Origin of the sequence: Amycolatopsis sp. NPDC049159, from assembly GCF_040648295.1 — a bacterium.
GTDB classification, from domain to species: domain Bacteria; phylum Actinomycetota; class Actinomycetes; order Mycobacteriales; family Pseudonocardiaceae; genus Amycolatopsis; species Amycolatopsis pretoriensis_A.
Genome location: NZ_JBEZDL010000011.1, coordinates 1 through 227303 on the forward strand (window position 1 = coordinate 1; position 227303 = coordinate 227303).

At 71.6% G+C, this 227303-nt stretch carries 208 protein-coding genes, 2 tRNA genes, 2 pseudogenes and 1 riboswitch (1 of these 213 running past the window's edge); of the genes and pseudogenes, 86 read left to right on the forward strand and 126 right to left on the reverse strand.

Annotated elements, in window-relative coordinates; translation table 11 throughout:
* From AB0B33_RS20890 to AB0B33_RS20915, 6 genes and pseudogenes are all read right to left on the reverse strand, one after another.
* Positions 1-140 (reverse strand): annotated as a pseudogene (locus AB0B33_RS20890) (lipoyl synthase); the annotation flags it as partial.
* A complete protein-coding gene (gene glyA / locus AB0B33_RS20895; protein WP_360774169.1) occupies positions 137-1411 on the reverse strand; it encodes a serine hydroxymethyltransferase in 1275 nt (424 codons plus the stop codon). The gene glyA and the pseudogene AB0B33_RS20890, both read right to left, overlap by 4 nt.
* A complete protein-coding gene (gene gcvH / locus AB0B33_RS20900) occupies positions 1411-1788 on the reverse strand; it encodes a glycine cleavage system protein GcvH (protein WP_247013255.1) in 378 nt (125 codons plus the stop codon). The genes glyA and gcvH overlap by 1 nt, the downstream gene beginning before the upstream one ends.
* 13 nt (positions 1789-1801) lie before the next feature.
* Positions 1802-2893 (reverse strand): glycine cleavage system aminomethyltransferase GcvT, encoded by a 1092-nt coding sequence (gene gcvT / locus AB0B33_RS20905; RefSeq protein ID WP_360774174.1) that lies wholly within the window; start codon positions 2891-2893, stop codon positions 1802-1804.
* A gap of 3 nt (positions 2894-2896) precedes the next feature.
* Complete coding sequence (gene gcvP, locus AB0B33_RS20910; protein WP_360774815.1) at positions 2897-5728, reverse strand: aminomethyl-transferring glycine dehydrogenase; 2832 nt, start codon at positions 5726-5728, stop codon at positions 2897-2899.
* A gap of 39 nt (positions 5729-5767) precedes the next feature.
* Positions 5768-5866: riboswitch (glycine riboswitch) on the reverse strand.
* Between the two features lie 198 nt (positions 5867-6064).
* A complete protein-coding gene (locus AB0B33_RS20915; protein ID WP_360774177.1) occupies positions 6065-7357 on the reverse strand; it encodes a helix-turn-helix transcriptional regulator in 1293 nt (430 codons plus the stop codon).
* A 72-nt stretch (positions 7358-7429) separates the two neighbouring features.
* Between AB0B33_RS20915 and AB0B33_RS20920 the strand changes: the two genes are divergently transcribed.
* A complete protein-coding gene (locus AB0B33_RS20920; RefSeq protein WP_360774179.1) occupies positions 7430-7636 on the forward strand; it encodes a hypothetical protein in 207 nt (68 codons plus the stop codon).
* Here the strand turns inward: AB0B33_RS20920 and AB0B33_RS20925 are convergent.
* The 4 genes from AB0B33_RS20925 to AB0B33_RS20940 are packed head-to-tail and all read right to left on the reverse strand — an operon-like array spanning position 7633 to position 11798.
* Positions 7633-8400 carry a 3-oxoacyl-ACP reductase gene (locus AB0B33_RS20925; protein ID WP_247013263.1) on the reverse strand — a complete coding sequence of 256 codons (768 nt, stop codon included), beginning with the start codon at positions 8398-8400 and terminating at the stop codon, positions 7633-7635. The genes AB0B33_RS20920 and AB0B33_RS20925 overlap by 4 nt on opposite strands.
* Positions 8400-9764: an aldehyde dehydrogenase family protein gene (locus tag AB0B33_RS20930; protein WP_360774182.1), complete on the reverse strand. Its 1365-nt coding sequence runs from the start codon at positions 9762-9764 to the stop codon at positions 8400-8402. Before AB0B33_RS20930 ends, AB0B33_RS20925 begins: the two co-directional genes overlap by 1 nt.
* Positions 9761-10471, reverse strand: a complete 711-nt coding sequence (locus AB0B33_RS20935; RefSeq protein WP_360774185.1) for a gamma-glutamyl-gamma-aminobutyrate hydrolase family protein — start codon at positions 10469-10471, stop codon at positions 9761-9763. The genes AB0B33_RS20930 and AB0B33_RS20935 overlap by 4 nt, the downstream gene beginning before the upstream one ends.
* Entirely contained in the window at positions 10452-11798 is a 1347-nt protein-coding gene (locus AB0B33_RS20940) for a glutamine synthetase family protein (protein WP_360774818.1), read from the reverse strand. The genes AB0B33_RS20935 and AB0B33_RS20940 overlap by 20 nt, the downstream gene beginning before the upstream one ends.
* 252 nt (positions 11799-12050) lie before the next feature.
* Here AB0B33_RS20940 and AB0B33_RS20945 point away from each other — a divergent pair, with 252 nt between their 5' ends.
* Positions 12051-12575: a general stress protein gene (locus AB0B33_RS20945; RefSeq protein WP_247013271.1), complete on the forward strand. Its 525-nt coding sequence runs from the start codon at positions 12051-12053 to the stop codon at positions 12573-12575.
* A gap of 240 nt (positions 12576-12815) precedes the next feature.
* Here AB0B33_RS20945 and AB0B33_RS20950 read toward each other — a convergent pair whose 3' ends face one another.
* The 3 genes from AB0B33_RS20950 to AB0B33_RS20960 all read right to left on the reverse strand — a co-directional run bounded on the left by AB0B33_RS20950 (position 12816) and on the right by AB0B33_RS20960 (position 15421).
* Positions 12816-13763, reverse strand: a complete 948-nt coding sequence (locus AB0B33_RS20950) for an alpha/beta hydrolase (RefSeq protein ID WP_360774188.1) — start codon at positions 13761-13763, stop codon at positions 12816-12818.
* A 105-nt stretch (positions 13764-13868) separates the two neighbouring features.
* Positions 13869-15101, reverse strand: a complete 1233-nt coding sequence (locus tag AB0B33_RS20955) for a hypothetical protein (protein WP_360774191.1) — start codon at positions 15099-15101, stop codon at positions 13869-13871.
* Complete coding sequence (locus AB0B33_RS20960) at positions 15098-15421, reverse strand: PadR family transcriptional regulator (protein WP_160697098.1); 324 nt, start codon at positions 15419-15421, stop codon at positions 15098-15100. Before AB0B33_RS20960 ends, AB0B33_RS20955 begins: the two co-directional genes overlap by 4 nt.
* A 177-nt stretch (positions 15422-15598) precedes the next feature.
* Here AB0B33_RS20960 and AB0B33_RS20965 point away from each other — a divergent pair, with 177 nt between their 5' ends.
* Positions 15599-16501 carry an SMP-30/gluconolactonase/LRE family protein gene (locus AB0B33_RS20965; RefSeq protein ID WP_360774194.1) on the forward strand — a complete coding sequence of 301 codons (903 nt, stop codon included), beginning with the start codon at positions 15599-15601 and terminating at the stop codon, positions 16499-16501.
* Positions 16502-16519: 18 nt separating this feature from the next.
* Here the strand turns inward: AB0B33_RS20965 and AB0B33_RS20970 are convergent, their stop codons facing one another.
* From AB0B33_RS20970 to rsmD, 12 genes are all read right to left on the reverse strand, one after another.
* On the reverse strand, positions 16520-17698 hold the full coding sequence (locus AB0B33_RS20970; protein WP_360774197.1) for an MAB_1171c family putative transporter: 1179 nt from the start codon (positions 17696-17698) through the stop codon (positions 16520-16522).
* Complete coding sequence (locus AB0B33_RS20975; protein WP_360774200.1) at positions 17695-18261, reverse strand: hypothetical protein; 567 nt, start codon at positions 18259-18261, stop codon at positions 17695-17697. Before AB0B33_RS20975 ends, AB0B33_RS20970 begins: the two co-directional genes overlap by 4 nt.
* Before the next feature lie 610 nt (positions 18262-18871).
* A complete protein-coding gene (locus AB0B33_RS20980) occupies positions 18872-19306 on the reverse strand; it encodes a helix-turn-helix domain-containing protein (protein WP_247013283.1) in 435 nt (144 codons plus the stop codon).
* A gap of 59 nt (positions 19307-19365) precedes the next feature.
* Complete coding sequence (gene mutM, locus AB0B33_RS20985; RefSeq protein ID WP_360774204.1) at positions 19366-20223, reverse strand: bifunctional DNA-formamidopyrimidine glycosylase/DNA-(apurinic or apyrimidinic site) lyase; 858 nt, start codon at positions 20221-20223, stop codon at positions 19366-19368.
* A 30-nt stretch (positions 20224-20253) separates the two neighbouring features.
* Positions 20254-21609 carry a polysaccharide lyase 6 family protein gene (locus AB0B33_RS20990; protein ID WP_360774206.1) on the reverse strand — a complete coding sequence of 452 codons (1356 nt, stop codon included), beginning with the start codon at positions 21607-21609 and terminating at the stop codon, positions 20254-20256.
* 89 nt (positions 21610-21698) lie between these two features.
* Complete coding sequence (rnc, locus tag AB0B33_RS20995; RefSeq protein WP_247013289.1) at positions 21699-22448, reverse strand: ribonuclease III; 750 nt, start codon at positions 22446-22448, stop codon at positions 21699-21701.
* Between the two features lie 13 nt (positions 22449-22461).
* Positions 22462-22644 carry a 50S ribosomal protein L32 gene (gene rpmF, locus AB0B33_RS21000; protein WP_013223689.1) on the reverse strand — a complete coding sequence of 61 codons (183 nt, stop codon included), beginning with the start codon at positions 22642-22644 and terminating at the stop codon, positions 22462-22464.
* An 89-nt stretch (positions 22645-22733) separates the two neighbouring features.
* A complete protein-coding gene (locus AB0B33_RS21005; protein ID WP_247013291.1) occupies positions 22734-23321 on the reverse strand; it encodes a YceD family protein in 588 nt (195 codons plus the stop codon).
* Positions 23322-23426: 105 nt separating this feature from the next.
* Entirely contained in the window at positions 23427-24155 is a 729-nt protein-coding gene (locus AB0B33_RS21010) for a DivIVA domain-containing protein (RefSeq protein ID WP_247013293.1), read from the reverse strand.
* Between the two features lie 107 nt (positions 24156-24262).
* On the reverse strand, positions 24263-24961 hold the full coding sequence (locus AB0B33_RS21015; RefSeq protein ID WP_247013295.1) for a ribonuclease domain-containing protein: 699 nt from the start codon (positions 24959-24961) through the stop codon (positions 24263-24265).
* A gap of 142 nt (positions 24962-25103) precedes the next feature.
* Positions 25104-25589, reverse strand: coding sequence for a pantetheine-phosphate adenylyltransferase (gene coaD / locus AB0B33_RS21020; RefSeq protein WP_247013297.1), 486 nt, complete (start codon positions 25587-25589; stop codon positions 25104-25106).
* Positions 25590-25632: 43 nt separating this feature from the next.
* A complete protein-coding gene (gene rsmD / locus AB0B33_RS21025) occupies positions 25633-26193 on the reverse strand; it encodes a 16S rRNA (guanine(966)-N(2))-methyltransferase RsmD (RefSeq protein WP_247013299.1) in 561 nt (186 codons plus the stop codon).
* 192 nt (positions 26194-26385) lie between these two features.
* On the opposite strand from rsmD, the gene AB0B33_RS21030 reads away from it, so the two are divergent.
* Positions 26386-28503 carry an ATP-binding domain-containing protein gene (locus tag AB0B33_RS21030; protein WP_360774213.1) on the forward strand — a complete coding sequence of 706 codons (2118 nt, stop codon included), beginning with the start codon at positions 26386-26388 and terminating at the stop codon, positions 28501-28503.
* A 187-nt stretch (positions 28504-28690) separates the two neighbouring features.
* On the opposite strand, the gene AB0B33_RS21035 is transcribed toward AB0B33_RS21030, so the two are convergent.
* Positions 28691-32455 (reverse strand): hypothetical protein, encoded by a 3765-nt coding sequence (locus AB0B33_RS21035; protein ID WP_360774216.1) that lies wholly within the window; start codon positions 32453-32455, stop codon positions 28691-28693.
* Positions 32456-32616: 161 nt separating this feature from the next.
* Here AB0B33_RS21035 and AB0B33_RS21040 point away from each other — a divergent pair, with 161 nt between their 5' ends.
* The 12 genes from AB0B33_RS21040 (at position 32617) to AB0B33_RS21095 (ending at position 44905) form a co-directional block, all read left to right on the forward strand.
* Positions 32617-33612: an LLM class flavin-dependent oxidoreductase gene (locus AB0B33_RS21040; RefSeq protein WP_360774219.1), complete on the forward strand. Its 996-nt coding sequence runs from the start codon at positions 32617-32619 to the stop codon at positions 33610-33612.
* A gap of 811 nt (positions 33613-34423) precedes the next feature.
* A complete protein-coding gene (locus AB0B33_RS21045; RefSeq protein ID WP_360774222.1) occupies positions 34424-35218 on the forward strand; it encodes an ABC transporter permease in 795 nt (264 codons plus the stop codon).
* A 3-nt stretch (positions 35219-35221) separates the two neighbouring features.
* Positions 35222-36067, forward strand: a complete 846-nt coding sequence (locus AB0B33_RS21050; RefSeq protein WP_247013306.1) for an ABC transporter permease — start codon at positions 35222-35224, stop codon at positions 36065-36067.
* Complete coding sequence (locus tag AB0B33_RS21055; RefSeq protein ID WP_360774226.1) at positions 36064-37338, forward strand: MCE family protein; 1275 nt, start codon at positions 36064-36066, stop codon at positions 37336-37338. Before AB0B33_RS21050 ends, AB0B33_RS21055 begins: the two co-directional genes overlap by 4 nt.
* Entirely contained in the window at positions 37335-38339 is a 1005-nt protein-coding gene (locus AB0B33_RS21060; protein ID WP_360774229.1) for an MCE family protein, read from the forward strand. Before AB0B33_RS21055 ends, AB0B33_RS21060 begins: the two co-directional genes overlap by 4 nt.
* Positions 38336-39328, forward strand: coding sequence for an MCE family protein (locus AB0B33_RS21065; protein ID WP_360774232.1), 993 nt, complete (start codon positions 38336-38338; stop codon positions 39326-39328). Before AB0B33_RS21060 ends, AB0B33_RS21065 begins: the two co-directional genes overlap by 4 nt.
* On the forward strand, positions 39325-40359 hold the full coding sequence (locus tag AB0B33_RS21070) for an MCE family protein (RefSeq protein ID WP_360774235.1): 1035 nt from the start codon (positions 39325-39327) through the stop codon (positions 40357-40359). The genes AB0B33_RS21065 and AB0B33_RS21070 overlap by 4 nt, the downstream gene beginning before the upstream one ends.
* Positions 40360-40364: 5 nt before the next feature.
* Positions 40365-41417: an MCE family protein gene (locus AB0B33_RS21075; RefSeq protein WP_360774821.1), complete on the forward strand. Its 1053-nt coding sequence runs from the start codon at positions 40365-40367 to the stop codon at positions 41415-41417.
* A complete protein-coding gene (locus tag AB0B33_RS21080) occupies positions 41417-42613 on the forward strand; it encodes an MlaD family protein (RefSeq protein ID WP_247013316.1) in 1197 nt (398 codons plus the stop codon). Before AB0B33_RS21075 ends, AB0B33_RS21080 begins: the two co-directional genes overlap by 1 nt.
* Positions 42601-43104, forward strand: a complete 504-nt coding sequence (locus tag AB0B33_RS21085; RefSeq protein ID WP_360774238.1) for a hypothetical protein — start codon at positions 42601-42603, stop codon at positions 43102-43104. The genes AB0B33_RS21080 and AB0B33_RS21085 overlap by 13 nt, the downstream gene beginning before the upstream one ends.
* Positions 43101-44171 (forward strand): hypothetical protein, encoded by a 1071-nt coding sequence (locus AB0B33_RS21090; protein ID WP_360774241.1) that lies wholly within the window; start codon positions 43101-43103, stop codon positions 44169-44171. Before AB0B33_RS21085 ends, AB0B33_RS21090 begins: the two co-directional genes overlap by 4 nt.
* An 89-nt stretch (positions 44172-44260) precedes the next feature.
* Complete coding sequence (locus AB0B33_RS21095) at positions 44261-44905, forward strand: hypothetical protein (protein ID WP_360774244.1); 645 nt, start codon at positions 44261-44263, stop codon at positions 44903-44905.
* Positions 44906-44949: 44 nt separating this feature from the next.
* On the opposite strand, the gene AB0B33_RS21100 is transcribed toward AB0B33_RS21095, so the two are convergent.
* A complete protein-coding gene (locus AB0B33_RS21100; RefSeq protein ID WP_360774247.1) occupies positions 44950-45861 on the reverse strand; it encodes a hypothetical protein in 912 nt (303 codons plus the stop codon).
* A gap of 404 nt (positions 45862-46265) precedes the next feature.
* Between AB0B33_RS21100 and AB0B33_RS21105 the strand changes: the two genes are divergently transcribed.
* From AB0B33_RS21105 to AB0B33_RS21120, 4 genes are all read left to right on the forward strand, one after another.
* Positions 46266-46904: a DUF6801 domain-containing protein gene (locus tag AB0B33_RS21105; protein ID WP_360774250.1), complete on the forward strand. Its 639-nt coding sequence runs from the start codon at positions 46266-46268 to the stop codon at positions 46902-46904.
* A gap of 73 nt (positions 46905-46977) precedes the next feature.
* A complete protein-coding gene (locus AB0B33_RS21110) occupies positions 46978-48381 on the forward strand; it encodes a DUF6801 domain-containing protein (RefSeq protein ID WP_360774253.1) in 1404 nt (467 codons plus the stop codon).
* A gap of 9 nt (positions 48382-48390) precedes the next feature.
* Positions 48391-48954 (forward strand): hypothetical protein, encoded by a 564-nt coding sequence (locus AB0B33_RS21115; protein ID WP_247013330.1) that lies wholly within the window; start codon positions 48391-48393, stop codon positions 48952-48954.
* Positions 48951-49526: a DUF6801 domain-containing protein gene (locus tag AB0B33_RS21120; RefSeq protein WP_360774257.1), complete on the forward strand. Its 576-nt coding sequence runs from the start codon at positions 48951-48953 to the stop codon at positions 49524-49526. The genes AB0B33_RS21115 and AB0B33_RS21120 overlap by 4 nt, the downstream gene beginning before the upstream one ends.
* A gap of 65 nt (positions 49527-49591) precedes the next feature.
* Here AB0B33_RS21120 and AB0B33_RS21125 read toward each other — a convergent pair whose 3' ends face one another.
* The gene (locus tag AB0B33_RS21125) at positions 49592-50869 is read right to left on the reverse strand and encodes a PucR family transcriptional regulator (protein WP_247013334.1); all 1278 of its coding nucleotides are present in this window, start codon (positions 50867-50869) and stop codon (positions 49592-49594) included.
* Positions 50870-51175: 306 nt separating this feature from the next.
* Here AB0B33_RS21125 and AB0B33_RS21130 point away from each other — a divergent pair, with 306 nt between their 5' ends.
* On the forward strand, positions 51176-51871 hold the full coding sequence (locus AB0B33_RS21130; RefSeq protein WP_360774260.1) for a hypothetical protein: 696 nt from the start codon (positions 51176-51178) through the stop codon (positions 51869-51871).
* The gene (locus AB0B33_RS21135; RefSeq protein ID WP_360774263.1) at positions 51868-52260 is read left to right on the forward strand and encodes a GntR family transcriptional regulator; all 393 of its coding nucleotides are present in this window, start codon (positions 51868-51870) and stop codon (positions 52258-52260) included. The genes AB0B33_RS21130 and AB0B33_RS21135 overlap by 4 nt, the downstream gene beginning before the upstream one ends.
* On the opposite strand, the gene AB0B33_RS21140 is transcribed toward AB0B33_RS21135, so the two are convergent.
* From AB0B33_RS21140 to AB0B33_RS21160, 5 genes are all read right to left on the reverse strand, one after another.
* Positions 52228-53013 (reverse strand): arginase family protein, encoded by a 786-nt coding sequence (locus AB0B33_RS21140; RefSeq protein ID WP_360774266.1) that lies wholly within the window; start codon positions 53011-53013, stop codon positions 52228-52230. The two genes, AB0B33_RS21135 and AB0B33_RS21140, sit on opposite strands and share 33 nt — an antisense overlap.
* Entirely contained in the window at positions 53010-56387 is a 3378-nt protein-coding gene (locus AB0B33_RS21145; RefSeq protein WP_360774269.1) for a pyruvate carboxylase, read from the reverse strand. The genes AB0B33_RS21140 and AB0B33_RS21145 overlap by 4 nt, the downstream gene beginning before the upstream one ends.
* 133 nt (positions 56388-56520) lie before the next feature.
* Positions 56521-57417, reverse strand: a complete 897-nt coding sequence (locus AB0B33_RS21150; protein WP_247025266.1) for a S8 family peptidase — start codon at positions 57415-57417, stop codon at positions 56521-56523.
* Between the two features lie 43 nt (positions 57418-57460).
* Positions 57461-60088, reverse strand: a complete 2628-nt coding sequence (locus tag AB0B33_RS21155; RefSeq protein ID WP_360774272.1) for a caspase family protein — start codon at positions 60086-60088, stop codon at positions 57461-57463.
* A 55-nt stretch (positions 60089-60143) separates the two neighbouring features.
* A complete protein-coding gene (locus AB0B33_RS21160) occupies positions 60144-61283 on the reverse strand; it encodes an erythromycin esterase family protein (protein WP_360774275.1) in 1140 nt (379 codons plus the stop codon).
* A 31-nt stretch (positions 61284-61314) separates the two neighbouring features.
* On the opposite strand from AB0B33_RS21160, the gene AB0B33_RS21165 reads away from it, so the two are divergent.
* Positions 61315-61926, forward strand: coding sequence for a TetR/AcrR family transcriptional regulator (locus tag AB0B33_RS21165; RefSeq protein WP_247013347.1), 612 nt, complete (start codon positions 61315-61317; stop codon positions 61924-61926).
* Between the two features lie 4 nt (positions 61927-61930).
* Here the strand turns inward: AB0B33_RS21165 and recG are convergent, their stop codons facing one another.
* Positions 61931-64084: an ATP-dependent DNA helicase RecG gene (gene recG, locus AB0B33_RS21170; protein ID WP_247013349.1), complete on the reverse strand. Its 2154-nt coding sequence runs from the start codon at positions 64082-64084 to the stop codon at positions 61931-61933.
* 4 nt (positions 64085-64088) lie between these two features.
* On the reverse strand, positions 64089-65666 hold the full coding sequence (locus AB0B33_RS21175) for a DAK2 domain-containing protein (RefSeq protein ID WP_360774279.1): 1578 nt from the start codon (positions 65664-65666) through the stop codon (positions 64089-64091).
* A gap of 134 nt (positions 65667-65800) precedes the next feature.
* Between AB0B33_RS21175 and rpmB the strand changes: the two genes are divergently transcribed.
* The gene (gene rpmB / locus AB0B33_RS21180) at positions 65801-65992 is read left to right on the forward strand and encodes a 50S ribosomal protein L28 (RefSeq protein WP_003091970.1); all 192 of its coding nucleotides are present in this window, start codon (positions 65801-65803) and stop codon (positions 65990-65992) included.
* A 50-nt stretch (positions 65993-66042) separates the two neighbouring features.
* Here rpmB and AB0B33_RS21185 read toward each other — a convergent pair whose 3' ends face one another.
* The 3 genes from AB0B33_RS21185 to AB0B33_RS21195 form a co-directional block, all read right to left on the reverse strand.
* On the reverse strand, positions 66043-66813 hold the full coding sequence (locus tag AB0B33_RS21185; RefSeq protein WP_360774282.1) for an alpha/beta hydrolase: 771 nt from the start codon (positions 66811-66813) through the stop codon (positions 66043-66045).
* Between the two features lie 61 nt (positions 66814-66874).
* Positions 66875-67552 (reverse strand): uracil-DNA glycosylase, encoded by a 678-nt coding sequence (locus AB0B33_RS21190; protein ID WP_360774284.1) that lies wholly within the window; start codon positions 67550-67552, stop codon positions 66875-66877.
* Between the two features lie 30 nt (positions 67553-67582).
* The gene (locus tag AB0B33_RS21195) at positions 67583-68113 is read right to left on the reverse strand and encodes a gamma carbonic anhydrase family protein (protein ID WP_360774287.1); all 531 of its coding nucleotides are present in this window, start codon (positions 68111-68113) and stop codon (positions 67583-67585) included.
* A 91-nt stretch (positions 68114-68204) separates the two neighbouring features.
* On the opposite strand from AB0B33_RS21195, the gene AB0B33_RS21200 reads away from it, so the two are divergent.
* Positions 68205-69359 carry a glycoside hydrolase family 27 protein gene (locus AB0B33_RS21200; RefSeq protein ID WP_360774289.1) on the forward strand — a complete coding sequence of 385 codons (1155 nt, stop codon included), beginning with the start codon at positions 68205-68207 and terminating at the stop codon, positions 69357-69359.
* Here AB0B33_RS21200 and AB0B33_RS21205 read toward each other — a convergent pair.
* On the reverse strand, positions 69346-69825 hold the full coding sequence (locus tag AB0B33_RS21205) for a GNAT family N-acetyltransferase (RefSeq protein ID WP_360774292.1): 480 nt from the start codon (positions 69823-69825) through the stop codon (positions 69346-69348). The genes AB0B33_RS21200 and AB0B33_RS21205 overlap by 14 nt on opposite strands.
* 16 nt (positions 69826-69841) lie before the next feature.
* Positions 69842-70798 carry a thiamine-phosphate kinase gene (locus AB0B33_RS21210; protein ID WP_360774295.1) on the reverse strand — a complete coding sequence of 319 codons (957 nt, stop codon included), beginning with the start codon at positions 70796-70798 and terminating at the stop codon, positions 69842-69844.
* 125 nt (positions 70799-70923) lie between these two features.
* Between AB0B33_RS21210 and AB0B33_RS21215 the strand changes: the two genes are divergently transcribed.
* Positions 70924-71157 carry an Lrp/AsnC ligand binding domain-containing protein gene (locus AB0B33_RS21215; protein ID WP_247013365.1) on the forward strand — a complete coding sequence of 78 codons (234 nt, stop codon included), beginning with the start codon at positions 70924-70926 and terminating at the stop codon, positions 71155-71157.
* 68 nt (positions 71158-71225) lie between these two features.
* Complete coding sequence (locus AB0B33_RS21220; protein ID WP_360774298.1) at positions 71226-71762, forward strand: DUF3515 domain-containing protein; 537 nt, start codon at positions 71226-71228, stop codon at positions 71760-71762.
* Here the strand turns inward: AB0B33_RS21220 and AB0B33_RS21225 are convergent.
* Positions 71759-72853 (reverse strand): D-alanine--D-alanine ligase family protein, encoded by a 1095-nt coding sequence (locus tag AB0B33_RS21225; RefSeq protein ID WP_247013369.1) that lies wholly within the window; start codon positions 72851-72853, stop codon positions 71759-71761. The two genes, AB0B33_RS21220 and AB0B33_RS21225, sit on opposite strands and share 4 nt — an antisense overlap.
* 202 nt (positions 72854-73055) lie before the next feature.
* Positions 73056-74426, reverse strand: a complete 1371-nt coding sequence (locus AB0B33_RS21230; protein ID WP_360774301.1) for a PLP-dependent aminotransferase family protein — start codon at positions 74424-74426, stop codon at positions 73056-73058.
* An 80-nt stretch (positions 74427-74506) separates the two neighbouring features.
* Between AB0B33_RS21230 and AB0B33_RS21235 the strand changes: the two genes are divergently transcribed.
* Positions 74507-75148, forward strand: a complete 642-nt coding sequence (locus AB0B33_RS21235; RefSeq protein WP_360774304.1) for a pyridoxamine 5'-phosphate oxidase family protein — start codon at positions 74507-74509, stop codon at positions 75146-75148.
* 71 nt (positions 75149-75219) lie between these two features.
* The gene (locus AB0B33_RS21240) at positions 75220-75813 is read left to right on the forward strand and encodes a dihydrofolate reductase family protein (protein WP_360774307.1); all 594 of its coding nucleotides are present in this window, start codon (positions 75220-75222) and stop codon (positions 75811-75813) included.
* 28 nt (positions 75814-75841) lie between these two features.
* Here AB0B33_RS21240 and AB0B33_RS21245 read toward each other — a convergent pair whose 3' ends face one another.
* Together AB0B33_RS21245 and AB0B33_RS21250 are read right to left on the reverse strand one after the other, a co-directional pair.
* On the reverse strand, positions 75842-77269 hold the full coding sequence (locus AB0B33_RS21245) for a HAMP domain-containing sensor histidine kinase (RefSeq protein ID WP_360774310.1): 1428 nt from the start codon (positions 77267-77269) through the stop codon (positions 75842-75844).
* The gene (locus AB0B33_RS21250; protein WP_360774313.1) at positions 77266-77976 is read right to left on the reverse strand and encodes a response regulator transcription factor; all 711 of its coding nucleotides are present in this window, start codon (positions 77974-77976) and stop codon (positions 77266-77268) included. The genes AB0B33_RS21245 and AB0B33_RS21250 overlap by 4 nt, the downstream gene beginning before the upstream one ends.
* Positions 77977-78123: 147 nt before the next feature.
* Between AB0B33_RS21250 and AB0B33_RS21255 the strand changes: the two genes are divergently transcribed.
* The 6 genes from AB0B33_RS21255 (at position 78124) to AB0B33_RS21280 (ending at position 82913) form a co-directional block, all read left to right on the forward strand.
* Positions 78124-79470, forward strand: a complete 1347-nt coding sequence (locus AB0B33_RS21255; protein ID WP_360774824.1) for a ferredoxin reductase family protein — start codon at positions 78124-78126, stop codon at positions 79468-79470.
* Positions 79471-79482: 12 nt separating this feature from the next.
* Positions 79483-79926 (forward strand): FMN-binding protein, encoded by a 444-nt coding sequence (locus AB0B33_RS21260; RefSeq protein WP_360774316.1) that lies wholly within the window; start codon positions 79483-79485, stop codon positions 79924-79926.
* Complete coding sequence (locus AB0B33_RS21265) at positions 79923-80663, forward strand: FAD:protein FMN transferase (protein ID WP_360774319.1); 741 nt, start codon at positions 79923-79925, stop codon at positions 80661-80663. The genes AB0B33_RS21260 and AB0B33_RS21265 overlap by 4 nt, the downstream gene beginning before the upstream one ends.
* 63 nt (positions 80664-80726) lie before the next feature.
* Positions 80727-81107: a VOC family protein gene (locus tag AB0B33_RS21270; protein WP_247013386.1), complete on the forward strand. Its 381-nt coding sequence runs from the start codon at positions 80727-80729 to the stop codon at positions 81105-81107.
* On the forward strand, positions 81104-81925 hold the full coding sequence (locus AB0B33_RS21275; RefSeq protein WP_360774323.1) for a class I SAM-dependent methyltransferase: 822 nt from the start codon (positions 81104-81106) through the stop codon (positions 81923-81925). Before AB0B33_RS21270 ends, AB0B33_RS21275 begins: the two co-directional genes overlap by 4 nt.
* A gap of 13 nt (positions 81926-81938) precedes the next feature.
* Complete coding sequence (locus tag AB0B33_RS21280; protein ID WP_360774326.1) at positions 81939-82913, forward strand: asparaginase; 975 nt, start codon at positions 81939-81941, stop codon at positions 82911-82913.
* Positions 82914-82918: 5 nt separating this feature from the next.
* Here the strand turns inward: AB0B33_RS21280 and AB0B33_RS21285 are convergent, their stop codons facing one another.
* The 3 genes from AB0B33_RS21285 to AB0B33_RS21295 form a co-directional block, all read right to left on the reverse strand.
* Positions 82919-83398: a cysteine dioxygenase family protein gene (locus AB0B33_RS21285; protein ID WP_360774329.1), complete on the reverse strand. Its 480-nt coding sequence runs from the start codon at positions 83396-83398 to the stop codon at positions 82919-82921.
* A gap of 178 nt (positions 83399-83576) precedes the next feature.
* On the reverse strand, positions 83577-84593 hold the full coding sequence (locus AB0B33_RS21290) for an NAD(P)H-dependent glycerol-3-phosphate dehydrogenase (protein WP_247013394.1): 1017 nt from the start codon (positions 84591-84593) through the stop codon (positions 83577-83579).
* The gene (locus AB0B33_RS21295) at positions 84593-85297 is read right to left on the reverse strand and encodes a lysophospholipid acyltransferase family protein (protein ID WP_360774332.1); all 705 of its coding nucleotides are present in this window, start codon (positions 85295-85297) and stop codon (positions 84593-84595) included. Before AB0B33_RS21295 ends, AB0B33_RS21290 begins: the two co-directional genes overlap by 1 nt.
* Before the next feature lie 498 nt (positions 85298-85795).
* Here AB0B33_RS21295 and cofC point away from each other — a divergent pair, with 498 nt between their 5' ends.
* Genes cofC through AB0B33_RS21310 form a run of 3 tightly spaced genes read left to right on the forward strand, consistent with a single transcriptional unit; the run spans position 85796 to position 89788 of the window.
* Complete coding sequence (gene cofC, locus AB0B33_RS21300) at positions 85796-86416, forward strand: 2-phospho-L-lactate guanylyltransferase (protein ID WP_360774334.1); 621 nt, start codon at positions 85796-85798, stop codon at positions 86414-86416.
* A 55-nt stretch (positions 86417-86471) separates the two neighbouring features.
* Entirely contained in the window at positions 86472-88838 is a 2367-nt protein-coding gene (locus AB0B33_RS21305) for an RNA degradosome polyphosphate kinase (RefSeq protein ID WP_247013402.1), read from the forward strand.
* Entirely contained in the window at positions 88835-89788 is a 954-nt protein-coding gene (locus tag AB0B33_RS21310; RefSeq protein ID WP_247013404.1) for an NUDIX hydrolase, read from the forward strand. Before AB0B33_RS21305 ends, AB0B33_RS21310 begins: the two co-directional genes overlap by 4 nt.
* Positions 89789-89865: 77 nt before the next feature.
* On the opposite strand, the gene AB0B33_RS21315 is transcribed toward AB0B33_RS21310, so the two are convergent.
* From AB0B33_RS21315 to leuC, 4 genes are all read right to left on the reverse strand, one after another.
* Positions 89866-92658 (reverse strand): BTAD domain-containing putative transcriptional regulator, encoded by a 2793-nt coding sequence (locus AB0B33_RS21315; RefSeq protein WP_360774338.1) that lies wholly within the window; start codon positions 92656-92658, stop codon positions 89866-89868.
* Positions 92659-93572: 914 nt separating this feature from the next.
* On the reverse strand, positions 93573-94265 hold the full coding sequence (locus AB0B33_RS21320; RefSeq protein ID WP_360774340.1) for an HU family DNA-binding protein: 693 nt from the start codon (positions 94263-94265) through the stop codon (positions 93573-93575).
* Positions 94266-94492: 227 nt separating this feature from the next.
* Positions 94493-95095 carry a 3-isopropylmalate dehydratase small subunit gene (leuD, locus tag AB0B33_RS21325; RefSeq protein WP_247013411.1) on the reverse strand — a complete coding sequence of 201 codons (603 nt, stop codon included), beginning with the start codon at positions 95093-95095 and terminating at the stop codon, positions 94493-94495.
* Between the two features lie 21 nt (positions 95096-95116).
* Positions 95117-96550 (reverse strand): 3-isopropylmalate dehydratase large subunit, encoded by a 1434-nt coding sequence (gene leuC / locus AB0B33_RS21330; RefSeq protein ID WP_360774344.1) that lies wholly within the window; start codon positions 96548-96550, stop codon positions 95117-95119.
* Between the two features lie 143 nt (positions 96551-96693).
* On the opposite strand from leuC, the gene AB0B33_RS21335 reads away from it, so the two are divergent.
* From AB0B33_RS21335 to AB0B33_RS21345, 3 genes are all read left to right on the forward strand, one after another.
* Complete coding sequence (locus AB0B33_RS21335) at positions 96694-97395, forward strand: IclR family transcriptional regulator (protein ID WP_163046815.1); 702 nt, start codon at positions 96694-96696, stop codon at positions 97393-97395.
* Between the two features lie 122 nt (positions 97396-97517).
* Entirely contained in the window at positions 97518-97769 is a 252-nt protein-coding gene (locus AB0B33_RS21340) for a hypothetical protein (RefSeq protein WP_360774347.1), read from the forward strand.
* Between the two features lie 57 nt (positions 97770-97826).
* Positions 97827-98402 (forward strand): hypothetical protein, encoded by a 576-nt coding sequence (locus AB0B33_RS21345; RefSeq protein WP_360774350.1) that lies wholly within the window; start codon positions 97827-97829, stop codon positions 98400-98402.
* Between the two features lie 23 nt (positions 98403-98425).
* Here the strand turns inward: AB0B33_RS21345 and AB0B33_RS21350 are convergent, their stop codons facing one another.
* Positions 98426-100480: a glycoside hydrolase family 3 C-terminal domain-containing protein gene (locus AB0B33_RS21350; RefSeq protein WP_360774353.1), complete on the reverse strand. Its 2055-nt coding sequence runs from the start codon at positions 100478-100480 to the stop codon at positions 98426-98428.
* A gap of 130 nt (positions 100481-100610) precedes the next feature.
* Between AB0B33_RS21350 and AB0B33_RS21355 the strand changes: the two genes are divergently transcribed.
* Complete coding sequence (locus tag AB0B33_RS21355) at positions 100611-101096, forward strand: hypothetical protein (RefSeq protein ID WP_360774356.1); 486 nt, start codon at positions 100611-100613, stop codon at positions 101094-101096.
* 64 nt (positions 101097-101160) lie between these two features.
* Here AB0B33_RS21355 and AB0B33_RS21360 read toward each other — a convergent pair whose 3' ends face one another.
* Genes AB0B33_RS21360 through AB0B33_RS21375 form a run of 4 tightly spaced genes read right to left on the reverse strand, consistent with a single transcriptional unit; the run spans position 101161 to position 108470 of the window.
* Positions 101161-102132 (reverse strand): hypothetical protein, encoded by a 972-nt coding sequence (locus AB0B33_RS21360; protein WP_247013428.1) that lies wholly within the window; start codon positions 102130-102132, stop codon positions 101161-101163.
* On the reverse strand, positions 102129-105530 hold the full coding sequence (locus AB0B33_RS21365; protein ID WP_360774360.1) for an SMC family ATPase: 3402 nt from the start codon (positions 105528-105530) through the stop codon (positions 102129-102131). Before AB0B33_RS21365 ends, AB0B33_RS21360 begins: the two co-directional genes overlap by 4 nt.
* 1 nt (position 105531) lies before the next feature.
* Positions 105532-106692 (reverse strand): exonuclease SbcCD subunit D, encoded by a 1161-nt coding sequence (locus AB0B33_RS21370; protein ID WP_360774363.1) that lies wholly within the window; start codon positions 106690-106692, stop codon positions 105532-105534.
* Positions 106693-106727: 35 nt separating this feature from the next.
* Entirely contained in the window at positions 106728-108470 is a 1743-nt protein-coding gene (locus AB0B33_RS21375) for an ATP-binding protein (RefSeq protein ID WP_360774366.1), read from the reverse strand.
* 638 nt (positions 108471-109108) lie between these two features.
* On the opposite strand from AB0B33_RS21375, the gene AB0B33_RS21380 reads away from it, so the two are divergent.
* From AB0B33_RS21380 to AB0B33_RS21390, 3 genes are all read left to right on the forward strand, one after another.
* Positions 109109-109774 (forward strand): HU family DNA-binding protein, encoded by a 666-nt coding sequence (locus tag AB0B33_RS21380; protein ID WP_360774369.1) that lies wholly within the window; start codon positions 109109-109111, stop codon positions 109772-109774.
* Between the two features lie 307 nt (positions 109775-110081).
* Entirely contained in the window at positions 110082-110249 is a 168-nt protein-coding gene (locus tag AB0B33_RS21385; RefSeq protein WP_360774372.1) for a hypothetical protein, read from the forward strand.
* 140 nt (positions 110250-110389) lie between these two features.
* Positions 110390-110803: an Lsr2 family protein gene (locus AB0B33_RS21390; protein WP_247013439.1), complete on the forward strand. Its 414-nt coding sequence runs from the start codon at positions 110390-110392 to the stop codon at positions 110801-110803.
* A 172-nt stretch (positions 110804-110975) separates the two neighbouring features.
* Here AB0B33_RS21390 and AB0B33_RS21395 read toward each other — a convergent pair whose 3' ends face one another.
* The 3 genes from AB0B33_RS21395 to AB0B33_RS21405 are packed head-to-tail and all read right to left on the reverse strand — an operon-like array spanning position 110976 to position 113339.
* Positions 110976-112106: an iron-containing alcohol dehydrogenase gene (locus AB0B33_RS21395; protein ID WP_360774376.1), complete on the reverse strand. Its 1131-nt coding sequence runs from the start codon at positions 112104-112106 to the stop codon at positions 110976-110978.
* A gap of 10 nt (positions 112107-112116) precedes the next feature.
* The gene (locus AB0B33_RS21400) at positions 112117-112242 is read right to left on the reverse strand and encodes a hypothetical protein (protein WP_360774379.1); all 126 of its coding nucleotides are present in this window, start codon (positions 112240-112242) and stop codon (positions 112117-112119) included.
* The gene (locus tag AB0B33_RS21405) at positions 112230-113339 is read right to left on the reverse strand and encodes a mandelate racemase/muconate lactonizing enzyme family protein (RefSeq protein ID WP_360774382.1); all 1110 of its coding nucleotides are present in this window, start codon (positions 113337-113339) and stop codon (positions 112230-112232) included. Before AB0B33_RS21405 ends, AB0B33_RS21400 begins: the two co-directional genes overlap by 13 nt.
* Before the next feature lie 162 nt (positions 113340-113501).
* On the opposite strand from AB0B33_RS21405, the gene AB0B33_RS21410 reads away from it, so the two are divergent.
* The gene (locus AB0B33_RS21410; protein WP_360774385.1) at positions 113502-114290 is read left to right on the forward strand and encodes an IclR family transcriptional regulator; all 789 of its coding nucleotides are present in this window, start codon (positions 113502-113504) and stop codon (positions 114288-114290) included.
* A 60-nt stretch (positions 114291-114350) separates the two neighbouring features.
* On the forward strand, positions 114351-118397 hold the full coding sequence (locus tag AB0B33_RS21415; protein WP_360774388.1) for an ATP-binding protein: 4047 nt from the start codon (positions 114351-114353) through the stop codon (positions 118395-118397).
* A gap of 499 nt (positions 118398-118896) precedes the next feature.
* Here AB0B33_RS21415 and AB0B33_RS21420 read toward each other — a convergent pair whose 3' ends face one another.
* The 4 genes from AB0B33_RS21420 to AB0B33_RS21435 all read right to left on the reverse strand — a co-directional run bounded on the left by AB0B33_RS21420 (position 118897) and on the right by AB0B33_RS21435 (position 120537).
* Complete coding sequence (locus AB0B33_RS21420) at positions 118897-119256, reverse strand: hypothetical protein (protein WP_360774391.1); 360 nt, start codon at positions 119254-119256, stop codon at positions 118897-118899.
* A 250-nt stretch (positions 119257-119506) separates the two neighbouring features.
* A tRNA-Glu gene (locus AB0B33_RS21425) sits at positions 119507-119582 on the reverse strand.
* A gap of 99 nt (positions 119583-119681) precedes the next feature.
* Positions 119682-119753 (reverse strand) — tRNA-Gln (locus tag AB0B33_RS21430).
* Between the two features lie 49 nt (positions 119754-119802).
* Entirely contained in the window at positions 119803-120537 is a 735-nt protein-coding gene (locus tag AB0B33_RS21435) for an HAD family hydrolase (protein WP_360774827.1), read from the reverse strand.
* Positions 120538-121029: 492 nt separating this feature from the next.
* Between AB0B33_RS21435 and AB0B33_RS21440 the strand changes: the two genes are divergently transcribed.
* Positions 121030-122268 (forward strand): FAD-dependent oxidoreductase, encoded by a 1239-nt coding sequence (locus tag AB0B33_RS21440; protein ID WP_360774395.1) that lies wholly within the window; start codon positions 121030-121032, stop codon positions 122266-122268.
* 15 nt (positions 122269-122283) lie between these two features.
* On the opposite strand, the gene AB0B33_RS21445 is transcribed toward AB0B33_RS21440, so the two are convergent.
* The 6 genes from AB0B33_RS21445 to AB0B33_RS21470 all read right to left on the reverse strand — a co-directional run bounded on the left by AB0B33_RS21445 (position 122284) and on the right by AB0B33_RS21470 (position 132672).
* The gene (locus AB0B33_RS21445) at positions 122284-123054 is read right to left on the reverse strand and encodes a fumarylacetoacetate hydrolase family protein (RefSeq protein WP_247013462.1); all 771 of its coding nucleotides are present in this window, start codon (positions 123052-123054) and stop codon (positions 122284-122286) included.
* 4 nt (positions 123055-123058) lie between these two features.
* Positions 123059-124753, reverse strand: coding sequence for a citramalate synthase (gene cimA, locus AB0B33_RS21450; protein WP_360774398.1), 1695 nt, complete (start codon positions 124751-124753; stop codon positions 123059-123061).
* Positions 124754-125522: 769 nt separating this feature from the next.
* The gene (locus AB0B33_RS21455; protein WP_247013466.1) at positions 125523-126563 is read right to left on the reverse strand and encodes a 3-isopropylmalate dehydrogenase; all 1041 of its coding nucleotides are present in this window, start codon (positions 126561-126563) and stop codon (positions 125523-125525) included.
* A 228-nt stretch (positions 126564-126791) separates the two neighbouring features.
* Positions 126792-130154 carry a S8 family serine peptidase gene (locus tag AB0B33_RS21460; RefSeq protein ID WP_360774402.1) on the reverse strand — a complete coding sequence of 1121 codons (3363 nt, stop codon included), beginning with the start codon at positions 130152-130154 and terminating at the stop codon, positions 126792-126794.
* Between the two features lie 230 nt (positions 130155-130384).
* On the reverse strand, positions 130385-131983 hold the full coding sequence (serA, locus tag AB0B33_RS21465; RefSeq protein WP_247013470.1) for a phosphoglycerate dehydrogenase: 1599 nt from the start codon (positions 131981-131983) through the stop codon (positions 130385-130387).
* Between the two features lie 125 nt (positions 131984-132108).
* Positions 132109-132672 (reverse strand): helix-turn-helix domain-containing protein, encoded by a 564-nt coding sequence (locus AB0B33_RS21470; RefSeq protein WP_360774405.1) that lies wholly within the window; start codon positions 132670-132672, stop codon positions 132109-132111.
* 90 nt (positions 132673-132762) lie between these two features.
* On the opposite strand from AB0B33_RS21470, the gene AB0B33_RS21475 reads away from it, so the two are divergent.
* From AB0B33_RS21475 to AB0B33_RS21490, 4 genes are all read left to right on the forward strand, one after another.
* Positions 132763-133662 (forward strand): TIGR03620 family F420-dependent LLM class oxidoreductase, encoded by a 900-nt coding sequence (locus AB0B33_RS21475; RefSeq protein ID WP_360774408.1) that lies wholly within the window; start codon positions 132763-132765, stop codon positions 133660-133662.
* Positions 133659-134471: a TIGR03620 family F420-dependent LLM class oxidoreductase gene (locus tag AB0B33_RS21480; protein ID WP_360774411.1), complete on the forward strand. Its 813-nt coding sequence runs from the start codon at positions 133659-133661 to the stop codon at positions 134469-134471. Before AB0B33_RS21475 ends, AB0B33_RS21480 begins: the two co-directional genes overlap by 4 nt.
* Positions 134472-134618: 147 nt before the next feature.
* Positions 134619-135935: an ankyrin repeat domain-containing protein gene (locus AB0B33_RS21485; RefSeq protein ID WP_360774413.1), complete on the forward strand. Its 1317-nt coding sequence runs from the start codon at positions 134619-134621 to the stop codon at positions 135933-135935.
* Between the two features lie 70 nt (positions 135936-136005).
* A complete protein-coding gene (locus AB0B33_RS21490; protein WP_360774415.1) occupies positions 136006-136875 on the forward strand; it encodes a nuclear transport factor 2 family protein in 870 nt (289 codons plus the stop codon).
* Here AB0B33_RS21490 and AB0B33_RS21495 read toward each other — a convergent pair.
* The 4 genes from AB0B33_RS21495 to AB0B33_RS21510 all read right to left on the reverse strand — a co-directional run bounded on the left by AB0B33_RS21495 (position 136872) and on the right by AB0B33_RS21510 (position 140653).
* Positions 136872-137129 carry a DUF397 domain-containing protein gene (locus AB0B33_RS21495; RefSeq protein ID WP_247013481.1) on the reverse strand — a complete coding sequence of 86 codons (258 nt, stop codon included), beginning with the start codon at positions 137127-137129 and terminating at the stop codon, positions 136872-136874. The genes AB0B33_RS21490 and AB0B33_RS21495 overlap by 4 nt on opposite strands.
* Before the next feature lie 73 nt (positions 137130-137202).
* The gene (gene ilvC, locus AB0B33_RS21500; protein ID WP_360774418.1) at positions 137203-138216 is read right to left on the reverse strand and encodes a ketol-acid reductoisomerase; all 1014 of its coding nucleotides are present in this window, start codon (positions 138214-138216) and stop codon (positions 137203-137205) included.
* Positions 138217-138251: 35 nt separating this feature from the next.
* Positions 138252-138758, reverse strand: coding sequence for an acetolactate synthase small subunit (ilvN, locus tag AB0B33_RS21505; RefSeq protein WP_003080760.1), 507 nt, complete (start codon positions 138756-138758; stop codon positions 138252-138254).
* A gap of 2 nt (positions 138759-138760) precedes the next feature.
* Complete coding sequence (locus tag AB0B33_RS21510) at positions 138761-140653, reverse strand: acetolactate synthase large subunit (RefSeq protein ID WP_360774420.1); 1893 nt, start codon at positions 140651-140653, stop codon at positions 138761-138763.
* 336 nt (positions 140654-140989) lie between these two features.
* Between AB0B33_RS21510 and AB0B33_RS21515 the strand changes: the two genes are divergently transcribed.
* Positions 140990-141421 (forward strand): PH domain-containing protein, encoded by a 432-nt coding sequence (locus tag AB0B33_RS21515; RefSeq protein WP_360774423.1) that lies wholly within the window; start codon positions 140990-140992, stop codon positions 141419-141421.
* 96 nt (positions 141422-141517) lie between these two features.
* Positions 141518-143362: a dihydroxy-acid dehydratase gene (gene ilvD, locus AB0B33_RS21520; RefSeq protein WP_360774426.1), complete on the forward strand. Its 1845-nt coding sequence runs from the start codon at positions 141518-141520 to the stop codon at positions 143360-143362.
* A gap of 386 nt (positions 143363-143748) precedes the next feature.
* On the opposite strand, the gene AB0B33_RS21525 is transcribed toward ilvD, so the two are convergent.
* Positions 143749-144324 (reverse strand): DoxX family membrane protein, encoded by a 576-nt coding sequence (locus AB0B33_RS21525; RefSeq protein ID WP_360774429.1) that lies wholly within the window; start codon positions 144322-144324, stop codon positions 143749-143751.
* Between the two features lie 45 nt (positions 144325-144369).
* Positions 144370-145278 carry a 2-hydroxyacid dehydrogenase gene (locus tag AB0B33_RS21530; RefSeq protein ID WP_360774432.1) on the reverse strand — a complete coding sequence of 303 codons (909 nt, stop codon included), beginning with the start codon at positions 145276-145278 and terminating at the stop codon, positions 144370-144372.
* Between the two features lie 64 nt (positions 145279-145342).
* Between AB0B33_RS21530 and AB0B33_RS21535 the strand changes: the two genes are divergently transcribed.
* Positions 145343-146551: a PQQ-dependent sugar dehydrogenase gene (locus AB0B33_RS21535; RefSeq protein WP_360774435.1), complete on the forward strand. Its 1209-nt coding sequence runs from the start codon at positions 145343-145345 to the stop codon at positions 146549-146551.
* Between the two features lie 294 nt (positions 146552-146845).
* Here AB0B33_RS21535 and AB0B33_RS21540 read toward each other — a convergent pair whose 3' ends face one another.
* The 8 genes from AB0B33_RS21540 to gatC all read right to left on the reverse strand — a co-directional run bounded on the left by AB0B33_RS21540 (position 146846) and on the right by gatC (position 154896).
* The gene (locus AB0B33_RS21540) at positions 146846-147988 is read right to left on the reverse strand and encodes a Gfo/Idh/MocA family oxidoreductase (RefSeq protein ID WP_360774438.1); all 1143 of its coding nucleotides are present in this window, start codon (positions 147986-147988) and stop codon (positions 146846-146848) included.
* Positions 147988-148701 (reverse strand): cupin domain-containing protein, encoded by a 714-nt coding sequence (locus AB0B33_RS21545; RefSeq protein ID WP_360774441.1) that lies wholly within the window; start codon positions 148699-148701, stop codon positions 147988-147990. The genes AB0B33_RS21540 and AB0B33_RS21545 overlap by 1 nt, the downstream gene beginning before the upstream one ends.
* A complete protein-coding gene (locus tag AB0B33_RS21550) occupies positions 148698-149618 on the reverse strand; it encodes a PmoA family protein (RefSeq protein WP_360774444.1) in 921 nt (306 codons plus the stop codon). Before AB0B33_RS21550 ends, AB0B33_RS21545 begins: the two co-directional genes overlap by 4 nt.
* Positions 149615-150694 (reverse strand): Gfo/Idh/MocA family oxidoreductase, encoded by a 1080-nt coding sequence (locus AB0B33_RS21555; RefSeq protein WP_360774447.1) that lies wholly within the window; start codon positions 150692-150694, stop codon positions 149615-149617. The genes AB0B33_RS21550 and AB0B33_RS21555 overlap by 4 nt, the downstream gene beginning before the upstream one ends.
* Before the next feature lie 341 nt (positions 150695-151035).
* Positions 151036-151572 carry a hypothetical protein gene (locus AB0B33_RS21560; RefSeq protein WP_360774450.1) on the reverse strand — a complete coding sequence of 179 codons (537 nt, stop codon included), beginning with the start codon at positions 151570-151572 and terminating at the stop codon, positions 151036-151038.
* An 8-nt stretch (positions 151573-151580) separates the two neighbouring features.
* A complete protein-coding gene (gene gatB, locus AB0B33_RS21565) occupies positions 151581-153086 on the reverse strand; it encodes an Asp-tRNA(Asn)/Glu-tRNA(Gln) amidotransferase subunit GatB (protein WP_360774453.1) in 1506 nt (501 codons plus the stop codon).
* On the reverse strand, positions 153083-154600 hold the full coding sequence (gatA, locus tag AB0B33_RS21570) for an Asp-tRNA(Asn)/Glu-tRNA(Gln) amidotransferase subunit GatA (RefSeq protein WP_360774456.1): 1518 nt from the start codon (positions 154598-154600) through the stop codon (positions 153083-153085). The genes gatB and gatA overlap by 4 nt, the downstream gene beginning before the upstream one ends.
* Entirely contained in the window at positions 154597-154896 is a 300-nt protein-coding gene (gene gatC, locus AB0B33_RS21575; RefSeq protein ID WP_247013514.1) for an Asp-tRNA(Asn)/Glu-tRNA(Gln) amidotransferase subunit GatC, read from the reverse strand. The genes gatA and gatC overlap by 4 nt, the downstream gene beginning before the upstream one ends.
* A 236-nt stretch (positions 154897-155132) precedes the next feature.
* On the opposite strand from gatC, the gene AB0B33_RS21580 reads away from it, so the two are divergent.
* Entirely contained in the window at positions 155133-155786 is a 654-nt protein-coding gene (locus tag AB0B33_RS21580; RefSeq protein WP_247013516.1) for an amino acid-binding protein, read from the forward strand.
* 66 nt (positions 155787-155852) lie between these two features.
* Here AB0B33_RS21580 and AB0B33_RS21585 read toward each other — a convergent pair whose 3' ends face one another.
* The 4 genes from AB0B33_RS21585 to AB0B33_RS21600 form a co-directional block, all read right to left on the reverse strand.
* Positions 155853-156347, reverse strand: coding sequence for a GNAT family N-acetyltransferase (locus AB0B33_RS21585; RefSeq protein WP_360774458.1), 495 nt, complete (start codon positions 156345-156347; stop codon positions 155853-155855).
* Entirely contained in the window at positions 156340-158523 is a 2184-nt protein-coding gene (ligA, locus tag AB0B33_RS21590; protein WP_360774461.1) for an NAD-dependent DNA ligase LigA, read from the reverse strand. The genes AB0B33_RS21585 and ligA overlap by 8 nt, the downstream gene beginning before the upstream one ends.
* Before the next feature lie 11 nt (positions 158524-158534).
* Entirely contained in the window at positions 158535-159239 is a 705-nt protein-coding gene (locus tag AB0B33_RS21595) for a hypothetical protein (RefSeq protein ID WP_360774463.1), read from the reverse strand.
* Between the two features lie 77 nt (positions 159240-159316).
* Positions 159317-160354 (reverse strand): methionine synthase, encoded by a 1038-nt coding sequence (locus AB0B33_RS21600; RefSeq protein WP_360774466.1) that lies wholly within the window; start codon positions 160352-160354, stop codon positions 159317-159319.
* A 134-nt stretch (positions 160355-160488) separates the two neighbouring features.
* On the opposite strand from AB0B33_RS21600, the gene AB0B33_RS21605 reads away from it, so the two are divergent.
* The 5 genes from AB0B33_RS21605 to AB0B33_RS21625 all read left to right on the forward strand — a co-directional run bounded on the left by AB0B33_RS21605 (position 160489) and on the right by AB0B33_RS21625 (position 164899).
* Positions 160489-161316: a phospholipid scramblase-related protein gene (locus AB0B33_RS21605; protein ID WP_360774469.1), complete on the forward strand. Its 828-nt coding sequence runs from the start codon at positions 160489-160491 to the stop codon at positions 161314-161316.
* 105 nt (positions 161317-161421) lie between these two features.
* Positions 161422-162465, forward strand: coding sequence for an MBL fold metallo-hydrolase (locus AB0B33_RS21610; protein ID WP_360774471.1), 1044 nt, complete (start codon positions 161422-161424; stop codon positions 162463-162465).
* A gap of 79 nt (positions 162466-162544) precedes the next feature.
* Positions 162545-162946, forward strand: a complete 402-nt coding sequence (locus AB0B33_RS21615; RefSeq protein WP_360774474.1) for a GNAT family N-acetyltransferase — start codon at positions 162545-162547, stop codon at positions 162944-162946.
* Positions 162947-162956: 10 nt separating this feature from the next.
* Positions 162957-163409, forward strand: a complete 453-nt coding sequence (locus AB0B33_RS21620; RefSeq protein WP_360774477.1) for a GNAT family N-acetyltransferase — start codon at positions 162957-162959, stop codon at positions 163407-163409.
* A gap of 332 nt (positions 163410-163741) precedes the next feature.
* On the forward strand, positions 163742-164899 hold the full coding sequence (locus tag AB0B33_RS21625) for a DUF222 domain-containing protein (protein WP_247013552.1): 1158 nt from the start codon (positions 163742-163744) through the stop codon (positions 164897-164899).
* A gap of 7 nt (positions 164900-164906) precedes the next feature.
* Here the strand turns inward: AB0B33_RS21625 and mnmA are convergent, their stop codons facing one another.
* The 4 genes and pseudogenes from mnmA to AB0B33_RS21645 form a co-directional block, all read right to left on the reverse strand.
* A complete protein-coding gene (mnmA, locus tag AB0B33_RS21630) occupies positions 164907-165998 on the reverse strand; it encodes a tRNA 2-thiouridine(34) synthase MnmA (protein WP_247013554.1) in 1092 nt (363 codons plus the stop codon).
* Positions 165999-166002: 4 nt separating this feature from the next.
* On the reverse strand, positions 166003-167199 hold the full coding sequence (locus AB0B33_RS21635; protein ID WP_360774482.1) for a cysteine desulfurase family protein: 1197 nt from the start codon (positions 167197-167199) through the stop codon (positions 166003-166005).
* Positions 167200-167263: 64 nt separating this feature from the next.
* Positions 167264-168627 (reverse strand): annotated as a pseudogene (locus AB0B33_RS21640) (MFS transporter).
* Positions 168628-168671: 44 nt separating this feature from the next.
* Complete coding sequence (locus AB0B33_RS21645) at positions 168672-169955, reverse strand: LuxR C-terminal-related transcriptional regulator (protein WP_360774485.1); 1284 nt, start codon at positions 169953-169955, stop codon at positions 168672-168674.
* A 150-nt stretch (positions 169956-170105) separates the two neighbouring features.
* Between AB0B33_RS21645 and AB0B33_RS21650 the strand changes: the two genes are divergently transcribed.
* Positions 170106-171008: an NADP-dependent oxidoreductase gene (locus AB0B33_RS21650; RefSeq protein ID WP_360774488.1), complete on the forward strand. Its 903-nt coding sequence runs from the start codon at positions 170106-170108 to the stop codon at positions 171006-171008.
* A gap of 51 nt (positions 171009-171059) precedes the next feature.
* Here the strand turns inward: AB0B33_RS21650 and AB0B33_RS21655 are convergent, their stop codons facing one another.
* The 4 genes from AB0B33_RS21655 to AB0B33_RS21670 all read right to left on the reverse strand — a co-directional run bounded on the left by AB0B33_RS21655 (position 171060) and on the right by AB0B33_RS21670 (position 174657).
* The gene (locus tag AB0B33_RS21655; RefSeq protein ID WP_360774491.1) at positions 171060-171944 is read right to left on the reverse strand and encodes a lysophospholipid acyltransferase family protein; all 885 of its coding nucleotides are present in this window, start codon (positions 171942-171944) and stop codon (positions 171060-171062) included.
* Positions 171941-172723: a GNAT family N-acyltransferase gene (locus tag AB0B33_RS21660; RefSeq protein ID WP_360774494.1), complete on the reverse strand. Its 783-nt coding sequence runs from the start codon at positions 172721-172723 to the stop codon at positions 171941-171943. The genes AB0B33_RS21655 and AB0B33_RS21660 overlap by 4 nt, the downstream gene beginning before the upstream one ends.
* 160 nt (positions 172724-172883) lie before the next feature.
* Positions 172884-173843: an electron transfer flavoprotein subunit alpha/FixB family protein gene (locus tag AB0B33_RS21665; RefSeq protein WP_247013570.1), complete on the reverse strand. Its 960-nt coding sequence runs from the start codon at positions 173841-173843 to the stop codon at positions 172884-172886.
* Positions 173844-173871: 28 nt separating this feature from the next.
* Complete coding sequence (locus AB0B33_RS21670; protein ID WP_247013572.1) at positions 173872-174657, reverse strand: electron transfer flavoprotein subunit beta/FixA family protein; 786 nt, start codon at positions 174655-174657, stop codon at positions 173872-173874.
* Positions 174658-174899: 242 nt separating this feature from the next.
* Between AB0B33_RS21670 and AB0B33_RS21675 the strand changes: the two genes are divergently transcribed.
* Positions 174900-175745, forward strand: coding sequence for a DegV family protein (locus AB0B33_RS21675; protein ID WP_360774497.1), 846 nt, complete (start codon positions 174900-174902; stop codon positions 175743-175745).
* Here AB0B33_RS21675 and AB0B33_RS21680 read toward each other — a convergent pair.
* Positions 175723-176148 carry a hypothetical protein gene (locus AB0B33_RS21680; protein ID WP_247013576.1) on the reverse strand — a complete coding sequence of 142 codons (426 nt, stop codon included), beginning with the start codon at positions 176146-176148 and terminating at the stop codon, positions 175723-175725. The genes AB0B33_RS21675 and AB0B33_RS21680 overlap by 23 nt on opposite strands.
* Positions 176149-176201: 53 nt before the next feature.
* Between AB0B33_RS21680 and AB0B33_RS21685 the strand changes: the two genes are divergently transcribed.
* The 3 genes from AB0B33_RS21685 to AB0B33_RS21695 are packed head-to-tail and all read left to right on the forward strand — an operon-like array spanning position 176202 to position 178975.
* Entirely contained in the window at positions 176202-176975 is a 774-nt protein-coding gene (locus AB0B33_RS21685) for a methyltransferase domain-containing protein (RefSeq protein ID WP_360774501.1), read from the forward strand.
* Positions 176972-178477 (forward strand): glycoside hydrolase family 57 protein, encoded by a 1506-nt coding sequence (locus AB0B33_RS21690; protein ID WP_360774504.1) that lies wholly within the window; start codon positions 176972-176974, stop codon positions 178475-178477. The genes AB0B33_RS21685 and AB0B33_RS21690 overlap by 4 nt, the downstream gene beginning before the upstream one ends.
* A gap of 9 nt (positions 178478-178486) precedes the next feature.
* On the forward strand, positions 178487-178975 hold the full coding sequence (locus tag AB0B33_RS21695) for a glutathione peroxidase (protein ID WP_247013582.1): 489 nt from the start codon (positions 178487-178489) through the stop codon (positions 178973-178975).
* A 190-nt stretch (positions 178976-179165) separates the two neighbouring features.
* On the opposite strand, the gene AB0B33_RS21700 is transcribed toward AB0B33_RS21695, so the two are convergent.
* Positions 179166-180395, reverse strand: coding sequence for a YbiU family protein (locus tag AB0B33_RS21700; RefSeq protein ID WP_360774507.1), 1230 nt, complete (start codon positions 180393-180395; stop codon positions 179166-179168).
* 86 nt (positions 180396-180481) lie between these two features.
* Here AB0B33_RS21700 and AB0B33_RS21705 point away from each other — a divergent pair, with 86 nt between their 5' ends.
* Positions 180482-181597 carry an ROK family transcriptional regulator gene (locus AB0B33_RS21705; protein WP_360774510.1) on the forward strand — a complete coding sequence of 372 codons (1116 nt, stop codon included), beginning with the start codon at positions 180482-180484 and terminating at the stop codon, positions 181595-181597.
* Positions 181598-181679: 82 nt separating this feature from the next.
* Here the strand turns inward: AB0B33_RS21705 and AB0B33_RS21710 are convergent, their stop codons facing one another.
* Entirely contained in the window at positions 181680-183443 is a 1764-nt protein-coding gene (locus AB0B33_RS21710; protein ID WP_360774513.1) for a sugar-binding domain-containing protein, read from the reverse strand.
* Between the two features lie 111 nt (positions 183444-183554).
* On the opposite strand from AB0B33_RS21710, the gene AB0B33_RS21715 reads away from it, so the two are divergent.
* Complete coding sequence (locus AB0B33_RS21715; protein WP_247013591.1) at positions 183555-184832, forward strand: glycosyltransferase family 4 protein; 1278 nt, start codon at positions 183555-183557, stop codon at positions 184830-184832.
* A 12-nt stretch (positions 184833-184844) separates the two neighbouring features.
* Here the strand turns inward: AB0B33_RS21715 and AB0B33_RS21720 are convergent, their stop codons facing one another.
* The 3 genes from AB0B33_RS21720 to AB0B33_RS21730 form a co-directional block, all read right to left on the reverse strand.
* A complete protein-coding gene (locus AB0B33_RS21720; protein ID WP_281506188.1) occupies positions 184845-184973 on the reverse strand; it encodes a hypothetical protein in 129 nt (42 codons plus the stop codon).
* Positions 184974-185065: 92 nt separating this feature from the next.
* Entirely contained in the window at positions 185066-185869 is an 804-nt protein-coding gene (locus AB0B33_RS21725; protein ID WP_360774516.1) for a class I SAM-dependent methyltransferase, read from the reverse strand.
* A gap of 56 nt (positions 185870-185925) precedes the next feature.
* Positions 185926-186384: a nuclear transport factor 2 family protein gene (locus AB0B33_RS21730; protein ID WP_360774519.1), complete on the reverse strand. Its 459-nt coding sequence runs from the start codon at positions 186382-186384 to the stop codon at positions 185926-185928.
* 90 nt (positions 186385-186474) lie between these two features.
* Here AB0B33_RS21730 and AB0B33_RS21735 point away from each other — a divergent pair, with 90 nt between their 5' ends.
* Complete coding sequence (locus AB0B33_RS21735) at positions 186475-187008, forward strand: helix-turn-helix domain-containing protein (RefSeq protein ID WP_360774522.1); 534 nt, start codon at positions 186475-186477, stop codon at positions 187006-187008.
* Here the strand turns inward: AB0B33_RS21735 and AB0B33_RS21740 are convergent.
* Positions 186999-187859 (reverse strand): hypothetical protein, encoded by an 861-nt coding sequence (locus tag AB0B33_RS21740; RefSeq protein ID WP_360774525.1) that lies wholly within the window; start codon positions 187857-187859, stop codon positions 186999-187001. The genes AB0B33_RS21735 and AB0B33_RS21740 overlap by 10 nt on opposite strands.
* 10 nt (positions 187860-187869) lie before the next feature.
* Entirely contained in the window at positions 187870-188361 is a 492-nt protein-coding gene (locus tag AB0B33_RS21745; protein WP_247013601.1) for a SigE family RNA polymerase sigma factor, read from the reverse strand.
* A 141-nt stretch (positions 188362-188502) separates the two neighbouring features.
* Between AB0B33_RS21745 and AB0B33_RS21750 the strand changes: the two genes are divergently transcribed.
* Both AB0B33_RS21750 and AB0B33_RS21755 read left to right on the forward strand, forming a co-directional pair.
* Positions 188503-190530, forward strand: a complete 2028-nt coding sequence (locus AB0B33_RS21750) for a S8 family serine peptidase (protein WP_360774528.1) — start codon at positions 188503-188505, stop codon at positions 190528-190530.
* Positions 190531-190553: 23 nt separating this feature from the next.
* Entirely contained in the window at positions 190554-192083 is a 1530-nt protein-coding gene (locus tag AB0B33_RS21755) for a histidine kinase (protein WP_360774530.1), read from the forward strand.
* A gap of 114 nt (positions 192084-192197) precedes the next feature.
* Here AB0B33_RS21755 and aceB read toward each other — a convergent pair whose 3' ends face one another.
* Positions 192198-193805, reverse strand: coding sequence for a malate synthase A (gene aceB, locus AB0B33_RS21760; protein WP_360774533.1), 1608 nt, complete (start codon positions 193803-193805; stop codon positions 192198-192200).
* Between the two features lie 93 nt (positions 193806-193898).
* The gene (aceA, locus tag AB0B33_RS21765; protein WP_360774535.1) at positions 193899-195179 is read right to left on the reverse strand and encodes an isocitrate lyase; all 1281 of its coding nucleotides are present in this window, start codon (positions 195177-195179) and stop codon (positions 193899-193901) included.
* A 228-nt stretch (positions 195180-195407) separates the two neighbouring features.
* Here aceA and AB0B33_RS21770 point away from each other — a divergent pair, with 228 nt between their 5' ends.
* The gene (locus AB0B33_RS21770; RefSeq protein ID WP_360774538.1) at positions 195408-196832 is read left to right on the forward strand and encodes a short-chain fatty acyl-CoA regulator family protein; all 1425 of its coding nucleotides are present in this window, start codon (positions 195408-195410) and stop codon (positions 196830-196832) included.
* A 6-nt stretch (positions 196833-196838) separates the two neighbouring features.
* Here the strand turns inward: AB0B33_RS21770 and AB0B33_RS21775 are convergent, their stop codons facing one another.
* The 3 genes from AB0B33_RS21775 to AB0B33_RS21785 are packed head-to-tail and all read right to left on the reverse strand — an operon-like array spanning position 196839 to position 200003.
* Positions 196839-198509, reverse strand: a complete 1671-nt coding sequence (locus AB0B33_RS21775) for a sodium:proton antiporter (protein ID WP_360774540.1) — start codon at positions 198507-198509, stop codon at positions 196839-196841.
* A gap of 49 nt (positions 198510-198558) precedes the next feature.
* Positions 198559-199539, reverse strand: a complete 981-nt coding sequence (locus tag AB0B33_RS21780) for a hypothetical protein (RefSeq protein ID WP_360774543.1) — start codon at positions 199537-199539, stop codon at positions 198559-198561.
* On the reverse strand, positions 199536-200003 hold the full coding sequence (locus tag AB0B33_RS21785) for a SigE family RNA polymerase sigma factor (RefSeq protein WP_360774546.1): 468 nt from the start codon (positions 200001-200003) through the stop codon (positions 199536-199538). The genes AB0B33_RS21780 and AB0B33_RS21785 overlap by 4 nt, the downstream gene beginning before the upstream one ends.
* A 109-nt stretch (positions 200004-200112) precedes the next feature.
* On the opposite strand from AB0B33_RS21785, the gene ilvA reads away from it, so the two are divergent.
* Together ilvA and AB0B33_RS21795 are read left to right on the forward strand one after the other, a co-directional pair.
* Positions 200113-201369: a threonine ammonia-lyase IlvA gene (ilvA, locus tag AB0B33_RS21790; protein WP_360774549.1), complete on the forward strand. Its 1257-nt coding sequence runs from the start codon at positions 200113-200115 to the stop codon at positions 201367-201369.
* 21 nt (positions 201370-201390) lie between these two features.
* A complete protein-coding gene (locus AB0B33_RS21795) occupies positions 201391-201960 on the forward strand; it encodes an NADAR family protein (RefSeq protein WP_360774552.1) in 570 nt (189 codons plus the stop codon).
* 1 nt (position 201961) lies between these two features.
* Here the strand turns inward: AB0B33_RS21795 and AB0B33_RS21800 are convergent, their stop codons facing one another.
* Together AB0B33_RS21800 and AB0B33_RS21805 are read right to left on the reverse strand one after the other, a co-directional pair.
* Entirely contained in the window at positions 201962-203392 is a 1431-nt protein-coding gene (locus AB0B33_RS21800) for an alpha/beta fold hydrolase (RefSeq protein WP_360774555.1), read from the reverse strand.
* A gap of 440 nt (positions 203393-203832) precedes the next feature.
* On the reverse strand, positions 203833-204537 hold the full coding sequence (locus AB0B33_RS21805) for an FCD domain-containing protein (RefSeq protein ID WP_360774558.1): 705 nt from the start codon (positions 204535-204537) through the stop codon (positions 203833-203835).
* Between the two features lie 75 nt (positions 204538-204612).
* Between AB0B33_RS21805 and AB0B33_RS21810 the strand changes: the two genes are divergently transcribed.
* Together AB0B33_RS21810 and AB0B33_RS21815 are read left to right on the forward strand one after the other, a co-directional pair.
* On the forward strand, positions 204613-205488 hold the full coding sequence (locus AB0B33_RS21810; protein ID WP_360774561.1) for a carbon-nitrogen hydrolase family protein: 876 nt from the start codon (positions 204613-204615) through the stop codon (positions 205486-205488).
* Entirely contained in the window at positions 205485-206810 is a 1326-nt protein-coding gene (locus AB0B33_RS21815; RefSeq protein WP_360774564.1) for an APC family permease, read from the forward strand. The genes AB0B33_RS21810 and AB0B33_RS21815 overlap by 4 nt, the downstream gene beginning before the upstream one ends.
* 1 nt (position 206811) lies before the next feature.
* Here AB0B33_RS21815 and AB0B33_RS21820 read toward each other — a convergent pair whose 3' ends face one another.
* Positions 206812-207189: a hypothetical protein gene (locus tag AB0B33_RS21820; RefSeq protein WP_360774567.1), complete on the reverse strand. Its 378-nt coding sequence runs from the start codon at positions 207187-207189 to the stop codon at positions 206812-206814.
* Between the two features lie 44 nt (positions 207190-207233).
* Positions 207234-207986 carry an acyltransferase gene (locus AB0B33_RS21825; RefSeq protein ID WP_360774569.1) on the reverse strand — a complete coding sequence of 251 codons (753 nt, stop codon included), beginning with the start codon at positions 207984-207986 and terminating at the stop codon, positions 207234-207236.
* A 53-nt stretch (positions 207987-208039) separates the two neighbouring features.
* Here AB0B33_RS21825 and AB0B33_RS21830 point away from each other — a divergent pair, with 53 nt between their 5' ends.
* Genes AB0B33_RS21830 through AB0B33_RS21840 form a run of 3 tightly spaced genes read left to right on the forward strand, consistent with a single transcriptional unit; the run spans position 208040 to position 210993 of the window.
* Complete coding sequence (locus tag AB0B33_RS21830; protein WP_360774572.1) at positions 208040-209002, forward strand: nucleoside hydrolase; 963 nt, start codon at positions 208040-208042, stop codon at positions 209000-209002.
* Between the two features lie 17 nt (positions 209003-209019).
* Positions 209020-210138 carry a C40 family peptidase gene (locus AB0B33_RS21835; RefSeq protein WP_247025272.1) on the forward strand — a complete coding sequence of 373 codons (1119 nt, stop codon included), beginning with the start codon at positions 209020-209022 and terminating at the stop codon, positions 210136-210138.
* Between the two features lie 12 nt (positions 210139-210150).
* On the forward strand, positions 210151-210993 hold the full coding sequence (locus tag AB0B33_RS21840; RefSeq protein ID WP_360774574.1) for an alpha/beta hydrolase: 843 nt from the start codon (positions 210151-210153) through the stop codon (positions 210991-210993).
* Positions 210994-211104: 111 nt separating this feature from the next.
* Here the strand turns inward: AB0B33_RS21840 and AB0B33_RS21845 are convergent, their stop codons facing one another.
* Positions 211105-211470, reverse strand: a complete 366-nt coding sequence (locus tag AB0B33_RS21845; RefSeq protein WP_360774577.1) for a VOC family protein — start codon at positions 211468-211470, stop codon at positions 211105-211107.
* A 59-nt stretch (positions 211471-211529) separates the two neighbouring features.
* Here AB0B33_RS21845 and AB0B33_RS21850 point away from each other — a divergent pair, with 59 nt between their 5' ends.
* Positions 211530-212159 (forward strand): winged helix-turn-helix transcriptional regulator, encoded by a 630-nt coding sequence (locus tag AB0B33_RS21850; RefSeq protein WP_360774579.1) that lies wholly within the window; start codon positions 211530-211532, stop codon positions 212157-212159.
* Here the strand turns inward: AB0B33_RS21850 and AB0B33_RS21855 are convergent.
* Entirely contained in the window at positions 212136-213293 is a 1158-nt protein-coding gene (locus AB0B33_RS21855; RefSeq protein ID WP_360774582.1) for an MFS transporter, read from the reverse strand. The two genes, AB0B33_RS21850 and AB0B33_RS21855, sit on opposite strands and share 24 nt — an antisense overlap.
* Before the next feature lie 40 nt (positions 213294-213333).
* Between AB0B33_RS21855 and AB0B33_RS21860 the strand changes: the two genes are divergently transcribed.
* From AB0B33_RS21860 to AB0B33_RS21870, 3 genes are read left to right on the forward strand one after another with little or no spacing between them, the layout of a single operon-like run.
* On the forward strand, positions 213334-213762 hold the full coding sequence (locus tag AB0B33_RS21860) for a MarR family transcriptional regulator (RefSeq protein WP_360774585.1): 429 nt from the start codon (positions 213334-213336) through the stop codon (positions 213760-213762).
* Between the two features lie 41 nt (positions 213763-213803).
* Positions 213804-214376: a PadR family transcriptional regulator gene (locus AB0B33_RS21865; protein ID WP_360774587.1), complete on the forward strand. Its 573-nt coding sequence runs from the start codon at positions 213804-213806 to the stop codon at positions 214374-214376.
* An 11-nt stretch (positions 214377-214387) separates the two neighbouring features.
* The gene (locus AB0B33_RS21870; RefSeq protein ID WP_360774589.1) at positions 214388-215812 is read left to right on the forward strand and encodes an FAD-dependent monooxygenase; all 1425 of its coding nucleotides are present in this window, start codon (positions 214388-214390) and stop codon (positions 215810-215812) included.
* 8 nt (positions 215813-215820) lie between these two features.
* Here the strand turns inward: AB0B33_RS21870 and AB0B33_RS21875 are convergent, their stop codons facing one another.
* Together AB0B33_RS21875 and AB0B33_RS21880 are read right to left on the reverse strand one after the other, a co-directional pair.
* The gene (locus AB0B33_RS21875; RefSeq protein WP_247013649.1) at positions 215821-216339 is read right to left on the reverse strand and encodes a GNAT family N-acetyltransferase; all 519 of its coding nucleotides are present in this window, start codon (positions 216337-216339) and stop codon (positions 215821-215823) included.
* A gap of 9 nt (positions 216340-216348) precedes the next feature.
* Positions 216349-217245, reverse strand: a complete 897-nt coding sequence (locus AB0B33_RS21880) for a TetR/AcrR family transcriptional regulator C-terminal domain-containing protein (RefSeq protein WP_360774593.1) — start codon at positions 217243-217245, stop codon at positions 216349-216351.
* Positions 217246-217388: 143 nt separating this feature from the next.
* Between AB0B33_RS21880 and AB0B33_RS21885 the strand changes: the two genes are divergently transcribed.
* Positions 217389-218099 (forward strand): DUF2306 domain-containing protein, encoded by a 711-nt coding sequence (locus tag AB0B33_RS21885; protein WP_360774595.1) that lies wholly within the window; start codon positions 217389-217391, stop codon positions 218097-218099.
* A gap of 281 nt (positions 218100-218380) precedes the next feature.
* Here the strand turns inward: AB0B33_RS21885 and AB0B33_RS21890 are convergent, their stop codons facing one another.
* The 7 genes from AB0B33_RS21890 to AB0B33_RS21920 form a co-directional block, all read right to left on the reverse strand.
* Entirely contained in the window at positions 218381-219223 is an 843-nt protein-coding gene (locus tag AB0B33_RS21890) for a LysR family transcriptional regulator (protein ID WP_360774830.1), read from the reverse strand.
* A gap of 1 nt (position 219224) precedes the next feature.
* Complete coding sequence (locus AB0B33_RS21895; RefSeq protein ID WP_247013653.1) at positions 219225-219605, reverse strand: DUF427 domain-containing protein; 381 nt, start codon at positions 219603-219605, stop codon at positions 219225-219227.
* Between the two features lie 62 nt (positions 219606-219667).
* Positions 219668-220432 (reverse strand): HAD family acid phosphatase, encoded by a 765-nt coding sequence (locus AB0B33_RS21900; RefSeq protein WP_360774598.1) that lies wholly within the window; start codon positions 220430-220432, stop codon positions 219668-219670.
* A gap of 37 nt (positions 220433-220469) precedes the next feature.
* Positions 220470-221636, reverse strand: coding sequence for a class I SAM-dependent methyltransferase (locus tag AB0B33_RS21905; RefSeq protein WP_360774601.1), 1167 nt, complete (start codon positions 221634-221636; stop codon positions 220470-220472).
* Between the two features lies 1 nt (position 221637).
* Positions 221638-222603 (reverse strand): class I SAM-dependent methyltransferase, encoded by a 966-nt coding sequence (locus tag AB0B33_RS21910; protein WP_360774604.1) that lies wholly within the window; start codon positions 222601-222603, stop codon positions 221638-221640.
* Between the two features lie 4 nt (positions 222604-222607).
* Positions 222608-223387: an enoyl-CoA hydratase-related protein gene (locus AB0B33_RS21915; RefSeq protein WP_360774605.1), complete on the reverse strand. Its 780-nt coding sequence runs from the start codon at positions 223385-223387 to the stop codon at positions 222608-222610.
* A 55-nt stretch (positions 223388-223442) separates the two neighbouring features.
* On the reverse strand, positions 223443-224264 hold the full coding sequence (locus AB0B33_RS21920) for an ABC transporter ATP-binding protein (protein ID WP_360774608.1): 822 nt from the start codon (positions 224262-224264) through the stop codon (positions 223443-223445).
* A gap of 341 nt (positions 224265-224605) precedes the next feature.
* On the opposite strand from AB0B33_RS21920, the gene AB0B33_RS21925 reads away from it, so the two are divergent.
* A complete protein-coding gene (locus AB0B33_RS21925; RefSeq protein WP_360774611.1) occupies positions 224606-225151 on the forward strand; it encodes a cysteine dioxygenase family protein in 546 nt (181 codons plus the stop codon).
* Entirely contained in the window at positions 225148-225543 is a 396-nt protein-coding gene (locus tag AB0B33_RS21930) for a rhodanese-like domain-containing protein (RefSeq protein WP_360774615.1), read from the forward strand. Before AB0B33_RS21925 ends, AB0B33_RS21930 begins: the two co-directional genes overlap by 4 nt.
* Here AB0B33_RS21930 and AB0B33_RS21935 read toward each other — a convergent pair.
* From AB0B33_RS21935 to AB0B33_RS21945, 3 genes are all read right to left on the reverse strand, one after another.
* Positions 225540-226526, reverse strand: coding sequence for an LLM class F420-dependent oxidoreductase (locus tag AB0B33_RS21935; RefSeq protein WP_360774618.1), 987 nt, complete (start codon positions 226524-226526; stop codon positions 225540-225542). The two genes, AB0B33_RS21930 and AB0B33_RS21935, sit on opposite strands and share 4 nt — an antisense overlap.
* A 63-nt stretch (positions 226527-226589) precedes the next feature.
* Positions 226590-227186 (reverse strand): putative T7SS-secreted protein, encoded by a 597-nt coding sequence (locus tag AB0B33_RS21940; protein WP_360774833.1) that lies wholly within the window; start codon positions 227184-227186, stop codon positions 226590-226592.
* 19 nt (positions 227187-227205) lie between these two features.
* Positions 227206-227303: the final stretch of a hypothetical protein gene (locus AB0B33_RS21945; protein WP_360774621.1), read on the reverse strand. It continues 208 nt past the right edge of the window; 98 of the gene's 306 nt are visible here — the last part of the coding sequence; its start codon lies beyond the right edge, outside the window; the stop codon is at positions 227206-227208.

Below are 227303 nucleotides of genomic sequence, written 5' to 3' on the forward strand. Positions count from 1 at the left end.
CGCACCAGGCCCTTGAGTTCGGTGAACTCCGGCCCCATCCGCACCCGCGTCTTGATCCACGGCGGCTTCTTCTCGATCGGCGTCTCACTGTTGCGGACTTCCAGCCGCAGCAGCTTCCGGCCTTCGGGCAGCGCGCTCACCGGGACAGGTCCGCGTACAACGGGTGCTTCGCGGCCAGCGCTTCGACGCGGTCGCGCAGCTTCGAGCGCAGGGCGTCGTCGAAGTCCGGCTTCAGCGCCTCGGCGATGACGTCGGCGACCTCGGTGAAGTCCTCGGCCCGGAACCCGCGGGTGGCGAGCGCCGGAGTGCCGATGCGCAGGCCGGAGGTGATCATCGGCGGGCGGGGGTCGAACGGGACGGCGTTGCGGTTGACCGTGATACCGACCTCGTGCAGCCGGTCCTCGGCCTGCTGACCGTCCAGAGTGGACTGGACGAGGTCGACCAGCACCAGGTGGACGTCGGTGCCGCCGGTCAGCACGCGCACCCCCGCGTCGGCGCAGTCCGCCTGCGACAGCCGCGATGCCAGGATCCGCGAGCCTTCCAGGGTGCGCTGCTGGCGCTCCTTGAACTCCTCGCTCGCGGCGATCTTCAGCGCGACGGCCTTGGCCGCGATCACGTGTTCGAGGGGCCCGCCCTGCTGGCCGGGGAACACCGCCGAGTTGATCTTCTTCGCCAGCTCCTGCCGCGACAGGATCAGGCCGCCGCGCGGGCCGCCCAGGGTCTTGTGCGTGGTCGTGGTGACGATGTCGGCGTGCGGCACCGGCGACGGGTGCAGCCCGGCCGCGACCAGCCCCGCGAAGTGCGCCATGTCGACCATCAGCTTGGCCTCGACCAGGTCCGCGATCCGGCGGAACTCGGCGAAGTCGAGCTGACGCGGGTAGGCGGACCAGCCGGCGATGATCAGCTTCGGCTTGTGCTCGACGGCCAGGCGCTCGATCTCGGCGAGGTCGACGATGCCGGTCTCTTTGTCGACGTGGTAGGCGACGACGTTGTAGAGCTTGCCCGAGAAGTTGATCTTCATCCCGTGCGTCAGGTGTCCGCCGTGCGCCAGGTCGAGGCCGAGGATCGTGTCGCCCGGCTTGAGCACGGCGAACATCGCGGCCGCGTTGGCCTGCGCGCCCGAGTGCGGCTGGACGTTGGCGTGCTCGGCGCCGAACAGGGCCTTCGCGCGGTCGATGGCGAGCTGCTCGACGACGTCGACGTGCTCGCAGCCGCCGTAGTAGCGGCGGCCGGGGTAGCCCTCGGCGTACTTGTTGGTCAGCACCGACCCCTGCGCCTCGAGCACGCCCACCGGGGCGAAGTTCTCCGACGCGATCATTTCCAGGGTGGACTGCTGGCGGGTCAGTTCGTCGGCGACGGCCGCGGCGACCTCGGGGTCGACTTCGGACAGGTGCTGGTCGAACGTCGTCATCAGTTCTCCTGGGTGAGCGCGGCGTACGCGGCGGCGTCGAGCAGGTCCGGCACGTCCCCGGTCAGACGCACCTTCAGCAGCCAGCCTTCCGTGTACGGGTCGGAGTTGATGACCTCGGGGGTGTCGGCTGTGGTGCCGTTCACCTCGACGACCTCGCCGGAGACGGGCGCGTACAGCTCGCTGACCGACTTGGTCGACTCGACCTCGCCGAACACCTCGCCGGCGGTGATCGCCGAGCCGGCGTCCGGCAGCTGGACGAACACGATGTCACCGAGCGACTCGGCGGCGAAGGCGGTGATGCCCACGGTGGCGACGCCGTCTTCGACGGACAGCCACTCGTGTTCCTTGGTGTACTTCAGGTTCTCGGGGATGCTCACAGCTGGGAGTCCTTTACGCGCGGGAGTAGAAGGGAAGGGCGACGACCTCGACGGGCTCGATCCTGCCCCGGATGTCGACGGAGAGCTCGGTGCCGGGCTCGGTGTACGCCCGATCGACGTACGCCATGGCGATGGGGTGACCCAGCGTCGGCGACAGCGCGCCGCTGGTGACCTCGCCGATCTCCTTGCCGTCGGCCAGGAGCTTGTAGCCGTGCCGCGGGGCGCGGCGGCCGGCGCCCTTGAGCCCGACGCGCACGCGCGGGACGTCCTGCTCGGACCGTTCCTCCAGCGCCGCGCGGCCGACGAAGTCGCCCGGCTTCTCGAACTTGACGACGCGGCCGAGCCCGGCTTCGAACGGGCTCTGGTCGAGGGTGAGCTCGTTGCCGTACAACGGCATCCCGGCTTCCAGCCGCAGCGTGTCGCGGCAGGCCAGGCCGGCCGGGACCAGGCCGTGGCCCTCGCCCGCCTCGGTCAGGATCCGCCAGACCGCCGGGGCCTCGTCGGCGTTCACGAACAGCTCGAAGCCGTCTTCGCCGGTGTAGCCGGTGCGGGCGAGCAGGACGTCGTGGCCCTTCACGACCGCCGGGACGCTGGCGTAGTACTTGAGCGCGGCCAGGTCGGCGTCGGTCACCGAGCCGAGGATCGCCGCGGCGTTCGGGCCCTGGACGGCGATCAGCGCGGTGGTCTCGCTCCGGTCGTCGACGACGGCGTCGAAGCCCGCGACCCGCTCGGCGAGGGCGTCCGCGACGACCTTCGCGTTGCCCGCGTTGGCGACGACCAGGTAGTGCTCGTCGGCGAGGCGGTAGACGACGAGGTCGTCGAGCACGCCGCCGTCGGCGTCGCAGATCATCGTGTACCGCGCGCGGCCGGGCTTGACGCCGGTCAGGTTGCCGACCAGCGCGAAGTCCAGGACGTCGGCGGCCTGCGCCCCGGTGACGTGGATTTCGGCCATGTGCGAGAGGTCGAACAGGCCGGCCGCCTCGCGGACGGCCTTGTGCTCGGCCAGCTCGCTGGCGTAGCGGACCGGCATGGACCAGCCGGCGAAGTCGGTGAACAGCGCACCGAGTCCCTTGTGGACTCCGTGCAGGGAAGTTTCGCGTGACACGGATCAGCCTTCGTAAGCGTTGAGGGGCGGGCAGGAGCACACGAGGTTACGGTCGCCGCGGGCGCCGTCGATGCGACGCACCGGGGGCCAGTACTTGTTCTTGCGCGACACCCCGGCCGGGTACACGGCCAGCTCGCGGTCGTACGCCTTGTCCCACTCCCCCACCAGCGTCTCGGCGGTGTGCGGGGCGCCCCGCAGCGGCGACTCCTCGGCGCTCCAGCGACCGGCGGCGACCTCGTCGATCTCCGCGCGGATGGCGATCATCGCGGCGATGAACCGGTCGATCTCGCCGAGGTCCTCGGACTCGGTCGGCTCGACCATCAGCGTGCCGGCGACCGGGAACGACATGGTCGGCGCGTGGAAGCCGTAGTCGATGAGCCGCTTCGCGACGTCGTCGACCGTCACGCCGGTCTCCTTGGTGAGCTGGCGCAGGTCGAGGATGCACTCGTGCGCGACCAGGCCGTCCTGGCCCGTGTAGAGCACCGGGTAGTGCGGGGCCAGGCGCGAAGCGACGTAGTTCGCGGCCAGCACGGCGACCTTCGTCGCGGCGGTCAGGCCGGGCGCACCCATCATCCGGACGTAGGCCCAGGAGATCGGCAGGATCGACGCCGAGCCGTAGGGCGCGCCGCTGATCGGGCCGACGCCGGTCTCGGGACCGGCCTGGTCCAGCAGCGGGTGGTTCGGCAGGTACGGCGCGAGGTGCGCGCGCACCGCGACCGGGCCGACGCCGGGGCCGCCACCGCCGTGCGGGATGCAGAAGGTCTTGTGCAGGTTCAGGTGCGAGACGTCGCCGCCGAACTCGCCCGGCTTGGCCAGGCCCAGCAGGGCGTTGAGGTTCGCGCCGTCCACGTACACCTGGCCGCCGCCGTCGTGGACGATCTTGGCCAGCTCGTCGATGTCGTGCTCGTAGACGCCGTGCGTGGACGGGTAGGTGACCATGATCGCGGCGAGCGTGTCCCGGTGCGCGTCCACCTTGGCCCGCAGGTCGGCCAGGTCGACGTTGCCCTCGTCGGTGCACTTCACGACGACCACGCGCATCCCGGCGAGCACCGCGGACGCGGCGTTGGTTCCGTGCGCGGACGACGGGATCAGGCAGACGTCACGGGCGTCGTCGCCGTTCGCGCGGTGGTACGCGCGGATCGCGAGGAGCCCGGCCAGCTCGCCCTGGCTGCCCGCGTTGGGCTGCAGGGACACCTTGTCGTAGCCGGTGACCTCAGCCAGCCACTCCGCGAACTGCCCCACGAGCGTGTGGTAGCCCTCGGCGTCTTCGGCCGGCGCGAACGGGTGGATGCCGGCGAACTCGCGCCAGCTGATCGGCTCCATCTCGGTGGTGGCGTTGAGCTTCATCGTGCAGGAGCCGAGCGGGATCATGCCGCGGTCGAGCGCGTAGTCCAGATCGGACAGCTTGCGCAGGTAGCGCAGCATCGCCGTCTCGGAGCGGTGGGTGCCGAAGACCTCGTGGCCCATGAAGCCGCTCTCGCGGGCCAGGCCGTTGGGCAGTGCGACGCCGTCTTCGAGGTCGGACTCGACGCCGAACGCCTTCAGGACCTGCGCGGCGATCGCGGGGGTGCTGACCTCGTCGAAGGCGACGCGGACGTGGTCGGCGTCGACGTGCCCGAGGTTGATGCCGGCTTCACGAGCGGCCGCGTGGACCTCGGCGGCCTGGCCGGGGACGTGCGCGACGACGGTGTCGAAGAAGGACTCGTGGACGACCTCGACGCCGGTCTTGCGGAGGGCTGCGGCGAAGCCCGCGGCGAGGCCGTGGACGCGCCGGGCGATCTTCTTCAGGCCGTCCGGGCCGTGGTAGACCGCGTACATCGCGGCCAGCACGGCCGGGAGGACCTGCGCGGTGCAGATGTTGGACGTCGCCTTCTCACGGCGGATGTGCTGCTCACGGGTCTGCAGCGCGAGGCGGTAGGCGGAGTTGCCGTCGGCGTCGACCGAGACGCCGACCAGCCGCCCGGGCAGCGAGCGCTCGAGGCCGGCGCGCACGGACATGTACCCGGCGTGCGGGCCGCCGTAGCCGAGCGGGACGCCGAAGCGCTGCGTCGAACCGGCGGCGACGTCGGCGCCGAACTCGCCGGGCGCGGTGACCAGCGTCAGGGCGAGGAGGTCGGCGGCGACGGTGAACAGCGCACCCGCGGCCTTCGCCGATTCGGAAATCGCGTGGTAGAAGCCGCGGCCGCGCAGCACGCCGGACGCGCCGGGGTACTGGGCGACGACGCCGAAGAAGTCGTCCGGCAGGCCGGTGAGCAGGTCGCGGACCTCGACCTCGATGCCCAGCGCCTCGACCCGGGTGCGCACGACGGCGATGGTCTGCGGCAGGCACTCGGCGTCGAGCACGACCCTGTTGGACTTCGACTTGGACGCGCGGCGCATCAGCGTGACGGCCTCGGCGACGGCGGTCGACTCGTCCAGCAGGGACGCGTTCGCGGTGGCCAGGCCGGTCAGGTCGGCGACCATGGTCTGGAAGTTGAGGAGGGCTTCGAGCCGGCCCTGCGAGATCTCCGGCTGGTAGGGCGTGTACGCGGTGTACCAGGCGGGGTTCTCGAGGACGTTGCGGCGGATGACGCCGGGGGTGACGGTGTCGGAGTAGCCGAGACCGATCATCTGCGTCATCGGCCGGTTGCGCGCGGCGAGCGCGCGCAGCTCCGCGGTGGCTTCCTCTTCGGACGCGGCGGGCGGGAGGCTGAGTTCCTTCGTCGCGCGGATCGCGCTCGGGACGGCGGCGCCGACGAGGGCGTCCAGGCTGCTGTAGCCGCATTCGGCCAGCATTTTCGCGCGCTCGGCCTCGGACGGGCCGATGTGGCGGGCGTCGAACTGCGTGGAGGTGATCGGGAGCTCCTCGGGCCGGGCACACAACGGTGCGCTGGGAACTCCCCCTCTGTCATGGCACCTGAGAGTTTCACCGCGTGTGAAGCGGCTTTCACCTTGGGTGAGGCGCGGGTGCGCCTGCTTTCCAGAGTGGCCTCGCGCGAAGCGGTAGCAGGTACCTGAGAGATTCCGGGGAGTTTGCTCCTTCGGTGCCCCACCGACTTCGTGAGGGCTCTCCCGCCTCGGCTCAACGGCCCGATCTGCAGTTGTGGCGGTTACGGTACCCGGCGGTTCCGGCGGGCGTCTACACAACCCGGCCAACGCCACAGTGATCCTCGACCCCACCCCGACCAGCGGTCAGGGCTCGCCGTCGACCCGGCGCACGACCCCGCCGGCGAGCGCGGGCGGGCGGCGGACCCGGCCCGAGGGCAGGACCAGCCGCTTGAGCGGCCCGCCGAGCGGGACCGGCGGGTGACCCGCACCCAGCAGGACCTGCTCCACGATCTGCTCGGCGTGCCAGGCCACCGCGTCGTTGAGCCGGTCCAGCGAGGGGCGGTCGCCGTCGAAGACGTCCTCGTCGGCCAGCGTCACCTCGTAGTACGGGCAGCCGGGCGGGACCGCGATCGCCTCCTCGATCGCGCGGGCGCCGTCGAGGGGGTCGTCGAACCCTGCTTCGAGCAGCGCCGACCGGTAGATCCGCGCCGCCCGCGCGCGCATGCGAGGCCCGTAGCGGACCACCACCGGGAGACGGCCGGTCAGGTCGGGCACGGCCAGGCCGTGCAGCAGCATGATCGGCGGCACCGAGTGCACCAGCCGCGGCGCGGGCCCGGCCAGCTCGCGGGCGGTGGTGCGGACGCGGTCGGCCATCGTGTCCGGGAGGCCGAAGTAGCGGAAGTCGACGTTGCCGAACCCGAGCCCGTCGGCGACCAGCGACGCCAGCAGCTCGCCGTACCCCCAGATCGGCGACAGCACCACGACCGGCGGCGCCGCGACGACCGGCGACGGCACGGGCGGGCGCGTCGCCTCCTGCTCCGGCACCTGGATGACCAGCCGCGGCGGCTCGTGCCAGTCGTGCACCTCGGCGACCCGCCAGTAGAGCCCGAGCGGCCGCCACAGCTCGCCGAGGACCTCGTGCTCGAGGATCCGGCGAGCCTCGGCGTCGTCGTGCGGGAAGTCCCGCGGCGGCACGACCCCGACGTAGTGGTGGTAGGTGACGCGGACCTCGTCGCCGCGGGTGGCCGAGCGGATCCGCATCTCCCAGTCGATCGGCGACGCGGCGATGAGGTTGGCCACCTGCGTGCCGGGCGAGGAGTAGACGAGCGCGGTGGCCTGCCGGAGGAACTGCCCGGCCTGGTCGATGCCTTCCCGCAACGCCTTCGCGGCTTGGGCGACGTGCACCGGCGAAGCGAGCGAGTCGGGCAGCACCCCGGCGACGCGCAGCAGCTCGGCCTCCCCGAGCCCGGTCACCTCGGCGAGCTGCGCCCAGTGGTCGAAGACGGTCACCTTCGGCGCGTGCCGGTGCTCGATCCAGCTGCGCAGGGTCGACGTCGGAACGCCGATGCGCCTGGCGGCCTCGTCCAGGGAGAGGCCCCGGGAGCGGATCCCGGCCCGGACCGCTTCCGCCCACTCGTCGGCGCGCCAGTGCGTCACCTCACAAAGCTAACGAAACCCGCTAGCTTTGCGCGGGGACGAATCGCCCACGCCGGCTCGACGCTGGTCACCATGACCACCACCGTGATCGCCCTCGTCCTGATCGTCGGCACGCTGACCTTCGCCGCCGGGGCGTTCCTCGCCGCCGAGATCGCCACCCGCATCCTGCGGCGGCGCGAACGCCAGATCTCCGAAGAGCGCAAGACCCTCAACGCGGCCTGGAAGTACCTGCGGGAGGTGCACGGCGTGCGGAAACCCGGGGCGAAGACGCGCCGTTAGAGCGGGGTGACGTACGCGCCGGAGATGCCGCCGTCGACCAGGAACTGCGACGCCGTGATGAAGCTGGCGTCGTCGCTGGCGAGGAACGCCACCGCCGCCGCGATCTCCTCCGGCTCGGCGAACCGGCCGACCGGGACGTGCACCAGCCGCCGTGCCGCGCGTTCCGGGTCCTTCGCGAACAGCTCCTTGAGCAGCGGGGTGTTCACCGGCCCCGGGCACAGCGCGTTGACACGGATGTTCTCGCGCGCGAACTGGATGCCCAGCTCACGGCTCATCGCGAGCACCCCGCCCTTGGACGCGGTGTAGGAGATCTGCGACGTCGCCGCGCCCATCACCGCGACGAACGACGCGGTGTTGACGATGGAACCGCGGCCCTGGCGCTGCATGTGCGGCAGGACGGCCTTGCAGCACAGGTACACCGACGTCAGGTTGACGCGCTGCACGCGTTCCCACGCCTCGATGCCGGTGGTCAGGATGGAGTCGTCCTCGGGCGGCGAAATCCCGGCGTTGTTGAACGCGACGTCGACCGAGCCGAACTGCTCGACCGTGCTGTGGAACAGGTTCTCGACCTGCTCGGCGTCGGTGACGTCGGCCTGGATGAACGCGCCGCCGATCTCGTCGGCGACCGCCTTGCCGACGGCCGGGGTCAGGTCCGCGATGACGACCTTCGCCCCTTCGCTCGCCAGGCGGCGGGCCGAAGCCAGCCCGATGCCGCTCGCGCCGCCGGTGATGACCGCCACGCGGCCTTCGAATCGCTGGACCATTACTCCTCCGTGCTGAGAAAGACGTTCTTGGTTTCGGTGAACGCCGCCGCGGCGTCGGGGCCCAGTTCACGGCCGAGGCCGGACTGCTTGAACCCGCCGAACGGCGTCCAGTAGCGCACCGAAGAGTGCGAGTTGACCGAGAGGTTGCCGGCTTCGACGCCGCGCGCCACCCGGAACGCGCGCCCGGCGTCCCGGGTCCAGATCGACCCCGAAAGGCCGTACTCGGTGGCGTTCGCCATGCGGATCGCGTCGGCCTCTTCGGCGAACGGCACGACGGCGACGACCGGGCCGAACACCTCCTCCGCCGCGGCCGGGTGCCGCAGGTCGGGCGGGGTGAGGACGGTCGGGGGGAACCAGAAGCCCGCCCCCGACGGCGCGGTGCCGCGGAAGGCGACCGGTGCGTCGCCGGGCACGTAGGAAGCGACCTTCTCCCGGTGCGCGGCCGAGATCAGCGGCCCCATCTCGGTCTTCTCGTCGCCGGGGTCGCCGACCACGACGCCGTGCACGGCGGGTTCCAGCAGCTCCATGAACCGGTCGTACGCGCTCGCCTGCACCAGGATCAGCGAGCGGGCGCAGCAGTCCTGGCCCGCGTTGTCGAAGACGCCGTAGGGCGCGGTCGCGGCGGCCTTCTCCAGGTCGGAGTCGGCGAAGACGATGTTCGCGTTCTTGCCGCCCAGCTCCAGCGTCACGCGCTTCACCCGGGCCGCGCAGCCGGCCATGATCTGCTTGCCGACCTCGGTGGAGCCGGTGAAGACGACCTTGCGCACGCCCGGGTGGTCGACGAACCGCTGCCCGACCACGGATCCCTTGCCGGGCAGCACCTGGAAGACGTCGTCGGGGATGCCCGCCTCGCGCGCCAGCTCGCCCAGCCGGATCGCCGTGAGCGGCGTCAGCTCGGCGGGCTTGAGGACGACGGTGTTGCCGGCGGCGAGCGCGGGCGCGAAACCCCAGCCCGCGATCGGCATCGGGAAGTTCCACGGCACGATCACGCCGACGACGCCCAGGGGTTCCTGGAAGGTGACGTTGATGCCGCCCGGCACCGGGATCTGCTTGCCGATCAGGCGTTCCGGGGCGGCGGAGTAGTAGTTGAGGACATCGCGGACGTTGCCCGCTTCCCAGCGCGCGTTGCCGATGGTGTGCCCGGAGTTCTCGACCTCGAGCCGCGCGAGGTTCTCGAGGTCGCCCTCGACGGCGTCGGCGAAGCGGCGCAGCAGCCGCGCGCGGTCGCCGGGGGTGACGTCGCGCCAGGCCGGGAACGCCGCCTGCGCGCGGGCGATCGCCGCGTCGGTCTCCTCCGCGCTGGTCAGCGGGATGGTCCGCACCACCTCCTCGGTGGCGGGGTTCAGGACGTCGAAGGTGCTCATCGGTTCTCCTCGGTCGCGTCGACGAGCGCGGCGAACAGCCGGACGTCGTCGCTGTCCTGCTCGGGGTGCCACTGCACGCCCAGCGCGAATTCGCCCGGGATCTCGGCGGCCTCGATCGTGCCGTCGGCGGCCCAGCCGACCGGTTCGAGGCCGGCGCCGAGCCGGTCGATCGCCTGGTGGTGGTAGCACAACGTCTTGGTCTCCGACCCCAGGATCGCCGCCGCCCGGCTCCCCTCGGCCAGGGTGACGGTGCCCCGGCCGAACGTCGCGGGCGCGGGCTGGTGCTCGGTGGTCCCCCGCGCGTCCGGCAGGTGCTGGACCAGCGATCCCCCGAGGGCGACGCTCATCACCTGCAGGCCGCGGCACACGCCGAGCACCGGCTTCCCGGCCTTCCGCGCGGCCGCGAACAGGCCGAACTCGAAGGCGTCCCGGTTCGGCCGGGTGTAGGTGGTGGGGTGCGGCTCCTGGCCGTAGCGTGCCGGCTCGACGTCGGCGCCGCCGGTCAGCACCAGCCCGTCCACAGTGGACACGAGCCGGTCGTGCGCGCCGGACACCGGCGGCAGCAGCACCGGGATGCCGCCGGCCGCGACGACGCAGTCGACGTAGACCCGGTGCAGCAGCGCGGCTTCGGTCTCCCAGACTCCGAACTTCGCGGGTTCCAGGTAGCTGGTGAGGCCGATGACCGGCCTAGAGTCGTTCGAAGCCACGGACGAGCTCCCAGTCGGTGACGGCGGCGTTGTAGGCGTCCACCTCGATCTTCGCCGCGTTCAGGTAGTGCTCGACGACGTCTTCGCCGAACGCGCTGCGGGCGATCTCGCTGCCGGCCAGGGCCGCGGCCGCCTCGGGCAGCGTGGTCGGCACCGTGTCCCGGCCGGAGTGGTAGGCGTTGCCGGTGAACGGTTCTTCCAGCTCGAGCTCGTTCTCGATGCCGTGCAGGCCCGCGGCGATCAGCGCGGCGACGGCCAGGTACGGGTTGACGTCCCCGCCCGGCACGCGGTTCTCGACGCGCAGCGATTCGCCGTGCCCGACCACGCGCAGCGCGCACGTCCGGTTGTCGGTGCCCCAGGCGATCGCGGTCGGCGCGAAGCTGCCGGGCACGAACCGCTTGTAGGAGTTGATGTTCGGCGCGAGGAAGTACGTCAGCTCGTGCAGCGCGGCGAGCTGGCCGGCGAGGAACTGCTCCATCAGCTTCGAGAAGCCGTGCTCGCTGTCGCCCGCGAGCACCGCCCGTCCCTCGGTCGAGCGCAGGCTGATGTGGATGTGGCAGGAGTTGCCCTCGCGCTCGTTGTACTTCGCCATGAACGTGAGGCTCTTGCCCTCCTGCGCGGCGATCTCCTTGGCGCCGTTCTTGTAGACGCTGTGGTTGTCGCAGGTGGCGAGCGCGTCGGTGAAGCGGAAGGCGATCTCCTGCTGGCCGGGGTTGCACTCGCCCTTGACGGACTCCGGGTAGAGCCCGGCGCCGGCCATGTCGTTGCGGATGCGGCGCAGCAGCGGCTCCAGGCGGGCGGTGCCGAGCATCGAGTAGTCGACGTTGTACTGGTTGGCGGGCTTGAGGCCGTGGTAGTGCTTGTCCCAGGCGGCTTCGTAGGTGTCGTCGAAGACGATGAACTCGAGTTCGGTCCCGACGAAGGCGGCGAGCCCCCGCTCGGCGAGCCGGTCGAGCTGACGGCGCAGGATCTGCCGCGGCGACACCCCGACCGGGCCGCCCTGCACGCGCTCGACGTCGGCGAGCACCAGCGCGGTGCCCTCGTGCCAGGGGATCTCGCGCAGGGTTTCGAGGTCGGGGCGCAGCACGAAGTCGCCGTAGCCGCTCTCCCACGACGAAAGCGCGTAGCCGTCGACGGTGTTCATGTCGACGTCGACGGCGAGCAGGTAGTTGCAGGCTTCGGTGGCGTGCCCGACGACCTCGTCGAGGAAGTACTCGGCCGAGCAGCGCTTGCCCTGCAGCCGCCCCTGCATGTCCGTGAGCGCGACGAGCACCGTGTCGATCGTGCCCGCGTCCACGCGTGCGCGGAGTTCGTCGAGCGTGAGCATGCCTCGTCTGCGTGCCATCGGTCGCCCCAAAGGTTTGATATGAATCCTTTGCCGGTTCTTCCTACCCGGTCAGCCTCGCCGGGTCAACCGGAACAAAGGTATTTTCCTGAACCATTGAGCGAGCCGTCGGCGGCGGCGCCGGGCGCGGGCCGGATTGCACGGTTTGCCCGGCTGAGAAGAGTCTGTGAATCTTGCGGCGTGGGAGGATTCCGGGGTACTCCCGCGTTGTACGGGGCAGGAGAGGTGAGATCGATGACCACAGCATTCACGCAGCAGAACACGATCGGACAGCAGCAGGCGCGACCCCAGCTGCCGACCCTGCCCACCGGCTGGCCGATCGGTTCCTACGAGTCCTACGAGCAGGCGCAGCGCGCGGTCGACCACCTCGCGGGCACGGACTTCCCGGTCACCGACGTCACGATCGTGGGCGTCGAGCCGATGCTCGTCGAGCGCATCGCGGGCAAGATGTCCTGGGGCAAGGTCCTGGGCAGCGCGGCGACGTCCGGCGCGATGTTCGGTCTGTTCCTCGGCCTGGTCCTCAGCCTGCTGAACCCGGGCGCGGGCCTGGTCCCGATCGTGATCGGCCTGGTGGCCGGCCTCGGGTTCAACCTGCTGTTCGGCGCGCTGGGGTACGCGGTGAACCGCAACAAGCGCGGGTTCGTCTCGCAGAGCCAGCTGGTGGCGCGCCGCTACGACGTGCTGTCCCAGCCCCGCAACGCCGAGAAGGGCCGCGCCCTGCTGGCGGACCTCGCGGCCCGCAGCGCTTTCGGCCACTGACCCACTGACCCACTGACGATCGAAGGCCGCCCCCGGTGCTCCGGAGGCGGCCTTCGTCGCGTCACGAGCGGACCCCGGCCCGGTGTTTCGCCGTGGTCCGGAGGTCATGAAAGAGTCGTTCACCGCGTCGGGCGAGGTGAACGACTCTTTCATGACGGTGCGGGCGCCGGACCGGCCACCCGGAACCGTCGATGCCCGGAACTGTCGGTGCCCGCCGGTAGCGTGGAAAACGGGGGCTGCTCAGGTCCCCGACGACACCGCCGGGTCCGGCACCACCGCGGGATCCGGTGTCCCGGCCGGCCGTCCCGCCCGCAGCAGGTCACCCCACCGGGCCCGGTCGTACCGGGCCGCCGGCGCCGAGTCCAAGAACTCCCGCAGGACCTCGGCGAACCGCGCGGGGTCCGACCGGTGCGGGAAGTGCCCCGCGCCCTCGAACAGCACCAGCCGGCTGCCCGGCATCGCCCGGTGCGCCCGCAGCGCGTGCCCGCTCGGCACGACGCGGTCCTCGGTTCCCCACACCAGCAGCGTCGGGATCCCCTCGGTCAGGTAGCAGCGGTCCAGCATGTTGACCACCTGCCCGCGCCAGTCGACGACCGAGCGCAACGTCCGCAGGAACGCCGAGCGCGTGTCCGGCTCGACCAGCCGGAGGTAGCGGGCGAGCACGTAGTCGAGGTCTTCGGAGAACCGCAGCAGCCCGGCGAGCCCGCGCAGCACCGGCAACGCCTGCCGCGCGCCCAGCAAGGGCAGCACCAGCCCCGCCCCCGGCGCCGCCGCCAGCCGCAGCAGCGGGTGGACGCCCGCCCCGACGCCGCCGGAGCCGACCAGCACCAGGCGTTCGCAGCGTTCCGGGAACTGGTAGGCGAACTGCATCGCGACCCCGCCGCCGAGTGAGTGCCCGACCACCGTCACCCGGTCGACGTCGAGCGTCGTCAGCAGGTCGCGCATGCCGCACGCGTACGCCGCGACCGAGTAGTCCGCGCGCGGTTTAGCGGAGAAGCCGTGGCCGAGCAGGTCGGGCGCGATGACCGTGAAGTCGTCCGCCAGCGACGTCAGCAGCTCGAGCCACGTCGAGGAGTCGTCGCCGATCCCGTGCAGGAAGAGCACCGCCGGGCCGCGCCCGGCCATCCGGTAGGCACGCTCGTGCCCGTGGACCACCCGGGTCCGCGGGGCGAAGCTGTCCGAGAGCACCCGCCCAGCTCAGCACGCGCGCGTTCGCGGGACGTTTCCGGCGCGTTCGCATCGGGTGAACGCCGGGAGCGGGCCCCGACCCGCACTCCCGGCGTTCGTCCCCCGTTACTTCGTCGGCGTCGGCGTGGCCGGCGCGGACGAAGAAGTAGCGGGTGCCGGTGTGCTCGTGCTCGACGGCGGGACCGTCACCTTCGGGATCGCGGCGCTGAACGGCACGCCCGCGTCCTCGCGGCAGGCGGCGCGGTTGCCGTAGTAGCCGTTGTAGTCGCCCCGGCTGTCGGTGACGCCCTGCTCGATCTTCGGGCGCGGGAACCGGTTGTCCTCGCCGATCTTCTCCTTGGTGCCGCTCGAGCGTTCGCAGCCGTAGCGGGTCAGCGCGAGCGGCCGGCCCCGCTCGTCGTAGAGGTAGACCTCCGTCAGCGGCTTGCCCTCGGCGTCGAACGCGTAGACGTTCTCGAGCTCCTCGCCGCCGTAGGTGAGCTGCTGGTTGCCGTACCGGTCGGACGACGAGGGGTAGTACGACGACTGCTGCGAGGGGTAGTACCGGTTCGAGATGAGGTCGACCGCGGCACCGAACCCGCCGAGCGCCCCGCCGACGACGAACGCCGAAACCGGCACGACCAGCCACAGCAGCCGCCGGTCGCCGCGCACCCGCGGGCCGGCCCACACGATCCCGGCCGCGGCCACGAGCAGGAACGGCAGCAGCAGCACGGCGCTGCGCTGGCGCATCATCAGCAGGACGCCGAAGCCGAGCAGCACCACGGCGCACAGCACCCACCACGCCGGCTTCATCGAGCCCAGCCAGCGCAGCACCCGCCCGGTGTCGTCCTGCTCGCGCCCCTTCGCCAGCGCGCCCCGCAGCCAGCTCACCTCCGGGAGCGCCAGCACCGGCCCGACCCCGCCGCGCAGCAGCAGCGCGAGGCTGATCAGGAACACCGGCAGGAACAGCAGCGTCCCCAGCAGCACGTCGGCGTGGATGCTGATCGCGGCGCCGAACGCCAGCAGCGCCAGCGCGACCGCGCAGAGCACCAGGCCCCACAGGGCGATCCGCGGCTTCGCCAGGCTGGGCGCGGCCGCCGTCGCGAGCACCTGCGTCGCGCCCTCCCCGGCCGGCGGGTACCCCCCGGACGCCCGCAGCTCGGCGGCGTAGCTCTCGGGCGTCCCGAGCCGTTCGATGAGCGCCTCGACGCGGGCGCCCTCCCCGAGTTCGGCTTCCAGCTCCGCCAGGTGCGGGCGGACGTCCTCGAGGATCTCTTCGATCTCGCTCGCGGGCAGGTCGGCGAGCGCGGTGCGGACCCGCGCCAGGTACACCCGCACGGCGGTCGGCTTGTCGCTCATGCTGCCTCTCCCAAAAGCACGTTCATCGTCAGTGCGAAGCTCTGCCAGGTCTTGCCCGACTCCGCGAGCCGCGCCCGGCCCGGCTCGTTCAGGCTGTAGTACTTGCGGTGCGGGCCCTCTTCACTGGGAACCACGTACGAAGTGAGCAGGCCGGCCTTGTACAGCCGGCGCAGCGTCCCGTACACGGAGGCATCCCCCACCTCGTCCAGTCCCGCGGTCCTGAGTCTTCGCAGGACGTCGTACCCGTAGCCGTCTTCGTCGCGGAGCACCGCGAGAACGGCGAGATCGAGCACCCCTTTGAGCAGCTGACTGATCTCCACTGCACCCTCCAGTCTTACGCATGGGAAGGTACCACGCATTGCACAGTAGTGTGCACGGCGGAGGGCCCGACGGCGTGTCGGGCCCGCTCGGGCCCGGGTGTCCACCGGGCGCGGCATACGCCTGCGTCGTGTGCGGCTGCGTGCCTATCGTGGGGATTCCATTCGAAGGGGTGACCGATGGATCTGATCAAGACCGAGTTCGAAGTGCTGGACGAGCGGTTCAAGCGCGTCAACGGCGACGAGTGGACGCAGCGCCTGCACACCGGCTGCCGGTGGACCGAGGGTCCGGCCTACTTCCCGGCCGGGCGCTACCTCGTGTTCAGCGACATCCCGAACGACCGCACCCTGCGCTGGGACGAGACGACGGGCCGGGTCGGCGTCTTCCGCCAGCCGTCGCACTACGCGAACGGGCACACCGTCGACCGCCACGGACGGTTGATCAGCTGCGAGCAGGGCCTCCGCCGCGTCACGCGCACCGAGCACGACGGCTCGATCACGGTGCTGGCGTCGGAGTTCGAGGGGAAGCAGCTGAACAGCCCGAACGACGTCGTCGAGCACTCGGACGGGTCAATCTGGTTCACCGACCCGAGTTACGGCATCGACAGCGACTACGAGGGGTACCAGGCGGAAAGCGAAATCGGCGGCTGCCACGTCTACCGCGTCGCCCCGTCGGGGGAGGTCCGGATCGTCGCGGACGACTTCTCGCGCCCGAACGGGCTGGCGTTTTCGGCGGACGAGTCGCTGCTGTACATCGCGGACACCCGCCAGGACCCCAGCCACATCAGGGTGTTCGGAGTCGGCGAGAACGGGAAGCTGACCGGCGGCGAGATCTTCGCGACGAGCGACAGCGGAGGGTTCGACGGGCTGCGCGTGGACAGCGACGCCCGCGTCTGGGCGGCGGCGCACGACGGCCTGCACTGCTTCGACCCGGACGGCACGCGGATCGGCAAGCTGCGCCTCCCGGAGATCTGCTCGAACTTCACGTTCGGCGGCGCACGCGGGAACGAACTGTTCATCACGGCTTCGAGTTCGGTGTACACGCTGAGGGTGACGGTGAACGGAGCCCGCTACCCCCGCTGACGGCCCCGCCCCGATCCGCTAGCCGAGTGCGGCCTCGCGGAGCCGGGCCACCACCGCGTCGCGTTGCCAGGCTCGGCTCACCTGGACCAGCCACGCCGCCTCGGCCGCGACGTCCGCCTCCGCGTCGGGCTGGTCGTCCGGTGCCGCCTTCGCCGGGTCGAAGCGGCGGCCGGCCCGGCCCGCTTCGATCGCCGCCGCGAGGGTGATCGCCTCGATCGTGGCGGGGAGGTCCGCTTCGCTCACGCCCTCGTCGCGGGCCGCCTTCTCGGCTCGGGCGGGGAGGTCCGGGTCGAAGTGGGCGCGCAGGGCGAGGTGGCCGTCGCGGATTTCGATGACGCGGCGGTACAGCGCGAACTCCGGGCCGCCCGCCAGTTCGCGGCCCGGGTCCAGGACGATGCCCGGGACCGCCGTGCGCATGGCCGTCCACAGTGGCTCGATGCGGCGGTACGCCCGGTAGGCCCGGACCCGGCCGATCACCGACGAGACCGCCGGCGACCACGCGCTGAGGGTCGCGCCCGCCGTCACGAAACCGACCGTCGCCGCCGCGAGGACCGAGGACGGCAGGTCCTCGCGGGCGCCGATGCGCGCTGTCCGGGCGAGCTGCCGGACGTCGTCGACGTCCCAGAACGTCCACGCGAACGCCGCGCCGACGCCGACGACCAGCAGCCACAGCCCGGCGCGCAGCGGTCCCGGCTCCGCGTGGCGCGCGCTGCGGACGAACACCGCGAACAGCAGCCCGAGGCTGATCAGGCTGTAGAGCAGGAACACCACCTTGTCGGCGAGCGCGAACGGCAGCGTCGCGGGCGAGAACACCGTGTCGTCGCCGACGCGTTGCGGCCGCGACAGCGTGAAGCACACCGCGAGCAGCGCCATCGTCGTGCCGGTGAACAGCGCGTGCGGCGCCAGGCGCGCGCCTTCGCCGCGCCACACGGACTGCGTGAAGGCGACGGCGAACCCGATCGCGCCCAGCTTCAGCTCGTCGCCGGCCAGGCTGAGGACCCACTCGCCGACCGGGCCCGGGCCGACGAGGGCCGCCATCGCCGGCGTCAGCACCATGATGCCGGTGGCGATGCAGATGCCGAACCCGGCGAGGAACCACATCGTCCGCACCGGCTGGCTGCGGCGCGCCTCGACGAGCTTGTAGCCGAAGCCCGCGAAGCCCACCACGCACAGCAGGTAGGCCAGGGTCTCGATCACGGCGAACGGCGGCGCGCACGGCCGAAGAGCGAGTCGAAGCGCTGCACGCCTTCGGGCACGTCGGCGGCCGGCTCACGCCGCTCCTCGGGCCGCACGACGCGCTGGGCGAGCAGGCTCGCGACCAGTTCGGCTTCGCGTTCCTCGACCTCGCTGTAGGTGGTCCGGCCGAGCACCCGCCGCACCAGCTCGGGCGAAAGGTGCGGCATCAGCTGCCGCCCGGCGGCGGCGTCGATGGCCACGCCGTCGGCACCGGCGTCGGAACCCGTGTGACCGCACAGCAGGTGCCCGACCTCGTGCAGCAGGATGTGCCGCCGGTGCAGCGCGGTCGTGTCGGTCGGGTAGAGGATGTAGTCGGCGCGTTCGGTGCTCATCAGCAGACCGCACGGCGCGCCTTCGGGAGCGCTGACCGGCATCAGCTCGATGGGCCGCCCCCGCTCGGCGGCCAGCCCGGCGACGAACGCCTCGGCATCGAACGGCTCCGGCAGGCTGACCCCGTCGGCGACCCGCCGCGCCCGCCGCCACAACGCGCGGGACGGCCGTCGCAAGGAAGGTCGCCGCACCATCAGGCCTCCTCCACCCCACCCACCCCGCCCGAACGGCCCCGGCCGGTTCAACGCGGCGAACCCCGCGGGGATACGCGGCCGGAGCACCTTCGGACGCTCAGGTCCCGGATGGAGTTCCGCGGAAGCGAATCGGACACCCGGACGGCCCAGCCACGCCAGGTCGACGCTATCCCACCACCGGATGCCGGCGATCGGGGGCCGGGTCGGCCTCGCGAGCGTAGGGGGCGGGGCGGCTTGGGAGGGCGCGCTTGCCGACTGGGGCTCGCGAGCGGGGCGGCGGCCTCGCCTCGCGAGGCACCGGTGGCGGCGGTGGTCTCGCGGGCCCGACCACGCGAGCGGTACCGCCGCCGCCGAGCCGAGCGACCGGCGACGAAGGTGGTCTCGCGGCCCGACCTCGCGAGCAGCACCGCCGCCGCCGCCGAGCCGAGCGACCGGCGACGAAGGTGGTCCCGCAGGCCTGACATCACGAGCGGAGGGGGCTCGGGGCGGCGACCCGCCCGCGCGAGCGGGGCGGCTCACGGCTGCGACCGGGGGCCGGCTCGATCTCCTGAGCGGAACAAAGCACGTCCGTGTGGAGGCGCAAGAAGCCGGCACCGCGAACAGCGGCACCTCAGTTCTCCCTCTTCGGAGCCCCGCGGCCCGCCTCCCTTCGGGCGATCGCGTCGATCATGTCGCTGATCGTGTCGAGGCCGTCCGCGGACAGGGTCACCGCTCGGAGGGCCAGGTCGCGGACGCCCGCGTCGCGCAGTGCGCCCAGCAGGGCCAGCTCCTCGGCGATCTTCTTGCTCTGCTCGTCGTCGAAGAAGTACGCCGGGGGGACGCCGAAGAAGCGGGCCAGTGCTTCCAGGTGGCGCTTGGTCGGGTTGTCGCGGCGGCCGGTGCGCAGCTGCCACAAGTACGTCGTCGAAAAGCTTTCGCCCGTGGCCTCGCGGCAGGCCTTCGCGACCTCTTCGTTGCTGTACGGCTCCCGATCGGGCCTGCGGACCACGTGGAACAGCCGGTCGATCTTGTCGGCCAGCGTCGACTTTCCGGGCTCCTTGACCACGATGCACTCCCTCAGCTGCCAGGCGTATTCATCCTAGCTGAAAGGCAAACACCATTTATCTACCCAAGTTTGGCCCGGGGCCGGGGCTGGCAGCGGGGGCAGGAGAACGACGAGCGGTTCATGAACGGCTCCCGCCGGATCGCCGTGCCGCAGCGGTGGCACGGCAGGCCTTCCTGGCCGTACGCGTCAAGGGACCGGTCGAAGTAGCCGGATTGCCCGTTCACGTTCACGTACAGCGCGTCGAACGACGTGCCGCCCGCGCCCAGTGCCGCGTTCATCACGTCCGACGCCGCCGACAGGAGCTCGCGGCCCTTCGCCATCGTCAGCTTCTCGGTCGGCCGCGCCCAGTGCAGCTTCGCGCGCCACAGGGCTTCGTCCGCGTAGATGTTGCCGATGCCCGAAACCAGCGTCTGGTCCAGCAGCGCGCGCTTGACCTCGGTGCGCCGCGAGCGCAGCGCGCGCACCGCCGCGTCGAGGTCGAACGCCGGGTCCATCGGGTCGCGGGCGATGTGCGCGATCGTGTCCGGGAGCAGCACGTCGTTGAGGTCGTCGAGGGCCAGGCCGCCGAACGTGCGCTGGTCGACGAAGCGCAGCTCAGGGCCGTCGTCGGCGAAGCGCAGGCGGACCCGCAGGTGCTTCTCGTCCGGCGCGCCCCCGGGCTGGACGAGCATCTGCCCGCTCATCCCGAGGTGCGCCAGCAGCGCCTCCTTGTCCGACAGCTCGAGCCACAGGTACTTGCCGCGGCGCCGCGCCGCCTCGACGCGGGTGCCGCTCAGCCGCTGCGTGAAGTCCTCCGCACCCAGCGCGTGCCGCCGGATGGCGCGCGGGTGCAGGACCTCCGCCTCGCGGATGGTCCGGCCCGCCACGTGCGCCTGCAGGCCCAGGCGGACGACTTCGACCTCGGGGAGTTCGGGCATGCCTTCATTGTGCCCGGCAGGTACGACAATTCACGGAGCGGCCGGTCCGACGTCGGCTTTCGTCAGGGGAACGCGGGTCGCACCGGACGCGAGGTACTCGTCGGCGCCGACGTCGTAAGCGCCGGCGCGGGCCTGCAGGTCGAAGTCTTTCGCCGCGAACGGGTACGAGCCCACCCCGGCGTCGATCGCCGGGCTCCCCGCGGCCAGCCGGTACAGCCCCGCCGCGTCCTTGACCAGCTTCGGGTCGACCGAGCGCGACGGGATGCCCGCGGTGCCGCCGAAGGTGATGTTGCCCTCGTACTTGACGGTCGACCCGCTCGGCAGCGTCACCAGCGTGCCGGACGTCCCCTTCACCACGTTGTCCGCGACCACGCAGTCCTTCGGCTTGAAGTCGCCGCCGTCGCCGTCGATGACGCTGTTCGACCCCAGCACCGTGTTGTACGCGACGGTCACCCGATCGGGTCGGTCGTGGAGCTTGCTCGTCGGCCCGCTGTCGGCCTCGTCGCCGGAGCCGAACACGATCGCGCGGTCACCGGAATCGGCCACGTAGTTGTTCACGATCTTGTGGTCGTTGCCGTGGAACCGGATGCCCGAGCCGAACAGCAGGTTGCCCTCGACGACGCTGCGGTTGCCGTGGCGCAGCACGATGTAGCCCTTGCTGTCGCGGATCGTGTTGTAGCGCACGACGTTGTCGGACGACTTGACCGAAATGGCTTCGCTGTCGCCGTCGGCCTTCTCGAAGAGGTTGTTCTCGATCAGCGCGTTCGCCGAGTACGACTGGCGGTCGCTGAGGCCGAGCCGGATCGACTCGCCGCCGTTCGTCCCGCCGAACTGGTGGTTGTAGAAGTAGTTGTGGTGCACGTGGACGTGCTTCGCCATGCCGCCGGACGGCCCGAGGACCTGCAGGAACACACCCTGGCTGGTGCGGTTCTGGAAGACGTTGCGGTCGAGCACGGTGTCGTCGCCGCTGACCGTCACCCAGTTGCCGCCGGTCGTGAGCTGGAAGTCGTTGCGGGTCAAACGGTTGTTCGACGCGCCGGCCGGCACCGTCAGCGAGGCGCCGTTGCGGAACTTGAACCCGCGCAGCACCACGTTCGAGACGCCGCTCGCGAAGGCGAACGTCTTCGAGCCGGTGATGGTGGCCTGGCCGGTGTGCTCGGCGGCGACGGTCACCGGCGCGGAACCCGTGCCGGACCGCTTGATCGACAGCGTCGAGCCCGCGGAATAGGAACCGTCGGCGAGCGCGATCGTGTCGCCGGGATTGGCCTTGTCGAGCGCGGACTGCAACGCCGACAGCGAAGTGACCCGGATCGTCGCGGCCGAAGCCGCCGGGCCGGGGACGACGACGAGCGCCGCCGCGATCAGGGGAACGAAGAAAAGACGCATCCGCCCTACCTCTCAGTGGTTTCCAGCGCGGCGGATGATCATCACGCTACTGAGGGGCGGGCGGAACCGTCAACGGAAGTTCCCGGTGATCAGGACTCCGGTTCGTCCTTCTTCTGGGCCTCGAGTTCGGCGGAGAGCGAACGCCAAGCCGTCTCGGCGGCCTTCTGCTCCGCTTCCTTCTTCGTCGACCCGGAACCGTCGCCGAGCGGACGCGAAGCGACCAGCACCGTGGCCGTGAACTCCTTGCGGTGGTCCGGCCCGGTGTCCTCGACCCGGTACTCGGGCACGCCGAGACCGGCCGACGCCGTCAGCTCCTGCAGGCTCGTCTTCCAGTCGAGCCCGGCCCCGCGCAACGGCGCTTCGGCGAGCAGACCGTCGAAGAGGTGGTGCACGAGCTTGCGGGCGATCTCGATGCCGTGCGCGAGGTACGTCGCACCGATCACCGCCTCCAGGCCGTCGGCGAGGATGCTCGCCTTGTCCCGGCCGCCGGTGAGCTCTTCGCCCTTGCCGAGCAGCAGGTGCGCCCCGAGCCCGCCCTCGCCGAGCCCGCGCGCGACCCGGGCCAGCGCGTGCATGTTGACGACGCTGGCGCGGAGCTTCGCGAGCTGGCCCTCGGGCAGGTCGGGATGCGTGGTGTACAGGTGATCGGTGACGACCAGGCCGAGCACGGCGTCACCGAGGAACTCCAGCCGCTCGTTCGGCGGCAGGCCCCCGTTCTCGTACGCGTACGAGCGGTGGGTCAGCGACAGCCCGAGCAGCTCGGGGTCGAGTGTGACCCCGAGCGCCTCGAGCAACGGCGCCGGATCGGCTGGTGGTCCCCCGGGCGTCTTGCCCCCCATGTCGGCTGTCCGATCAGGCGGGCTCGACGACCTGGCGGCCGTTGTGCTGGCCGCACGACGGGCACGCGATGTGCTGGAGCTTCGGCTGCTTGCAGGCGCGGTTGGAGCAGGGCACCAGCTGCACCGGAGCCGCCTTCCACTGGCTGCGGCGGGAGCGCGTGTTGGATCGCGACATCTTCCGCTTCGGGACGGCCACGAGTAGATCTCCTTAAGACGGTCTGCTCGCGGTCGTGCGAGCGAACTTTCTCACCGGATCGAGCTGGACGCTCGTCAGGTTCTGCTTTTTCAGTGGGGCCCGGGCATTTCGCCCGCGTTCTCGTCGAAGCGCTCGACGAGTGCGGCCCACCGAGGATCTATCTTCTCATGCCCGTGTCCGGGCTCGAGATCGGCCCACTTGACGCCGCAGTCGATGCAGAGCCCGGCGCAGTCTTCGGTGCACAGCGGGGCCAGCGGCAGGGCCAGCACGATCGCGTCGCGGACGGTGGGTTCGAGGTCGATCCGGTCGTCGACCAGCCGGGGGATCTCGTCCTCGTCGGTGGTCTCCTCGGTGGCCGAACCCGGGTAGGCGAACAGCTCCTGGACCTCGACCTCGACCTCTTCGGTCAGCGGGTCGAGGCAGCGGGCGCAGGCGCCCTTGGCGATCGCCGTGGCGGTGCCGCTGACCAGGACGCCTTCGACGACGGATTCGAGCATCAGGTCGAGCTCGAGCTCGGAACCCGCCTCGATGGTGATGACGTCGGGGACGCCGAGCGGCGTCTCCACCGGCACGCTGCGCTGGACGGCGCGGCTGAGGCCGGCGTGACGGCCGAGCTCACGGGTGTCGATCACCCAGGGGCTTCGGTCGTCGAGCTGGGGGGTCTTGTTCTCGGACATCCTGTCCAGGGTACGCAGTGGCCGCCAGTGGTTCGGGCCCGGGACGGTGCAGGCCGGGCCGGCAGGGGTGCGTGGAGGGTCGCGAGCGCGTGGCTGAGAAGCTCGTCACACCTGGTAGTCGTACAGCGTGGGCCGGCCGCCGCCGCTCGGGAGGTTGGCCGGGGAACGCAGGTGGTTGCGGCCCGAATCCACCGTTCGCAGCGTCGTCGCCAGCAGCTCCGAGAACTCCGCCAGCTTGCCGTCCACGTACGCGTCGCAGTCCTGGCGCTGGCGGTCGGCCTCCGCGTGGGCCTCGTCGACGATGCGGGCCGACTCGGCGTGGGCCGCCTGGACGACCTCCGTCTGGGCGACCAGCCTGGACTGCTCCGCGCGGCCGTCCTCGATGGCGCGGTCGTAGGCGTCGCGGCCGGCCTGGACCATGCGCTCGGACTCCGCGCGGGAGCGGTCGGTGAGGTTCTGGTACTCGGCCTGGCCCGCCGCGACCGTGCGGTCGGCCTGGTCGTGGGCGTCGGCGAGCATCGCTTCCGCGCGGGCGCGCGCGTCGGCCAGGATGCGCTCGGCCTCGTCGGTCGCCTCGGCGATCGTCCGCTCGGCCTCGGCGTTCGCGCCCGCCACCGCTTCGCCCGCTTCCTTGCGGGCGGCGTGGATCAGGTCGTCGCGCTTGTCGAGGACGTCCTGGGCGTCGTCGACCTCCGCCGGCAGTGCGTCGCGGACGTCGTCCAGGAGTTCCAGCACGTCGCCGCGCGGCACCACGCAGCTGGACGTCATCGGGACGCCGCGCGCCTCCTCGACGATGGTGACGAGCTCGTCGAGCGCCTCGAAAACCCGGTACACGGCAACTCCAATCCCCTGTCGCTGTGACCAGTCTGCCCGCTGCCCGCGCCGAACCGGTGAAGGCGCACGGCGCCGGGCGTGTCCTCCCCCGGCGCCGCGGCCGGAGATCAGGAGTTCAGGTCGACGCGCTTGAACGTGGCGTAGTGGTCGGGGGTGTAGGCCAGCTCGCCCGCCCCGCCCGAGATCACCCGGTCGTTCGTGCCCACCGCGAACAGCTTGTAGTAACCGGACGCGCAGGCCGGGAGCACGCCTTCGCGGTTCTCGTACGTCGTCCCCGCCGAGGTGCCGTTCCGGGCGCTGTCCACGACCGCGCGGGCCGCCGCCGAGAGCTGCGAGTAGCCGATCTTCGCCAGGCCGGACAGGTCGCCGCACGCGTGGGTGGTGCCGCCGCCGACATCGATCACCTGGAACGTCGCGTAGTGGTCGCCCGTGTAGAAGTACTCGCCGCCCGAGCCGGTCACGATGCGGCGCGTGCCGCGGGTGCTCGAACCCGGGGTCGGCACCGTGTACTCGTGGTAGTAGCCCGACGTGCAGGACGGGAGGATGCCTTCCCGGTTGTCGAAGACGACTCCGTCGTTCTTCGGGTACGGGAACGGGCCCCCCTTCTGGATCAGGTTGTACGTCGTCGTCGCCTCCGCCGGCAGCGACGAAAGCGCCTTGTGCGTGAAGCCCGACAGGTCCCCGCAGGAGTTCTGCTCCGCGACGGCGGGCGAACTCGTCACCGCTTCGGCGGCGGTGACCCCCGTGAACAACGTGGCCAGGAGCGCGAAGAGAACCGCGACCAGGCGTGATCGGTAGTTGGTCATTTTCGGACCGTAACCCGATCGAATGATCGTCAGAAGACGGGAACGTGAACTCCGCCACCCCGGGCGGCAAGTTCCGACGAACGTAGGGGGCCGAACGACGGGAACCGGGCGTCCCGGGTTGCGGGAAGTCCCTTGTGGAGGGTCAGGCCCCGAGCTTCGGGAACTTCTCCGTGAGGCGCTCGTAGACGATCGGCGGCACCAGGTGCTCGATGTCGCCGCCGAGCGCGGCGACCTCCTTGACCAGCGAGCTGGACACGAACCCGTACGCGGGGTTGTTCGCCATCAGCAGCGTCTCGACGCCGGTGAGCTCGCGGTTCATCTGCGCCATCTGCAGCTCGTAGTCGAAGTCGCTGACCGAGCGCAGGCCCTTGGCGATCGCCACGATGCCGTTGTCGCGGCAGTAGTCGACCAGCAGGCCTTCCCACGAGTCGATCCGCACGTTGCCGAGCTTCGCGGTGATCTCGCGGAGCATCTCGAGCCGCTCGGGGACCTCGAAGAGCCCCTTCTTCGACCGGTTCACCCCCACCGCGACGACGACCTCGTCGAACAGCTGGGCCGCCCGCTCGATGATGTCGAGGTGCCCGTTGGTGGCCGGATCGTAGGAACCGGGACAGACCGCACGCCGCATGGCGCGGACGCTACCGTGCCGCACCCCGTTTCCGCCGCGTGGCTCACGCCACAGGCGTGTACTCGGCCCAGAAGACCGCCGTGTCGCCGTACTTCTTCGCGCGCGAGGGCGCGAAGCCGGGCGGCCAGTCCGGCTCGCCGTCGCGGGCCGCGCGCTCGACCACCACCAGCGCCGCCCGGCCCAGCCAGCCGCCCGCGGCCAGCGCCGCCAGCACGGACCCGAGCGCCGCCGCGTCCACGGCGTAGGGCGGGTCGGCCAGCACCAGGTCGTAGGAAGCGGGCGCGGGCGCGGCGACGACGGCCTCGACCTGCCCGGCCCGGACGGTGCCGCCCAGGCCCAGCGCCGCGACGTTGCCGCGCAGCACCTCCACCGCGCGCCGGTCGGACTCCACGAACAGCGCGTCCGACGCGCCGCGCGAAAGCGCTTCGAGGCCGAGCGCTCCGGAGCCCGCGTAGAGGTCGAGAACGCGGGCGCCGTCCAGCTCCCCCGCCGTCTCCAGCGCGTTGAACAGGGCTTCCCGCACGCGTTCCGACGTCGGCCGGGTGCCCTTGGGCGGCACCTTGAGCCGCCGTCCGCCCGCCGTTCCGGCCACGATCCTGGTCACCCCCCGATTGTGCGGCAGCGCCTTGCGGGGCCGCGCCCCGCACCCCACGCCGGGGGCTCCGCCACCCGGACCCCCACCGGCATTCGATGACACGGGGCACTGATGGCCGGGACATCGGTGTGCGGGCGGAAGCCGACGCGTAGAGTCGTTCTTCGCCCTCGGAGGCGATCCAGAGCTGTCAAGGAGCCATGCGTGTCGGAACCTCGGGTCAGACGGGCCGAGATCGCCATCGAACAAGCCCACGTCGATCGCGTGTACACCCGTCTGGACGAACTGCGTGCCCAAGCCGAGGCGATGCGCACGAAGGGCTACGAGATCGGCCAGGGCGCGCAGCGCGAGGCGATCTTCGAACAGGCGTCGATGCTGTTCGAGCGGGACATGATGGTCTACCACGCCAATCAGACGCTCCAGACGCTCGACGCCGAGTACGAGGGGCTCGTCTTCGGCAGGCTCGACCACCTCGACGACGCCGAACGCACCTACGTCGGCAGGCTCGGCATCCGCGACGCCGAGTTCGACAACCTCGTCACGGACTGGCGCGCGCCGGCCGCGGCCGCGTTCTACCAGGCCACGGCCGAGGAGCCGATGGACGTCGTGCGGCGGCGCGTGATCCGCTGCTCCGGCCAGAACGTCCTCGACGTCGACGACGACGTGCTGATCGCCGACGCCGTGCCCGAGGACATGCAGATCGTCGGCGAAGGCGCGCTGATGGCCGCGCTGGGGCGTTCGCGCGGCGAACGCATGCGCGACATCGTCGCGACCATCCAGAAGGAGCAGGACGAGGTCATCCGGGCGCCGTGGCGCGGCGTCACCGAGATCACCGGCGGGCCGGGCACCGGCAAGACCGCCGTCGCGCTGCACCGCGCGGCCTACCTCCTCTACCGCTACCGCCGCCAGCTCGGCGGGGCCGGCGTGCTCGTGATCGGGCCGTCCGGCGTGTTCACCAGCTACATCTCGCGCGTCCTCCCCTCGATGGGGGAGACGAACGTCGAACTGCGCGCGCTCGGCGAGGTCCTCGACGGCCTGGAGGCGACGCGGCAGGACGCGGCGCCGCTCGCCGCGGTCAAGGGGTCGCTGCGGATGCGGAAGATCCTGCTGCGGGCGCTGCGGGACACCCCGCCGGAGGCACCCGACGAGATGCGGATCGTCTACCGCGGCGAAGTCCTGAAGCTGAACGCGCGCGACCTGGAGAAGGTGCGCCGCAAGGCCCACACGCAGGGCGCGCCGCCGAACCGGTCGCGGATCCGGGCCGCCGAGCTGCTGCTCGACGCGCTGGCGGCGAAGGCCGAGGAGTACGCGAAGGCCGACGGCAAGCCGTTCGAGCGGGCCGACCTGATCACCGAACTGGGCGAGCGGATCGACTTCCACCGGTTCCTGGTCGTGTGGTGGCCGGTGCTGTACCCGGCGCAGATCCTCAAGTGGCTGGGCGAGGAGAAGCGGCTCGCGGCGGCGTCGAAGGGCATCCTGAACCGCGGCGAGATCTCGATGCTGGCCGCGGACCTCGCGGACCGGTCGCGGGGCTGGTCGATCGCCGACGTGGCGCTGCTGGACGAGCTGCGCGTGCTGATCGGGCCGCCGCCGAAGCGCAAGCGCCGCCAGGTGATCGAGGTGGAGCCGCAGCGCTCCGGCGGGACACCGACGCGGCCCGAGCACTACGACGAGTACTCGCACGTGGTCGTGGACGAGTCGCAGGACCTCTCGCCGATGCAGTGGCGGATGGTCGGGCGGCGCGGCAAGTACGCGAGCTGGACCGTCGTCGGCGACCCGGTGCAGAGCTCCTGGCCGGACCCCGCGGAGGCGGCTCAGGCGCGCGACCAGGCGTTCGGCGTCAAGACCGCCCGCCGGCGGTTCACGCTGCGCACGAACTACCGGAACTCGGCGGAGATCTTCGACCTGGCGGCGAAGGTGGTGGCCGGGCACGCGGAGTCGGGCGAGCTGCCGGTGGCCGTGCGCAAGACGGGCGTGGAGCCGGAGGTCCGCCCGGTGGAGGCCACCGGCCTGGCGTCGGCGACGCAGGCGGCGGTGAAGGAGCTGCTGGGCGGGGTCGAGGGCACGGTCGGCGTCATCACGGCCATGGACCGGGTGCCGGAGGTCGCGGGCTGGCTGTCGGGGCAGGCGGACGAGCGGCTGAAGGTCGTCGGCAGCCTGGATTCGAAGGGCCTGGAGTACGACGCGGTGGTCCTCGTGGAGCCGAACGACCTGATCACCGAGTCGACGACCGGGCGGCGGGTGCTGTACGTGGCGCTGACCCGGGCGACGCAGCAGCTGATCGTGCTGGCCTCGAACCCGGACTGGCTGCCGCCGGCCTGACCTTCGCCCAGAGACGCTGAAGGGCCCCTTCGAGGGGCGGGAGGCGGGGTTCCCGTGCCCTTGAAGGGGCCCTTCAGACCCCCGGTGAAATGAACGTCTCGGGGACGTTTCCGTCCGAGGGCATGTCTAGCCGATCCGCGTTGTTCGGTGTCCGCGCGGCGCCACCGAACAACAACGCCGAACAACGTCAGGGGCAGGGCGGGGTGTAGTCGAGGCCCGGCAGGCTCGCCGTCCACTCGGCTTCGCTGATCCGGGGGGCCGCCACCGCGCAGATCCGCTCGGCCGCGCGGCCGGGATCGGTCTCCCACAGCCGCACCGTGCCGTCCGCGCCCGCTCCCGCCAGTGTGTGCCCGTCGGGCGCGTACTGCACGGCGTAGACGCGATCCCGTTCTTCGGGCAGCACCGCCGCCGGGGCCGCGGTGGCGACGTCCCACAGCCGGACCGACCGGTCGTAGCTGCCGGTGGCGAGCGTCCGGCCGTCGCCGCTGAAGGACACCGACATGACGATGTCGGTGTGCCCGGCCAGCACCGTGGCGACCGGCGCGGGGGTCGTGACGTCCCAGAGCCGGACCGTGCGGTCGGCGCTCGCGGTCGCGACGCGCTTGCCGTCGGGGCTGAAGGCGACCGAGAAGATCGTGTCGGTGTGGCCGTCGAGCTTCGCCAGCGTCCGCGGGGACCGCGGCGCGGAGACGTCCCAGAGCCGCGCGGTGTGGTCCCAGCCGGCGGTGGCGAGCGTGCGGCCGTCGGGGCTGAACGCGAGCGTGTGGACGTCGTCCTCGTGGCCCTCCAGCTCGGCGATCTCGACCGGGTGGAGGCGGTCGGCGAGGTCCCACAGCCGCGCGGTGTGGCCGTCGCCCGCCGTCGCGAGGAACCGGCCGTCCGGGCTGAAGGCGACCGCGTCGATGTCGTCGTGGTAGCGGTTGAACACCGTCGGCGGGCCCGGGTGCGCCGGGTCGGTGATGTCCCGCACCGCCATCGTGTGGTCCCAGCTGCCGGTGGCCAGCGTGCGGCCGTCCGGGCTGATCGCGACGCCGCAGACCGCGTTGCCGAACCCGCCGATCGTGGCGAGGAGCCGGGGCGCGGCCGGGTCCGCGCGGTCGTACAGCCGGACGGCTTCGTCGTAGCCGCTCGTGGCGAGCAGTCTGCCGTCGCGGCCGAAGGCGACGTGGCAGGCCTGGGCCGTGTGCGCCGGGATGCCGGGGCCGGGCAGGTCCCAGAGCCGGGCCGTCTGGTCGTCGCTGGCCGTGGCGAGGGTGCGGCCGTCGCGGGTGAACACCGCGGAGCCGACCACGCCGATGTGCCCGGGCAGGGCCAGCCGCTCGCGGGGCTGCTTCGGGTCGGTGACGTCCCACAACCGCGCAGTGCGGTCGAAGCCGGTGGTCGCGAGGGTGCGCCCGTCGGCGGTGAACGCGACCGAGCGCACGGTCGCCTTGTGCGCGGTGAGCGACGCCAGCTGCGCGGGCCGGGCCGGGTCGGTGACGTCCCACAGCCGCGCGGTCTGGTCCTGGCTCGCCGTGGCGAGGGTGTGCCCGCCGGGGCTGAACGCCACCGAGTGCACGACGTCGGTGTGCCCGGTGGCGACGCCGAGCTGCGTCCGCGAAGCGACGTCCCAGAGCCGCGCGGTCTTGTCGGCCGACGCGGAGGCGAGCAGCTTGCCGTCGGCGCTGAAGGCGAGGTTGTTGACGTAGGAGGTGTGCCCGGTCAGCTCGCCGAGCGGGCGCGGGCGGCCCGGGTCGGTGGTGTCGTAGAGCCGGAGCGTGCCGGTGACGTCGGCGGTCGCCAGCAGCGGCCCGGCCGGGCTGAAGGCGACGGCGTATGCCTTGCCTTCGTGCTTCTCGATCACGGTGCCGGGGCCGGGGCGCGCCGGGTCGGAGACGTCCCAGACGCGGACGGTGCCGTCGAAGCTCGCGGTGGCGGCGGTCCGGCCGTCGGCGGCGAAGGCGACGTTGTTGACGTTGGCGGTGTGCCCGCCGAGGGTGCCCAGCGGCACCGGGTGGTGCGGGTCGGCGATGTCCCACAGCCGCGCGGTGTTGTCCCAGCTCGCGGTGGCCATGACCCGGCCGTCCGGGCGGAGGGCGACGGTGTTGACGCGGCCGGTGTGCCCGGTGAGCCGGGTCGAATACGGCGTCGCGAACATGCCGAGGACGCTGCTGCGCTCGTCGGCGCCCGGGTCGAGGCGGTACGCGGCGAGCGCGAGCTGCGCGGCCAGCGCGGGGTTGGTCGCGCGCATGGCCAGCGCCTGGCTCGCGACCTTCTGCGCGAGCGCGTTGTTGCGCTGGTCGGTGGCCGTCGACTCGGCGCGCACGGCGTAGACGGTGGCGCCGACCGCGAAGACGAGCAGCACCGCGAGCAGCGCGACCAGCTGCCGCAGCCGCCGGGTGCGACGGCGGTCGCGCTCCCGCTCGGCGTGCTCGACGGCGAGGCTCGCGTCGAGGAACCGCCGTTCCCGCCGGGACAGCGCGGCGTCCTGGCGCGCGGCCCACTCCCGCGCGACGGCCAGCCGGGTGCCGCGGTAGAGCCAGCCGGGGTCTTCGTCGACGGACTCCCACGCGTCGGTCGCCTCGGTGAGCTGGCGGTGCACGCGCAGGCCTTCGCGGTCCTGCGTGAGCCACTCGCGCAGCCGTGGCCAGCCGCGGATGAGGGCTTCGTGGGCGATTTCGATGCCGGTGTCGTCGAGGGCGACCAGCCGGGCCGAAGCCAGCTCGCCGAGGACGACGGCGGTGTCTTCGTCGTCGGTGTCCAGCTCGGCGCGGCCGATCCGGCGCTTGGTGTCTTCGGTGCCTTCGCCGAGCGCGGTCATCCGGAGGAAGATCTGCCGGGCCAGCCGCTGCTGGCGGCCCGAGAGCTTCCCGAAGGTGCCTTCGGACGTCTGCGCGATGGCCCGCTCGATGCCGCCGGTCGACTCGTAGCCGGCCAGGGTGAGCGTGGTGCCGCGGCGCCGCCGCCACGTCTCCAGCAGCGCGTGCGAGAGCAGCGGCAGCACGCCGGGCTGGCCGGTGGCGTCCGCGACGAGCCGGGAGACCAGCGCGTTCTCGACGCGGTGTCCGGTGTCGACGGCGGGCCGCGAGATCGCCTGCCGGAGCTCCTCGGTGGTCATCGGGCCGACCAGGACCTGGGCGTCCTGCATCGCCTCGGCGAGCACCGCGTGCCGCGCGCAGTGGGTGTAGAAGTCGGTGCGGATGCCGAGCACCACGCGCGTCCGGCTGTCCGGGCCGGCGGTGGCGGCGACCAGCGCGTCGAGGAAGCGGGCCCGCTCCTGCTCGTCCTGGCAGAGCGTGAAGACCTCTTCGAACTGGTCGACGACGAGCACGACGTCCTCGGCGCCGTCGTCGGTCAGCTGGCGGGCGGCGAGGCCGAGGTTGCGCGGGTGCGCGGCGAAGTCGTCGAGCAGGGCGCCGGCCGGGACGCCGAGCGCGGCCGCGAACTTGACCGCGCACTCCTGCAGTGGCCGGGCGCCCGGGGTGAGCAGCACCACCGGGCCCTTGACGGCGGGCAGGAGGCCGGCGCGCAGCAGCGAGGACTTGCCCGAACCGGAGGCGCCGAGCACGGCGAGAAAACGTTGTCCCGCCAGTCGCGCGACGAGCTTTTCGATCAGCTTGTCCCGGCCGAAGAATCGCCGCGCATCAGCTGAGGTGAATGCGGACAGGCCGACGTAAGGCGGGATTTCCCCGGATTCGGGCTCGGGCGGTGAATCGGCACCGTCCCGGCGCGACTCTTCGGCGACGGCGTGCCACCGCTCTTCCCATTCCCCGGGGGCCCCGCCGCAGGCCCGGACGTAGGCCAGAGTGACGGCCAAGCTGGGGAGTTTCCGCCCACCGGCGGCTTCGGACAGCGTGCCGGCCGAGTAGTGCGCGCGCCGGCCGAGCTCGCGATAAGTGGGGTTCCCGGCGCTCTCGCGCAAACGCCGGAGATCGGCGGCGAATTCGGTCAGCAGATCGTCCCCGGGATCCAAGGGTCGCTCCGGACGCGGCACCCGTCCTCCTGTTTCTCTTTTTCCGGTTCGGCCACCGTATCCCCACTGCGGCCCGGCCCGTGGCCGTTCGGCGCGAACGGCGTGAAGATCGTCACCGGCGGCCGGGAAGCAATGCGGGCACCGGGGCGTTGGACCCGGTTGTGAGCTCACTGCCTGACGTGCCGCTGTCCGTGCTCGACCTGTCCCCCGTGTCGGAGGGGAACACCGTCGGCGAGACGCTGCGCAACACCCTGGACCTCGCCCGCGCCGCGGAACGGCTGGGCTTCAACCGCTACTGGCTGGCCGAGCACCACAACATGCCCGGCATCGCCAGCTCGGCGACGTCGGTGCTGATCGGCCACGTCGCCGACGCGACCGAGCGCATCCGCGTCGGCTCGGGCGGCGTGATGCTGCCCAACCACGCGCCCCTGGTGGTCGCCGAGCAGTTCGGCACGCTGGAGGCGTTCCACCCGGGCCGCATCGACCTCGGCATCGGCCGCGCCCCGGGCACCGACCAGCGCACGGCGCTCGCTCTGCGCGGCCCCGGCGGGCTGTCGGCGGACAACTTCCCCGAGCACCTGCAGGAGCTGATCGGCTACTTCACCCACTCGGAGGCCCGCGGCGTCAACGCGGTGGTCGCCGAGGGCAACCAGCCGCCGGTGTGGCTGCTGGGTTCGAGCGGCTTCAGCGCCCAGCTCGCCGGGCGTCTCGGGCTGCCGTTCTCGTTCGCGCACCACTTCGCGGCGGAGAACACGATCCCGGCTGTGCAGCTGTACCGGGAGAACTTCCAGCCTTCTCCGGTTCTTTCCGAGCCGTACGTGATGCTCGGCGTGTCCGTGGTCGCGGCGGAGACGGACGAGCGCGCGCAGTTCCTGGCGGGGCCGTCGGGGCTGACGTTCCTGAGCCTGCGCCGCGGGCGGCCGATCGCGCTACCGACGCCGGAGGAAGCCGCGGAGTACCCGTACACGGAGATGGACCGGGCGTTCCTGGCCGAGCGGTTCGGGTCGAGCATCGTCGGCTCGCCGGAGACGGTCCAGAAGGGGTTCGAGCAGCTGCTCGGCGACACGGGCGCGGACGAGCTGATGATCACGACGATGGTGCACGGGCACGCGGACCGGGTGCGGTCGTACGAACTGGTGGCCGGCCTCAAGTCCTGAGTGCCGGCTCGCGCGCCTTCCCGGCCTGACACGGCCCGGCGGCCGCTGGACGTGCGGCTACCGAGCCGGCGCGGGGAGGTCATGAACGACCCTTTCACCTCGCCAGACGCAGTGAAAGAGTCGTTCACGACCACCCGGCCCCACCCGGGAGCCCGATCCGAACGTCGCCAACGACCCATACGAGACCACCAACGTCCCTAATGAGTCGTTCGCGGCAGCCGGGGCCGAGGCGCAACTCCGGACGTACGCGGCTGCCGAGCCGCCCCGGGACGTCATGAACGACCCTTTCACCTCGCCAGACGCAGTGAAAGAGTCGTTCATGACCTCCCCACCCCCTGCAAGCCCAACCCGAACGTCGCGAATGACCCATTCGAGACCACCGACGCCCCCAGTGAGTCATTCGCGGCAGCGGGGCCGAGGCGCAACTCTGGACGTGCGGCACACGGGGACCTACCCTCCCCGCGTGGCCGTCCAGCCCGGTGTTCCGGTGAGCGGGAATGGTCACGACCGTGCAGGTCGCACCGCGGCACCAGACTCACAGAGCGATTTTCTTTCCCTTCGCTGACAACAAGATCCGATCCGTTTGTCAGTACTCGACAAGAAATGCGCGGTTACCAGCCCGTGACCGCGTGATCCTGCTCAAGTTCTTGTCTCCCAGCAGGGCCGTCGTTAGCGTACCGACCAGTAGGAAACGGCACGGCGTCCCCCGAGACCGTGAATGGCCGACAATTGTTACCCCGTTCGGACCATTTCCCTTTGCTCACCTCGGGTGTATTCGGCGTGCCGCCGAAACCGCTGGGGAGGCACACGAATGGCCGAACGGACGACGACGACGTCGTTCCCCGGGGCCGCCGCGCTGCGGCAGACCGGACGGCTCTACGGGCTGGGGCTCGACGTCGTCCGGCTGACGTTCCGCCGCCCGTTCCAGGTGCGTGAGCTGATCCAGCAGTTCTGGTTCATCGCGAGCGTCTCGATCCTGCCGACCGCGCTGGTCTCCATCCCGTTCGGCGCGGTGATCGCGCTGCACATCGGGTCGCTGACCACGCAGATCGGCGCGCAGTCGTTCACCGGCGCGGCGAGCGTGCTCGCGATCATCCAGCAGGCCAGCCCGATCGTCACCGCGCTGCTCATCGCCGGCGCCGGCGGCAGCGCGATGTGCGCCGACCTCGGTTCGCGGACCATCCGCGAAGAGATCGACGCCATGGAGGTCCTCGGGGTCTCGCCCGTGCAGCGGCTGATCGTGCCGCGGGTGCTGGCCGCGATGGGGGTCGCGATCTTCCTCAACGGCATGGTCAGCGTCGTCGGCGTGCTCGGCGGCTACTTCTTCAACGTGATCATGCAGCACGGGACGCCGGGCGCGTACCTGGCGAGCTTCTCCGCGCTGGCCCAGCTGCCCGACCTGTGGATCAGCGAGATCAAGGCGCTGATCTTCGGCTTCGTCGCCGGGGTCGTGGCCGCCTACCGCGGGCTGAACCCCAAGGGCGGGCCGAAGGGCGTCGGCGACGCGGTGAACCAGTCCGTGGTCATCACGTTCCTGCTGCTGTTCGTGCTGAACCTGGTGCTCACCACCGTGTACCTGCAGCTCGTGCCGCCGAAGGGGAGCTGACCGATGGTGACCACCACGCCGGCCGCCAGGGTCCGCGAAGCCGTCGACCGCCGGTTCGGCTTCCTCGACACCCTCGGCGACCAGATCCTCTTCTTCCTGCGCGCGATCGCCTGGATCCCGCGGGCGATCCGCCGGTACCTGCGCGAGATCGTGCGCCTGCTCGCCGAAGTCAGCTTCGGCAGCGGGGCGCTGGCCGTCATCGGCGGCACGATCGGCGTGATGATCGGGATGACCGTCGCCACCGGCACGGTCGTCGGCCTCCAGGGCTACTCCGCGCTCAACCAGGTCGGGACGTCGGCGTTCGCCGGGTTCGTCTCCGCCTACTTCAACACCCGCGAGATCGCGCCGCTGGTCTCCGGCCTCGCCCTGTCCGCCACCGTCGGCTGCGGCTTCACCGCGCAGCTCGGCGCGATGCGGATCTCCGAGGAGATCGACGCCCTCGAAGTCATGGGCATCCCCAGCGTCCCGTACCTGGTGACGACGCGGGTGATCGCCGGCTTCCTCGCCGTCATCCCGCTCTACGCCATCGGGCTGCTCTCGAGCTACCTCGCCTCGCGGCAGATCACGGTGTGGTTCTTCGGCCAGTCCGCGGGGACCTACGACCACTACTTCCTGCTGTTCCTGCCCCCCGGCGACGTCTTGTGGTCGTTCGGGAAGGTGCTGGTGTTCAGCGTCGTCGTGGTCCTGGCGCACTGCTACTACGGCTTCCGCGCGAGCGGCGGCCCGGCCGGTGTCGGTGTCGCGGTGGGCCGCGCGGTCCGCACCGCGATCGTCGCGATCAGCGTGCTCGACTTCTTCCTGTCACTGGCCATCTGGGGCGCGACGACGACCGTGCAGGTGGCCGGATGAGACGGGACACCCGCCGCAAGGCCGGGATCCGCACCGCGGGCGTGCTGTTCCTGGTGGTGATGGGCGTGCTCGTCACGCTCTCCATCAAGATCTACGACAAGGACTTCGTCAGCACGGTCCCGGTGACGCTCAAGACGAGCCGCATCGGCAACCAGCTGTCCGCGGGCGGGCAGGTCAAGGCCCGCGGCGTGCTCGTCGGGGAGATCCGCGACGTCCGGGCGACGCCGCAGGGCGCCGAGATAGCGCTTGCCCTGGAGCCGGGCAAGGTGGACATGCTGCCGCGCACCGTTTCCGCGTTGCTCGTGCCGAAGACGCTGTTCGGCGAGCGGTACGTCCAGCTGTCCATCCCGGACGGTGCCCGCGCCCCGCACCTGACCGCCGGCGACACGATCGAGCAGGACCGCTCGGCGAACGCGATCGAGCTGGAACGCGTCTTCGACAACCTGCTCCCGGTGCTGCAAGCCGTCCAGCCGCAGAAGCTCGCGACCACGCTGACCGCGGTTTCCACGGCGCTGCAGGGCCGCGGCGAGCAGCTCGGGCAGACGATCGGCACCGCGGACGCGTACCTGAAGAACTTCAACCCCGACCTTCCCCAGCTGACGTCGGACATCCGCGACCTCGCCACCGTCTCGAACCTCTACGGCGACATCGCCCCCGACCTCCTGGACGCGCTCACCTCCTCCGCCGTCACGCTGAACACCGTCAAGGAGAAGCAGAGCGAGCTGGCCGGGGTCTACCAGCAGGTGACGTCGTCCTCGCAGGAGGTCACGGCCTTCCTGGCGAACAACCGCGACAACCTCATCTCCCTGGCCGCCGACAGCCGCGCGCCGCTGGAGGTCGCCGCGAAGTACTCCCCCAGCTTCGTCTGCACCCTCGCTTCGCTGAACGCACTGAGGAAATCCATGGACCAGGTGCTCGGCGCCGGCACCGGCCAGCCGGGCCTGCACGCCGACGTCGCGATCACCGCCGACAGCGGCAAGTACCTCCCCGGCAAGGACGACCCGCGCTACACCGCGGGCGGCGAGCCGCGCTGCTACCCCTCCGGCGTGGCCCCGACGACCGGCACCGCCGCCGCGGCGCCGGGTTCCACCGGGCACCCGCTGCTGACCGGCGGGCAGGGCGACCTCGGCGTCGCCAACTCACCGCAGGAGGAACAGCTGCTGGCCACCCTGGTCGCGCCCTCGATCGGGGTGCCGTCCGCCGACGTCCCGGCGTGGAGCAGCGTGCTCGTCGGCCCGCTCTACCGCGGCACGGAGGTGAAGCTCAAGTGAGGAACATCGCCTCCCCGCTGATCAAGAGCCTGATCTTCATCGCCGTCACCGCGCTCGCGACGGCGCTGCTGGCCGTGTCCATCACGAACACCGGCGTCGGCGCCGGCGAGCGTTACACGGCGAAGTTCCTCGACGCGACCTCGCTCAACGTCGGCGACGACGTCCGCATCTCCGGCGTCCGCGTCGGCCAGGTCGAATCCCTCGACATCAGCGACCGCAACCGGGCGCTGATCGCCTTTTCCCTCGACCAGGGGCGCCGGCTGCCCGCCGACGTGAAGGCGGTCATCAAGTACCGCAACATGGTCGGCCAGCGCTACATCGCGCTGGAGCGCGGGAGCACCGGGACCCGGGAGCAGCTGCCCGAGGGCGGGGAGATCCCGCTGTCGCGCACCACCCCGGCACTCGACCTCACCGATCTCTTCAACGGGTTCAAGCCGCTGTTCCAGGCGCTCTCGCCGAACGACGTCAACGAGCTGTCCGGCGAGATCGTCCAGGTGCTGCAGGGCGAAGGCGGCACCGTCGAAAGCCTGCTGGCCCACACCGGCTCGCTGACCACCACCCTCGCCGGGCGCGACAAGGTGATCGGCGAGGTGATCGGGAACCTCAACTCGGTGCTGAAGACGGTCAACGGCAAGGGTGACGCGCTGGCGAACCTCGTGTCCACGCTGCGGCAGCTGGTGTCCGGGCTGGCCGGCGACCGCGCCGCGATCGGCGACGCGATCAGCGGCATCGGCGACCTCACGCAGTCCACCGCCGGGTTGTTCGAGCAGGCCCGGCCGCCGCTGAAGGACAGCATCGCCGGGCTGAAGGGCCTCGCCGGCAACCTGGTCCAGAACCAGTCCGATGTGGACAGCTTCCTGACCAACCTCCCGGTGAAGTTCACCGAAATCGGCCGGGTCGCCTCCTACGGCTCGTGGATGAACTTCTTCCTCTGCACCGGGGTCCTGGAAACCTCACCCCCGCGTGGCGTGATCGTCCCCACCGCGAGGTGCTCGTCGTGAAGTCCTTCAAGGAACGCAATCCCCTCGTCCTCGGCGTGCTGGGCAGCGTCGCGCTGGCCGCGCTGCTGACCGTCACGTTCAACTACGACAACCTGCCGATCGTCGGCGGCGGCACGACCTACGAGGCCGAGTTCTCCGAAGCCGCCGGGCTGCAAGCGGACGACGAGGTCCGGGTCGCCGGCATCAAGGTCGGCGAGGTCCGGGACGTCGAGCTGGCCGACGACCACGTCCTCGTCTCCTTCCGGGTCAAGAACGCCTGGATCGGCGACCGCACGTCGGCCGAGATCAAGATCAAGACGTTGCTGGGCCGCAAGTTCCTCGCGCTGAACCCGACCGGCGACGACGTCCAGGACCCGGACCGGCCGATCCCGCGGACCCGGACGGTCACGCCCTACGACGTCACCGACGCCTTCAACGGCCTCGCCGACACCGTCGGCGCGATCGACACCAAGCAGCTCGCGGACAGCTTCACCACGCTGTCGGACACCTTCCGCAACTCCCCCGAGCACGTCCGCAGCGCGCTCGACGGGCTTTCCCAGCTCTCGCAGACGGTGTCCAGCCGCGACGGCCAGATCGCCGAACTCCTCGCGAACGCGCGGCAGCTCACCACGACGCTGGCGAACTCGAACGACGACTTCGAGAAGCTCATCGACGACGGGAACCTCTTGCTCACCGAGCTCAACCGGCGCCGCGACGCGATCCACGACCTGCTCACCGGTTCGGCGCGCCTCGCCGAGCAGCTCAGCGGGCTGGTGAAGGACAACGCCGGTCAGCTCAAGCCCGCGCTGCAGGCGCTGAACCAGGTGACCGACCTGCTCAAGCGGCAGAACGACAACCTGACCCAGGGCCTGCAGCTGGCCGGGCCGTACTTCCGGGTGGTCACCAACACGACCGGCAACGGCCGCTGGATCGACGCCTACCTCTGCGGCCTGATCCCCGAGAACCACGACCCGTGCACCGTGCCGAAGAACCCGGGAGGCACGAAGTGAGCGCGCTGACCACCACCCGCGCCGGCGTCCTGACGAGCCGGTTCATCGCCGCCGCCCTGCTGCTCGCCCTCGTCGTGACCGCGGCGCTGTGGTGGGTGTTCGCCGGCAGCGGGCAGCACCACGTGACCGCCTTCTTCACCCGCGCGGTCGGCGTCTACCCCGGCTCCGACGTCCGGGTGCTCGGCGTCCGGATCGGCCAGGTCGACGCGGTCACCCCGCGCGGTGAGCAGGTGCAGGTGGACATGTCCGTCGACGGCTCGGTCGGGGTCGCCGAGGACACCACGGTCCTGGTGATCGCGCCCAGCGTCGTCGCCGACCGGTACGTCCAGTTCGCCAAGCCGGCCCGCGGCGGGCCGCGGCTGCCGAACGGCGCGTCGATCCCGGTGCAGCGCACCGCGACCCCGGTGGAACTGGACCAGCTCTACGCCAGCCTCGACTCGCTGTCGAAGGCGCTCGGCCCGAACGGCGCCAACTCCCAGGGCGCGCTGTCGGACCTGCTCAAGACCGGCGCGCAGAACCTGCAGGGCAACGGCCGCGCGTTCAACGACAGCGTGCGCAACTTCGCGCAGCTGGCGCGCACGCTGGCCGGGAACTCGGGCGACCTGTTCGGCACGGTCGACGAGCTCCAGCGGTTCACCACCATGCTGGCCACGAACGACCAGCAGGTCGGCAGCGTGAACCAGCAGCTCTCGCAGATCTCCGGCACGCTGGCCGCCAACAGCGGCGAGCTGGCGCGGGCCCTCGACGGCCTCGGCCGCGCGCTCGCCGACGTCCAGGGGTTCATCCGGGACAACCGCGGCGCACTCAAGTCCAATGTGGACAACCTGGTGACGACCACGCGGACGCTCGTCGAACAGCGCGCCTCGCTGGCCGGCACGATCGACGCCGTCCCGCTGGCCGTGACGAACGTGCTGAACGCGGTCGATCCGGCCACCGGGCGGCTGCGCGGCCGCGAGAACATCGACTACTACCTCGAGCCGCTGCCGCTGCCGGTCACCGGCGACGTCTACACCAACGGGGGTGGCCGGTGAAGCGGATGCTCGCCACCGCGGCCGTCGGGTGCCTGCTGCTCGCGGGCTGCTCGTCCGGTGAGTTCAAAGGCGTCTACGACCTGCCGCTGCCCGGCGGCGCCGACGTCGGCGACCACCCGTACTCCGTGACCGTGCAGTTCGCCGACGTGCTCGACCTGGTGCCGCAGGCCGCGGTGAAGGTCGGCGACGTCCCGGTCGGGCGGGTGCGGGAGGTCCGGCTCGGCGGCGACGGCTGGACGGCCGAAACCGTGCTGGAGGTCAACGGCGACGTCGTGCTGCCCGCCAACGCGATCGCGCGGCTGCGCCAGTCCAGCCTGCTCGGCGAGAAGTTCGTCGAGCTGGCCGCCCCGGACGGCGCGTCGTCCGGTCCCGGGGTCGCGCGGCTGGCGGACAAGGCCACGATCACCGTGGACCGCACCAACCGCAACCCCGAGTTCGAAGAGATCTTCGGCGCCCTTTCGCTGCTGCTCAACGGCGGCGGCATCGGGCAGCTGCAGACGATCAACCGCGAGCTGTCGAAGGTGATGGACGGCAACGAGGGGCAGATCCGCTCGTTCCTGTCCGGGGTGAACACCCTGATGACCGACCTCGACGCGCACCGCTCGGACATCACCGAGGCCCTCGACGGGATGAACCGGCTGTCGGCGACGCTCGCGAACCGCCACAGCCAGGTCTCCGGCGCGCTGACCGACCTGACGCCCGGACTGCGGTCGCTGACCGACCAGCGCACCCAGCTCGTCTCGATGCTGCAGGCGCTCGACCGGCTCTCGACCGTGGCCACCGACGTCGTCGACCGCAGCCGCGACGACATGGTCGCGGACCTGCGCGCGCTCGCGCCGATCCTGGGCCAGCTGGCCGCGGCCGGGGAGAACCTGCCGCAGTCGCTGCAGCTGCTCCCGACGTTCCCCTTCCCGGATTCGGTGCTGCCCGCGGTGAAGGGCGACTACATCAACGCGTTCGCCTCGATGATCCCGGCGCCCGGTGTGCCGCTGCCCGCGCCCGGCGAGGGCGTGCCGCCGGGCTTGCCGCCGCTCCCGCTCACCTCGGGAGGTCAGTGATGCTCACGCGCAGAGTGCGGGTCCAGGTCGTCCTGTTCGTCGTGATCGCGCTGGCCACGACGGCGTTCGTCGGCGCGAACTACGCCGGTCTCGGCCGGCTGTTCGGCTCCGGCAGCTACACGGTCAAGCTGGAGCTGGCCGAAGGCGGCGGGCTGTTCACCAACGGTGAGGTGACCTACCGCGGCGTCGCCGTCGGCCGGGTCGGCGAGCTGCGGCTCACCCTGACCGGGACCGAAGCCGACCTGCTCATCGACGACGGCGCCCCGCCCATCCCGGCGGACTCCCGCGCGGTGGTGGCGAACCGGTCGGCGGTCGGCGAGCAGTACGTCGACCTGCAGCCGCGCACCTCGGGCGGGCCCTTCCTGAGCGGGGACTCGGTCATCCGGCGCGAGTCGACCACGCTGCCGCTGCCGGTCAACAGCCTGCTGACCGACCTGGACTCGTTCACGGCGTCGGTGCCGACGCAGGACCTGCGCACGGTGGTGAACGAGCTCGACGACGCCCTGCGCGGCGCCGGCCCGGACCTGCAGACGCTGCTGGACTCGGCGACGGCGTTCACCCAGCAGGCGAGCGCGCACCTGCCGCAGACGTCGAAGCTGATCGGCGACGGCGCGACCGTGCTGCGCACCCAGGTCGGCTCCTCGGCGGAGTGGCGCTCGTTCAGCGGCAACGCCCGCGTGTTCGCCCAGCAGCTGGCCAGGTCCGACGGCGACCTGCGGCGCCTGATCGCGACCGCGCCCCCGGCGGCGACGGAGCTTTCGTCGCTGCTGAAGGAGAACGACCCGGGCCTGCCGATCGTGCTGGCCAACCTCCTGACGACGGCGCGGGTGTTCGGCACCCGCACGGCGGCGGAGGAGACGCTGCTGGCGAACGTCCCCCGCGCGGTGGCGGCGGTCGGCTCGGCCATCGACGAGCAGCACCACGAGCTGCGGATGGGGCTGGTGCTGAACTTCGACAACCCGCCTTCGTGCCTGGCGGGCTACGAGGACACCCCGCACCGGTCGAGCAGGGACCTTTCGCCGTTGCCGCTGAACACCGACGCGGCGTGCACGCTGCCGTACGGCAACGAGAGCTCGGTGCGCGGCACGCAGAACGCGCCGCACCCACCGGTCCCGGACGCGGTGCCGGTGGGCCCGCTGACGATCGGCACGCAGGCGACGAAGACGAGCCTCGAGGAGATGCTGTGGCTGCGCTGAAACGGGGAGCGGCAGCGATCACCCTGGCCGCGGCGGTCTTCGCGGGCTGGTCGGGCTGGTCCTGGTACGCGTCGGCCCACGAACCGGCGGTGACCTACGGTGCCGCGCGGGACGAGGCCCTGGCGAGCGGCCGGACACTGGTGGCGGAGCTGAACAGCCTGGACTACCACGACGTCGAGGGCGGCCTGGGACGCTGGCTGTCGGCGTCGACGGGCCCGCTGCACGACCAGCTGGCCCGGACGGACGCGCGGACGAAGCAGGCACTGGCGGCGAACTCGACGGTGTCGACGGGGCGGGTCCTGGACGCCGCGCTGAGCGAGCTGGACGAGCACGCGGGAACGGCGAAGATGCTGGCCTCGGTGGAGATCACGATGGCGAAGCAGGGAGTGGCCCCGGCGGTGAAGCGGAACCGTTTCGCCGCGGCGCTGAGCCGGACGCCGGACGGGTGGAAGCTGAGCGCGCTCGACCAGCTGGCGGTGGGGTCCCGATGAACCGGGCGAAGACGGTGGCCGAGGCGGGCCTCGAGACGGGTGCCGAGCTGAGTGGCCTGGACGAGGCCATCGCGACCGCCGACGCAGGTGGCCCCACCACCCCAGCCCCGATCACGCCCGCCACGTCGAGCGGCGAAGGCGAGGAGCAGGCCTCACCTACCACGACCGGCAGCGAAGCCGAGCCGAGCGACCTGGCCGCCGAGGGCGAGCCGAGCGCCGCATCGGGCCGCGAACGCGAGTCGGACGGCTCGGTGCCCGAGGGCGCCGAAGCCGAACCGGGCGCTGTGGCCGCGGAGGAGCCGGCCGCTCCCACCACCGCTACCGGCGGTGAGCTGGGTGACCCCGCGGCCGAGGGTGAGCCGAGCGACCCGGCCGCCGAAGGCGAGCCGAGCGCCGCATCGGGCCGCGAACGCGAGTCGGACGGCTCGGTGCCCGAGAGCGAACCGGGCGCTGTGGCTGCCGACGAGCCGGCCACTCCCACCACCGCTACCGGCGGTGACCTGGGCGACCCCGCGGCCGAGGGTGAGCCTGAAGCCGAGACCTCCCCCGCCAAGCCCCGACCGGCCTGGCTCCAGCTGCCCGCCCTCCTCCTCGCCGCCGCCCTCGTCCTCGCCGGGGCCGGGGCCTGGTTCACCGTCGAAGCCCGCTCCGCCGCCGGCACCTCCGCCGGCGCCAACCTCGCTCTCACCGATGTCGGGGCGACCGCCGAGGTCACCTCCGCGATCACCGTCGCCGTGAACCGGGTCTTCTCCTATTCCTACGATCGGACCGACGTCACCGAAAAGGCCGCCGCCGCGGTGCTCCGGGGCGCCGCCAAGGATTCGTACGACAAGCTCTTCGCCCAAGTGCGGGCGAAAGCACCCGAGCAGAAACTCGTCCTCACTTCGCGCGTTTCGGCGATAGCAGTACAAGAACTCCGCGACAATCACGCGCGGTTACTCGTCTTTCTCGATCAATCAGCCGTACGGGCCGACAACAATGCGACCGACAACGCCGCGGCGCAGCTTTCCGTAACCGCGGAACGCGCCGACGGCACCTGGGTCATCACCGCACTCGAACCGCGCTGAACCACCGCAGAACCACCGCTGAACCACCAGCACTTCACCGTTTCCGGGAGCACCCGGGACGGACGGGAAAACGCAAAGGGAGAAGAACTATGTCCGTGGCAACGCAGCTGAGGAGACTGGCCGTCCTCACGTCGACGGCGGCTCTCGTGCTCACCGGGGTCGCCGTGACCCCGGCGTCGGCCGACGTCATCCCGATCCCCGTGTCCTACAAGGTCACCGGCAGCACCACGGTGAAGAAGACCGGCAGCGCCCTGAAGCTCGGCCCCGGTTCGCTCAAGGGCAACCTGCTCATCGACGACCAGACCGGGTCGGTCGGGCTCAGCGCGGACCTCGCGCTGCCGCCGTCGCAGGCCGACATTTCCCTGCTGTCGGGCATCTTCCGGATCAAGGCCAAGGTCCGGGTGATCCCGCTCGGGCCGGCCACCGGCACGATCGCCGACGGCAACCTGGTCACGAAGGCCAAGGCCAACATGGAGATCTACGACATCTGGGCCGGCCCGATCGTGCCGGTCATCCCGCTGCCGACCGTGCCGGGCAGCTGCAAGACCAAGACCCCGCTCGACCTGACGCTGTCCGCGCAGGACATCGACATCACCGCCCCGGCCATCACGGTCAAGGGCACCTACACCATCCCCGAGTTCAGCAACTGCTTCATCGCCGACATCGCGCTCGGCGCCCTGATTTCGGGGCCGGGCAACACCATCACGCTCGACCTGGCCAGCGACGCCACCTGAGCACGACCCGGGTGGCGGGCCGCGAAGGCCCGCCGCCCGGGGGTTCAGCAAGCCGCGGCCGGGTCTTCCTTCAACGCGAAGCTGTCGTTGTCCCCGGCCGAAACGGCGAACACCGGCCCGCACGAGATCGGCGCCGACTCGCCGACGAAGTTCGAGCCCCAGACGACGATGTCGCCGTTGGTCTTGTAGGCCACGTTGTGGTTGAACCCGGCGTCGACACCGACCACGTCGGACAGTGCTTCCGGCGGCACCTCGATCTGGTGGAAGTTGTCGCGGCCCCACGCGTAAACCCGCCCGGCCTTCAGCGCCAGGCTGTGGTTGAACCCCGCGGAAACCGCCGTGACACCGGAAGAAAGCCCGGCCGGCACGGTCGTCTGGCCGTAGGTGTTGCTCCCCCAGGCCAGCACGCCGCCGTTCTTGAGCGCCAGATTGTGGTCCCCACCGGCGGAAATCGCGGTGACACCGGCGGTCGCCGCCGCCGGCACGTCGGTCCGCGTCCCCCAGCTCACCACCAGCCCGCCCTGCTTCAGCGCCAGGCTGTGCATGTTGGACGACGAAATCGCGAGCACGCCGCTGGACACGGACGACGGCAGGTTCGTCTGGCCGTACCAGTTGTTGCCCCAGGCGATGACCTTGCCGTTCTTCAGCGCCAGTTCGTGACCCCAGCCCGACGCGATCTGGCTGACGCCGGAGGTCGCCGCGGCGGGGATCTGGTTGGCACCCCAGTTGTTCGCGCCCCACGCGAGGACCGCGCCGCCCTTCAGCGCCAGCGCCGTCGTGCTGCCCGCCGACACGGCGGTGACGCCGGTCAGCGCGTCCGGCGGCGGGATCGTGACGTCGTAATCCGGTTTACCCCAGGCGATCACGCCGCCGACCGTGGCCGCGGACGCGGGCTGGGCGAGCGACGAGACGGCCAGCGCCGCCGTCAACGCGAATGCGGCCCGCTTGAATGACACCCGTCCACAACGTGAAGAACCCGGCACGATAGCCTCATTTCTCCGGTTACGTTATCCGTGCTTGCCCCCGCAAGATCACAAATGGTAGACCGTAGCTCCCAGCGGATCTCCACGGCGGGCGTTCTTTGTCACGATCCGCCAAATCCGGCGGTGCCCCTGCGCGGCTTCGCACAAGAATTCACCGGGCTGCTCCCACGGCTCACCCCTGCGGGGCCGGAACTCTTGTTCCGTAGTGAACTGGCGAGTAGCCTCGATTTCGGCAGATGGACCTCCACCTCGCACGCCGGTGAATCGCGTCCCGCCGCCCGGGGCAATCGGGGCGGGTGAAGCGATGGGGGATCAACGGCAGCGGGCAATCGATCAGCCAAAGCCGAGACTGAACTGAATCAAAGGAGATGACAGGTATGTCCCGACTCCGCAGACTGTCCGCCGGTATCGCCACGACCGCGACCGCCATCGGTGCCATCGCGGTCCTGACCGCGGGTACCGCGGCCGCCGCCACGATCACCTACGCCGCCGGCGGCTCCACCGGGATCACGTACAACTGCACCTTCCCCGGCATCTCGCCGCAGCCGGTCGCGATCACCGCGCACCTGGACGCGCCGAACTCCGTCGTCCACAGCACCTCCGTCACGCCGAGCAACGTCGGCGGGACCGCGACGATCAGCGCGACCGTGCACTCGCTGCTCACCGCGGTGGGCTACGACGGCATCCGCGGCACGGCGACGGTGCCGGTGACCGTGTCCTCCGGCACGCTGTCGTCGCCGTCGGCCAGCGGGCTGAACATCCCGCAGGTCATCTACCCGACCGGCGGGGCGATCACGGTGAACATCTCGCAGGTCGCGACGTCCAGCATCCCGACCTACACCGCCCCGGCCACCGCGGGCACCGCCACCCTGTCGCTGACGAGCGGTCTGTCGGCGAACCTGGAGTTCCACAAGAAGTCGACCGACACCTGGTCGCCGTGGACGATGAACTGCACCCTCAAGGTGACCAGCCCGGCGCAGAACACCGCGTTCGCCCCGAGCATCACCATTTCCTGACCGGGTTTCCCGGTGCGGGCACCCGCCCGCACCGGGAGCACCCCGCCGCTTCCGCACGCACCCAGGGAAACCGATGCCACGTCGAGTCCGGCCCCGCACCCTCACCCTCTCCGCGCTGGCAGGCGTCGGCCTGCTCTCCGCGGTGAACGGCGCGCTCACGGGAGTCGGCTCGGCCGCACCCGCGCCCGCGGTCCCGCCGGACACGAAGGCGGTGACGTCGGTTTCGGTGACGTGCCCGTTCGCGGACCCGCTCGGCGCCCGCGCGCTCACCGCCGAGACGTCGGCCACGCTGCCCGCCCAGGCGCGGACCGGGGCTTCGCTGAAGCTCGGCGGCTTTTCCACGAAGCTCACCCTCCCCCGCGACGTCGCGCTGTCCTACCTCCCGGCCGGCACCACCGCCGGTTCGCTGGCGGGTGAGGTGCGGTTCGACCTCGCCGTGCACAAGGACGACCGCGCGGACAAGGTCCCGGTCACCCTCGCCGTGCCGGTCACCCCGCTGCCGGAGACCGGCGACGTCACCCTGACGGCCACCGGCACGGTGCCCGAGATCGCGCTGAACACCGTCGGGGCCGTCACCTTCGACGTCACCGCGCCGTCGCTCGCGCTCGCCGCCGTCCCGCCGCCCGCGGATCCCGCCGCGAAGCCGGTCGCGTGCGCGCTGGACGCCGGGCAGCCGACGACGCTGGGCAAGGTGATGGTGCTGCCCAAGGTCACGCCGGGCACGAAGGCGCAGCAGCAGGCCGCGGCCGCCGACGCACCCGGGCCCGGCGATCCCCCGACCGAAGACGAGTTCGCCGTCCCGCTGAGCCTGGTGACGATCCAGACGAAGTCGACGGTCCGGAAGCTCGGCGCGACCGTCACCGCCGATCCCGCGTTCCTGTTCAACGGGTTGTTCATCCTCAACCTGGTCGACGGCAGCTCGCGGGTCACCGGCTCGACGACGTTCAACCCGGCGACGGCGACGTTCCTCGGCTTCGGGTTCGTGCCGGTGACCGCGACCGTCGAGTTCCTGCCGGTGGATTGGCGCAACAGCAAGCTCATCGAGTTCGCCGGCGCGATCACGACCGACCCGGACACCGGGGCCACCTACCTGAACACGACGCTGCAGGTGATGGCGAAGCTGAGCAACGCGAAGGTCAACGGGGTCCCGCTGGACCTCGGGCCGGGGTGCGTGTCCGGCAAGCCGGTGACGCTGACCCTGAACGGCCCGTACGAGGCGTTCGGCGTCGGCCACATCCGCACCGACCCGGAGAAGGGCTTCGACCTCCCGGCGTTCACCGGCTGCGGTGCCGCCGGCCAGGACCTGAACCCGCTGCTGACCGGGATGAGCTCGGGCGGCGGCAACCAGGCGTTCGTCGACACCTACAACCTGATCGTGTGCACCGATCCGGACCAGACCCAGTGCCCGGACGGCTCCACCGGGCCTCCGACGGGCTCCGCCGCGGCGAAGAAGGCGGCGGCCAAGAAACCGAACTGAGGGGATCACATGAGGATCGGACCGGCCACCGCGGCAGCGCTGCTCGTCACCGGCCTGACGGCGGGCACGGCGAACGCGACAGTCACGACGAACACGGGCGCGCTGACGTACACCTGCACGTTCCCGGGCGTCGCACCCCAGCCCACGACGCTCATGGCGCACCTGGACGTCACCGATCCCCACCCCGGCCAGCCGTTCACGGTCACGCCCTACGCCACGGTGGTGTACTCGGCCGCGGTGAAGTCGTTGCTGGGCGCGCTCGGCTACGACCAGGTGCGCGGCTCGATCAGCACGACGTTCAGCGTGAGCGACGCGACCCCGGCGGCTGGCGTGCTCTCGGGCGCGTTCCCCGCGAACCCGTTCACGAGCGGCTCGGTGATCGGTTCACCCCAGGTGTTCACCGCAGGCGCGGCGGGCTCCGTCGGCTTCGCGATGGGCACGGGCATCAGCGAATCCCTGGAGCTCCACAAGAAGTCGACCGGGACGTGGACGCCCTGGTCGTCGAGTTGCACCCTCAAGGTGACGAGCCCGGCGCAGAACACGGCGTTCAGCCCGAGCATCGCGATCTCGTGAGGACCGGGGCCGCCCTCGCGGCAGCACTCCTCGTCACCGGCCTGACCGCGGTTCCGGCCCACGCCGGGACGACGACCGCCCGGACCGGCACGCTCACCTACAGCTGCACGTACCCGGGCGTCGCTCCGCTGACGTCGACGTTCGCCGGCTCGCTCACGGCCCCCGACCCGGTTTCGTCCGGGTACCCCTTCACGGTCAGCGGGATCCAGCTGAGCCACGTGCTGAGCCCGGCGGTCCGCTCGCTCTTCGTCGCGGCCGGCTACGACCGGGTGCGAGGCTCCTTCGCGGCCACGATCACCGCGACGAACGCGAACCCGGCCGCGGCGCCGATCACCGGCAGCGTCCCCGAGCAGTCCATCACGAACAGCGGCTCGCTCACCTTCACCGAGCAGGCCCCCGACGTCACGTTCACCGCGGGCACCCCGGGCTCGATCGTGTTCGGGCTGGGCACGCCGATCACCGAATCCCTGCAGTTCCACAAGAAGACGGCCGACGCGTGGCTACCGATGCAGTCGGTCTGCACACCGCGGTCCCCGAGCACGGAGTTCCAGCCGGGGATCACCGTCCTCTGAGCGGAGGAGCCGCGGCCCGGCAGCTGTCCCAGGCGCCGCGGCTCGCCGTTCTCACCCGGTGAGGCTCAGTTGGGCGTCCACTGTGGACGCCCGGCCCCGGTGCGCGGCGACGGCAGCAGGTCGCTCACCGGGTACCGCAACGGCAGCGGGGCCGCGCCCGCGCGCAACGCCAGCTCCATCTCGAAGCGGGCCGCCGGGTCGCGGAGGCTGTCGCCGAACGTCGCCTGGAGCTGGCGCATGCGGTAGCGGACGGTCTGGGGGTGGACGCCGAGGCGTTCCGCGATCTCCACCACGTTGCCCTGGCTGTCCAGCCACGCCCGCAGCGTCTCCAGGAGGCGCTCCTGCTGCTTGCCCGTCATGTCCGCCAGCGGCGCGAACAACCGGTGCCGCAGCGTGCCGACCAGGCCGGCGTCGGAGTTGACCAGCAGCGTCGCCAGGTGCTCTTCCGCGCGCAGCACCGGCCGCGGGGCCAGCACGCCGCGTTCGGTCAGCTGGAGCGCGTTCCGGGCCCACCGCAGGGAGTCCGCCACCGACGTGAGCGGGACGCACGGGCCGATCGAGAGGCGGCAGTCCGGCAGGGCCACCTGCAGGGCCGCCAGGCGCGGGGCGCTCAGCTCGCCCGGCACCACCAGTTTCGGGTCCGCGGTGTCGAGTTCGGCGAGGACGTCCGCGTCCAGCCCGGCGTGGCGGCGGGCCGGGGCGACGCCGCCCGCGGGGCAGACCGCCACCGGCGTCGCGTCGGCGGGAACCGGCCAGCCGATCAGCTGGGCCAGCTCGGCGATCGCCTTGGGCGAGGCGGGCGGGGTCTCGAGGATCAGGTGGAGCAGCTTGCGGCGCCACGTTTCCAGCGCCCCCGCCGTGCGCGCCTTCGCCTCCAGGTAGCCGTCGAGCGCGACGGAGGCGAGTTCGTCCATGAACGCCAGCATCGCGTCGGCCAGCTGGGACATCACGGCCGACGAGAGCCCGCTTCGCCGTCCCACGCGCATGATCCGCCGCCACGACACGCGCGCGCCGACCCGGTACGCCGACTGCAGCGTGTCGAGGCTGCGGCCCTCGCGCATTTCGTTCTGCCCCAGCCGGTGGTGCACCTCGTGGGACTGCTCCTTCGACACCGTCGGGTCGGCGATCTGCGCGACGAACAACGTGATCGCGTACTCGACGCCGGCGCGGATCGACTTGCCGTAGGGCCCGTCGAGCGGGCGGGCGTAGGCGGGGATGGTCGCGCGGATCTCGTCGACGATCTCCGCGGCGAGGCTGCCCAGCTCGGGGCGCAGGATGTCCGCGAGCTTGCGGGGCAGTGCGGCCGGTGGCGCAGCGTGTTCGAATCCGCGCTCCACCGTCATCGCAGCTCCTTCGCTCCGCCCCCGGACTCCGGCGCGCGCACGCGCGACCGGGTACCCCGCACCTGAAGCGGGGTGACAACGGACACATCGAAAAACTAACGCCGAACGTGTCACTCGAATGAGAGGAAACCGATTTCTTGTCATTTTTGTGACAAGTTCACGAGACGTGCCTGCGAAACGCTGACAAGCACCCCGCCGACTGCACCTTCACGTGCATACGAACGGCCGTACCCGCGACGGGCGGCTCGCGCTGCGGTCACCCGGCGTGCTTGTATCGTGTGGTTGATACAAGCGAGGAGGTTCGGCATGCCGTGGGACAACGTGCTGGCGGTCGCGCTCTTGGGCGGGCTGATCGGGCTGGCGATCCTGATCGTGCTCTGGCCGGGCGAGAAGCACGGCAAGCGCTTGCTCGAACGCTGGGGCGTCCCCGGCCCGGACGCCGAGGAGGTCGCGCTGGCCGTCCGGTACCTGAAACGGCGCCGGCTCTGGTACCCGTGGCTCTTCCTGGCGCTGCCGCCGCTGTTCGGCGACACGACGACGGGCTCGCTCGTGGCCACGCTGCTGCTCGGCGGCCTGATCGCCGAGCTGCTGGCCCAGCGGCCCGCCCGCGGCCCGCGGCGGGAGGCCGACCTGGCCCCGCGCACGCTGACGGCGATCGCCCCGGTCTGGGTGCTCGTGCTCGGCGCGCTGGCGGCCGCCGGGTCGGTCGTGCACCTCGCCGTGACGGCCCAGTGGAAGTTCCTCGCGCTCGCGGTGGGCACGGTGGTGCTCTGCGCGGCGATCACGGCGCTGGCCGTCCGCCGTCCGTCGGCCGGCGCGGCCCGGGCCGACCTGGCGCTGCGCTGCCGCAGCGCGCGGGTGGCGATCGGACTGGGCATCGGCGGGGTGACGGCGCTCGGCTGGCCGGGCGGCAACCTGGCGTCGTTCCTGGTGGTCGTGGCGGGCCTGGCCGCGTTCCTGGCGGTGACGGCCCCGCTGAAACGGCTCCCGGCGGCGGCGTGAAGATCGTCGTCGACACCGAAAACGGGCTGGCTCCCTGGCGGCAGGTGCACGACCAGGTGGTCCACGCGGTGACGACGGGGGCGCTGGCGGAGGGCACGCGGCTGCCGCCGATCCGCCAGCTGGCGCGGGATCTCGGGCTGGCGTCGGGCACGGTGGCGCGCGCGTACCGCGAGCTGGAGGCGGCGGGCTGGGTGACGACGGCCCGCGCCCGCGGCACGGTGGTCACCGTCCCGCCCGGCCGCCCGGCCCCGGCGGAGCTGCTCCTCGCCGCGGCCACGGCGTACCTGACCCAAGCGCGCGACCTCGGCGCCGATCTGGAAACGGCCCTCAACGCCGTCCGCGCCGCCGACGCCGGCTCAGCGGCCGAGGAGCCGGCCGAGCGCGGCTAGGACGGGCGCCAGAACCTCGACCTCGCGCGCGGTGCCCACGCACTCCGTGATCCCGGCGCCGACGACCTCGTACCCGGCCAGCGCGTCCAGTTCGGCCACCAGGCGGGCGATCGTCCAGCCGTCCGGCTCCGGGTAGTTGAGGCCGGGGAACTCCGAAGGATCCAGGACGTCCAGGTCCACGTGGACGTACAGCTTCTCCACGGCCAGCGCGTCCACCGACGTGACGGCGAGCCCGCGGGCGACCGCCGCGCGCTCTTCCGGGTCGAACACCCGCGTCCCCAGCAAAGCGACGCTGCCCGGCGTCAAAGCCGGGTCGGCCGCGAACTCGGCGTCGCCCTCACCGAACAGCGAGCGCAGCACCATTCCGTGGAACGCGCCCGACGGGGACGTCGAAGCCGTGTTCAGGTCCGGGTGGGCGTCGAACCACGCGACGCCGAGGCCCGGCCCGTGCCGGAACCGCGCGACGCCGATCGGGACCAGCTCGGCTCCGCAGTCGCCGCCGATCGTCAGCACCGGGCCGCCCGGGGCTTCCAATGCGGCCAGCTGGGCCGCGCGGTTCGGGCCCGTCAGCTCCGCGCGGGACGCGATCCCCCGGTCCACTTCGGACACTTCACGCGTCTGCCGGACGTGGTGGACGGGCCGGCCGAGCACGTGCCCGGCCAGCTCCGCCAGTGCCAGGCAGCCGTCCGGCAGCTCCGCGGAACGCGGTCCCACCGCGCCTTGGCGCTGCGGGACCGCGTTGATCAGCGTCATTCCAGGACGAGCAGGAGATCGCCGCCCTCGACCTGCTGGACGGAGTTGATCGCCAGCCGGCCCACCTTGCCGCCCGCGGACGCGGTGATCGACGCCTCCATCTTCATGGCCTCGATCGTCGCGACCGTGGCGCCGGCCTCGACCGTGTCGCCCTCGGAAACCTGCAGCGTGACCACGCCGGCGAACGGCGCCGCGACCTGCTTCGGGTTGCCCTTCTCCGCCTTCTCGGTCGCCGGGATGTCCGAGGCGATCGAGCGGTCGCGGATCTGGATCGGCCGCAGCTGGCCGTTCAGCGTCGACATCACCGTGCGGACACCGCGCTCGTCGGCCTCGCCGATCGCTTCCAGCTCGATGAGCAGCCGGACGCCCGGCTCGAGGTCGACCGGGTACTCCTCGCCCGGGCGCAGGCCATAGAAGAAGTCCTTGCTGGGCAGGACCGAGGTGTCGCCGTAGGCCTCGCGGTGCGCCTCGAACTCCTTCGTCGGGCCGGGGAACAGCAGCCGGTTGAGCGTCCGGCGGGGCTGCTCGGCCAGCGCCGTGCGGTCCTCTTCGGACAGTTCGGCGACCGGCTTCGCCGCCGCGCGGCCTTCGAGGGCCTTGGTGCGGAACGGTTCCGGCCAGCCACCGGGCGGGTCGCCCAGCTCGCCGCGCAGGAAGCCGATCACCGAGTCGGGGATGTCGAACTTGTTCGGCTCCGCCTCGAAGTCGGCCGGCGAGACGCCCGCGCCGACCAGGTGCAGCGCGAGGTCGCCGACGACCTTGGACGACGGCGTCACCTTCACCAGGTGCCCGAGGATCTTGTCGGCGGCGGCGTACATCGCCTCGATGTCCTCGAACCGGTCGCCCAGGCCGAGCGCGATGGCCTGCGTGCGCAGGTTCGACAGCTGCCCGCCGGGGATCTCGTGGTCGTAGACGCGGCCGGTGGGCGCGGCCAGCCCGGCCTCGAACGGCGCGTAGATCTTGCGCACGCTCTCCCAGTACGGCTCCAGGTCCCCGATCGCCCGCAGGTCCAGCCCGGTGGTCCGCGCCGAGTGGTCGGTGGCCGCCACGATCGACGACAGCGACGGCTGCGACGTCGTGCCCGCCATGGACGACACCGCGCCGTCGACGGCGTCCGCGCCCGCGTTGATCGCCGCGAGGTAGGTGGCCAGCTGGCCGCCCGCGGTGTCGTGGGTGTGGATGTGCACCGGCAGGTCGAACTCCTTGCGCAGCGCGGTGACCAGCTTGGTCGCCGCGGGCGCGCGCAGCAGCCCGGCCATGTCCTTGATGGCCAGGACGTGCGCCCCGGCGCCGACGATCTGCTCGGCCAGCTTCAGGTAGTAGTCGAGCGTGTAGAGCTTCTCGCCCGGGTCCGACAGGTCCGAGGTGTAGCAGAGCGCGACCTCGGCGACGGCGGAGCCGGTCTCGCGCACGGCTTCGATCGCCGGGCGCATCTGCTCGACGTCGTTGAGCGCGTCGAAGATCCGGAAGATGTCGATGCCGGTCTTCGTCGCTTCCTGGACGAACGCGGTGGTCACCTCGGTCGGGTACGGCGTGTACCCGACGGTGTTGCGCCCGCGCAGCAGCATCTGGAGGCAGATGTTCGGCACGGCTTCGCGCAGCGCGGCGAGGCGCTCCCACGGGTCCTCGGCGAGGAACCGCAGCGCGACGTCGTAGGTCGCGCCGCCCCAGCACTCCAGCGAAAGCAGCTCCGGCAACGTGTTCGCGACGACCGGCGCCACGGCGAGGAGGTCCTTCGACCGGACGCGGGTGGCGAGCAGCGACTGGTGCGCGTCGCGGAACGTCGTGTCGGTGACGCCGATGTGCGGCGACTTCCGCAGCCACTCCGCGAACCCGCCCGGGCCCAGCTCGACGAGCTTCTGCTTCGACCCCGGGGCCGGCTCGGCGTCCTTCGGCAGCTTCGGCAGCTTGACCGTGGCGTCCGGCGTCTTCGGGCGCTCGCCGTGCGGCTTGTTGACCGTCTGGTCGGCCAGGTAGGTCAGCAGCCGCGTGCCGCGGTCGGCGGACTGGCGCGCGGTGAGCAGCTCCGGGCGCTCCTCGATGAACGACGTCGTGACGCGCCCGGCGCGGAAGTCGTCGTCGTCCAGGACCGCCTGCAGGAACGGGATGTTCGTGGCGACACCGCGGATCCGGAACTCGGCGACGGCACGGCGCGCGCGCCCGACGGCGGTCTTGAAGTCGCGGCCGCGGCAAGTGAGCTTCACCAGCAGCGAGTCGAAGTGCGCGCTGATCTCGGTGCCGGAGAAGGCGGTGCCGCCGTCGAGCCGGATGCCCGAGCCGCCCGGCGAGCGGTAGGCGGAGATCATCCCGGTGTCCGGGCGGAAGCCGTTGGCCGGGTCTTCGGTGGTGATGCGGCACTGGAGCGCGGCGCCGCGCAGGTAGATCTTGTCCTGGGAGAGGCCCAGGTCGTCCAGGGTCTCGCCGGAGGCGATCCGCAGCTGCGACTGCACGAGGTCGACGTCGGTGACCTCTTCGGTGACCGTGTGCTCGACCTGGATGCGCGGGTTCATCTCGATGAAGACGTGGTTGCCCTGCTTGTCGAGCAGGAACTCGACGGTGCCGGCGTTGCGGTAGCCGATCTGCTTCGCGAACTTCACCGCGTCGGCGCAGATCCGGTCACGCAGCTCCGGGTCGAGGTTCGGCGCCGGGGCCAGCTCGACGACCTTCTGGTGGCGCCGCTGCACGGAGCAGTCGCGCTCGTAGAGGTGGATGATGTTGCCCGCGCCGTCGGCGAGGATCTGCACCTCGATGTGCCGCGGCTCGACGACGGCCTTCTCCAGGAAGACGGTCGGGTCGCCGAAGGCGGACTCGGCCTCGCGCGCGGCGGCCTCGATGGACTCGCGCAGCACGGCGGGGTCCTCGACGCGGCGCATGCCGCGCCCGCCACCGCCGGCGACGGCCTTGACGAACACCGGGAAGCCCAGCTCCTCGGCCGCGGCGACCAGCGCGTCGACGTCGCTCGACGGCTCGGACGACCCCAGCACGGGCACGCCGGCCTCGCGCGCGGCCTTGACCGCGCGGGCCTTGTTCCCGGTCAGTTCGAGGATCTCGGCGCTCGGCCCGACGAAGGTGATGCCCGCTTCCTCGCACGCGCGCGCGAGGTCGGGGTTCTCCGAGAGGAAGCCGTAACCGGGGTAGACGGCGTCGGCGCCGGCCTTCTTGGCCGCGGCGACGATCTCGTCGACCGAGAGGTAGGCGCGCACGGGGTGCCCGGGTTCGCCGATCTCGTACGCCTCGTCGGCCTTCAGCCGGTGCAGCGAGTTGCGGTCTTCGTGCGGAAACACGGCGACCGTCCCCGCGCCCAGTTCGTAGCCGGCGCGGAACGCTCGGATCGCGATCTCCCCGCGGTTGGCCACCAGCACCTTGCGGAACATTGCCCGGTCCTTCCCGTATGGATCGGTAAGTCAACGCACGTTACCCGGTTCTTCCCGCTCTGCGGGAGTTCCATACCAGGTGATGGACATCATGCGCGTGGAAGATTCGCCGGGCCGCCGGTGGGGCAGCTTCTCAGGTTCCCGGCGGCGCGTAAAGGAGCCGGTTGGCGGTGCCGTCCGGGACGCCCTTGAGGACGTCCGTCGTCGCGGCCTGAACAAGCGCTTGGTCCACCTGCGCGGGGCCCGTTTCCGGGTGCTGGGCGCGGTAGAGCGCGGCCACGCCGGCGGCGAACGCGGCCGCCATCGACGTCCCCGATTCGGGTCCGGCGCCGGTGCCGCCGGCGATCGGGCCGGGAATGTCGACGCCCGGGGCGTACAGGTCGACGTCCTGGCCGAAGTTGGACGCCTTGTCGGGGTGGTCCTGGGCGTCGGTCGCCCCGACGGTGAGCGCCTCGGCGACCCGGCCCGGCGAGAACCCGCTCGCGTCGGCCGTCTCGCTGCCCGCCGGGACGGCGACCGGCACGACCGCGGCGAGCCGCTTCACCGCGGCGTCGAGCTGGTCGTTCGGCACCCCGCCGATCCCGAGGACGGCGACCGCGGGCTGCTGGGCGTTCTGCGCGACCCAGTCGAGGCCGGCGATGATGGCGTCGGTGGCGCCGCCGCCGTCCTTGTCGAGCACGCGCACGGGGACGATCTGCGCGCCCTTCGCGACGCCGTGGTCCTTGCCGGCGGCGATCCCGGCGAGGCGGGTGCCGTGGCCGTTGGTGTCGGTGGTGTCGCTGCCGCCGTTGAGGAAGTCCCGCCCGGGCGCGACGCGGCCCTGGAAGTCGGGGTGGTTCGCGTCGACGCCGCTGTCGATCACGTAGATCGTGACGCCCGAGGCGTCGGTCGCGTAGTGGTAGGCGTGGTCGAGGCCGGTGCGCTGGTCGATCCGGTCCAGCCCCCAGCCGGGCGGGTCGGGCTGCACCCCACCGGCCCCACCGGCCGCGGCCGGCCCGGCGAGCACGGTGGCCACGGCCGCGAGAAGCATCTTCATGATCGTCGTGGTACCCCGGGGGTGCCGGGGCGACAACTCAGGGCTGTCCCTCGATCGGCTGATTCCGCCGGGCCAGGACCACGGTGTCGACGACGAGCAGCAGGATCGCGCTCGAGGCGATCACCTGCCCGGCGACGGTCGAGTGGCCGGCGACGGCCACGAAGGTGGGCACCAGGACCCCCGCGAGCCCGGCGGTCCCGGTGGCGAGCACGGCCCACCCGCTCCGCAGGGAGATCGCGACGGCGGGGATCAGGACGGCGAGGATGGCGCCGACCAGGAAGTAGGCGGCGGCGCGCCCGGCCTCGCTGTCACTGTGCTGCGAGAGCTCCCCCAGCTGCGTGAGCCAGGCGGCGGCGAGGAGGACCCCGAGCCCGACCGCGGCCCAGTCCGGCCGGCCGCGTGCCCGCCCGGCGTCTTTCCGCAGGATCACCGCCGCGCAGACGGCGGCGATCGTCCAGGCGATGTGCGCGAGGAGCAGGAAGGTGTAGCCGGCCCCGAGTTCGGCGTCGCTGTCGGCGGTGTAGGTGATGGCGTCGCCGAGGAAGCGGAGGAGCCCGAAGAGGCCGGCGAGCCCGGTCCCGAGCAGGAGAGCGGGGCCGGTGCGGCTTCTGGTGCGCGGCGCGAGGGCCAGGATCCCGGCGAGAGTGGCGCAGGCGGCGACGATCCCGACGTAGGTCTCCATGCCGGGCCGGAAGTAGGTGAGGGGTTCGCCGTACCGGTAGTAGAGGCCGAGCCCGACAACGGCGAAGACGGCCCCGGTGATGGCGGCGACCCCGGCGAACCCCCCGACCGGATCGACGGCCCCGGCTGCGGCTGCCTGCCCGGGCGGGGTCGCGAGCTTCGCCGCTTCGGCTGCCGCCGGATCCAGCGGGGTGGCCGGCTTCGCCGCTTCGGTCTCGCGTCCGGGCCCGGCGCCGACCTCCGGCGTGGCTTCCGGCTCGGGAACGCGCCCCGATGCGGCGTTGGTTGCGTCCGACGCACCCAATGTGGCGTTCGGTGCGTCTGACGCACCGAACGCCACATCGGAGCGCTTGGTGGCCTCCGCCGCGGCCGTGGGTGCCGGTGCGGCTGGTGATGCGGACGGGAGGGCGGGCTCCGATGCGGCCTGCCGTGCGGCCGCGGGGCCGGGTGCGGAATCCGGTGCGGGGCCGGGCGCGAGATCAGCTGCGGAACCCGCTGCGGGGCCAGCCGCGAGATCGGCTGCGGAACCCGCTGCGGGGCCAGCCGCGAGGTCGGGTGCCGGGCCAGGCGCGGGGTTCGGAGCGGGCGTGGGTGCCGACGCAACCTGCGGCGTGGGCGCCGGTGTGGGGACGGGTTCGGAACCCCCTGCGGTGCCCGGCGCCGGGTCAGGCGCGGGGTTCGGAGCGCGCGTGGGCGCCGGTGCGGGAGCGGGGCCGGGTGCAGACGTCGGGTCGGGAGCAGGGGTGGGGTCGGGAGTGGGGATCGCGTTGATCTCCACCCCCACCACCACGTCGCCGGTCGGGCCGGTCACCACCAGCTTGCCCCGGCGCGTTCCCTTCTCCCCCGCCGTCGCCGTCAGGTTCGCGCCGCCGTCGACCTCCGTCACCGCTATCCACGGGTGGGACGGCTCGAACCGCACCTCCCGCGCCACCGGTGGGCCCAACGCCCGCACGGTCGCCGTACCCGGCTCTCCCGCCGGGGCCGAAAGCCGGATCGCCGGCGAGTCCACCCGCACCGCCACGTCACCCAATGCGTCCGAAGCCGCCGCTGCGATGTGCTCGATGTCCGTCGACGCCATCACCTTCAGCGCCTCGAACGCGCCCATCGCCACCGGCAGGTTGTCGCTCGACAGGCGGCGCCGCAACTCCGCCACCGCGCCCAGTCTGGTGAACGGGTTCTCCGCCGTGATCGCCGCCGACAGGTCCGCCGGGATGGGGGACGGCTTGATCCGGCGGCGTCGGCTCTTCGCCAGGTACAGCTCGCCCTGCATCTCGATGTCGCGGCTGGGCGTCTGCTTCGGGTTGCGCTCGCGGACGCGGTCGAACAGGTACTCGTACAGCTCGCCCAGCGCGATCCAGCCGTCCTCGTCGCGGTCGGCCTCGCCCGTGCGCAACCCCTCCACCAGCGCCGACGTGAAGACCGACGGTTGCGCGGGCCGGCCTTCCGCCAGGTGGGCGCCCTCGAAGGCGTACTCGATCGAGTTCGACGCCGTGATCACCGCGCGGCCGCGGCCGCCTCGGAAGCTGTCCAGCACGTTCGCGTCGCCCGACGAACGGACCGCCACGCCCCGGCCGAACGCGCCGCCGTAACAACAGTCCAGCAGCAGGACGATGCTGCGCGAGCGGCTCTGGCGGATGCACTGCTGGACGAACTGCGCGGGCACCGCCGTCGAACGCAGGCGGTCCGGGCGGGTGTTGCGGGCCGCGAAGTACAGGCCGCCCGAGTCGTCTTTCAAGCCGTGGCAGGAAAAGTGCAGCAGCAGGACGTCGTCCGGGCGGCCCTCCGCGCACAGGTCCTCGATCTCCGCCTGGACCACGTGCGCGGTTTCGTTGCGGACCACCTGGACGTCGAAGTCGCTGATGGCCCGGTCGGCCAGCACGCCGGCGAGGGCGTCGGCGTCCGCCGCGGGTGAGCCCAGCCGCTGCAAACCCGCGTTGTCGTATTCGCCGTTCGCGACGATGAGCGCGCGCCTCCGCCCGGCCATACCGAACAGGGAACGCCTGCCGCACCCGTTGCGGCAAGCAGCCGAACGGGCACACCTATTCGGCGCCGGACCGGAAAATCGTTTCCTGCCCTTTCAGGCAGACGACGGCGTCGAACGCGGCCGCCACGTCGACCGGCACGGAAGCGTGCGCGTGGCGGATGCCCGAACCCGCCGGCCGCGCGACCACGCACGGCGCCCGGTCCGCCAGCACCGCTTCGACGCTGCCTTCCGCGGGCTCGCCCATTTCCTGCTCGAACATCCGGAACCCGAGCGGCGCGGTTTCCTCGGGCGCCAACCCGGTCGTCGTTCCGGAAACGGCCGTGAGCGCCAGCGCGAAATAGCGGTCGCCCAGTTCCCCGGCCAGGTGGGTGCCCGCCGACGGCGCCGTCATGCCGGGCATCGGCGAGAACGGTACGCGCTGAAGGTGTCCGTTGTGGAGCATCAGGACGATCTTCTCGCCCGGGTGCAGCCGCCGCAGCAGCCGCACCGTGGCCGCCATGTAGGTGTCCCGCGACGAACTCTGCGGCTCGGGCGCCCGGCCCGCCATCAGCGCGTCCAGCTCACGCAGGTAGAGGTCCACGCGCAACGCGCCCTCGGCGTGGTGCACGGCGACTTCGTCGTAGCCGAGCGCCACCGTGTGTCCACAAAGGACGGCAAGGGCCGCGGTCGCCGCGTTCCGGGCCTCGACGCCCATCTCCTCGTACCGCGCGGGAGCGATCGCGCTGCTGACCGACGCGTACGGTTCGCACGCCGCCAGCGCCGTGTCCACCAGGGACACGTTGGCCGGGTCCACCCGCAGGACGTGCTCGCGGAGCGCGTTCAGCGCGGGCACCGGCGACCCCGCGGAACCCGGGACGTCCAGCCCGGCGAACCGCACCCCGCGGCCCCGCAGCCAGGTGAGCATCGCGTGCACTTCCGCCGAATCACCCAGGCCGAAGGTGAAGCCCGCACGCGCGACATCGGCGACGTCGCCGGGCCCGCCCCGCAGCCACGAGTCGACCAGGTGCCCTTCCGGAAAGCCGCCCTCGAACCCGAGCACGGTGAATCCGCGCTCCTCGACGAGGTGGCGCAGCAGGCGGTCGCGCAGCGCCCCGAACTCCCGGATGTGATGGTTGTTCTCACCGATCGCGACGACCTCGGCGTCGCCGATCAGGTCGGCGACGGACGCGACGGCGACGGACTCGGTTTCTGGCATACTGGGCACACTAACGCAACAGGAGTAGCAGTTGGCAACCGAGATTTCCGGCACGCGCCGGCCGGGCGGCCGCACCGAGCGGACCCGCCTCGCCGCGCTGAACGCCACCCTGGAACTGCTCGGCGAACGCGGGTACGCCGAGCTGACCGTCGAGGCGGTCGCCGAGCGCTCCGGCGTGCACAAGACGACGCTGTACCGCCGGTGGGAGTCCGCCGAAGGCCTGGTCGCGGCGGCCCTGCTGATGGGCACCGAGCAGCCGTGGACCGCGCCGGACACCGGTTCGCTCGAGGGCGACCTGCGCGAGGTCAACCTGGAGCTCGTCCACTACTTCACCTCGCCGGGCGAGCGCGAGCTCCCGACCGCGTCGATCTCGGCCGCGTTCCTCTCCCCGCGCGCCGCGGACGCCCTGCGCGAGTTCTACGTCGACCGCCACGCCCGCTCCGCCCCCATCGTCGAGCGCGCCGTCGAGCGCGGAGAGGTCCCGGCCGGGACCGACCCGGTCGAGGTCGTGCGCGTGGCCTGCGGGCCGGTCTTCTACCGCCTGTTCGTCTCCCGCGAAGGCGTGACACCGCGGGACGCCGGAGTGGCGGCCGCCGCAGCCGCCGCCGCCGCGAAAGCCGGGGTGTTCACGAAGACAGACTGACCCGTCAGCTCTTCTCCAGGTACTCCGCCCGGTCGACGTCGACGACGTCGTCGACCATCTGGGCCAGCCCGCGGTACTTCTTCAGCTCCGGGTCCTGCTCCACGATCTCCTGCGCGCTCTGCCGGGACGCCGCGATGACGTCCTCGTCGCGCAGCAGCGACAGCAGCTTGAGCGTGGACCGCTTCCCCGACTGCGCCGCGCCGAGGATGTCGCCTTCCCGCCGCAGTTCCAGGTCCAGCCGGGACAGCTCGAAGCCGTCGGTGGTGGACTCGACCGCCGCCAGCCGTTCGCGGGTCGCCGTGCCGTCGAGGGCCTCGGTGACCAGCAGGCACAGCCCCGGCACGCTGCCCCGGCCCACGCGGCCGCGCAGCTGGTGCAGCTGGCTGACGCCGAAGCGGTCGGCGTCCATGATCACCATCGCCGTGGCGTTCGGCACGTTCACGCCGACCTCGATGACGGTGGTGGCCACGAGGACGTCCAGCTTGGCCGCGGAGAACGCGCGCATCACCGCGTCCTTGTCGTCCGGGGGCATCCGGCCGTGCAGCACGCCGATCTTCAGGCCCTGCAGCGGACCGTGCTCCAGCTCGGGAGCGACTTCGAGGACCGCGAGCGGCGGCCGCTTGTCACTCTTGTCCGACGGCGGCTCGTCGCCGATCCGCGGGCAGACGACGTAGGCCTGGTGCCCCTTGCCGACCTCTTCGCGCACGCGCTGCCAGATCCGCTCGAACCAGGCGGGCTTCTCCGCGACCGGCACGACCGTGGTAGCGATCGGCGAACGCCCGACCGGCATCTCGCGCAGCGCGGAGACCTCCAGGTCGCCGTACACGGTCATCGCGACCGTGCGCGGGATCGGCGTCGCCGTCATGACGAGCACGTGCGGGCTGGTGTCGCCGGCGCCGCGGGTGCGCAGCGCGTCCCGCTGCTCGACGCCGAAGCGGTGCTGCTCGTCGACGACGGCGAGGCCGAGGTCGGCGAACTCGACGTGGTCCTGGATCAGCGCGTGCGTGCCGACGACGATCCCGGCTTCGCCGCTGACGATCTCCAGCAGCGACTTCTTGCGTTCCTTCGCCCCCATCGACCCGGTGAGCAGCGTCACGCGCGTGGCGTTCTCCGCCGCGCCCAGCTCGCCGGCCTGCCCGAGGTCGCCGAGCATCTCCCGCAGCGACCGCGCGTGCTGCGCGGCCAGGACCTCGGTCGGCGCCAGCATCGCGGTCTGCCGCCCGTTGTCGACGACCTGCAGCATCGCCCGCAGCGCGACGACCGTCTTGCCGGAGCCGACCTCGCCCTGCAGCAGCCGGTTCATCGGGTGCTCGGTCGCGAGGTCCGCGGCGATCTCGTCGCCGATCCCCCGCTGGCCCGCGGTCAGGTCGAAGGGCAGCCGCTTGTCGAAGGCGTCCATCAGGCCGCCGCTGACGTGCGGGTTCGCCTTCGCCGGGCGCGAGATCGCCGAGTGGCGCCGCTGCGCGAAGATCAGCTGGACGGCCATGGCCTCGTCCCACTTCAGCCGCTTCTTCGACGCCTCCAGGTGCGCCCAGTTCTCCGGGCGGTGGATGCCGCGCAGCGCGTTCTCGAGGTCGGCGAGGCGGTGCAGCCGCCGAAGGTCCGCGGGCATCGGGTCGTCGTCGACCTCGAGGACGTCGAGCACCTGCCGCACGCACTTGGCGATCGACCACGTCGGCATCCCTTGCGCCGCCGGGTAGACCGGGATGATCGCGGCGAGGAAGTTGTCCATCGCCTCGGCTTCGCGCTCGGCGTCGAACAGCTCGTACTCGGGGTTGGTCAGCTGCAGGGTGTCGCGGAAGGCGGACACCTTGCCGGCGAACAGGCCGGTCTTGCCGGGGACGAGGTCCTTCTCCCGCCAGGCCTGGTTGAAGAAGGCGCAGGTGAGCCGGCGTTTCCCGTCGGTGATCACCATGTCGAGGATGGTGCCGTTGCGCGCCTTCATCCGGCGCTTGCTCACCTTTTCGACGCGCGCCAGCACGGTGGCGTGCTCGCCGAGCTCCAGCCCGGCGATGTCGGTGAGCTCGCCGCGCTCGGCGTAGCGACGGGGGTAGTGGCGCAGCAGGTCGCTGACCGTCTCGATGTCCAACGACGTGGCGAGCGCCTTCGCCGTCTTGGCGCCCAGCAGCAACGGCAGCTTGTCGCGCAGTCCGGCCATCTCGCTATTCGACTCCCATCAGCAGCACGGTGCCCACCTGGCCGCTGGCGTAGCTGGTCAGCTCCACCTCGGGGTGCTCCACCCGCAGCTGCTCCGCGAGCTCCCCGGCCACCCCGGGCGGCGCGGCGGCCCCGCTCAGCACCGTCACCAGCTCGCCGCCGAGCGCCAGCATGCGGTTCAGCACGTTCATCGCGGCGGCGACCAGGTTCGTCTCCGACGCGGGCGCCGGCTCGATCAGGACCACCTCGTCGTCGACCAGGCCCACGACGTCACCGGACTGGGCCCGGCCCACCCAGGTTAGCGACTCCTCCTGGGCGATCCGCAGTTCGCCACGCCTGGTCGCGGCGGCGGCTTCGGCCATCGCGACGACGTCGTCGTTGGTGCGGCGGCCGGCGTCGTGCACGGCCAGGGCGGCCAGCACCTGCACCGGCGACACGCACGGGATGACCACGACGTCCCGGTCGGCGGCCATCGCGTGCCCGGCCGCGGTGTCGACCGCCGCGGTCAGGGCGACGCTGCCCGGCAGCACCGTCACGTGCCGTCCGGCGGCCTCGTTGAGCAGGCTGATCACGTCCTCGACGCTCGGCGTCCGCCCCTCGGGCACGGCGAGCACCGGAATGCTTTCGGCGCGCAGCAGCTCGGCCAGCTCCCCGCCGTGGACGACGGCGACGACCGTGCGGTCGATCCCGCCGCCGGGTTCGATCGGCGTCGGCGTGAGCAGCGGCTCGACCCGGATCCGGCGCGGGCGGCCGAGGGCCAGGCCGGCTTCGATGGCGCCCCCGATGTCGGCGCAGTGGACGTGCACGGCGTGGCTGCCCGAGCCGTCGCCGGCCACCGTGACGCTGTCGCCGAGGCCGCTGAGCTCCTTGCGCAGGGTCGGCAGGCTCGCCTCGTCGACGCCGTCGAGCAGGTACATGACCTCCCACGCGTAGACCTCGCTGTGCGGGGCGGCGTGGACTTCGAGGGCGTGCTCCTGCTCGACGGGCGCGCCGGTGAGCACCCCGACCAGGGCGTCGAGCACCGCGACGAGCCCGCGGGCGCCGGCGTCGACGACCCCGGCCCTGGCCAGCGCGGGCAGCTGCTCGGGTGTCTTCTCCAGGGCGTACGCGGCCTCTTTCGCGGCTTTCGCGGCGATTTCCGCCAGGGGGCTCGTGTCGCCGCGCACGGCGAGCGCGACGGCGTGCAGCACGGTGAGGATGGTCCCGGCGACCGGGCGGCTGACGGCGCCGGTGGCGACCTCGTCGGCGTGGCCCAGCGCCTCCGCCAGCCACGCGCCGTCCAGCTCCCCCTCGGCGCGGTCCGCGAGGCCGCGCACGACCTGGGACAGGATCACGCCGGAGTTGCCCTTGGCGGCGGCCACCGCGCCCCGCGCGAGGGTCTTCAGCGCTTCGGCGGCGTCCGCCGGCTGCGTGGCGGCCAGTTCTCCGGCCGCGCCGGTCATCGTGAAGAGCATGTTGGAGCCGGTGTCGGAGTCGGCGACGGGGTAGACGTTGATCCCGTCGATGGCCGGGCGCAGGGTCGCCAGGCTGTGCACACAACCCGCAGCCCAGGCCGACACCGCCGCCGTGTCCAGCACCCGCACCCCGTAACCTCCTGACCGGTCTCCGGGCAGCGTATCGACCCGGTGCCGGGGGCCGCGAAAGCAGTAGTTACTATGGTCGAGTTGCCCAGTGCATCTGGGCTCATCTCTATGACCCAGATCCAAAGGAGTTCGACGTGGCTGCCGTGTGCGACGTCTGTGGCAAGGGACCCGGCTTCGGCAAGTCGGTCTCGCACTCCCACCGCCGTACCAACCGCCGGTGGAACCCGAACATCCAGACCGTCCACGCCAAGGTGGGTGTGTCCCAGCGCAAGCGCTTGAACGTGTGCACCTCGTGCATCAAGGCGGGCAAGGTCGTTCGCGGCTGAGGCGAGAAGAGTTTGGGTGGCGGGTGCTCCTCGGAGCACCCGCCATTTTTTTATTTCAGGAAGTCCGTCAGCAGCGGCTTGAGCGTCTCCGGGTACTGGAGCACGCCGTGGTCCTGCCCCGCCAGGGTTTCGTGCCGCGCCCCCGGCACCGCTTCGGCGGCCACGCGCGCGCCCGCCTGGAGCCCCTCGGGGCTCGCGCCGCCGCCGATCACCAGCGCCGGGACCGCGATCTTCGCCAGGTGGTCCAGCCGCGGGCGGGCGCCCGGGCCGCAGATCGTCAGGTCGTACGGGAGCGTGTGCGCCAGGCCGGTGAACCAGCCCCACACCGGGGCCCGCTTCATCCCTTCGACCATCTCTTCCGGCGTGCCCGCGACCATCAGGAACGTCTTCACGGCGCCGTCGCGGTCACCCGCCGCGAGCTGGGCCCGCACCTGCCCGAGGACGTCGCCCCGGTCCTGGTCCGGGGTCGCGTACGGCGGTTCGTAGGCCACCAGCCTGTCGATGCCGATGCCCGCCGCGGCCGCCTCCAGGGCGAGGACCGCGCCCGACGAGTGGCCGAACACCGACGCCGTCCCGCCGGCGTGGGCGATCAGCGCCGCGATGTCCTCGATCTCCCGCTCGAGCGCGTAGTCCGGCGAGTCACCGGAGTCGCCGCGCCCGCGCCGGTCGTAGGCGATCGTCGTGAAGTCCGCGGCCAGGACTTCCGCCAGGCCCGCGACGGTCGTGCGGTCGTTGAACGCGCCGCCCACGAGGATCACGGGCGCGCCGGAACCGCGCTGCTCGAAGAAGATCGGCGTGCCGTCGGCCGAAGTGACGTTCATGGTGTCCTCCAAGGTCCGTTTCCCCTTGGTCGGAGCCGACACTCCGATCCGGACACCGAACCTACGGGAGTTTCCAGTCGACCGGGGCCGCGCCCTGCTTCTCCAGCATTTCGTTGGCGCGGCTGAACGGTCGCGACCCGAAGAAGCCGTTGTGCGCCGAGAGCGGGCTGGGGTGCGCCGACTCGATGCACGGGACCTCGCCCAGCAGCGGGCGCAGGTTGCGGGCGTTGCGGCCCCAGAGGATCGCCACCATCGGCTCCGGCCGGGCCGCGAGGGCCTTGATCGCCTGCTCGGTGACCGCTTCCCAGCCCTTGCCCTGGTGGGAGTTCGACTTCCCGGGCTGCACGGTCAGCGACCTGTTGAGCAGCAGGACGCCCTGCTCGGCCCACGGCGTCAGGTCGCCGTTGGCCGGCAGCGGGTGGCCGAGGTCGTCCGCGTACTCCTTGTAGATGTTGACCAGGCTCTTCGGGATCGGCCGGACGTCCGGCGCCACCGAGAAGCTCAGGCCGACGGCGTGCCCGGGCGTCGGGTACGGGTCCTGGCCCACGATGAGCACGCGCACGTCGTGGAACGGCTGCTTGAACGCGCGGAGGACGTGCTCACCCGCCGGCAGGTACGTCCGGCCCGCGGCGATCTCCGCGCGGAGGAACTCCCCCATCGCGGCGACCTGCGGCGCCACCGGTTCCAGGGCCTCGGCCCAGCCTGCCTCGACGATGTCCTGCAGCGGTCGTGCGGTCACGGCGCGCAAGCCTACCGGGCGTGGGCGAGGTCACCCGAGCGGGTCGAGCCGCCGCAGCTCGGTCCGGAACCGCTGCCCGCGCCCGACGTAGGAATCCACCACCATGGCGATGTTCTCCGGGCCGAACGACTTGTTCTCCCGCACCTTCGCGGGCACGCCGAGCGCGATCTCCCCGGTCTTGACGTACGAGCCGTAGGAGAGCACCGCGCCCGCGCCGACCATGCCGCCGTCCTCGATCACCGAGCCGTTGAGCACCACCGAACCGGACGCGATCAGGCAGCCGGTGCCGATCGTCGCGCCCTCGACGTGCACCGCGTGCCCGATCGCCGACGACGGCCCGAGGATCGTCGGGTGCCGCTCGGTGCAGTGCAGGACGCAGCCGTCCTGGACGTTCGAGCGGTCGCCGATCTCGATGTAGCCGTGGTCTCCGCGCAGCACGGTCTGCGGCCAGACGGACGCGAACGCGCCGATCCGGACGTCGCCGATCACCGTGGCGTCCGGGTGGACGTAGGCGTCGGGGTGGATCGTCGGCTCGAGCGAACCGAGTGCGTAGATCGGCATGCCGCCTCCGGTGACTGCGGTTTCACGTGCCGTGCGATTGGATCACGGCATCGCCTCGAACCGGAACGCCAGTACCGGGAGCACGGCCCTCGTGCTCCTCCTCATCGTGCTGACCTGGCTGCTCAGCCTGACCGCCCCGCCGCCGTCGCGGGCGAACGACCTGGCCGCCACGCCGCCGATGGGCTGGAACAGCTGGAACCAGGTCCGCTGCCACGACCTCACCGAGGACGTCGTCAAGCGGGCGGCCGACGCCCTCGCCGACACCGGCCTGCGTGACGCGGGTTACCAGTACGTCGTCGTCGACGACTGCTGGCAGGCCCCCGCCCGGGCCGCGGACGGCTCGCTGCAGGCGGATCCGAAGCGGTTCCCGCACGGCATCGCCGAGCTCGCCGACTACGTGCACTCGCGCGGGCTGTTCTTCGGCATCTACGCGGTGCCCGGCAGCCGGACGTGCGCGATGGCCAACGACGCCTACCCCGCGTCCGGCATCGGCTCGCTCGGCCACGAACGCCAGGACGCCGAGACGTTCGACCGCTGGGGCGTCGACTACCTCAAGTACGACTGGTGCAACGCCGACACCGTCGACGGCCTCGACCGGAAGGCCGCGTTCGCGAAGATGCGCGACGAGCTCGCCGCGCTGCCCCGCCCGATCGTCTACGCGATCTCCGAATACGGCGTCTCGAGCCCGTGGACCTGGGCGCGGCCGGTGGCGAACCTCTGGCGCACGACCGACGACCTCGTCCCGACCTGGGACTCGGTGCTCGCGACGATCGACCAGCAGGCCGGCGTCGCCGTCCACAGCGGCGCTCCCGGCGGCTGGAACGACCCGGACATGCTGCAGGTCGGCAACGGCACGCTGACCGCCGACGAGTCCCGCGCGCACTTCAGCGTCTGGGCCGTGCTGAACGCGCCGCTGTTCGCCGGCACCGACCCGGCGAAGCTGGGTGACGCGGATCTCACGACGCTCGCCAACCCCGAGGCGATCGCCGTCGACCAGGACTTCGCGGGCGGGCAGGGACGACGGCTCGACGCGGGCCCCGGCTACCAGGTGTGGGGAAAACCGTTGACCGGCGGCGGTTTCGCGGTGGTGCTGCTCAACACCGGCAGCACCACCGCGACCGTCTCCGCGTCGATCCCGGGCTCGTGGGCCGTCCGTGACCTGTGGGCGCACCAGGACGCGGGCACCGGGCTTTCCGCGACGCTGCGACCGCACGCGGCGGCCCTCCTCAAGCTCACACCGAGGTGAGGTCCTTGCCGAAGCAGCGGCTTTCGGGCTCGTTCTTGTAGACGCCGAAGTGCGGGATCTCGGCGTACCCGGACGACGTGTAGAGCGCGATGGCCTCGGGCTGCTTGGTGCCGGTCTCCAGGACCGCGCGCTTGCGGCCGCACAGCGCCGCCGTGCGTTCCAGCTCGGACAGGATCATCCGCGCGAACCCGCGGCCGCGGGCGGAATCGGCGACGTACATCCGCTTGAACTCGGCGTCGCCGTCCCGGAAGTCGGGCGCGGGGCCGTCGTGGGCGCGCCACGCACCGCACGCGACGGCTTCCCCGCCCTGGTAGCCGATGAGGAACAGGCCCTCCGGCGGGTCGAAGTCCGCCGGGCTCATCGGGGTGGCGTCCTCACTGCCGTAGCGCTCGACGTACACCTGCTGCACCGCGGCCATGAGCTTGGCCGCGTCGGGGTGGTCGTAGGGGACCGGAACGATTCTCACGCTTCCGGAGCCTAGATCAGCGCCAGTGCGTCCACCCGCCTTCTCGCGAAAACGGTTTCCCGTCCACGGTGATCCCGGAGTCCGCCATCGTCACGACGCCGATCGTGCGCCAGCCCTCGGGCAGCTCGGCGAAGGGCGGGAACGTGGCCACGAGGGCGTGGTCCTCCCCGCCGGTCAGCACCCAGTCCAGGGGGTCCGCGCCCAGCGCGGCGCCGACTTCGGTGAGCCGCGCGGGGACGTCGAGGTCGGCGGTGCGGACGTCGATGCCGACGCCGGAGGCCTCGCCGATGTGGGCCAGGTCGGCGAGGAGGCCGTCGGAGACGTCGATCATCGCGGTGGCCCCGGCGAGCGCCGCGCGCGGACCGGCCTCGTACGGCGGTTCCGGGCAGCGCTGGGCGTTGACGACGCCGACCGGGGAGCGGAACCCGCGCCCGAGCACGGCCAGCCCGGCGGCGGCCCAGCCGAGCCGCCCGCAGACCGCGAGGAGGTCGCCGGGCCGGGCGCCCGAGCGCGTCACCGGTTCGCGGTCGCCCAGGTCGCCGAGCGCGGTGACGCTGATCACGAGCTGGTCGGCGCGCACCATGTCGCCGCCGGAAACGCCGACGCCGGCGCGTTCGGCCTCGGCCCACATGCCGTCGGCGAGGCCGGTGACGACCTCGCGCGGGGTGTCGGGCGGGCAGGCGATCCCGACCAGGACGGTGGTCGGCGTGGCGCCCATGGCGGCGATGTCGGCCAGGTTGACCGCGACGGCCTTGCGCCCGACGTGCTCGGGCGGCGACCAGTCGAGCCGGAAGTGCACGCCCTGCACGAGCACGTCGGTGCTGGCGACCACGCGGCCGTCGGGCGCGGCGACGACGGCGGCGTCGTCGCCCGGGCCGAGCAGCGTGCCCGGCGGCTGGCGCCGTCCTTCGGTGACGGCGCGGATGAGCGCGAACTCCCCGGTCTCGGCGACCGTTCCGTCGTTCGGTGACACCGGTCACCTCTGCTTTCTCTACCGGGACAAAGAGTCGATCACCGATAGTCGGATGCCCTATGTTTTTCGATGAGCTGGCGATACGTTCCTACCTGAGCTGACCGATCCCGACGAAAGGGCGCGCCGTGGTCCACGCATACATCCTCATCCAGACCGAGGTCGGCAAGGCGGCCGCGGTGGCGGCCGAGATCTCGAGCATCCCGGGCGTGACCAGCTCGGAGGATGTCACCGGACCGTACGACGTCATCGTCCGGGCGACCGCCGACAGTGTCGACCAGCTGGGCCAGCTCGTGGTCGCGAAGGTGCAGAACGTGGAAGGCATCACGCGGACGCTGACCTGCCCGGTCGTGCACCTCTGAGCAGTGCGGCCCCTGGGGGGGACGACCCCCCAGACCCCCCGAAAAGACTTCGGTGGTGTAGTGGTCGGGTGCCTGATTCCGACACCGGAGCGCCACCCCGCGTGGTGCTCGTCACCGCGACCGCGCTCGCCGTGGCCCTGGCCGTCGCCGTCGCCGTCTTCGCGCTGACCCAGCGCTCCTCCTCGGACACCGCGGGACCGCTGCCCTTGGTCCCGGTGCCGGCGCCCTTCGCGGGTTCACCCGGCTGCACGACGCTGCTGGGCGCGGTGCCGACGGAACTGACGTCCAATGGAGCTTCTCTGAAGGTGCGCGCCTTGGCCGACCCGGCCCCGCCGGCGACGGTCGCGTGGGGCACGGACGACCCGCTGGTGCTGCGCTGCGGCCTGAACCGGCCCCCGGAGCTGACCCCGACGGCGGCGCTGCGGCTGGTGAACAAGGTGCAGTGGCTGCAGGTGCCGGGCGAAGGCGCGTCGACGTGGTACCTCGTGGACCGCGAGGTCTACGCGGCGCTCACGGTGCCGGACAGCGCCGGCACCGGGCCGTTGCAGCAGATCTCGGACACGGTGGCCGCGAAGCTCGCGCCGCAGCCGCTGCGGTTCTCCTAGCGCAGCCCCGTCCCGCGGGCGATCGCGGTGTCGACGAGGGTGCTCAGCAGCGTCGGGTAGTCCACGCCGGTGACCTCCCACATCTTCGGGTAGGCGGACTTCGTCGTGAAGCCGGGCATGGTGTTGACCTCGTTGATGGTCAGCTCGCCGTCTTCGCCGACGAAGAAGTCGACGCGGGCCAGGCCCTGGCAGTCGAGCGCCTTGAAGGCTTCCACGGCCATGGCGCGGAGCTTTTCGGTGAGGGCGTCGTCGAGCTTGGCCGGGATGTCCAGCTCGGCGTCGTCCCCGAGGTACTTGGTTTCGAAGTCGTACCAAGCGTTTTCGTCTTCGGACAGCACGCGGATCTCGGCGGGCAGCGACGCCTCGACGCGGCCGTCCGGGAATTCCAGCACGCCGCACTCGACCTCGCGGCCGACGACGGCGGCCTCCACGAGCACCTTGGGATCGGTGGCGCGGGCCAGCTCGATGGCGGCGTCGAGGTCGTCCCACGCGGTCACCCGGCTGATCCCGACCGACGACCCGGCGCGCGACGGCTTGACGAAGACGGGCAGGCCGAGCCTGCTCTTGGCCTGCTCGTCCAAAGTGGACTGGTCACGGCGGAGCGCGGTGTAGGTCCCGACCGGAAGCCCTTCGGCGGCAAGGAGTTTCTTCGCCGTCTCCTTGTCCATGGCGGCGGCGCTGGCGAGCACGCCGGGCCCGACGTACGGGATGCCGGCGAGTTCGAGGAGGCCCTGGATGGTGCCGTCCTCGCCGAAGGCGCCGTGCAGCACCGGGAAGACGACGTCCACTTGGGAAAGGAGCTCGCTTTCCCGCCCGGCCTCGACGGCGACGAGCCCCTGGCTGGAGGGGTCACCGGCGAGGACGAGGCCCTTGCCGTCGTCGACGGAGGGGAGTTCCCGGCCGCGGATGGCGAGCTGCGCGGAGTCGCCGGTGCCGAGCACCCACCGGCCTTCGCGGGTGATCCCGACCGGCACGGCCTCGAACCGCGCGGGGTCCAGGTGGCCCAGCACACTGCCCGCGGACAGGCAGGAAATGGTGTGCTCACTGCTGCGCCCACCGAACACGACGGCCACCCGGATCTTCTCGCTCATGGTGAGCCACCGTACCCGGTGACCTCGCGGAACAGCCCAGCCCCGTGCGACGGGCGGCGGCCGGTGAGCGGCGAACGCAACCGGCGAGGGGCGCGGCACGTCCGGTACGTCGAGGCACCGCTGGGCCCGCCGGCTCGCGGCTCCGGCTCGCGGCTCCGGCTCGCGGCTGCGCGCCGGCCACCAGTCGGTGCCGGCACGAGCCTCAGCGCAGCAAGGACACCAGCGTCGGCAGCGCGGCCGCCAGCGCGTCCCGCGAACACCCCGCGTACCCGATCGCCACGCCGTGCGCGGACGGCGTGCCCGCGAAGTGCCGCGCCAGCCCGTCCAGCCGGATCCCGCGCCGCTCGGCCGAAGCGATCACGCCGGCTTCCACCGCGGCCGAGGAGAACGGCACCACCAGGTGCGCGCCCGCGTCGTCGCCGCGGACCGGGATGTCCGCCGCCGCCAGCGCGCCCGCCAGCAACGTCCGCCGCTCGGCCATCTCCCGGCGCAGCTTCCGCAGGTGCCGCCCCAGATCACCGTTGCGGGCGAACTCGTACAGCACCCGCTGTCCCGCCGGCGACGGCCGCGTTCCGGTCAGGTCCCGGTACGCCAGCACCGCCGACGTGATCGCCTCCGGCGCCACCATCCACCCGGCGCCCAGCGTCGGCGTGAGGATCTTCGACGTCGTTCCCAGGTGCACCACGACGTCCGGGGCCAGCGCCGCCAGCATCGGCAGCGGGGCGACGTCGAAGCGCAGTTCGCCGTCGTAGTCGTCCTCGATGACCAGCATCCCGGCCGACCTGGCCAGCTCCACCAGCGACACCCGCCGCGCCGCGCTCAGCCGGCTGCCCATCGGGTACTGGTGCGCCGGCGAGCAGTACACCGCCCGCGCGCCCGGCGGGATCGCGTCCGGGCGCAGGCCCTCCTCGTCCACCGGCACTCCCACGACCCGCATGCCCGCGCGGCGGAACGCCTGCACCGCGCGCTGGTAGCCGGGTTCTTCGACGGCGACGACGTCCCCGCGTTCCAGCACCGCCGCGGCCAGCTCGACCACCGCCGCCGTCGTGCCGCCGGTCGCGAGCACCGAGCCCGCGGCGAGACCGCGGTGGCGCAGCAGGTGTTCCGACACCGCCGCGCGGTACTCGGGCAGGCCCGCGCGGTGGGCGCGGCTCAGCGGCTCGGGGTCGGCCGCGGCCCGCCAGGCGCGGCGCCAGGCCGCGCGGTCGAGGCCCTCCGCCCACGGCGTGCCGGGGCTCAGGTCGAGCAGCGAAGGCGTCACGGCCTCGGGCGCCGGGACGGCGGGCGCCGGCACCTGCGAAGCCGAAAACGACGGCGGCGTCGTCACGTACGTCCCGGACCCGTGCCGCCCGGCGATCCAGCCCTCGGCGTGCAGCTGCTCGTACGCCGCCGACGTCACGGTGCGGCTGACGCCGAGCCGTCCGGCCAGCGCCCGCGTCGACGGGAGCCGGTCGCCGCCGCGGAGGTGACCGGAAGCGGCGGCTTCGCGCAGCGCGTCGGCCAGCTGGACGGCCAGCGGCGTGACGGCGGCGCGGTCGAGGCTGACCGGGAGCGCGGTGTCGGCGTGGGACACGGGACCTCCTCGAGTGGACTTCCCAAGTGTACGAGAAGTGGACGTTTTCCGATGCCACTGCGCCGGGAGACGCTGATCGCATGCTTTCCCCCACCCCCCGCACCACGCTCGGCCGGAAGAAGCACCGCGCGGTGACCGACCGTTCGGCGCTGCACGCGGTCCTCGACGAAGGGCTCATCTGCCACCTCGGCGTCGTCCGCGACGGCGTCCCGCTGGTCCTCCCGACCGGCTACGGCCGCGACGGCGAAACGCTCTACCTGCACGGATCGACCGGCGCGGCCAGCCTCCGCACGGCGTCGCGGGACCTCGAGGTGTGCGTCACGGTGACGCTCCTGGACGGGATCGTGTACTCGCGCTCGGTGAACAACCACTCGATGAACTACCGCAGCGCGGTCATCCTCGGGCGGGCGAAGCCGGTCGAGGAGGCCGAGGCGAAGATGCACGGCCTGAAGGTGCTCACCGACCACCTGGCGCCGGGCTCGTGGGACCACGCGCGCGAGGTCAACGCGAAGGAGTTCGCCGCGGTGAGCGTGCTCGCGCTCGACCTCACCGAGGCGTCGGTGAAGATGCGCGCGGAGGGTCCGGGCGACGAGCCGGAGGACGTCGAGGCGGACGCGGCGTGGGCCGGGGTGCTGCCGGTGCGGACGGTGTTCGGGGCGCCGGAGCCGTCCGAGGACCTCTCCCCCGGCTGGGCGGTGCCGGAGCACGTCGCCGGCCGCTGAGCGGGTGTCGATCCGCGCGGGTGCCGTTCGTGTAGCGGGTGGCAGCTCCCCCGCAGCGGAAGGACACGGAAATGCGCGCGCTCGGCGTCACCATGAACGTCACCCTCGACGGCGTCGTCCAGGGCCCCGGAAGGCCCGGCGAGGACACCCGCGGCGGCTTCCGCCACGGCGGCTGGGGTACCCGCTACCAGGACCCGGTGCTGGCCGAAGAGATGGGCCGGGGCATGGACCGGGCCGGCGACCTGCTCTTCGGCCACCGCACCTGGGCGGACTTCACCGGGGTGTGGAGCGGGCGCGACGACGGCAATCCCTTCACCGCGCACCTGAACGCCGCCACCAAGTACGTCGCCTCGACCACCCTCGAGGACGCCGGGGCGTGGCGGAACTCGGTCCTGCTGCGCGGGGACGCCACGCGGACCGTCGCCGAGCTGAAGGCCGGGCCCGGCGCCGATCTCTCGGTCATCGGGAGCACGTCGCTGGTGCGCGCCCTGCACGCGGCCGGCCTGGTCGACCGCTACACGCTGCTGATCCACCCGCTCACGCTCGGCACCGGCGCGCACCTCTTCGACGCCGCCGCGCCGCTCACCGAGTTCACGCTCACCCGCAGCGTCACGACCACCAAGGGCGTGCTCATCGCCCACTACGAGCGCGCCCGGCGGTCGTGAGTGAGAAACAGTGTTCCCACCCGGTTCCTCACTCACGACCGGCGAGCGGCAGCCGGACCGTGAACACCGTCCGGCCCGGCTCAGAGGTGACCGCGACCGTGCCGCCGTGCGCCGTCACCAGGGACTGGACCACCGAAAGCCCCAGGCCGGTGCCGCCGTTGCCGCGGGTGCGGGAGTCGTCCACGCGGAAGAAGCGGTCGAAGATCCGCTCCTGGTCGGCCGGCGCGATCCCCGGCCCGGCGTCGGTGACCGCCACGACGGCCTCGCCGGGAGAAGAGCTCACCGAGACGTGCACCGGCGTCCCCGGCGGGGTGTGCACGGCGGCGTTGGCCAGCAGGTTGTCGAGCACCTGCCGCAGCCGCAGCGGGTCCGCGGAAACGAAAGCCGGTGCGAGCGAAGACGAAACCGGGTGGTCCGGCCGGCCGGCGGCGAACGCGTCCGCCGCGTCGCCGGCCAGCTCGGCCAGGTCGACGCGTTCGGGCCGCAACGGCGTCTCGGCCGCTCGCGCGTCGAGGCGGGCCAGCAGCAGGAGATCGTCGACGAGCACCGTCATCCGCGCGGTCTCCTCGCGGATCTTGGCCAGGTGCGCCTCCCGTTCCGCCGGCTCGTTCGCCGCCGCGTAGCGGAAGAGGTCGGCGTAACCGCGGATCGACGTCAGCGGCGTGCGCAGCTCGTGCGACGCGTCCGCGACGAACCGGCGCAGGCGCTCGTTCGCCTCGGTCTTCGCCGCCAGCGACGTGTCGATGTGCGCCAGCATCACGTTGAACGCCGTCCGCAGCTCGTCGACCTCCGCGCCGCCGCCGGTGCCCGACGCGCGCGCCGGCAGGGCCGGGCTCGCCGTGAGGTCGTGGGACGCGATGTCGTGCGCGGTCCCGGCCATGTCGGCCAGCGGGCGCAGGCCGCGGCGCAGCACCAGCCGTCCGACGACGACCAGGACGCCGAGGGCGAGCGAAAACGCGGCCACCTCGACCCAGATCAGCTGCTGCACGGTGCCGTCGAGGTCCTTCTGCGGGGCGGCCGAGAGCAGCACCGAGCCGTTGTCGACCGGGCAGGCGCGCACCCGGTACGGGCCGTCGTCGTACAGGAAGATGTTGCGCGTGACGTCGCCGTTCACCGCTTCGGCGGCGATCTTCGCCAGCTGCTTGGCGTTGCCCGGCAGCCGGCCGCCGGGCTCGGGGGTCGCGACGCCGTCGCGCACCTTGTACAGCGCCGAATACCAGGAGTACACCGACTGCGGCGAGCCGTGCGTCTCGCGCAGCAGCGGCAGCTGGGTGTTCTGGCTCTTCGACAGCTGCTCGTCGAGCCGCCGGTCGAGGTAGCCGTGCATGATCCCGACCATCGTGACGCCGACGGCCGCGAACACGACCAGCGCGAGCGCCCCGAGGCCGAGCGTGATCCGGGTGCCCAGCCGCGTGCGCTGCCAGGCCCCGTACCACTTCGCGAAGAACCGCTTCACCGGTTGGCCTGGCGCACGACGTACCCGACGCCGCGCACGGTGTGGATCAGCGGTTCGCCCCCGCCCGCGTCGACCTTGCGCCGCAGGTGCGAGATGACCAGTTCGACCACATTGGACCGGCCGCCGAAGTCGTACTCCCAGACATGGTCGAGGATCTGCGCCTTGGTGAGCACCGACGGCGACCGGCGCATGAGGTAGCGCAGCAGTTCGTACTCGGTCGGGGTCAGCTCGGCGGCGCGCTCGCCGCGGCGGACCTCGCGGCTGTCCTCGTCCAGCGTGAGGTCCCCGACCCGCAGCACCGCGCCGCGCGCGGCGGACTGCGCACCGCCGTGGCTGCGCCGCAGCACCGCCCGCAGCCGCGCCATCAGCTCCTCGACGGAAAACGGTTTCACGAGGTAGTCGTCACCCCCGCGGGTGAGCCCGGCGATCCGGTCGGCCGTCGCGTCCTTGGCCGTGAGGAACACCACGGGGACCGCGTTGCCGTTCTGGCGCAGGCGGTCGAGCACGGTGAAGCCGTCGAGGTCGGGCAGCATCAGGTCGAGCACGACGATGTCCGGGGCGAACGCCGCCGCCTCGGTCAGCGCGGCCTTGCCGGACCCCGCCGTGACCGCCTGCCAGCCCTCGTACCGGGCGACGGTGGCGACGAGGTCGGCGATGTGCGGCTCGTCGTCGACGACGAGCAGGCGCACGGTCTCGGAGGTCTGCACCTCCCCATCTTCTCCCGGCGCGCGCGGAGCGGGCGAGCCGTGGCGCGCGCCGACAGGAATCCGACAGGCCGCACCCAGCCTCGCCACAGGCTGCGTGGCGAGGCTGGCCCTCGTGAACCGAAACCGAAGGGGATCCGTGTGACCACCATGACGCAGACCGCCGAGGCCGCGCGCCCGGCGATCCGCCCCCGGATCGCCGCGAAATCCGGCCTCTTCACCTTCCTGGGCGCCAACGTGGCGGCCGTCACCGCGCTGTTCGCGCAGGCCGGCCTGTCGCAGAACGTGCTCATCAGCATCGGGCGGCTCGCCGGGATGTACGGCGCGCTGGCGATGGCCTTCCAGCTGCTGCTCGTGGCCCGGCTGCCCTGGCTGGACCGGCGGATCGGGATGGACCGGCTCACCACCTGGCACCGCTGGACCGGCTTCACGATCCTGTGGACCCTGCTCGCGCACCTGGTGTTCATCGCCTTCGGCTACGCGGAGGTGTCCGACAAGGGCGTCGTCGACGAGCTGGTCGAGATGGCGAACACCCTCGAAGGCATCCTGCGCGCGCTGGTCGCGTTCGCCGTGATCCTGATCGTGGGCGCGGCCTCGGCGAAGTTCGCGCGCAAGCGGCTGGCCTACGAGACGTGGCACTTCATCCACCTCTACACCTACGCCGCGGTGCTGCTGGCGTTCACCCACCAGATCGCGCTGGGCCAGTCGTTCGCCGGTTCCGAGCAGGCGAAGGCGTACTGGTGGACGCTCTGGCTGGGCGCGGGCGCCGCGGTGCTCGCCGGCCGCGTCGTGCTCCCGCTGTGGCGCAACGTGCGCCACCAGCTGCGGGTCACCGCGGTGGTTTCCGAGGCCCCGGACGTCGTTTCGGTGTACATGACCGGCAGGCACCTGGACAAGATGCCGGCGCGGGCGGGCCAGTTCTTCCTGTGGCGGTTCCTCACGAAGGACCGCTGGTGGCAGGCCAACCCCTTCTCGCTGTCCGCCGCGCCCGACGGCCGCACGCTGCGGCTGACCGCGAAGGCGCTCGGCGGTTCCAGTGCGTCGCTGCGGAACCTGCGCGTCGGGACGCGGGTGTTCGCCGAGGGCCCGTACGGCGCCTTCACGACCATCCACCAGCGGCGGCCCAACGCGCTGCTCGTCGCCGGCGGCGTCGGCATCACGCCGATCCGCGCGCTGCTGGAGGACATCGACGGGCACGTCGTCCTGCTGTACCGGGTCCGCAACCAGGCCGACGCGGTGCTGCTGCCGGAGCTGAACGGGCTGGCCAAGGCCCGGGGCGCCGACATCAGCGTCCTCACCGGACCGGACCAGGCGGTCGGCCCGCGCGGGGCGATGCTCGGGCCGGCGAACCTGCACATGATGGTGCCGGACGTGCACGACCGGGACGTGTTCGTCTGCGGCCCGCCGGGGATGACGGCGGCCGTGCTGCGCAGCCTGCGCGAGCTGAAGGTGCCGAAGACCCAGGTCCACGCCGAACGCTTCAGCCTCGCGGCCTAGGGGGATTTCTCCATGAAGAAGACCATTTTCGTCGTCGCGCTCTCGATCGCCGGGTTCATCTCGGTCTGGCGGTTCGAGCCGGGGCCGGTGCACAACACCGCCGCCGTCGCGCAGGCGCCGCCCAGCACGAGCGCCCCGGCCCCCTCGGCGGCGCCGTCGACCGCACCCTCCACTTCGGACAGTGCGAACGCGACGGTGACGACGCAGGGCTCGGCCGAGTCCAGCACCTACGGGACCGTGCAGGTGCAGGTGACGTTCACCGGTGCGCGGCTCACCGCGATCACGCTGCTGCAGGCGCCGAACGAAGGCCGCGCGCTCACCGCGTTGCCGCGGCTGCAGGACGAGGCGATGCAGGCGCAGAGCGCGCACATCGACACGATCACCGGGGCGACCGAGACGAGCGAGTCGTACAAGACGTCGCTGCAGGCCGCGATCGACGCGCGGGGGAACAGATGACCACCCGCGTCGAACAGGTGATGGGCCTGCCGATCTCGCTCGACCTGCGCGACGACGGGGATTTCGCCGAGGCCGTCGACGACGTCTTCGCCTGGTTCCACGACGTCGACGCCCGGTTCAGCCCGTTCAAGGCGGACAGCGAAGTCAGCCGGTACGACCGCGGCGAGCTCGCGGCCGCCGAGCTGAGCGACGACCTCCTGGAGGTCCTGGAACTCTGCGCGTACTACGAGCAGCTTTCCGGCGGTGCGTTCCGGGCGCGGCTGCCCGGGCGCGGCCTCGACCCGTGCGCGGTGGTGAAGGGCTGGGCGGTGCAGCGCGCCGCCGACATGCTGAAAGCCGAAGGCGCGACGACGTTCTGCCTCAACGCGGGCGGCGACGTCGTCACCGCGGGCGAGCCGGAGCCGGGCCGCCCGTGGCGCGTCGGCGTCCGCCACCCCGAGCAGCCGCTGGCGGTGTGCGCGGTGCTGGAATCGCGCAACGGCGCGATCGCGACGTCGGCGGCGTACGAACGCGGCTCCCACATCCTCGACGGCCGCTCGGGAACACCCGCGACGGGACTGATGAGCGTCACGGTCGTGGCGTCCGACCTGGTCACCGCGGACGCGCTGGCCACGGCGGCGTTCGCGATGGGCGAGGAGGGCATCACGTGGGCGGCCGACCGGCCGGACTGCGAGATCCTCATCGTCGACGACAGCCGCCGCGTCCACCGGACGGCGGGGCTCTCGCTGGCGTCGTAAATCGGTTCGCCCCGGCGCTCCGGCTGAGCCAGACTCGGCGGCACCCGTCTGCCGAGGAGTGCCATGCCTTCGTCCGTCCTGCACGTGTCAGTCGACTGCGCCGATCCGTACCGGCTCTGCCAGTTCTGGAGCGAGGTCACCGGGAAGCCGGTCCCCGAGGAGGACCAGCCCGGCGACGACGAGTGCGGCATCGCGCTCGAGGGCGGCATCGACCTGCTGTTCCTGCGGGTCCCCGAGCCGAAGACGGTGAAGAACCGGCTCCACGTCTGCCTGCAACCGGACGTCGCCCGCGACGACGAGGTCGAGCGCATCCTCGGCCTGGGCGCGACGCTGGTCGACGACCTCCGCAAGCCCGACGGCACCGGCTGGGCGGTGCTCGCCGACCCCGAAGGCAACGAGTTCTGCGTCCTGCGCAGCGCGGCCGAGCGCGCGGCGACGTCGTGACGGACTCGTTCGCCGTCAACAAGGCCAACTGGGACGAGCGCGCGCAGCTGCACGCGGCTTCGCCGGACTACAACTTCGCCGGCTTCGCCGCGGATCCCGCGCACCTGAGCGCCGTCGTGCGGTTCGACCGGCCGCGCCTCGGCGACATCGGCGGCCTGCGCACGGTGCACCTGCAGTGCCACATCGGCACGGACACGGTGTCGCTCGCACGGCTCGGCGCTTCCGTGACCGGCTTGGACTTCTCGGGCGCGGCGCTCGCGGAAGCACGGAAGCTGGCCGAGGCAGCGGGCGCGGCGATCGACTTCCACGAAGCCGACGTCCACGACGCCGTCGAAGTGCTGGGCGCCGGCGAGTTCGACCTGGTCTACACCGGGATCGGGGCGCTGTGCTGGCTGCCGTCGGCGGCACGCTGGGCGTCGGTGGTCGCCGGTCTGCTGCGCCCGGGCGGGCGGCTCTTCATCCGGGAGGGTCATCCGATGCTGGGGACGCTGGACGAGAACGACCCGGCGGCGCCGCGCTACCCGTACTTCGAGCACGCCGAGCCGCTGGTGTTCGACGAGCCCGGGACCTACGTCGCCACCGACCGGCCGCTCACCCACAGCGTCAGCCACTCGTGGAACCACTCGCTGGGCGAGATCATCACCGCGCTGCTGGACAACGGCCTGACGCTGACCGCGTTCACGGAGCACGACAGCGTCCCGTGGAACGCGATCCCCGGCCAGATGACGCACGACGAAGCCGCCGACGAGTGGCGGCTGAAGGACACGCCCTCGCGGCTCGCGGCGAGCTACACGCTCCAGGCGGTCAAGAACGGCTGAATAGGGTGACCGCATGACCTTGATCGCGGTCGCCACCCTCGGCGGAACCATCTCGATGGCCCCGGTCGCCGGCGCCGGTGCCGTTCCCCGGCTGGGCGCCGCCGAGCTGCTCGGCGGGCTCGGTGACCTGCCGGTGGACGTCCTCGCCGAAACCCTCGCGGGGATCGGCAGCGCGTCGATGGACTTCGCGACGCTGCTGCGCTGCCGCGACTGGGGCCTGCGGCAGGACGCCGACGGGTTCGTCGTCGTGCAGGGCACCGACACCCTCGAAGAGACCGCGTACTTCCTCGACCTGTGCTGGCCGTCGGAGATCCCCGTGGTCGTCACCGGCGCGATGCGCAACGCGGGCCTGCTCAGCCCGGACGGCCCGGCGAACCTGCGCAACGCGCTGACCGTGGCCGCCGATCCCCGCAGCCGCGGCCGGGGCGCGCTGGTGACGCTGAACGACGACGTCCACGCGGCGCGGTGGGTGCGGAAAGCGCATTCGAGCCGGCTCGACGCGTTCACGTCGGCGCCCGCGGGGCCGCTGGGGATGGTCGTGGAGCACGCGGTGCACTACTTCCACCCCTCGCCGCCGCGGCCCCCGGCGCTCACCGGCGAGGACTTCGGCGGGCTGGTCCCGGTGGTCGAAACGGGTCTCGACGACCCGGGCGAGGTCCTCGCGCACGCGGCCGCGCAGCCGGGCGTGCGCGGGATCGTGCTGGCGGCGACCGGCGCGGGCCACGTCTCGGCCGGCACGGCCGACGTCGTCGCGCGGCTGGTGGATTCCTTGCCCGTGGTGGTCGCTTCGCGGACCGGCGCGGGACCGACGTTGCGTTCGACGTACGGCTTCCACGGCTCGGAGTCGAGCCTGATCGCGATGGGCGCCACGATGGCGGGCTGGCTGGACGCGCGCAAGGCCCGGATCCTGCTGCGCACGCTGCTGGCGGCCGGCGCGGACCGGGACGCGATCGAGCGCGGGTTTCGCCTGCGCGGCGACCTGGACTGAGTGCTTCAGTCCAGGACCGGGCCGCCCAGCGGGTCGAGGTGGTAGGAGCGCATCTCGCGCTCGGCGTCGCGGTAGACGTGGACCGACACCGCCGGGTCCGGGCCGTCGTTGCGCACCTCGTGCACGTACCCCGGGCCGAACACCCGCGACTGCCCCACCGCGAGGGAGTGCAGTTCGGTGATCGCGCGGCCGCCCGGGGCACGGCGCGCCACGGCCTCCGTCAGGTGCCCGCTGACCACGGTGAACGCGCCGCTGGCGAACGCGTGGTCGTGCAGGTCGGTGTGCTGGCCGGGCAGCCAGCCCATCAGCCAGATCTCCTGCCGCTCGTCCTTCTCGACGAGCGCCGCGAAGCGCTGCTCGGGGTCGTAGCGCAGCAGGTGCTTCCAGCGGTCGCGGTCGGCCGCGACCTCGAGCGCGACGCGCACCGGGTGGCGCAGCGCGGGGTTTTCGGGACGCAGCAGGGTGTTGTCCGGAACGGCGAACATGGGGGTCCTCACGGGAGTGTCGGGCTGGGCCGGGGCTGGGTTCACCGACAACAGCGACACGCGCGCACGACGGCGCGGCGACCCGTGGGGCCCCGCAGCTCGGTCATCTCGTGCGCGAACATGCGACCAGAGTCGCAGCCGCTCCCCGCCCGGTCAAGACGTCCCACCTGCCGGGAGATCAGGACCACTCGTGCTTTTGCGACCGCCCGAGCAGCTCCGCGCCCGCCCGCCGCGGGTCGACGCCTTCGTGGCAGACGCGGTGCATCGCGTCGGTGATCGGCATGTCGACCCCGACGCTCCGCGCGAGCGCCCGGATCGACGAGCACGACATGACGCCCTCGGCGACCTGCCCGCCGCCCGCCGCCTGCGCCTGTTCGAGCGTCTCGCCGCGGCCGAGGCGCTCGCCGAACGTCCGGTTGCGCGAAAGCGGCGACGAGCAGGTCGCGACCAGGTCGCCGACCCCGGCGAGCCCGGCGAACGTCAGCGGGTCGGCGCCCAGCTTCGCGCCGAGCCGGGCCATCTCGGCCAGGCCGCGGGTGATGAGCGTCGCCATCGTGTTGGTGCCGAGCCCGAGGCCGGCGGCCATGCCGGTGCTGAGCGCGATGACGTTCTTGCAGGCGCCGCCGAGCTCGCAGCCGACGACGTCGGTGTTGGTGTAGGGCCGGAAGTAGGAGTTGGCGCAGGCGCGCTGGATCGCGACGGCGCGCTCGTGGTCGGCGCACGCCAGCACGGAGGCGGACGGCTGCCCGGCGGCGATCTCCTTGGCCAGGTTCGGCCCGGTGACGACGACGACGTCGCCGGCGTCGATCCCGACGATCTCGCCGATCACCTCGCTCATCCGCTTGAGCGTGCCGAGCTCGACGCCCTTGGCGAGGCTGACGAGGATCGCCTCCGGCGGCAGCAGACCGCGCCACGACGTCAGGTTGGCGCGCAAGCTCTGGCTGGGCACGGCGAGCACGACGGCTTCGGCGCCTTCGAGCGCCTTCGCCGCGTCGCTGGTCGCGGTGATGTTCTCCGGCAGGGCGACGCCGGGCAGGTACGCGCTGTTGGCGTGCCGCTCGCGGATGTCTTCGGCGACCTCGTCGCGGCGCGCCCAGAGCGTGACGTCGCGCCCGGCGTCCCCGAGGACCTTCGCGAACGCGGTGCCCCACGACCCGGCCCCGAGCACGGTGACCCGCTGCACGTCGGCGCGCATCAGGCCGGCTCCCCCGGCTTCTCCGACGGCGGTTCCTCGTCGCGGATCTCGCCGAGCAGCCGGGTCACCTCGTCCATCATGACCTTGGTGACCTCACGCAGCTTCGACGCGCTGCGGACGCTGCCTTCGCGGTAGGCCGACAGGTCGAGCGGCTCGCCGACGCGGTGGGTGATGGTCTTGCGCGGGAACGGCTTGAACTTCTTGGTGTAGCCGTTGAAGAGCTGGCTGGTGCCCCAGCGGGCGATGGGGATCACGGGAACGTCGTTCTGGATCGCGAGCCGCGCGGCGCCGGTGAAGGACTCCTTCGGCCAGCCGGCCGGATCCTTGGTGATGGTGCCCTCGGGGTAGATGACGACGATCTTGCCCGCCTGCAGCGCCTCGTGCGCGGCCTTGAGGCTGTCCCCGGCGGCGGCCGACCCGCGCGAGACGGGGATCTGGCCCGAGCCGACGAAGATCTTCCCGAAGATCGGCGTCCGGGTCAGGCTTTCCTTGCCGAGGAACCGCGGCACCCGCTTCGCCCGGTGCACGAAGACGGCGTCGACGACGGGGTCGAGGTGCGAGATGTGGTTCAGCACGAGCAGCGCGGGCCCCTGCCGCGGCACCTTCTCGTCCCCGACGTAGACCCGCCGCGCGATCCCGGTGACCGGGTAGAACAGTACGGCGGCGAGCCCCACCCAGAAGCCACCCTTTTCACGCCGGGCCACGATCTCCTCCTCAACCTACGAAGTCCGGGGTTGATCCTGCCGCGCCGGGGTCGGGGCAGTCCAGGGAGGGTGCGTTCGGGTGCCGCCGAGGTGTTCGGAGGCGGCCGGGCGCCCTGGTGGAGGCCCGGTTGCGCGGCCGGCGCCGGCCACGAACACCGGCCCGGCCCCGCCCCCGCACGGCATGAACGACCCGTTCACCTCGTCCGACGTCAGGGTCCCGGCAAAGTCGGATCGGTGCGGCCGGCCCGGCGGCCGCACCGTCAGGAAAGACCCTTTCACCTCGCCAGAGGCGGTGAAAGGGTCTTTCCTGACGTCCGGTCCCGGGAAACATGGTCGGGTGCCCGGCCCGTCCGGCGACTTTGCCGGAGCCCGGTCGTCCGACGCCATGAACGACCCGTTCACGACCTCCACCCCGAGGTTGTCCACAAGTGCTCTCACCTGTGGACAACCCAGCCCGCGGCCCGGCACGGGCCCGGCCTTTCCGGTAAAGATGGACACGTGGACGTTGACCTGGTCGTGCCGATGAAACACCCCCGCGACGGCAAGTCGCGGCTGCGTGGCGCGGTCGAACCGGACCACCACCCGGCACTGGTACTCGCGCTGGCCGCCGACACGCTCGCCGCCGTCGTCTCGGCCGGGCAGGTGCGGCGCGTCCTGCTCGTCGCGGCCGACCCGCGAGCCGTCGCCGAACTCGCCGAGCTCGGCGTCGAAATCATCCCCGAACCACCGCAAGGAGGTCTCAACGAAGCTTTCCGCCACGGCGAAGCACGGCTGCGCGCGGACGACCCGGCGGCCGTCGTCGGCGCCCTCCAAGCCGACCTCCCGGCCCTGCGGGCAGGCGACCTGACGGCGGCGATCGCGGAATCGGCGAACCGGCGCGCCTTCGTGGCCGATCGCCAGGGCACCGGCACCACGCTCCTGCTCTCCGCCCCCGGCGCACCCCTCGACCCGCGTTTCGGGGTGGGCTCGGCCGAAGCGCACCGCCGCTCCGGAGCCGTCGCGCTGCAGGCGGCGCTCGCCACCCTCCGCAGCGACGTCGACACCCCGGACGATCTCGCCCACGTACGCGCGCTGGGTGTCGGAAAACACACGGCGGAAGCCTGTGCGGTACCGCGCTGAGCTGTTCACCTGACCTTCACCGCGCCCTGCGCAATTCCGCGTGGCTTGGTGAAGAATGGGGTCCGTGAGCACAGACGACGGCGGCACGCCCGCACCGCGGAGGCGACGGAACCCGGCCAGCGGATCTTCGGAGACCGCGAAGAAGAGCACCACCGGCCGGGCGAGCACAGCCAAGAAGGTCCCGTCGAAAGCCACCGCACGCGACACCGCCGCCCGGGCCACCGCCGGGAAGCCCCGAGCGCGCAAGGCCACCCCGGCGACCACCCGCCGCCGCAGCTCCGCGCACGGCAACGGGCGCAACGCCGAGGAGTTCCGCGCGGTGCCGTCGGCGCCGCCCGCGGTCACCACCGCGCCCGCCGCCGTCGAGACGCTGCCGGACGACCGGTACTTCAACCGCGAGCTGTCGTGGCAGGACTTCAACGCGCGCGTGCTCGCGCTGGCCGAGGACGAGTCGCAGCCGCTGCTGGAGCGGACGAAGTTCCTCGCCATCTTCGCGTCCAATCTGGACGAGTTCTACATGGTCCGCGTCGCCGGCCTGAAGCGCCGCGACGAGACCGGCCTGCTGGTGCGCAGCGCGGACGGGCTCACCCCGCGCGAGCAGCTGGGCTACATCGCCAAGCGCAACCAGGACCTGGTCGAGCGCCAGACCGGCGCGTTCGAGAAGCACCTGCGCCCGCAGCTGGCCGAGCACGACATCCACATCGTCGGCTGGGCCGACCTGTCCGGCGCCGACCAGCTGCGGCTGTCGAGCTACTTCTCCGAGCAGATCTTCCCGGTGCTGACGCCGCTGGCCGTCGACCCCGCGCACCCGTTCCCGTACATCTCGGGCCTCTCGCTCAACCTCGCGGTGACGGTCCGCGACCCGGAGGGCGGCACCGAGCGGTTCGCCAGGGTGAAGGTGCCGAGCAACGTGCCGCGGCTGATGCGCGTCGAGACCGACCGCGCCAGCCGCACCGCGACCTTCCTGCCGCTCGAAGAGCTGATCGCCGCGCACCTCGGCGAGCTGTTCACCGGCATGGACGTCACCGAGCACCACGTCTTCCGCGTCACCCGCAACGCCGACTTCGAGGTCGACGAGGACCGCGACGAGGACCTCCTGCAGGCCCTCGAGCGCGAGCTGGCGCAGCGCCGGTTCGGCCCGCCGGTGCGCCTCGAGGTCGCGCAGGACATGAGCGAGCACATGCTCGAGCTGCTGCTGCGCGAGCTGGACGTCGACCCGGCCGACGTCGTCGAGGTGCCCGGCCTGCTGGACCTGACCTGCCTGCACCAGCTGTCCGGGGTGGACCGCAAGGAACTCAAGGACCGGCCGTTCGTCCCGGCGACGCACCCGGCGTTCGGCGAGCGCGAGACGCCGAAGAGCGTTTTCGCCACGCTGCGCGAGGGCGATGTGCTGGTGCACCACCCGTACGACTCGTTCTCCACCAGCGTCCAGCGGTTCATCGAGCAGGCGGCGGCCGACTCGAAGGTCCTCGCGATCAAGCAGACGCTGTACCGGACCTCGGGCGACTCCCCCATCGTCGACGCGCTGATCGACGCCGCGGAGGCGGGCAAGCAGGTCGTCGCGCTGGTCGAGATCAAGGCGCGGTTCGACGAGCAGGCCAACATCACCTGGGCGCGGACGCTGGAACGCGCGGGCGTGCACGTCGTCTACGGCCTGGTCGGGCTGAAGACGCACTGCAAGGTGTCGATGATCGTGCGCCAGGAGGGCTCGACCATCCGCCGCTACTGCCACATCGGCACCGGCAACTACAACCCGAAGACCGCGCGGCTCTACGAGGACATCGGCCTGTTCACCGCCGACCCGAGCATCGGCGCGGACGTCACCGACCTGTTCAACGTGCTCACCGGCTACTCCCGCCAGGACACCTACCGGACGATCCTCACGTCGCCGCACGGCATCCGGCGTGGCATCGTCCGCGCGATCGGCGAGGAGATCGAGCTGGCGCGGGCCGGGCAGCAGGCCGGGATCCGGATCAAGTGCAACTCGCTGGTCGACGAGCAGGTCATCGACGCGCTCTACCACGCGTCGCAGGCCGGGGTGCCGGTCGAGATCGTGGTGCGCGGCATCTGCACGCTGAAGCCGGGTGTCGAAGGGCTGTCGGAGAACATCCACGTCCGGTCGATCCTGGGCCGGTTCCTGGAGCACTCGCGGGTCTTCCACTTCCGCGCGGGCGGCACGCACTGGATCGGCAGCGCCGACATGATGCACCGGAACCTGGACCGGCGGATCGAAGCGCTGGTGCGGGTGAAGGACCCGAAGCTGACCCGGCAGCTCGACGACATCTTCGACTCGGCGCTCGACCCGGCGACGCGCTGCTGGGTGCTGACCGAAAGCGGCGAGTGGGCACCGTTCCCGGCCGACGGCTCGCGGGTGCGCGACCACCAGCTGGAGCTGGCGAAGCTGCACGGGGCCGCCGGATGACCCACGAGGTACGGGCGGCCGGCGCGGTGCTGTGGCGCGTCGCCGGCGGGGTGACCGAGGTCGCCCTGGTCCACCGCCCGCGGTACGACGACTGGTCGATGCCGAAGGGGAAGCTCGACGCGGGCGAGACGAGCGCCGAAGCCGCCGTCCGCGAAGTGCGTGAGGAGACCGGGTTCGCCGCGGTCCTGGGCCGCTACGTGGCGCAGACGACGTACGCGGTGCCGTCGCGCGGCGGCTCCGGAACGGTGCCGAAGACGGTCGACTACTTCGCCGCGGAAGCGGTTTCCGGCGAGTTCGCCGAAAACGACGAGGTCGACGAACTGCGCTGGCTGGCGCCGACGGCGGCGGAGAAGCTGCTGACGCGGCCGGGCGACGTGCGCGTGCTGCGGGCGTTCTGCGAGCTGCCCGTGGGCCTGTCGAAGGTGCTGCTGGTGCGGCACGCGAAGGCGGGCAAGCGCGATGAGTGGACCGGCGACGACGACCTGCGGCCGCTCTCGGAAGCGGGCCTGCGGCAGGCGGCCGCGGTGCGGCGCGTGGTCGCGCTGTTCGGGCCGGACCGGGTGCTGTCGGCGCCGCGGCTGCGGTGCGTGCAGACGGTGCACGGCATCGCGGACGACCTCGGCACCGAAGTCCGCCACGAACCGCTGTTCTCGGAAGAGGGCTACTGGCCGGACCCGGTCCTCGGCGTGGCGCGGCTGCTGGCCGTGGCCGGCGACGGCGGGACACCGGTGGTGTCCAGCCAGGGCGGCGTGATCCCGGACCTGGTGAGCGCACTGGCCGACCGCGACGGCGTCGAGCTTTCCGCCGCGCGCGGCGGGGTCGTGCCCAGCAAGAAGGGCTCGTTCTGGGTCCTGTCGTTCCGCCCGCCGACGGCCGAGGAAGGCCCGCTGCTGCTGGCGGCGGACTACTACCCGAGCGCCCTCCCGGCCCCCGCGCCCACCCGCTCCTGAGTACTCCCCGCCACGAGACAGCGTCCTGACAGTAGATCTTGGTGTACTGGTCCCGGGTCCCGCTGGGCTGCGCCGGGCTAGGGGTACGGCGCATCCCCGGGCGAGGGCCCTTCTGTCGGCACTGTCGCCAGCAGGGCTTGGATCTCCGTGACCCGGGGGTCGCCGAGGCGCTGGCTGACGGTCAGCGCCTCGGCCCAATGGCCGCTCGCTTCGCGGTCGCGGCCGGTGCGCTGCTTGAGACGGCCCAAGGTGATCTGGACGTCGATGGTCCCGTAGTCGGCGTTCAGCTCCTTGAGCTCGGCCAACGCGTCGAGACCCGCCTTCTCCGCTTCGTCGTGCCGTCCCGCTCCGGCGAGCGCCTCGGCGACGTTCCCCAGCGCCAGCGCCGCGTGGTAGCGGTCCCCCAGTTCGGCGAAGGCTTCGTGTGCGGCCTCGGCGGCTTCGGCCGCGTGGTCGTAGTCGTGCAGGCCGATGCGGCTGGCGCTGACGTTGAGCAGCGCGTGCGGGACGAACGTGCGCTGCCCGTGGTCGCGCGCGAGGTGGACGGCCTGGAGGGCGTAGCGCTCGGCTTCGGCGTACTCCGCGCGGACGTAGTAGGCGCCGGCGAGGTTCGACAGGATCGCCACGGCCAGCGCGGTCCCGCCGCCCGACTCCGTGGCGGCGCGGGCTTCCTCGAGCGCTTCCAGTGCTTTGTCGGGCTGCAGCGTGCGCAGGTAGGCCGAGCCGAGGTTGTTGGCGCTGTACTGGAGGCCGGTGTTGTCGCCGGCCTCGCGGGTCACGGCGACGGCCGCGCGCGCGGTGGTGATCCAGTCGTCGCGGTCGTGGCGTTCGGCGAAGAAGCCGCGCAGCAGCCACGCGAGTTTCCAGGCGTGCGCGGTCCAGCCGCGGCCGGCGGCGATGCCGACCAGTGCGGTGAGGGCCTGGCGTTCCGTGGCGTACCAGGCGATCGTCTGCTCGTGCTGGGTGAAGCGGACGGCGGGCAGCGGCGGTGGGCCGAGGGTGATGTCCTCGGTGAGCAGGTCGGGGCGAACCAGCTTGTTGGCCTCCGCGACCGTGACGAGGTACCAGTCGAGGAGCCGGCGCAACGCGGCCGCGCGGTCTTCCGCCGTCGTCTCGGTTTCGACGAGTTCGCCGGCGTAGACGCGCAGGAGGTCGTGGAACTGGTAGCGGTCGGTGCCGGGCTGGTTGAGCAGGTGCGCGGCGGCGAGCTGGTCGGCGAGTTCGCGGGCTTCGCGCAGGTCTGCGCCCGCGAGCGCGGCGGCCGAGGACAGGCTGAACCCGTGGCCGGGGTGCAGGCCGAGCAGCCGGAAGAACCGCGCGGCGGCCGGGCGGAGGGCCTTGTAGGACCAGGAGAACGCGGCGCGCAGGTCGGTGCCGGCGTCCTGCGGGTCGCGCAGGGTGTCCAGGCGCAGCCGCTGGTCGCGGAGTTCTTCGACGATGCCGGCGAGCGAAACGCCGGGGAAGCGGGAAGCGCGTTCTCCGGCCAGCGCCAGCGCGAGCGGCAGGCGCCCGCAGAGCTGGAGGAGTTCGGCGACGGCCCCGGGTTCGGCGGCCAGGCGCCGCGGGCCGACGCTGCCGGCGAGCAGCGCGGCGGCGTCGCCGTCGTCGAAGGACCGCAACGCGATGCGGCGGGCGCCGTCGCGCGCGACGAGGCCACGCAACTGGTTTCGGCTGGTCACGACGACGAGGTTGCCGGAACCGGGCAGCAGCGGGCGGACCTGGTCGGCGTCGCGGGCGTTGTCGAGCAGCATGAGCGTGCGGCTGCCGTCGAGCCGGCTGCGCAGCAGGGCCGAGCGTTCCTCCACTGTGGAAGGCACGGACTCGGGCGGGACGCCGAGCGCGCGGAGGAAGCCGGCGAGCGCGGCTTCCGGTGTCACGGGGGTGGCCGCGGAGTGGCCGCGCAGGTCGAGGAACAGCTGGCCGCCGGGGAACCGGTCGCGGACGCGGTGCGACCAGTGCACGGCCAGCGACGTCTTCCCGACGCCGGCGGTGCCTTCGATGACGACGATGCCGGACGCGCCGCCGGGCGGGAGCCGGTCGAGCTCGGCGATTTCGGGACCGCGGCCGGTGAAGCCGGCGACGTCGAAGGGCAGCTGCCGCGGAACGGTGTGCCCGGCGGGTCCGGCGTCGGCGGCGAGCAGTTCGGCGTGCAGCCGCCGCAGGTCTTCGCCCGGTTCGACGCCGAGTTCGTCGGCCAGCAGGGCCCGCAGCCCGGCGTAGCGCGCGAGTGCTTCGGCCCGGCGCCCGGACCGCGCGAGGGCGCGGACCAGCCGTTCCCACAACGACTCCCGCAGCGGGTGCTGGGCGACGAGGTCGGTGAGCTCGGCGACGAGCCGCGCGTCGGGCACGAGCCCGGTGTCGAGGTCGATGCGCTGTTCGACGGCGAAGAGGTGCCGTTCGGTGAGCAACGGCCCCCATTCCGCGGCGAGCGCGGGCGACCCGACGCCCTCGAGGGGAGCCCCGCCCCAGGTGGCGAGCGCGGCGGTGAGCAGCGCCCGCCGCTGCGCGGGTTCGGTGGTGGCGGCGGCCTGGTCGAGGGCGCGCAGGAAGCGCAGCGCGTCCACCCGGGACGGGTCGACGACCAGCCGGTACCCGTCCGGCTCGGTGACGACGGTGTCTTCACCGCAAAGCCGGCGCAGGCGCATGACGTAGGTCTGCAGGCTCCCCCGGATGTGCGCGGGCGGCGTCTCGCCCCAAACCCCGCGCGCGAGCGCATCGATCGACACCAGCCGGCCCGCGGCGAGGGCGAGGGTCGCGAGCAGCGCGCGCTGGCGGGAGCTCGTCAGCACGACCGGGGAACCGCCGACGAGCACCTGGAACGGGCCGAGCAGCCGGATGTCGATGGTGGTCGCCCCCAGGTGAGCCGTCACGCGCCGCCGGACCCGCACGCGGGCCCCGAGGAACGCAGCGTGGCATCACTCGGCCGGGCGCTCAAGCAACTTTGCGAAATTGGGCGGAACCGGTCCCGGGGCGGGGGTTGCGCCGAGCGGGTGGCGTGCGGGTTCCGTTCGGGATAGCGGAGTTGGCGGTGAGTGACTTTCGTGAGCAGGCGGTTCGCCAGCCGGGCTTTCGGTTCGCTTTGGGGGCTCGGGGATCGCTTTCGCCGCGGGCCGGTGCGAGCAGCCGACCCGCGGCGTGGGCGCCGACCGACCCACCCGGTCCGGGCTTCGCGGGTGGGGATCGCTTCCGCCGTACCTGTTCAGCGAAACCAGCCAAACTGTGTGACCTGCGACCAGGCCTACCCGGCCCGGCCTTAGTCCGGAACTCCGCGGGCGCGGATCGCTTCCGCCGCACCGGCCCGGGCGAGAGCAGCCGGAACCCGCCGCGTGGCACCAACCGGCCGGTCCGGGACTCCGCGCGCGGACCGCTTCCACCGCACCCACCCGGCGAAACCAGCCAAACCACGTAACCCCCGACCAGGCCTACCCCGCCCGGTCCGCAACTCCGCGCGCGGATCACTTCCACCGCACCCACCCGGCGAAACCAGCCAAACCGCGCGACCCCCGACCAGGCCTACCCCGCCCGGTCCGCAACTCCGCGCGCGGATCACTTCCACCGCACCCACCCGGCAAGACCAGCCGGAACCCGCCGCGTGGCACCAACCGCCCCCCGGCCCGGAACTCCGTGCGCGGGGATCGCTTTCGCCGCACCTGTCCCCGGACATGCGGCGGGGCCCCGCGCCCTTCGCACGGGGCCCCGCCGGAAAGTCGATCGCCTGAGCAGGGGTCGCCCCCTGGGGCCCCCTGATTTCACGTTACCGCAGGGGTCCGACAGTTTTCGGTGGTCAGCTCTTCTTCGCCGCGGTCGAGGTTCGCTTGGCCGGTGCCTTGGCCGCGGTGGTCTTCCGGGCCGTGGTCGTCCTGGCAGCCGGCTTCGCCGCCGTCGTCTTCGCCGCGGTCGTCTTGGCAGCCGTGGTCTTCGCCGCAGCAGGCTTCGGCGCGGTCGCCTTCGGAGCCGCCTTCGCCCGCGTGGTCGTCTTGGCCGCGGCCGCCTTCGGGGCCGCTGCCGCGCGAGTCCGCGTGGTCGCCGGCTTCGCCGTCGTCGCGGCCGGCTTCGCCGCCGCTGCCCGGGTCCGCGTCGCCGTCGCCCGGGCCGCCGCCGGCTTCGCTGCCGCTGCGCGCGGTGTCGTCGCCCGAGTCGTCGTGGACGCGCGGTTCCCCGCGGCCGCCCGCTTCGCCGGCGTCGCCTTCGGCAGCTTCTTCGCCCCGGAAACGACGTCCTTGAAAGTCGTCCCGGCCCGGAACGCCGGCACGTTCGTCTTCTTGACCCGCACGGCTTCACCGGTACGCGGGTTCCGGGCCGTCCGGGCCGCGCGGGCGCGCTTCTCGAACACGCCGAAGCCGGTGATGTTGACCTTTTCGCCCTTGTTGACCGTCCGGATGATGATGTCGACCAGACCGTCGACCGCCTCGGAAGCGGCCTTCTTGTCGCCCAGGCGCTCCGTCAGCGCCTCGATCAGCTGGGCCTTGTTGGCCATTCCAGTCCTCCAAGAAGGGAGTACCCGTCCTCGGCCCGGTCGGCCGACCAGCACACGGTATTACCAAGGCAGCACAAATTCCAAACGGCACGCGGACCCTTTCCCTTGCCCCGGGGCGGGTTCCGCCTCGCGAAGAACGCCTCGCGAGGGCCGTTCGGCATCGACTGGACGCAACCGCGAAAACGGCGGGATCCCTTGAACCACAAGGGATCCCGCCGAAGAGTGGACTAGCCCGCCGCGATCGGCGTCGTCGTCGGCTTCCAGGACGGGCGGCCGCCCTCGAAGGCGTCGATCTCACCGGCATGGCGCAACGTGAGAGCGATGTCGTCCAGGCCCTCCAGCAGGCGCCAGCGGACGTAGTCGTCGATCTGGAAGGGCGCGGTGAAGTCCTTGGCCCGCACGGTCTTGGTCTCGAGGTCGACCGTGACCTCCGTGCCGGGCTCGTTCTCGAGCAGCTTCCAGAGCAGTTCGACGTCGTGCTGCTCGCACTGCGCGGCCACCAGGCCGCCCTTGCCGGAGTTGCCGCGGAAGATGTCGGCGAAGCGGGCCGAGATGACGGCCCGGAAGCCGTAGTCCATCAGCGCCCAGACGGCGTGCTCGCGGGAGGAACCGGTTCCGAAGTCCGGTCCCGCGACCAGCACGCTGCCGGCCTTGAACGGCTCGGAGTTGAGGATGAAGTCCTCGTCACCGCGCCAGGCGGCGAACAGGCCGTCCTCGAAGCCGGTCCGGGTGACCCGCTTGAGGTAGACCGCCGGGATGATCTGGTCGGTGTCCACGTTGGACCGGCGCAGCGGGACGCCGACGCCGGTGTGCTGGGTGAACGGTTCCATGGTGGGAGCTCCTCGGGTGGGTCAGCGGGCGGCGGTCAGCAGGTCTTCCGGCGACGAAAGCGTCCCCCGGACGGCCGTCGCGGCGGCCACCAGCGGCGACACCAGGTGCGTCCGGCCGCCCTTGCCCTGCCTGCCCTCGAAGTTGCGGTTCGACGTCGACGCGCTGCGCTCGCCCGGCTTCAGCTGGTCCGGGTTCATGCCGAGGCACATGGAGCAGCCCGCCTGGCGCCACTCGGCGCCGGCCTCGGTGAAGACGGCGTCGAGCCCCTCGGCTTCGGCGGCTTTGCGGACCCGCATCGAGCCGGGGACCACCAGCATCCGGACCGACTCCGCCACCTTGCGCCCGCGCAGCACCTCGGCCGCGGCCCGCAGGTCCTCGATCCGGCCGTTGGTGCAGGAGCCGAGGAAGACGGTGTCCACCGCGATCTCCCGCAGCGGCGTGCCGGGCTTGAGATCCATGTAGGACAGGGCCTTCTCGGCCGCGACGCGGTCGTTCTCGTCCGGGATCTGCTCCGGGTCGGGCACGTCGGCGCCCAGCGGCAGGCCCTGGCCGGGGTTGGTGCCCCAGGTCACGAACGGCGTCAGCGCGCCCGCGTCCAGGTGCACCTCGGCGTCGAACTCGGCGCCGTCGTCGGTGCGCAGCTGCCGCCAGTTTTCGACCGCCGCGTCCCAGTCGGCGCCGCTCGGCGCGTGCGGGCGGCCCTTCAGGTACTCGAACGTCGTCTCGTCCGGGGCGATCATCCCGGCGCGGGCGCCGGCCTCGATCGACATGTTGCAGACGGTCATCCGGGCTTCCATCGAGAGCGCCTCGATGGCCGAGCCGCGGTACTCCAGGATGTAGCCCTGGCCGCCGCCGGTGCCGATCTTGGCGATCACCGCGAGGATGACGTCCTTCGCCGTGACGCCGGGGCGCAGCTCGCCGTCGACCGTGATCGCCATCGTCTTGAAAGGACGGAGCGGCAGCGTCTGGGTGGCCATGACGTGCTCGACCTCGGACGTGCCGATGCCGAAGGCGATGGCGCCGAACGCGCCGTGCGTGGAGGTGTGGCTGTCGCCGCAGACCACGGTCATGCCGGGCTGGGTCAGGCCGAGCTGCGGGCCGATGACGTGCACGATGCCCTGCTCGGCGTCACCCATCGGGTGCAGCCGGACACCGAACTCCTTGCAGTTGCGCCGAAGGGTGTCGACCTGGGTGCGCGAGACCGGATCGGCGATGGGGAGCTCGATGTCGACGGTCGGGACGTTGTGGTCCTCGGTCGCGATGGTCAGGTCGGGGCGGCGCAGCGGCCGCCCGGCCAGCCGGAGGCCGTCGAAGGCCTGCGGGCTGGTCACTTCGTGCAGCAGGTGGAGGTCGATGTAGAGCAGATCCGGTTCGGCGCCTTCCCCTCGGCGCACGAGGTGGCTTTCCCACACCTTCTCCGCCAGTGTGCGGGCCTTGCCGGTCGGGCTGGTCATCTCCGGCTCCTTCCACGGTTCGACGTCGGAACTCGGGCGCGCACCGCGGGGGCGAATGCGAGCCGCGAAGGAGGAGCGCAGCTCGAGTTCAGGGTTTTCCCAGATGCTGGACTTCCCAAAGTGCGGGACGCTAGTATCGGGTCGTGGGACAGCATAGCGGTATCGGAGTACTGGACAAAGCAGTGGCCGTGCTGCAGGCGGTCGCGGACGACCCCTGCGGCCTCGCGGAACTCTGCACGCGAACCGGTCTGCCGCGGGCCACCGCGCACCGGCTCGCGGTCGGGCTCGAGGTGCACCGGTTGCTGCGCCGCGGTCCGGACGGGCGCTGGCGCCCCGGTACGGCACTGGCCGAACTGGCGGGCGGCTCGACGGATCCCCTGCTCGACGCGGCGGGCGTGGTGCTGCCGAAGCTGCGGGACGTCACCGGCGAAAGCGTGCAGCTCTACCGGCGCGACGGCGTCCAGCGCGTGTGCGTCGCGACGGCGGAACCGCCCAGCGGCCTGCGCGACACCGTCCCGATCGGTTCACGGCTGCCGATGACGGCCGGTTCGGGCGCGAAGGTGCTCGCGGCGTGGGCGGACCCGCACACGCAGCGCACGATCCTGGCCGACGCGGTCTTCGGCGAGCGCACGCTCCTCGAGGTGCGCCGGCGCGGGTGGGCCCAGAGCGTGGCCGAGCGCGAGCCCGGCGTGGCGAGCATCTCGGCACCGGTGCGCGATTCGGCGGGCACGGTCGTGGCGGCGGTGTCGGTGTCCGGCCCGATCGAGCGGATCGGCCGCAAGCCGGGCGCCCGCTGGGCGGCCGACCTCCTCGCGGCGGCGGACGCCTTGCAGGAACGGCTTTAGGGAACCGCGCCGGCACTCGGGCTTGACCGGTTTCGAGGTGCACCGTTCGGGGGAACCTCGCGAAAACCGCGTATTCGGTGACGGCGGTCACGTCTCTTCAGGGTCGGAACCACCTGAGGGGGATGGCCATGCTGAACAGACGGGCACTGGCGATGTTGCGGGCGGTCGGCGCCGGCCGCGCCGAGCTGACCTGCAGTTGCGAACCGGACCTGCGGGTCGACGGCCTGCCGTGCTGCGACCAGTCCACCGCGCACGAGCTGGCGCGGGCGGGGCTGATCCGGCCGGCGCGGGTCGTGGCCGTCGGGCAGTGGGCGCGGGCGGAGCTCACCGACGACGGGCAGCGGGCGCTGGGTGGCACCCTCGCCGCGGCCTGAAGCAACCTTCGGGCAGGCTCGCGCGTGTACCCGCCGAGGACACCGCGAGGGGGACCCATGAAGTTCGTTCCGGGACTGCTCGGCGCCTGCCTGCTGCTGACGGCGTGTTCGGGCACGCCACCGGCCGCGCCGCCGACCGTGACGGTGACGGCACCCGCGACCCCGTCGGCGGCCACCGCCGACCCGGCCGTGCTCAGCTGGATGGACGGCTTCTGCTCCGCGATCCACGGCTACCGCGACCGCACCAACGACGAGGCCGCTCCCGGCAAGCCCGAGCCGGGCTCGGTGGCCGAAGCGCAGAAGGTGCTGAGCGAGACGCTGGGCGGCATCGCGGCCCGCACCGGCGAGGTGGTCGACAAGCTCACGGCCCTGCCCCCGGGCCCGGTCCCGACCGCCGAGAAGGTCCGGCAGGCGTTCGTGAAGAAGTACACGACGGCCCGCGACCACGCGGCCGAGGCGAAGAAGGCCCTCGACAGCGCCCGGCCCGGCGACGGCGCGTCCCAGCTCCCCGCGGCGGACGCCGTCACGCGCGCGCAGCAGGACCTCGACGGGGCGTACGACCCGATCGCGCCGATGGTGGACTCCCCGGACCTGATACAGGCCGCCGCGACGGTGCCGGGCTGCAAGGGCTGACCCGTGCGCGAGCCACCTGGCCATCACCGCGTCAACGACGCCCGCAGCGGCAAGGACCGCGAAGAGTCGCCGACCGAGACCGTGAACCCGCCGTGCACCGGCTGCCACGCGTGGCCGGCCGTGTCCCACACCGAGAAGTCGCGCGCGGCCAGCCGGATCGTCACGCGCTGGGACTCCCCCGGCGCCAGTGAAACCCGCGAGAACCCCTTCAGCTGCCGAGGCGGTTCCCCGGCCGCCGCCGGGAAGCCCAGGTACAGCTGGGCGACCTCCGCACCCGCCCGCCGTCCGGTGTTGCGGACCGTGAACGTCGCCGTGGCGCCGTCGCCCGTGGTGCGCACCGACAACCCGGAGAACGCGAACTTCGTGTACGACAGCCCGTGCCCGAACGGGAACAGCGGCGCCCGGTCCTGCGCGTCGAACCAGCGGTAGCCGACCTGCAGCCCCTCCGAATAGGTCGCGACACCACCGACACCCGGGAACTGCGCGGGCGTGTTCGCCGGGGTGTCCGCGTCCGCCGCCGGGAACGTGATCGGCAGCTTGGCCGAAGGGTCGACGTCGCCGAACAGCACGCCCGCCACCGCCGCGCCGTCCTGCTGGCCGGGGTACCACGCCTGCAGGATCGCGGGCACCGAAGCCGCCCACGGCATCAGCACCGGGCCGCCGCTCTTCACCACGACCACCGTGCGCGGGTTCGCCGCGGCGACCGCGGCCACCAGCGCGTCCTGGTTGCCCGCCAGCGCCAGGCTCGGCCGGTCCTTGCCCTCGGTCTCGTCGTCCCCGACCATCACCACGCTGACGTCCGCCGTGCGCGCCAGCTCCGCCGCCCTCGTGACGTCGCTGCCGTCGTCGAGCGTCACGGCAGCACCGGGAACGCGTTGCCGGAGCCCGGGCAACGGGTCCACTGTGGACGTCGGGATGACCGCCGAGCTGCCACCGCCACCGGTCTTGGCCTTGGTCGCGTACGGGCCGATCAGCGCGATCGACTTCACCGCACGGTCGTCGAGCGGGAGCTGGGCGTGCTCGTTGCGCAGCAGCACCATGCCGCGTTCGGCGAACTCCTTCGCGGCGGCGTCGTGCTGCGCGGTCGGCAACGGCGAGAGCACCGGCGGGTGGTCGAACTGCCCGAAGGCGAACATCGTGCGGAACCGCGGCAGCAGCAGCTCGTCGACGCGCTGTTCGGTGACCTGCCCGGCGAGCACGGCCTGCTTCATCCTGTCGCCGTACCAGGTGCCGTCGATCATCTCGAGGTTCATGCCCGCGGCCGCCGACCCGAGGGTGCTGTGCGCGGCACCCCAGTCCGACTGGACGAACCCCGTGAACCCCCAGTCGTCGCGCAGCTTGCCCTGCAGCAGCGCCGGGTTCTCGCACGTGAAGATGCCGTTGATCTTCGGGTACGCGCACATCACCGAGCCGGCGTGGCCTTCGACGACCGACTGCTCGAAGTGCGGCAGGTAGATCTCGTTGAGCGTGCGCTCGTCGATGTGCTCGTCGACGCTCTGCCGCTGCGTCTCCTGGTTGTTCGCCGCGTAGTGCTTGACCTCGGCGATCGTGCCGTTCTCCTGGATGCCGCGGATGTCGGCGGCGGCCAGCGCGCCGGCGAGCACCGGGTCCTCCCCCATGCCCTCGAAGGTCCGGCCGTTGCGCGGGACGCGGGCGATGTTGATGTCCGGCGCCTCGGACACGTTGTGCGCGAGCGCCCGGGTTTCGCTGCCGATCAGCCGGCCGTACCGGCGTGCGACACCGGTGTCGAACGTCGACGCCAGCGCCATGGTCGCGGGCAGCGCGGTCGCCGGCTTCTGCGGCTTGTCGTCGGCCGGGCCCATGCCCGCCGGGCCGTTGGCGATGCGGAACCCGGGTACGCCGAGGCGCGGGATCGGCGGCACGTACCGCTGGTGCTCCGCGTCGGGCTGCAGGTGCAGCTGGGAGATCTTCTCGTCGAGGGTCATCGCCGCGATCAGCTCGGCGGCCCGGCGATCGGGCGGCTGCCCGGCTTCGCGCCAGGGTTGGGCAGCCGCCGCGGCGGGCGTCGCCAGCGACAAACCCAGGACGACAGCGAGAACGAGCCGGCCGTTGCGCATCGGCCAAGCTAACCCCATACATGAGCGGGAAACATAGACGCGACGATGTTCACATACATGAAATTTCCCGCGGGCTCAACCGTTTCCCCGGCTCAAGCGTGGGAGGAGCACGAAGGAGAGGGGACGAACCATGGTCAAGAAAACCCTGATCGGCCTAATGGCGGCGAGCGCGGCGACGGTCGCGCTCGCGGCCCCGGCGAGCGCGGCCGACGTCAGCTGGGGATTGACCCAGCAGGTGGAGCCGGGCGGCCGGGTCGACGCGGAAACCCACGCGGCGCTGAGCGGCTGCTCGCCGAAGACGGCGGTCACGTCGAAGGGGTTCGCGGCGCCGCTGGTGTTCACCGAGGGCGGCAACTTCGGCCGCGCCGGCGGCCACACCACGGCGATCACGACGCCGGGCAAGTACACCGCGCAGTTCACCTGCTCGGACGGCCGCGTGGCCACCGGCAGCTTCACCATCCTCGGCACGCCGCCGCCGAGCAGCTCGGCGCACCCGAAACCGCCCACGACCAAGCCGAAGCCACCGGCGACGTCGAAGGCACCCAAGCCGGCGAAACCCCAGGTCGCGGTCAAGCCGGCCGGTGCGCCGCAGACGGGGGACGGCTCGCTGAGCTGATCCGCCACCCCGGACACCCCGGGACGGCGCGCGCTCCCAGGCCCACCGTCCCGGGGCCCCGGCGTCAGCGAGCGGCCGCCAGGCGCAGCGCGCGGTAGACGAACTGCTGGTCGCCCAGCCGGTGCCGCAGGTCGCGCTCCAGCCCGGCGATCGGGTACAGGTTCTGCGGCGCGCGCGAGTCCTTGTAGGCCACCGACGCGAACCGCCCCAGCACCGACTGCGTGAGGTTCGCCAGCCCGGCCACCTCCGCGCGTCCGAGGTGCGGCGCCGCCTCCACCCGCACGACCCCCGACCACGGCGGGCCGCCGACGGACGGCAGGCGCAGGTACCAGGAGTGCCGGACCCAGCTCGTCCCCATCAGGAACACCGGTGTCCGCTGGTGCGGCCCGAGCGCGCCGACCATCGCGTTGAGCTCGCCGGGCAGGTAGGTCGTCTGGTGGCTCTTGATGAACCCGACCGCCCGCTCGAGGTGCGCGCGCCCGCGCAACGGCCCGTCCACGACCAGCAGATCGCTGCGCACGTGGCTCGCCGTGCGCGCCCGGACCGCCGTTTCCAGCTCGGCTTCGGCCAGCTGCTCCTGCAACGCCGAGGACAGCACCACCGGCAGCGGCTTGTCTTCCTTGGGCGCCGCGCGGTGCGCCGTGTAGACGCCCGCCGGGGTCGCGATGTCGTCCGCCTGCGGCGCCACCGTGAACAGCCCGCGCCGGACGTCGGTGCCGACGACGTGCGCCTGCCCCTCGCAGCAGCACACCACGCCGGCCGCGTAGGACGCGCAGATCCCGATCGACGCCGAGTTCGTGCCCGCCGGGTCGTCGATCCAGACGCGCGCGTCGATCCGCCGGACGCCGTCGACGAACAGCACGGCCTCGGGCGGCGTCACCGGGGACGGGTCGATCGGCGCCCACTCGTCTTCCGGGACTTCGACGTCGAGCTCGACCTCGGCCTGGGACCGGCCCAGTTCCTCGGCCTCCATCGAGCTGCCGTAGCCCGGGTCCCAGGTGTCGATGCTGAAGTTCATGCCTGCCACGGCGGTCATGCGCCCTCCCTGCCGATGTGCGAGCCGGACCCGTCGCGGGTGACCAGGAACCGCACCGGGACGCGCTCGGCCAGCGCCGGCACGTGCGTGATCACCCCGACCATCCGGGAGCCGGTGGCGGCGAGGTTCTCCAGCGTGGACGCCACGACGTCGAGGGTGGCTTCGTCCAGCGTCCCGAAACCTTCGTCGAGGAAGATGGACTCGAGCCGGGTCGCGCCCTCCGCGGCCATCGCGCCGAGCTGCGACGACAACGCCAGCGCCAGCGAAAGCGACGCCTGGAACGTCTCCCCGCCGGACAGCGTCTTGACCGGGCGCCGCGCGTCGGCCTCGTTGTGGTCCACCACCAGGAAATCGCCCTTGTCGTGGGTGAGCTCGAACTGGCCGCCGGAGAGTTCGAGCAGCGACGCCGACGCCTCGGCGACCAGCGTGTCGAGCGCACCGGCGATGAGCCAGCGCGGGAACTTGTCCGAGCGCAGCAGATCCGCGAGCAGCCGCGCGACCTGCGACTCCGCCTCCGCGGCCGCGATGTCGGCCTGCAGCCCCGCCACGTGCGCCACGCGCCGCTTCATTTCCGTGTGGTCGGCTTCGGCGCGGGCCCGCGCGGTCGCGAGGGCCACCGGCGCCCGGTCCCGCACCGATCCTTCGGGCAGCTCGACCTCGAGCGCGGTGATGTCGCCGGTGACCGCGCGTTCGGCCGCCCGCAACGCTTCGGCGGCTTCGCCCTCGGCGGTGCCGGCGGCGGCCAGCCGGTCGCGGTGCTCGTTCGCCTGCCCGGCCGCCCAGTCCGTCAACGCGGTCCACGCGCCGAGGAGGCTTTCCCCGTGGATCGGCGGAGCACCCAGACCGACCAGGGGATCCCGCGCGCGGGACAGCCGCTGCCGTTCGGCGGCGACCTGTCCGTCGACGCGGGCCTGGGCTTCCGACGCCTGTTTCGCGGCGGCGCGGGCGGTCCGCAGGTCGGCGTCCGCCTTCTTGGCGGCTTGTTCGAGTTCGGCGACCTTCGCGAGCTGCTCGGTGACCACGTCGGCGGCGGGCGCACCGTCCAGCATCGAGCCGAGTTCGGCGTGCCGGCGCCGGGTCGTCGTCAGCGTGGTGCTCGCGGACTGTTCGGCCAGTGCCGCTTCTCCCGCCTGCTCACGGCGCTGCTCGGCGGCCCGCTCGGCGGAGGCGAGGTCGTCCGCCGCGACGACGGCTTCCTTGCCCGCGGCTTCGGCGGCCGCTTCGAGCGCGGCCAGCGCGGTCCGCCGGTCCTCGACCGCCGACGCCGCCCACGACGTCAGCAGCCGCCAGCCCGCCGGGACGTCTCCGGTGTCGACCGCGGGCGCGCCCAGCTCCACCAGGGGATCGCGGGCCGCCCGCAGGGCTTCCTTGGCCGCGGCGAACGACTTTTCGACGACGTCGGCCTCGCGCTGCGCGGCCGCGCGGCCGGTGCGGGCCGCAGCCAGCTCCCGGTCGGCGGCGGTCGCGGTCTCGGCGACGCGGGTGCGGGCGTCGATCGTCGCCGACAGCCACTCGCCCCGCTCCCGCACGGCCGTGACGAGATCCGCGTAGTCCTGCTCGGAAAACGCCGCCTCGACCGGGCGGCGCAGGACCACCGACTCCGGCGGTCCGGCCACTCCCGCGAGCACCTCGCGCAGTTCTTCCGCCTGCGCGGCCGCCGACGCGGCGGCGTCGGCGTCGCGGTCCACGGCCCGTTCCAGCTTGCGCAGCGCGGACTCGGCGGCGGCGCGGGCGGCTTCGGCCCGCTCCAGGCGTTCCCGCGCCTCGGCGAGGTGGGCGTGCCCGCCGGCGTCGGGCAACGTCGCGACTTCCTGCTCGCACACCGGGCACGGGTGCCCGACGGCGAGCCCGGCCCGCAGGCCCAGCGCCTGCCCGGCCCGGTCGGCTTCGGTCACCGCCGCCTTCGCCGCGGTGACTTCGGCGTCGGCATCGGCGAAGGCGCTTCGCGCCGCTTCGAGTTCCGTCCGGCGCGCGGCCTGCTCGGGCGCGGCCTTGCGCTGGGCTTCGGCGACCGCGTAGAGCGTCCGGGCGTCGGAGCGCGCGGCGGCCAGCGGGGCGACGTCGGGCTGCGCGGCCAGCGCCGCGCGGGCTTCGGCGTCGGCGGTCTCGGCGGCGCGCAGGCGGGCATCGGCCTCGGCCGTGCGCTTCGCCACCCGCGCCGCCTCTTCCGACAGGTCGCCGAGATCCGCGGGCGGCCGCACCCCGCTCAGCCGGTCGCGTTCCCGGCGGGACGCCTCCGCCCGCGCGGCCGCGTCCTCGGCGGCGCGCGCGGTGGTGTCCCGGGTCTTGCGGGCCGCCTCGACCGCGGCCACGGCTTCGGCGACCGCCTCCGACGCGGCCGTCCTCGCCTCCGTTGCCGCTTTCGCCGCTTCCTCCAGGCCCGGGAGTGCCTTCTCGGCTTCGGCGAGTTCCGCGCGGGCGGCGCGGATCCGTTCCAGCTCGCCGCGGTCCGGCGCGGCGGCCAGCGCGGCACGAGCCGCTTCGTCCGCCGCCTCACCGGCTTCGAGCCCCGCCCGCGCAGCCGTCGTCGCGTCGACCGCCGCCCGGCGCCGGGTTTCGAGGTCTTCGACGCCGTCCGGGCGTTCCAGCGCGTCGAGGACGCTCAGTTCCTTCGTCAGCGCGGCGACGCGTTGCCGTGCTTCGTCGTGCGCGCGGGTCGCGTCGTTCAGCCCGGGCAGGGCCGCGGTCACGCGCGCGTCCAGCTCGGCGAGGGCGGTCATCCGCGCGGCGAGCGCGTCGACGGCCTCCGCGGTCGCGTCGGCGTAGCTGCCCAGCTGTTCGGTGAGGACGGCCGCCCGCTGCTTCTGCTGCTCCGCCGTCACGCCGGCGCGGCGGCCGATCCGCTCGTAGACCTCCAGGCCCAGCAGCTTGATGAGGATCTTCTGCCGGTCGGCGGCCTTGGCGTGCAGGAACTCCGCGAAGTCGCCCTGCGGCAGCGCCACGCAGGTGCAGAAGTGCTTGAACGTCAACCCGAGCAGGCGTTCGACCGCCGGGGTGACCTCGGAGTCCGCGGCGACCGGGTCGGCGTCGTCCTCCGGCCCCCCGAGCGCGGCGGGGTCGACCAGCCGTTCCAGGCGGACGTTCTTGACGCTGACCGTGGGTTTCTTCCCGCCGCTGCGCCGGACTTCCCGCACGACGTGGTAGCGCGTGCCACCCGCGTCGAACACGAGCCGCACGGTGGCCCGGTTCGCCGTCGGCGCGAGCGCGGGCGCGACCAGGCCTTCGTGGTCCCAGCGGGCGACGGAGCCGTAGAGGGCGAAGGTGAGCGCGTCGATCACGGTGCTCTTGCCCGCGCCGGTCGGCCCGACGAGGGCGAAGTAGTCGGTGTCCGCGAAGCTGACTTCGGTCTTCTCGCGGAAGGACGCGAAGCCGGTCATCTCCAGCAGCACTGGCCGCATGTCACACCCCGCTCGTCTCTTCGTCGTGCAGCCGCGCGAAGAGCGACTGGACGCGCTTGTCGTCGACGGTCCGTTCTTCGCAGTAGGACGCGAACAGCTCCCCCGGTGAGCGGTCCGCGATCGCGCGGTCGCCCGCCGACGTCGTGATCGGCGCGGCGAACTCCGGGTCGATGCGGATTTCCAGGGCGTTGGGCAGGGCTTCCTGGATTTCCTCGCGCAGCCCGGCCCTGGTCGCTTCGCGGACGTAGACGCGCAGGTAGTCCTCGCCGAACTCCGCCGCGCGGCCGGTCAGCTCGGCCACCGTGCCGTGGACGGTCCGCAGCCGCCGCCCCGCGGTCAGCGGCAGGTCCGTGATCTTCGCCGGCGTCGTCGGCGAAACCTCGACGGCGAGCACCACGCTCTTGTTGTCCTGCTCGCCGAAGTCGACGGCGAACGGCGAACCGCTGTAGTGCACCGGGCACGCGGCGGGCAGCGACTGGCGGCGGTGCAGGTGGCCGAGCGCGACGTAGTGCGGGTCGGCGCCGAACGCCGTGGCGGGCACGTGGTACTCGAAGATGGACTGCGCCGCGCGCTCGCCGCCGCCCAGCGCGCCGCCGGTCACCGTCAGGTGCGCCATGACGAGGTTGACCGCGCCGGGCGTGAAGCCTTCCTTGAGGCGTTCCAGGATGTCGCGCACGCGCTGGTCGTACTCGCCGACGTTGTCCGCCGGGGTCCCGGTGATCAGCTCGGCGGCGCGGACCGCGTAGCGCTGGGAAAGGAAGGGCAGCACGGCGACGTTGACGCGCTCGCCGGTCGACCGCGCGTCGAACGACACGACCCCGCCGTCGGCGGCCGGGCGCGGGTTCCCGGTGAGGTGGATGCCCGCTTTGCGCAGCAGCGGCCGGTAGGCCTCGAACGTCGCGGCGTGGTCGTGGTTCCCGGCGATGGCCAGCACCTCGGCACCGGTCTCGCGCAGCGCCATCAGCGCCTGCACCACGAGCTCCTGCGCGGCGGCCGAAGGTGCCGACGTCTCGTACAGGTCACCCGCGACGAGGACCGCGTCGAACTCCTCCTTCCGCGCGATCCGGACGATTTCGCCGAGCACCGCGCGCTGCTCGTCGAGCCGGTTGCGGCCCTTGAGCGTCTTGCCGACGTGCCAATCGGAGGTGTGCAGGAACTTCACACTTCGTCCTTCCGTTCGGATAGCGGGCAGCGGGCTCAGAAGGGCGGCGGGTCGTCACCGAAGGGGTCGGCGCTGCCCGAGGGCAGGCCGGCGAAGGGATCGGCCTTCTTCGCCGACGCCGTCTTCACCGGCACCTGACCGGCCTCGGAAAGCCGCGTGGCCCAGGCCGGGAACGGGAAGCCGACGGCGATCGGCACCGGGATCTCCGGCTGGCTCACGAACATCGTGCCCGGCGTGGCGAGCGTCGCGCGGACCCGCTGGCTCTGCGGCAGGAAGCCGTACTCGGGCCGCGAAGCCTCGGCGGCGTCGAGGCGCCCGACGATCCGCACCGAGCTGTTGCTGACGATCCGGCGCTCGACCTCGCTGGCGGTCTGCTGCGCGCCGATCAGGATGACGCCGAGGGAGCGGCCGCGCTCTGCGATGTCCAGCAGCACCTCCTTGATGGGGCTGCTGCCTTCCCGCGGCGCGTACTTGTTGAGCTCGTCCAGCATGGTGAACAGCAACCCGCCCGGGCCGGCGGCTTCCTTGCGCGCGGTCTCCGCCGCCAGCGTCACCCCGACGACGAACCGCTGCGCGCGCTCGACGAGGTTGTGGATGTCCACCACGGTCACCTGCTGGTTCTCCGTGGACAACGAGCGCGCGGGGTGGTCGGCGAGGTCGCCGCGGATGAGGCCGGACAGCGCGCGCTGGCTGGAGCGCAGGCGGCGGATGAACGCGTTGACCGTGCCCGCGCCGGTGACCGCACCCGCCCAGCTCGCGCGGGTTTCCTCGTCGGTGACGCGTTCGCAGATGACGTCGACGAGTTCCGCGTAGGTGCGGCAGAGCACGCCGTCGACGTTGGCCGCGCCGTCCTTGCCGGCCGGGGTGCTGTCCAGCCGCAACCGGTTCGCGACCTGGTGGATGACCATCGTGTACTGGTTGCGCTCGTCCTCGGCGTCGGCGAAGACGTAGGGCAGCAGGTCCTTCGCGCAGAACTCCGCGATGGTCCACCAGAACGCGCCGACCCCCGAGGTCCGCCCGGTGACGTAAGGCTTCCCCGTGGTGTCCGACGGCGTCGGCGGCGCGTAGAACCCGACGGAGGCGAACGGCTCCGCGGGCAGGCCGAGCTTGGCGTACCCGGCCTTGAGCTTCTCGTCGAGGTGGACGTTCGGGGTGTCGAGGAACAGCAGGTCCTCGCCCTTCACGGAGAAGACGAGGGCCTTGGCGTTGTGGGCGTTGGGCAGGGCGCCGCCGCGGAAGATCGAGTGCAGCAGGAACAACGCGAACGACGTCTTGGTGGCCACGCCGGAGACCCCGCTGATGCTGACGTGCGCACCCCGCGTGCCGTCGAGGAAGTCCATGTTGAGGAAGACGGGTTCGCCGTCGCGGCCGAGGCCGACCGCCACCTGGCGGGTCATGTTGTCGAAGTACAGCGCCTGCGCGCGATCTTCCCCCACGGCGCGCGAGACGACGGCGCCCGGCTTGGGCGGCACGTAGCACTCGGGTTCGACGCGGGTGGTGGCGATCTCGGCGATCTCCTGCACCTGCGCGGGCAGGACGCCGTCGGAGATCAGGAAGACGTCGCTGCCGAAGCTGGCGCCTTCGTGCCGCGCGCTCACCTGCGTGACCACGCCGTAAGAGGTGACTTCCCCGAGCCCCGGCAGATCCCGCCGGGTCACGACGACGTCGTCGAGCTGCAGATAGGCTTCCGGATCGATGGCCACGCTGAACTGCAGCGGCGTCGAGTCCTCGGTGCCTGCCACCCGTCCGACCACGGTGGTGAGCGTCTCCTGGTCCACGGTTCTCCCTGTCCGCGCGGGTGTTCCTCCCGCGGCAGACTAGCCCGCCTGCGGTTTCGCCCCGCGCCCAACACGGCGTACTCCCCGGGTTGCCCGCGCGGGCCAAGACTGCGCCGAACGAGTGAGTTCACCCTTCGGGGAAGATCCTTTCGCCGCCGCAGGCCGGTTTCCGGCGGGCGCCGGCGTCCCGCTCGCCAAGCCCCGCAGCGGGTCCGGCGCCGCCCGCGTCCCGCTTCCCCTGGCTCCACGGCGAAGCGGCGCCGGACGGCCCTCGGACGGCCTCCGGGCGGGGCCCCGAACCCCGGCCGCTGCGCGGGATCGGGACCCGGTGGCCCCCGCCACACGGCGGGAGGGGCCGCTCCGGGCGTGTCGCGGGGAAAGTTCTCCAAAAGGCCCTCGGGTCCTATATGGACGACCACTGTGGACGGCACCGGGTTGGTGTTTTGCCTGCTCAGGGCCGTGCCCGGACTCCGGGGCGTGGTCCGGGAACTCTCCGGGGGAGGCCGCCGGGGAGGCGGAACCCGCCCCCGTACAAGGAAAAATTTCGACCCCCGGTTGGATTTTGTGCGGTATTGGTAATACCGTGTGCAGTGTCGGCCGAGATGGGCCGTGACTAAGTTCCACTATGGAGGACTGGAATGACGAACAAGGCCCAGCTGATCGAGGCGCTGTCGGAGCGTCTGGGCGACAAGAAGGTGGCTTCGCAGGCCGTTGACGGTCTGGTGGACATCATCATCCGGACGGTCAACAAGGGCGAGAAGGTCAACATCACCGGCTTCGGTGTGTTCGAGAAGCGCGCCCGCGCCGCTCGTACCGCGCGCAACCCGCGCACCGGTGAGGCCGTGCGCGTCAAGAAGACCAACGTGCCCGCCTTCCGCGCCGGCACGACCTTCAAGGACGTCATCTCCGGCACCAAGAAGCTGCCGAAGGCCACCCCGGTCAAGCGCGCCGCCGCGGCGACGACGACGACCCGCGCGACCGCCACCAAGGCCGCCGCCGCGGCCCCGGCCAAGGCCACCACCACCCGCACCACGCGGGCGGCCGCCGCCAAGCCGGCCACCACGCGGGCGACCACCACGCGCACCCGCGCCGCCGCCGCCAAGCCGGCCGCCAAGGCCACCGCCACCAAGGCGGCCCCGAAGACCGCGGCGAAGACCACCGCGGCCAAGGCCACCACGGCGAAGGCCACCACCACCCGCGCCAAGGCCGCCGCCAAGCCGGCCGCGACCAAGACCGCCGCGGCGAAGAAGCCCGCCGCCGCCAAGGCTCCGGCCAAGCGCACCTCCGCCGCCAAGAAGAAGTAGTTCCACCCCCTGGCGACATCGGAAGGGCCCCGCACCGAACTGGTGCGGGGCCCTTCCGCGTTCCCGGTACCCCGAAACCGGTCCCGGCCCGCCCGCACGGCAGTCCGGCAGGCACAAGCCCCGGCTGCGGTCACGACGCTTCGCCACCCGTCAGTCCGCCGGTAGCGGCAAGCACGCCGAAACCCACCGCGCACCCGGCTCTCGGCGAAGTCGCGGTCCCGGCCCACCCGTTGGGGTGAACGCCGGTGGTTGCCGGTCCCGGTTCCGGGGTAGCCGCCGGGAATCACACCCGGCAAAAGGAGTCGAGATGACGGAGAACGAGAACCGGCCGCAGGACCCCGAAGCGGACCTGGCCCACAGCCGTCAGTCCATCAAGGAGGCCAAGGAGGCCGCCGAACAGGCCCACCTGGCCGACGCGGACGACGGCGACGCCCCGGGCGAGGCGGGCTTCGATCCGGGAATGCGAGCCGATTAACCCACCGCACGTCGGCCGAGTGGACGGGAAATTGCCGTACCTATCCTCGACTGGATACACTCCACCGAAGGACGTCGACCATTGTGCAACTTGTCACACGTCACGTTCCCCGGACGCACATCCAGCTGAGGAGCATTCCCGTGGCCCAGAAAGTCCTCGTCGAGATCCTGGACGACATCGACGGCAGCAAAGCCGCCCAGACCGTTCAGTTCGGCCTCGACGGCGTCACCTACGAAATCGACCTGTCGGACGACAACGCCGCCAGCCTGCGCGACGAACTGGCCCGCTACGTCTCGGCCGGCCGTCGCATCGGGGGCCGCAAGGTCCGCGTGGCCACCGGCCAGTCGACGACGACCAGCACGACCGACCGCGAGCGCAACCAGCAGATCCGCGCCTGGGCCAACGCGAACGGCTACGAGGTCTCCGAGCGCGGCCGCCTTTCTTCCGAGGTGATCGCGGCTTACGAGCAGGCCCAGGTCGAGGAAGCGGAAACCCCCGCGGCCGCCCCGCGCAAGCGTGCCCCGCGCAAGAAGGTCGCCGCCGCGAAGAAGTAAGGCGGTGGCCGGCAGATCACTGGGGACCCGGCCCGTTGGCGGCAAGGACTGAACACCCTCGCCGCCGACGGAGGCCATTTCCCCACCCGGCCCGGCAACGGCCAGCGATCAACCCGTCACTTTTGGCAGTAACCCGAATTCCGGGCCGGCATTCTTTTCCTCGCGAAGCTCGTCAGTAAACCGACTCGAGCAGCGAGACGACCTCGGCTTCCGCAGGCAGCCTCGGCGCGTTCTTCGTCACAGCGTCAGCCACCGCGTCCGCCGCGATGACCGCGATCCCCGCCCGGTCCACCCCCAGCTCCCGCACCGGCCGTTTGATGCCGAGCACGCCGGAAACCTCCCGCACCGCCCCGATCGCCGCCTCCGCCGTAGCCGGCGTCACCCGCAGCGCCCACGCCGTGCTCTCGTAAGCCGAAGCGGCCGCCTCCACGCTGAACTCCATGACCTCCTCCAGCACGGCGGCCAGCGCGACACCGTGCGGCGTCCCGGTGTGCGCGGTCAGCGCGTGCCCGATGCCGTGGACCAGCCCGAGTCCCGACAGCGTCAAAGCGTGCCCCGCCAGGTGCGCCCCCAGCATGACCTGAGCACGCGCCTGGAGGTCCCCGCCGTCCCGGAACGCGACCGGCAACCAGCGGCCGACGAGGCTGATCGCCTGCGTGGCGTACGCGGCCGAGATCGGGCTGGACCCGCGTGAAGACAGCGACTCGATGCCGTGGACCAGGGCATCCAGCCCCGAAGCGGCCGTGACCGGCGCAGGCAACCCCACCGTCAGCTCGGGATCCAGTACGGCGATCAGCGGCTTCACCGACGGGTGTCCGATGTAGACCTTGCGGCAGGCGCGGACGTCCTCGGTGACGCCGAAGCCGTTGGTCTCCGCACCGGTCCCCGACGTCGTCGGGACCGCGATCAACGGCAGCCCGCCGGCGGCGTCCCACAGGCGGTCGGCGTCCGCGGCGGCGGCCGCCGGGTTGCCCGCGAGCAGGGAAATCCCCTTCGCCGCGTCCAGCGCGGAACCCCCGCCGAGCGCGAGCACCGCCGCGTCGCCGAAGGCGCGCAAGCGGGCGGCACCGCGGTCCAGCTCGGCCGTCGACGGGTTCGGCCCCACGTCTTCGTGCACGACGTACTCGATCCCGGGCCTCGCCAGGATCTTCTCGACGCGGCCGACGATCCCGGTGGCCCGCAGGCCGCGGTCGGTGACCACGAACACCCGGGCGTACCCCACCACCTCGACGAAAGCGGGCAGTTCGGCGACGACGCCGGGGCCGTATTCGGTACGGCCGCCCGGCTCCACGGACAAGCGCATGCTGCCTCCTTCAGACCGCGGGGACGGTGGGCATCGCGCCCGGGAAAGTCTCGTCCGAAGTGGACGCGACGAACCGGCCGCCGACGAACGACCGGGTCTCGGGCGCCGGCCGGGCGTCTCGGGTCAGATCCGCCACCGTCGCACCGCCTCTTCGTCCAGTTCGACGCCGAGCCCGGGCCGCCGCGGCACCTCGACCTCGCCGGCGGCGTTGATCAGCACCGGTTCGGCGAGCATGAAGTCGCGGCGTTCGGGCGTCCACCCGGGCGGGTCCCAGGGGAACTCGAAGTACGGCCCGCCGCCGACGCCGGCCGAGACGTGCAGGTTGGCCAGCACGCCGATGCCGTTGGTCCAGCTGTGCGGCGTGAACGCGCGGTGCTTGAGCTGCGCCAGCTCGGCCAGCGTGCGCGCGCGGAGCATGCCGACCGCGAGCACGACGTCCATCTGGTAGACGTCCAGGACATCCTCTTCCAGGTAGCGCAGCAGCTCCGGCACCGAGTGGTGCATCTCTCCCGCCGCGATCCGCACGCCCGGGTTCTCGGCGCGGAGGGTCCTGAACCCGGCGAGGTCGTGGTAGGGCAACGGTTCCTCGACCCAGAGCACGTCCAGCTCGGCGAGCCGGCGCACGAGCTTCCGCGTCCCGGCCAGGTCGGCCGCGGCGCTCGTGTCCCCGGCCATCCGCCAGGACTGGTTGAGGTCGACCATGATCCCGAAGTCCGCACCGAGCACCTCCCGGACGGCGGCAACGGCGGCGACACCGTCGGCCACGCGGTCGCGGTCGATGCGGATCTTCATCGCCCGGAACCCGGCTTCCCGCGCCCGCAGCGCGGTCTCGACGCGCTCCTGCGGCGGCTTCAGCTCGGCCGAAGAGGCGTACGCGGGCAGCGCGCGGGCAGCGTTCCCGAACAGCGCCGCCACGGGCAGGCCGGCGACCTTCCCGATGATGTCCCACAGCGCGGCTTCCAGGGGCCAGAAGCGGCCGCCGTGGAAGGTGGCCGTCTCGATCGCCTTGACGTGCCGGACGATGTCGAGAGGATCTTCGCCGAGGAACAGGTGCTCGACCGCGTCGAAGCCGGCCATGGTGTCGCCGGAGCCGATCCCGGTGACGCCTTCGTCGGTGTGCACGCGCACGATCGTGGCGTCGAAGTGCCGGCGCGGGTCCGGATCCCAGGCCGCCCGCAGCGGCGGGTCGAGCTCGAGCCGCAGGCGGTCGAGGGTGACGGCGGTGATCTTCATCCGCCCACCTCCGCGGGCGCGGTGGACGCGAAAGCCATGGGAGCTCCAGCCCGTGGAGAGTGCGGCCGATCCGACGGTAGGTTCGCCGGAAATCGCCGGGCAAGACTCACCCGCCGATTGCAATCCCCGTTGCGCTGACGCCAACCCGGTACGTTCCGTGCCATGCCCACCCCCGCCCGGCACCAGGGTCACGGCCTGCGCCGCGACCTGGACCTGCTGGAGGCACTGGCCTCCCCCGAGGCGCAGCGAGCGGGTGAGCTGGGCGTGGTCCGCCTCGCCCAGCTCACCGGCCGCGAGAAGAGCCAGGTGTCCCGCGCTCTGAAGGCCCTGGCCGAGGAGGGAGTGGTCGAGCGCGACCCGGACACCCTCGGCTACCGCCTGGGCTGGCGCCTGTTTTCACTGGCCGCCCGAACGGTGGAGGACCGCCTGGTGCGCACCGCCGAACCGGTGATGCGCGAACTCTCGGCCGAACTCGAGGAGACGAGCCACCTCTGCGTGCTGCGCGACCAGGAAGTCTTGACGCTGCTGTCGGTGTCGGGCCATTCGTTCCGAGTCCACGACTGGGAAGGCCGAGGCGTCCCGGCCCACTGCACCTCGGCGGGCCGGGTGCTGCTGTTCGACGCCACCCCGGACGATCTGTACGTCCGCTTCGCCGCTGCTCCCGAGGCGCCTGCACTGCCGCAGCTGTGGCTTCGCATCCAGGAAGCCCGCCGGGCCGGTTACGCCCAGGTCCAGGAGGAGTTCGAGCCGGGGCTGGCAGGGGTATCAGCCCCGATCCGCGACTTCCGCGGCCGCGTGGTGGCGGCGTTGAACGTCTCAGCCCCGGCTTCCCGTTTGAGCGAGCGCCTGGCAGCCGCCGGCGAGGAGACAGCAAAGGCAGCGGCAACAATTTCCGCCCACCTGGGCTGGGAGCCCCACCCAAAACCCCTGCCGACGACCCACCTCACCTGAATTGTGTCGCGACGTCTCCGGCGAGCCACGATCAGCGGTCGCCTGTGGCACCATGAAGCGGTGAACGACCCCGATACCGGCACGCACAACAAGATCGAGAAATCGACGGTATCCGGGCAAGCGGTGCAGGCGAACAGCATCGGGTCGGTTCATTTCGGCGGTACCGGCGCGGGCGCCGTGGCGCTCGACCGGGCCATCCGTGACCTCGTGCCCATTCTGGAGAGCGTGCTGGAGCGCGGGTTCTCCGGGCGGGAATGGCTGATCGACCGGATCGACCGATTCCTCGAGCGTCACCGTTGTGGCTACGTGTGGATCGAAGCGGAAGCCGGCATGGGCAAGACCGCACTGTGCGCCCAGCTGATCCGGGAAAGGGCCTGGATCGGGCACTTCGCACGGCTGAACAACGGCGGCCTCTCCCGCGTCGGACTGCAGAACCTGGCCGGGCAGCTGATCGCGCACCACGAACTGTCGGATTTCGCGCCCGGCCGCATGATGCCGGAATGGACTTTCACCCCGGAAGGCTTCGAAACGGTTCTCTCCCGGGCCGCGGAGCAGGCCCGAGACGCCGGGAAGCCACTGGTTCTCCTGGTCGACGGCGCCGATGAGGCGGAAACTCCCGAGGGCATGCAGCCGTGGGGACTGCCGGGCCTGTTGCCGTCGGGGGTGTTCGTCGTGGGGACCTACCGCACCGGCAGCCCGCCGCCGCGGTGTGACGCTCCCCGTGCCGTTCTTTCGATCCACCCCACCGACGCGCAGAACCGGGACGACGTGGCGTCCTACCTCGGCAAGGCTCTCCAGGAACCCGAACTGTCCGCCCGCCTGGCCGAGACGGGAGTCCTCGCCGACGCGTTCGCCGCCGACGCCGCCGATCGCTGCGGCGGGGTCTGGGTCTACTTGCGGTACGTCCTCGACGAGATCCGGCTGGGGTTGCGCGATCCCCGGGAGCTGGGCGAACTCCCCGCCGACTTGCCGTCGTACTACACCGCACAGCTGACCCGGTGGAGCCGCGAGCCATCCTGGCACGACGGCCTCCTGCCACTTCTGGCCACCATGGCGGTCGTCGGCGAACCACTGCCCCCGGCGACGCTGGCCCGGCTGTCCGGAGTCGCCGAATCCTCCGTCCGGCAATGGTGTCACGCGACGTTGCGACCGTTCTTGACGGCTTCGGCTCCGCTACCCGGGGAAAATCCGGCCGCGGGGCTCCGGAAGTTCGAGATCTACCACGCGAGCATGCGCGAGGTCCTGACCGGCGCCCGCTCCGGCACCGCCGAGTCCGAAGAATCGTGGGCTTGGTCCGAAGTGCTGGCGCCCGCCGCCCGGGCGGCCCATCGCCGCATCGCGGACCAGTGCCTCGACCTGTTCGGCGGCCTCGACGCCGGTCTCCCCGCCTTGGCCGACGATCCGGGCCTCGGCGGCGCCGACCAGGGGTATGCGCTGTCGCACTTGGCTCGTCACCTGGTCGCCGCGGGCGACTGGAGCGATCTGCACCGGCTGTTGCGGGTCGAGAAGGCGACAGCGGACGACGAGGCCGTCAACGTCTGGTTCGCCGCCCACGACCGCGCCGGCCCTTTGGACGGCTACCTCGCCGATTTGGCGACCGCGAGAAGGGAGTGCGAGCGGCGGACCGACCAGTCGCTCGCGGCCCGCCGTCCGGCTCCCAGCCTGGCCGACGAGATGCGCTACCTGCTGATGGGCGCCTCGATCACCAGCCTGACCAACAGCGTTCCGGGCGACTTGCTGGTCTGCCTCCTCGAGCACGGCGTGTGGTCCTGGGAACGGGCGCTGACCCACGCGCACCGCCTGTCGACTCCGCGCGCTCGCGCGGAAGCGCTGGCCGCCATGATCCACGCACTGCCCGAAAACCAGCGACCCGATGCTGCCCGCCAGGGGTTCGGTGCGGCCAAGATCATCACCAAACACCACGAGCGCGCCCAAGCACTGGTGAGCCTGGCGCCCCACCTGCCCGCCGGTCAGCTCGCGGAAGCGCTGGCCACCGCACGCAGCGTCCCCGACAACAACGTGCGCGCCGAGCTCCTCGCCCGGCTGGTGCCACACGTGCCCGCCGAGCAACGGCCCGCGGTGATCGCCGTGGCGCTCAAAGCCACCGGTGCCGCCGCGAGAACGATCCCGGTCGGCCTGAAGGTGCTGTCGATCCTGGCGCCACACCTGCCCGCGGAGAAGTTCCGCGAACTGCTCGGCGACCGGCTGGACGATTCCTGGAATGACCTCCCCGAAGACGTCGAGAGCGACGTGCTGGCCGCGTTGTGCCCCTACCTCCCCACAGCGAACCTCACCCGCCTCGCCGAGGACGTACTGGACTCGAGATTGCAGGTCGAAGAAGTTCTTACCTCGATGGAACGTCGACGCATGGTGGACCACGTGGGCTCGGAGCGTTCAGAGAGAACCCGCGGCAAGAAACTCGCTGCGCTCGCGGCCTACTTCCCGGACGACAAACTGACCGACGCGTTCGCCGTCGCACGATCGATCCGGCAGGTTGACTCCCGCGTCGAAGCCCTGCTCGGCTTGCTGCCCCACCTTCCCGCGAACATCCGGACTCGCGCGGTCGCCGATATCCTCGGCGCCACCGGTTCGCTGCACAGCCCACACAGGCGGGTCGACGCGCTGATCCGGCTGACACCGCACGCGCCGCTCGGCCAGCGAGCCGAGATCCTCACCGAAGCCCTGGAAACCGTCACCAAAATCACCTACAACGACGCCTACGTGCGCGCGCTGACGAACCTGTCCCCGGGATTGCCCGTCGGCCAGGCCGGCGAGATTCTGAAAGCCGTACCGACCATCTCGGACGAGACCGTCCGGGCCGAAGCGCTGGCCACGCTGGGACCGCAGTTGTCGGACGAACAGCGCGCGGGCGCGGTGGCCGCCGCCGGAGGAATCGGCGACGAGAAGGCGCGAGCAAGCGCTCTGGCCGCTCTGGCGCCGTGTCTGTCGGACCGGCAGCTCACCGAAGCCTTGTTCCTCGCCGGAGAAGTCAGCGACAGCAAGGCGAAGGCCGACGCCTTGGCCGGCCTGGCTCCCCACCTCTCGGAGAGCCAGCTGGCGGGGGCGCTCTCGACCGCGAAGTCGATCCCACGCGTCAACGCCCGGGTGCACGCGCTGATCGAGCTGGCGCCCCACCTGCGTACGCCCCAGAGGGACGCTGTCCTCGCCGCCGTGCGGGAAATCCCCTATCCCGGCGTCCGGGCCCGCGCGCTGGCGGGACTGGCCCGGCGCCTGCCGGAGCACGGTCGGCACACCCTGCTCACCGAAGCACTGTCCGCGGCACAGGCCGTTTCGCACGAAAGTTCGCGCGCCGACGCAGTGGCAGCGATGGCTCCTCACCTGCTGTCCGACCAGGTCGCCACAGCATGGGCCATGGTCGAAGCCATAGCCGACGGAGACGCGCGGGCGAAGTCCGTGGCGGCACTCGCGCCGTACCTGTCACCGGACCAGCGGCTCACGGCGTTCGAGTACGCACTGGCCACGCCGGACAACGGTGAACGCGCCGCGGCACTGACCCGGGTGGCGCCCCACCTGCCGTGCGAGCTGAGGGTCACCTCGTTCGAGGCGGCGGTGGCCGCCGCCCAGGCCATCCCCAATCGGGGACAGCGGCTGCGCGCGTTTTCCGTTCTGGCGGAGCACCTTCCCATCAGCACGGTGAGCAAAGCCCTGAGCGCGACCGAGTCCGCGTTCAGCGAAGGCACCGTCAGCCGGATGCTGGCGGCGTTGTCGCCGCACCTCCCGGCCGACCAGGTCGTCAAGGCGTTGCAGATCGTCAGGACCTTCACCGACGAGGATTGCCGGGCCGAAGCGCTGACGGCGATCTCTCCGTACCTCCCGATCGACCACCTGATCCCAGCGGCGCTGGCGGTCCCCTACGGTTTCGCGGAACCTCTTCACCGACAGCTCGAACGGGCGGGCGAAGGTCCGGACGCGGCCCAGCCGGATGAATGGGTGGCGCTCCTGCGCACGATCTTCCGCAGCGTCGACCGGAACGTCTTCCTCGAGTTGCTGAAATCGAGCACCGGCATGCTCAGGAGCCTCGCCGGCCCGGCCGCGGCCGGCGACCTGGCATCGGCGATCCGGGACACCCATCGCTGGTGGCTGTAACCGGCGGCGAGCGCGACGCGGTCCGAACGGAACCGCTGGTCCGCCGCCGCCTCGTGGTGCCGGACGATGGTCGCGCCGTCGACATCCTTGCCAGGCAACACATCCCATCCACGTCGCCGGGGAGAGCTGGACGAGCGACGTGATCCGGGCCGCTCGTCCACGCCTGGCGCTGTCGTCATGGATCCCGGACGCCGAGAGCCACCACCGGGCTCGAGGTGTCTTCGCTGTGCTGATCTCGGACGGGGGTCAGAGCGGATTCCATGTGTGGACTGCTTTCCAGGCCGCGTCGGCGGCGGCGAAACCGTGGAATGCCAAGACGGCTTCGTCGAGGTCGTCGATGAACACGCGGTAGTGCTCCTCGGCGGATCCATCACGGTATTCGAGGGAGTACCGGTCTTCGGGTGCACCTGCCCTGCGGCCGAGGCCGACCTGCACGTAGACGCCCGCTCCGCGTTCGAGGCAGGTGTGCCAGTTCGCCCGGCCGATGCGGCGGACCTGCTCAGCTATCTCGTCGGTGGTGGGGCTGGACCTGCCGGGTCGAAGGGTCGTAGCAGACCAGGCTGTGTCGATCTGCCAGTTCAAGGATGCGAGGACCTGCTTCCGCAGCCCGGGACAAGCCCATGCAGAGGACCACGCGGCGATCCGTGACGTCCGGGCTCATGTTCCACGGGGAGTCGTCGAGGTCGGTGAGGTCCTCCAGTCGTGGATACTGCGTGACCAGCTCCGCGGCGAATTCGAGGTTCCGGGCGGCCGGCGCAGTCGAGGTCTCGTCACCGTCGGCCAGCCGGTCGCAGATCTCACCAGCCCGCTCGGCGGTGACCGGGTTGGGCTCGGCCCACAGGTAGAGGTCGTAGCTCACAAGACCGAAGCCTTCTTTCTTCCCGCCGAACGATCAGCGGCCATCTTAGGCTCGCCCATCGACACGCCGGAGCGACGGCGCGGGAATCGATCCAGGGCTGAGCACGAGCCACAACGCTCCGGGAATGGCCGCACTGCCGGAGCATTACCTGCCGAGGACGACGGAACACGCGAAAGGATCTTCGCCACGACGACCTCGACAACGCAAAAAGCCGCATCGACCTGAGTCGACACGGCTTCTTCGATACTGCTGGTACCCCCGATGGGATTCGAACCCACGCTACCGGCGTGAGAGGCCGGCGTCCTAGGCCGCTAGACGACGGGGGCTAGGAACTTTCCTGGTTTCCCAGGGCTTTTCGGTTTTTCTTGCTGGAGAGAACTTACCAGAGGCGATTGCTCGCCCTGCAGGGGGGTCACTCTCCGCAGCTGGGGTACCAGGACTCGAACCTAGACTAACTGGACCAGAACCAGTCGTGCTGCCAATTACACCATACCCCAGTGAGGTACTTTCCCGGCTTGCCGGTCCAGCACCGCACGAGGAGAAATACTAGAGCACGCCGTTCCCGACCGTGAAAGCGGGGGTCTCGGCTCGGCGCTGGGCGGGGACGCCGATCGTCGCGTACTCGGAAACCAGCAGCTCAGGGAGCTCGGCGAGGCCGGCCAGCGTGTGGACGCCCGCCGGGGCGCGCTCGCCGATGCCGTCGCGGTCGAGCCAGATCGCGCCGAGGCCCGCGTCGCGGGCGCCGATCGCGTCCGTGTCCAGTTTGTCGCCGATGTGGACCGCCTGGGCCGGGGCGCAGTCCATGCCCAGGCACACCGTGTGGAACATCACCGGGTCGGGCTTCGCCACGCCCAGTTCGCCCGCGATGGCCACGTGGTCGAAGAACGGGGCCAGGCCGAGGTCGGCGATCTTGCGCCGCTGGTGGACGCCCGAGGCGTTCGTCACCGCCGCCAGGGCCAGGCCGGCCGCGCGGAGCCACTCCAGGCACGGGAGGACGTCGTCGAACAGCTGCCACGAATGATCGAGCAGCTCTCTTCGGCGGCGCTCGAACGAGCTCACCTGCTCGGCGTCGGCGAAGATGCCGAGCTCGGCCAGGAAACAGTCCGTGCGCCGTTGGTGCATGGTCGCGTAGTCGAGTTCGCCGGCGACGACCAAGGCGACGTGCTCTTCGGTGATCAAGTCCCACAGCGGCCACAGGTCGCCCCGGCCGGTGAGGATGTGGAGGGTGCGGCGGATCGCGGCGGTGCAGTCGATCAGGGTGTCGTCGATGTCCAGGCACACCAGCCGCAACTCGGGCGGCGCCCAGGGCTCGGACGCTCCCTCGGCGGGCGAGGCGGTTCGCGAAGGGGTCCGGGGTGCCAAGGCGAAATCCACCCAGTGAGGCTAGGGCAACCGCCGCGTTCGCGACGCTGCCAAAGAGGTGATTGGCGCACGCCCGTTCCGGCGCAGCCGCTCTACTCCCAGTTGGCGAACCGTCTTCTGCCGGTTACCCGACACCGATCGCGGGCGACGTCGACTCCTCCGGTGCGGACCGTTCCCACTCCGCGAAAACCCTTGCGGTGCTTGGAGATCCGTTCCGTCCACAAGCGCGGACCGGCAATCACGCGGCATGGCCGGGCAAAGTCGACCAACAGTCGCGTTTGGACGGTTTCCGGCAACCACCGGGCCGTAGCCCGATCAGCGTATCCCCGGTCACAGCCCTTGACGCCGACCTCTCGCGGGTGCATCCTCAACTTATTCAACAAGTGATGAATAGATGGGGAGATGGTCGAGATGACCGAACGCACGGGCTGCGTCGTCATCGGTGGCGGGCCGGCCGGGATGGTCACGGGGCTCTTGCTGGCCCGGGCCGGCGTCGAGGTGACGGTGCTGGAGAAGCACGCGGACTTCCTGCGCGACTTCCGCGGCGACACGGTGCACCCGTCCACGCTGACGCTGCTGGACGAGCTGGGCCTCGGCGAGAAGTTCCACGCGCTGCCGCACAGCGAACTGACCTCCGCCGGGTTCCCGCAGGAGAACGGCGAGGTGATGAAGCTGGCCGACTTCACCCGGTTGAAGGTCGCCCACCGGTACATCGCGATGGTGCCGCAGTGGGACTTCCTCGACTTGCTCGCCGAGAGCGCACGCAAGGAGCCGACGTTCGTCCAGCGGATGGAGACCGAGTGCACCGGCCTGGTCCGGGAGCACGGCCGCGTCGCCGGCGTCACCTACCGCACGAAGGACGGCGAGACCGGGGAAATCCGCGCCGACCTGGTGATCGCCGCCGACGGACGCTGGTCGCTCGCGCGCCGCGAAGCCGGGTTGGTGCCGCGGGAGTACGACTGCCCGTTCGACGTCTGGTGGTTCCGGCTCTCGCGCAAGGACGGCGACGTGGGCGGCATGCTCATGCCGAGGATGCGCGACCGCCGTTTCGCCGTGCCGCTCCCCCGGCCCGACTTCTTCCAGGTCGCCTACCTCGGCCCGAAGGGCGACGACCTGCGCGAGCAGGGCATCGAGGCGTTCCGCGACAACGTCACGCAGATCTGCCCGGAGTTCGCCGGCCGGGTGCACGAGCTGGAGACGATGGACGACGTCAAGTTCCTCGACGTGCGGCTCAACCTGCTGCGCAGGTGGCACGTCGACGGGCTGCTCTGCATCGGCGACGCGGCGCACGCGATGTCGCCCATCGGCGGCGTCGGGATCAACCTCGCGGTGCAGGACGCGGTCGCGGCGGCGACGCTGCTGGCCGAGCCGCTGCGCCGGGGCCGCCCGTCGCCGGCGGACCTGGCGAAGGTGCGCGGACGGCGGCTGGCGCCGACGCTGCTGGTGCAGGGGCTGCAGCGGCTGCTGCACCGGACCGTGATGCGCGCGGTGATGGCGGGCAAGCGCAACGGCCCGCCGGCGCCGATGATCAAGCTGTTCGCGCGGTTCCCGCGGCTGTCGTACTTCCCGGCCCGGCTCCTCGGCCTCGGGCTGCGGCCGGAGCACGCTCCGGCGTTCGCCCGGCGGCCGATGGAGCCGGCCCGGCGCTGAATCGAAAAGCGGGGACTAGACGTTCTCGACCGGGTTGGTCAGGGTGCCGATGCCTTCGATGGTGATCGAGACGCTCTGGCCGCCCTCGATCGGGCCGACCCCCTCCGGGGTGCCGGTCAGGATGACGTCGCCGGGCAGCAGCGTCATCACGCCGGACACGAACTCGACCAGCTCGGGGATCTTGTGGACCAGGTCGGACGTGCGGCCGTCCTGCTTGAGCTCGCCGTCCACCTCGGCCTTCAAGGACAGGTCGGACGCGTCGAGCGACGTCTCGATCCACGGGCCGAGCGGGCAGAACGTGTCGAAGCCCTTGGCGCGGCCCCACTGGCCGTCGGACTTCTGCAGGTCGCGCGCGCTGACGTCGTTCGCGACCGTGTAGCCGAGGATCGCGCTCGCGGCGCGGGCGGCCGGCACGTTCTTCACCGGCTGCCCGATCACGATGGCCAGCTCGCCCTCGAAGTCGACGCGGCCGACACCGGACGGGCGCCGGATCGGCGCGTTCGGGCCCACGACCGTGGTCGACGGCTTGAGGAACAGCATCGGGGCGCTGGGCACCTCGTTGCCGAACTCGGCCGCGTGCTTGGCGTAGTTCCGGCCGACGGCGATCACCTTCGACGGCAGGATCGGCGCGAGCAGCCGGACGTCGGCCAGCGGCCACCGCTTGCCGGTGAAGTTGGGGTTGCCGAAGGGGTGTTCGGCGATTTCCAGGACCTGGGCGTCGTCGCCGTCCCCTTCGACCGAAGCGAACGCGACACCACCGGGATGAGCAATACGGGCTAGGCGCACGACGTCAGTCTACGTCCGCCCGCCCGACGACCTTCGGGGGTTCCGGGTGGCGGAGCCCCCGGCCCGGGCCGGGGGCTCCGGATGTCACAGTGACCGGGGCCACGGTCGAGCTCTTGTGGACCAGCGCGTCGCACAGCGCCAGCCAGCTGGCCTCGACGATGTTCCCGTGCACGCCGACGGTGGTCCACTCGCGTTCGCCGTCGGTGCTTTCGACCAGCACGCGCGTGACGGCGTCGGTGCCCGGGTGGCCCTGCAGGATGCGGACCTTGTAGTCGGCGAGCTCCACACTGTCCAACCAGGACAGGTGCGGCGACAGCGCCTTCCGCAGGGCCGCGTCGAGCGCGTGCACCGGGCCGATGCCCTCGGCGGTGGCGATGACGCGCTGGCCGCCGACGTGCACCTTGACCGTCGCCTCGGACACGACTTCGGCGTCGGCGCGGTGGTCCAGCACCACGCGGTAGGACTCGAGCTCGAACGGCGCCTCGGCGGGGACGTCGGCCTCCTGGCGCAGCAGCAGTTCCAGGGAGGCGTCGGCGGCCTCGAAGGACCAGCCTTCGGATTCGAGGCGCTTGACCTTGGTGATGGCGCTCGTCAGCGCTTCGGGCCGGCCGGCAAGGTCGACCCCGAGCTCACGTCCCTTGAGCTCGAGGCTGGCCCTGCCGGCCATCTCGGTGACCAGCACCCGCATGTCGTTGCCGACGGAAGACGGATCGATGTGGTTGTACAGCAACGGATCCACCTTGATCGCGCTCGCGTGCAGTCCTGCCTTGTGGGCAAAAGCCGACGCCCCTACGTAAGCCTGGTGGGTGTAGGGGGCGAGGTTCGCGATTTCGGCAAGGGCATGGGAGACCCGGGTCAGCTCGGCCGCTCCTCCGGTCGGGAGGACGTCCATGCCGAGCTTGGTCACGAGGTTCCCTGTCACGGCGAAGAGGTCGGCGTTGCCGGCCCGTTCCCCATAACCGTTGGCGGTGCACTGGACGTGCGTCACGCCGGCCTGCACCGCGGCGACGGAGTTCGCCACGGCGCAGGAAGTGTCGTCCTGACAGTGGATCCCGAGGCGGAATCCGGTCTTTTCCTTGATCTCCCGGACGGTTCCGGCGAGGTCGAGCGGCAGCTGCCCGCCGTTGGTGTCGCAGAGCACGAGCACGTCGGCGCCCGCGTGGGCGGCGGCGTCGAGGACCCGCAGCGAGGTCTCGGGCGAGTGCGCGTAGCCGTCGAAGAAGTGCTCGGCGTCGAGAAAAACGCGGCGGCCTTCCTTGACGAGGAATTCGACGGTGTCCCTGACCATCGCGCAGGCTTCGTCGACGTCGACGCGCAGGGCGCGTTCGATGTGGCGCAGATCGGACTTCGCGACGAGCGTGATGACCGGCGCTTCGCTGTCGAGCAGGGCCCGGACCTGCGAATCGGCTTCGGCGGTGGTGCCGGCCTTGCGGGTGGCGCCGAACGCCACGAGGGCCGCGTGGTTCAGCTTGAGCTCGCCCTTCGCGGCGCGGGCGAAGAATTCGGTGTCCTTGGGGAGCGCACCGGGCCAGCCGCCTTCGATGAACCCGACGCCCAGCTCGTCCAGCAGCCGCGCGACGGCGAGCTTGTCCTGGACCGAGTAGGTGATGCCTTCGCGCTGCGCCCCGTCGCGAAGCGTCGTGTCGTAGAGGTGGAAGGCGTCACCCAGCGGCGTATCGGCGGGCTCCTGGCGGGTCACGGTCATCTCCTAGCGTTTCGAGGCAACAAAAAAACCTCCCGCAAGGGTGCGAGAGGTTGCGCGCCGGGTGCTCTTGTGGAGCTACCGTCCGGCGCGCTCGTCGATAATGATCGCGAAGCTGGTCACCGTCGCATCATGCCACAGGGTTTCGCGCGAAGTCCACAAACTGGGTCAAGCTCCCACGATCCGGGAACACCCCCACCGGACAGGCCCCACCGCTCCCTGGGGGCTGACCCCGGTCCAGTCTATCGGCGGCCCCCGACAGAACCGGCCGGAAAGCCGTTGGGCGGGCGGCTTGTCCACATCACGGCGGACATGTGGACAAGCGGGCCCGCACCGTCGAGCGGGTCCGGTCCGCACCGCCGGACAGGACCGACCCGCACCGTCGAACAGGACCGGTCCGCCCCCTCGGACAGGACCGGTCCGCGCCATCGGACAGGACCGGCCCGCCCCCTAGGACAAGCCGCCCGCGCCATCGGACAGGACCGACCCCCACCATCGGACAGGCCCGACCCGCGCCATCGGACCGATCCGGCCCGCACCGCCGGGCGAGACTGGCCGCCCGTCGGCAAGACTCCCCTGAAAGGTCTTGAACGAGTCGTTCAGGACCTCCGGCGACCTGAACGACTTATTCAAGACCGCTACGCGTCCAGGCGCCCGAACGGACGGGGAACGACTTCGTCGGCCCTCAAAGCTGTAGTACAAAGCCCACCCGAAGGCACGAAAAAGGCCCCGCGCCGAAACGCGGGGCCTTCCCGGAGAACGAAACTCAGCCCGCCGTCCGGACATTGGACGAAACCAACGCCGCCAGCCGGTCGCCGATCGCGGTGGTCGCGCCCGGTGAAGCCTGGTCCCGTGTGGCCAGGTCGAACGCCACCGAAGCCTCGATCCGCCGCGCCGCTTCCTTCTGGCCCAGGTGGTCCAGCAGCAGCGACACCGACAGCACCGCCGCCGTCGGGTCCGCCAGGCCCTGGCCGGCGATGTCCGGTGCCGAACCGTGGACCGGCTCGAACATGCTCGGGTTGCGGCGGGTCATGTCCAGGTTGCCGCTCGCCGCCAGCCCGATTCCGCCCGTCACCGCCGCCGCCAGGTCGGTGATGATGTCGCCGAACAGGTTGTCCGTCACGATCACGTCGAACCGGGACGGGTCCGTCACCAGGTGGATGGTCGCCGCGTCCACGTGGGAGTAGGCGACCGTCACCTCCGGGTGCTCCAGCGAAACCTCTTCGACGATCCGCGACCAGAGCGAACCGGCGAACGAGAGCACGTTGGTCTTGTGCACGAGCGTCAGGTGCTTGCGCGGCCGGGCCTCGGCCCGGTTGAACGCGTCCGCCACCACGCGCCGGATGCCGAACGCCGTGTTGACGCTGACCTCCGTCGCGATCTCGTGCTCGGTGTCCTTGCGGATCAGGCCGCCAGTGCCCGCGTACGGGCCTTCGGTGCCTTCCCGCACGACCACCATGTCGACGTCGCCCGCGTCGGCCAGCGGTCCCCGGACACCCGGGTACAGCCGCGCCGGGCGCAGGTTGACGTGGTGGTCCATCTCGAACCGCAGGCGCAGCAGCAGACCGCGCTCGAGGATGCCGCTCGGCACCGTCGGGTCGCCGACCGCGCCCAGCAGGATCGCGTCGTGCTGGCGGAGCTCGCCGAGCACCGACTCGGGGAGCAGCTCCCCCGTCGAGTGCCATCGGGCGGCGCCGAGGTCGTAGTTCGTGATCTCCGCTGTCGGTGCCACTTCGCCGAGCACCTTCAGCGCTTCGGCGACCACCTCGGGCCCGATCCCGTCACCTGGGATCACCGCGAGCCGCATCCACACACCTCCGTCGACCAGGCCACCGGACGCACCGATGGCCCACCGCAACAAAACGCCAGCAGCCGGAAGGTTACCGGCCGTAGACAAATGGCCGTAGCCGCACCACCCTTATGCCGCATCCTCCCGCAGGGTGAGACACCCAATCGGGTGAATACGGGCAAGGGCGCCCCCGGCGGAAAACCACCGGAGACGCCCCTGTCCTGCACAGATCGATCTTGCCGGGGACTAGTGGTGACCAGCCCCGATCGGCTGACGGCCGTGCGCCGCCTGCCCGCCCTGCGCGGCGTCCACCTTGACCACGTTCGCCCGGTTGCCCGCGGCGTTGTGGTGCTCGATGGCGAGCAGCCCGAGCGCGTTGTCCGCCGCGGCCGAGGCCGCGTTGCGGGTGACGACCAGCGCCGTGCCCGGCTTCGCGACGTAGCCCAGCGCCGCGTCACCGCCGCCCTGGACGGAGTAGCCCGGGGCGAGCGCGTCGAACGAAAGCGGCGTGCCAGCGTAGTCGATCAGCCCGTTCGTCGTGCCCGGCGCGACGTAGAACCCGCTGACGCCCACCGTGTAGGAGATGCGGTGGCTGTCGGCGTTCGCGTCGATGCCCAGCGCGGACAGCGAGACCGGCAACGTGATCACGTTCGTGTCGAACACGTTGGTGTCGACGTCGCCGAGCTGGCCGTTGACCGCCTGGACGTCCACGGTCGGGAAGCCCGCGCCCAGCGAGACCGTGACGGCCAGCAGGGCGTCCGTGGCGGTCGCCTTCGTCACGTAGGTCTCGAAGTCCGGCTGCCCGTCCCCGGTGGTGTCGATGTCGACGAACGGCGAGGTGTTGCTGCCGATGTTCGCCCAGTCGCCCCACGTGGAGAGGCCGAACGCGAGGAGCGCGTTCTCCGGCTCGCCCTGCGCCTTCGCCAGCGGAGCGGTCGAAGCCGCGCCGATGTAGCGGAGGTCGCCGCCCTTGGCCGTCTTGTTCAGCGTGCAGTCGGTGACCACGTCCGCGTCGCACTCGGCCAGCTGCGGGGACTCCGCCTGCAGCTCGAGCACGCTGATCAGCGAGCGGTACCGCTGCGCGCCGGAGCCCTGGTCGACGCCCTTGCCGCCCAGGTTCAGCACGGCCTGGGTGGCGTCGGCGCCGAACTTCACCGACTGCGGCGTGGAAATCGTCGAAACCGGCTTCGGCGCGGAGTAGACCGACACCCGCAGCGGCACCTTGGCGCCGCTGGTGGGCGTGAAGGCGACGCGGCCGGAGGCGTCCGCGACGAACTGCCGGGCCAGGCCGGCCTGGGTGGCCTGCATGGTCGGGTCCATGACCTTGCGCAGGGCCTTCGGGTCGGTGATCTTCAGCGTCACCTTGACCTTGGCGGTGCCGCGCGGGGTCAGCTTCACCGTCTGCTTGTCCACTGTGTACTCGACGCCCGGCAGCGCGGTGACCGCCTGGTAGGCGACGGTGTACTCGGCCGGCGTGACGCCCTTGTTGACCAGCTTGATCGTCTTCGACAGCGTCACCGGCCCGGACGCCTCGACCGTGCCGAAGCTGACGCTGACCGCGCCCGGGTCGTCCTGGACGTAGGCGAGCACCTGGTTGTCCAGCGCCGCCTTGGCGTCGATCCGGCCGCTGCCGACGCGCTGCGGCGCGTAGGTGTGGCCGGCGCCGTCGGAGACGTCGTGGCCGGCGGTGTCGATGACCGACGCCTTGACCTCCTCGACCGACCAGTCCGGGTGGGACTGGCGGACCAGCGCGGTGATGCCCGCGGTGTGCGGGGCCGCCATCGACGTGCCGCTCAGGACCGTCCGGCCGTTGCCGCTGCCGCGGAACGCCGAGGTGATCGTGTCACCCGGCGCGGCGACGTCCGGCTTGACGGCCGGGCCGCGGGTGCCGCGCGAGGTGAACGAGCTCGGGGTGTCCACGATCGTCTTGTCGTAGGTCTGGATCGAGGCGCGCCCGGTGCCGTAGAGCCGGATCTGCAGCGTGCTCGCGGTCAGGCCCGCGCGCAGCGTCTTCGTGGCGGAGCCGGTGAACTGGAACATCGGGATCGCCGCGTTGCCCGCGATGCCGGCGCTGAAGTGCTCCAAAGTGGACGAAAGCAGGGCGCCCTTCGCCCCGGCCGCCTGAGCGTTGTTAGCACGCGCGGCCGAACCGCAGGCGCGGGTCGAGTCGTTGTCGTCCCACTCCAGCCAGACGAACTTGCCGGCCGCCTTCGCCTTGTCCTCGGCGGAGTACGGCGCGCAGCCCGCGCTGTTCGCCGCCGACAGGGCGACGACCGGCGCGGTCAGGTTCAGCGTGTCGTAGCCGGTGTAGTTCTGGCTGTACTGCCCCGTCTTCTGGCCCTTGGCCGCGGTCGGCGCGGTGGCCTCGGCGGCGTCGCGCAGGATGCCCGCGTCACGCGTGCTGGCGACGGTGAGCGCTTCGGGGGTGTTGCCCGGCGAACCGGCGATGTCGTTGATGTCGCCGCCGTTGCCCGCCGAGATCACCGGCAGCACGTTGTTCGCGGCGAGCTTGCGCACGAACAGCGAGTCCGGGTCGTCCGGGGCGCCGAAGTCGGAGCCCAGCGACAGGTTGACGACGTCGAGGTGGTCGGTGAAGTCGCCGTCGCCGTCCGGGTCGAGCGCCCAGTCCAGCGCCTGCGAGGTGACGTTCGTCGAGCCCGCGCAGCCGAACACCTTGATGGCGTAGAGGAGCGACTTCGGCGCCGTGCCCGGGCCGATCTGCATCGCGTCGACTTTCTTGGCGTCCAGCTTCTTGTAGTCGCCCTTGAAGGTCTTGCCGTCGGCGGTGACGCCGAAGCCGCCGATGGTGCCGGCGACGTGGGTGCCGTGCTCACCGCAGGCGAGCGGGTTCGGGTCCGGCTTCGGGGTGGTCTTCCCCGCCGTCGCGGCGTCGTAGTCGTCACCGACGAGGTCCGTGCCGCCGACGACCTTCGCGCTGGGGAACAGCGGGGTCGCCTTCGTGCTGTCGACGCTCTTGTACGCGGCCGGCGTGCCGGGGCCGCCGAAGTCGGCGTGGGTGTAGTCGATGCCGTCGTCGATCACGCCGACGCGGACGCCGTCGCCGAACTTGCCGGTCTGCTGCCACGCCGCGAGGGTGTTGGTCAGCTGCTCGGCGCTGGCGTTGGTGCGGGTCTTCGGCACGACCGTGCGGATCGCGACGACGTCCGCCCGCTTCGCGACTTCGCGCAGCTTCGCGGCGTCCGCGGTGACGACGACGCCGGGGACGGCGTTGGCGGTCTGGGTGACGACCTGCGGCTGGGCGTTGCCCGAGCGCAGCTGGTTCACGACCGAGTCCACGGCGGCGGCGGTGTCCGCCTTGGCGGCGCGAGCGGCTCGCTTGGCCTGCTCCTTGCCCTGCGGCTGCGTGGCGGTGAACGCGTCGACGGCGGGCTTCTTGGCCAGCTCGACGAACGCGGTGACGCGGCCCTGCGCGGCGCCGAGCCGGGGCGAGAGCTTGCCCTGCAGCTTCGCGTCGTCGATCTTCGCCGGCGAGACGCCGTCGGCGAGCGGAGCGTCCGCCGCGCTCGCGACCGGCGCGCCCAGCGCGGCCGCCAGCACGACGGCGAAGAACGCCGTCGTGGCGCGAGCGGGTAAGCGGGATCTGCTCATGAGTCGGCCCCTTACTCGAGGTCTGGACCCGAACCTGCCTGCCGCTCCTGACACCCCCGACGGTGAAGCGCGGCAAAGCGCCGTGCCCTCGACGGCGCGTGGTTCAACCTCGCGGGGAGAACTTAATGCCCCAAAACACCTACTTACGTAGGCAAAGGACTCCGTTATGTAGTTGTGATTGCGCACGAAGGCCCCCTGCCGGGTGACAGGGGGCCTTCGAAAGGGTTACGTCAGCTGAAGTCGACGGCGCGGATCGTGTGCGCCCCGACGGCGGCGCCGATCGGGTCGAGCAGGTGCGCGTCGATGTGGCGGTCGACGCGCAGCAGCATGACCGCGTCGGAGCCGTCGGTGGTCTGGCTGATCTGCGCGGCCTCGATGTTGATGCCGGCCTCGCCGAGCAGCGTGCCGACTCGGCCCATCACGCCCGGGCGGTCCGGGTACTCGACCAGCAGGACCGTGCCCTCGGCACGCAGGTCGAACCCGCGGCCGTTGACCTCGACCAGCTTCTCGACCTCGTCCTTGCCGGTGACCGAACCGGACACGGTCAGCGCCTGCCCGTCCGAGTGCACCGCGCGGACCGTGACGAGGCTGCGGAACTTCGGGCTCTCCGGCTCGGTGGTCAGCTCGACCTGCACGCCCAGCTTCTCCGCCAGCTGCGGCGCGTTGACGAACGTGACCTGGTCCTCGACCACGCCGGTGAACACCCCGCGCAGGGCCGCCAGCTGCAGCACCGCGGTGTCCTCGTTGGAGATTTCGCCCTTGACCTGCACGGTCACCGACGTCGGCGCCTTCGGGTTCAGCGCGGTCAGCAGCGTGCCCAGCTTCTGGGTCAGCGACAGGTACGGGCGGACGTGCTCGCCGACCGCGCCGCCGCCGGAGACGTTCACCGCGTCCGGCACGAAGTCGCCGCGCAGCGCCAGCAGCACGGACTTCGCGACGTCGGTGCCCGCGCGGTCCTGCGCCTCGGCCGTCGAAGCGCCCAAGTGCGGCGTCACGACGACGTTCTCCAGGGCGAACAGCGGGCTCGACGTGGTCGGCTCGGTGACGAAGACGTCGATGCCGGCGCCGCCGACGTGGCCCGAGCGCAGCGCGTCGGCGAGGTCTTCCTCGACGATCAGCCCGCCGCGGGCGGCGTTGACGATGATGACGCCCGGCTTGGTCTTCTTCAGCGCCTCGGCGTCGATGAGGCCCTTGGTCTCCGGCGTCTTCGGCAGGTGGATGGAGATCGCGTCGGCGCGCGTGAGCAGCTCGTCGAGGGTGACGAGCTCGATGCCGAGCTGCGCGGCGCGCGCGGCCGAGACGTAGGGGTCGTAGGCGATCAGCTTGGTGTCGAAGGCGGCCAGGCGCTGGGCGAACAGCTGCCCGATCTTGCCGAGGCCGACCACGCCGACCGTCTTGCCCTGCAGTTCCACACCGGAGAACGAGCTGCGCTTCCACTCGCCGGCGCGCAGGCTCTGGCTGGCGGCCGGGACCCGGCGCGCGACGGCCAGCAGCAGCGCCACGGCGTGCTCGGCGGCGGAGACGATGTTGGACGTCGGGGCGTTGACGACCAGGACACCGCGTTCGGTGGCCGCGGGGACCTCGACGTTGTCCAGGCCGACACCGGCGCGGGCGACGACCTTCAGCTGCGAGGTGGCGCCGAAGACTTCGGCGTCGACCTTGGTGGCGGAGCGGACCAGGAGCGCGTCGGCGCTCTTCACCGCCTCGAGCAGCGCGGATCGGTCCGTGCCGTCGACGTGCCGGACCTCCACCTCGTCACCGAAGACGCTCAGCACGGAGGGAGCGAGCTTCTCCGCGATGAGGACGACGGGCTTGCTGGGCTTGCTCACGATGCGGCTCCCACTATCTGGTCACTTCCAGGACGCTTGGGTCGACAAACGGTCATAAGCACGTCGTTGTGCCCCGGTCGTGGCGGAGTTTAACCCGCTGGGCCGCCCCCTGGCTTCCCATGGTGTTAACTCGCTCGTAATCCCTCGAAAACAAGAGCCAGCAGGCGCTGCATGCCCCCCGGGCCGGGCAGGTGCCCGCCCGCCCAGGATGCCGCGTGCAGCAACAGAAGGAGCTCGTGCGTGGTGACGTCCGCGCGGAGTTCGCCCGCTTCCTTCGCGCGTTCCACCAGCTGGGAACCGGCGTCCCGCATGGCGTGGCAGGACGCGTACAACCGGGATGTTTCGTCGCTGAGCGCGTCGGCGGTCAGCTCCACGAGCCCGCGGTAGGTGCCCATGGCTTCGCCGAGCCCGGCGAGCCAGGTCTGCAGCGCGGTCAGCGGCTCGGGGTGGGTCAGCAGTTCGCGGGCGCGGCCGGCCTGGCCGTCGAACCGGGCGCGCAGCAGCGTTTCGAGCAGCGCCTCCCGGGTCGGGAAGTGCCGGTAGAGCGTGCCGATGCCGACGCCGGCGCGGCGCGCGATGTCTTCCAGCGACGCCTCGACGCCGTGTTCGGCGAAGGCGCGCTGGGCCTGCGTGAGGAGGGCTTCGTAGTTGCGGCGGGCGTCCGCGCGCATCGGTTTCACGTCGGTCATCGCCCTCCCGACCTTACCCGGTAGCCAATCGGAGCCTGCCTCCGTATATTAACCGGAGGCAGCCTCATCTTACTGGGAGGAATTTCGAGGATGACTCTGATCGAAGACACCCGCGCCCGGCTCGGCGCGATCGGCGCCTGGCTGCCGAGCGCACCGCTGGCCCCGCCCCCGGCCGTCGAACGCGCGGCGACGCGCCGGCTCGCCGAGGCCGGCTACGGCTCGGTCTGGAGCGGCGAAGGCCCCGGCGGCCGCGAGTTGTTCGCCGCCTTCGGCGACCTGCTCGCGTCGGTGCCGGACGTCGTGCTCGGCGCCGGCATCGCCAACGCCTGGGCGCGGCCCGGGCGGACCGCCGAAAAGGGCGGGGCGACGCTCGCGCACGCCCACCCGGGCCGGCTGGTGCTCGGCATCGGCATCGGGCACGCGTTCCAGGCGGCGAAGTACGGCGAGGAGTACCGGCCGCTGGACCGGATGCGCGCCTACCTGTCCGAAATGGACGCCGCGGCGGCGGAAACCCCCGCCCCGGTGGCGTTTCCCCGTGTGCTCGCCGCGGTCGGGCCCCGCATGCTGGAGCTCGCCCGCGACCATGCCGACGGCGCGCACCCGTTCGCCCAGCCGGTCTCGCACACGCCGTACGCACGCGAAATCCTCGGGCCGGACAAGCTGCTCATCCCCCACCAGACCGTCCTGCCCGGCAGCCGCGAGGACGCCCGGGCGAGCGTCCGGCGCAGCGTGGCGCAATCACGGGAGTTCCAGGTGAAGGCCTACCTCGCGGGCTGGAAACGGCTCGGCTACACCGAAGCCGACATCGACGGCCCCAGCGACCGGTTCGTCGACGACCTCGTCCTCTGGGGCGACACGCAGACCATCGCGAAACGCGTGCGGGAAGTGCTCGACGCGGGCGCGGACCACGTCCTGCTGACGCCGTCCGCGACGTCGTTCGAGTCCACTGTGGACACCCTGGTCGAGCTGGCCCCGGCGGTGCTCCGATGAGCGTCGGCGTCTGGCAGTTCTTCGACGGCGTCCCGGTCGGCGAGCTCCGCGAAACGGCCGCCGAGGTGGAGGAACTCGGCTTCGCCGCGCTCTGGTTCGGCGAGTACGCCGGCCGGGAAGCGTTCACGCAGGCGGCGTTGCTGCTCGCGGCGACGTCGAAGCTGACCGTCGCCACCGGGGTCGCGCGCTTCGACCAGCGTTCGCCGCTCGCCGCGGAAGGCGCGATCCGGGCGCTGGGCGAGGCCTACCCGGGCCGGTTCGTCGCGGGGCTCGGCGGGCACCGGCCCGGTGCCCGCCCGCTGACGGCGTTGCGCGAATACCTGGCCGGGATGGACGCGGCCGAACTGCCGGGCCTGCCCCAGCCGTCACCCCGGCCGAGGCGGGTTCTCGCCGCGCTGGGCCCGAAACTCCTGGACCTGGCGGCCGACCGAGCCGACGGCGCCCACCCGTACTTCGTCCCGCCGGAGCACACGGCGATGGCGCGCGAACGGCTCGGCCCGGGCAAGTACCTCGCCGTCGAGCAGGCGGTGGTGCTCGACGCGGCCCCGGAGGTGGCCCGCGAGCACGCCGGTCTCTACGTGCGGCAGGCACCGCACCACCGGACGAACCTGCGGCGGCTCGGCTTCACCGACGACGACCTCGCCGACGGCGGCAGCGACCGCCTGGTCGACGCCATCGTCGTCACGGGCGAACAGCGGATCGCCGACCGGATCCGGGCGCACCTCGACGCGGGCGCCGACCACGTCTGCGTCCAGGTCCTCGCCCGGACGAAGGACTCCTACCGCCGCTTGGCGGACCTGCTGCCCTGACCGGGGGTACGCTGGCGGGACGCGGTGAGGGCCGCGTCCCGTCCGCGGAAAGGGCCGAGCCCACCCCCGCAGCACCGCACCACCAGCTCCGCACCTTCTTTCCTGCCCGGTGCCGGCGGACCACGGGCGACGAGGGAAGGAGGCACCATGGGCGTGCTGCCCGCCAAACCCAGCCTGGACCAGCTGCGCAACCGCGCGAAAGACCTCGCGCGCGCCGAAGGCGTCAAGCTGTCCGAAGCGCAGTTCCGCATCGCCCGGGACCACGGGTTCCCGAGCTGGCCGAAGCTTCGCGCCTACGTCCGGCGCGTCACCGAGCACGGCGAAACCCTGCAGCACCCGTACCACCAGGACGTCGAATACTACGCCGGGCGCGCGCTCGGCCTGCTCGCCTCGGCCGAGGACGAGACGCCCGGCGCCCGCGAGCCGTTCGACCGCTGGGGCCAGCCGCCGACCCGCGACGGCGCCCGCGTGGTCGTCGCCCGTGAGCACGGTTTCGGCTCCTGGCAGGGACTTCTCACCCACGTTCGGTCACTTGTGGACAGTGGTGAGCCGTTCGCCCGCGCGTACCGGGCCGTCGAAGACCGGGACGTCGACCGGCTCGAAACGCTCCTCGGCGAGTTCCCCGGGCTCGTCACCGCCCGCGGCACCAACGGCAACGACCTGCTCGGCATGGCCGGCGCGACCTGCGACGAGCGGCTCAGCCGCGTCCTGCTCGCCCACGGCGCCGACCCTGCGCGCGGCAACGTCCACGGCTGGACGCCGTTGCACCAAGCCGCGTACAGCAACCTCCCGCTGCTGCTCGGCCTGCTGCTCGAAGCGGGCGCCCCGGTCGAGGTCTCCGCCCGCGGCGACGGCGGCACTCCCCTGGTCGTCGCCCTGTTCTGGGGGCACCGCGAAGCAGCGGAAACCCTGGCCGCGCACAGCCGGGCACCGGGCAACCTGCGCGTCGCGGCCGGGCTCGGCGACACCGGGCTCCTGGACGAACTCCTGACGTCGGGCCGCGGCGGTGAGCACCGCGGCTTTTACCGGCCCCACAGCGGTTTCCCGGCCTGGCACCCGAGCGAGGACCCGGCGGAAGCCCGCGACGAAGCCCTCGCGTGGGCCGCCCGCAACGACCGCACCGAAGCCCTGCGCACCCTCGTCTCGCGCGGAGCCGGCGTGGACGCCGACGTCTACCGCGGCACGGCGCTGGCGTGGGCGGCGGCGAAGGGCAGGCTCGCCGCCGTCCGGACGCTGCTGGAGCTCGGCGCCGACGTGAACCACCCGGGCACGTTCGGCGGACCGAAGCACGGCGAAGGCGTCACGGCCCTGCACCTGGCCGCGGAGTCCGGGCACCTCGACGTCATCCGGGTCCTCCTGGAAAACGGCGCCGACCGCGGCGCGCGGGACGCCAGCTTCGGCAGCACGCCCGGGACGTGGGCGGAGGTGTGCGGGCAGCCGGCCGCCCGGGACCTGCTCCGCTAGACAACCGGAGTCTGTAGTCCGTATCGTCGGAGACGGACTACAGACTCCGTTTTGCCTTCTGGGAGGAACCGTGACCACGCCCCGCGACGTCTTCACCGCGTTGTCCGACGGGATCGGCGAAGGCCGCTTCGGCGAGCTTTCCGCGCTCTACGCCGAAGACACCGTCGTCGAACACCCCCAGGCCGTCCCCCGGCCGACGCGCCTGACCGGCCGCGCCGCGGTCCACGAGCGGTTCGCGAGCCCGCTCGTCGGGGCGCTGCGGCTCAAGCGCATGAACGTCGTGGTGCACGAGACGACGGACCCCGAGGTGATCGTCGCCGAATACGACTACCACGCCGAGTCCGTCGAGACCGGCCGGACGATCGAGGCGGCCAACGTCCACGTGCTGCGCGTCCGCGACGGCCTGATCGTCCATTCCCGCGACTACCACGACTACCTGAAGCTCGCCGCCGTCCGCGACGGCGTCGACCAGCTGGTGGAGGCGTACGAGCAGGCGCCGCCGCGCGAGCTTTCGCCGGTCACGCCGGAGAGCGCGGGCACCGTGTTCGAGCGGCTCGTGCACGGCGTGGCGGGCGGGCGCTGGGACGAGCTGCCGGAGCTGTACGCGGCGGAAACCCACGTCACGCACCCGTTCCTGCCGGGCTCGGAGGTGCTGCGCACGCGCGACGAGCTGCGGGCGCACTTCGCGGCGGGCAAGGCGCTGAACCCGGGTTTCACCGTCGCGGACCTGGTCACCCACCAGGGCACCGACCCCGAGGTGCTGATCGGCGAATTCGCCTACCAGGGCGAGTACGGCGGGCGCCCGGTGCGGATCGCGAACATCTTCGTCCTGCGGGTCCGCGACGGGCTGATCGTCGAGTCCCGCGACTACGGCGACCACCTCGCCGTCGCGGGCGACCTCGGCCGGATCCCCGAACTGGCCGCGAAACTGACGTTCTAGGCCTCGCCGAGGTCGTTGAACTCGCCGTCTTCGACGCCCTTCGTGAACGCGTCCCACTCCGCCATGGTGAAGACCATGACCGTGCCGTCGACGTCCGGCGAGCGCCGCATCGCGACGTAGGTGGCACCGTCGGTGTGCTCGACGAACGCGTACTCGACGACCTCGTCGAGGGTGACGCCCGCGGGCTCGCCCCGGATCCACTCGGCCCCGGAAAGGTCGAGGTGGTGCCGGATGTGCGCCTTGTCGTCGGTCATGCGGTAAGCGTAGCCAAAACGCGCCGGAGGGGACGCCGCGACGGCGTCCCCTCCGGTGTCCTGCGGGTGAAGATCAGGCGGTCTCGGTGATCGGCCGGTCCACCCACGACATCAGGTCGCGCAGCTTCTTGCCGGTCTCCTCGATCGGGTGCTTGTTGCCCTGCTCCTCGAGCTTGGTGAAGTTCGGCCGGCCGGCCTCGTCCTCGGCGACCCATTCGCGGGCGAACGTGCCGTCCTGGATCTCGCCGAGGATCTTCTTCATCTCTTCCTTGACCGCCGGCGAGATGACGCGCGGGCCGCGGGTCAGGTCGCCGTACTCGGCGGTGTCGGAGATCGAGTAGCGCTGGCGCGCGATGCCGCCCTCGTACATGAGGTCGACGATCAGCTTCAGCTCGTGCAGCACCTCGAAGTAGGCGATCTCCGGGGCGTAGCCGGCCTCGGTGAGCACCTCGAAGCCGGTCTGCACCAGCGCGGACGCGCCACCGCAGAGCACGGCCTGCTCGCCGAAGAGGTCGGTCTCGGTCTCTTCCTTGAACGTCGTCTTGATGACGCCGGCGCGGGCGCCACCGATGGCGGCGGCGTAGGAGAGGGCGAGCGCCTGGGCGTTGCCGGACGCGTCCTGCTCCACGGCGATGAGCGCCGGGACGCCCTTGCCGTCGACGAACTGGCGGCGCACGAGGTGACCCGGGCCCTTCGGGGCGACCATGGCGACGTCCACGTTGGACGGCGGCTTGATCAGGTCGTAGCGGATGTTGAAGCCGTGCCCGAAGAAGATCGCGTCGCCGTCCTCGAGGTTCGGCGCGATGTCCTGCTCGTAGATGTGGCGCTGCTTCGTGTCCGGCGCCAGGATCATGATCAGGTCGGCCTCGGCCGACGCCTCGGCCGGGGTGAGCACGCGCAGGCCCTGCTCCTCGGCCTTCGCCCGCGACTTGGACCCCTCGGGCAGGCCGATGCGGACGTCGACGCCGGAGTCGCGCAGGCTCAGCGAGTGGGCGTGGCCCTGGCTGCCGTAGCCGATGACAGCGACCTTGCGCCCCTGGATGATCGAAAGGTCGGCGTCGTCGTCGTAGAAGATTTCCACTGCCATGGGGGTTACTGCTTCCTTTCCTGACTTACTTCTTCTTAGCGCGGTGATGTGGCGGTGATGGAACGGGCGCCCCGCCCCACCGCGACCATGCCGGATTGAACGAGCTCGCGGATGCCATACGGCTCCAGCATCCGCAGCAGCGCACCGATCTTGTCCGACGTCCCGGTCGCCTCGACGGTGAGCGCCTCCGGGGAGACGTCCACCACCTTGGCGCGGAAGAGCTGGACGGTTTCGAGGACCTGGCTGCGCACGGTGTTGTCGGCGCGCACCTTCACGAGCAGCAGTTCGCGCTGCACGGCGGTCGACTGCTCCAGCTCGACGATCTTGATCACGTTGACCAGCTTGTTGAGCTGTTTCGTCACCTGTTCGAGCGGTAGCTCTTCCACGGCGACCACGATCGTCATCCGGGACACCTCGGGGTTCTCCGTGGGCCCGACGGCAAGGGACTCGATGTTGAATCCGCGGCGGGAGAACAGGCCCGAGACGCGCGCGAGCACACCGGGCTTGTTCTCGACCAGGACACTCAGCGTGTGGACGCTCATGATCAGCGCTCACCTTCCGCGGCAGCTTCGACGGCTTCGGTCGTCTCGACCGAAACCTCGTCGTCGTCGAACAGCGGCCGGATGCCCCGGACCGCCATGATCTCGTCGTTGCCGGTGCCCGCGGCGACCATCGGCCACACCTGGGCATCCTTCCCGACCACGAAGTCGATCACGACGGGGCGGTCGTTGATCTCCATCGCGCGGCGGATGGTGGCGTCGACGTCTTCCTTGGTCTCGCAGCGCAGGCCGGCGCACCCCAGCGCTTCGGCCAGCAGCACGAAGTCGGGGATGCGGTGCTTGTGCGTGCCGAGGTCGGTGTTGGAGTACCGCTCCGAGTAGAAGAGGTTCTGCCACTGCCGGACCATGCCGAGGTTGCCGTTGTTGATGACGGCGACCTTGATCGGCGCGCCCTCGATGGCGCAGGTGGCCAGCTCCTGGTTCGTCATCTGGAAGCAGCCGTCGCCGTCGATCGCCCAGACCTGCGTGCCCGGGACGCCGAACTGCGCGCCCATCGCGGCGGGCACCGCGTAGCCCATGGTGCCGAGGCCGCCGGAGTTGATCCAGGTGCGCGGGTTCTCGTACTTGACGAACTGCGCGGCCCACATCTGGTGCTGACCGACACCGGCGGCGTACACCGCGTCGGGGCCGACGATCTGGCCGATCCGCTCGATGACGTACTGCGGCGACAGCGAACCGTCGTCCGGCCACTCGTAGCCGGCCGGGTAGTTCTCGCGCCAGTCGTCGGCCTGGGTCCACCAGTCGGCAAGGTCGGGCTTGCCGCCGTGCTCGAACTCCGTGGTGACGGCGGTGATCAGCTCGCCGATGATCTCCTTGCAGTCACCCACGATCGGCACGTCGGCCTTGCGGTTCTTGGAGATCTCGGCCGGGTCGATGTCGGCGTGCACGACCGCGGCGTCCGGCGCGAACGACGAGAGCTGGCCGGTGACGCGGTCGTCGAAGCGGGCGCCGAGCGCGATCAGCAGGTCGGCGCGCTGCATCGCGGCGACGGCGGCGACCGTGCCGTGCATGCCCGGCATGCCGAGGTGCTGCGGGTGCGAGTCGGGGAACGCGCCGCGCGCCATCAGCGTGGTGACGACGGGGATGTTCGTCAGCTCGGCGAGCTGCTTGAGCTGCTCGTGCGCTTCGGCCTTGATCACGCCGCCGCCGACGTAGAGCACCGGGCGGCGCGACTTCGCGATCAGCTTCGCGGCTTCGCGGACCTGCTTGCCGTGCGGGCGCAGCGTCGGGCGGTAACCCGGGAGGCGCAGCTCGGTCGGCCAGGAGAACGAGGTCATCTCCTGCAGCACGTCCTTGGGGATGTCCACCAGGACGGGGCCGGGCCGGCCCGTGGCGGCCAGGTGGAACGCCTCGGCGATGGTCCGCGGGATCTCCGCCGGGTCCGTCACGAGGAAGTTGTGCTTGGTGATCGGCATGGTGATGCCGCAGATGTCGGCTTCCTGGAACGCGTCGGTGCCGATCAGCGCCCGGGACTGCTGGCCGGTGATGGCCACGACCGGGACGGAGTCCATGTTCGCGTCGGCCAGCGGGGTGACCAGGTTGGTCGCGCCGGGGCCCGACGTGGCCATGCACACGCCGACCTTGCCGGTGGCCTGGGCGTAGCCGGTCGCCGCGTGCCCCGCGCCCTGTTCGTGGCGGACCAGGACGTGGCGGACCTTCGTCGAGTCGAGCAACGGGTCGTAGGCGGGCAGGATGGTGCCGCCTGGGATGCCGAAGACCACTTCGGCGCCGACGGCCTCGAGCGAGCGCACGAGTGACTGGGCGCCGGTGACGCGCACCGGCGTTCCCGCCGGGGGCGCCGGCTTCGGACGAGCTCCGGACGTACCGGGCGTCGGCCCGGGTTTCGCGTCGCTGCTGCGCGACGTGGCACTGGTCATCGGTTCTGCCTCGTGGGTCTCGGTGTCACTCGTTCGGGTCAGTTTGATGCGGTCGGGCGAAGGAGCTCTTCTCCTTGGGCAACAAAAAACCCTCGCCGACCGTAAGGTCGCACGAGGGTCGCGCGTCGACGCAGCGGAAGGACTTCCCTAAGCGTCGACGCGCTTGGGAAGTACGAGGCCGGTCAGCGGTGTCACGGCCACGACGCTAGCCGCAACGCCGCGCGGGTGTCAACTCTGCGGGACGGTGTGTCCGGATGCTGGACACCCCGAGGGTCGTGCGTCACGCCTGCGCGACCCGGGTCCGGGCCGGTCGGGGCGGCGGTGCACCATTTCGGGGTGGCCGAAAAAGCTCAGCAGGACGAGGGCCGGAAAGCCGTCTTCCGCGTCCCCCGCACGTCGTTCATGGCGATCGCGCTCCTGACCGTCTGCGTGACGCCGATCGCACTCGGGGAAATCCCGTACCTGCAGTGGCTCTACGTCTTCCCGATCGCGCTCGCGGTCTTCGTGGTCCGCCACCGCACCATCGCCACGCGCGAGGGTCTGGCGATCCGGACGGTGTTCGGCAAGCGGGACGTGCCGTGGTCGGCGCTGAAGGGCCTCGCGATCACCAAGAAGTCCCGCGTCCAGGCGGTGCTGAAGGACGACACGAAGGTGCCGCTGCCGACGGTCCGGACCCGGCACCTGCCGGTGCTCTCGCTGGTGAGCGAAGGGCTCGTCGCCGACCCGAGCGGCCTGCTCGAAGAGGAAGACCTCAAGCCCGGCTCGTAGCACCCTCGATGGACGGGCTCCCCAAGACTGGCCTAAATTGGTAGGACCAGTTTTGGCGGAGTGTTCCCGCCGACCATCCGACCTGGGAGTTTCGCCGTGCCGCCTCTCCGTTCCCGGACCACCACCCACGGCCGCAACGCGGCGGGCGCGCGCTCGCTCTGGCGCGCCACCGGCATGACCGACAGCGACTTCGGCAAGCCGATCGTGGCGATCGCCAACTCCTACACGCAGTTCGTGCCCGGCCACGTGCACCTCAAGGACCTCGGCGAGATCGTCGCCGGCGCGGTCAAGGAAGCCGGCGGCGTCGCGCGCGAGTTCCACACCATCGCCGTCGACGACGGCATCGCGATGGGCCACTCCGGCATGCTCTACTCGCTGCCTTCGCGCGAGATCATCGCCGACTCGGTCGAGTACATGGTCAACGCGCACCAGGCCGACGCGCTGGTGTGCATCTCCAACTGCGACAAGATCACCCCGGGCATGCTCAACGCCGCCATGCGGCTGAACATCCCGGTGGTGTTCGTCTCCGGCGGGCCGATGGAGGCGGGCAAGGCGGTCGTCGTCGGCGGCGTCGCCCAGGCCCCGACCGACCTGATCACCGCGATCGCCGCGTCCGCGAGCCCCGAGGTCGACGAGGACGGGCTGTCCATCGTCGAGCGCTCGGCCTGCCCGACGTGCGGTTCGTGTTCCGGCATGTTCACCGCGAACTCGATGAACTGCCTCACCGAGGCGCTGGGGCTTTCCCTGCCGGGCAACGGCTCGACGCTGGCGACCCACGCGGCGCGGCGCGCACTGTTCGAGGAGGCCGGGCGCACGGTCGTCGAGCTGTGCAAGCGCTGGTACGAAAACGACGACGAGTCGGCGCTGCCGCGGTCGATCGCCTCGAAGGCGGCGTTCGAGAACGCGATGGCCCTCGACATGGCGATGGGCGGCTCGACGAACACGGTGCTGCACATCCTCGCCGCCGCGCAGGAGGGCGAGGTCGACTTCACGATCGCCGACATCGACGCGATCGGCCGCCGGGTGCCGTGCCTGTCGAAGGTGGCGCCGAACTCCGATTACCACATGGAAGACGTCCACCGCGCCGGCGGCATCCCGGCGATCCTCGGCGAGCTGTACCGCGGCGGCCTGCTGAACACCGACGTCTGGTCGGTCCACTCCCCCGACATCGACTCCTGGCTCTCGACCTGGGACATCCGGGCCTCGTCGCCGTCTCCGGTCGCGCTCGAGCTGTTCCACGCGGCCCCGGGCGGCGTCCGCACGACGCAGGCGTTCTCGACGGAGAACCGCTGGTCGTCCCTGGACACGGACGCGGCGGGCGGCTGCATCCGCGACGTCGAGCACGCGTACACGAAGGACGGTGGCCTGGCCATCCTGCGCGGCAACCTGGCGGAGAACGGCGCGGTGATCAAGGCCGCGGGCATCGACGAGGACCTCTGGCACTTCGAGGGCCCGGCCCGGGTCCTGGAGAGCCAGGAGGAAGCGGTCTCGGCGATCCTCAAGAAGGAGATCCAGCCGGGCGAGGTCCTGGTGATCCGCTACGAAGGCCCGGCGGGCGGCCCGGGCATGCAGGAGATGCTGCACCCGACGGCGTTCCTGAAGGGTTCGGGCCTCGGCAAGAAGTGCGCGTTGATCACGGACGGCCGCTTCTCGGGCGGCTCGTCGGGCATCTCGGTCGGCCACATCTCCCCGGAGGCGGCGGCGGGCGGCCTGATCGGCCTGGTGGAGAACGGCGACCGGATCCTGCTGGACATCCACGAGCGCCGGCTGGAGCTGCTGGTGGACGCGGAGATCCTGGCGGAGCGCCGCTCGAAGATGGAGGCGTCCGAGCGGCCGTGGCAGCCGAAGGACCGCCAGCGCCCGGTGACGGCGGCGTTGCGCGCGTACGCCCGGATGGCGACGTCGGCGGACACGGGCGCGGTCCGCGACGTGAACAAGTAGGACCAGCCGATGGCCGCCTCACCCGCTGAGGCGGCCATCGTGGCATTCGCTTCGCCGAGTTGGCAGGACTGCGACAGAAGTTGCGGTGTCCGGCGAGCGGATGGTCGCGACCGTAGCCGCGGGTACCGCACTCGTCGCCGTGCTCGTGGCCGTCCGGCAAGCCGTCGATGCCCGGAAATCGGGACGCGCAGCCGAGCACCGAGCCGAAATCGCCGAACCTGTTCTCGCTGAGACCAGGAGCCAGACCAAGCCGGCGGCGCCTCGAAACCGGATGACACGGATCCGCGGCAGCAACGGCCGTTCGCAGACGAACGTGGACGAGGAGGTGGTCAGTCGAGCTGGAACCACCACCTCGGGTAGGTACCGCTTGAGGCGTTCCGGGACGCCTACCGCGTCAAAACGATGACCACCACGGCCGCCGCGGCGGCCAGCAGCAGCGACACCAGCCCCAGCGGCAGCGGCCGCTTCCGCCACGGCGTGTTCCGCTCCAGCGAAATCGGCCCGGCCCCGGTGAACAGCAGGCTCAGCGCGGCCGCCCCCAGCACCAGCTCGAACTCGAACCCCTGCCCCTGCTGCTCGAAGAACCCGCCGTGGAACTTGGCGTACACCGCGTTCGCCGCCACCCCGAGCAGCGCCGCCGCCGCGAGCGGCGTGAACAGCCCGACGATCACCAGCACACCGCCGCCGACCTCGGCGATCCCCGTGATCCACGACAGCAGCGTCGTCTGCTTGTGGTAGCCGAACGTCTCCAGCACCCGCGCGAACCCGCCGATGCCCGGCCCGCCGAACAGGCCGAACAGGTGCTGCAGGCCGTGCGCGCCCATGGTCACGCCGAGCGCCAGCCGCAGGATCAGCAGGCCGAGACCGAGCCCGCCCTGGCGCGGGGTGTCGTCACCCCCGTCGTCCTCGACGCCGGACAGGAGGCTGGTGGGCTGCTGCGAAAAATCGTCTCCACTGCTCACGCGCGAAGGGTAGGGGATCCACCCGGGCCTGGCGAGCCGCCGCGCTCAGTACTCGCCGTGCACGAGGTTGTCCGGCAGCTCGCCACCGGCGTACCGGGCGATTTCCGCCGCCGCGACCGCGTACGACCGCCCCCGCACCCCGCGCACCGACCCGCCGATGTGCGGCGTGAGCAGCAGCCCCGGCACCGTCCACAGCGGGTGCCCGGACGGCGGCGGCTCGGGATCGGTGACGTCGAGCGCGGCGCGCAGCCGTCCCGTGGTCAATTCGGCGACCAGGGCACCGGTGTCCACGACGGCGCCCCGCGAGACGTTGACCAGCACGGCCCCGTCCCGCATCTCGGCCAGGAACCCCGCGTCGACCATCCCGCGGGTGCGCGAGGTAAGCGGCACCATCAGCACCACGGCGTCGTGCAGGGGGAGCAACGCGGGCAGCTCGTGCACCCCGTGCACACCCTCCCGCGCGGTCATCCCGACCATCGTGCACCGCGCGTCGAACGGCTCGAGCCGGCGCCGCAGGTGCCGTCCGAGGTCGCCGGCGCCGATGACGAGCACGCGCTTGCCCTGCAGCGTGTCGGCCGTCTGCCGCTCCCAGCGGCCTTCGCGCTGCGCCGTCGCGAAGACGTCCAGCTTCCGGTACATCGACAGCAGCACCGCGACGACCCACTCGGCGGTGCTCCCGCCGTGCGCGCCGCGGCAGGTGGAGAGCAGGACGCCGTCGGGCACCTTCCCGACCCAGTCCTCGGCGCCGGCGGACAGCAGCTGGATCAGCTTGAGGTTCGGCAGCGTGCGCCACAGCTCCTCACCCGGCGGGTGCTTGCCCGGGATGAGCACTTCGGCCTTCGCGGCCTCCGGCGGCACGGGCTCGCCCCACTGGTAGCGCACGGGCAGGACCCGCGGGACCTCGGCGAGCACGGACATGCCCTCGTCGTCGGGCACCAGCACGGTCAGCGTCATGATCCCAACGTAATCCAGGAGTACTCACCCATGGTTCACGCGGCGGCCCCTAGGCTGGGGGATCATGCGCACTCGGTACCGGTCGGCCCTGCTGGCGATCCTGGCCTGCGGCGTCTTGCTGCCCGCCGGCTGCGCGCGGTTCGACGACACCGCGGCCGGTCAGTCGTTCAGCCCCGCGCCCGTCCCGAGCCCCGAATCGCCGCCCCAGGTCCAGGGCCCCGGCGCGGACTCCGGCGGCGACGGCAAGCAGGCGCGCCCCGGCCAGTCCGCCACGCCGGTGCCGCCGCCCCAGGGCTGCAAGGACTTCGACCCGTCGGTCATCTCGACCTGCCTGGACACCGTCGCGGCGGTCGCCGGCCTGCCGGGCGACGGCTCGACGCCGAGCGCGCTCGCGGGCGAACGCAAGAGCGGCCGCGTGCAGCTCGCGACCGCGGGCAAGGACGCGACGGACTTCGCGAAGCTCGACGTCCAGGCGGCCGGCGACGGCGGCCTGACCGGGCTCGCGCTCTCGCCGTCGTACGTCGAAGACCAGCTGGTGTTCGCTTACGTGACCACGGCGACGGACAACCGCGTCGTGCGCTTCGCGAAGGGCCAGGCCGCGAAGCCGGTGCTCACCGGCATCCCGAAGGGCGCGTCCGGCAACCGCGGCGCGATCGCGACCGACAACCGCGGCGCGCTGCTGGTCGCGACGGGCGACGCGGGCAACCCGAACGCCGCCGCCGACCCGAACTCCCTCGCCGGGAAGGTGCTGCGCATCGACACGTCGGGCAAGGCCGCGGCGGGCAACCCGAACGGCGCCCTGACCGTGGCGGCCGGCCTGCACGACCCGGGCGGCCTGTGCGCCTCGGCCGACGGCGGCCGCGTCTGGGTCACCGACCGGCTCGCCGACAAGGACGCCCTCTACCGGCTGCAGGCCGGGCAGCCGCTGACGGCGCCGGCGTGGACGTGGCCGGACAAGCCGGGCGTCGCGGGCTGCGCCGACTTCGTCGACGCCAACGGCTCGATCTCGGTCGGCACGTCCCTGGCCGGCAACCTGCAGAACCTCCCGGTGACCCCGGAGGGCGCGGTCAGCGGCAAGCCGACGATCAGCCTCGACGGCAAGACCGGCAAACCGCCGGTGACGTACGGGCGCCTCGCCGGGATGAGCATGATCAACCCCCAGCTCGCGGTGGCCGGCACGGTCAACAAGGACGGCGGCGCCCCGGTCTCGAGTGACGACCGCGTCGTCCTGATCACCCCGGCGACCTCCGGCGGCGGCAACGGCAAAGACTGACCGGCTGCACCTGCACGACAGCCCGCTTTACCGGGTCACGCCGGACGTGGTCGCCGAATGGCGAGAGCAGTATGGGCTTCACGGCGTCCGTCGTGCCGGAGTCCGGTGACCGTCCTGGCTGCCGCACGGCGCGTCCGCGCGCTGAGCAGCGCCCTGCACGAGGCAGGCCTCCGCGTGCTGGTCGACCACGCCGGCGGCAACTCCTCCCTCCACCGCGTCCTCGAAGCGCCCCGGGTTCGCCGGGTCCAGGGCTTAGCTCCGCCCCGCCGCCCCGCCGTCCCTCCGCCGACGACGTCAGCTCAGCGGCTTCAGCTCCACCCGCCGCCCTTCGGCCGACGACGTCAACCCGGCTTCGGCGAGCTGGAGCCCGCGAGCCGCGGAGAAGAAGTCGTAGCGGTGTTGCCGCCCGGCGACCACGTCCCGGACGAACTCCTCCCACTGCGCCTTGAAGCCGTTGTCGAACTCGGTGTTGTCCGGGACCTCCTGCCACTGGTCGCGGAACGCCTCGGTCGCCGGCAGGTCGGGGTTCCACACCGGCTTCGGCGTCGCGGAGCGGTGCTGCACCCGGCACCGCCGCAGCCCGGCGACAGCGCTGCCCTCGGTGCCGTCGACCTGGAACTCGACGAGCTCGTCCCGGAACACCCGCGTCGACCACGACGAGTTGATCTGCGCGACGACCCCGGACTCCAGCTCGAAGATCCCGTACGCGGCGTCGTCGGCCGTCGCCGCGTAGGCGTCGCCCTGCTCGTCCCACCTGCGCGGGATGTGCGTTGTCGCTTTCGCGGTCACGGCCTCGACGCGGCCGAAGAGGTTCTCGAGGACGTAGTTCCAGTGGCAGAACATGTCGAGCACGATCCCGCCGCCGTCCTCGGCGCGGTAGTTCCAGCTCGGGCGCTGCGCCTCCTGCCAGTCGCCCTCGAACACCCAGTAGCCGAACTCGCCGCGCACCGACAGGATCCGCCCGAAGAACCCGCCGTCGACCAGCCGCCGCAGCTTCCGCAGGCCGGGCAGGAACAGCTTGTCGTGCACGACGCCGTGGCAGATCCCGGCGTCCCGCGCGAGCCCGGCCAGCTCCAGCGCCGATGTCAGTTTTTCGGCAAGGGGCTTTTCGGCGTAGACGTGCTTGCCCGCGGCGATCGCCGCCCGCACCGACGGCTCCCGCGCCGACGTCAGCTGCGCGTCGAAGTAAATGCCGACGTCGGCCAGCGCGGAGTCCGGATCGGTGGTCCACGCGGTCAGCCCGTGCCGGCCGGCGATGTCCTTCAGCTTCGCGGCGTTGCGGCCGGCGAGGATCGGCTCGAGCTGCACGCGGCTGCCGTCCGGCAGCGCGACGCCGCCCTGGTCGCGAATCGACAAGACCGACCGGAGCAGGTGCTGCCGGTAGCCCATCCGGCCGGTCACCCCGTTGAGCAGCACTCCGATACTGGGCTGGTTCATCACTGCCGGCCTTCCTGGTCGATGTCGTATTCCGCGCGACGTCCGCACATGCCGTAGCCGTCCGGGTTCGAAGGGACCGCGACCCGGACCCCGGACTGCTCGAGGTGGCTCCCGTCGCCGCGGGCGAGCGCCTGCAGGTGCGCCCCGGTCAGCTCGGCGGCCCGCAACGCCCCGGCCCGCCAGCGCGGAACCCAGTCGCCGATTTTCGGCGAAACGAGCGCGACGGCCGCCCGGTGGAACTGCCGCAGCGGCTCCGCGTCGCCGTCCCGCAGGGCCGCCCGCAGCGGCAGGTAGCCGCGAATCGCCAGGTCACGGCGTTGCCGAGCGGCCTGGTCGGTTTTCGGCAACGCTGCCGCGCAGGCGTAAGCGGCCGGATCGGCGAGCACGTCGGGTGGGAAGGTGAAGACCGCGTCCCCCACCTCGGGCAGCCCGCTGTTCTGCATCAGCACCGTGACGCACAGCCCGTCTTCCTGGACCATCCGGTGCACGGTTCCCGGCGCGAACCACGCGATCACCCCGGGCTCCAGCGGTGTCTCGTCGTAGCCGCCGGCGCTCAACGTCTGGACCGCCCCGCGCCCGCCCGTGACGACGTACGCCTCGGTGCAGGCGAGGTGCAGGTGCGGGCTCCCGCCGCACGCCCCATCCTCCGCCGCCCAGTCGTAGGCGCGCAGGTGTGAGACCCCGATTCCACCTGGAAGTGGGAACGCGTTCATGACCACCCGTGCCGATCGAGGTAGCGGGTCACCCGATCGCGATCCCACGCCCCATCCGCGACGACGATCCGGTAGCGGTAGGTGAAGCTCTCCCCCGGCTCCAGCACGAACTCGTCGAAAAACGCCCACGAGAACGCGACCATCGGCGTCTCCCGAGAGCGGACGAACCAGTGCGACTCGTGGATCGCCTGGTCGTTTTCCGGCGAATGCGCGAAGACCAGCGTCGAATGCGCGTCGACGTCGTCGTGCTCGCCGACGAACGCCAGCCACGGCGCCTGCGCGCCCATCATGTCGTCGCCGCCGAGCTCACCGGGCCCGAGGACGCGCCCGCCGCTGAAGTCGCGCGGGCCCCGCCAGTGCAGCCCGGTGTACCCGGCCAGCTCCCGGCCGGCGGTCGTCGGGCTGCCGAACTCGAGCGGGGTGTCGCGGACGTTGGTCAGCTCGATCCCCCAGTCGAGCGCCCAGGCCCCTTCGTCCGGCTCGACCGAGTGGACGACGAGCTCGCGCCGCTCCCGCGCCCACTCGTCACCGCCGTTGGCGACCCAGGTGAGCCGTTCGGTGAACCCGAGCCGGTCGCGGCCGACGGAGAAGGCGGCGAAGTCGTCGTGCCGCATGGAGCCGATGCGGTCGGGCAGGTCCTGGTACCGATCACCGGGAACGTAGGTGTGGCCGCCCCAGAAGTTCTGCCCGGACAGGTGGCTGGACGTCATCTGCAGGCCCTTGTGCCACCGGTGGTCGGCGGGCCGGTACCCGCTCACGCCGCGGCCGCCGAGGGTCCGCAGCGGGTGGGTGTAGGGCTTGCGCGATTCGAAGGCCACCGGGTCGGGCTTGTACACATAGGACATCAGCTGGACGCCGCCGGCCTCGACGGTCACGCGCTCGCCGTGCCGGTGCGTGACGGTGATCGCCGCGCTCACGCCCCCGCTCCCGCCATGGACCGGTGGAAGGCATCACCGGCGACGATCTCCCCGCGCCGCACCCCGGCCCCGGTGGCCGCGGACTTGTACAAAGCCGCGACGAACTCCAGCACCCGCCGCCCGTCAGCCCCGCTGCACGGCGGCCGCCGCCCGGCCCGGTAGGCGGCGAGCACGGGCGCGAACGCGGCGGCGTGCGAGCTGGCCACGTCCTCGGACGGCGTCCAGCGCTTCGTCGCTTTTTCGGCAACGTGCGGGGCCGGCGTGTAGCGCCAGTCTTTGCCGCTGTGGCCGTAGAGGTGGGTGAGCTCGACGGTGGCGTTTTCGCAGTCGACCCGGATCCGGCTCACCTCGTCCGGTGAAAGGACGCTGTTGACGACGGTCGCGAGCGCCCCCGACTCGAACCGGACGAGCGCGGTGGAGACGTCCTCGGTCTCGACGTCGTGCACCAGCCGCGCGGTCATCGCGCGCACCTCGGCCCAGTCGCCGAGCAGGTGGAGCAGGAGGTCCATCTGGTGGATGCCGTGGCCCATGGCGGGCCCGCCGCCCTCGGAGTCCCAGCGCCCGCGCCACGGCACCGCGTAGTAGGCGCCGTCGCGGTACCAGGTGGTCTGGCAGTGCGCGACGAGCGGCCGTCCGAGCTCCCCCGCGTCGAGCAGGTTCCGGAAGTGCGCGGCACCCGATCCGGACCGTTGCTGGTAAACGAACGAAACGTACGGCCCGCCGTCCCGTTCGGCGGCGGCCATCTCGTCGTACTCGGCGAGCGACCGGCACGGCGGCTTCTCACACCAGACCCAGGCGCCGCCGGCAAGGGCTTTCACAGTCTGCTCGACGTGCAACCCGGGCGGCGTGCAGATCGAGACGAGATCGGGTTCCTGCTCGGCGAGCAGGGTGTCAAGATCGCCGTAGGGCTTGGCGTCGCCGGCCGCGGCACAGAACGCGACGGCCCGGGCTTCATCGACATCGGCGGCGGCCACGATCTCGACGTCGTCGCGGTGCGCCTCGAAGGCGCTCCGATGGCTGTCCGCGATCCCCCCAGCGCCGACAACGGCGACCCGTAAGCGCTTTCCGTGAGTCAACCCAGGTCTCCCTCCTCGGTGACACGCCTCCCAGCGGGCCGTCCCCGCCCAGCCGGGCCGCTCCTGCCGACCGTTCCAGAAAGCGCTTTCTCACGCAACGGCCGACGAGGATGTCAACGTTGTCACCCAGGGTGGTCAACCGGAACGGACGACAGCCCTGACGACAGCAGCTGGCAACACGACTTCAACGCCACCAAGGCTTCACGCCGTCGACGCCGAGACCCGGCCACTTACCGGGGCTTCCATCGCGGAGCCCCGGGACAGTCAGCCTCGACACCCCGCCCCTGCCGCCTCGAACGGCCGCGGTTCCACCGAACGCCGACTCACTCCGGCGCCGTCGGTCAGCGAGACTTGCTCTTGGGTTCACGCTTCCGCGGCTGCCAGCTCTCGGCGCGCACCGCGCGGATGTCCAAGAAAGCGACAACAACCGAAACAAGCGCCGCGAACAGCCCGAGGAACCGCCCGAAGCCGGGTTCGATCGCGATCCCGGCGACGTCGAAGATGCCCCGCTGGTCGGCGTCGAACTCCCAGTCGAGCGTGAACCAGCCGAGCACCATCAGCAGCAGCGACGCCGCGGCGACCACCAGCCACAGGTGCGGCAGGCCACCGACCCGCACTTTCCGGATTCGCCCGAAAACGACCACGACCAGCCCGGCCAGCAGCAACGGCAGCGGCGGGCACCAGGCGAAGAAGCTCGAGTTCCACGCGTTCCGGACGACGTCGCTGTGCGGCAGCTGCGCCAGCACGGCCTCGATGTCCGGCTTGTTCGTGTCCAGCGTGGTCCACGGCAGAAACGTCGACCCCAGCGCGAGCAGCCCGGCCGCCAGGCCGAGCCACTCGCGCCAGGTGACGCTTTTGACGGAAAACGGCGATGTCATGAAAACGGTCAGGAGCCGACGCGCTCGATGATCAGTTCCCGGACCCGCTTCGCGTCGGCCTGCCCCTTGGTCGCCTTCATGACCGCGCCGACGATCGCGCCCGCCGCGGCGACCTTGCCGCCGCGGATCTTCTCGGCGACGTCCGGCTGCGCCGCCAGGGCCTCGTCGATCGCCGCGAGCAGGGCCGAGTCGTCCGAAACGACCTTCAGCCCGCGCTTCTCGACGACCTCACGCGGCTCGCCTTCACCGGCGAGCACGCCCTGGACGACCTCCTTGGCGAGCTTGTTCGTCAGCTCACCGGACGAAACCAGCCCGATGACCTCCGCCAGCTGCTTCGGCGTGATCGGCAGGTCGGCCAGCTCGACCTCGCGGCTGTTCGCCTCCTGCGCCAGCGTGTTGACCCACCAGCCGCGCGCCTCGTCCGGCGACGCACCGGCCTCGACGGTGGCCGCGACGAGGTCGACCGCGCCGACGTTCAGCAGGTCACGCAGGGCTTCGTCGGAAAGTGACCATTCCTGCTGGATCCGCTTCCGCCGCTCCGAGGGCATCTCCGGCAGCGTGCCGCGCAGCTCCTCGACCCACTCGCGCGACGGCGCGATCGGGACCAGGTCGGGCTCCGGGAAGTACCGGTAGTCCTCCGCGGTCTCCTTCGTCCGGCCCGCCGACGTCGTGCCGTCGGCCTCCTGGAAGTGCCGCGTCTCCTGCTTGATCGAACCGCCCTCGGCGAGGATGGCCGCCTGCCGGGTCATCTCGTAGCGAACGGCCCGTTCGACGCTCCGCAGCGAGTTGACGTTCTTCGTCTCGGTGCGCGTACCGAATTCGGTCGCGTCCTTCGCCATGAGCGAAACGTTTGCGTCGCACCGCAGCGAGCCCTGGTCCATGCGGACGTCCGACACGTCGAGCGCGCGAAGCAGGTCACGCAACGCGCTCACGTACGCCCGCGCGACCTCGGGAGCCCGCTCACCGGTGCCCTCGATCGGTTTCGTCACGATTTCGATCAGCGGAACGCCGGCCCGGTTGTAGTCGAGCAGCGAGTGCTCGGCACCGTGGATGCGGCCGGTGGCCCCGCCGACGTGCAGCGACTTGCCGGTGTCTTCCTCCATGTGCGCACGCTCGATCTCCACGCGCACGACCTCGCCGTCGTCGAGCGTGACGTCGAGGTAGCCGTTGAAGGCGATCGGCTCGTCGTACTGCGACGTCTGAAAGTTCTTCGGCATGTCCGGGTAGAAGTAGTTCTTCCGGGCGAACCGGCACCACTCGGCGATCTCGCAGTTCAGCGCGAGCCCGATCCGGATCGCGCCCTCGACGGCCTTGCCGTTGACGACCGGCAGCGCGCCGGGCAGGCCCAGGCAGGTCGGGCACACCTTCGTGTTCGGCTCGCCGCCGAACTCGTTGGCGCAGCCGCAGAACATCTTCGTGTTCGTGTTGAGCTCGACGTGCACTTCGAGCCCGAGCACGGGGTTGAAGCGTTCGATGACGTCGGCGTAGTCCATCAGCTCGGCCACGGCAGTCACTTGGTTCCTCCCAGCTCCGGGACCTTGTGGATGAGCGCCCCGCCGGCGGCGGCGTCGCGAGCGGCCTCGTAGGCTGCGCCGACTCGGTAGAGCCGGTCGTCGGCGAGCGCCGGGGCCATGATCTGCAGGCCGACCGGCAGGCCGTCCTCGTCGGACAGCCCGCTCGGCACGCTCATCGCGGCGTTGCCGGCGAGGTTCGACGGGATCGTGCACAGGTCGGCGAGGTACATCGCCATCGGGTCGTCCACGCGCTCGCCGATCTTGAACGCCGTGGTCGGCGTCGTGGGCGAAACGAGGACATCGACCTTTTCGAAGGCGGCCGCGAAGTCACGCGTGATCAGCGTGCGCACCTTCTGCGCCGAGCCGTAGTAGGCGTCGTAGTAGCCGGACGACAACGCGTAGGTGCCCAGCATGATCCGCCGCTTGACCTCGGCGCCGAAGCCCTTCTCACGGGTGAGCGACATGACCTCTTCGGCGCTGTGCGTGCCGTCGTCGGCGACGCGCAGGCCGTAGCGCATGGCGTCGAACCGCGCGAGGTTCGACGAGCACTCGCTCGGCGCGATCAGGTAGTAAGCGGGCAGCGCGTAGACGAAATGCGGACAAGAGACCTCGACGACCTCGGCACCCAGCGCCCGCAACTGTTCGACCGCGGCCTGGAACGACCGCTCCACACCCGGCTGGTAGCCCTCGCCACCGAACTCCTTCACGACGCCGACCTTGACGCCCTTGAGGTCACCGGTCATGCCCTGCCGGGCCGCGGCGACGACCGGCGGCACCGGCGCGTCGATGGAGGTCGCGTCCAGCGGGTCGTGCCCGGCGATGACCTCGTGCAGCAGGGCGGCGTCGAGCACCGTCCGCGCGCAGGGCCCGGCCTGGTCGAGCGATGACGAAAAAGCGACCAGGCCGTAGCGCGACACGCCGCCGTAGGTCGGCTTGACCCCGACCGTGCCGGTCACGGACCCCGGCTGCCGGATCGAGCCACCGGTGTCGGTGCCGATCGCGATGGCCGCTTCGAAGGCCGCGATCGACGCCGACGAGCCACCGCCCGACCCGCCCGGGATGCGGGCGTGGTCCCACGGGTTGTGCGTCGGGCCGTAAGCCGAGTTCTCCGTCGACGACCCCATGGCGAACTCGTCCATGTTGGTCTTGCCGAGGATGACGACGCCGGCCTCGCGCAGCTTGCGCGTCACGGTCGCGTCGTACGGCGGGATCCAGCCTTCGAGCGTTTTCGAACCACAGGTCGTCGGGATGCCCTCGGTGGTGAGGACATCCTTCAGCGCGAGCGGCACGCCGGCCAGCGCCGACGCGGGCGCGTTGCCCCCGGCGATGCCCTCGTCGACGGCCTTGGCCGCGGCGAGCGCACCGTCGGTGTCGACGTGCAGGAACGCGTGGACGTGGTCGTCGACCTCGGCGATCCGGTCCAGGTGGGCCTGCGTGACCTCGACCGCGGACACCTCGCGCGTGTGGATCTTGTCCGCCAGCTCCGCGGCGGTCAGCTTGATGAGCTCGGTCACTGCTCTTCCCCCAGAATCCGCGGAACCCGGAAACGCCCGTCCTCGGCGGCCGGCGCACCGGCCAGCGCCTGCTGCTGCGTGAGCCCGGGACGGACGACGTCCTGCCGGAAGACGTTCGTCAGCGGCACGGCGTGCGACGTCGGCGGCACATCGGCGGCGGCGACCTCGCTCACCTTGGCCACCGAGTCCAGGATCTGGTCGAGCTGGCCGGCGAAGACGTCGATCTCGTCGTCGGTCACGGCCAGCCTGGCCAGCTTCGCGAGGTGCGCGACCTCGTCTCGGGAAATGTTGGGCACGCGGGTGACTCCCGGGTTGTGCTGTGCGGGTTGTCTCGGAAGCTGCAAGTCTATGGTGACGGCGTGGGCGGACTCGACTGGGTTACGCCAGGCGCAGGCCGGGTGCCGTCCGGCGACGCTCGCGTCCCGCCCGCCGGACAGCAGGTCCCGCGAGCCGGGCGGGTCTGTCACAATCGGCGACCGGCATCGAGCGTCCCACGGCAAGGCTGGGACGCCATAGGCGAGAGGGGCGCGTGGTGTCGTTCCTGATCCGGGTCCTCCTTCCGGACAGCCCCGGGACCCTCGGCGCGGTCGCCACGGCGCTCGGCACGGTAGGCGCCGACATCCTCAGCGTGGACGTCGTCGAGCGCGGCACCGGTGTGGCCGTGGACGACTTGGTCGTCGAGCTGCCATCGGGCCGGTTGCCCGACGCGCTGATCACGGCGGCGGAAAGTGTCGAAGGCGTCGAGGTGGACGCGGTCCGGCCCTACGCGGGTGTCCTGGACACCCATCGTGAGCTCGAACTGGTCGAAGAGATCGCCGCCCAGCCGAAGTCGGGGCTGGACATCCTGGCCGAGGGCGTGCCCCGCATCGTGCGCGCGGGCTGGGCGATGATCGTCGAGCACGCCGAAACCGGCGCGGTCCGGCTGGCGTCGTCGAGCGCCGCCCCGGAGACGCCGATCACCGACCTACCCTGGCTCCCGCTGGAGCGCGCGACGGTCCTCGACGGCGAAGAGGCCTGGATCCCGGAGACGTGGAAGGAGCTCGGCACCGAGCTGGCCGCCACGCCGCTCGGCAAGCCGGGCAAGGCACTGCTGGTCGCCCGCCCAGGCGGCCCCGCCTTCCGCGCTGCCGAAGTCGCCCGGCTCGCCCACCTCGCGGGCATCGTCGCGGTCGTCCTCGACGGCTGACCCGCGGAGCGGATCGATCAGGGGACGAGCCCACGCGGGCTCGTCCCTTTTTCGACCAGCCCCAGGTCAAACGTCGATTTCGTAGGCGATCAGGCTGATGTGCGGGAACGGCCGCCAGTCCCGCTCCGGCAGGCGCGCGAACCCGAGCCGCTCGTAGAGCCGATGCGCGCTGCGCATGCCCTCGAGGCTGCTCAGCACGACCCGCGGAACGCCCAGCGCCCGAGCGCGGTCGAGCACGGCCCTGGTCAACGCCTCACCGATGCCCCGTCCCCGTGCCGACGGCGCCACCGCCAGCATCCGGAACTCCAGCTCGCCGGAACGTGAAATTTCGGCGAACCCCGACCCCGGCAGCACGACGGTCACGGTCCCGAGCACATCCCCCACGCCGTCGACGGCGACGAGAACCTCGGCCTGCTCGGCCCGCCGCGCCACGTCACGCAACACGGCGTCGTACCCGACGTCACCGCCCAGGTGACCATCGACGTCGTACGCCCGCACCGTGACCTCGCCCGCCGCGGCGTACTCCTCGGGCCGCGGCGGCCGGATCTCGACGTCACCCATCCGCCTCCCCGGACTCGTCGGTCTTCTCGGCCTCGTCACCGGCCGGCAGCGCCACCTCCTGCGCCGCCTCGGGCCCCCGCTCCAGAAGGACGCGGAAGCCGGCTTCGTCGAGCACCGGCACCTTGAGCTGCACGGCCTTGTCGTACTTCGAACCAGGCGCGTCGCCGACGACGACGAACGCGGTCTTCTTCGAAACCGACCCGGCGGCCTTGCCACCGCGCGCCATGATGACCTCTTTGGCTTCGTCGCGGGAGAAGCCGTCGAGCGAGCCCGTCACCACGATCGACAGCCCTTCGAGGTTGCGCGGGATCGACTCGTCGCGCTCCTCTTCCATCCGCACGCCGGCGCGTCGCCATTTTTCGACGATCTCGCAGTGCCAGCCCACCTCGAACCACTCCCGCGTCGCGCGGGCGATGGTCGGGCCGACGCCGTCGACGTCGGCGAGCTCTTCCTCGGTGGCCTGCTCGATCCGCTCGATCGAGCCGAACTCGCGGGCCAGCGCCTGCGCCGCGGTCGGCCCGACGTGCCGGATCGACAACGCGACCAGCACCTTCCACAGCGGCCGGTCCTTCGCCGCGTCGAGGTTGAGGATCAGCTTTCGCGCGTTTGCCGACAACTCGCCGGCCTTCGTGCGGAACAGCTCCACCTCGGCGAGGCTCTCTTCGTTCAAATCGAAGACATCGCCCTCGTCGGCGACCACGCGCGCGTCGAGCAGGGCGACCGCCGCCTCGTACCCGAGGACCTCGATGTCGAACGCGCCGCGCCCGGCCAGGTGGAAGAGCCGCTCCCGCAGCTGCGCGGGACAGAACCGCGTGTTCGGGCAGCGGATGTCCTTGTCGCCCTCCTTCTGGTAGGCGAGCTCGGTACCGCATTCCGGGCAGTGGGTGGGCATGACGAACTCGCGCTCGTCGCCCGTGCGCGCGTCCACCACCGGCCCGAGGACCTCGGGGATGACATCGCCGGCCTTCCGGATGACGATCCGGTCGCCGATCAGCACGCCCTTGCGCTTGACCTCTTCCGCGTTGTGAAGCGTGGCCCTGGCCACGGTCGACCCGGCGACCTTGACCGGCTCGGTGACCGCGAACGGCGTCACCCGCCCGGTGCGCCCGACGCCGACCTGGATGTCCAGCAGCGTGGTGATGGCCTCTTCCGGCGGGTACTTGTAGGCGATCGCCCACCGCGGTGCGCGCGACGTCGTGCCCAGCCGCCGCTGCAACGTCACCTGGTCGACTTTGATGACGACGCCGTCGATCTCGTGCTCGGCGTCATGCCGGTGCTCGCCCCAGTAGACGATGTGCTCGGTGAGCTCGTCGGCCGTCGACAGGACCTTGCTGTGCGGCGACACCGGCAGCCCCCACGCCGCCAGCGCGTCGTACGCCTCCGACTGGCGCTGGGGCTCGAAGCCCTCGCGCTTGCCGAGCCCGTGGCAGATCAGCCGCAGGCGCCGCTCCCGGGTGATCTTGGGGTCCTTCTGCCGCAGCGAGCCGGCCGCGGTGTTGCGCGGATTCGCGTACGGCGGCTTCCCCGCTTCGACCATCTTCGCGTTCAGCTCGAGGAAGTCCTCGACGCGGAAGTAGACCTCGCCGCGCACCTCGACCAGCGCGGGCACCGGGAACTGGTCGGAGCCGGTCAGCGTCTCCGGTACCTGGTCGAGCGTGCGGACGTTGAGCGTGACGTCCTCGCCGGTCCGGCCGTCACCCCGGGTGAGCGCGCGGGTGAGGTGGCCGTTTTCGTACAAGAGGTTGATCGCCAGGCCGTCGATCTTCAGCTCGGCGAGGAACTCGGTGCGCCCGACCTCCTTCTCGACGCGCTCCACCCAGGCGAGGAACTCGTCCCGGTCGAACACGTTGTCCAGGCTGAGCATGCGCTCGAGGTGGTCGTACGCGGTGAATTCGGTCGAGAAAGTGCCCCCGACCCGCTGGCTCGGCGACTCGGGCGTGACCAGCGCCGGGTGCGCTTCCTCGAGCTGCTGGAGCTCGCCCAGGAGCTCGTCGAACTGCCCGTCGGAGATGATCGGCGAGTCCAGGACGTAGTAGCGGAACTGGTGGTTCCGCAGTTCCTCGGCGAGGGCGCTGTGCCGCTCACGCACATCGGCCGGGACGTCGGTGACGTCCTCGGCGGCGACCGGAGCGTCGACCGCCGCGATCTGGTCCTGGGGGAGTTCGGTGCTGCTCACGGGTGGTGAGCCTAGCCGGGGGCACCGACATTTTCGTCGGGCCCGCTGGCCAGCCCGCGGACCAGTTCACGGAGCTCCAGAAGGGTGATCGCACCGGCCGGCTCGACCTCCGCGGTCTCGACGCGCCGTAGTCGTTCGGCGGCGAGACGTTCACCCAATGTGGCGTCGAGGGGCAGGAAGGTCATAGTCCGCCGCGTGACGTCGTCGAGGTCGGAGAACCCCGGGTGGTAGACGGCGACGTCGACCACGCGCTCGCCCTCGTCCACCTGCGCGACGACCCGGACATCGGCCAGCGCGATCCGGCGCTCGCCGAGGTTCACCGTGACCTCGGTCGGATCGGGCACCGGCGGAACCGAGTCGTGGTACTCCCAGATCGCGTCGTCCGGCGGCCCGGCGGCCCGCCACGCATCGGTGAACGGCCGGATCTCCGGATCCTCCTGACCGGTCACGACCAGGGCGTAGATCGCCTGACGACCACGCTCGAGCGAGAAGTGCAGCCGCGGGTGCAGCGCCTCGACCAGCTGGCAGAGCTCGTGCTCCACCCGGTGCGGCTCACCCTCGCCGAGAGCGGCGCTGACCAGCGGGAGCAGCTCGAACCACCCCTGCCAGAACGCCTCCGCGGCGGCAGCCGGGTCCTCCGGCACGTGCTGCTCGGGCCACGCGGTACGGGGGTCGGGCGGGTCGGCGACGGCGTTCTTGCGGCGAAACAGGCGCATGGTTGCGGACGGTCCTCGTCAGGTCGGCTACCCCCGCCACGCTACTGGCCGGGCGAAGCGGACGTCAGCGGAATCCGTCACCAGCCCTCCGGCGGCTCCACGAAGGCCTTGCCGAGATCGCGCGTAAGCGCGAGGGCCCGGCGCATCCAGTCCGGCGTCGCACCGGCGAGACCGCAGGCGGGTGTGGGAACGGCGCGTTCCGCGAGGACGCTGCGGTTGAAGCCGAGCCGGTCGGCCAGCCGGAACGCGGGCTCGCCGACGTCCTTGAGGCTGATCGGAGACGAAGGTGCCGTGGTGGGGACCGCTCCCATGAACAGCGTCGCCCCGCCGTCCCAGACCTCGCCGATCTCGTCCAGGAAAGCGGCGGACGCACCATCGAGCGCGTTCAGGTCGAAGGCCAGCGCGTCCGCCCCGGCTTCGCGCAGCAGACCGAGCGGCGGCTTGCCGGCGCAACAGTGCAGGATCACCGGTCGGCCGGTGATCCGCCGGGCGCCCTCGATCACGGTGGCGAGCAGGTCACGGGCCTCGGGCTCCGGCACCGCGGAAACGTTCCCGTAGCCGGACGGCGTCGACAGCCCGCCGGCGAGCACGGTCGGCAACGACGGCTCGTCGAACTGGACGACCACCGGCGCTCCCGTCCTGGCCTGCACCTCCGCGACGTGAACTGCGAGTCCGTCCAGCAGGGACGACGTGAAATCTCGTAAGGCACCGTGGTCGGTGAGCACCCGGTGGCCCCTGGGCAGCTCGATCCCGGCACCGAGCGTCCAGGGCCCGGCGAGCTGGACCTTGAAGACCGGCGGGGTGGCCCCGGTCTTCTCGCGCACCTCCTGGACCGCGTCGAGATCCCAGCGAAGCAGGTCGACCGCACGGCGATGCTCGTGACCAGGCCGGGGCGCGACGCGATAGCCGCTCGGGACGACGTCGACGGCCAGGTCGACCAGCAACGCAGCGGTCCGGCCGAGCATGTCCGCCCCGACACCGCGGGCCGGCAGCTCGGGTAGGTGCGGGAAGTCGGGCAGCTCGCCGAACACGACCGCCGCCGCTTCCGCGGGATCGGTACCAGGCATCGAACCGATCGCTGTCGCGGCACCCAGGGGCCAAAGTCGCTCACTCACGACCGCTCATTCTGGTCGACCACCAGCCGACGACACCGACCGGGCCACCTCGCCCGCCGGCGTCGATGCGGACATTCGCCGCATTTCCGTTTACCGCCGCCACAAGCGGGTCCGCGCGGATAGGCTGACCGGCCATGACGAGTACGCCACCGCAGCCGGGCTGGTACCCCGACGCGCGGGACCCCCGTCTGCACCGATGGTGGGACGGCCAGGCCTGGACCGCCAACACCCGGCCCGCTCACCAGGCGCCCCCACCACCGAGCGACTCGACGCCGATCGAGCTGGACATCGAACGCGGCCACGACCCCGGTCGGATCCAGAACCAGGTCGCCCGCGCGACACGCGGCCGCGGCGCGGCGCACAACGGCGGCGGGACCCTGTTCACCGAGCCGGTGCTGGTGGTCAACCAGCGCGCCAAGCTGATCGAGATGGCCAACGAGTTCGGCGTCTTCGACCAGCAAGGCAACCGCCTCGGCGGCGTCGTCGAAGTCGGCCAGAGCACGCTGAAGAAGGCCATCCGGCTCCTGACCAAGTACGACCAGTTCCTGACCCACAAGTTCGAGGTCCGCGACGCCAACCACAGCACCGTGCTGAAGGTGACCCGCCCCGCGAAGGTGTTCAAGTCACGCTTCCTGGTCACACGGGCCGACGAGACCCCGATCGGCGAGATCGTCCAGGAGAACGTCTTCGGTAAGATCCGGTTCGGCTTCGTCGTGGACGGCCGCTCCGTCGGCGGGATCTTCGCCGAAAACTGGCGAGCCTGGAACTTCTCGATCCGCGACCACGCCGGCACCGAAGTCGCCCGGGTGACCAAGACGTGGGGCGGTTTCATCAAGGCCGCCTTCACGACAGCCGACAACTACGTCGTGGAGATCCCCCACCCGCTGCCGGATCCGCTCGCCAGCATGGTCGTCGCCGCAGCCCTCACGATCGACACCGCGCTGAAGCAGGACACCGACTGATCGAGTGACCGGTGTCTCATCTTCTCCAGGTGGACAGCGGGCCCGGCACGGCTCAATGTGAAGAAAGGCCGGGACACCGCAGTCTCGCCGGGACGGGAGGTCACCGTGGAACCGTTGCCGGAAAACAGCGACAGGAACTGGACCGAGCCCGGGATCTACGAGGTCTCGGCCGGTGTCTACCGGATCCCCCTGCCGCTGCCGAACGACGGTCTGCGCGCGGTCAACGTCTACGCGGTCACCGATGGCGAGAAGCTGGTCCTGGTCGACTCGGGCTGGGCGCTGACCGTGGCCCGGCAACAGCTTGCGGACGCCCTCGGCGGCATCGGCGCGGAACTCGGTGACGTAAGCGAATTCCTGGTGACCCACGTGCACCGGGACCACTATTCGCAGGCGGTGGTCCTCCGCCGTGAATTCGGCTCGAAGATCGCCCTCGGCCAGGACGAGGAGCCCTCGCTCAAGGCATCGGGCAATCCCGACCGCCTGCCCATGGAGGCCCAGGTCGACCTCTTGTTCCAGGCCGGGGCAGGCGAAGTCGTCGAAGCGCTCGCCCGGGAATTCGGCACCGACCGGCGCCACACGGAGGCCGATCTCTGGGAAGCGCCCGACGAATGGCTGACACCGGGCCGCCGGCCGATCCTGCCCGGTCGCGACTTCGACGTCGTCGCCACTCCCGGACACACGGCCGGGCACGTGGTCTTCATCGACGACACCGCCGAACTGTTGTTCTCCGGCGACCACGTGCTGCCGCACATCACGCCCTCGATCGGGTTTCAGCCCGTACCCGCCGAGTTGCCGCTCAACGACTTCATCGAATCCCTCCGCCTGGTTCGCGCGATGCCGGACCGCCGGCTGCTGCCCGCGCATGGCCCTGTGTCCGACAGCGTGCACACACGGGTCGACGAACTGCTGGAACATCATCGGCAGCGTCTCGAGACGATGGGCTCGCAGATCGCCGCCGGGGCCACGACCGCCAACGAAGCCGCGCACCGGGTCGGCTGGACCCGCCGGAACCGCAAACTGTCCGAAATGGACTCGTTCAACCAGATGCTCGCGGTGCTGGAAACAGCGGCTCACCTCGACCTGCTGGCATCGCAAGGAAAACTGAACACGCAGATCGTCGACGGCGTTCGGCACTACTCGGTGGCTTGACGATAGCGTAGGGCAGCACCGGGAGTAGCTGCGTCGTAACAGCGTCAGCTGTCGCCTGGCGTCCTGCATACTGGGTGAAATGGATGTCATCAGACGCGCCCGCACCACGGACATCGAGGCGCTCGTGCGCCTGTTCGGTGCACCGGGCGAGCAGCTGACAGCCACACTCCGTGAGCTCATGAACACCCCTCATGTCACGCTGGTCGTGGCCGAGGACGACAACGGCATCGTCGGCACCGCCCAGCTGACGGTGCTTCGAGGGCTCTCGTGGGACGGAGCAGCCCGCGGCCTGCTCGAGGGCATCCGCGCTTCCCGGCGCGGCGTGACGAGCGCACTTCTGTCCTGGGGCATCAACGAGGCCCGCCGACGAAGCTGCACGCGCGTCCATCTGGATTCCGGCCTCACCCGTGGCGATCTACGAGAGTTCTACGCACGCTTCGGTTTCGAGCACAGCTATGAAGGGTTCACCCGCGCGCTGTGATACTGGCGCCGTGACCGAATACGTGATCCGCAAGGCAAGACGTGAGGACATCGGTGCGATCGTGCGCATGCTGGCGGACGACCAGTTAGGTGCTACCCGAGACGATCCCACCGACCTCGATCCCTACATGCGTGCCTTCGATGAAATCGTCAAGGACCCCAACCAATTGCTGGTCGTCGTCACGCACAACGACCAACCGGTCGGGACACTGCAACTGACGATCATTCCCGGACTGGCCCGGCGAGGGGCGCTTCGCGGTCAGATCGAGGCCGTACGGATCCACGCCGACCACCGCGGCTCCGGACTCGGCGCCGACCTCGTGCATTGGGCGATCACCGAGTCACGGCGTCGCGGGTGCGCACTCGTGCAGCTCACGTCGGATACCTCCAGAACCGACGCACATCGCTTCTACGAGCGCCTTGGTTTCACACCGAGCCACACGGGATTCAAACTCAAGCTCTAACCCACCCACCAACCTCGAATCAGTCCACTTCGGACTCTCAGCTGCTCAATTCGCCTCGTGTACGCCCAGACACGGACGTCCACGCACGCGACGATTCCGAATGAATCTTATTACGTCAAGCCGCGAACGGCGCGAACGGACCGTTCGCGCCCTTTCACCACCCTTTCCCGCGAATCTCGATGACTTTCGTTGCGAGCCGTCGTACGGTCGGACTCATGGCACCTTCACAACCAGTCCACAAGCTCGTCCCTGCCACCGACCCCTCGGGCAGTGACGACAGACTCCCCATGATGCTGCGATCGGTCCGATGTGATCCGGAATCGTTGCAGCGTATGAAAGACGACCAAGTCGTCGACCTCATCCGCGACACCGACGCGGAGATCTCCAAGCTGCAAGCTGTTCAGCTGAGAGCGATCGCAAATTTGAGCGTGCGACGGAGACGGGCGCCCAGCGCGGCTTCGGAAGTAGCACTCGCCCTGTCCATAACGGAACACCGCGCCAGAGCCATCGTTTCCGCGGCCAGCGCACTGATCGTCCGGCTTCCCCGCATGTTGAACCTCATGGACGACGGCAGACTCGACCTGTACCGCGCCATGAAGGTCACCGACGCGACGGCCTGGCTGTCCCAAGAACACGTAGGCGCCGTCGACGCGACGCTCGAAGATCGAGTGCAGGGAAGGAACGCCACGCAGGTTCGCCGCGCAGCGACCTACGCGGCCGCGCAAGCCGATCCGGAAGGGGCCGCGCTCCGCACCGAGCAGAAACTGGTCGAGCGGCGATTCGTGCTGCATCACCAGGACACCGGCGTGACCCACCTTTCGGTCAACAACGCACCCACCGAGAAGGCGACCGCCGCCTATGCCCGCATCGATCGGGCCGCTCGGGCATTGAAGACTCCGGAGGAGGCGCGCACCCTCGATCAGCTCCGCGCGGATGTGGCCATGGATTTGCTGCTCAGCGGCACAGGCGGTCCGAGCGAGCGCACCGAGGTCTTCCTCCACATCGACCTGGACACCTACCTCGGCATCAGCGAAACGCCGGCGGCGTTGGCCGGTCGCGGGCCTATCGCCGCCGCGGTGGCCCGCCACATCATCGGCGGACCCGACACGGCACTGCGACGGGTTCTGACCGACCCGCGTACCGGCCAGGCACTCGAACTCTCGCCGACGCGCTATCCCCTCCACCAGGACGAGTTCATCCGGGTCCGGGATCAGGAATGCCGGCAGCCGGGATGCACACGTCCCGCACAGAATTGCGGGGTCGAAGCGACGCGTCCCGAGGGCGGGCCCGAAGGGACGCCGGATCAGCCCGTCACCTACTGCTCACGGCACCGCAACCTGAAGAGGCAGCCCGGCTGGGACTACGAAGTCAGCTCGGACGGCACCGTGAACGTCGCGACGCCGGCGGGGCAGGTGCATTCGACGACACCACCGTCGATCCAGCCGGATCGACGTCGAGGCAACCGAAGCCGGAAGAAAGCTCGAAAGTGATGGGTGGTCAGCGCGTGCCCGAGATCTTCGCGCTGCCCAAAACGAGGTCACCGTCTTCGGAATCCGGCCGGTAGAGAACGACGACCTGGCCCGGAGCGACTCCACGCAGCGGCTCACGCAGGTGCACTGTCATGGTGTCGGAATCCACGTCGGCGACCGCGTCGACGATGCCTCCGTGGGCCCGGACCTGAACCACGCACTCGGTCGGTTCGGTCAGCGGCCTGCCGCTGGGCCAAATCGCCCGATCGGCCTCGATCACATCAACGCCGAGCTCGGCTACCGGGCCGACCTTGACGGAGCCGGACACCGGCTCGAGCGACAGGACGTACCGCGGGCGGCCGTCCGGCGCCGGAGCATCGATCCCCAGGCCCTTGCGCTGGCCGATGGTGAATCCGTGCACTCCGGTGTGCCGGCCGAGGACCGCACCCGTCTCCGCGTCGACGAGCTCACCGGGACGCTGACCCAGACGGTTCTCCAAGAACTTCTTGGTGTCACCGTCCGGGATGAAGCAGATGTCGTGGCTGTCGGGCTTGTTGGCAACGGACAGGCCACGCCGCTCCGCCTCTGCCCGGACATCTGACTTCCAGGAATCGCCGAGGGGAAACATGGCGTGGCTGAGCTGTTCAGCTGTGAGGGAGGCGAGCACGTAGGACTGGTCCTTGCCGCTGTCCGCGCTACGACGCAACTCAGGCACGCCGTCGACGACAGAAAGACGCGCGTAGTGGCCGGTAGCGACAGCGTCGAACCCGAGCGCCATCGCCTTCTCGAGAAGAGCCTCGAACTTGATCTTCTCGTTGCAGGTCACGCATGGGTTGGGAGTGCGTCCGGCGGCGTATTCACCGACAAAGGTCTCGACGACCTCCTCGGTGAAGCGCTCGGCGAAATCCCAGATGTAGAAGGGAATGCCGAGAATATCCGCGGCTCGTCGAGCATCGTGCGAGTCTTCGATCGTGCAGCACCCGCGCGAGCCGGTCCGCAACGTTCCCGGTTTGGCCGACAGCGCCAGGTGCACGCCGACGACGTCATGCCCGGCGTCCACCGCGCGCGCCGCGGCGACCGCCGAGTCCACTCCTCCGCTCATCGCGGCCAAAACCCGCATTGCCTTACACCTCTTGCTTCTGGGTCTGCTTGCGCATTCCGGCGAGACCGGCCTGCCGTGCGCGCAGGACGACTCCACCGATCTCGCCAGCCACTGCCTCGACATCCGCGACAGTGGATGTGTGGCCAAGGGAAAAACGAAGGGAACCACGGGCCGCCGCCGGATCTGCTCCCATGGCGAGCAACACGTGGCTCGGCTGGGCGACGCCTGCAGTGCACGCCGATCCCGTCGAGCATTCAATGCCTTTGGCGTCGAGCAGCATCAGCAGGCTGTCGCCGGCACATCCTGGAAAGGTGAAATGAGCGTGGCTGGGCAGCCTTTCGCCGTCTCCCCCGTTGAGGACGGCGTCAGGTACTTCGCGTTGGACGGCCTCGACGAGTTCGTCACGCAACCCCTCGACGCGCTTGGCGTAGTCAGATCGGGTGGTGACACTGGTTCGGACTGCGGCCGCAAAGCCCACGATCGCCGGCACATCCAAGGTGCCTGAGCGGACGTTGCGTTCCTGACCGCCGCCGTGCAGCAGGGGCGCGCAAGTCACGTCTCGCCCGAGAAGGAGTGCTCCCACACCGAGCGGACCACCGAGCTTATGCCCGGTCAGCGTCAGCGCCGACGCACCGCTGGCGGCGAAATCGACCGGAACAGCGCCGACAGCCTGAACCGCATCAGTGTGGAACGGGATTTCGAACTCGGCGCAAATCGCCGCCAGCTCGGCGATCGGGTTGATCGTGCCGACCTCGTTGTTGGCCCACATCGCGGTGGCAAGGGCCACGGATTCGGGGTCCGCGGCGATGGCAGCGCGGAGGACGTCGGGCGAGACGCGTCCCTGGCTGTCCACGTCGAGCAGGACGACCTCGGCGCCGCAGTGGTCCTCGAGCCATTCGACGGTATCGAGCACTGCGTGGTGCTCCGCGGCACCGCACAAAACCCGACGGCGCTGCTCTCGTTCCTCGCTACGGGCCCAGTAGATGCCCTTGATCGCGAGGTTGTCGCTCTCGGTGCCTCCGCCGGTGAAAATCACCTCGGAGGGACGAGCGCCCAGCGCGTCAGCGATCGTTTCGCGGGCTTCCTCGACCATGCGCCGAGCCCGGCGGCCCGAAGAATGCAGCGCGGAGGCGTTGCCCACGGTGGACAGCGCCTCGGTCATCGCCGCTATGGCTTCGGGCAACATCGGAGTGGTCGCCGCGTGGTCGAGATAGGTCATCGCTCCATCAGGGTAGTCCGCTCCGGCGCGTGACCAAGCCCACCCTGGTCCTGTAAGTGGGCTGTCACACCTTCGACGGCCACCGCCCGGTCAGCCGGACCCCCAGTAGCGCGAGTGCCACCAATGCCACTGTGAGCAGGGCCATCGCCGGGGAGGGGTCGAGGACCGAGCCGACCACACCGAGGAGGACGCCGCCCAGGCCGACCAGCAAGGCCGAGCCCACCCAGTCGGCGAGCTGCATCGCCGAGGTGTTGAACCCGCGTTCACCTTCGGGTGAGTAGCGCAGCAGGAGGACAGATATCGCGGGCATGGCGATGCCCATGCCGGCGCCACCGACTGCGCAGGCCACGAATGCGAGCCAGCCGGAGCACCATGGTTGGGAGACCAGGCCGAAGCCGACGAGTCCGGCCGCGACCAGCCAAAACCCCGTGCGCAGCGAGGCCTCTCTCGACCAGTTGAGGTATCGGCCCTGGGCTGCCGAAGCTGCGGACCAGCCCAGAGCCGTGATCGTCAGGGGTAGGCCGGCGAGAGCCGGGCTGTAGCCGTGGACTGCGCTCATTGTCAGCGGTAGGTAGGCCTCCATTCCGGCGTACGCGCCCGCGATCAAGGCGCGGGAGGCGACGACTGCCGGCAGGCCGGAGCGGGCGGTCAGCGTTCCGATCGGCAGGAGGGTTCAGAGGGCGTAGGCCAGGGCGAGGAGGCCCACCGTGCCGTAGCCGAGGGCGAGGAAGGAGTGGTGCTGGGCCGCCCACGTCAGTGCTGCGACGCCGAGGGCGGCGATTATTGCCTGGGACACGTTTGCGCGGCGGCCGTCGACCGCGGGCGTGTGCGTGGGTAGCCGTCGGACGACCACGGTCAGCATGGTCGCTCCGATGACCACGAGGGGACCAGGCCGAGGAAAACCCAGCGCCAGCCGATGGTCACCGTCAGGAGGCCGGCCACCGATGGGCCGATGACCGCCGGCAGGACCCATGCGGCCGCGTTGGCGGCGTAGATCACCGGGCGTTCGTGGTCGGTGAACGTCAGGGCGATCAGGAGTGAGACCGAGACCAGGAACAGCCCCGAGCCGAAGCCCTGCAGGGCGCGGCCGAGGAGGAAGACCGGCATGCCGGTTGCCGCTCCTGCGACGACGAGGCCGGCCGCGAACAGTGCTGGGCCGGCGAGCAGCGCCGGGGCGGGGCCGCGGCGGTCGCCGATGCGGCCGGACAGCACCGTGGCGACCACGCTGGAGATCAGGAAGGTCGTGAACGGCCACGAGTACAGCGCCAGGCCGTCGAGGTCGGCTACCAGGGTCGGCATCGCCGTTGCCACGCCCATGTTCTCGAAAGCGACCAACGTGACCACCAACAACAGAGCGATCGTGGTCAGCCGGTGTTCCGCACTCCAAAGCACGCTGCGGCGGGGTGCGGAGCCGATCGTCGAGGCCATGATCGGCAGCGTGCAACCTCCAGCCCGCTGGAGGTCAAGCCTCCTCAGGCCGTGCGGTGGGCCGCCGGTTCCAGGGGCAGGTCACGGGCCAACGCGGCTGCCTCGCCGCGGGAGGTGACGTTCAGCTTGTCGAGGATGTTGCGGACGTGGAACTTGACCGTGTGCTCACTGAGCTGCAGCTGTTCGGCGATCTGCCGGTTGCGTGAGCCCTGGGAAATTCCCGACAAGACCTCGAGCTCGCGCGGGTTGAGGCGGTCCAGCGGGCGCAGTTCCGGCGGTTCGGCCACGCCGAGCGGGAGGACCGCCGTGACCGTCGTGCCCCAGCCAGGGACCGCGTCGAGCTCCCAGTGGCCGCCGAGGGCGGTGAGGCGATCCGTCAGGCCGCGGGCCGGGATCGCGTCCGCGACCTCCGGGCAATTGTCACGGACCGTGATGCGGAGCAGGGTTCCGTCCAGGCGCCAGGACGCTCGCAGGCGGGTGGTCGTCGGGCGGTCCAACGCGGCGAGCACCAGGCCGCGGGTCAGGGTGCGGGCCGTGTGGGCGATGTCCTGCGGGAGGGATGCGTCGCCGATCGGGTCGGCGAGGTCGACGTCGACCTCCGTGTGGCGGACCAGGTCGGCGAGCTGCGTCTTCAGCACCGCGAAGGCCGCGTCGGCCTGCTCCGCCGACAGGGCCTGGTCGCGGTCGACCACGCCCTTGAGGGCGAGCAGGGCGTCGGCGGCCACGTCGACCGCGGTGCGGCGGGCGACCGTGTCGGAGAGGCGGCCGGAGCGGAGCACCGCCAGGAGCGTGGCCAACGTCGCCGCGTGGGTCTGGCCGAGGTCGGTGATCGCCTGGGCTCGGGCGGAGGCCGCCGCGAGGCTGCTGGCCAGGACGTCGGGGCCCGGGTCCGTCGCGCGCTGGGCCGCGTCCGTGCTGACGATGTGCCACAGCTGCGCGGCCAGCTCCAGGTCGGCGGACCGCAGCTCCCCGGCTTCCGGCACCACGGCGAGCACGGAGCCCTTGCCGATCGCCGGCGTCGAGGCGAGCAGGACGATGCGGCGTTCGGTTCCACCGAGGTCGCCGTCGATGACCAGGGCCCTGCCCGGCTCGCTGCGGTCGACCAGGCGCTGAAGCTCGGCGCTGGTCACGGCCGCGGTGATCGTCTCGTCGCCGATGACCTTGAGCGGGCTGCGCGGGCAGTCGCCGGTCTGCATCGCGGCGGCGCGGTGCGGGACGAGCCGCCCCAGCTCCGTGGAGAACCGGCTTAAGAACTGGGGCCGCGGGGCCGACAGCAGCCGGTCGACGACGTCGAGCACGTGCCGCGGATCCGACCAGGAAGCGTCCATGGCCCCAAGGTAGGCGCGTCCGGCGGCGGGCGGCCTGCTCGTCCGGCTAGTGAACACTGCTCGTCCGGGGGGTTCGGTAGAGCAGGCAGGGCGAGTTGACTGCGTGCCGAGGACATTCGAAGACTCACCAACCGAGGAGTGCCGAACACCATGCGAGCGATCACCTTCTCCGCTTACGGCGGGCCGGACGTCCTGCAGCTGTCCGAGGTGCCGGTGCCGGAGCCCGGACCGGGGCAGGTGCGGCTGGCCGTGCGGGCCGCCGGCGTCAACCCGATCGACTGGAAGATCCGCAACGGCTTCATGCAGCAGAACTTCCAGGTGCCCTTCCCGCACACTCCCGGGCTCGAGGTCGCCGGGGTAGTCGACGCCGTCGGTGCGGGCGCGGACTTCGCCGTCGGCGACGAGGTGTTCGGCTGGTCCGAGACCGGCGCTTACGCCGAGTACGCGCTGGCCAAGACGCTCGCGCCGAAGCCCGCGAGCCTTTCGTGGGCGGACGCCGCCGCGTTGCCGGTCGCCGGGGAGACCGCGCTGCGCGTCCTCGGGCTGCTCGGCGTCCGCGAAGGCGAGACGCTGCTGCTCCACGGCGCCAGCGGCACGGTCGGGCGGTTCGCCGCGCAGGTCGCCGTCGCGCAGGGCGTGACCGTCATCGGGACGGGTGGGAGCCGGAGCCTCGACGACCTGAAGTCGCTGGGCGTCGTTCCGGTGCTCTACGGCGACGGCTGGCAGGAGCGGGTCCGCGAGGCCGCGTCCGAGCCGATCGACGCCGTGTTCGACGCCGCCGGGCACGGGGTGCTGCCCGGGTCCGTCGAGCTGCGGGGCTCGCAGGAGCGCGTCATCACGATCGCCGACGCGGCTGCCTTCGAGCTGGGGATCCCGTTCTCCAGCGGGGGCGAGCAGACCCGCGAGGTCCTGACCGGGATCGCCGGCTGGGTGACCGAGCGCGGGGTCGGCCTCGCGCACGGCAAGAGCTACCCGCTCGCCGAAGCGGCCGCCGGGCAGATCGAAAGCGAGGGTGGGCACCCCGGCGGGAAGCTCACGATCACCGTCGGCTGAGGACGCCGGCCGACCCGGGCCTGTCGCCGGATCGCGGCGACAGGGCCCGGATCACTTCGCGGGAGGCGAAGCCAGGGGCGCCGGCTGACGGCGCGGCGTACGGCGGCGCTGCTGGGCCGGGATCCGGACCGTGCCCAGCGCGGAGTGGACCGCCGCCTCGGCGAGGGCCGCCAGCTCGCGGCGGTCCTCCGCGCGGCCGGGGGCGATCTCCGGGCAGATGTGGAGTTCCAGGACCAGTCCGCGCAGGGCCGCGACCCGGCGCAGCGAGGCGATCAGCGACTCCGGGCCGATGAACGCCGGGCGGCTGGTCTCGCGGCCGTCGGCGAGGCGGTACCGGAGCGCGATCGGGCGCACCGGGACACCGCCGTCGATGGCCGCCTGGAACGTCGCCGTCGTGAAGCGGCCCGAGGCCAGGCCGCACCAGGTCGTGCCTTCCGGGGTGACGCTGACCAGCGAACCCGTCCGGAGTGCGTCGGCGAGCGACGCCATCGTGGCGGGCAACGTCTTCAGCCGCTCGCGGTCGAGGAAGATGCTGCCGCCGCGGCGGACCAGGCCGCCGAGCACCGGCCAGCCCGCGATCTCCTTCTTGGCCAGCGCGCGCATCGGGCGCAGCGCGTTGATCGCGACGATGTCCAGCCACGAGATGTGGTTGTTGACGACCAGCGCGCCGCGGCCGGCGGGCGCGGTCAGGAAGTCGGCGCCGCCGTGGACGTCCAGGCGGACGCCGAACGCCCGCAGCACGCCGCGGAAGATCAGCCGGATGCGGCGTTCGCGGCCCCACGGCACCAGGAGCAGCGGCGCCGACAGCAGCGCCGCGAGCACGGCGGTGATCGCCGCCGCGAAGCGCAGGACCCGGCGTGGGAGGCCGACGACCGCGTCGCCGTCGGTCAGGCAGCCGTCGCCGCAGGGGGACGTCGGCATCCAAGCGTGGCTCATCCCTGGGTCCCGAGGAAGAACTTCAGGTACCGCTCGTCGACGTTGTGCAGGTCCAGCAGGACGAAGAAGTCCGCGACACCGAAGTCGGCGTCGAGGGCGGGCGGTCCGCAGACCTTGGCGCCGAGCCGGACGTAGCCCTTGATCAGCGGCGGCAGCGTCGCGCGCGCCGGGCGTTCGATCGCCGACGCGTCCCACGGGGTCAGCGGCGAGACGCGGGTGGCCTCGTCCGAGTAGTGCTTGGCCTGCAGGAGGTCCCACACGCCGGCGGCGAAGGACCCGTCGCCGGCCAGCGGGACGGACGCGCAGCCGGCGAGGTACCGGTGGCCGGAAAGGAGCATGTAGCGGGCGATGCCGGCCCAGACCAGGCTGACGACGGCGCCGCTGCGGTGGTCGGGGTGCACGCACGAGCGGCCGGTTTCGACCAGGTGCGGCCGGATCCCGTCGAGCGCGCCCAGGTCGAACTCGCTGTCGGCGTAGAGCTTCCCGGCCCGCGCGGCGCGCTCCGGCGGCAGCATCCGGTAGCAGCCGACGATCTCGCCCGTGTTGTCGTCGCGGACCACCAGGTGGTCGCAGAACTCGTCGAACTCGTCCACGTCGAGACCGGGCCGGAGCGAGTGCAGGCGCGCCCCCATTTCCTCGGCGAAAACGCGGTACCGCAGCTTTTGCGCGGCGACCACTTCATCGTTCGCGTGAGCGACGAGGAGGGAGTACCGAGGAGCGTCCGCGGGGAGCTCGGCACCCGCCTGATCAGTGCTGACGAGGAGCTGTGACGTCGTCATGGTCAAGGTGTACCCGCGCGTCGGAAGCCGCGGAGAGTGCCATCCGATGACCGATTGGTGCACGTTCAGTTAATGGCGGGTTCTCAGGCTTCTCTCAGGTCCCGGAAACGCGAAAAGGGCCTCCCGGGGACGTCCCGGGAGGCCCTTCCGACGTGCAGGATCAGCCCTTGCGCTTCTCGACCGCTTCGGTCAGCTGCGGCGCGACGTTGAACAGGTCGCCGACGATGCCGAAGTCGGCGATCTCGAAGATCGGCGCCTCCGGGTCCTTGTTGACGGCGATGATCGTCTTCGACGTCTGCATGCCGGCGCGGTGCTGGATCGCGCCGGAGATGCCGAGCGCGATGTACAGCTGCGGCGACACGGTCTTGCCGGTCTGGCCCACCTGGAACTGCGCCGGGTAGTAGCCGGAGTCGACCGCGGCACGCGAGGCGCCGACAGCCGCGCCGAGCGAGTCGGCCAGCTTCTCGACGACGTCGAACTTCTCCGCCGAGCCGACACCACGGCCACCGGAGACCACGATCGAGGCCTCGGTGAGCTCCGGACGGTCACCGCCGGTCACCGGCTCGATGCCGGTGATCTTGGTGGCCTTCGCCGCGTCGACCGCGGGGATCTCGACGGTCTCTTCGGCCGCCGCGCCCTCGGCCGGCTCGGCCTCGACCGCGCCCGGGCGGATGGAGACGACCGGCGCGCCCTTCGCGGACTTGGACTTCACCGAGAACGCGCCACCGAAGATGGACTGGTCGATGACGCCGTCGCCGTTGACGCCCACGGCGTCGTAGATCAGGCCGGAGCCCAGGCGCACGGCCAGGCGGGCGGCGACCTCCTTGCCCTCACCGCTGGCGGTGACGAGCACGGCGGCCGGGGACGCCTGCTGCGCGAGCGCGGCGAGCACGTCCACCTTCGGCGTGACCAGGTAGTTCGCGGCGTCGTCACCTTCGGCGACATAGACCTTGGCGGCGCCGTGCGAGGCCAGCGCCTGCTTCGCCTTGGCGGCGGTCCCGGTCGGGCCGACGACGACGGCCGACGGCTCACCGAGCGCGCGAGCGGCGGTCAGCAGCTCGAGCGTGACCTTCTTGACCTCACCGTCGACGTGGTCGACGAGGACGAGTACTTCAGCCATGTTCTTGTTCCTCCTCGAAGAGCCGTTGTCAGATGAGCTTCTGGCCGACCAGGTACTCGGCGACCTTGGTGCCGCCGTCACCTTCGTCCTCGGCCTTCTCACCCGCGGTGCGCGGCGGCTTCGGAGCGGACTCGGTCACGGCGGACCACGCGTTGCCGAGACCGACCTCGCCCGCGTCGACACCCAGGTCGGCGATGGTGAACGTCTCGACCGGCTTCTTCTTCGCGGCCATGATGCCCTTGAAGGACGGGTAGCGCGGCTCGTTGATCTTCTCGCCGACGCTCACGATCGCGGGCAGGCTCGCCTCGAGGTGCGTGAGGCCGTCCTCGGTCTCACGGGTCGCCTTGATCGTCGAGCCGTCGACGCTCAGCTCGCGCACGTAGGTGACCTGCGGCAGGCCGAGCAGCTCGGCGAGGATCGCCGGGACGGCGCCGCCGCGGCCGTCGGAGGACTCGTTGCCGGCGATGACCAGGTCGAAGCCCTCGACCTTGCCGATCGCGGCGGCGAGCACCTTGGCGGTGGCGATCGCGTCGGAGCCGTGCAGCGCCTCGTCCGAGACGTGGATGGCCTTGTCGGCGCCCATGGACAGCGCCTTGCGGATGGCGTCGGTCGCGCGGTCCGGGCCCACCGAGATCACGGTGACCTCGCCCTCGCCGGCTTCCTTGATCTTCAACGCCTCTTCGACGGCCTTCTCGTTGATCTCGTCGAGCACGGCGTCGGCGGATTCACGGTCAAGGGTGTGGTCGGTCCCGTTGAGCTTCCGCTCCGAGTAGGTGTCCGGTACCTGCTTGACCAGGACAACGATGTTCGTCATGGGTCTGCTTCGACCTCCCGGTTGTGCCCCGCGGACGACCACGGGTCAGTGCTCTACTGGCCGGTAGATTAGGGCCATTCCGCCCTGAGTACCCGCCGAGGTGACGCCATTCACCTGGATGAGCAATCTAATGGGACTATCGTCCCGGTAGTCGACCGGTTACCCCGCTTGAACTGCCGTTCGTCCGATCGGACCAACCACGGCCTACTCGCGGTGGGTGTCAGGCATTAACCTCCCCCACCATGCCCGCGCGCATCGCCGTCATCACCGACTCGAGTTCCTGCCTGCCCGACATCGTCGCGTCCCGCTGGGCCATCGGGGTCGTCCAGATCCAGCTGAACCTGGGTGGTCACCTCGACGACGAAAACCGCTACGACCGCGGCGAGGTCATCGACGCGATGAGATCGGGACAGATGATCACCACCGCGCCCCCGGATCCGGGGGCGTTCTTCTGGACCTACCAGGAAGCGGCCGCCGCCGGCGCGACGGCCATCGTCAGCATCCACATCTCCGGCCGCATGTCCGACACGGTCCGCGCGGCCCGGGACGCCGCGCAGCAGGTCCGCATCCCGGTGCACGTCCTCGACAGCCGCACCACCGGGATGAGCCTGGGCTTCGCGGTGGTGTCGGCGGCCCGGGCGGCCGCGGCCGGCGCGGACGCCGCGCGCGTCATCGAAGCCGCCGAACGCCGGTGCTCCACCAGCACCGAGTTCATCTACGTCGACACGCTGGAGTACCTCCGCCGGGGCGGGCGGATCGGCGCCGCACAGGCGATGCTCGGCACCGCGTTCTCGATCAAGCCGCTGCTCACGGTCAAGGACGGCGAGGTCGCGCCGCTGGCCAGGGTCCCCGGCACGCGGCGGGCGCTGGCCAAGATGGTCGACCTCGCGGTGAAGAAGTCCGGCGGGTTCCGCGCCGACATCGCCGTGACCCGGTTCGGGGCCAGCGACCACGAGCTGGAGATCGGCAGGCAGATCGAACGCCGGGTGCCCGCGATGGCCGAGAGCATGGTCGTCGAGGCGAGCACGGTCATCGGCGCGCACCTCGGCCCCGGCGCGCTCGGCATCACGGTGTCGCCGGTGGGCTGACGCGCCGGCCCGGGACCAGCAGGACCACGAGCGGCACGACGACGCCGAGCCCGGTCGTCGCGATGATCAGCACCTGGTCGATCCGCTCGAAGTGCGCGACGTGGCCGAGGTGGTAGAGGAAGTGCGGCAGGCCGAACAGCAGCCCCGCCACGCCGGCGAGCCGCGCGACCGCTGTGGTGCCGATCACGGCGGCTCCGACCAGCAGCGCGGCGAGGGTCAGGGTGAGGCCGCCGAAGTCGCGCAGGAGGTGCTCGTTGAAGGCGCCGTCCATGGCGACCCAGCCGGTGCGGAAGCCGGGAAAGTCCTGGTAGAAGCCCATGGGCGACACCAGTGGCCATATTCCGACCACGGCCTCGACGAGGCCGGAGAAGACGAGCAGAACGCGGGTGATGGTCCGTTGCATGACCACGGAACGAGCCGGCCGGGCCGGACGTGACACCAGCTATGGTCGCGCAGGTGACCACCCCAGCCACCCGGTCCGAGGCGCTGCACCTGACCGGGGAACGGACCGTCCCCGGCATCGCCGGGGAAAATTACTGGTTCCGGCGCCACGAAGCCGCGTACGCCGCCCTGCTCCCCCACTGCGCGGACGCGACGGTGCTCGAAGCCGGCTGCGGTGAGGGCTACGGCGCCAGTCTTCTCGCGACCGAAGCCCGCCGGGTGCTCGCGCTCGACTACGACGTCCCGACCACCGAGCACGTCGCCCGCCGCTACCCCGAGCTCGCCGTCGCGCGGGCGAATCTGGCGTTCCTGCCGGTGCGGGACGGCGCGGTCGACGTCGTGGCCAACTTCCAGGTCATCGAGCACCTGTGGGACCAGGCGGGGTTCCTCGCCGAGTGCCGGCGGGTGTTGCCGGAAAACGGCAAACTGCTGGTCACGACGCCGAACCGGCTGACGTTCACGCCGGACAGCGACACGCCGCTGAACCCGTTCCACACCCGCGAGCTGGCGCCGTCGGAGCTCGCCGGACTGCTCGAAGACGCCGGTTTCGACGTCGAGACGCTGCACGGGCTGCACCACGGCGAGGCCGTGCGCGCGCTCGACGAGCGCTACGGCGGTTCGATCATCGACGCCCAGCTCGACGTCGTCATGGGCGAGCTGCCCGGCCAGGCCGTCTGGCCGGCGGCGCTGCTCGCCGACGTCGCCGCGATCGAAGCGTCCGGGTTCGACGTCCACGGGGACGACCTCGACGCGAGCCTCGACCTGATCGCCGTGGCGGTGCGCCGATGAGCGAAGGAACTTTCTGCCTCGTCGTGCACAGCCACCTGCCGTGGCTGCCGCACCACGGGACCTGGCCGGTCGGCGAGGAATGGCTGTACCAGGCGTGGGCGCATTCGTACCTGCCGATGGTCGACCTGCTCGAGCGCTTCGCCGCCGAAGGGCGCCGGGACGTGCTGACGCTGGGCGTGACGCCGGTGCTCGCCGCGCAGCTCGACGACCCGTACAGCATCCGCGCGTTCCACGACTGGCTCGGGCACTGGCAGCTGCGCGCCCAGCACGCGGCGACGTTGTGGGGCGGCGACCCGCTGCTGCGCGAGCTTGCGGCGGCCGAGCACCGGACGGCGGTCCGCGCGGCCGAGGAGCTGGGCACTCGCTGGCGGCACGGCTTCTCCCCCATCCTGCGGTCCTTGGTCGAAAACTCGACCATCGAGCTGCTCGGAGGCCCGCTGGCCCACCCGTTCCAGCCGCTGCTCGACCCGCGGGTGCGCGAGTTCGCGCTGAACGCCGGGCTCGACGACACGGCGCTGCGGCTCGGGGCGCGACCGGAGGGGATCTGGGCGCCGGAGTGCGGCTACGCGCCCGGGATGGAAAACGACTACGCCGCCGCCGGCGTCCGGCGGTTCATGGTCGACGGCCCGTCGCTGCGCGGCGAGACCTGGGCCGCGCGCCCGGTCGGCACGAGCGACGTGGTCAGTTTCGGACGAGACCTCGAAGTCACCTACCGCGTCTGGTCGCCGAAGGCCGGCTACCCCGGGCACGCCGCGTACCGCGACTTCCACACCTGGCAGCACGAGGTCGGGCTGAAGGCGGCGCGGGTCACCGGCAAGACGGTCGAGCCGCAGGACAAGGCGCCGTACGACCCCGCGCTCGCCGCGGACGTCCTGCAGCAGCACGTCAAGGACTTCGTCGAAACCGTCGTGGCGCGGCTGCGTTCGCTGAAGAAGCAGCACGGGCGTGAAGCGCTCGTGGTCGCCGCGTACGACACGGAGCTGTTCGGGCACTGGTGGCACGAGGGACCGGCGTGGCTGGAAGGCGTGCTGCGGGCGCTGCCCGAGGCCGGCGTCCGGGTGACGACGCTGAAGGGAGCGATCGAGGCCGGCCACGTCGGCGAGCCGATCGACCTGCCGGTGTCGTCGTGGGGCTCGGGCAAGGACTGGCGCGTCTGGGACGGCGAGCAGGTCAAGGACATGGTCGAGGCGAACGCGGCGCTGCAGCGGCGGCTGCTCGACCTCGTGGCCGATTTGGGGACGACGGCCCGGGACACCGTCGCCGACCAAGCTGTCGCCGAGGCGATGCTGGCGCTGGAGAGCGACTGGGCGTTCATGGTCACCAAGGACTCCGCCGCGGACTACGCCCGGCGCCGCGCGGCGGTGCACACCGAGCGCTTCGACGCGCTGGCCGGGCTGCTGCGCCGCGGTGACCGCGCGCGGGCCGCGGAACTCGCGGCCGTCTACCGCGCCGACGACGGACCGTTCGGGCACCTCGACGCCCGGGCGCTGAAGCACGACTGAAAGGGATCCATGGGAATCCACGAAATTCCGGTCAAGACCCTCGACGGGCAGGACAGCTCGCTGGGCTCCCTGGCCGGCAAGGCGCTGCTCGTTGTCAACGTCGCGTCGAAGTGCGGCCTGACCCCGCAGTACTCCGGCCTCGAGCGGCTGCAGGAACGGTTCGGCGGCCAGGGCTTCTCCGTGGTCGGTTTTCCGTGCAACCAGTTCGCGGGGCAGGAGCCGGGCAGCGCGGACGAGATCCAGACGTTCTGCTCGACGACCTACGGCGTCACGTTCCCGCTGTTCGAGAAGATCGACGTCAACGGCGACGGGCAGCACCCGCTGTACGCGGAACTGACCAAGACCGCCGACGCCGAGGGTGCCGCGGGCGACGTCCAGTGGAACTTCGAGAAGTTCCTCGTCGGCGCCGACGGCGAGGTCCTGGCGCGGTTCCGGCCGCGCACCGAGCCCGAGGACGAGACGGTCGTCAAGGCCATCGAAGCGGCGCTCCCGGCCTGACACCACGGCGGGGGACGCCGGTCCCCCGCCGTCGCCGGGATTCACCGGATCGGGTCAGGCCCGCCACTGCCCGCTGCGGTGCGGCGGCCACCACCATCACCACGGGCACATCCACGTGCTGGGGCTCTGGCTGCACCTGTAGCGGGCCCGCCGCGCCGGGGCGATGGCCTTCGCCCGGCGTGGCATCCGTTCACAGCCCGAGCTGGTCGCGTCCGACGGCGTCTAGATCGTCGATCGTGGCCCGGCCGGTCCAGTTCTTTTCGTAGTCTTCGGGGGCGAAATCGCCCGGGCTCGCGCCGGTCAGGAACGCGCGGCCGCATTTTTCCGCGTACGCGGCGTTCTTCGCGCAATGCGGGCTCGCGGGGATGTACATGACGTTTCCCCAACGGTCCGGATTGGTGCCGTCGGCGACCGCGTGGACGACGTCGCCGTGCCACCAGACCGTGTCGCCCGGCTCGACGTCGGGGATCGACGTCAACGCCGGCAGCAGGTCGTCGTGGTACTTGTCGCTGACGGGCAGCGCCTGGCCGTTGGCCGCGCCGCAGAGGTCGTCGTCGGGGATGTCGTCCTGGAGCGCGCGGAGCAGGATGTACGCGATCGCCGACGGGATCGGCACCACGTGCAGCACGCCGTCGCCTTGGCGCATTTCCGACAACGCGGTCCAGCCCTGGAAAGTGCGGAAGGCCGAGCACATCACCGTGGACGGGTACTCGTCGACTTCGGTGCGGTGGGCGCCGTCCCACGGGTCGTACGCGCGCCAGTCGCCGTCGAAGACGTGGCGGAAGACCTGCTGGTAGGCGGGCAGCAGCCAGCGTTCGACCGAGCCGGAGTCGGTGTGGGCGGACAGGCCGAGCGACGCCGAGCCGGGTGCGCGGCGGCGGATGCGGTCGGGGTAGGCCGTGTCGCGATCCGGGTCGAACCAGACGCGGCCCTCGGACTCGTGCCGCCAGAAGGAGTTGAGGAACCGCCGGACGGCGACCATGTGCTCGTGCTGGCGCGCCTGGATCTGGGGCTTCGACCAGTAGACGGGGTAGATCTGCGGCTGGCCGGAGGCGAGGCCGGCGAAGACGTCGTCGGCCGGACCCTGGTAGGTGCCGCCGAAGTCGTTGTCCGCGAGGTAGGCGGCGAGCTCGGCGTCCCAGGTTTCGGCCGTTTCGCGCGCGAAGGTGCCCTTGACGACGGCGCAGCCGCGGCGCCGGATCGCGTCGGAAGTCCGCTGCGGCACGGTTCCGTCGGCGATGTCGCGAAAACCGACCACGGGGAAGGCGTCCGGATCGGCGGCGACGGCGTCCACCTCCCGCCGCATCCAGTCCCGGACCCCGGCGAACGCGCCGGCGACGTCGCCGATCCGGGCGCGCAGCTCCTGCTTGGTCCGGGTGACGGCCTCGGCCATGTTCGCGGGCAGTTCGGTGGTGGTCATCGACGTCCTCCGCTTTAAGTTAGGACTCCTTACTAGAATGTCCCGGCTACGGTAACCCCAGTTCCTTCCCCGCCACAAGAGGTGCGATGTCCGACCCCGACCGGCCGCTCCCGCGCCTGGCGATGCTGCGGGCCATGACCGACCGCGCGGTGCTCGACCAGGTCTTCGTCCACGGCCGGACCACGCGCGCCGAGCTCGCCGCGGCCACCGGGATCTCGAAGCCGACGATCTCCGAGTCGGTCCGGCGGCTGGAGACGGCGGGCGCGCTGCGGGCCACCGGCACCGACCAGACCGGCCGCCGCGGCCGGATCGCCACGTTCTACGAGCTGGCCGCGGACGCCGGGCGCGTCGTCGCCGCGGAGGTGAACCAGCAGGGCGTCCGCACGGTGACGACCGACCTGACCGGGGGCGTCCTGGCCACCGAGCGGCACGCGCCGGACGGACGGCCGATCACCGACGCCGTCCGCGCGGCCGTCGCCACGGCGAGCGCCGCGGGAACCGGGCCGGTGCGGGCGACCGCGGTCTCGGTGGCCAACCCGGTGGACCCGGTCACGCACGAGGTGGTCGCGCTGCCGGGGTCGCCGTTCCCCGAGGGCAGGCTCCGGGCCGGGGAGGTCGGGGCCGACGTGCTGCTCGACAACGACGTCAACTTTTCGGCGCTCGCCGAACGTCGGGAGGGCGCCGCGCGGGAGGTCACGAGCTTCGTTTACGTCTACGTCGGTGCCGGGCTCGGCGTGAGTCTCTACGTCGGCGACCAGCTCGTCCGGGGCGCGCACGGGCTGGCGGGTGAGATCGGGTACCTGGACAGCTCGGGGTCGACGCTGGCTTCGGCGCTCGCTGACCAGGGGTTCGGCCGGCCGGATGCGCCTTCACTGGACGTCGGCGAAATTTTGACCACGCTCGACCGGGCCGCCGGGGACACCGTCGCCGCGGGACGGCTGCGGCTGCTCGGCGCGACGCTCGGGCGGGCCGTGGCCGCGATCTGCACCATCGTCGACCCGGACCTCGTGCTGCTGGGCGGGCCGGCCGGGAGCCGGGCGGACCTCGTTGCCGAAATCCGGCGAACGGTCAGTTCGATGACGCCCGGCCCGGTCCGGGTCGAAGCCGGCGAGGTGACCGACTCGGCGGCGCTGCGCGGGGCGCTCTTGTCGGCGCTCGACCACGGGCGCGACGGGCTGCTCCGGGCGGTTGCCGAAAGTTGACCACGGGCCTGGGCGGGGTCGACTCCGGAATGAAAGCGCTGGTCAGCGACGTCGCCGAAAATCGACCAGGGTCCGGCGTGGCTCAGGCCGAGCCAGCCTCGATCACCGCCCTCGCGCACTTCGCGACCACGGCCGGGTCCATCTTCACCACCCGGCGGTCGTAGGTCAGGAGGCCGTTGACCTCGTTCTCGACATCGGTCGTCTGGGTGTACACGGCACCGGACAGCCCGCGCTCCGCCACCACGTGCTCGAGAGCCGCACTCACCTCCGCGTAGCGCTCGGTGAGCCGCTCGCGCGTCGGCGTCATTTCGTACGCGTTCGGTGGGCCCGGCCAGCGGTGGTCGTCGAGGACCAGGCCGAGGCCGCCGTACTCACCGTCGACGATCGCGCGGGCGTCTTGGACCGTGGGAGCGCCCGGGCCGACGTACGTGTGGTCGTCGTAGACGTCACCCGCGCCGGTGTCCGGGCGGGAGAAGCAGCAGTTGACGCCGCTGTTCGCGATCACCAGCCGGGTCGGGTCGAGGGATTTGACCAGTTCCGCGACACGGGCCGTGTCGAACTCGCCCCAGCCCTCGTTGAAGGGCACCCAGCCGACGATCGACGGGACCGCCTTCAGCTGGGTGATCATTTTGATCAATTCGGCTTCGAACCGCTCGCGCGCCAATGGGACCGGGTCAGGCGCGATCCCGGGTGGGCCGTCGAAGGACACCGTCAAGGACGGCATGTCCTGCCAGACGACCAAGCCCAGCGTGTCGGCCCAGAAGTACCAGCGGGCCGGCTCCACCTTGACGTGCTTGCGGACGAAGTTGAAGCCCAGTTCCTTCGTCTTCTCGAGGTCGAAGCGGAGGGCTTCGTCGGTGGGCGCGGTGGAGATGCCGTCCGGCCAATAGCCCTGGTCGAGCGGTCCGTGCAAAAAAGTGACACGGCCGTTGAGGGCGATCCGCGGGCGGCCTTGCTCGTCCGGGACCAGGCCGATCGTCCGCAGGCCCGCGTAGCCGCCGACCTCGTCGAGGAGGGCGCCCTGCCGGTCCTGGAGCTCGACGCGCAGGTCGTAGAGGTGCGGGTCGTCGGGGGTCCAGAGGCGCGGTGAGGCGACGTCCACGCGGACCGATGTCCCGGCCGGGCCTGATGCGCGTGCCACCTCCGCGCCGTTTGCCGAAAGAACGACAACGACCTCGGCGCCGCCGGTGACCTGGGGGAACACCGTCACTCCGGTCAGGTCCGGGGTCAGGTCGAGCCGGTCGACGCGGTCAGCGGGCACCGGCTCCAGCCAGACCGTTTGCCAGATTCCGGACGATGCCGTGTAGCAGATGCCGCCGGGGGTGTTGCGCTGCTTGCCGACCGGGAAGGGCTCGATGTCGGTGCGATCTTCAGCGCGCACAGTCAGCTCCTGCGGGCCCGACGCGCGCAGGACGTCGGTGATGTCCGCGCTGAACGCCGTGTAGCCGCCTTCGTGCGTCGCGACGAGCTGGTTGTTGACCCACACCTTCGCCGTCTGGTCGACCGCGCCGAAGTGCAGGAGGACCCGCGAACCCGTCCAGTCGGGTGGGACCTCGAAGAGCCGGCGGTACCAGAGGACTTCGTCGCGTCGTCGAATTCCGGACAACGCCGACTCCGGTGGGAACGGCACCAGGATCCGCTCCGCGTAGCCGGACGGCCGTGGTTCGTCCGGCGACGAAGGCCAGCCCGCGTACTCCCAGACGCCGTTGAGGTTCAGCCAGCGGGGCCGGGTCAGCTGGGGCCGCGGGTACTCGGGCAGCGCGTTGTCCGGAGCGACCTCGCCGCTCCACGGGGTCGGCAGGGGCGGGTCGAGCCGGCGCCAGCCGGGGTCCTCGGGAGAAGTCATCCCGGCCGATGGTGGCAGAGTTCGACGCGCCCGCCAGTGATCGGGATCACATGTGAACACTTCGCCAGCACGGGCGCGCCGGGCGTTCTGACTCGCGAGTAACCTCTGCGCATGCGTGTGCTGATGCTGTCGTGGGAGTACCCGCCAGTGGCCATCGGAGGCCTGGCCCGGCACGTGCACGCGCTCGCCACCCACCTGGTGCGCCAGGGCCACGAGGTCGTCGTGCTCTGCCGGCACGCGGCCGGCACCGATGCCGGGACGCACCCGCGCACCGACCGCGTCGTCGAAGGCGTGCGGATCGTGCGGGTCGCCGAAGACCCGATGCACGTGACGTTCGAGCGGGACCTCGTCGCCTGGACGCTGGCCATGGGGCACGCCATGATCCGCGCCGCGCAGGACCTGCTGCGGACGTGGCAGCCCGATGTCGTCCACGCGCACGACTGGCTGGTCGCGCACCCGGCGATCGCGATCGCCGAGGCCGCGCGGGTGCCGTTGGTCGGCACGATCCACGCGACCGAGGCCGGCCGGCACTCGGGCTGGCTTTCGCACCCGCTGAACCAGCAGGTGCACTCCGTCGAGTGGTGGCTGGCGAACCGCGCCGACGCGCTGATCACCTGCTCGCAGGCCATGCGCCGCGAGGTCTCCTACCTCTTCGAGGTCGAGGCCGCCGACGTCACGGTGATCCACAACGGCATCGAGGAGCGCGGCTGGCAGGTGCCGGCGAAGGAGATCGCCCGGGCGCGGGAGGTCTACAGCCCGGCCGGGGCGCCGCTGTTGCTCTATTTCGGACGACTCGAGTGGGAGAAGGGCGTGCAGGACCTGCTCGCCGCGCTCCCCCGCATCCGGCGGCGCCACCCGGGCACCCGCGTGGTCGTGGCCGGAAAAGGACGACACTTCGACGAGCTGGTCGAACAGTCGCGGAAGCTACGGGTGCGGCGGGCGGTCGACTTCGTCGGGCACCTCTCCGACCGCGATCTGCGGGCGGCGCTGGCCGCCGCCGACGCCGTCGTGCTGCCGAGCCGGTACGAGCCGTTCGGGATCGTCGCGCTGGAGGCCGCGGCCGCGAAGGCGCCGCTCGTGGCGTCGACCGCCGGTGGGCTCGGTGAGGTCGTCGTGCACGGCGAAACCGGGCTCGCGTTCAGTCCCGGCGATGTCGCGGAATTGACCACTGCCGTGACGGCGGTGCTCAGCGACGCGCCGGCCGCGGCGAAGCGGGCGAAGGCGGCGCAGTCCCGGCTGGCCGCGGACTTCGACTGGGGCCGGATCGCCGAGGCGACCGCCGACGTCTACCGGCGGGCGAAGCCGGCCGAACCGGTGGAGCTGCCGCGGCCGAAGATCGCCACCGGCAACGCGTTCGAGCCGGTCGCGGCCGGGATCCCGGAACTGTAGGTAGCGGACGGCTCAGAAGCGGCAGGGCCGGACGCAGTCGGGCCGCGCCGTGGAGGGGGCGGCCGTGATCACCACGGCGCCGGACGAAAACGACAACACGACGAAGAGGACGGCGACGGCCGTTCTCCACTTGCTGGTCATGGGGACTCCTCGGGGTGACGGCGCGACGGGCGCCTCGCAGCGAGCATCCGCGCCGCTCCCCGGCGAAACAATAAGCGGAACAGTAGGGGTGCCTACGCATTCGCCATGAGTGACCGTTCACCGGGTTCCGGTGAGGAGCCGCACCCGGACCGCCTCGCGGAGCGGTGCGTGCGGGGCCACCGCCGCCCGGACGCGGTCGGTGAACGCCGGTCGCGCGTCGAGGGCCGCAGCTGGCCGGGGCTCATGGCCGAAAAAACGCCACCGACGATTTCCTCGACGGTCAGCGTCGTCGCGTATTCGACAACCCGCTGGTCGACGGCATATCCGGCGGCCGAGAGCGCGGCCGCGTACCGCTCCTGGCTCGCCGTGTCGGTGCCGCACGTGCTGCGCAACGGGGTCCCCAGATACGCCGAAACGACGTCCCGGAGGGTGGCCGACCACGCGGTGTCCTGGAGCCACAGTGGCTCGCCGTTGGTCACCACCGCGATCCCCCCGCCGGGGCGCAGCAGCGGGCGGACGGCCGAAAACAGCCGTTCGTGGTCCATCCAGTGCAGGGCCTGGGCGACCGTCACCGCGGCCAGGCGGCCGTGGCCGAAAAGCGGCGACAACGCGCTGACGTCGGTGTCCGCGCCGAGCAGCCAGCCGACGTTCGGCGCCGACGTCGCCTGCCGGGCCTGCGCGAGCATCGCCGGCTCCGGGTCCATGCCGAGCACCGCGCCCGTCCGGGCGGCCAGGACCCGGGTGAGCCGGCCGGTGCCGCAGCCGAGGTCGAGGACGACGTCGTCGCGGGTCAGCGTGAACGCCGCGGCCGGCTCGTCCGCCGCTTCGGGCGGGTAGCCGCGGCGGAACCGCTGGTAGAACTCGCTCACTTCGCCGCCGAACGCCGGTGTCGTCATTTTTCGACCACGCCCCCGGCGCTGGGCGAACGGGGCCCGTTCCGCTCGAGGCGGACTCAGAACACCGGCAGCAGGAGGCCGTGCTCGGACTCCGGACGAGGACCGAAGATGCGGCGGTCCGCCGCCGCGATCGGGACGTCGTTGATGCTCGCCTCGCGCCGCCGCATCAGGCCCTCGTCGCTGAACTCCCACAGCTCGTTGCCGTAGCTGCGGAACCAGCGGCCCTCGGCGTTCCGCGATTCGTACTGGAACCGGACGCCGATGCGGTTGCCGCGGAAGCCCCACAGCTCCTTGCGCAGCGCGTACTCCAGCTCGCGCTCCCACTTCGCGGTCAGGAACTCGACGATCCGGGCGCGCCCGACGACGTGCTGGTCGCGATTTCGCCAGACCGAGTCCTCGGTGTAGGCGAGCGAGACCTTCTCCGGGTCGCGGGTGTTCCACGCGTCTTCGGCGGCCTGGACCTTCTGCCGGGCGGTGTCTACGTCGAAGGGCGGGAACGGGGGTCGCGGGGTCATGGCAGCTCCTTCCGGACGCGGAGAACGTGCGTTCTCTGCTACGTCCGCTACCCTAGAGAACGCTCATTCTCCGCGCCAGGGGCAGGTGACGTGAATTCCACGGAAGCGACCGACCGGCTGCTCGAAGCCGCCGAAGACCTCTTCTACGCGCACGGCGTGCAAGCGGTCGGGATGGACGCCGTGCGCGAGCGCTCCGGCGTCTCGCTCAAGCGGCTCTACCAGTGCTTCCCCGCCAAGAACGACCTGGTCGAGGCCTACCTGCGACGCCGGGACGAGCGCTGGCGGAAGTCGTTGCGCGAATTCGTCCACGCCCGCGGCGACGATCCCCTCGCCGTCTTCGGCTGGCTCGCGAACTGGTTCGCCGAACCCGGCTTCCGCGGCTGCGCGTTCATCAACTCCTTCGGCGAGTTCGGCGAACCGGCGCCGGGCATCGCCGCCGCGATCCGCCTGCACAAGGACGAAGTCCGCGCGTACCTGCGTGGTCTGGTTTCCGGCCACAGGCTCGCCGACCAGCTGTTCGCGCTGGTCGAGGGCGCGACCGTGCTCGCCGCGATCACCGGTGACCCGGGCGAGGCGAACACGGCCCGCGAAGCCGCGAAGGTGCTGCTGGCCGCTCAGGGGTAGAGCGTCAGCCCCGGGTCGAGCGCGATCTCCGTCAGCTGAGCGAGGCTCAGCGGCGGCGACGGCATGTCGGGCGCACCACCCCGCTTGGCGTCGCCGGCGACGTTCTCCGCCTCGAGGATGATGCCGGTGCCGTCGGGCTTGGTGACGTTCGATTCGTTCACCGTCGGCCCGCCGCCGCGCAGGGTGAACGTGATCTCGACGATCGTTTCGCCGTGCGGCCCGATCCGCCGCTGGCACGAGCCCTCGGTGCGCTCGGGCGGCGGACCGCACTGGGTGGTGGGCGTCGCGTTGCCGCCCAGCCGGGTGACGATCGCCAGCAGGTTGCCCTTGCGATTCCCCTTCGCCGTCGTGGCCGTCGAAGTGAAGTAGTCCTCGCCGCCACTGCAGGTGCTTTCGTGGGGCACCGGCGCCGAAAACACGTGGTAGAAGGCCAGCGGCCCGTGCTCGACCCCCTTCGGGAAGTCACTGCCGTCGTGGGTGCTGAGCGTGGTGCCCGCGGCCAGCCGCTGCTGGGCGGCGGCGGTCAGCACGGCCGTGAGCCGGCTCGACGCGGCCGCCGACGTCTCCGGGATCGGCGCGCCGGTCTGCGGCGGGTACGGCAGCACCGCGCAGGGATCTTCCGACGGCGGCTTGCTCGCCGCCGGCGGTACGAGCACCGGCGCGGGATCCCCGGGCACGAACGCCACCGCCACCCCGGCCGCGATCGCCGTCACCCCGGCCCCCGCGGCGGTCCACGGGTTCACCACGCGGCGCACCCGCGCCCGGCGGCGTTCGCGGTCCAGCACCGCCTCGACGTCCACTGTGGACGGTGGTACGACGCCGATCGCCGCGTCGAACTGGTCCTTGCTCATGGCGCCTCCTTCAGCTCTGGCTCGCGGCGACGAGCGCGCGCAGCGAGTCGAGCCCGCGCGCGGTCTGGCTCTTCACGGTTCCGGGTGAACAGTCGAGGACCTCGGCGGTCTCCTCGACGGAAAGGTCGCAGTAGTACCGCAGCACGACCGCGGCCCGGCGCCGCGGCGGCAGCGCGTCGAGCAGCTCCAGCAGGCCGAGCCGCTCGACGACGTCGTCGGTCGGCAGCACCGCCGGCTCCGGCAGCGTGTCCGCCGGTTCCTCGCGCCGCCACGCCCTGGCCTTCTCGTCCAGCCACGTCCGCACGAGGATGCGGCGAACGTACGCGTCGAGGTGCTCGACGTGGCGGGCCCGCGGCCAGTGCCGGTACAGCTTGCCGATCGTGATCGACACCAGGTCGTCGGCGAGGTGCCAGTCCCGGCACAGCAGGTAGGCCGTGCGGCGCATGACCTCCATCCGCGCCGTCACGTAGTCGCGGTACCCCGCTTCTTCGGACCGTTTCACCGATTCCTCCTCGTCGCCCCCACACCCGGTGGAACGGGGTGCGCGGCCTCCCGGGTTGCTCCGGGATCGAAATCCGGGCAACCCGCGGGCGCGCCGGGGCCGTTCCACGAGCCGAGGACCCCGACAGTGAGGAACGATCCCATGAGGAAACCGATCATCGCGTTCGTCGCGGTGGCACTGGGCGCGGGCGTGCTGACCGCACCCGCCGCGGCAGCCGTCCCGACCGGCGGTCCACCCGTTGCGCCGACGAAGATCACGCTGGTCACCGGCGACCAGGTGCTGGCGGGAGGCGCGGACGTCCGCGTGCTGCCGGCCCGCCGCGACCGGCCGGTGCCGTTCCGCCAGTACGTCCGCCACGGCGACCAGTACGTCCTGCCCGGCGACGCCGCCGAGCTGGTGCGCGCCGGACGGCTCGACGAGCAGCTGTTCAACGTCACCGGCCTGCTGCGCCAGGGCTACGACGACGCGCACACCCCGCGCGTGCCGCTGCTGGTCCGCCAGGCGGGGCCGGCGCTCGCCGCGCGGACCGGCGTCGCCGCCCACGCTTCCGCACTCGGCTACACCGCGCTCGACGAGCCGAAGTCCGGCGCCGCGGCGTTCTGGAACCGGCTCGCCACCGAACCCGCCACGCTCGCCGCGGGCGGCGCGAAGGTGTGGCTGAACGCGAAGGTGCGCGCGAGCCTCGACCAGAGCGTGCCGCAGATCGGCGCGCCCGCGGCGTGGCAGGCGGGCCTGACCGGCCGCGGCGTGCCGGTCGCGGTGCTCGACACCGGCATCGCCGCCGCGCACCCGGACCTGGCCGGCCGGGTCGCGCTGGGCAAGGACTTCACCGGCAAGGGCAGCTTCGAGGACGGCCAAGGGCACGGCACGCACGTCGCGTCGACGATCGCCGGCTCCGGCGCGGCTTCCGGCGGGAGGTACAAGGGCGTGGCGCCCGACGCGTCGCTGGCCGTCGGCAAGGTCCTCGACGACTCCGGCGACGGCACGCTCGCCACGGTCCTGGCCGGCATGCAGTGGGCGGTGACCGAAGCGCACGCCCGCGTCGTGAACATGAGCCTCGGTGGCGACCCGTCCGACGGGACCGATCCGGTGTCCGAAGCCGTGAACACCCTGACCCGGCAGTACGGCACGCTCTTCGTCGTCGCCGCGGGCAACTTCGGCGCGGACGAATCCGTGGCGAGCCCGGCCGCGGCCGACACGGCGCTCGCCGTCGCCAGTGTGTCCAAAAAGGACGTCCGCAGCCCGTTCTCCAGCCGGGGCCCGCGGGTCGGTGACGGCGCCGCGAAGCCGGACGTCGCGGCGCCCGGCGAGTCGATCACCGCGGCCTGGCCCGGTGGCGGTTACCAGGAGCTGAGCGGGACGTCGATGGCGACGCCGCACGTCGCGGGCTCGGCCGCGATCCTCGCCCAGCAGCACCCCGACTGGCGCGCGGACCGGCTCAAAGCGGCCCTCACCAGCACCGCGGCCCCGGTCGACGCCGGGCCGGCCGCGGTCGGCACCGGCCGCGTCGACGTCGCCCGCGCGACGGCCACCGCGGTCACCGCCACCGGCAGCGCGTCGGCCTACCTCCCGTGGCCGAACCGCGGAGCGACCGGGAAAGCCACCGTCACCTGGTACAACTCCAGCGCCACGCCGGTCACGCTGACGCTCGGTGCGTCCGTCGACGGCGTGAGCTTTCCCGCCAGCGTCACCGTTCCCGCCGGGGGAAGCACTCCCGTCGAGCTGACCTTCACCGCGCAGGACGGCCACCCGGGCACCCGCTCCGGCGTCCTGACGGCGAGCGGCGACGGCGTCACCACGCGGACCGCGTTGTCGCTGCGGCAGGAAGCCGAGACCTACGACCTGACCGTCGGCCTCGCCGACCGCGACGGCCGGCCGTGGGCGCCGACGGGCTACCCGCCGGTGACGATCGTCGACCTGGACACCGGCACCCTCACCCACGGCGAGCCGGGCACGTTCCGGCTGCCGCGCGGCCGTTACGTCGTCAACGGCGTCATCGAGACGCCGCGGCCGGGACAGGAACCCTCGTACAGCTTCCTCACCCGGCCCGAACTGGTCCTGGACCACTCGGTCACGCAGACCCTGGACGCGCGGGACGGCAAGCCGGTGTCACTGGAACCGGACAACCCGGCCGCGCGCGCGGGGGCACGCAGAGCGTCGAACGGCTGAGCCGGATCACGAGCTGCTCGTGCGTGTTCGCCGACGGCTTCGACCTCGACCCGCGGTTCCAGGAGGCGTTCGCCGCGACCGTCCCGGGTACGTCGTCGGCGACCTTCGCCTTCAGCCAGGAACGCCGCGCCACCGAGCCGGACCTGGAACTGACCGCGGACGACGGGCAGCCGTTCGCCGTCCGGGGCGTCTGGCTGAATTCGGCCGCCCCGGCCGGGACCAGCACGCTCCCGGTGGTGTCCGGCGGCGCGGGTACACCCGGGGACCTGGCCGGGATCGACGCGCGCGGCAAGCTCGTGGTCGTCCGGCTGCCGCCCGGCATCCGGATCGACGAGGCGTACCAGCGGCTGGTGAACGTCGAAAACGCCGGCGCGAAGCTCGGCTTGGTCACGCTCGACGGCGGCGCGGCCGGGACCACGGTCCTCGGCGGCGGGCTGCCCACGCTGTACCTGCCGGTCGTCTGGGGCGGGCAGAACGTCACCGCACAGCGGTTCGCGGAGCTGGCGAAGACCGGCCACGCCTCGGCGACGGTCGTCAGCCGTCCGTTCCCGCGCTTCCGCTACGAACTGGGCGACGGCGTCGAGGGGCAGGTGACGGCTCCGCGCGTGCAGCGGCCGAAGACCCGCGACCTCGCCGAAGTGCGCACCGCCTACCACGACAACGCACCCGGCGAGGTCCGGTACGTCGCCGGGCGCGAGTTCTTCGGCCGCATGGTCGGCTACGGCTACACCCAACCCGTTGCCGCGCAACAGGAACGCGTCGAGTACTACTCCCCCGGCAAGTGGGATTCACTGTGGACGGGCGGCTTCCGCGGCGAGCTGGGCGAACAGCTCGACTTGGCCGCGGGACGCAAGTACCGGCTGAGCTGGAACGAAGCGGTCGCCGGGCCGTCGCTGCGCGGGCTGACCGTGACGCACACGGGTGAGCAGCCGCGGCCGTGGGCGTGGCGCGAGGACGGCGTCTTCGACGTGTGGCTGCCGCTGTTCGGCGACGCCGCCGGCCGCCCGCGCAAGCCCGAATCCGTGGCCGGGGACACGGGTTCGGTGACCCTCGCGAAGGACGGCGTCGCGATTCCCGTGGAGCCGTCGGGAGAACCGACGCTGGCGCGGATCCCGGTGCCGGACACCGGCGGCGCGTACCGGCTCACCGCCGAGGCGCACCGGCACACCGACTGGTGGCCACTGTGGACGGACGTCTCCGCGGAGTGGGGGTTCCGTTCCTCGGCCGCCGCGGACGGTCAGGCGCTGCCCCTGCTGACGGCCCGGTTCGCACCGGCGGTCGACCTGCGCAACAGCGCGCCGGCCAACCGGGTCGTCACGTTCCCGGCCTTCGTCGAGCGGCAAGGCGGTGGCAGCGGGACGAAACTGGCCGTCGAGACGTCCACCGACGACGGACGCAGCTGGCAGCCCGCTCCGGCTGTCAAGACCGGCGACCACTGGACGGTCGTGGTCCGGAACCCGGCGAGCGGGTTCGTTTCGCTGCGGGCGAGCGCGGCCGACGACCGCGGGAACACCGTGCGGCAGACGGTGGTCCGGGCGTACGCGGTGGGCTGAAAATGAACTGGTCCGGCGACGGGGAGCCACCGTCGCCGGACCAGTTCGACCACACCATCCCAACAGTGTGGAATCCACCCGCCCCTCGTCAGGTAGGGGCGGGCGGGGCCCCTGCTACCGGGCGTCCGTGAGGTACCGCGCGTAAGCACCCGTGGTGAGGAAGCTCGGCAGCTTCTCGCCCAGCGCGGTTTCGGTGAAGATCTCGTACGCGTCGGCGAGGCGGTTGCCCGCACCCAGCTCGGCGCGCACCGACGCGAGTTCGTCGTCCAGGAATTCGACCGCCAGCTCGCGGGTCAGCGCGGTGCCGTCCTCGAGCTTCGTGCCGTTGCGGATCCACTGCCAGACCTGGCAGCGCGCGATCTCCGCAGTGGCCGCGTCCTCCATCAGGTTGTGAATCGCGGCGGCGCCGGTGCCGCGCAGCCACGCGTCGACGTACCGCAGCGCCACGTTGATGTTCGCGCGCACGCCCGCTTCGGTGACCTCGCCGCCGGCGCTGGCCACGTCGAGCAGGTCCTCGGCGGTGACGTGGACGTCCTCGCGCAGCTTGCCGAGCTGGTTCGGCCAGCCGCCGAGCACGCTGTCGAAGACCTCGCGGCAGATCGGGACCAGGCCGGGGTGCGCGACCCACGAGCCGTCGAACCCGTCGCCCGCCTCGCGTTCCTTGTCGGCACGGACCTTCTCGGCGGCGGTCGCGTTGACCTCCGGGTCCTTGCTCGGGATGAACGCGGCCATGCCGCCGATGGCGTGCGCGCCGCGCTTGTGGCAGGTGCGCACCAGCAGCTCGGTGTAGGCGCGCATGAACGGCACGGTCATGGTGACCTGCGCGCGGTCCGGCAGCACGAAGTCGGCGCCGTGCGCGGCGAAGTTCTTGATCATGCTGAAGATGTAGTCCCAGCGACCGGCGTTCAGGCCCGCCGCGTGCTCGCGCAGCTCGTAGAGGATCTCGTCCATCTCGAACGCGGCGGTGATCGTCTCGATCAGCACGGTGGCGCGGATCGTGCCGCGCGGGATGCCCAGCTCGCGCTGCGCCATCAGGAAGACGTCGTTCCACAGCCGCGCTTCGAGGTGGTTCTCCAGCTTCGGCAGGTAGAAGTACGGGCCGACGCCGCGCGCGACGAGCTGACGCGCGTTGTGGAAGAAGAACAGCCCGAAGTCGACCAGGCTCGCCGAAACCGGGCGGCCGTCGATGCGGATGTGCTTCTCCACCAGGTGCCAGCCGCGGGGCCGCGCGACGATCGTCGCCGGGTCGTCGCCGATGGTGTAGTGCTTGCCGGCCTCGGTGGTGAAGTCGATGTTGCGGCGGATGGCGTCGAAGAGGTTGAGCTGACCGTCGATGACGTTGTGCCACGTCGGCGAAGTCGCGTCTTCGAAGTCCGCGAGCCAGACCTTCGCGCCGGAGTTCAGCGCGTTGACCGTCATCTTGCGGTCGGTCGGCCCGGTGATCTCGACGCGGCGGTCCTCCAGGCCCGGCGCCGTCGGGGCGACCTGCCACGACTCGTCGTCGCGGATCCGGCGGGTCTCCGGCAGGAAGCCGAGCGGCTTCTCGCCGGACTGCAGTTCCTCGCGCCGCACGCGGCGGGCGTCGAGCAGCTCGCGCCGGCGACCGGCGAACGTGTTGTCCAGCTTGGCCAGGAAGTCGAGTGCCGCCGGGGTCAGGATCTCCGCGAACCGGCCCTCGACCGGCCCGGTGACCTCGATGCGGTAGTTCAGCCGATCAACCATGGGGTGCCTCCACGAGCTGTGCAGGGAAGGGAAGAAGGGGAGGGACGCGGCCTGACGGCGGAGGGGGGTGCCGTCGTCAGGCCGCGACCGGGATCAGTGGAACTGCGCTTCTTCGGTCGAGCCCTTGAGCGCGGTGGTCGAGCTCTCCGGGTTCAGCGCCGTCGCGACGTTGTCGAAGTAGCCGGTGCCGACCTCGCGCTGGTGCTTGGTGGCGGTGTAGCCGCGGCTCTCCGAAGCGAACTCGCGCTCCTGCAGGTCGACGTACGCGGTCATGCCTTCGCGGGCGTAACCGTGCGCCAGGTCGAACATCGAGTAGTTCAGCGCGTGGAAGCCGGCCAGCGTGATGAACTGGAACTTGTAGCCCATGTGGCCGAGCTCGCGCTGGAACTTCGCGATCGTCGCGTCGTCCAGGTGCTTCTTCCAGTTGAACGACGGCGAGCAGTTGTAGGCCAGCATCTGGTCCGGGAACTTCGCCTTGATGGCCTCGGCGTACTTGCGCGCCACCTCGAGGTCCGGCTCCGAGGTCTCCATCCAGAGCAGGTCGGCGTACTGGGCGTAGGCCAGGCCGCGCTCGATGCACGGGTCGATGCCGTTGGTGACCTCGTAGAAGCCCTCGGCGGTGCGGCCGCCGGTGAGGAACTGCCGGTCGCGCTCGTCGACGTCGCTGGTCAGCAGCGTCGCGGCCTGCGCGTCGGTGCGCGCGACGATCAGCGACGGCACGTTCAGCACGTCCGCGGCGAGGCGGGCGGCGTTCAGCGTGCGCTCGTGCTGCTTGGTCGGGATGAGGACCTTGCCGCCGAGGTGGCCGCACTTCTTCTCGGACGCGAGCTGGTCTTCCCAGTGCACGCCCGCGGCGCCGGCCGCGATCATGCCCTTCATCAGCTCGAACGCGTTGAGCGGGCCACCGAAGCCGGCCTCCGCGTCGGCCACGATCGGGGCGTACCAGTCGATGTCGGTGTTGCCCTCGGCCCAGTTGATCTGGTCGGCGCGGCCCAGCGCGTTGTTGATGCGGCGGACCACGGCCGGGACCGAGTTGGCCGGGTAGAGGCTCTGGTCGGGGTAGGTCTGGCCGGAGAGGTTGGCGTCGGCCGCGACCTGCCAGCCGGACAGGTAGATGGCCTGCAGGCCCGCGCGGACCTGCTGGACGGCCTGGTTGCCGGTCAGGGCGCCGAGCGCGTGGACGTAGTCCTCGGTGTGCAGCAGGTCCCACAGCTTCTCCGCGCCGCGGCGCGCCAGGGTGTGCTCCTCGACCACGCTGCCGCGCAGCTTGACGACGTCCTCAGCCGAGTAGGAGCGCTGCACGCCCGCCCAGCGGGGGTCGTTCGCCCACTGCGCCGCCAGCTCCGCGGCCGCCTGCTTGGCCTGTTCCGTCATCGGTACTCCCGGTGTTGCGAAGTTTGCGATTGCTCGCCTTGCCTGGAACGACCCTCGCACGCCAGGGAAAACTCGGTCCAGTTGGCCAAGTTGCCAATTTGTGCGAAGGGTACGTACGCTCTTTGCAAAGGTTGCGAATAGCCCGGTTCGCAACTGATCGAAAATCCGCGTTCTTGACCGTTCACGTAACCGTTCAGGGCCGGAAACCTTCCGGGAAGGAGGGCTCGAATGGAGAAGACTTTCGCCGGCGCGCGGTTGCGGCACCTCCGCGAAAGCCGCTCGATGAGCCAGGCGGACCTCGCTCGTGTGCTGGAGATCTCACCGAGCTACCTCAACCAGATCGAGCACAACTCACGGCCGCTGACCGTCCCCGTGCTGCTGCGGATCACGCAGGCGTTCGGCGTCGACACCGAGTTCTTCGCCAACAACGACACGTCCCGGCTGGTCGCCGACGTCAAGGAAGCGCTGCTCGACGAGGTGCTCGGCGTCGACGTCACCACCGGCGAGCTCAACGACCTGGCCACGAACCTGCCGGCGATCGCGCAGGCGCTGGTCAAGCTGCACCGCAGCTACCGCAACGCCGTCGAGAGCACCGCCGCGCTGACCACGGAAAACGGCCTGGGCCTGCACGGCAGCGCCGCCGCGCCGCTGCCGCACGAGGAGGTCCGCGACTTCTTCTACGAGCGCGAAAACTACGTCGCCGAGCTGGACGACCGCGCGGAGAAGATGGCCGCGGAGATCCCGCTGCAGCGCGGCCAGGTGCTGGGCGCGCTGAAGGAACGGCTCTGGCAGCGCTACGGCGTCGAGGTGACCAGCGACGGCATCGACGAATCCGCCGGTCAGCAGCACCGCTACGAGCCGGTGACGCGGGTGCTGCGGCTGGCGCCGAGCCTGCGCGTCGGGCAGCAGGCGTTTCGCATGGCTTCGCAGATCGCGCTGCTCGAGTACGACGACCTGATCACCGAACTGGCCGACTCGTGGGCGTTCTCCGGCCCGGCCGCCCGCTCGCTCGCGCGCGTCGGCCTGGCGAACTACTTCGCGGGGGCGCTGATCCTCCCTTATGGACCGTTCCTGGCGACGGCGGAACGGTTCCGCTACGACATCGAGCGGCTGTGCGACCACTTCGGCGTCGGCTTCGAGACCGTGTGCCACCGGCTGTCCACCCTGCAACGGCCGAAGCAGCGTGGCGTGCCGTTCTCGTTCGTGCGGGTGGACCGGGCCGGGAACATGTCGAAGCGGCAGTCCGCGGCCGGGTTCCACTTCTCCCGCGTCGGCGGCGCGTGCCCGCTGTGGAACATCTACGAGGCGTTCACCCAGCCGGGCAAGATCCTCACGCAGATCGCGACGTTGCCCGACGGCAAGAGCTACTTCTGGATCGCGCGCACGATCTCGCGCAACATCGGCGGCTACGGCAGCCCGGGCAAGACGTTCACCGTGGGCCTGGGCTGCGAACTGCGGCACGCCGGCCGGCTCGTCTACTCGACCGGCCTGGACCTGGACGAACCCGCCGCGGCGACGCCGATCGGGATGGGCTGCAAAGTCTGCGAACGCCCGGCGTGCTCGCAGCGCGCGTTCCCGACGATCGGCAAGCAGCTCACCGTGGACGAGAACACCAGCACCTTCGTCCCGTACCCGGCGGTGCCGAAGGGCTGATCCTTCTCAGCCGGCCGGCTTGCCGCGCATCTCCAGGGCGATCTGCGACGCGTCGAGGTTGACCAGCGCGTTCGCGAGGACGTCGGCGTCGAACGTGCCGTTGTCGCGGGCGTCGAGCAGAGCGGTGCGCTGCTTGTCCAGGACGGTCAGCTGGTAGCGCATCGCCGCGTCGAAGTCCGCCTGGACCGGATCGCCTTCGCGTTCCGGCGGCTTCGGGACGTCGTCCACGCTCGACCGCAGCAGCTCGAAGATCTGGGTTCGCTCGGCTTCCGCCTGCTTCGCGGCCTGCTCCGGATCGGTTTTCGGGGAGAGCCGGCGCAGCAACGGGCCGATCGTGCTGCCCTGCAGCAGCAGCGACAGGACCGCCACGGCGAACGCGATGAGCACGAGCGCCGAGCGCTGCGGGGTGTCGTCGGGCAGGGTCTGCGCCGCGGCCACCGTCACCGCGCCGCGCATGCCCGCCCACACGACGATGACTCCCTCGCGCCAGCCGAGCGGCTCGCGCAGGAAGTAGTCGATGGTGGCCAGCCCCCGGGTGACCCTGGCCGAAAAGCGGTCGAGGTCCCGCTCCGACACCTTGCGCCCGCGCGAGTTGGCCGCTTCGAACGCCCGCTGCTTGCCTTCGGGCGTACCCATCCGCTCCGACATGTCCCGCAGCCGGGCCTGCATGCGCTCGCCGTGGCGGACGCGCGCGATGAGGTACCTGAGCAGCGGGGCGACGTAGAGGGCACGCACCAGCACCGTCACCGCGAGCGCGACGGCCGCGATGACCACGGCCGTCCCGACCCCGCCGTGGTCGTGCTGGACGTTCGACACGATGGCCTTGATCTGCAGGCCCATCGTCAGGAAGACCGCGCCCTCGAGGACGAGCTCGACCGTCCGCCAGTTCTGCGCGTCGGAGAGGCGGTTGCGCGGCGACAGCTCCCGCGGCGCGCGGATGCCCGTCACGAGCCCCGCGACCACGGCCGCCACCAGTCCGGACGCCCCGAGCAGCGTGGCGGGCACGGAGGCGACGAACGGCACCGCGAACGAGATGACCGTGTTGACGGTCGAGTCGGTCACCCGGCGGCGGATCAGCAGGTTGAGCCGTCCCACGGCCCAGCCGAGGACGGCCGCGACGGCGACCGAGTAGGCGAAGGTGCCGAGCGCGCCCCAGAAGGAGAAGGACGCGGCCGTCGCGACGATCGCCGTCCGCAGCACGACCAGCGCGGTCGCGTCGTTGAGGAGGCTCTCGCCGTCGAGCAGCGCCACGACGCGCTGGGACGGCGAGGTCTGCTTCACGATCGACGTCGCGACGGCGTCGGTAGGGCTGATGATCGCGCCGAGCGCGACGCCCCACGCGAACCCCAGCCCGGGCAGGACCAGCGCGAAGAACAGGCCGAGCACCAGCGAGCTGCCCACGACGAGCAGCACCGAAAGCCCGCTGATCGCGCCGAACTCGCGCCGGAAGTTCATCGCGGGCATCGACACCGCGGCCGAGTAGAGCAGCGGTGGCAGGACACCTTCGAGGATCCACTCGGGCTCGATGTGCGCCGAAGCGAACATCGGCAGCAGGCTCGCGGTGACGCCGAGCACGACCAGCACGAGCGGGGCGGCGACCCCCAGGCGCGGGCCGACGACGGTGGCCGCGGCGATCACGAGGAAGCCGGTCACGAGCACGACGAGCAGTTCCGTCACGCCACAACCCTCGCAGATCGCCGCCCACCGTCCACTCGGGACCGGCCGGTCAGCCGAGCACGTGCGGGGTCCACGCCTTTTCGTCGGGACCCAGCAGGGTGATCCGGCTCAGGAGCTCCTGCGCCGTCACGCCCGCGGCCTTCTCCTTGTCGATCCCGACGCACGCCTCCAGCCCGTTCTTCTTCACGCACCGGGGCACGCCGAGGCCGTCCTTGCCGGTGGACCCCGGCGGGGCGACGTTGATCGTCACCAGCGCCCCGTTCGCGGAGTACTGCAGCACCAGCTTCCAGGGGACGCCGTCCTGGTCCGGCCGCCGCGACGTGTAGGCGTCGGACAGGTGGAACGACGGCGGCAGGCTCGTGATGCGCAGCGGCAGCGGCACTCCCCGGTTCGCGAACGTCGCTCCTTCGGCGACCCGCAGCAGCGCTTGCTGCAGGTCGGGCCGCGCGAGGTAGTAGGTGTGCAGCTGGGCCCAGCGGCCGTCGGCGGTCGGCCAGCGCAGGTAGCTGTCGCCGTGGTTGAGCGGGTCGGTCGCGTCGGCCGTCACCCAGTGGCCGTCGCGGTCGCCCACGCGCTGCGGGACCTTCTTCGGCTCGCCGCTCAGATCGCGCGGCGGGGCCGGTTCCCGGTCCGAGACCGTGAGCCACAGCATCGGGGGCAGCTCACCGCGGCCGATGGCCAGCGCGGTGTCGCCGTGTCCGCCGGCGGCGTACTCGACGCCCGTGACCTCCTCCGGGAGCCAGCCGAAACTCGCCTTCGCCACCAGCGGGTTGTCGGTGGGCGCGGGCGCGACGGGCTGGGGCTGGGGCTGGACAGCGGGCGGCGCGGGAGCGGGCTGGGGCCGCAACACCGACACCGCCGTCAGCCCGCCGGCCGTCACCACGGCGGCGCAGCCCACGACCAGCGCGGTGGTCCGCAGGCGACGACGACGTCCCCCCTCCCGGCGCGCGCCGTCGATGTCGAGCCGGAGCGGCGGGGCGGGCACGTCGGCGAGTTCCTTCAGCTTGGTGGCCAGCTCGTGGTCGGTCATGCCCGTCCCTCCCGGATCGGTGTGCCCAGCAGCTCGCGAAGCGTTTCCACGGCCTTCGACGTCTGGCTCTTGACGGTTCCCTCGGAGCAGCCCAGCGCTTGCGCGGTCTCCGAGACCGGCAGGTCGCTGAAGTAGCGGAGGACGACGGTCGCGCGCTGCCGGGCGGGCAGCCGGGCGAGTGCGGCCCGCAGGTCGAGCGCCGCGTCGACGTCCTCGCCGGGCTCGGGCCGCTCGTGCTCGGTGCCGCGCAAGTCCACCCGCCGCCACCACGACGTCCGCTGTTCGGCGAGGAACGTGTTGACCAGCGTGCGGCGCGCGTAACCGTCGAGGTTGTCCGCGCGGGACGCCCGTGCCCAGTTCGCGTAGAGCCGCGTGATCGCCGACTGGACCAGGTCGTCGGCCCGGTGCCAGTCGCCGCAGAGCAGGTACGCGACCTTGCGCAGCCAGCCCGCGCGAGCGGTCACCTACTCGGTGAAGTCGTCCACCGGCGTCCCCCATCCTGTTCGTCACCCCTTTGATGCGCCCGGGAGCCCGGCAGGTTGCCCGGGACGCGCGAGTCGTAGATTCAGCGGGGTGCACGACATCGACACGGTGACCGCGGCGACCATCGAGAAGGCCGCCGAGCGGCTGGCCGGGGTGGTGACCCGGACGCCGCTGGAACCGAGCGCGCGGCTGTCGTCCCGGGTGGACGCCCAGGTCTGGGTGAAGCGCGAGGACCTGCAGACCGTCCGGTCGTACAAGATCCGCGGCGCCTACAACTTCATCGTCCAGCTCGACGAAGCGACCCGCGCCCTCGGGGTCGTCTGCGCGAGCGCCGGCAACCACGCCCAGGGCGTCGCGTACGCGTGCCGCCGGCTCGGCGCGAACGGCCGCGTCTACGTCCCGGGCACGACACCGCGGCAGAAGCGCGAACGCATCGCGACGCTCGGCGGCGCGCACATCGAGGTCATCGTCGTCGGCGAAACGTACGAAGACGCCTTCGCCGCGGCCAACGAAGACGCCCAGCGCACCGGCGCCACGCTGGTGCCGGCGTTCGACGACATCCGCACGGTCGCCGGCCAGGGCACGGTCGCGTCCGAGGTGATCGAGCAGCTCGGCTTCGTCCCCGACGTCGTGGTCGTCCCGGTCGGCGGCGGCGGGCTGCTCGCCGGCGTCGGCAGCTGGCTGCGCGAACGGCATCCGGACGTCCGGGTCGTCGGCGTCGAACCGGCGGGCGCGGCGTGCATGGCGGCGGCGCTGGCGGCCGGTCACCCGGTGCGGCTGCCGGAGCTCGACTCGTTCGTCGACGGCGCCGCGGTGCGCGAAGCCGGCGCGGTCACCTACCCGCTGATCCGTGACAGCGGCGCCGAGCTGACCGCGGTCCCCGAGGGCGCCATCTGCACCGAGATGCTCGCGATGTACCAGTCCGACGGCATCATCGCCGAGCCCGCGGGCGCGCTGGCCGCCGCTTCGCTCGGCTCGGTCGTCCAGGTGGAACCGGGGCAGACCGTCGTCGTCGTGGTCTCCGGCGGCAACAACGACGTCAGCCGCTACGGCGAGATCCTCGAACGCTCGCTGATGCACGAAGGGCTCAAGCACTACTTCCTGGTCGGCTTCCCGCAGGAGCCGGGCGCGCTGCGGCGGTTCCTCGAGCAGGTCCTCGGGCCGGAAGACGACATCACGCGCTTCGAGTACGTCAAGCGCACCAACCGCGAGCTGGGCCCGGCGCTGGTCGGCGTCGAGATCGCCCGGCCGTCCGACCTGCCCGGACTGCTGGCGCGGATGGCCGCGAGCCCGCTTCAGGTGAAGCGGATCGAGCCGGGCAGCCCCCTGTTCCACTTCCTGCTGTGAGGGTTGTGGTCCACTAGGCGGATGGTGAAGGTCGACGGGATCCGCAGTGTCGAGGCGTTGCGCGAAAAGGTCCACGAGGGTGCGGAGCCCGAATACCTGCTGTTCTACGGGCACGCGCCCTCGACGTCCGGGCGGGTGACCGCGAGCTGCCTGAGCCAGTGGTGGCTCGACCCGTTCGAGGACGACGGCGTCGTCTACCCGACCGCCGAGCACTACATGATGGCCGGCAAGGCCGAACTGTTCGGCGACCACGAGAAGGCGGCGCTGATCCGCTCGGCGCCCGACCCGAAGACGGCGAAGGTGCTCGGCCGCGAGGTCGCCGACTTCGACTCCGCGGTCTGGGAGCGCCACCGGTTCGACATCGCCGTCGACGGCAACCTGGCCAAGTTCCGGCAACACCGCGACCTGCGGCGCTTCCTGCTCGGCACCGGCGACGCGGTCATCGTCGAGGCGTCGAAGAAGGACCTCGTGTGGGGTTCGGGGCTGGCCCGCGAGGAGAAGAACGCGACCAAGCCGGACTACTGGCGCGGGCTGAACCTGCTCGGCTTCGCGCTGATGGAGGTCCGCGAGCAGCTGCGCGCCCGCATCTGAGTCACGGGGCCGGGATCGGCGCGCCGGGGCACGACTCCGACGTCGTCTTGCCCGTGTCGAAAAAAGTGACAGCGGCGGTTGCGCAGGTCAGCGAGCTCAGGGAGCCGTGGGCGTCGTCTTCGACGGTCATGAGCGCACCGCCGACCCGCTGCTTCATCGCGAGCGCCCAGCCGATCGGCGTGACGGGCTCGTAGGCGTGGCCGACGAGCTGCAGCGGGCTCCGGCCGGCGGCGAGCGCCCACGGCCGCGCGGGCAGGGGCCAGCCGACGCAGAGCTGTTCGTAGAAGCCGTAGCCGCCCGCGACCGGCAGCCGCTTCATCCGCTCGAGCCGGTGCTGCCAGACGGTCTCGAAGTCCCGCGGGCTCGGCGACTCGTTGCAGAGCAGCGCGGTCTGCTGGAAGTGGTTGAACGCGTGCGGTTCGCCGTCCCAGCCGAGCTGCCCGGGCTGTTTCGCACTTTCGGGTGAAGTCGCGCCGCCGTCGCGGATCTGGGTGAGCTGCCGCGCCAGCCCCGCCCATTCGCGGCGCGGGTTGGCGAGCATGCCGTTGACGGTCGCGCCGTTCACGTCCCCACGCGGGTGCGCGGTGAGTTCGGCCCGGAGGTCGAGCAGCGCTTTCGCGACGGCCGGCTCCGTGGTCCCGAATCGGTAAACGGCGTCGTACCTGGCGATCCACGAGGCGAAGTCGTGAAAGGTGTTCTCGCCCGCGGTCGCCTGACCGTCGTCCATGGCGGTGACGTTCAGGTCGGGCGCCATGACGGAGTCGAGGAGCATCTTGTCGACGTGCGCGTCGAAGAGCGTCCGGTACTGCGCGCCGAGCGCGGTGCCCCACGAGACGCCGTAGTAGCCGATCTTGTCGTCGCCCAGCGCGACGCGGATCCGGTCGAGGTCCCGGGCGATGGTGGGTGTGGTCAGGTTCCGGACGAACTCCGGGTGGGCGGCGACGCAGCGCCAGTTGGCCCGGGCCGCCCGCTCCGCGGCTTCGCGGGCCTTCGCCTTGTCGGGGACGCCCGGGTCCGGCTCCTGGACGTCGACGGAACACGGCACGTCGGCGCTGTAGCCGACCCCACGGGGATCGAACCCGACGAGATCGTGGTGCACGCCGATGCCCCCGGCGCGGCTGTCGGTGATGCTGCGCGGCATGTCGAGCCCGGACTGCCCGGGACCCCCGGGGTTCAGCAGCACGGCCCCGGTCCGCACCCCGGTCGCCCGGATCCGGCTGACGGCGATGTCGATTTCCGGACCACCGGGATCGGCGTAGTCGAGCGGAACCGGCACGAGCGCGCACTCGGTCCGGTGGTCCTCGGGATCCCAGCCCTTCGCAACGGCGGCACAGGGCTGCCAGGAGACCCCCTCGGCGGCGGCGACCGCGGGCACGACGGGAAGCAACGCCACGGCGGCGAGCAGCGGGACGGCGAACCGGGTGATCGACATGGGGCTCAGGCTGCCGGGCGGGGGTCGGTGGCGAGATCGGCCGATCAGCCGATGCTGCCCGCCGAACGGCCGGGATGAGAGCGGTGGTCAGTTTGTGACCAGGGCTCGCGCGGGCAGCGTCGTGGGCGAATTCCGCCGTCCCGGAGTGCAGCCGGGGAGTGGGCGAATTCCGACCACGGCTCGCGCGGGCCCGCCCAACCGGCGAAGTCCGACCGGGCCGGAGGCACAGCCGACTCGACCCGGCCGGGAACACCACCAGGCCGTGGGCGAATTTCGACCGAGCCGGGGCACAGCCGGGTCGTGGACGATTCCTGACCATCGTCCAGCGCGAAGCGGAGCCGCCGCCGGATCCCTCCGGCGGGCAGCCGGGCCGTGGGCGGAATTCGACCAAGCCGCGTGGGCACCGAAGCCGTGGTCGATTCGTGGCGACGGCCGACAGCTCAGCCGAGGCCGACGAACATCGTGCGGTGGAGGCCGCCCACGTGCTTCCTCGTCACTCGGGCCGCCGCGTTCGGGTCGCCCGCCGAAAGGGCTTTCACCAGGCTCGCGTGCTCGCGGTTCGACTCGCGCAGCTTCTCCATCGGGTACGGCAGGTAAAAGCGGTACAGCTCCGCCAGCACCGTCTCGTACTGGGCGACCGCCGCGGCCGGGCCGGGGGCGGCCACCGTTCGGTGGAACTCCGCGTCCAGCTCGTGGAACTCGGCCCAGTCCGGCACCGTGTCCATCCGGGCGACCAACGCACGGAGGCGCACCAGGTCCGGCGGGCGTTTCGCCGCGAATTGGACCAGCCCCGACTCCAGCACCAGGCGGTGGTCGATCAGCTCCCGGACCTCGGCCGCCGACTCGCGGTAGGCGCCGACCTCGCTCACCCGGGACGCCGGTGGGTGCTCGGCGACCAGCGTTCCGCCGGCTCGGCCGCGGCGGCGTTCGATCAGGCCGTCCTCGGCCAGGGACTCCAGGGCCCGGCGAACGGTGATCTCCGCGACGCCGAGCGCTCGCGCGATTTCGCCGTTCGGCGGCAACCGCTCCCCCGGCTTCAGCAAGCCGAGCTCCACCGCGAGGGCGATGCGGGCGCGGACCGTATCCAGTGCGGACAGCCGCCGGATTCCGGTCAGCGCGGGGGCGCTCAGGTCTGCCGTCGCCATGAAACGACCGTACCGCACAAACTGCTCATCTTGAGCACTCTTGTTTAACTGTTCAAGATGGACTATTTTTCGTCCATGCCGCGACCACTGCCGATCGCCCTGGTGCAAGCACCGCCCCGACCGGCCGGGGGCGCCGGGTTCGCCGGTGAGGTCGAGGACGTCCTTCGCCGTTTTCCGGACACGCGCCTGGCCGCCTTCCCCGAGCTGCACCTCTGCGGCGTCGGCGGCGAGGGCGACGACCGCACGGCCCAGCTGCGGGCCGCCGCCGAGCCGCTGCGGGGACGACGAACCCAAGAGCTCGCCGAACTGGCCGGTGACCTGGGGATCTGGCTCGCGCCCGGCACCGTTTGCGAAAAAGGTGACCACGGCGAGCTCTTCAACACCGCCCTCGTCTTCTCCCCGCGAGGCGAGCTGGCCGGCTGGTACCGCAAGGTCTTCCCGTGGCGGCCGTACGAGCCGTACGACCCCGGTGACCGGTTCGTCGTCGCCGACCTGGCCGACGCCGGGCGCGTCGGGTTCTCCATCTGCTACGACGCCTGGTTCCCCGAAGTGACCCGGCACCTCGCCTGGATGGGCGCCGAGGTCGTGCTCAACCCGGTGCAGACGACGACCCGGGACCGCGCCCAAGAGCTCGTGCTGGCCCGGGCGAACGCCATCGTCAACCAGGTCTTCGTCGCCAGCGTGAACACGGCCGGCCCGATCGGGATGGGCGACAGCCTGCTCGTCGGGCCCGAAGGGGACGTCCTCGCCGCGTTGCCGGGAAACGACCACGGCGTCCTCGCCCACACGATCGACCTCGACGAGGTGGCGCGCGTTCGCCGGGAAGGCACCGCGGGCACCAACCGCGTGTGGGCGCAGTTCACGCCGGACGACGCGCCCCTGGACCTGCCGCTCTACCAGGGCCGGATCGAGCCGGACCGCTGGCGCCCACGAGAAGGAGACGACCGATGACCTCCACGGCCGCGGCCCCCGCCGCGCTGCAGCGCCGGCTCGGGCTGCCCGGTGTCGTCCTGTTCGGGCTCGCCTACATGGCGCCGCTGATCGTGCTCGGCACCTTCGGGATCGTCGCGACGACGACCGAGGGCACCGTCCCCTCCGCGTACCTGCTGGCGCTGGTCGCCATGCTCTTCACGGCCGCGAGCTACGGGAAGATGGCCGCCACGCACCCGGTCGCCGGGTCCGCCTACACCTATGTCCGGAAATCGGTCGACGCGCGCGCCGGCTTCCTCGTCGGGTGGGCGGTGCTGCTCGACTACTTCTTCCTGCCGATGGTGATCTGGCTGATCGGCGGCGCCTACCTCTCCGCCGAGTTCCCCTCGGTGCCGAATTGGCTCTGGTTGATCACATTTATCGCGTTGACGACGATCCTCAACGTCCTGGGCATCCAGATCGCGGAGAAAGCCAACTTCGTCCTGATGGCCTTCCAGCTGCTGGTGATCGGGTTCTTCGTCGTTCTTTCGGTCAAACAGGTCCTGCACGTCGGCGGCTCGCTCGCGAGCACGCAGCCGTTCTTCCACCCCGGCGCCACGCTGGGCACGATCTCCGGTGGCGCCGCGCTCGCGACGTACTCGTTCCTCGGGTTCGACGCCGTGACGACGTTGACCGAAGAGACCACCGAGCCGCGCAAGACGATTCCGCGGGCCATCCTGCTGACCGCGCTGATCGGCGGCGGCATCTTCATCGTGCTGGCCTACTTCACCCAGCTCGCGCACCCGGGCAGCACGTTCACCGACGAGTCGTCCGCCGCGTTCGAAATCGCGACGACCATCGGCGGCAACCTGTTCGCGTCGTTCTTCCTCGCCGGGCTCGTCGTGGCCCAGTTCGCCTCCGGCATCGCCGCGCAGGCGAGCGCGTCGCGGCTGATGTTCGCTATGGGGCGGGACGGCGTCCTGCCGCGGGTCTTCGGGAAGCTGCAGCCGCGGTTCGCGACGCCGGTCTTCGGGATCGTCCTCACCGGACTGGTCGGGCTGGTCGCGCTGTCGCTGGACGTCAGCACGTCGACGTCGTTCATCAACTTCGGCGCGTTCACCGCGTTCACGTTCGTCAACGTCAGCGTGCTGGCGACGTGGCTGCGCGACCGCGCCGGGAAACGCGTGCTGACCTGGGTGGTCTTCCCGGTGATCGGCGCCGTGGTCGATTTGTGGCTACTGGTCAACCTCGACGGCATCGCGCTGGTCTTCGGCCTGGTCTGGCTGGCGATCGGCATCGTCGTCTTGGCCGCGATCACCCGCGGCTTCCGGCGGCCGCCGCCGGAGATGACGTTCGAGGAGTGACTCAGCCGCCCGGGCAGTCGTTGCCGCCGCCGCTGCGCTCGACGCAGTGGCGCGGTCCCGGCGGTGGCGGCAGGGCGTGCCGGACGTCGTCGGCCCAGGCGAGCACCGCGACCGCTGCCGCCACGGTCAGGCAGATGCCGAAGAACCACGTCCAGCCGCGGCGGCGCGTGGTCGCGGAAACGACCACGCCCACGAGCGGCAGCCCGGCGCCGAGCACCGCCGCCCACGTCAGGTAGCCGCCGGCGCCGTGGCCCGCCTCGCCGAACACCGGGATGCTCGCCAGGAAGCCCAGCAGCACCAGGAACGGGACGACGAGCAGCAGCCCCACGGCACACAACGCCAGCACGACCGTGGCCCACGCGGTCCGGATCTCTCCCACCGGACCAGTCTGTCCGGAAAAGCGACGAACCCGCTTGAGTAGATCTACTGCTCGAGGGTCTTCTGCAGGGCCTTGTTCGCCTTCCGCGCCATGTCGGCGACGGCCTCACGACGAGCCGCGTCGGCCGCGTAATCCTCTTCGCGGTTACGCACCACGCGGGCGGGCGCGCCGACCGCGATCGAGTAGTCCGGGATGTCGCCGCGGACGACCGCGTGCGCGCCCAAGACGCTGCCGCGGCCGATGCGGGTGCCCTTCAGGACGCTGACCTTCGTGCCGAGCCACGTGTCCGGGCCGATGCGCACCGGCGACTTCACGATGCCCTGGTCCTTGATCGGGACGTGGATGTCCGAAATGACGTGGTCGAAGTCACAGATGTACACCCAGTCGGCGACCAGCGTGGCCGCGCCGAGCTCGATGTCGAGGTAGCAGTTGATGACGTTCTGGCGGCCGAACACGGACTTGTCGCCGATCCGCAGCGAACCCTCGTGGCAGCGGATGGCGTTGCCGTCGCCGATGTGGACCCAGCGGCCGATCTCCAGGCGCCCGTAGCCGGGGCGGCAGTGGATCTCGACGTTCTTCCCGAGGAACAGCATCCCGCGCAGGATGATGTGCGGGTTGGCGACCCGGAACTTGAGCAGCCGGTAGTACCGGACGAGGTACCAAGGCGTGTACGCGCGGTTGCGCAGCACCCAGCGCAGCGAGTCGGCGGTCAGGAACTTCGCCTGCCGCGGGTCCTGCCGGGCGCGGCGCCAGGCCCGCACCCGCGACAGCGCGGGTGCACCCCACATCGACGTCATGCCCGTGACCGTAACCTGTGTACGGGACGGGTTCACAGGCAAGGGGAGCGTGGATGGGCACGAAGCTGATCATCGACACCGACCCGGGCGTCGACGACGCGCTGGCGATCGCGCTGGCGGCGCTGTCACCGGACGTCGACCTGCTGGGCGTGACGTCGGTGTTCGGCAACGTTCCCCTCGACCGCACGACGTCGAACGCGCGCCGGCTGCTGGAGCTGTTCGGCCGCGCGGACGTGCCCGTGGCCGCCGGGTCGGCGCGCCCGCTCGTGTACTCCAAGCCGCGCGACGCGAAGGAAGTCCACGGCGGCGACGGCCTGTCGGGCCACTCCTACACGCTGCCCGAGGCGAGCCGTCCGCTCGAAGAGCGCGACGCCGTCAGCCTGATGCTCGACCTGCTCGAAGCCGCCGGCGAGCCGGTGACCATCGCCCCGATCGGGCCGCTGACGAACATCGCCGCGCTGCTCGCGGCCCACCCGGGCGCGGCGGCGAAGATCGCGCGGCTGGTGATCATGGGCGGCGGGGTGACGTTCGGCAACAGCACGACCGCCGCCGAGTTCAACATCTGGAGCGACCCGGAATCGGCGCGGCGGGTGCTCGTCGAGGAGGACGTGCCGGTCGTGCTGGTCCCGCTCGACCTGACCCACCGCTGCGCCGTCGACGCCGAATGGCTGGCGAAGCTCGCGGCGTCGGGCCCGGTCGGCGCCACCCTCGAAGGCCTCACCTCGACCTACCGGCAGCACTACACGCGCGTGTTCGGCGAGGACCGGATGGTCATGCACGACGCCGTCGCGGTCGCCGAGGCGATCTCACCGGGGATCCTGCGCACGGAGACCTACCGCGTCGACGTCGACTGCGGGCTCGGCCCGGCGCGCGGACAGACCCTCGTCGACCGGCGGCGGCTCGGCGAAGACGATCCGCAGTTCTCCCCCGGCCGCCCGATCGAGGTCGCGGTGGACACCGACCTCGACGGCCTGCGCGGCTTCGTCCTCGACCGGCTGACCGGGGCCGCGCGGTGAGCGACGAGCCCGAGATCGTGCCCGAGGAGACGCCCGAGCCCCGTCGCCGGAAGACCGCGGTCGTGGTGGCCGCGGTGGTCGTGGTCGCCGCCGCGCTGGTGGTCGGCGTGCAGTTCGCGCCGAAGCAGCAGGAGACGACGAACGCGGCCGCGACAGTCACGCCCCCGCCGTCTGTCGTGAAAACGACCACGCCGCCGCGGACGTCCGCGCCGCCGAAGGTGCCGGAGGCGAGCGAGTTCGACGCGTGGGCGTCCAAGACCAGCCAGTGGCTCGACATCCCGCTGCGCGCGATGGTCGGCTACGCGAAGGCGACGACGAAGCTCGCCAAGGACGTCCCCGGCTGCCACCTGTCCTGGGTGACGCTGGCCGCGGTCGGAAAAGTGACCACGGACCACGGCCGGGCGCAGGGCGGGCAGTTCGGCACCACCGGCGTGCTGGACAAGGCGCTCGGCACCATCGAGGTGCGCGACTTCTACAACAAGGTCGTCTCGACGGCGAACGCCGCCGGGCCGCTGCAGCTGGCGCCGTCGATCTGGGGCAAGTACCAGGCGAGCTACGCGGGCGGGAAGCCCGATGTCCAGAACATCGACGACGCCGCGTTGACCACCGGGCGCGCGCTCTGCGCCGACGGCCACGACCTGTCCCAGGGCCAGGTGTGGTGGGACTCGGTCAGCACGCTGCAGGCGGCGCCGCTGTTCCTGCACCGCACGCTGGCCACGGTCAACGTCTACGGCACGGTCGGCCAGGGCGCGTCGGCGCCGAACGCGGCGGTGCTGAGCGCGGTGAACTTCGCCATCGACAAGATCGGCCTCCCCTACATCTGGGGCGGCAACGGCACCGGCGGCAACGACCCGGGCTTCGACTGCTCGGGCCTGACGACGGCGGCGTACGCGAGCGCGGGGGTCAAGCTGATGCGCACGGCCGACACGCAGTTCCGCAGCGTGCCGCACGTGACCGACCCGCAGCTGGGCGACCTGATCTTCTACGGCGAGCCGGCGACGAAGATCCACCACGTCGGGCTCTACATCGGCAACCAGCAGATGATCGACGCCCCGCAGACGGGCCAGGCGGTCCAGGTCCACTCGTACCGCAAGGACGGCGACGACTACGCGGGAGCCGGCCGCCCGACGGCCTGACGGGTGGTGGCGATGCAGTCGTTCCGGACTCCCGAGGGCGTCACGCTCGGGGTCGAGCACTTCGGCGACGCGGCGGCGCCCCTCGTGCTGCTCGCGGGCGGCACGACGATGCTGTCTTGGCCCGACGCGCTGTGCGAGGCGCTCGCTCGGGGTGGACGCCACGTCGTCCGCTACGACCTGCGTGACTCGGGCGGGTCGACCACCGTCGATCCCGAGGCGCCGGACTACACGCTGCGCGACCTGGCCGCGGACGCCGCCGCGCTCGCCCGGGGGCTCGACGATCGGCCTGCGCACCTGGCGGGCTTCGGCGTCGGCGGGATGGTCGCCCAGGTCGCCGCGCTCGACCACCCGGAGGCGTTCTCGGCGCTGACTCTCGCCGGGACGCGGCCGGTCGCGCCGGGACCGGTCGACGACGATCTTCCCGACCACGACGGGCCGACGATGAAGCGGCGGTTCGCGCTTCCGATGCCCGACTGGTCCGACCGTGCGGCGGTGGCGGAGTTCGCCGCCGCCGGGGCAGCGGTGCTCGGCGACGACCCCGGTGTCGCGCGGGCGACAGCCGAGCGGATCTTCGACCGGACGCCGGGGACGGTGGCTGCCGTCCAGGCGGCCAACCAGCTGGGCATGGTGTTCTCCCGGCTGGACTGCACGCCGCGCTGGCGGGAACGGTTGCCGGGGCTCGCGGTACCGACGCTCGTGGTGCACGGACGGCACAACCGGTTCTTCCCGGTCGGCAACGGCGAGGCGCTCGCGCGCGAGATTCCCGACGCGCGGTTGCTGGTGCTCGAGGAGGCCGCGATCGCGATCCCGGACGCCGCTGCCGGCGAGGTGGCCGCGGCGATGCTCGCGCTCTGAGCGCCGGGCACGGTCAGCCCAGGCGGCCACGATGCTCAGCCCCGCCGACAACGGGATTCGGTGGGGGTAGCCAAGCATGGACGTCACCCAGCCGCGGCTGGGCCTTGAAGCTCAAGCCGGGCCGGCCAAGCCCACCAGATTGCCCTGCGGGTCGGTGAACTGGGCGACCACCAGGTCGCGGCCCGGCGCGCGGGCCGGGCCCAGGCGGCGGGTGCCGCCGAGGCGCTCGGCTTCCGCCAGTGCCGCCGCGACGTCCGGGACGCCCACGTAGAACACCACGTGGCTTTCGTACCCCGCGCCGCCGCCGACGCCGCCCGGGATGGTTCCGGATTCCACGAAGCCGTAGCCGGGTTCCGATACCGCGGCGGACACCGGGGCCGAGGTGTCGAATTCCCAGCCGAACAGCTCGCCGTAGTACCCACGCAGGGTTGCCGGGTCGGTTCCGATGATCTCGAAGTGCACGACAGGTCGGCTCATACCGGCACCGTACGCCGCTGTAGTTGTTAAAAACAACCTCAAGGTTGTAGTTTGAAAGCATGCCGACGAGCCGGAGCTACGGGGACGCCTGCACGATCGCCCGCGCGCTGGACGTCGTCGGGGAGCGGTGGGCGCTGCTCGTCGTCCGCGAGCTTCTCCTCGGGCCGCAACGGTTTTCCGACGTCCGGCGCGCGCTGCCGGGTGCCAGCTCCAACCTCGTCACCGACCGGCTGCGGGAACTCGAAGCTCACGGCGTTGTCACACGGCGGAAACTGCCGCCGCCGGCCGGGTCCACCGTCTACGAGCTCACCGGCTGGGGTCGCGAGCTGGAGCCCGTCGTGCTCGCTCTCGGGGCTTGGGGCGGCGGCCTTCCGCGGCCACCGGACGCGCACCTCGGCACGACGTCCGTGCTGCTGTTCCTCCGCGGTGGCGCGCGTCCCCGCCGCGCCGCCTGCTACCGCGTCGAACTCGACGCTCGTGTGTGGACGGTCCGCACCGAGCCGGGCCGGCTCACGGTCGAGCCCGGGGCGCCCGAAGCGCCGGACGCCACGATCCGCACCGATCCGCCGACGCTCAACGCACTGCTCGAGAAGCCGTCGGACCTCGACGCCGCGATCGCGGGTGGTCTCGTGGAGGCGAGCGGCGACGGCAAAGCCGTCCGGCGGCTACTGCGCGAGCGGCTGGCGTGACCGGACCCGCAACGACGGGGCGAGGAAGACGATCCCGAACGTGACCACGACCGCCGACGACAGCGCCCAGTGCAGGCCGATGCGGGTCGCCAGTGCGCCCACCAGCACCGGCTCCACCAGGAAGCCCAGGTAGCCGCAGGCCGCGACCGCGGCGACCGCGCGGCCCGGTGCGTCCGCCTGCTTGCGGCTCGCCGCGCTCCACGCGATCGGCACGATCCCCGCCACGCCGAGCCCCACCACCGCGAAACCGAGGACGCCCGCGACCGGCCACGGCACAGCCAGGACCACCGCGAACCCGAGCACCGCGACCGCGGCCGCCACGCGGACGAACCGGACCGGGCCCGTCCGCGCCACGACGCGGTCGGCGACCAGGCGGACCGCGATCATCGTGGCCGAGAAGGCGAAGTAGCCCAACGAGGCCAACGCGGGCGTCGCGCCGGTGACATCGGCGAGGTACACCGCGCTCCAGCTGTTGACCGCGCCTTCGGCGACGAACCCGCAGAACGCGATCACCCCCAGCGGCACCAGCGCGCGGCTCGGCCACGCGAACGCCGCCTCACCCTGGCCGCGGTCGGCGCCGGTCAGGAAGCGGGTGCGGGAGGCCCACAGCGCGAGCGCGAGCAGCACCGCGCCGGCGAGCGGGAAGTGCACCGACACCGGGACGTGCGCGGCCTCCATCAGCGCGTCGACGCCGGAACCGGCGAGGCCGCCGATGTTCCAGAACGCGTGGAAGCCGGCGAAGATCGGGCGCCCGTAGCCCTCCTCGACGCGGGCGGCGTGCGCGTTCATCGCGACGTCGAGCAGGCTGTTGCCGACGCCGAGCACGACGAGCGCCGCGACGAACACCGGCGCCGACCAGGCGAACGCGACCAGCGGCAGCCCCGCGCACAGCACGACCGCGCCCAGCCCGACGGCCGCGCGGCTGCCGATCCGGGTCAGCAGCGCACCCGCACCCACCAGCGCGACGACCGACCCCAAGGCGAGGCCGAAGAGCCCCGTCGCGAGCGCCCCCGTGCTCAGTCCCAGCTGCTCCTGCACCGCCGGCACCCGGGCCAGCCAGGTCGCGAACGCGGCGCCGCAGACCGCGAACACGACCGAGACCCCCAGGCGGGCGCGCTTCAACTCACCCGTCACCCCGCCACCTTACGAACGGCGGGTGTGTAAGGTCCCTGACATGGATCACCCCCAGACCGGCGACCGGCCCGGTTACCTGCTGAAACGCGCCCAGCAGGCGTTGCACCAGGTGTGCACCGACCGCTTGCGGCCGCTGGGCCTGTCGATGTCGCAGTACGCCGTGCTGCGCGCGCTCTACGACCACCCCGGCGCGTCGTCGGCCGATCTCGCGCGGATCACCTTCGTCACCCGGCAGTCGCTGCGGGACGTCCTGGTCGGCCTGCGGTCGGCGGGGCTGGTGACCGTGGCCGAACAGGCGTCGACGGGCCGCGCCCGGCCGGTGGCGTTGACCGATCAGGGACGCACCCAGATGGGGGTCGCCGAAGAGGTGGTCGCGCAGGTCGAAGCCCAGATGCTCGGCGACCTGCCGTCCGATCAGCGACACCTGCTGGCCGAGCTACTGCGGGCTTGCGTCGACAACCTGGCTTGACGAATGCCGTATAGTCGGTTCCGATTGATAGGGAGCGACTAGTGGCGCGCAAGATCCGCAACACCCTCGCCCTCGCGCTGCTCGGCCTGCTGCTGGAACGCCCGATGCACCCGTACGAAATGGCGTCCACGCTGCGCGAGCGGTACAAGGACACGAGTTTCAAGCTCAACCCCGGTTCGCTCTACGACACCGTGGAGTCGCTGGCGAAGCACCGCTGGATCGAGCCGGTCGAGACGGTCCGCGAGGGCAACCGGCCCGAGCGGACCGTCTACGCGCACACCGAACTCGGCCGCCAGGAGTTCGTCGCGTGGCTCGACGAACTGGTCCGCGAACCGGTCGCGGAGTACCCGAAGTTCGTCGCGGCGGTGAGCTACCTCGGCGCGCTGGGCCCGGACCGCGCCGCCGACGCGCTGGAGGAACGGGCGCGCCACCTGGCCGACCGCATCGAGGGCGCCGACACCGCGCTGGCCGACACGGTCGGCAAGGGCGCACCGCGGCTGTTCATGATCGAGGTCGAGTTCGTGCGGCACGCGTGGCAGGCGGAGCTCGACTGGGCCCGCGCCACGGCCGCCGAAATCCGCGCCGGCTCGCTGTCCTGGCCCGACCACTTCTGAGGGGAAGTCCCGTGCTCGAAACCGAAGTCCTCATCGCCGGCGCCGGCCCGGCCGGCCTGCTGCTCGGCGCGGAACTCGCGCTGGCGGGCGTCCGGACCACGATCGTCGAACGCCACCCGCAACGCCCGCCGTACTGCCGCGGCTTCAACCTGAACTCGCGCTCGCTCGACCTGCTGGCCCGGCGTGGGCTGGCCGACGGGCTGGTCGCCGAAGGGCACCAGGTGCCGCACGCCCCGGTCACCGGCCTGCCCGGCCCGCTGCTGCTCGACGGCGCCGCGACCGACCACCCGTTCTCGCTGGGCATCCCGCAGACCCGCGTCGAGGAGGTCCTGGAAGCGCGAGCGCTCGAACTCGGCGCCGAGATCCTGCGCGGCCACGAGCTGCTTTCCTTCACCCAGGACGATTCCGGCGTGACGACCGAGCTCCACAATGGACTGTCCGTCCGGGCGCGGTACCTGGTGGGCTGCGACGGCGGGCGCAGCACCGTGCGCAAGCAGGCCGGGATCGGCTTCCCCGGCGTGAACGCCCGGTGGTTCGCGCTGCTCGGCGACGTCGAATGCGAGCTGCCGTACGGACCTTCCGCCGGTCCGGACGGCCGGACGGTGTTCGTCATCCCGCGGCCCGGGTACGTCCGGATCATCGTCCGGGAGGACGAGCCGCCCGCCGACAAGGACACGCCGGTCACGCTGGAGTCGTTGCAGGCACAGGTGGACGCGGTGCTCGGGCGGCACGTTCCGCTGCGGAACCCGCGCTGGCTGAGCCGGTTCGGCGACGCGGCACGGCTGGCGTCGCGCTATCGCGAAGGCCGGGTGCTCCTGGCCGGCGACGCGGCGCACATCCACCCGCCGGCGGGCGCGATCGGGGTGAACGTGGCGCTGGACGACGCTTTCAACCTCGGCTGGAAGCTGGCGGCGACGGTGCGCGGGACGGCTCCCGAGGGGCTGCTCGACACCTACCACGCCGAGCGACACGCCGCGGGGGAACGGATTCTGGCCAACACCCGGGCCCAGGTCGCGTTGGAAGAAGCGGCCGGGGAGCCGTGGGCGGACCTGATGCGCCGCGTCGCCGCGCACCCCGACGGCAACCGGGCGCTGGCCGAAATCATCACCGGGCTGGACGCTCGTTACGCCGACGGCGGGCACCCGTGGCTCGGGCGGCTGGCACCGGACATCGCGTTGACGGTCTCGGGCCGATCGACGCACTTGGCGGAGTTGCTGCATCCCGGCCGGCCGGTGCTGGTGGACCTCGCCGGGACCTTCGGCGGCTGGGCACCGGGCCTCGACGTGGTCGCGGCTTCGTCCACTTCGGACACGGGAGCGGTGCTCCTGCGGCCGGACGGGCACGTGGCCTGGGTGACGACAGGCACGGACGACACCGGGCTCGCGGAAGCCGTGCGGCAGTGGATCGGCGACGTGCCGATTCCGGCGTCGGCGTAGCACCGGGGTCAGCGCGGGCGGTCCAGCACCGCCCGCTGCTCGACCCGGCCGTCCAGGGTGAACTTGCTGTGCGGCGTGAACCCCAGCTTCGCCACCACCCGGGCCGACGCGGTGTTCACCGGTTCGTACACCGCCAGCAGCCGATCCGCCCAGCCGGCCGCGAAAGCCTTGTCCCGCACCGCCGACGTCGCTTCGGTCGCGTAACCCCGGCCCCAGCCCGAGGGGGCGATCCACCAGCCCATCTCCACCGCCGGCGCGGCCAAGCCCGACTCCGCGGCGCTGCGGCGGACCAGCGAAACCACGCCGTCGAACGAACCCGGGGACGCCGACACCGCGAACCAGCCGAAGCCGTGGGACGCCCAGTGCGCGAGCGTCGCCTGGTGCTTGCCCAGGGTGTACTCGTGGCTCCACGGCTCGCCGGTGCCCACGTACCGGACCGTCTCCGGAAGCTGGGCCAGCGCGAACAAGCCGTCGAAGCAGTCTTCGGACCACGCGCGCAGCGTGAGGCGTTCCGTGGTGATCAGCACCGGCCCACTCTAGGCGTGCTGTTCGCCCAGCAGCACGGCGATTCCGTCGAGCTGGCGGCGCAGCCCGAACTCGAACGCCTCGTCGAGGTCGACGTCCTCGACGCCGGTCATCACCTCGGCGAGCACCGGGAAGCGGCCCGAGCCCAGGTAGTCCGCGAGCAGCGTCATGTCCGCCGCGAGCCGCTGGTCGCCGGTGATGCCCGTGTCGTGCTCGGCCTGGACCTCGAACGCGTTGCTCACCGCCAGGCCGCCGACCCAGCCGTTGAGCGTCATGACGACCTGCAGCTTCACCCGCCGCCGCAGGCCGGTGCCGGCCAGCGCGCGCAGCGACCAGTCGAGCAGCCGCAGCCCCGCCGCCAGGACCGGCGGCCGGACCAGCGAATTCAGCAGGATCGGCGCGAGCCACGGGTGCCGCCGGTAGGCGCGCCACTGCGAACGGGCGGCCAGCTCGAGCCGCGGCCGCCACGGCACCGGGCCCGGCTCCGGCAGCTCCGCCTCGCCGAGCGCGACGTCGGCCATCAGCCGGAGCAGCTCGTCCTTGTCGGGCACGTGCCGGTACAGCGCCATCGGCCCGACGTCCAGCTCCGCGGCCAGCCGCCGCATCGACAGCGCGGCGATCCCCTCGGCGTCGGCGAGCGCGATCGCCGCGCGCACCAGGCCGTCCCGGCCCAGCGGCGGCCTCACGGGCGTCCGGTCGGCGACGACGGTGCCGCTGCCCGGCACCGCGCGCACCCAGCCCTGCTCCCCCAGCGCGGACAGCGCTTTCGCGGCCGTCGCCATCGCGACGCCCCACTCGCGGACCAGCGTGCGCGTCGACGGGACGCGGTCGCCGGGCCGGAGTTCGCCGGCCGAGATCCGGCGGCGCAGGTCGGCCGCGATCCGCAGGTACGGCGCCGTCTCGGCCACGAACACCCCGATCCGTACTAGAACACTTGCCATTGTCGCCTAGAACGGTTTCAGGGTACTCCCCCAATGTCCCCAGGAAGGATTGCCGCTGCCTGGCCCGGTTCATACGGTGCGGATACAGCGTCAAGAAACAGGGGGATCCCATGAGCACGACTCAGACCGCGACGAGCATCGGTGAAGCCAAGCGGGCGACGCCGTGGTGGCGCCGCCCGTGGGTGTTCCCGCTGGGGCTGCTCGTCACGGTGTTCCTGGTGTACTCGCTGCCGCCGTACCTGGGGCTGAACCCCGCGGAGTCCCGGATCCCGGCGCCGACCGGCTGGTACTACCCGGTGCTGGTGACGCACATCGGGTTCGCGACGATCGCGATGGTGACGTGCGCACTGCAGATCTGGCCGTGGCTGCGGCAGAAGCACCCGGTGGTGCACCGCCGCACCGGCCGCGTGTACGTGTTCGCCGGCGCGGTCCCGGCGTCGATCGCGGGGCTCGCGATCGGGCTCGCGGCCCCGTTCGGCCCGGTCGGCGCCGTGTCGAACGTCCTGCTCGCGACACTCTGGTTCACCTGCACGGTGCAGGGTTACCGCAGCGCGCGAGCCCGCCGGTTCGGCGACCACCGCCGGTGGATGATCCGCAGCTTCGCGCTGTGCATGTCGATCATCAGCAACCGCGTGTGGGCGATCGTCTGGGCTTCGGTGCTGCCCGGGCAGCTGGACACGACGTTCGGCGGCAGCGAACTCGCGATGGGCCAGGCGATCGCGGGCCTGACGACGTGGACCGGCTGGGTGCTCCCGCTGCTGGCGGCCGAGTGGTGGCTGGGCCGGAGCCGGGGACGCCGCCGCGCGCCGTCCCCGGCCTGAGCCCTCTTCGGAGACGAGGCTCAGCGCACGGCACCGTTGAAGTCGAAGCGCGTCGGCGCGGCAGCGTTATCGACGGCCGCCGTTCGCCCACAGTCGCATAGCGCCCGAACTCTCCCTCCCGCATGCACCGGTAGCCGGCGATACGCGCACCCGTCGACCGCATGAGCCCGCAGCATTTTGCGGATTCACCGCGACCTTGGCTGCGTTTCGCCGATGTCCAGGTCCGCATTCCCCGAGAAGGCCGTTGTTCGGCAAGATCTTCGGCGGCTGCCCGGGCTGAGTCACCAGCGGGCGGCGTCCGCGAGCAGTGCGTCGCGCACCGCCGCGGGCCCCGCTCGGCAGGGCTCGGCGCGCGTGACCGCGAAGAGCGTGTTGATCGGGGGTTCCTCCGGCTCGAGCAACGCGATCAGCGAGCCCGCGGCCAGCTCCTCCGCGCACAGGTACCGGGGGAGCACGCTCACGCCGAAGCCGGCGAGCACGCACGTCAGGACGCCGCGCAGGTCCGGTACGACGACCGCGGGGCCGGGTGGTGGGCGGACGCCCAGCACCGACCGCCAGTAGCGGCGGACGATCGGGAGGTCCTCGGCGTAGGCCACCAGCGGCGCCGTGCGCGGGTCGCCCTTGAAGTCGCGGGGGCCGACCAGGACGAACTCCTCGTCGGTCAGCGGGGTTGCCGCCAGGCCTCGGCGGCGGGGGCGGATCGTGGAGACGACGAGGTCGAACCGGCGTTGCGCGAGACCCGCGAGGAGGTCGTCGGCCAGGCCGAACGTCACGCGCAAGCGAAGTCCGGACGCGACCAGGCCGGCCAGCGCCGGGAGGACCCGGGTGGTGGTCAGCTCGGCGGGTCCGGCCAGGTGCACCGGGGCCGCGAACGGGTCGTCGCCGACGGCCACCGTCGCCAGTGCGTCCACGTGCGGGGCGATGCGGGCGGCCAGCTCGTCGGCCGCCGACGTCGGGGTCACGCCCCGCGCCCGGCGGACGAACAGCTGCTGCCCGAGCTCTTCCTCCAGTGCTCTGACCTGCGCGGTCACCGTCGGCTGGGACAAGCCCAGCGACGGTGCCGCACCGGTCAGCGAGCCCGCGCGGTGAACCGCGAGGAAGGTGCGAAGCAGGTCGAGGTCCAGCTCAGTCCTCGACCAGCTCGATGGAGTCCACGACGTTCGGGTAGAACGCCACGTGGTCCTTGATCGCCGCGACCGCGTCGTACGGCTTCTCGTACGTCCAGATCGCGTTCTCGGCCCGCACGTCACCGACGTTCAGGCTGTAGTAGTTGCTGTCGCCCTTGTACGGGCAGTACGTCTCGTGGTCGGTCCGCTCCAGCACGCTGAAGTCGACGTCCGCCCGCGGGATGTACTGCGCCGCCGGGTACGTGGATTCCTGCAGCGTCAGCGCGTTGCGGCTGTCCGCAACCACGCGCCCGCCCGCCTTGACCACCACGCGGGCCCGGGTCGGCTCGACGGTGATGGGGTGGTCCGGGCCCGGGACCAGAACCTTCTTCTCCGGCATGTCCGCTCCTCGAAAAGGTCGTGTACCAGGAGCAGCACCCCGGACCCGGCGGTTATTCCGCGTCAGGGCAGGTAGTACATCGGGTTCGGCAGCTTGACCGGGCGCAGCGCGTAGCCGCCTTCGAGGTCGCTGAACTGGTCACCGACGTTCAGCACGATCTTCGCGCCGGTCGCCTCGATGTGCGCCCGCGTGCCCGACTTGTACTGGACGGTGGTGCAGGTCAGCCCGCACGGCAGGTAGTCCGGCGCGGTCACCTTCGGCTTGAAGAACGCGCCGGCCGGGGCCGGGTAGCCCTCGTTGGCCAGGTTCTTCAGCGACTGCGGGCCCTGCAGCTCGTTGCGGCCGGTCAGGAAGTACACCTTGACGCCGTGCTGCGCGGCCCAGTTGGCCAGCTCCAGCACCGGCTTGTTGGCGACGAACGTGCCGTTGTCGATCGCCTGCTGCTGCTTGACCGGGTCGAAGCCGAAGTCGTTGTCGGCCTCCCAGCCGTAGGTGACTTCGGAGGTGTCGTCGACGTCGAGCACCACCGCCGGGTTCTTCACGCGGCCCAGCTGCTGCTGGAGAAAGCGCTTCGCGTCGGAGACGACCCGGCCGGTGTCCTTCACGAACCGGCTCGTGTCCGAGTAGTGGTGCTTGCCCGCGGCGTCGAGGTAGTCGCCGTAGTAAGCCTTGACGTCGTTCTTGACCTGGCCGATGTTGGCCGGTTCCTTGGCGCGGGCGGCGGTCGCGTCGTCCGAGCCGGCGAGCGCGGTGGCTCCCGAAGCGACGGTGGCGCCGATGGCCGCGGCGGCGGCGAGCTTGACGAGACCTGACCAGTTCCGGAGCACGGGAACCTCCCACGAAGATGCGAACGACCCGGGAAACCTACGTCACGCGTTCGGCTCGGCAGACGAAAGCCGTCGGCGCGCGGCCGATCCGCGTCAAAACCACCGAAGCTTCCGTTTCGCCGCGCGGCTTCAGTCGGCGGCGCAACGCGTCCGGGTCGACGTCCAGGCCGCGGATCAGGATCTCCAGCCGCCCGACGTCGTGTCGCTTGAGGACGGCTTTGAGCGCCTTCTCGCTGTAGGGCGCCTGTTCCAGCACCCGGAACGCCCGCACGCCCGGCGGCGGGGTGTCGCCGGTGAGGTAGGCGATGCGCTCGTCCAGCTGCCACAACCCGTGCCGTGCCGCGTAGTGGCGGACCAGCCCGGCCCGGACCACGGCGCCGTCGGGGTCGACGATCCACTCCCCCGGTGCCCGCGTGGGCAGTTCGTCCGGTTCGGCGTCGGTGACCGTCCACTGTGTCCCGTCCGAGCGCAGCACGGTCGCCCGGCGGGTGACGCCCTCGCCGAGTCCGCGCCAGAGGCAGGACTCGCGGACCTGGCCGTCCAGGGAGACCAGCTCGACCTCGTCGGCCCACGGCGTCAGCGCGAAGTCCAGGCCGGGCGCGCACTTGATCGCCAGCGGACGGCCCGGGTAGGCCTCGACCAGCCCGTCGAGCGGCGGGGCGAAGTCGGCGGGCTTCCACGCGCGGCGTCCGGCGGAGTCGCGGCGGGCGGGGTCGGCGACGACGACGCCGGAGCGGCTCACCGGCGCCAGCGCGTCGGCGCGCGCGAGTCCGAACGGGACACCGGCCGTCGTTCCGTTGTGCCGGGCCATTTCCAGGCGCACCGGGTCCACATCGGACCCCAGCGCACGCCGGGCCACCCGCGCGATTTCGACGAGGTCGGCGCCCACCGAGCAGGTGACGTCGTGGACGTCGAGCCCCGCCAGCCGCGCGGCCCGGTGCCGGGCGACCGGGGTGGCGCTCGCCTGCTGGAGCGCGTCCGAGGTGAACAGCCAGCCGCCGGCATCCACTTTGGACACCGATTTACGCCGCAGCAGCACCGTTTCCAGGACGGCGGCCGCGCGCTCCTCGCCGACGACGCGGCGCACCTGCGCGACGGACGCGATCCGGTCGGTCAGCGGCAGCGACGAAACCTCGGCGAGCGCCGCCGTCCCCGCGCCGGAGCGCAGGTAGGCGACGTCGCCGAGGCTGAACGAATATCCCAATTCAGGACGGCCGCTTGGTCCCGGTGATCATGACGTTGTAGAACAGCTCGCGCGGCAGGACCTTCGCGAGCACCTTCTTGTCCACAGCGGACAGCCGCAGCCACAGCTTGTAGGCGAACAGCCGCCAGCGCACGGTCAGCTTCTCCGGCGGCACCGCGGCTTCGAACGTCCGGATCGGCCAGCCGGCGAGCGCCGCGGCGAACTCTTCGGTGACCGCGTGGACGTCCTGCGCGCCGGCCCCGCGGGCCCACGACTCCAGCTCCGACGGGTCGAACGTGTGGATGTCGACCACGGCTTCCAGCGCGGCCGCGCGCGAGGACTCGTCGAGCTCCTCCTGCGGGCGCCGCCAGCCGCTCAGCACCGGCAGCTTCGTCACGCGGGTCGTCAGGAACCAGGTGAACTGGCCGAGCTTGCGCGCGTAGAAGTCGCCGATCTTGGTCGGCTCGCCGGCGAAGACGAACCGGCCGCCCGGCTTGAGCACGCGCAGCACCTCGCGGAACGCCGCCTGGACGTCCGGGATGTGGTGCAGCACCGCGTGCCCGACGACGAGGTCGAACGTGTTGTCGTCGTAGGGGATCCGCTCGGCGTCGGCGACCCGGCCGTCGACGTCGAGGCCGAGCTTCTCGGCGTTGCGCAGCGCGACCTGGACCATGCCGGGCGAGAGGTCGGTGACCGAGCCCTTCTTGGCGACGCCGCCCTGCATCAGGTTCAGCAGGAAGAAACCGGTGCCGCTGCCCAGTTCCATGGCGTGCTGGTAGGGCTGGCCGTCCTCGCCCGCGACGGCGTTGAACACGTCGGTGGCGTAGGAGATGCAGCGCTCGTCGTACGAGATCGACCACTTCTCGTCGTAGGTGCCGGCTTCCCAGTCGTGGTACAGCACGTTCGCGAGCTTGGGGTCGGCGTAGGCCGCCTGGACCTCTTCCGCGGTGGCGTGCGGGTTCGGGGCCGGGTCGTTCACGTCGGTCAAGGCGTCATTTCCCTTCGAAAGTGGCCTTGCCGGGCCCGTTTTCGATGAACGACTTCATGCCGTTCCGCTGGTCTTCGGTCGCCCAGAGCGCGGCGAACAGGTGCGATTCGAGCTTGAGCCCGTTCGCGAGGTCGGTGTCGAGACCGCCGTCGATGGCCGCCTTCGCGGCGCGCAGCGCCACGGCGGGACCGTTCGCGAACTGGGCCGCCCACTTGTGCGCGGCCGCGTAGACGTCGTCCGGGGCGACGACCTGGTCGACGATCCCCAGCCTCAGCGCCTCTTCGGCCTTGACGAACCGTCCGGTGTAGACGATGTCCTTGGTCTTGCTCGGGCCGATCAGGCGCGCCAGGCGCTGGGTGCCGCCCGCGCCGGGGATGACGCCGAGCTGGATCTCCGGCTGGCCGACCTTGACGTTGTCGCCGGCGACGCGCCAGTCCGCGGTCAGCGCCAGTTCGAGGCCGCCGCCGAGGGCGTAGCCGGTGACGGCCGCGACGACCGGCTTCGGGATGTTCGCGATGGCCGCGAGGGTGCCGGTGAGGGTGGCGCCGAACTTCGCGATCTCCGGGTACGTGCGGGTGGCCATCTCCTTGATGTCCGCGCCGCCCGCGAAGGTCTTCTCGCCGCCGTAGAGGATCACCGCGCGGACGTCGTCGCGCTCGGTGGCCTCCTTCGCCAGCTCCGCGAGCTCGGCGGTGACCTGGGCGTTCAGGGCGTTGACCGGCGGCCGGTCGAGCCGGATCGTGCCGACCCCGTCCTTGACCTCCAGGGTTGCGAACTCTCCCACGCCCATCCTCCTCGTTGACGAAGTGCCAGCAGGCTACCGGCCGGTAAGCGTCAGCTTAGCGACGGCGGGCGAAGAAGCGATCCCCGGAGCGCTCCAGCACGAGGTCCTGGTCGAACGTCTTCGACAGGTTTTCGCTGGTGATGACGTCGTCGACGAGGCCGGAGACCACCGCGCCGCCGTCGCGGAGGAGCAGCGCGTGGGTGAACCCCGGCGGGATCTCCTCGACGTGGTGGGTGACCAGCACGAGCGCCGGCGCGTCCGGGTCGAGGGCCAGCGCCGAGAGCCGCGCGACCAGGTCTTCGCGGCCGCCGAGGTCGAGGCCCGCCGCCGGCTCGTCGAGCAGCAGCATCTCCGGGTCGGTCATCAGGGAGCGCGCGATCAGGGCCCGCTTGCGCTCGCCCTCCGACAGCGTCCCGAAGGTGCGCTCGGCGAGGTTGCCGATGCCCATCGCGTCCAAGAGCTCGGTCGCGCGGGCGGTGTCGAGGGTGTCGTATTCCTCACGCCAGCGGCCGAGCACCGCGTAGCCGGCGCTGACCACGACGTCCTTGACCAGCTCGTCGCCCGGCACGCGCTGGGCGATCGCCGCCGACGTGAAGCCGATGCGCGGGCGCAGGTCGAAGATGTTGACCCGGCCGATGCGCTCGCCGAGCAGGTCGACCTCGCCGGTCGTCGGGTGCAGCTCGGCCGCGGCGAGGCGCAGGAGGGTGGTCTTGCCCGCGCCGTTGGGTCCGAGCACCACCCACCGCTCGTCCAGTTCCACGGACCAGTCGAGGCCCTTGAGGAGGTCGTTGGTCCCCCGGCGGACGCCGACACCGGCCATCCGGACCACGAGGTCGTCAAGTTCGCTGGGCTGGATCGGCTCGCTCACGAGCCCCATTCTGTCTGTCGTCGCGCGCGCGTGCGCACCCGCCCGGGTGAGTGGGCGATCCGGCAGGTCGGAGCGTGCCCACTTCGTGGAACGCAGCATCGCGGGAGAGCAGCTCGCGCCCGAGTTGTGGCACGATCACTGGCATGTCAGCCGACGCGCCCGCCACTCCGGTCACCCGGGGTTCGTTCTGGCGCCGTCGCACCATCGACCTGCTCCTCGTGGCCTCGGCCGGGTGTACGCGGGCGCGGCTCCGCTGATCCCACGCGTCCTCTTCACGGCTTCTCGACGCGTGCGCGTGCCGCGCTGCCCCCGTGTCCCGAATCACCTTTCGCGTCCGAGGAGCACCCGCGTTGACCACTTCGATCGTCCGCCCGCCCGTCGAGATCCACCCGCAGCTGACCGACCCGCTGCTGCCCGAGCTGCTGCACCCGTCGCGGCTGCTCTGGACCCCGCGTGAGCTGGCCGACCTGACCGCCACCGTCACCACCGAGCTGACCGCGAACCTGCGGAGCATCTTGCGCTTCGACGAAGACCGGCGGTGGTGGGCCCGGCTGGCCCTCACCGACGGCGTCGAGCTGTGGCTGCTGTCGTGGCTGCCCGGCCAGCACACGAAGCCGCACGACCACGGCGGCGCGTCCGGCTCGTTCACCGTCCTGCAGGGCGAGATCGGCGAGGAGTACCGCTACCCCGGCGGCCCGATCCGACGCCGCACGCACGTCGCGGGCCAGGGTCTCGGCTTCGGCGCCGGCCGCGCCCACCAGGTCACCGGCGCCGGCGACCAGCCCGCGGCGAGCGTCCACGCGTACTCGCCGCCGCTGGTCGCGACGCGGGAGTACGCCACGCTCGCCGACGTTCCGGCGGAAATCCCGCCCCTGCCCGCTATCGTCCGGCCATGAGCGCTGTCGATACGTTCCTCGCCACGGCCCGCTCCGGCCTGGACCGGGTGGCTCCCGCGCGCGCCCGCGAACTGCAGGAAGCGGGGGCGCTGCTGGTCGACATCCGGCCGCACCAGAACCGCCAGGCCGAGGGCGAAATCCCGGGCGCGGTGATCGTCGAGCGGATCCACCTGGAGTGGCGCCTGGCCCCGGACAGCGAATGGCGGCTGCCGTCGGTGACGGCCGGCTCGACGGTGATCGTGCTGTGCAACGAGGGCTATTCGTCGAGCCTCGCGGCGGCCGACCTCCAGCGGCTGGGCCTGCCGAACGCGACGGACCTCGAAGGCGGCTTCCGCGCGTGGGCCGCCGCCGGCCTGCCCGTGCAGACCGGCGGCAGCCCCGCGGTGCCCTAGGCGAGCGCGGGTGCGACCTTCTCGGTGAACAGGTCGATGCCGGAGCGGTCGTACGCGGCTTCGGGGAAGTTGAAGATCGCGTAGGACATACCGAGCTCGCCCATCGCGGCGAGCTTTTCGGTGACCTGCTCGGGCGTGCCGGTGGTCGGGCTGTTCACGAAGTTGCCGTGCCAGCGCTCGGCGGCTTCGGCCGGGGCGTACTGGTCGAGGTGCGACTTCAGCCAGGCCAGCTTGTCCTGGACGTCCTTCTCGGTCTCCCCGAGCACGACGTTGTGGTTGGCCGAGCGCACGATGGCGTCGTAGTCGGTGCCGACGTCCTTGCAGTGCTGCGCGAGGATTTCCGACTTGCGGGTGAACGTCTCCGGGTCGGCGGCGAAGTTCGTGTACTTCGCGTACTTCGCGGCGATCTTGAGCGTCTTCTTCTCGCCGCCACCGGCGATCCACAACGGGATCCCGCCTTCCTGCGGCGGCAGCGGACGCAGGATGGCACCGTCGGTCCGGTAGTGCTTGCCGTCCAGTGTGGACGTTCCGGTCGTCCAGAGGTCGCGCATGATCCGCACGCCCTCGTCGAGCTGCCCGAGCCGCTCACCGGCGCCGGGGAAGCCGTAGCCGTAGGCCCGCCACTCGTGCTCGTACCACCCGGCGCCGATCCCCATCTCGACCCGCCCGCCGGCGATGGTGTCGGCGGTGGCGGCGACCTTGGCGAGGTAGGCCGGGTTGCGGTACCCCATGCAGGTGCACATCTGCCCGAGCCGCACGGTCTCCGTCGCGGCGGCGAAGGCCGAGATCAGCGACCAGGCCTCGTGCGTGGCCTCCTCGGTGGGGACCGGCACGGTGTGGAAGTGGTCGTAGACCCAGATCGATTCGAAGGGCCCGGCCTCCGCGTGCTTCGCGAGGCCGAGCATGGTCTTCCAGTGGTCCGCGGGATCGATGCCGGCGAGGTCGAGCCGCCAGCCCTGCGGGACGAAGATTCCGAAGCGCATGCAGCCAACCTAACGCCGGGGGAAGCGGAGCGCGCAACGATTTCGGGCTGGAGCAACTCCAGGTCAGGCGGCCGAAAGGTGGTCGAGCACGGCGTCGCAGAGCTCCTGCAGCGCGGAGCGGTACCCGGCCCGGTCGACGTCGCCGAGACGCGGGTCTTCGCGCTCGCGCTCGGCACCGGCCGGCCGCCTCTCCCGGAGGAACGGCAGCCCGCCCCGGTCACCCGCCGGTCCGGGCGGGGCCGGTACCGCGGCCGCGGCGAGTTCGGGCAGCGCCGGGCGCACCCCGTCGAGCTCTTCGGCAGCCTTCCGGCAGGCCTTCTCCGCCTGCGCGGCCGCTTCGACCCGCTGCACCTCCAGCCGGGCGAGGCCGTCGGAAGCCTGCTCGTACCGGCGCCGCTCGGCCAGCTCGGCCAGGGTGTCGGCGTAGTCCTCCAGCGCCTGCGACGCCGTCTCGTGCGCATCGGCGACCGAGCGCGCGTGCTTGGCCAGCCGGCCGCGCGTGTCCGAGAAGGTGTCGTACGCGCGGCCCGCCCAGCCTTCGGGCAGGAGGAGCCGCAGCTCGGCGTCGAGGGCGTCGAACGCGCGCGCCAGCTCCCCCAGCCGCGTGGCTTCGCCCCGGACCAGCTTGATCGTGCCCGGCGACCAGCCGGCGTCCCACATCACGGTGCTCGCCCGCCGCTCAGCCGAGCTCGGTGCCGGTAGCGGAGCGGCCGAGGATGTCGCGGACGTTCTCGTCCTGGCGGGCGTACTGGCCCGCCGCCCGCTCCAACCGCGCAC

Excerpts from the sequence above, each read along its gene's own strand:
- AB0B33_RS21145 (WP_360774269.1), bottom strand. The coding sequence starts at position 56,387 with ATGTTCCGCAAGGTGCTGGTGGCCAACCGCGGGGAGATCGCGATCCGA.
- AB0B33_RS21650 (WP_360774488.1), top strand. The coding sequence starts at position 170,106 with ATGCGAGCGATCACCTTCTCCGCTTACGGCGGGCCGGACGTCCTGCAG.
- AB0B33_RS21405 (WP_360774382.1), bottom strand. The coding sequence starts at position 113,339 with ATGAAGATCACCGCCGTCACCCTCGACCGCCTGCGGCTCGAGCTCGAC.
- AB0B33_RS21665 (WP_247013570.1), bottom strand. The coding sequence starts at position 173,843 with ATGGCTGAAGTACTCGTCCTCGTCGACCACGTCGACGGTGAGGTCAAG.
- AB0B33_RS21845 (WP_360774577.1), bottom strand. The coding sequence starts at position 211,470 with ATGAGCCGACCTGTCGTGCACTTCGAGATCATCGGAACCGACCCGGCA.
- AB0B33_RS21110 (WP_360774253.1), top strand. The coding sequence starts at position 46,978 with ATGCCACGTCGAGTCCGGCCCCGCACCCTCACCCTCTCCGCGCTGGCA.
- AB0B33_RS21160 (WP_360774275.1), bottom strand. The coding sequence starts at position 61,283 with ATGCCAGAAACCGAGTCCGTCGCCGTCGCGTCCGTCGCCGACCTGATC.
- AB0B33_RS21090 (WP_360774241.1), top strand. The coding sequence starts at position 43,101 with ATGAACCGGGCGAAGACGGTGGCCGAGGCGGGCCTCGAGACGGGTGCC.
- AB0B33_RS21540 (WP_360774438.1), bottom strand. The coding sequence starts at position 147,988 with ATGAACCAGCCCAGTATCGGAGTGCTGCTCAACGGGGTGACCGGCCGG.
- AB0B33_RS21730 (WP_360774519.1), bottom strand. The coding sequence starts at position 186,384 with ATGACCCCGCGACCCCCGTTCCCGCCCTTCGACGTAGACACCGCCCGG.
- AB0B33_RS21350 (WP_360774353.1), bottom strand. The coding sequence starts at position 100,480 with ATGCGCAACGGCCGGCTCGTTCTCGCTGTCGTCCTGGGTTTGTCGCTG.
- AB0B33_RS21670 (WP_247013572.1), bottom strand. The coding sequence starts at position 174,657 with ATGACGAACATCGTTGTCCTGGTCAAGCAGGTACCGGACACCTACTCG.
- AB0B33_RS21095 (WP_360774244.1), top strand. The coding sequence starts at position 44,261 with ATGTCCGTGGCAACGCAGCTGAGGAGACTGGCCGTCCTCACGTCGACG.
- AB0B33_RS21800 (WP_360774555.1), bottom strand. The coding sequence starts at position 203,392 with ATGTCGATCACCCGGTTCGCCGTCCCGCTGCTCGCCGCCGTGGCGTTG.
- AB0B33_RS21475 (WP_360774408.1), top strand. The coding sequence starts at position 132,763 with ATGACTCTGATCGAAGACACCCGCGCCCGGCTCGGCGCGATCGGCGCC.
- AB0B33_RS21530 (WP_360774432.1), bottom strand. The coding sequence starts at position 145,278 with ATGACGCTGACCGTGCTGGTGCCCGACGACGAGGGCATGTCCGTGCTC.
- AB0B33_RS21195 (WP_360774287.1), bottom strand. The coding sequence starts at position 68,113 with ATGCCGATCTACGCACTCGGTTCGCTCGAGCCGACGATCCACCCCGAC.
- AB0B33_RS21260 (WP_360774316.1), top strand. The coding sequence starts at position 79,483 with ATGAAGAAGACCATTTTCGTCGTCGCGCTCTCGATCGCCGGGTTCATC.
- AB0B33_RS21395 (WP_360774376.1), bottom strand. The coding sequence starts at position 112,106 with ATGCGCTTGTCCGTGGAGCCGGGCGGCCGTACCGAATACGGCCCCGGC.
- mnmA (WP_247013554.1), bottom strand. The coding sequence starts at position 165,998 with ATGCGGGTTTTGGCCGCGATGAGCGGAGGAGTGGACTCGGCGGTCGCC.
- AB0B33_RS21920 (WP_360774608.1), bottom strand. The coding sequence starts at position 224,264 with ATGGGGCTCGTGAGCGAGCCGATCCAGCCCAGCGAACTTGACGACCTC.
- AB0B33_RS21725 (WP_360774516.1), bottom strand. The coding sequence starts at position 185,869 with ATGACGACACCGGCGTTCGGCGGCGAAGTGAGCGAGTTCTACCAGCGG.
- AB0B33_RS21930 (WP_360774615.1), top strand. The coding sequence starts at position 225,148 with ATGAGCGCTGTCGATACGTTCCTCGCCACGGCCCGCTCCGGCCTGGAC.
- AB0B33_RS21340 (WP_360774347.1), top strand. The coding sequence starts at position 97,518 with ATGGCCATGCTGAACAGACGGGCACTGGCGATGTTGCGGGCGGTCGGC.
- leuD (WP_247013411.1), bottom strand. The coding sequence starts at position 95,095 with ATGGAACCGTTCACCCAGCACACCGGCGTCGGCGTCCCGCTGCGCCGG.
- recG (WP_247013349.1), bottom strand. The coding sequence starts at position 64,084 with ATGGCCGGACTGCGCGACAAGCTGCCGTTGCTGCTGGGCGCCAAGACG.
- AB0B33_RS21305 (WP_247013402.1), top strand. The coding sequence starts at position 86,472 with ATGGGGTCCGTGAGCACAGACGACGGCGGCACGCCCGCACCGCGGAGG.
- AB0B33_RS21480 (WP_360774411.1), top strand. The coding sequence starts at position 133,659 with ATGAGCGTCGGCGTCTGGCAGTTCTTCGACGGCGTCCCGGTCGGCGAG.
- AB0B33_RS21130 (WP_360774260.1), top strand. The coding sequence starts at position 51,176 with ATGCCGTGGGACAACGTGCTGGCGGTCGCGCTCTTGGGCGGGCTGATC.
- AB0B33_RS21440 (WP_360774395.1), top strand. The coding sequence starts at position 121,030 with ATGACCGAACGCACGGGCTGCGTCGTCATCGGTGGCGGGCCGGCCGGG.
- AB0B33_RS21280 (WP_360774326.1), top strand. The coding sequence starts at position 81,939 with ATGACCTTGATCGCGGTCGCCACCCTCGGCGGAACCATCTCGATGGCC.
- aceA (WP_360774535.1), bottom strand. The coding sequence starts at position 195,179 with ATGACGGAACAGGCCAAGCAGGCGGCCGCGGAGCTGGCGGCGCAGTGG.
- AB0B33_RS21700 (WP_360774507.1), bottom strand. The coding sequence starts at position 180,395 with ATGACCACCACCGAACTGCCCGCGAACATGGCCGAGGCCGTCACCCGG.
- AB0B33_RS21285 (WP_360774329.1), bottom strand. The coding sequence starts at position 83,398 with ATGTTCGCCGTTCCGGACAACACCCTGCTGCGTCCCGAAAACCCCGCG.
- AB0B33_RS21655 (WP_360774491.1), bottom strand. The coding sequence starts at position 171,944 with ATGAGCCACGCTTGGATGCCGACGTCCCCCTGCGGCGACGGCTGCCTG.
- AB0B33_RS21015 (WP_247013295.1), bottom strand. The coding sequence starts at position 24,961 with ATGACCAACTACCGATCACGCCTGGTCGCGGTTCTCTTCGCGCTCCTG.
- AB0B33_RS21940 (WP_360774833.1), bottom strand. The coding sequence starts at position 227,186 with ATGTGGGACGCCGGCTGGTCGCCGGGCACGATCAAGCTGGTCCGGGGC.
- AB0B33_RS21680 (WP_247013576.1), bottom strand. The coding sequence starts at position 176,148 with ATGCAACGGACCATCACCCGCGTTCTGCTCGTCTTCTCCGGCCTCGTC.
- ilvN (WP_003080760.1), bottom strand. The coding sequence starts at position 138,758 with ATGAGCGTCCACACGCTGAGTGTCCTGGTCGAGAACAAGCCCGGTGTG.
- AB0B33_RS21080 (WP_247013316.1), top strand. The coding sequence starts at position 41,417 with ATGCTCACGCGCAGAGTGCGGGTCCAGGTCGTCCTGTTCGTCGTGATC.
- AB0B33_RS21050 (WP_247013306.1), top strand. The coding sequence starts at position 35,222 with ATGGTGACCACCACGCCGGCCGCCAGGGTCCGCGAAGCCGTCGACCGC.
- AB0B33_RS21045 (WP_360774222.1), top strand. The coding sequence starts at position 34,424 with ATGGCCGAACGGACGACGACGACGTCGTTCCCCGGGGCCGCCGCGCTG.
- AB0B33_RS21585 (WP_360774458.1), bottom strand. The coding sequence starts at position 156,347 with ATGGGTGACGTCGAGATCCGGCCGCCGCGGCCCGAGGAGTACGCCGCG.
- AB0B33_RS21770 (WP_360774538.1), top strand. The coding sequence starts at position 195,408 with ATGGAGAAGACTTTCGCCGGCGCGCGGTTGCGGCACCTCCGCGAAAGC.
- AB0B33_RS21360 (WP_247013428.1), bottom strand. The coding sequence starts at position 102,132 with ATGACCGCCGTGGCAGGCATGAACTTCAGCATCGACACCTGGGACCCG.
- AB0B33_RS21255 (WP_360774824.1), top strand. The coding sequence starts at position 78,124 with ATGACGCAGACCGCCGAGGCCGCGCGCCCGGCGATCCGCCCCCGGATC.
- AB0B33_RS21545 (WP_360774441.1), bottom strand. The coding sequence starts at position 148,701 with ATGAACGCGTTCCCACTTCCAGGTGGAATCGGGGTCTCACACCTGCGC.
- AB0B33_RS20940 (WP_360774818.1), bottom strand. The coding sequence starts at position 11,798 with ATGCTCACGCTCGACGAACTCCGCGCACGCGTGGACGCGGGCACGATC.
- AB0B33_RS21150 (WP_247025266.1), bottom strand. The coding sequence starts at position 57,417 with ATGCTTCTCGCGGCCGTGGCCACCGTGCTCGCCGGGCCGGCCGCGGCC.
- AB0B33_RS21265 (WP_360774319.1), top strand. The coding sequence starts at position 79,923 with ATGACCACCCGCGTCGAACAGGTGATGGGCCTGCCGATCTCGCTCGAC.
- AB0B33_RS21155 (WP_360774272.1), bottom strand. The coding sequence starts at position 60,088 with ATGGCCGGGCGGAGGCGCGCGCTCATCGTCGCGAACGGCGAATACGAC.
- AB0B33_RS21345 (WP_360774350.1), top strand. The coding sequence starts at position 97,827 with ATGAAGTTCGTTCCGGGACTGCTCGGCGCCTGCCTGCTGCTGACGGCG.
- AB0B33_RS21235 (WP_360774304.1), top strand. The coding sequence starts at position 74,507 with ATGCTTTCCCCCACCCCCCGCACCACGCTCGGCCGGAAGAAGCACCGC.
- AB0B33_RS21705 (WP_360774510.1), top strand. The coding sequence starts at position 180,482 with ATGTCCGACCCCGACCGGCCGCTCCCGCGCCTGGCGATGCTGCGGGCC.
- AB0B33_RS21780 (WP_360774543.1), bottom strand. The coding sequence starts at position 199,539 with ATGACCGACCACGAGCTGGCCACCAAGCTGAAGGAACTCGCCGACGTG.
- AB0B33_RS21720 (WP_281506188.1), bottom strand. The coding sequence starts at position 184,973 with ATGACCAGCAAGTGGAGAACGGCCGTCGCCGTCCTCTTCGTCGTGTTG.
- AB0B33_RS21115 (WP_247013330.1), top strand. The coding sequence starts at position 48,391 with ATGAGGATCGGACCGGCCACCGCGGCAGCGCTGCTCGTCACCGGCCTG.
- AB0B33_RS21675 (WP_360774497.1), top strand. The coding sequence starts at position 174,900 with ATGCCCGCGCGCATCGCCGTCATCACCGACTCGAGTTCCTGCCTGCCC.
- AB0B33_RS21715 (WP_247013591.1), top strand. The coding sequence starts at position 183,555 with ATGCGTGTGCTGATGCTGTCGTGGGAGTACCCGCCAGTGGCCATCGGA.
- AB0B33_RS21885 (WP_360774595.1), top strand. The coding sequence starts at position 217,389 with ATGAGCACGACTCAGACCGCGACGAGCATCGGTGAAGCCAAGCGGGCG.
- AB0B33_RS21795 (WP_360774552.1), top strand. The coding sequence starts at position 201,391 with ATGGTGAAGGTCGACGGGATCCGCAGTGTCGAGGCGTTGCGCGAAAAG.
- AB0B33_RS20965 (WP_360774194.1), top strand. The coding sequence starts at position 15,599 with ATGGATCTGATCAAGACCGAGTTCGAAGTGCTGGACGAGCGGTTCAAG.
- AB0B33_RS21695 (WP_247013582.1), top strand. The coding sequence starts at position 178,487 with ATGGGAATCCACGAAATTCCGGTCAAGACCCTCGACGGGCAGGACAGC.
- AB0B33_RS21595 (WP_360774463.1), bottom strand. The coding sequence starts at position 159,239 with ATGCGCCTGTTTCGCCGCAAGAACGCCGTCGCCGACCCGCCCGACCCC.
- coaD (WP_247013297.1), bottom strand. The coding sequence starts at position 25,589 with ATGCGGCGTGCGGTCTGTCCCGGTTCCTACGATCCGGCCACCAACGGG.
- AB0B33_RS21840 (WP_360774574.1), top strand. The coding sequence starts at position 210,151 with ATGCAGTCGTTCCGGACTCCCGAGGGCGTCACGCTCGGGGTCGAGCAC.
- AB0B33_RS21290 (WP_247013394.1), bottom strand. The coding sequence starts at position 84,593 with ATGCGCGCCGACGTGCAGCGGGTCACCGTGCTCGGGGCCGGGTCGTGG.
- AB0B33_RS21750 (WP_360774528.1), top strand. The coding sequence starts at position 188,503 with ATGAGGAAACCGATCATCGCGTTCGTCGCGGTGGCACTGGGCGCGGGC.
- AB0B33_RS21740 (WP_360774525.1), bottom strand. The coding sequence starts at position 187,859 with ATGAGCAAGGACCAGTTCGACGCGGCGATCGGCGTCGTACCACCGTCC.
- AB0B33_RS21660 (WP_360774494.1), bottom strand. The coding sequence starts at position 172,723 with ATGACGACGTCACAGCTCCTCGTCAGCACTGATCAGGCGGGTGCCGAG.
- rnc (WP_247013289.1), bottom strand. The coding sequence starts at position 22,448 with ATGGGGGGCAAGACGCCCGGGGGACCACCAGCCGATCCGGCGCCGTTG.
- AB0B33_RS21605 (WP_360774469.1), top strand. The coding sequence starts at position 160,489 with ATGACGAGTACGCCACCGCAGCCGGGCTGGTACCCCGACGCGCGGGAC.
- AB0B33_RS21690 (WP_360774504.1), top strand. The coding sequence starts at position 176,972 with ATGAGCGAAGGAACTTTCTGCCTCGTCGTGCACAGCCACCTGCCGTGG.
- AB0B33_RS21825 (WP_360774569.1), bottom strand. The coding sequence starts at position 207,986 with ATGACGTCGATGTGGGGTGCACCCGCGCTGTCGCGGGTGCGGGCCTGG.
- AB0B33_RS21455 (WP_247013466.1), bottom strand. The coding sequence starts at position 126,563 with ATGCGGCTCGCGGTGATCCCAGGTGACGGGATCGGGCCCGAGGTGGTC.
- AB0B33_RS21470 (WP_360774405.1), bottom strand. The coding sequence starts at position 132,672 with ATGACCGACGTGAAACCGATGCGCGCGGACGCCCGCCGCAACTACGAA.
- AB0B33_RS21105 (WP_360774250.1), top strand. The coding sequence starts at position 46,266 with ATGTCCCGACTCCGCAGACTGTCCGCCGGTATCGCCACGACCGCGACC.
- AB0B33_RS21805 (WP_360774558.1), bottom strand. The coding sequence starts at position 204,537 with ATGGCGACGGCAGACCTGAGCGCCCCCGCGCTGACCGGAATCCGGCGG.
- AB0B33_RS21895 (WP_247013653.1), bottom strand. The coding sequence starts at position 219,605 with ATGCCGGAGAAGAAGGTTCTGGTCCCGGGCCCGGACCACCCCATCACC.
- AB0B33_RS21380 (WP_360774369.1), top strand. The coding sequence starts at position 109,109 with ATGACGAACAAGGCCCAGCTGATCGAGGCGCTGTCGGAGCGTCTGGGC.
- AB0B33_RS21320 (WP_360774340.1), bottom strand. The coding sequence starts at position 94,265 with ATGGCCAACAAGGCCCAGCTGATCGAGGCGCTGACGGAGCGCCTGGGC.
- AB0B33_RS21365 (WP_360774360.1), bottom strand. The coding sequence starts at position 105,530 with ATGCGGCCAGTGCTGCTGGAGATGACCGGCTTCGCGTCCTTCCGCGAG.
- AB0B33_RS21005 (WP_247013291.1), bottom strand. The coding sequence starts at position 23,321 with ATGTCCGAGAACAAGACCCCCCAGCTCGACGACCGAAGCCCCTGGGTG.
- AB0B33_RS21270 (WP_247013386.1), top strand. The coding sequence starts at position 80,727 with ATGCCTTCGTCCGTCCTGCACGTGTCAGTCGACTGCGCCGATCCGTAC.
- AB0B33_RS20925 (WP_247013263.1), bottom strand. The coding sequence starts at position 8,400 with ATGGTCCAGCGATTCGAAGGCCGCGTGGCGGTCATCACCGGCGGCGCG.
- AB0B33_RS21850 (WP_360774579.1), top strand. The coding sequence starts at position 211,530 with ATGCCGACGAGCCGGAGCTACGGGGACGCCTGCACGATCGCCCGCGCG.
- AB0B33_RS21625 (WP_247013552.1), top strand. The coding sequence starts at position 163,742 with ATGAAAGACGACCAAGTCGTCGACCTCATCCGCGACACCGACGCGGAG.
- AB0B33_RS21140 (WP_360774266.1), bottom strand. The coding sequence starts at position 53,013 with ATGACGCTGATCAACGCGGTCCCGCAGCGCCAAGGCGCGGTGGGACCG.
- AB0B33_RS21055 (WP_360774226.1), top strand. The coding sequence starts at position 36,064 with ATGAGACGGGACACCCGCCGCAAGGCCGGGATCCGCACCGCGGGCGTG.
- AB0B33_RS21635 (WP_360774482.1), bottom strand. The coding sequence starts at position 167,199 with ATGACCTATCTCGACCACGCGGCGACCACTCCGATGTTGCCCGAAGCC.
- AB0B33_RS21240 (WP_360774307.1), top strand. The coding sequence starts at position 75,220 with ATGCGCGCGCTCGGCGTCACCATGAACGTCACCCTCGACGGCGTCGTC.
- AB0B33_RS21815 (WP_360774564.1), top strand. The coding sequence starts at position 205,485 with ATGACCTCCACGGCCGCGGCCCCCGCCGCGCTGCAGCGCCGGCTCGGG.
- AB0B33_RS21830 (WP_360774572.1), top strand. The coding sequence starts at position 208,040 with ATGGGCACGAAGCTGATCATCGACACCGACCCGGGCGTCGACGACGCG.
- AB0B33_RS21710 (WP_360774513.1), bottom strand. The coding sequence starts at position 183,443 with ATGACTTCTCCCGAGGACCCCGGCTGGCGCCGGCTCGACCCGCCCCTG.
- AB0B33_RS21075 (WP_360774821.1), top strand. The coding sequence starts at position 40,365 with ATGCTCGCCACCGCGGCCGTCGGGTGCCTGCTGCTCGCGGGCTGCTCG.
- AB0B33_RS21615 (WP_360774474.1), top strand. The coding sequence starts at position 162,545 with ATGGATGTCATCAGACGCGCCCGCACCACGGACATCGAGGCGCTCGTG.
- glyA (WP_360774169.1), bottom strand. The coding sequence starts at position 1,411 with ATGACGACGTTCGACCAGCACCTGTCCGAAGTCGACCCCGAGGTCGCC.
- mutM (WP_360774204.1), bottom strand. The coding sequence starts at position 20,223 with ATGCCCGAACTCCCCGAGGTCGAAGTCGTCCGCCTGGGCCTGCAGGCG.
- AB0B33_RS21860 (WP_360774585.1), top strand. The coding sequence starts at position 213,334 with ATGGATCACCCCCAGACCGGCGACCGGCCCGGTTACCTGCTGAAACGC.
- AB0B33_RS21560 (WP_360774450.1), bottom strand. The coding sequence starts at position 151,572 with ATGACATCGCCGTTTTCCGTCAAAAGCGTCACCTGGCGCGAGTGGCTC.
- AB0B33_RS20920 (WP_360774179.1), top strand. The coding sequence starts at position 7,430 with ATGACCACCACCGTGATCGCCCTCGTCCTGATCGTCGGCACGCTGACC.
- ilvC (WP_360774418.1), bottom strand. The coding sequence starts at position 138,216 with ATGGCAGTGGAAATCTTCTACGACGACGACGCCGACCTTTCGATCATC.
- AB0B33_RS21125 (WP_247013334.1), bottom strand. The coding sequence starts at position 50,869 with ATGACGGTGGAGCGCGGATTCGAACACGCTGCGCCACCGGCCGCACTG.
- AB0B33_RS21495 (WP_247013481.1), bottom strand. The coding sequence starts at position 137,129 with ATGACCGACGACAAGGCGCACATCCGGCACCACCTCGACCTTTCCGGG.
- AB0B33_RS21535 (WP_360774435.1), top strand. The coding sequence starts at position 145,343 with ATGCGCACTCGGTACCGGTCGGCCCTGCTGGCGATCCTGGCCTGCGGC.
- leuC (WP_360774344.1), bottom strand. The coding sequence starts at position 96,550 with ATGACCAGCCCGACCGGCAAGGCCCGCACACTGGCGGAGAAGGTGTGG.
- AB0B33_RS21810 (WP_360774561.1), top strand. The coding sequence starts at position 204,613 with ATGCCGCGACCACTGCCGATCGCCCTGGTGCAAGCACCGCCCCGACCG.
- AB0B33_RS20930 (WP_360774182.1), bottom strand. The coding sequence starts at position 9,764 with ATGAGCACCTTCGACGTCCTGAACCCCGCCACCGAGGAGGTGGTGCGG.
- AB0B33_RS21225 (WP_247013369.1), bottom strand. The coding sequence starts at position 72,853 with ATGAGCGAGAAGATCCGGGTGGCCGTCGTGTTCGGTGGGCGCAGCAGT.
- aceB (WP_360774533.1), bottom strand. The coding sequence starts at position 193,805 with ATGGTTGATCGGCTGAACTACCGCATCGAGGTCACCGGGCCGGTCGAG.
- AB0B33_RS20945 (WP_247013271.1), top strand. The coding sequence starts at position 12,051 with ATGACCACAGCATTCACGCAGCAGAACACGATCGGACAGCAGCAGGCG.
- AB0B33_RS20990 (WP_360774206.1), bottom strand. The coding sequence starts at position 21,609 with ATGCGTCTTTTCTTCGTTCCCCTGATCGCGGCGGCGCTCGTCGTCGTC.
- AB0B33_RS21355 (WP_360774356.1), top strand. The coding sequence starts at position 100,611 with ATGGTCAAGAAAACCCTGATCGGCCTAATGGCGGCGAGCGCGGCGACG.
- AB0B33_RS21485 (WP_360774413.1), top strand. The coding sequence starts at position 134,619 with ATGGGCGTGCTGCCCGCCAAACCCAGCCTGGACCAGCTGCGCAACCGC.
- AB0B33_RS21185 (WP_360774282.1), bottom strand. The coding sequence starts at position 66,813 with ATGAACGTCACTTCGGCCGACGGCACGCCGATCTTCTTCGAGCAGCGC.
- AB0B33_RS21460 (WP_360774402.1), bottom strand. The coding sequence starts at position 130,154 with ATGAGCAGATCCCGCTTACCCGCTCGCGCCACGACGGCGTTCTTCGCC.
- AB0B33_RS21645 (WP_360774485.1), bottom strand. The coding sequence starts at position 169,955 with ATGGACGCTTCCTGGTCGGATCCGCGGCACGTGCTCGACGTCGTCGAC.
- AB0B33_RS20975 (WP_360774200.1), bottom strand. The coding sequence starts at position 18,261 with ATGGTGCGGCGACCTTCCTTGCGACGGCCGTCCCGCGCGTTGTGGCGG.
- AB0B33_RS21510 (WP_360774420.1), bottom strand. The coding sequence starts at position 140,653 with ATGACCAGTGCCACGTCGCGCAGCAGCGACGCGAAACCCGGGCCGACG.
- AB0B33_RS21410 (WP_360774385.1), top strand. The coding sequence starts at position 113,502 with ATGCCCACCCCCGCCCGGCACCAGGGTCACGGCCTGCGCCGCGACCTG.
- AB0B33_RS21310 (WP_247013404.1), top strand. The coding sequence starts at position 88,835 with ATGACCCACGAGGTACGGGCGGCCGGCGCGGTGCTGTGGCGCGTCGCC.
- AB0B33_RS21385 (WP_360774372.1), top strand. The coding sequence starts at position 110,082 with ATGACGGAGAACGAGAACCGGCCGCAGGACCCCGAAGCGGACCTGGCC.
- AB0B33_RS21935 (WP_360774618.1), bottom strand. The coding sequence starts at position 226,526 with ATGCGCTTCGGAATCTTCGTCCCGCAGGGCTGGCGGCTCGACCTCGCC.
- AB0B33_RS20955 (WP_360774191.1), bottom strand. The coding sequence starts at position 15,101 with ATGAGCGACAAGCCGACCGCCGTGCGGGTGTACCTGGCGCGGGTCCGC.